Source organism: Enterococcus sp. AAFC-DPL-6103 (assembly GCF_058216595.1).
The window spans coordinates 2,213,944-2,444,629 of record NZ_CM177102.1; the positions used below are offsets into that span (position 1 = coordinate 2,213,944).

The window sequence follows — 230,686 nt, forward strand, 5'->3', positions numbered from 1 at the left end:
GCTTTGGCAGCAATCGGATTACGTTTGGATTTTGCAAAATTCATGAAAGAAGGAACAAGATTTCTTTCTTACGGATTAGCTGTTGGTATCCTTCAAACCATCATGGCCTTGTTCTTTATCTGGCTGATCCAACTTTAAGATAAACAACACAGTAAACAGCATAAAAAACTTGAGATCATCCAATCATTTGTCAGTGGATGATCTCAAGCTTTTCTTTGCTTATAGGTTATTTCTAATGATTTTTGTGGTTTAATTTGACGCCTTCAAGTTCCAGTAAAATTTTTTTGATCTGCAATGCTTCCTCTTTTTTCCCCATGTATCCCGTTAGCTGACCATTTTGTCCAATCACTCGGTGACAAGGGACAATAATTGGTAGAGGGTTTACCCGATTCGCTTGTCCAATTGCTCGAACAGATTTAGGGTTCCCAATTGCTTGAGCGATTTCTTTGTAACTGCGGCTTTCCCCATAAGGAATAGCAATCAATGCTTGCCAAACATCTTGCTGGAAGGCTGTACCTGTTTGAATCGATAATGGAACTGTAAACGCTTCTCGCTTTTCAGCAAAATACTCTGAGAATTGTTCTTTTGCTAAATGTAAGATTTCCTGATTCGCATTTTCACTCTCTTCAATCGGAGTAAAACTAACTTTTGTTACTCCTTTTTCATCCGCGTCAAACCAAAGATTTCCAACAATGGTGTTCATCTTCATTATTTTCTTTGTGCCTACTCAACTGATTGATGGTAGGCTTTCCTCCTTAGAATTCTATGTAAAATGCATGCTTTAAACTATTTCAAAAGTTTGTTTCATCATCTACTATCTCAAGAAAAATTGCAACTCGTAATAGCTTTCTTCTTAACTTTTAGCAATTTCTTTAAATAAAAAATTTTTTTAATTTTGAATGAAATGCTACACTAGACATATCAATAATAAAAAGCTCTACTATCCAAACTATCAACTAACCTATTATTAGTTGTTGAGCAACAGAAAGGAACAAACAATGAAAGTCTCTATCGTCGTCCCCTGCTTTAACGAAGAAGCCGCAATTCCACTATTTTTCCAAGAGGTTGAAAAATATCGTGGCACTTATACTTTTGAATACTTATTTATTGATGATGGCTCCAAAGATCAGACCTTACCTGTCATCAAAGATTTAGCCGCTGCACATGATTCCGTGCGCTTCGTCTCATTTTCCAGAAATTTTGGAAAAGAAGCCGCACTATATGCCGGATTGCAAGCTGCAACAGGTGATTTAGTCACCGTCATGGATGTTGACTTGCAAGATCCCCCTGAATTATTGCCAGAAATGATTGAACGAATCTTGACCTCTGATGTTGACTGCATCGGAACAAGACGTTCTACTCGAGAAGGCGAACCCGTGATCCGGAGCTTTTTTGCCAAAAAATTCTATCAATTGATCAACCGAATCAGCGATACTGAAATGGTGGATGGTGCACGGGATTTTCGTTTGATGACGCGTCAAATGGTCAATGCTGTTTTAGAATTAACGGAATACAACCGTTTTTCTAAGGGGCTATTTAGCTGGGTTGGTTTTAAAACAGAATATATTTCTTATGAAAATCGTGAACGTGTAGCTGGAGAAACTTCGTGGTCCTTTTGGAAATTGTTAAGTTATTCGATTGATGGTATTATCAATTTTTCTGACGCTCCTTTAACCTTAGCTGCATTAATTGGTGCACTTTCTTGTATTGGTTCTGGGATTGCAATTTTGTTCATCATTGTTCGTGCTCTTTTGTTCAGTGATCCCACATCTGGCTGGCCTTCGATGGTTTCTATCACCTTATTTATTGGTGGAGTCCAGTTGTTGTGTCTTGGTATTATTGGCAAATATATTGGAAAAATTTTCCATGAAACCAAACGTCGACCTATTTATATCGTTCGAGAAACAGAAAAGATGAAACCTCATCAAATTGATTCTCACTAAAAGATACGTCAATCAAGGTAAATTTTTTTTAAGAGACTAAGGCTAAAATAACCCTTAGTCTCTTTTGTGTTTTACAAAAAGACATAAAAAAACCATCTCACTGATACGAGATGGTTCAGAACTAAATTTTTTGTAATTGTTTATAGTTAATGATAACTACACCTTTGCTTTGGGTCATCAGGTTGGCATTTTCAGCAGTTTCATCAATCTCAACCACTGCAGAATTCTTAAGCTGCTTTGAAATCGTGCCAGTTTGTGGCTTTCCATGTACTGTAAAAGTGACGTGAGTGTCAATTGTAAATTTTTCACCCAATTCTGACGGGACGACATGTGTATCAAATTTTCCAAAAGTTGCCATTTCATAAAACCTGCCTTTCATTACAATTATAGCACATTTTATGAAAAAAATCATGAAATTGAGAAAATCTATGAATATCACTTTACATTAATTAAATTTGGGTTTATAATTTCTTTGGCTTTTGCCAGCTTAGCTCAGTAGGTAGAGCAACGCACTCGTAACGCGTAGGTCACAGGTTCGATCCCTGCAGCTGGCATAAAAAGGTTGTGGCACCAAGCGGTCAGCTCCGAAAAAATAATGAGCAATTGACAAAAATTGCTTTTCATATTTTTGGATAGTTGTAAATTATTTTGAGGAGTTGCTTGGGGAACACCATGAATAGGGTTGTGACACCAAGCGTTCAGCTTCAAGTAATAAAAAATTTTTTCTAGAAATAAAAAGCAGTTGACATAAAGAACTCAGTCCCTAACCAAACAATGTATGAGTCTTGGACATTCTCTTGTCCTAGGCTCCTTTTTATAGCAAAAATCATTTATTTATTTCATATTCAAAAACCCTTTACAGTAAAAGGAAGTTTATCCATGATGAAAAATTATCAGTTTGAATCAAAAATTTATTGTTCTGAAGTTGGTAAAGGTGGTGCCTATGTCATTTTCCCCTACGATGTCCGTAAAGAATTTAATCAAGGACGTGTAAAAGTTCATGCTACTTTTGACGGTGAAGATTATCAAGGAAGTATTGTGAACATGGGCGTGAAAAATGAAGACGGTAGCATTTGCTATATCCTTGGCATCAAAAAAGAAATTCGAAAGAAAATCAAAAAAGAGATTGGCGATACTGTACATGTTTTCGTTCGCCCTCGTTAACTCTCTCGATCTCAAATAAAAAATGGACTCTCTTGGCAGCGAGAGTCCATTTTTTATTTGTAATGATTACCAAACGATTTGTGATTCGCCTGCTTTTATTCCATATGAACAGTTATACTTAGGCTGACCTTACCTTTGTATTCTTGATGAACTTCAATAATTGTACCGCTTGACTGCGCAGGAATGTCCATGGTCCATTGTTCCTTTTCGTCGACAGTTGTTCTTCCAATTTCAACATTGTCTACTTTCGCAATAACAGTCGCTCCTTTGAAGCCTGTTCCTTGTAAATTGGTAGCCGTTTTGTTTTGAACAGTAGGTGGCCACAAAAACCAAGGTGTATCGTCATTAACGAATGAACCGCCAATAATTTTCCCTACTTGGTTCGCCATAAAATTCGCTGAAAAGTCTTCATTTGAAGAAGAAATAAGTTCTTGTACTGCATTACTTCCAGTTCCAGTAAGTGAAAATTCGGCTTCCACTGGTTCAGCATAAATGTTATCCGGTGTTTGAAGAAGCGCTCGACCACGTGCCCAAGTTTTCAGTCCTTCCTTAGAACTAAGTTGGATAGTTGCTTTCCCACCATCACTGCCAAACACTGTTCCTAAACTTTGAAGATTATTATTTGCAATTTTAAAGTTAGCTCCTTCTTCAAAAACGATTTTACCATTACTCATAATTGTTCCTTGTGCTTTTGAACCAGTTGCTTCAAAGGTAGCCCCCTCTTTTACTGTAATATCAGTGTTACTTCCAACAATCCCTGTACTACCGCTTATTTTTGAGGTACTTCCTTGTGCGAAATAAGCAGAACTATCACTGCCAAAGCTAATCGCAGGACCGCCAAATCCATCAACTTCTAATGCTCCTTCATTGACCAATGCCAAATTTGAACTATTGTGTATTCCATGATGTGTACCTTGAACACTTAACGAAGCATTTTTCCCAATTGTAACAGTTGGATTTGTACCAACCATATCAACCCCATTTGTGACGGGATTCGGATAACCAACTCTTGAACTCATATTTGCCGTTGCATTCGGTAAAATAGTTAGTTTATTTCCTTGAAATGCCTCTTCTAAATTGGAAACACAATTAAATTTACCTGCAACTTGTAATTCACCGTAAGGCAAATAAGTAAATTGATGCCCATTTTCAAAATCAATATTCTCCACGCTCAATACGACATTCGGTTGATCGCTCCAAAAGACCCCATAGTTATCCGTATTTTCAATTTTTAAATCTTTTAACGCTATCTGGGAATCTTCAGTAGTAACTTTTATTTGAAATAGATTCGCATTGATTTTATGATTATTGCCATAAATTGTTTTATTTTTAGCATTTGCTAAAATCGTTGCTTTTAGGTCCAAATCATTTTGTAAACTAATTTCTGTAATTGAACTATCAATCAAAGCAGCCTTTAATTGTTCAGGAGTAGAAACTTCGGCTAATCCCTTGTATACTTCGATATTATTTTGTGTGTCTGCATTCGAAATCGTTTGTGCTAGACCAATACTTCCGTTTAGCATCATTGAACAAGCAAATACTGTCCCGGAAAAATAAATTGCTTTTTTTATCATTATTCTTTCCTCCAAAATTTTTTTATTAACGAAATATTTCGTTAATTTTGTAAGTCGTTATTTGCTCTTATTTCACCACTAAATAACCAATACCCTCTTTTTCTAATGGTGCAATCGTATGGCTACCAACGGTTGTTTCTGGAATTTCAGTAAAAATATGGGCATAGTTATCACGGACAGCACTTGCGACATTTAAGTCTTGTGTTTCGCTAAAGTCGCCTACTTCAAGTGTGATACTTAATTTATATTCTCCTGGTTCTAGCCCAGCTAGCACGGTATCTTCAACAATTGCTTGGTACCCATTAAAGACGCCGTTATTGTACCAATCATGGTTTGCACAGGCAAATGTTCCTACCTCTGTCCCATCGGCCGCTGTTAGATGAAGTGTCTTCTTCACAGCATCTTTATTCGTTAAGTCCAAACTACCATTATCGATTGATCCTTCTAAAATCAATCCATAATTTTGCCAGTAGCCTAGTTTGAAGAAATTGATTGTTTGATCTAAATGACTAACGATTTGCGAAACATACTCACTTTCCTTGCCATTAATTACTTGGTTCACGTCGATCTTAGTGCCTTCTGCTTGTGGTTCAATCGTGATTGTCCAACGACCGTCATCTCCAACAGTGCCTGTTCCAAGTAACACGCCATCTACATAGGCATTAATTGTTGCTCCTGGTGTCCCAATTCCGGTTAACTGTTTATCCTTGTCATTCACAACATTGAAAACAGGTGCGTCTACTTTTTCTTCATGCGTAACTACTTGTGAGACTTTGTCACTTTCTTTCCCATCGATTACTTGGTTCACATCAATTTTTGTACCTTCATTTTGTGGTTTCACTGTGATTGTCCAGTTTCCTGTTGAATCTACTGTCCCCGTACCAATCAGCGTACCGTCTACATAGGCATTCACTGTTGCTCCAGGTGTTCCTGTTCCCGTTAATTCTTTGTCTTGGTCAGTCACCGCATTGAAAACAGGAGCATCCACTTTCTCACCGACATAACTTCCACCTTGGATTTTGCTTGTTTTACCTGTGACATATGTAGCCGCAAAATCTGCATTACTTGATTGCATTTTCGTTTGTATCACACTTGATAAATAACCAGACAACGTAAAACTAGCCGTCGTTTTCTGATACTTTTTATCTGGTTGACTAGCTTCACTATTTCCCAAATTCCAAGTGTTGATCCCTGTGGACGAAGCAATAGTAACAGCTGCTGGAGTTGGGTAAGAACCCATAACCACTCCATTTTTATGATGATTTGTAATTGAGAAATTTGCGCCGTCTTCAAATACAATCTCCTCACCTGCAATCAACGTCCCTTGTGTCCCTTTACTTTCTGCGACAAAATCAGCACCTGTTCGTACAAAGATACTTCCTGCAGTAGCTTCAACTGCTTCTTCAATCGCGTCTCCACCCTTTGCCTTCGTGCTACTTCCTGTTTCAAAATTCATTTTGCTCTTTGAAGCTAAGTGAATTGCTTGATGTGAATCCGAAGTAACTTCTAAATTCCCTTGATTTGTCAATGTAAAATTGGTGCCACCATAAATACCAATTGAGCTAGAATGTGTCGTAAAGCTTGCACCTGTTCCAATTGTTAGTTTTGCTTGGTCATAACTCATTGATACTGGTGCCAAAAGAGTAGAATCATTTTCAAATGAAACTTCCGCATCCTTCGCTAGTTCTAGTTCTTTTCCTTGAAAAACTTCCTCTGTCTCCGAATGACTGCTAACTTTTCCGGCCATAATCAGTTTTCCATTTGGTAAGTAAATCATTTGCTTTCCGCTATGGACAATATTTTCATATGTAATTTGTACGTCTTGATCGTCACTCCACATCAAGCCATAGATATCTGTGTTGACGATCTTCGCATTGTCAATCGATCCGATTGAAGAATCTTTATCGAAGTATATTTGATGAGAGTTTGCATCAATCGTATGACCGTTTCCATGAATATGTTTTTCTATTCCCTGAATCGCTACAGTTGACTCTAATGTCAAATCAGTCGATAAGGTGATATCTGAAACGTACTCGTCACTTAACGCATCTTTTAGCTCCTGCCAGTTGGCGACTTCGACTTTCCAACCTCTTTCTTCCAATAGTGCACCGTCTGAGAATTCTTTTTCATTCCCTTGTATTACCTGCGCATTTACCGTACTAGATAACAGTAATGTCGATACCAATACACCTACTAACAAACCACTACGAATCTTCGTGTTTTTCAAAATAATACCTCCTGTTATTTTTATGTATAAAATAATTACAATAATATTATAACAACAGAAAAGTATTAGCGTCAACTTAGTTAAAAATAAAAATACAAGTTTTTTTATTTTTAATATAAGTTATTTTAAGTTTCCTTCATTCATTAGATATAATAAAAGATACCCTTTTCTCCATACGAGGAAGAAAAGGGTATCTTTTATTTGTTCACGAATTCGAACGTATCATTTTTCATTATTTTGTTCCGAATAAACGGTCACCAGCATCTCCTAAACCAGGAACGATGTAGCCTTGTTCATTTAGTTTTTCATCAAGAGCTGCTGTGTAGATGTCAATATCCGGGTGTGCTTCTTGTAAAGCTTTCACGCCTTCTGGTGCAGCAACAAGACAAACAAATTTAATGTTTGATGCGCCACGTGCTTTCAAAGCGTCAATAGCCATGATTGCTGAGCCACCAGTTGCTAACATTGGATCAACTACAAATAATTGACGTACGTCGATATCTTCAGGTAGTTTAACGAAATATTCGTGTGGTTCTAATGTTTCTTCATCACGATATAAACCAATATGGCCAACTTTAGCAGCAGGAATCAATTCTAAGATTCCATCAACCATTCCAATTCCTGCACGCAAGATTGGTACAATTGCTACTTTTTTACCTGACAATGTTTTTTGTGTTGATTCTGTAATTGGTGTTTCAATGACGATATCTTCTAGCGGCATATCACGTGATACTTCATACGCCATTAACATAGCGATTTCATCGACAACTTCACGGAAAACCTTTGTTCCGCAGTTTTTGTCTCGAATAATAGTCAGTTTGTGTTGAATTAATGGATGGTCGATCACTTGAAATTTGCCCATTTTTAGCTCTCCTTTGTTCTGTCGTTTCTTTTTTATTTTAAAACAAAATTCTCAGTTTAGCTAGTCCGAGTTGTCTTTTTCCTGAAGAAAATCATGGTGTAGTGCCATTTGTTTCAAACGAATCAGTTACATTTTCGAAGAAATCACTCCAATTTTATCAAAATCTTCATTCTTCTATTAGTTACTTGTTTTGCTCTACGCTAATCCATTGCTCAACTTTCACTTGGTCAAGAAACACTTAAAAAAAATTTCCTACAAAAAAAAGTAGGACAAAATTTTGTCCTACCTTTTTGTTTCGAATGAACAGTATTCCAAGACAACTTCTCGCTATAATTCACAACGACCTAATCATATAAAAAACTATTTATTTAGAATACAGCGGATATTTTTGCGTTAACTCACGAACACCTTGTTTCACTTCGTCTAACTGTGCATCGTCACCTTTTGATTGCAAGGCTTTCACAACAAGTTCAGCTACTTGAGCTGCATCTTCTTCTTTGAACCCACGTGTAGTGATTGCAGGTGTCCCAATTCGGATACCACTCGTTTTGAATGGACTCAATGTTTCAAATGGAATGGCGTTTTTATTTACTGTGATATTCACACTATCTAAAATCGCCTCTGCTTCTTTCCCATTAAGATCCATCTCACGAACATCAATCAGCAGTAAATGATTGTCAGTGGCACCAGAAATAACACGCGTACCTGTTGCTTGGTTGAACACTTTAACCATCGCTTTAGCATTCGCAACAACTTGTTCGCTATATTCTTTGAACTCTGGTGTCAGGGCTTCTTTAAAGGCAGCCGCTTTTCCGGCAATCACATGCTCCAATGGTCCACCTTGGATCCCTGGGAAGACAGCACTATTGATTTTTTTCGCTAGTTCTTCACTGTTTGTTAAAATCATTCCACCACGTGGACCGCGAAGTGTTTTATGTGTCGTTGTTGTTGTAATGTCTGCATACGGTACTGGACTCGGATGAATACCAGCAGCCACTAAACCAGCAATATGCGCCATATCAACCATTAATTTTGCACCGACTTCATCAGCAATTTCTCTAAATTTCGCAAAATCAATTTCTCTTCCATAAGCACTAGCACCTGCAACAATTAATTTTGGATGGTGTTTTCGTGCTAAAATTCGTACAACATTGTAGTCAATGACTTCTGTTGTTGGATCAACGCCGTAAGCCACAAAATGATACGTTTTCCCACTGAAATTCACTGGTGATCCATGTGTTAGATGTCCACCTGCAGAAAGATCCATGCCTAAAATCGTATCACCAGGTTCTACCAAGGCAAGGTATGCCGCAGTATTTGCTTGTGAACCAGAATGTGGTTGAACATTTGCAAATTTGGCACCAAATAATTCTTTGGCACGGTCAATTGCTAAATTTTCCACGATATCAACAAATTCACAGCCGCCATAGTAACGATGTCCAGGATATCCTTCAGCGTATTTGTTGGTTAAAATACTTCCTTGGGCTGCCATCACCGCTTCAGAAACAACATTCTCAGAAGCAATCAGTTCCAAATTATTTTCTTGTCGCTCTTTTTCACGTGCAATCGCATTCCATAGATCAGGGTCAAACGTTTTGTAGTCTACCACAAACAACAGCTCCTTTTAACTAGTATACTGCATTGTATCATACTAAAAATTCATCGTAAAAAGTATTAAACTAATTTTCAAAATAATTTTGAGCCGCTGCTTTTTTCAAACGATTCATGTAAGCGACACCTAGCCCTTCGTTAGGGAAAACTTGAACAAAAATCAAGTCCAATCCAAGCATTGGTTCATCTAAACCACGTAGACCCGCAAACAAACCTTTTGCCGCAGCCTCAACAGAATCATCATGAAACATGTACACAGCTGCCGTATCAAATCGTGTCTCTTCTGCAACTTTGGGACCAGCAATCACACCCACTCTGAGCCCTTTAGTTTTTGCCCAATTGATAGCATCTGCCCAATCTTGCGTATGAACCATCAAAACTTTTGTGTCAGGTGAATAATGTTTGTATTTCATTCCTGGTGATTTTGGTGTCTCAGATTCTTTCACCAGATGTTGATCCACAGAAACTTCTCCTACAACTTCTTCCAACTGTTCTTTTGTCACCGCGCCTGGTCGTAAAATCATTGGTGCTGCATCCGGGTTACTTAAATCGATCACGGTTGATTCTACGCCAATTCGAGTTGCTCCGTCTTCAATGATCCCAGTGATTTTTCCATGTAGATCGTGGTACACATGATCTGCTGTCGTCGGACTTGGCTTACCTGACGTGTTTGCACTAGGACCAACTAGAGGGACACCTGCTTGGCGAATAACCTCAAGTGTTTTTTTGTTATCTGGCATCCGAAAAGCAGCTGTGGATAAGCCACCAGTTACGACACTTGGTAACTTGTCCTTTTTGATTTCAAAAATCAGCGTCAAGGGTCCGGGCCAGAAATTTTCAACAATTTTAGCCGTTGCTGGATGAAAGTTATCCACATATTCTTTTACTTGGTCAAACGAAGCAACATGGATGATCAACGGATTATCTTGCGGTCGTCCTTTGACCGCAAATACCTTCGCAACCGAATCGGCTAAAAGTGCATTAGCACCTAATCCGTAGACCGTTTCTGTTGGAAAAGCTACCAGTGATCCGTCACGTAATGCTTGGGCCGCTTCTTTCAGTTCTGATTCATTATATCGTTTTGTTTCCACAGTCTATCCACATCCCTTTTTTTGAAAATCCTTGATTTTTTACGATTTATCCTCAGGTTATCCCCATGTTGTTGGTAAGTTATTTGTCAATAGTGGATAAGTATGTTGATAAGTGTTAAAATCGCTTTTTTAACTGTTATATCAGTGTTCTTTTATCATAAAAAAACATTAAAAAATTTTTTCATCCACAGACCTGTTAATAAACTTGGATCATTCGTTCGTTTCCCGACAGATCTTTTTTTACTATAACTGTTTTATATGGAAATGCCTCTTGAAAGATTTTTTGAACCGCCTTTCCTTGACGAAAACCGATTTCAAGAAAAATCTTTCCTTCTTTAGTCAAAACAGCGGGTGCTTCTTTTGCGATTTTTCGATAAATTGCTAAACCATCATCCTCTGCAAACAACGCCATTTTCGGTTCAAACGTCCGAACGCTCTCGTCCATCAAATGCCATTCTGTGTGACTGATATACGGTGGGTTAGAAACAATCACATCGAAACGTTGGCCTAGAACTGGTTCCAATGTATCCCCTAGAAAAAAGTCGATTTCTGTTTGTTCTTTTTTAGCATTTTCTTTCGCGACAGCAAGAGCAGACGCAGATAAATCTACTGCCGAAACTTGCCATTCGGGTCTTTCAGCTTTTAAACTAATGGCAATTGCACCTGTTCCCGTTCCAATATCAATAACCGCTGGTTCAGAATTCGCTACTTCTGACAAGCACCAGTCCACCAGTTCTTCTGTTTCTGGACGTGGAATAAGTGTTGCCTCCGTTACTTTTAGTCGATGTCCATAAAAATCTGCATAGCCCAATAAGTATTGAGGAGGATGATTTTCCATTAGTAATTTCAGATCTGCTTGAATCAAGCATTGGTCGGCTGCTGAAATCTCCTCATTCATGTGCAATAGCCAATCTAATTTTTTCCATTTTTTTCTTTCTAGAAACAAGAATTGGATACTGTAGCCTTCTTTCCCTTGTGCCTCTAAAAAAGAAGAAGCCCCTAACAAGGCTTCTCGATATGTCTTCTTATCCATTTTGCATAGCTTCCAGTTTAGAAGTTTGATCATACATAATCAAGGCGTCTACGATTTCATCTAATTTTCCAGCTAAAATTTGATCTAATTTTTGAATCGTTAATCCGATTCGGTGATCGGTTACTCGGTTTTGTGGGAAGTTATACGTACGGATACGCTCTGAACGATCACCTGTACCAACCGCTGATTTTCTGGTTGCATCATATTCGCTTTGTGCTTCTTGTTGGATTTTATCATACACACGTGCACGTAAAATCTTCATTGCTTTCTCGCGGTTCTTCAATTGTGACCGCTCATCTTGCATAGCTACCACGATTCCTGTTGGTAAGTGAGTCAAGCGAACAGCAGATGCCGTTTTATTGACGTGCTGTCCACCAGCACCAGATGCATGATAAATATCTGTACGAATATCTTTGTCTTCAATATCGATTTCAACTTCTTCTGCTTCTGGCATAACAACAACTGTAGCAGTTGATGTATGGATACGCCCTTGTGATTCAGTTGATGGTACACGTTGTACACGATGTGCGCCACTTTCATATTTTAATTTTGAATACACATTTTCACCAGTAATCATCATAATCACTTCTTTATATCCGCCAATACCAGTGATATTTGCTTCCATCACTTCAGTTTTCCAACCCTGTGCTTCTGCATATTTTTGATACATATTGAATAAATCCCCTGCGAACAAGGCTGCTTCGTCTCCGCCAGCAGCGCCACGAATTTCCATAATAATATTCTTATCATCATTGGGATCTTTCGGTAAAAGTAAGATTTTGATGCGATCTTCCAAAACCTCTTTTTCTTTTTTTAGATCCGCTAACTCTTCTTTTGCCATTTCGGCCATTTCATCATCGAGCTTTTCACCTAAAAGTTCTTCCGTATCAGAAATTCCTTGGACAACTTCTTTATAACGACGATAAACTTCAACTGTTTCACGCGTATTTGCTTCTTCTTTTGATAATTCCATAAAGCGTTTTGTATCCGTAATGACTTCTGGATCACTCAGTAACTCACCCAGTTCTTCATAACGGTCTTCAATTGATTGTAATTGATCGTACATGCTTATTCTCCTTCTTTGATAACTGGTGGATGAAAATAATGATGTCTACATACTGGATAGTATGCTTCATTTCCACCAATTTGGACTTGATCTCCTTCATAGACAGGCTGATCGTCGATATAATGTAAATTCATGATTGCTTTTTTGTGACAGAACCAACAGATTGTTTTCATTTCTTCAATCTTGTCAGCATAAAGCAATAAGTATTTTGATCCTTCAAATAACTCATTTCGAAAATCATTTTTCAAACCAAATGCCATAACTGGAATATTTAGTTCGTCAACAATTCTTGTGAACGCAATGACATCCTTTTTCTTCAAAAATTGCGCTTCATCAATCAAGACACAATAAGGTCTTTTTTCATCAATCATTTGGCTGATCAATTCAAATACATCTGTTTCTTCAAAAACTGGTGTTGCTTCTCGCTTCAAACCAATTCGGCTTGAAACAACGCCAATCCCATCACGTGTATCAACACCGCTGGTCATTAATACAACATTTTTTCCTTGTTCTTCGTAGTTATGCGCTACTTTTAGAATCTCAATTGTTTTACCGCTATTCATTGCGCCATATTTAAAAAAAAGTTGTGCCATTTATTCGTTCACCTTCCAGTTTGTTCCTAAGGTATTATACTTGATTTTCATCATTTTTTACAGTGACAATTTTTAACCAGACTGAAATAAGTTTGAAAAGCCATTTTTAGTTGGCTCAAATTCACCTAAGCAAAGAGGAGACTCGTCTTGTTTTTTCTTTGGATCAATCTAATAAATTTTTTTCAGTTGACCTGAAAATTTATGTTACAATCAGTTTCTCATCAATGAGAACAAAGGAGATGTTTTATGTCTGAAAATGTTTTTAACCAGATGGCGAATCATTACGATACACCTGACAGATTGGCGCTCGCGGAAATTATTCGTGCAGAAATCCGTCAAAATTTTCCCAAAGAAACAAGTCAAAAAGTTTTTATTGACTACGGTGGTGGCACCGGACTTGTTAGTTTACCCTTGGCAAACTTATTCAAGGAGACTTGGATCATGGACGCTTCTGAAGCAATGTTAACTGTTACTAATCAAAAAATAAATCATAGTCACTTACGCGATGTGCATACTCAGTTAGCCGACTTAACAAATGATCTCCCTAACCAAAAAGCAGATCTTCTATTGGTATCTTTAGTACTTTTACATATTCCTGATACTAAATTGATTCTTAAAAAGCTAGCAGATTTATTAAATCCTGGTGGTCAGTTATTCATTGTCGACTTCAATAAAAATGAAGCAGTCAATCATCCAAAAGTCCATAATGGATTTAAGCATGAAGAGTTGAAACAATCATTGGCAGAAGCTGGACTAACACCAATAAAATTAGAAACTTTCCATGAAGGAAAAAATCTTTTCATGAAGCAATCAGCTTCTTTATTCTTAGCCATTAGTCAGAAATAAAAAACCAAGAAACAATCTTCAAAGATTGTTTCTTGGTTTTTGTTTTTTCGTTAGTTGCTCTTTACTTTTTCTAAGCTGCTCGCTCGAAGCCATAATCTTCTCCTCGGTGTTTCCAAAACAACTCCTCCATAAAACTTGCATCCACTTCAAAATATGGAAAGCTATTTTGAGTGTCTGCTCTCTATCTTTTCGTAGCTAGACACTTCTTTCACAACCTTAACTAATCAGCGAGATTTCCGTCAATGGCCAATAACGGAAAACTACTTTTCCTTGAACCAATTTCTCATCAACCAAACCAAAAATTCGGCTATCTTTTGAAATCAAGCGATTATCGCCTAGAACCAAATAATTTCCTTTTGGCACTGTGTATTCAAAATTACTAGTAAAATTTGTTGAATTTTCCGCTTGGATTTGGAATGATTCGTTATAGGAATACTCGTTTTGCAATTTGTCATTCGCAAACTTTTCTTTGTACTCATCCAAATAAGATTCATCATATTCTTTCCCATTGATTGTCAGCTGATCGTTGACCATTTTCACCGTGTCACCAGGCATCCCAATGATTCGTTTCACGATCATTCGCTCTTCATCTTCTGGTTCTTTCGTGGTAATAATATCAAAACGCTCATATTTTGAAATTTTAGATGAAATCAGTCGCTGTCCATCACTTAATGTTGGATCCATCGAATGTCCATTGACAGTGACTGGTGTAAAGACAAAGATTCTGGCTAGCAAAATAGCTGCTAAAACGAGAATCAATACGCCCCAGTTTTTCAAAAAATTTTTCACACTATCCCTCCTTTTGTCTTCTGCATTCGTTTTTTATTCTCTTTATTCGTTTAAAAACAAAACTTGATAACATAAGATTATGCTTACCTTTTATTCTACATTTTTTACAGAATAAAGAAAAGAAAAAGTGTCATTTTTAGTAACCTCTGTCTTTCAATTTTTGGCATAAAAAAGAAGAACTTGCCTCTTTTCCCAAAAGAAACGATCTGTTTTCTTTTAGAAATGTTTACTAGCAAGTTTCACTTTTTTATGAATGTTTTCGACGCTGACTTCGACTGTAAACGACTGGTTCGTCTGTAGCTGTTTGAGGCTGCTCTTTTTTCGCTATCAATTTTAGACGATACGGCTCATGATAGCGCAGACCATCTTTCACGAAATCACCACCAACAATAAAAAGTCCTACTGGATTGATTGTTTCTTGGCCAGCTTTTGTATGGATTTTACCCACTTCAACTAATTCCGAATAGTTTTTCCCAATCTTCAACACATATTCATGCTCACTTACTTTTTTGACATAATAATATGGATATAACGTATTGCGATCAACTAAAAAACCATCCATTCGACCAAGGTCATTGACTTTGATTTGTCCCTTTTCAATCAAGTAAGTCATATTTTCAGCCAATTGCAACTGATAATCCTCATTGTAGTCAACAGGCACTTCTTCTGTGTCAACTGATTGAAGTGTATTTCCTGTTTGAATGCCACTTTCCGTTTGGATATTGAAGGCTTCATCTGGCAAATACTTAACAAACACTTGCGTGACATCTGCTTTTGAGTTTTTATCAAAGAAGTAATAAAAGACGTTTAAAACGATAAAATAAACTAAAACTAAAAAAACAATCCCATAAAGGAAAAATTGTAAATAATTTTGATTTTGCCATAAACCAAAAATGATTCGCAATAAATACATCGTTGGAATGACACTTAAAATCGTGTATCCACGATTCAAATATTTTGGACTAATATCCAGATAACCTAAAAATTTATGCACACCATTGATCAAATCTAATAGAAATGTCATTGATTATCACCTACTTGCTGATTGCTCATTTGTGTTCCTGCTTTTTGTGTTGTAGCAGCATCTTGCGAGTTTACTGTCTCTGCTTCTGATGTTGCATCCTTTCCAGTCACATCACTAGTCATAGTGGAATCATCTTCAGTCTCAGATGAACTCGTGGTTGGTGTTTGATTGTTCGTATCGTTGTTCACCGATCCAGAATCCACTACACCAAAATTATTTTTTGAACTACTTGTAGGTGTTTCATAAGTTGTTGAATCTGTTGTTTCAACTCCTGTTTCTGTTGATTGAGTGTTTGGCAAAGAAGAACTGGTTGGTGTCGTTTCTTCTGTAGTTGGCGGCGTGGAGTTTGAGCTAGGAGCCCGATAACTTGAGCTGTTGACTACGCCGGTTGCAGTTGCCACGATTGTTGAGATGGTCAACACTGCGATTGGTTTTAAAATCGGTGCTACTTTTCGCATCATATCTCTTCCTTTTCTACTATCATCTGATCTTTCTATGATACTTGATATTTATCATGATTCTTTTATTTTTTTCTTACGTTTTTATGAAGTTTTTATTGATTTGCTAAATATTCCTTTGCTTCGCGATTCACTTTTTTCAAATCAATCCCTTGCTGTTTAGCAGAAAATACACAGCCACAATAACATTGGCGATAGATATCGTATTCCTTACACATCTGAATCGAACGTTCATAGCCCTTATTCTTCTTAAAGTCACTTGGTAAATAATGAGTGCCATATATTTTTTGGACATCCATTCCAATTTGATTGATTAATGCCGCATTTTTTTTTGGTGAGATCGTTAGGGCACTACCAAAATAATCATAACCTAATTCTTGTGCTTTTTGTGCCACTAGATCCAAACGCATGTTGAAGCAAGCTGTACAACGTTCGCCACCTTCTTTTTCATTTTCTAACTGATTTTCCAAAACCATTTTGTTAAAGACACTAGGGCGATACTCATCGACAATTAACTTTACTTGATGGTTGGTTTTTTGATTGAACTCATCAACAAACCGTTGTTGTTCTGCTAGTCGACGTAAGTATTCACTTTTAGGATGAATATTCGAGTTTGAAAAGAATAAAGTGACTTCCGCATGCTCTGACATAAATTCCAAGGTATGGGTGCTACAAGGCGCACAACAAGTATGGATTAGAATGGTTGGCTTTTTTTGTGCCAACTCCCATTGTTTAATCATTTTTTTTAGAACAGAATCATAATTTATTTTTTGATTCTTCATTTTTTCAATTATTCCTGTGGCATCAACTACTTCCGTCACGCCAGTTCACCTCTTTTTAAAATGTTGCTTCATTATATGCTATTTTTTCATAAACAAAAAGACGAATCTCACACTTATTTTAGCGATTTTTTTGAGCTTTTGCATTTGCACCTGTTATACTGTTAGCAACAACTCAAAGAAGGAGGCTTGCTTTTTTTGAAAATTGAGCTTTTTTTGCGTAAAACGCAACGGCACACCCAACGATTTATTACGAATCACTTTACTTCGATTCAAATTATTGTGTCTTATTATATTTTGATGACTATCCTTTCATTAGGGTTGTTTTACTTACCTGTTTTTCGAGAAAAAGGTAGCCACGTGCCCTTTGTCGATATGCTGTTTATGGCAATCAGCACGGTTAGCGTGACTGGTCTTTCTACTTTTGATATCAATTCGGTATTCAATGATTCTGGCATTATTTTATTGGAAGTTCTGTTTCAAATCGGTGGGTTAGGTATCATGATGATCTCAACTGCTTTCATTATTTTATCCAAAAAGCGCATTACGTTACGTCAACGACAACTGATTATGACCGATATGAACCAGCCACGACTTTCGGGAATCGTGCGCTTGATTCGGACAACCTTTTCTATTCTGATTTGGTTTCAAGTGATTTTTGGTACATTATTTTCAATTTATTTCTACTATCAAGGGTACTTTGAACGCTGGCGCGATGCTATCTTCTATGGTTTTTATCAAGCGATATCAGCCGTGACCAATTCTGGCTTTGACGTGACTGGTGATTCCATTAAACCTTTTGCTCATGACTATCCGTTTTTGATTGCTATCATGTTTTTGATTTTCATTGGTGGGATTGGTTTTCCAGTTTTAATGGAAGTTCGTGAATGGTTTTTGTATCGAAAACGAAAAGAACGTTTGCCTTTTCGTTTCTCTTTATTTACTAAATTAGCCGTTTTGGCTTTTATCATTTTATTTGTCAGTGGGACATTGTTGATTTATTTATTGGAAAAAGATCACCTCTTCCATTCTTCCAGTCAAGGTGTCCAATGGATTAATTCCATGTTCTATTCAATGACTACACGGAATGCTGGACTTCAAATCCATGATTTAGGTAATTTTCAAATCACCACATTAATTGTTTTTTCGTTACTGATGTTTATCGGATGTAGTCCAAGCTCTGTCGGTGGCGGTATTCGAACAACAACCGTTGCAATCATTGGTCTTTATCTTTACTCTTTCTTGAAAAGTGAAGATAACATCAATATTTTTGGGCGAAGAATCGATGATGATGATGTTCGTAAATCCGTTGTGGTATTTATGCTATCCCTTGGCATGTGTTTCTTCTGTATCTTGTTTTTATCGGCAACAGAAGAGCAATCTCTAATTGCAATTATCGTAGAGGTCACCTCTGCTTTTGGGACAACTGGTCTTTCATTAGGTATCACCCCTGATCTTTCTGTCATTGGGAAAATCACAATTGCCGGGCTGATGTTTATCGGACGAATTGGTATGCTTTACACATTGATGTTGTTCGTACCAAAAGAAACACGAGATTTAGGTTATGAATATCCATCAGAAAAAATTATTATTGGATAATATATATAAAAACCTAACTACGTAATCAAATCGATTAGATAGTTAGGTTTTTTATTAATGCTTTTATTCTGTAAGCTGTTTCTTTTCTATGAGTAACCCTATCATCAAAATGGCTGGAACAAAAATGCCCATTGCATATCTTGGACTTGCCTCCCAGATTAGCAAGAATGCAAAGTAACCTGAGATATAAATTGTACATAATAATATAAAATTGTTTTCTTTTTTATAAAATTTGATTCCAGTCAAGATAATTCCTAGATAAACAATGTATTGGATCGTCATCATTACAGAATACAAAGCTAGTCCTGTGGATTTGCTTTTGAACAGACGCATCTTTGACTCATCTCTACCCGTTCCTAAAAAAACTTCAAAGGAGGACTTTAAATCTCCAGAGCTCCAACTAACAGACACTTTATTATTTAACACTTGTAAAATCTGGACCATAGATAAATTACTTAGACGTTCCTTGACCACTTGAAGATTCTTTTCTTCTACTTCTTTCTTAGGAAGTTTTTCTTTTAGAAACATTGACCAAGTAAATTCCTGATCAGATGAAGAATATGCACCTACCATCCAACGATAACGTTGATCTTCAGGCAAATTATCTGGGATTGGTGTATTATTCAATCCCATCATTAAATAGTGTGTATTTGGCTGACCATAATTAGTGTCAGGAAACAACTCTTGGCTGTTGATTACTTGTTTCCAACCAAGATTCCCCAAAAATAGGAAAATGAATGGGAGTAAGCACAATAATTTCCATTGTTTTTGGTTCACGATTCCTAAAAACAGAGCAATAGCAATGACCAAAATCAAAACAGTTCCTTTACTGATAAAACCAATTGTACAGGCTATCAAAGCCAGTGATAGAAATAGAAATTTTATTCCCGTCTTTTCATGTGACACAGCTAAATAGTTTGTCATGAAATAAAAAGTAAGTGCAGTAAAAAATAATGAAAGAATATCTGTATAAGCAACAGGTACATGAAAGGCAATTTGAATAGCAAAAATCATTACCTGTACAGCAATCAGCGATGAGAGATTACTTATTTTTAAATTCTTCAGCGATAAAAACAAGAAAAAAATAGTCAATAAATGCATGATCGTGAATACTACTATAATAGCCTGATAACTTGTTCCAAATAATTGCTGTATTCCCCAGAATAGATACATTAATAGTAAGTTCTGTGGGTTTGAATACATATAATTGTATCCCCATTCTTTTCCTGCTTGAAGATCCTGTAAGTTTCTTAGAGTGATCGCCGTGTCGTCTACAGGATTAGAAAAACCAATATACTTAACAAATAATAAAACTGCTATAAAATAAATTAGTAGTTCAAAAAGTAAAACGACATACGTGATTTTATTATTCAAATCCTTACCTTTTAACTTTTTCAGCAAGAAAAAAACACCTAAATAAAGGGCAAAAGAAAAAAACAGACAGATAATATTTACGACAATAGTTATTTTATAGGAATACGTATCACGGAATAAAGAAAAAATTGCTCCGATTCGTGGAGAAATAATACTCGTAGTAATTGCCCAAATCATTGATAAACTAGCAAGTAAAATAAAAAATTGCTGAATATATCGCTTGCTTCTCTCCATTTATTCATCCCTTTCTTCGTGTTCTTGTTTCAAATTGGTTTCTTTGCAAATATAAATCGGACGTTTTTTCGTTTCCAAAAATATCCGACCAATGTATTTGCCAATAATACCAAGACACAACAACTGGACTCCACCAATAAATAAGGTAATAGATACAATGGAAGGCCAGCCAGATGTGGGGTCACCGAACAAAAGAGCACGTAAAACGATAAAAACAAGAGCAAGAATCGATCCCACACAAGACAGCGCACCTATAACAGAAGCGATTGTAAGTGGTGTATCAGAAAAATTGATGATGCCATCAATCGAATAATTAAATAAGTTCCAAAAGGACCACGAAGTTTCTCCAGCTACACGTTCACGATTTTCATAAGAAATATATTCTGTTTTAAAACCAACCCAGCTAAATAGCCCCTTAGAAAAACGGTTGTATTCCGTTAATTCTAAAACAGCATTGACCATTTGACGCGTCATCAAACGAAAATCCCGTGCACCATCCACCATTTCAGTATCGCTGATTCGGTTGATCAATTGATAGAATTTTTTGGCAAAAAAGCTCCGGATCACGGGTTCACCTTCTCGAGTAGAACGTCTTGTTCCGATGCAGTCAACATCAGAGGTCAAGATTCGTTCAATCATTTCTGGCAATAATTCAGGGGGATCTTGCAAGTCAACATCCATGACGGTGACTAAATCACCTGTTGCAGCTTGCAATCCGGCATATAATGCGGCTTCTTTTCCAAAATTTCTGGAAAATGAGACGAAGCGCACGGAATCATGTGCAGCGGCTAAATCTTTGATGACGGGTAAGGTCTGATCTTTGGAGCCATCATCAATAAATAAGTATTCAAAAGTATAAGTGCCACGATATTTTTCAACTTCTTGGAAAAATAGTGGAATTGCGGCTTCTTCGTTAAAGCAGGGGACGACGATACTAATCTTCATTTTTACCAACCTTTCTTCAATTTATCTTCCATGTTATTTTACCATAATAAAATTTCTAGCGAACATCCTCAGAAACTTTCTTTATTTTTCTACTCAAAAATTATGAAATGCTCTGTAAGATTTCACATTTCTTAAGAAAAAGAAAAGCAATTTAACCTTTTTTTCAACATGTGGTATGATAAGTTGAATTTACTCGTCAACACGACGTTTTTTGGAGGTTACATAATGGGAATACGCAGTCAATTTGCGATTGCAGTTGGGAAATCATCACAATGGGCATTGAAAACATTTTTTAAAGGTGGTTCAAGCTTACCTGGTAAACTTGCTCTTAAAATAGATCCACATATTTTAGATAGTTTAGCCAAAGACTATGAAGTAGTTGTCGTAACTGGAACGAATGGCAAAACATTGACTACTGCTTTAACTGTTAATATTTTACGTCAACAATTTGATGAAGTTTTGACAAATCCAACTGGTGCAAACATGGTTCAAGGAATCGTTTCAACATTTTTACAAGCCAAACCAAAAAAAGGACAGAAAAAATTTGCTGTTCTCGAAATTGACGAAGCCAGTTTGAGTAAAGTTACTGAATACATGAAACCTGAATTATTTCTATTCACAAATATTTTCCGAGATCAAATGGATCGATACGGAGAAATTTATACAACATACAAAATGATTGTTGACGGTGCTGCAAAAGCGCCAAATGCAACGATTATTTCAAATGGTGACTCACCAATTTTCAATTCGGTACAAACAGTCAATCCAAACAAATATTATGGCTTTGATCACGAAGAAGATCATGAGCAAATGGCCCACTACAACACAGACGGGGTCTTATGTCCAAAATGTCATCATATCTTGCATTATAAAATGATCACTTATGCTAATTTAGGGAAATATTATTGTCCAAATTGCGATTTTAAACGTCCTGAGCTTGATTATCGTTTAACTGAAATGATTCGTATGGACAATGTTTCTGCTGATTTTGTCATTGATGAACATGAGTATGGTATCGAAGTTGGCGGAATGTATAACGTGTATAACGCCTTAGCTGCTACAGCTGTGGCTGAATATTATGGCGTAGCACCAGAAAAAATCAAACAAGGTCTAGGCTATGATGAAAAAGTCTTTGGACGTCAAGAAACGATAACAATCAATGACAAGAAATGTACATTGATCCTTGTTAAAAACCCAGTTGGAATCAATCAAGTAATTGATATGATTGGTCTTGCACCTTATCCATTTTCATTAGTTTCATTGTTAAATGCGAATTATGCTGATGGAATTGATGTCAGTTGGATTTGGGATGGCAACTATGAAAACTTCGCAGCAATGGCTATTCCAGCAGTTATCTCTGGAGGAGATCGTCACACAGATATGACTTTACGTTTAAAAGTTGCAGGAATACCAGAAGAAAAATTAACGGAAACAAAAGAAATTCCAGAAGTAATCGAAAAAATCAAAACACTTCCAACCGAACATGTTTATATTCTAGCTACTTATACCGCTGTTTTGCAGTTGCGTAAAGAATTAGCGAGTCAAGGATATATTAAAGGAGGCATGAATAATGGCTAATTATGAATTAACTATTGCGCACCTGTATGGTAACTTAATGAATACTTACGGGGATAACGGAAATTTATTGATGCTCAAATATGTTGCAGAGAAAATGGGTGTGACTTTTCATTCTGAAATCGTCAGCATCCATGAACCTTTTGATGAAAAAAAATATGATTTAGTCTTTTTCGGTGGTGGGCAAGACTTTGAACAACTGATCATTTCAGAAGATATCCAAGACAAAAAGGAATCTTTGACAAACTATATTGAAAATGATGGCGTCATGCTTGCGATTTGTGGTGGCTACCAATTACTTGGTCATTATTACATGGGTGCTAATGGTGAAAAAATCCAAGGAATCAGTGCTTTAGACCACTATACGCTTAGTCAAGACAACAATCGTTTTATTGGAGATATTGTTATTCATAATGAAGAATTCAACGAAACTTATTATGGATTTGAAAATCACAACGGGCGAACTTTCTTAGGCGAAGGCGAGCGTCCTCTCGGAAAAGTGATTCAAGGGGAAGGAAACAATGGCGAAGATCAGTCTGAAGGAGTTATTTACCGTAATGTTTATGGTTCTTACTTCCATGGTCCTATCTTAGCACGTAATGAACACTTGGCAGAACGTTTGATTCGTTTAGCTTTAGAAAAGCGTTATGGCAAAGAGTTGGATTTACCAACTGTAACAGCACAAAATATCGTACCTAGCATTTAATATAAGAAACACAAACAAAAAGAATGAACCAAAACGAAATTCGCTTTGGCTCATTCTTTTTTATATTTTTTCAATCAATTATTTCTTTTCACCTGGAACAGAAGCAATGATTGCTAGCTCGCCTTGAATCGTCCATTCTTTGACGCCGTCAGGAATAATGCAGCTAGTTCCTTTTTCCAATGAATAATTTTTGCCGTCAACTACCAACTCGCCAGCACCATCAATTACTGTCATCAACGTATAAGGTGCATGTTTTTTGAATGACATGATTCCTTTAACATCCCATTCATAAACATTAAAGAACTCTGTTTCTAGATACGTAACCACAGAAGAATTTCCTTCGCGAATTTCTTTTACGTGTAATTCTGGGGTTTTTGCTGGAACAGTTGTTACATCAATTGATTGTTGAATGTGTAATTCACGGGTATTCCCTTGATCGTCTTTGCGATCGTAATCATACACACGGTAAGTCGTATCTGAACTTTGTTGTGTTTCTAAAATCATGATTCCTTTACCAATTGCGTGGATCGTTCCACTTGGTACATAGAAGAAATCACCTTTTTTCACAGGAACACGTTTCAATAAATCATCCCAACGGCCTTCTTCAATCATTTTTGCAAGTTCTTCACGTGTTTTTGCGTGATGACCATAAATGATTTCTGCACCTGGCTCTGCATCAATGATATACCAACATTCTGTTTTACCTAGTTCACCTTCATGTTCCATTCCATATGTATCATCTGGATGGACTTGAACAGATAATTCATCTTCTGCATCTAAAATTTTAATCAGCAATGGGAAAACTGGCTCTGAGGGATGTCCAAACAACTCTTTATGGTTTGCCCAAAGATCATCTAATTTTTGACCTTTAAATTCACCGTTCTCAACAATACTTACACCATGAGGATGCGCACTGATTGCCCAATCCTCTCCAATTTTGTCACTAGGAATGTCAAATCCGAATACAGAACGTAGGCGACTTCCTCCCCAAATTTTTTCTTGGAAAACTGGTTTTAAAAACATAGGTTCTTGCATAATTCAAACTCCTCTCAACTTTCATAGCTATTATAGCACTATTTCTGTAAGAACGCTTTCTCTTTCAGATAAGTTTCAACAATTTCATCACGGCATTCAAGATATGTTTCACGCGCATCAATTGGATGAATACGATTTGATAAAAAGATAAAACCTTCTTGACTAATAATATCAATTAATAGGAATGTTCCTGTATACCCTGTATGGAAAAGTATTGGATGTTGATCCTTTCGATCTAATTTTAAATCCCAACCTAGTGATCGTTGCCCATTTTTTTCAGGCGTATGATCTTGAAGTAAGGACTCAATCGTTTGTGTGGTCAAAAATTGTCCCCCATTGACTTTTCCCTTAGCTAAGTACATTTGAACAAAAGAAATACTATCTTCTAAATCCAAAAATAAGCCTGCATTTCCCGCATGCTCAGCTAAAACTCTTGCTTTTGGATCATGAGTGATCCCTCTTAAGACTTCTCCAGATGGTAATTGTTCAGTAGGAACAATTTTTTTAGATGGAAAAGGTAAAAATAAACTATTCCTCATTCCTAAAGGTTCAAGAACTTGTTCTTGAAATAGTTCAACCGCTGACTCTTGATAGATTTCTTCCAACATCAAACCAAGTAAAATCGTCCCTGCATCCGTATATTTGACCGTTTTACCTAGCTCCGCTCCGGGCTGCAATGTTAAATAAGCAGCAATCAATGCTTCTTGCGTCAATGAATCTCGGTTGGGAATCCAAGTTTGAATATCTGAAGTGTGTGTTAATAAATGACGAATAGTGATCGTCTGGTTTTCAAATGCTGGTAAATAATGGTGTAATGGTTGATCTAGTTCAATTTTTCCGTCTTCCCACAATCGTAAAACAAGTGTTGTAGTAGCAATGACTTTTGTTAACGATGCTACATCGAAAAGTAAGTCTTCTGACATCGGTTGTGACTCAGGGACAACTTGAGCTTGCCCTGCTACAAATGATTCGACTTCACCTTGCTTGATAAAAGCAGCTACCACGCCGGGATAAAAACCTTCCTCTAGTTTCGTCAAAACCATTTGTTTGGTTTCTGGGTACATATTTTTTCCTCATTTCTACTTAAAAACTTAAAAGCTCTCTTAAACGATTTGCTTATGCGTACAGCACAAGCATATATTTTTCTGAATAGTGAAGCAAGTTGTTTCAGCTAATTTTTTTGATTAATTTATTTGACAAAAAAAGAGTAGCTGAACAGCTACTCTTTTTTTTATCAAAATGTTTGAAGTCAACACTATCGTTAAGAAATTATATTTTTGGCTAACTCCAATCAATTTAGCTATTTTTTAGGATTGCTAACGAACCACCATTCGATACCAATCGCATCATACACAGTGATAACTGATTTTTTCTTATCTAAGAAGAAATCAAGCTTTTCAGCTTGTAAATGTTCAATCAGTGTTTCCATATTTTCTGGTGTCACAACAAATTTCAAGAAGTCTAGTCCTAACACTTCATCTGTTGGTAAGTCGATTGTTCCACCAGTCGCTTGGTTCAAGCCAACATGAAAATCACCTTCGTTCAATACATGTAGACCATTTTTTTCGTTATGTACTTTTAGTCCGAGTACATGACTCAAAAATTGACGTTCTTTTGCTAGGTCGCTAACATTCAAATGAATTTTTTCAAAATAGGCGCCTGGTGTTAACTTTGTGAATTTTTCTTCAGATTTTCGCAGTAAAGCTTCTTGATCCATTTCGTCAGGTTCTGTTTTTTTAGCATCTTTTTCTTCGTAATAAATTTCAAGTTCATTACCTTCTGGATCAACTAGTAAAATCCCCATACGTGCTTGATCTTCCAGTGCATCTTTAATTGGATAATTTGTTTTACGAATACGGCATAAAATATCTGCCATTTCTTCTACACTTGGAATGATCAAAGAAAAGCGACTCAACTTTTTGATTTCACCCATATGATCATTGGCACGTGGACTTTCTTCTAGCAAAAGCATTTCGCTATCATTTTCCTGTGTACCAAAAATAGCCAACTCATTTTCTTCACGTTTCAAATCAAAACCAACCGTATCTTTATAAAAAGCAATCATTTTATCACGATCTTTGACTCGGATAGCCACACTTTTTAAATAGGTAGTAGCCCCCAATTTAAAATCCTTCATTTATTCTACTCCCCTTCTGCGTCAAATTATATTTTAACGATGGATGCCACTTCTTTCAAGCAATAACTAAGAATTTGTGAAATTTATTTAGTTAAGGAGTAATACCAGTCTTCTTTTTCTTAAAGAAAACCAAAAAATTGATGAAATTTACTAAATAGTATTCCATCAATACAGTTTTTTTAATTGTTTTTCGTTACCAATCAGCCAATTATTTCAAATATGAAAAGGGGATGTGACAATAACTCTGTCACATCCCCTTTTTTAAAGAAATGGTGTTCCCAAAGCAACTCCTCAAAATAATTCGTAACTGATCAAAAATATATGAAGCTATTTTGTCAGTTGCTCATTATCTAGTCGGAGCTAAACGCTTTGCGCCATAACCTCTTATTAAGCAACTTCTTCAGAAAATTGGCTATTATAAAGATCTGCATAGAAACCATCTTTAGCCATTAATTCTTCATGATTACCTGTTTCTACAATTGATCCATGATTCATCACAATAATATTATCCGCATCACGAATCGTTGACAAGCGATGTGCAACCACAAAACTTGTCCGATTTTCTAACAGACGATTCATTGCTCGTTGAATCAAAATTTCTGTTCGAGTATCGACACTTGAAGTTGCTTCATCCAGAATCAAAACATCGGGATTAGCTAGGAATGCACGAGCAATCGTGATCAATTGACGTTGTCCTTGGGAGATGTTACTTGCATCTTCATTTAAAATCGTGTCATATCCTTCTGGCAATTTGCGAACAAAATCATCGACGTGCGCAGCTTTTGCAGCGGCAATCACTTGTTCTTTTGTCGCTTGTTCATTTCCATAATGGATGTTGTCATAAATTGTTCCTGTAAATAACCAAGTATCTTGTAAGACCATCGAGAATTTAGCGCGTAATTCATCACGTGACAAGTCTCTAGTATCGACACCTTCATAGCGAATGCTTCCGCCAGATACATCGTAAAAACGTTCCAATAGATTGATTAGTGTCGTTTTTCCGGCACCCGTTGGCCCAACGATTGCGACCATTTCTCCCGGTTTGACGTCCAAATTAAAATCAGTCATCAATAAATTATCATCAGTATAACCAAACTGCACATTTTCAAAACGAACTTTGTATGGAGAATCTTCTTCTACAGGAAGCCCTGAAGATTCGTCTGTCATCTCGGCTTCGTCTAGGACTTCAAATACACGTTCTGCAGAAGCCACGGTTGATTGGATCGTATTCATTAAGCTAGCGATTTGGGTAATTGGTTGTGAGAATTGACTCGTATATTGCAAGAATGCTTGCACATCCCCTAAAGAAATATTCCCATTCGCTACTTTGATCCCACCAAGGACAGCGACAAACACATAGCCTAAATTCTTAACGAAGTTCATTAATGGCATGATGATTGCCGAAATAAATTGTGCTTTCCAACCAGACGCATAAAGTTTTTCATTTTCAACTTCAAAAACTTCTTGATCTTTACCAGTATGATTAAAAGTTTTCACAATCGTGTGCCCAGCATAAGTTTCTTCTACTTGGTTATTCAATAAACCTAGGCTCTTTTGTTGATCTGAAAAGTATACTTGTGACTTAGGTGCGACGATCATCACAACGATTAAGCTTAGCGGAATCATAAGTAAAGCAACTAAAGTCAATTGCCAACTAATCGATAGCATCATCACGATAACACCAACTAGTGTAACTATACTTGTTACAAATTGTGTTAGATTTTGTTGAAGAGTACTTGCGATGTTGTCCATGTCATTGATTGCTCGAGACATAATATCACCATTCGTATGTGTATCATAATAAGAAATGGGTACTCGGTTCATTTTACCTTCTAAATCCTTACGCAAATCATAAACTGTTCGTTGTGAGACACGTGTCATAATAAACTGTTGTAAGAAACTAAACACAGCAGCAATAACATACATAATAATAACGGTCGCAATAATTTGACCGATTTTGTCAAAATCAATTGGAAACTCAGACACTTTTTGACCTTGCTGCATTTGTTTTGCGCCGATCATCACGCCTTTAAAAATTTCAGTTGTTGCACGACCTAAAACTTTCGGTGTTTGAATTTGGAAAATTACCGCTGCGATAGCCAACACAAATACTAAAACAATCGCCACTAGTCGTTTTGACATATAACTGAAGAGCCGACGAACTGTCCCCCAGAAATTTTTTGCTTTTTCTCCTTTTGCACCAATGTTGCGTCCAGGTCCATGACCGCCTCCGCCACGCATTGATCCATGAGAGGATTGTGTATTTTCTTTACTCATGCTAAGTCCTCCTCTCTTAATTGGGAACGAACGATTTCTGCATACGTTTCATTTGTTTCTAACAGTTCCTTGTGTGTTCCCTTGCCAACTAACTTACCTTCATCTAAAACTAAAATCGTATCTGCATCCATGACCGTACTTACGCGTTGTGCTACTAAAACAGTGATACTGTCCGTCATGTCCTGTTTCAATGCTTGACGAAGTTTCGCATCTGTTTTGAAATCGAGCGCAGAAAATGAATCATCAAAAACGTAAACATCCGCTGGCTTGACTAATGCACGAGCAATCGCCAATCGCTGTCTTTGCCCACCAGAAAAATTCCCTCCGCCTTGTTCAACATGACTATCAAGTCCATCTTCCAACTCAGAAACAAAGTCTTTTGCTTGAGCAATCTCTAATGCTTTCCAGATCATCTCATCTGTTGCACCAGGTGATCCGTATTGCATGTTTTCCCGAATCGTGCCAGAAAATAAAATCGCCTTTTGGGGAACGAAACCAATCAACTCGCGTAAACTTTCTTGAGTCATTTCACGAATATCCGTTTGATTCAAACGAATCTCACCGGATTCAATTTCATATAGTCGAGGAATCAAATTCACTAACGTTGTTTTACCAGATCCTGTTCCACCAATAATTGCAACGATTTCTCCCGATTTCGCATGAAAATCGATATCTTCCAACGCTAATTTTTCCGCACCACGATAACGATAATCCACATGATTGAAATCCAGTGTTGCAGACTTTCCAGCAAGGGTTACTTCTTTTGGATTTTTTGGATCCGTGATATCGATATCTTCATCTAATACTTCGTTGATCCGATCAGCAGAAGCTTGTGCACGAGGAACCATGATAAAGATCATTGATAGCATCATGAAACTAATTAGGATTTGCATCGCGTAAGTCATAAAAGCAATTAAATTCCCAACTTCTAAACTCATTTCAGCTATGTAGTGTCCACCAAACCAAGTAATTGCTACGTTTGTTCCACTCATGATCAATGTCATCAATGGCATCATCAATGCGACAATCGAATTCACTCGAATCGCTGTATTTGTGTAATCTTTATTCGCTAAATCAAAACGATTTTCTTCAAACTTTGTTTTGTCAAACGCACGAATCACGCGGACACCAGTTAGCCCTTCACGGAAAACTAAGTTCAAACGGTCTGTTTTCTTTTGCATGCTCTTGAACAATGGCACTGCAAAATACATAATACCGCCAACTAAAACTAGCATGATCGGGATAACTACCAAGAAGATTTTTGTTAACTCTTGATCCTTTTGATAAGCAAGAAAACTTGCACCAATCAATGTAATAGGTGCATTGATCATCATTCGTAAAAACATCTGAACAACCATTTGGATTTGAGTCACATCATTCGTTGTTCTTGTAATCAATGAGGCTGTTCCAAATTTATCAAAGCCATCGTTTGTTAAGCTTTCTGTTTTTTGATAAACATCCGAGCGTAACTTTTTACCTAATTTTTGTGACTCACGTGTCGCAAAAAAAGTATTCCCAATAGCAGCTAAAATACTAATCAATGAAAATCCGATCATGACTATTCCGGTTTGCCAAATATAATCAATATCTCCTTTGGCTACCCCTTTATCAATAATATTGGATGTCAATGTTGGTAAGTACAAGTCTGCTAAAACTTGAACAACCATAAAACCAACTGCAGCAATTGCAGAAGTAATGGAAATTCGTTTAATAATTTTCAGCATCTATTCCCCTTCTTTCTACTTATATGCTCCCTCTTTCAACCAAGAAAGCTTTAACTTAAATTCTTCAATTGCTTGTTCAACTGAGTAATCCTGAATCACTGAAAGTGACTTATATGAATGTGCAATCGTTGAAAACACAATATTCATCAATAGTGAAATCAATAATTCTAATTCATGTGAATCTTTTACTTTTAACTTCGTTTGATCAATTACCTCAATCAATGCCTGTGTATCCTGCTTATGCCTTTTATGTGGCATTTTCTTTGCTTTTTCTTCTTCAGAAAGATGAGGAGTCACTTTACGTGAAGCACGATAATCCATGTGCATGAATAAGTGTCGGTAAAATGCAGAATTTTCCCCCGATAAAATTTCTCGGATCATCTTTTCAAAATAAAGCTCAAATCCTTCAAAAAGATCTCCGTGAACTTCTTTCATCAAGTTCCTCATGTCTCGCGAACTATCACGTCGCAGTGTCTCAAAATAATAGAAGTAAAGATCCTCTTTATTTTCAAAGTATTGGTAAAAACTACCTCGTGGTATCTCAGCTAACTTCACAATATTAGCAATGGACGCATCCTTCAACGGTACTCGTGAAAATTCAGCACTCGCAGCAGCAAGTAAACGTTGTTGCTTTTCTTTTGGTAAATGAAAAAATGTTTGTGTTGGCATAGTCCTCCTCCTTTCGTTTTTCTCTCTAATGACACGTTGTCATATGACGCTATGTCATTATAACACCAATAGACTGTTTTGCAAGTTTTTTACATTATTTTTTTCATTTATTTCATCTTAAAAAAAGAAACAGTACATCCATTAAACGAATGCACTGTTTCTTTTAAAAATAAGTGAGTAAGGGTTTCCCACCTTTTATGTCTTAGTTCATTGTTCTTATGGAAAAAGAAAACCCGTTTGCCAGCCAGACGAACTTAGAATATGAGAAGTCACTTCGGCCATCTTTCTTGTAAAAACAATGAACTAACAACAACTCTGATGAAAGAGTGATGATTTGTTACAAGTATGTAAGAAAAAATCAACTCTCCCACTTGTGGGGTTATTTGAGATATGAATCCCAAATCAACATGGTGGAATAACTAAATTATAGCCAAGCAAATCAGGTATTTCCAATATACTTTTACCGATGTCGAGGTAAAATAATGTAAAAAAGCTATTCTTCACCCTAGATTCAAGTATGATCTAATTTTAAAGAAAAACACTAAAATAACTATTCTTTGTTTTTAAACCTTGATAGCCTTTTCTTTTTCGAGTAAACTAGCTTTGTTAGTCTTAAACATAACAAGTATGTTTACAAAAAAGGAGATTGAATCATTATGTCATCAGTATTAATTGTCAAAGGCCATCCTTTAACTGCTGAAGAATCACGCTCAGTTAAAGCTCTTTCTACATTTTTAACTAGCTATAAAGAAAATCATCCAGAAGATGAAATCACTATTCTTGATCTTTATCGTGATGATATTCCTGAAATTGATGAAGAATTGTTATCAGGTTGGGAAGTTCTTCGTACGGGAGCAGACTTCTCAGAATTAACTGAGCATCAACAACATAAAATTGCGCGCTTTAATGAGTTAACTGAACAATTTTTAGCTGCTGATAAAATCGTTATTGCTAATGCACTTTGGAACCTAAATATCCCAACACGTTTAAAAGCTTGGTTTGACACAGTCAATGTAGCTGGTAAAACATTCAAATACACAGAAAATGGTCCTCAAGGATTGGTTCAAGGAAAGAAAGCTTTACACATCCAATCAAATGGCGGTATTTATCAAGGGCAAGATTTTGCTTCACAATATGTTAAAGGAATCTTGAACTTTATCGGAATCGACGAAATCGATCAATTATTTATTGAAGGAATCGACTACACACCTGATCGTGCAGAAGAATTAATGCAAGAAGCATTAGACAAAGCTGCTCAATTAGGTAAAGAATTTTAAACTAAGCATTTCCCTTTTTATCAGAAGAAAAAACAGCGGACAGTGATCTAGCCTTAGATCCTTGTCCGCTGTTTTTAGTTGTCTGTCTTTTTGATTTTTTAGATGACTATCTACTCTTTTTTCGGGGCTTCAATTGGCTCATCTTCATACAATGAAGAAATCGTTGTGTACCACTCAAAAATATGTGTAATGATTACTTTGGCCGCCGCATACACGGGTATTCCAAGGATTACTCCTACGATTCCAAACAGTTTTCCAGAAGTTAGCAAAACTAATAAAATCGTTACAGGATGAATTGCTAATTGATTACCTAAAACTAATGGTGAAATCAATCGTCCTTCGATCGTTTGCTCAACAATAAAAACGATAATTACTTTCACCAACATCAGAGGTCCTGCTACGATCCCAAGAAAGATTGCAGGAATCATAGCTAAAAATGAGCCAAGGTATGGAATTAGATTTAAAAATCCCGCCACAATACCTAATGTCACTGAATACTCCAACCCAATAATCGAAAAACCAATAATAAACATGATTGCAACAGCAAAAGCTACTGTCAATTGACCTCTAATATAAGAAGATACTTGATCATTCATTTCACCTAAGACCTTCAAAGTTGGCTTTCTCATACGTGTTGGTAAAAATTTAACAAAATAAGGTGCTAATTGACGTCCATCTTTTAATAAATAAAATAAGATAAATGGCATCGTCATAATTGCAACAATAACTGTTGCTACCGCGCCTACGATACTTCCAACACTCTGAACAGTCGTTTTTGAAAGGTTCTTAATCAAATCGCCGGCGGAATTGATAATTTTGTCTCCCGCAGTCTCAAGTTGTTCACGAAATTGATTGAACAAAGGATCGCGTAAGATTTCTGTTAATTTATCATCAATTGTGTCGACATATTGTGGAAAATTACTAGCAAAACTAACAGATTGCTCTTGAATTTTTGGTACAATCACTACGATTCCCCAAACAATCAATGCCACTACAACGACAAACAAACCAATAATACTGTAAATTCTAGGAATTTTTTTCTTTTCCAAATAGTCTACTACAGGATTCATCAAATAATATAAAATGCCTGCTAAAATAATTGGTAACCCAACGATGGCTAAAAATTGCCACACAGGTTCAAATAAGTAAGACACTTTCGTAAAAAGAAAAACGATTACTAATAAAAGTAGAACAACCAATAATGCTGTTACTACTTGGTTATTTAAAAACCATTTCCAAAACCAGGAAATCGGTTTTCCTTTTTTATTTTTTTCCTCCATATGCCCCTCCTACTGATAATAAATTTGTGTTCCCAAATGAATTTCTGGAAGTTGATAGGGATTCAAATACACACCATTAACAATCGTATTATCCGATTGATGCTCATCAAACACTAGCGTTACGTGACCAACTGTTTCTAAATTTTGATTAGCGGTCGTTCCGACATGTTCGATCGTGTATTCTTGTTCATCAAATCGAATTTTTTTTCCAGATTCTAGCTTAAAGGGTTCTTTATTTAAAAATTCTTGGATAATCGAGTAGTTTCGTAAAGTAGTTGTTGCTGTGTTGTTAAATAAAATCAGCATTGGTTCTTTTTCATTAATTGCTTCTGGTCCAATTTCTACTACATTGGCTTGAATCATCTTGATCTCTCCTTTGATTACTATCACAATGAACAGTGTTTTTCTTCCTATAGCGTATTTCTACGCTCAAAAATATTATAGCATATTCTCTTTCATTATCCGCCAAGAACAGTTGTATGCTAAAATAAAAAAGAAAACAATTTCATTTTTTAGGAGGGAATCAAATGATTGAAAAAATCATTTTGGGTACTTATACACGTAGAGTAAGTGAAGGAATTTATACAATCGATCTTGATACTGAAAAAAAAGAATTATCTGGACTATCTTTAGTAGCTAAAGAAGTAAGTCCCACCTATTTAGCAAAGAGTGATGCAAAAAATCTATATACTGTCACAACAGTTGATGGATTGGGTGGCGCAGGCGCATACGATTCAAATTATCATTTTTTGAATGCGGTAACAGAAGAAGGAGCCCCTCTTTGTTATGTAGCTGTAGATGAAACACGTCAACTAGTTTACGGCGCAAATTATCATAAAGGTGAAGTGAATGTTTATCGTATTTTAGATAATGGTGGTATTGAAGCTGTCGAATCTCTTTATCATCTAGAAGAAACTGGACCACACAAAAATCAAGACCACGCACATGTCCATTACACTGATCTAGCACCCGATCAACGCCTAGTTGTTTGTGACCTTGGAACTGACCGAGTGTACACTTATGACGTTGCAGAAAGTGGAAAGTTAACCTTAGTTGCCACTTTCGTTGCTGAGCCTGGAACAGGTCCTCGTCATTTGGTGTTCCACCCGATTCAACCAATTGCTTATTTATTTGGTGAATTAGACAGCACCGTAAGCGTCCTTGCTTATCAAGAAGATTGTTCTTTTACAGAACTACAAAAGATTTCAACTTTGCCAGAAGATTTCAAAGGTGAAAATGGTGGGGCTGCTATCCGAATTTCAGCTGATGGTCATTTCTTATATGCTTCTAACCGTGGGCATAACTCGATCACAGTCTATGAGATTTCTGATAATGGTAAACAGCTTTCAACTGTTCAAAATATTTCAACAGAAGGAGATTTCCCACGTGACTTCGCCTTGGATCCAACAAATAAGTTTTTAGTTTGTGCCAATCAAAATAGTGACAACTTAACTTTATTTACACGTGATGATCAAACTGGTCAGTTGACATTACTACAAAAGGATATTTATGCACCTGAATGTGTGTGCGTTTATTTCGACCAAAACTAACCTATTCTTCAAAGGAGGAAATTTTTATGATTCAAAAATCAGCCGAAGAGTATCTATTAGACAATCTTTCTGAACTTTATAACAAGTGTCTTCCCTTATATGAATTAATTACTAGCCCACGTTATGAAAAAAATCGTGTAATTGTTGTTACCAACGAGCTGTACAGTCTTGCTCAAACAGCAGGATTATATACTCAGATACATCCAGAATTACAAATCAAAGAAGTTAGCAAATTCTTTGATGCTTTTCATCAGTTTTATGCTGAGCTCAAGCAAGTCTTCTTCAATGAAGATTCTAATACTGCTTTACTTTATAGCAAATTGACTATTATGAAACAAAACTTTGAACATTTAACTGCTATTTTTCACAGCTTATAGATGGATTCAAAGAGAATTATAAATGAAGAAAGAAGCGAAGAACATGAACCAACAGGATGTGTTAGATCGTTTGCGTGAAGACTTAAATATTCCTTTTTTTCAGGGGAAAATCGAAGATAAAGAATACACAGAGGCAGACTATCAACAAATAAAAAAAGATTTAGAAGCTTATTTTGATAACTATGTCAGAAATGTTGAAAACTGAAGAAGGTTGTGGCGCAATGCGTTTAACTCCGAACAGATAACAAGCAAGCACTCAAAATAGCTTTCCATATTTTGAAGTGAATGCAAGTTATCTGGAGGAGTTGCTTTGGGAACACCGTAAAGAAGGTTGTGGCGCAATGCGTTTAACTCCGAACAGATAACGAGTGAGTAACAAATAATCTTCCCTACCCTAATATTACTCCCTTAAGAAGGTGTGACAAAAGTCTTGTCACACCTTCTTTTTTCGACTAATTGGCATTTTAGCATGACTTCTTCGGAATTGAAGCAAATCTTTGAGCATAAAAAACCACCGAGTTGGTTAGGCTCGGTGGAAAAGGCTACTTACTCAATGAGAGTAAATAAAGGTTGTTGTTGGTTGTGCTTTTATCATATAGCAGTAAGTAACGCTTATCATAAAAAAAACGTTATATTTAGATTAAATAACTCTAGTTTTAAATTTATCTTATTTTTTCATCAAAAGATTAGTCATTTTTTGGATTGCTAGTGAAATATCATCTGTTGCTTGGTCTTGTTTTTTTTCTGAAGCTTCAAATAAATCCGTGTCAATTCCTTTTTCGATATCAATACTTTGAATCATTTCTTCACAACCAGCTACATAAGAAAGATAGGCACGTTCAAATTTTTTGTGGATTCCCATAACTTTTGCTGGAGGACGTAAAGCACTAACTTTTTTCAACATTGCTCGGTATTGCTTTGTTCCAGCTTCAAACAATTGAACAACTTCTGTTAATTGTTCTGAATTTAATTCAGCAACTTTCTTTTCATCAATTGCTTGACGAACCATTTCGTATTTGGGATGCATCTGCTCACCAATTTCTTCTGTTTGTTTCACAATGTTGTCAACTGATTGAACATAATAACCAATATTTGGTAACATGTAATTCCCTACTTTCTCCGTTTATCTACCATTTATTGTACCTGTTTTTACTATTTTCTGACAAGTTTATTTCTCGACTTGTTCCCTTTCACTTCAACTACTATTTTTCAAAAAAACCATCCTGTAAGCTATATTGTTTACCAGAAACGATATCATACTGAATCATTTGATAGTCCTCATATAATTTTTGTTGTTGCTCATTTAATTCCGCTTCTTTACGCCATTGTCCATTCTGATAATACAAGCCACGTTCGAAAGCAGGTAAAACTTTCTCCACATTTAATAATAATTGATAAAAACCAGTCGTTGCTTGATTCGTTTGTTCCAATAAGTTAGCGGCAAAATAAAATGGACTACTGATTGCATCATGAGTACCTTGCTTCGTTAATTTTCCTGCACTATCGAACATTAAAAATTGTGTTTCATGTAGAGTTTGTTCATCGTTTGCTCCCCGAATTGCTTCTGAGTAAATACCAGGAAGATGATCTCCCCAAAAAACAACTAGAGTTCTCCGCGAAACATCTTGTAAATTATCGACAAATTCTTGCAGTGCCTCACTACTATAAGCAACATCTTGCAAATAATTAGTTAAATTATTCGTATCACTCCCATCACTCACCTGGACATCGTAAGTTGTATCTGGATACTTTCCAGCATAAGGCATATGTGTTTGCATTGTCACTAAATGAACGAATTGTGGTGAATCTTGCTGTTTTAAAATAGACAAGACTTCTTGATATGCTGCTTTATCTGAAATGTAAGGATTGTTTTGGAGCTTTTCTGTGTAATTCATCTCTTTTTCACTAATGAACGAATCAAATCCCAAAATATTATACACATCTTCACGCTTGTACATTGATGTGTTATAAGGATGAATTGCTGTCGTTTGATAATTTTGTGCTGCTAAATTGGACACCAATGATGGAAATTTTGTCATTTTAGGAACTAACATCGTGTATGGAGTTGTTAATTGTGCATTAAACAGTTCCATTGAAAAACCAGTTAACGCTTCAAATTCAATATTTGCAGTCCCACCCCCATAATTTTGGGATAACATTTTTCCACTATAGGTTTGATTCGCAATGTCATAATAATCTTGCAGTGGATTTCCAGAAACTTCAATTCCGTTTAAGTGACTAGGATCAGAAAAGCTTTCACTCATTACATAAACGATGTTCGGTTGTTCTTCATCAACTGTTTGATTTTTTTTATCAGCTATTTTCTGATAATTTTTAGTTATTTCTGCTACTTTTTCTTTGGAATAGCCTTTTGGTTCATCCATTGCTTCAACTTGTAGATTGTAAAGAAACCCGCCAATAAAACCTGTATTATAGTAATTCATTTTTTGACTATAAGGAATCCACAAGGCTGTTTTGTTATACGCTTTTCGTAAAAGATTATTCGGGTTATTAAAACTACCGATGTACATCAACAAAATAACAGATAGAACGAAGACAGTTCCTCGTACAAGCTGAAAACGACGCCCTTTTTTAAAACTGCGATATAACCCCCAAGCAAATAAGATGATTACTAAGCCAGCAACCCCCATTAAGACAAAAAATGTCGTTGAGCCTGCCATTTCTCTCAACAAACCAAGTTCAGTAATCATTTTGATATCATCGGGATAAATGGGCTCTTGTCGATAACTCATCTTTAAATAGTCAGCTATCCCTAAAATCCCGATAATTGTTGTATACAAAATAGAACCAATCAAAACCGAACCGGCAACGCTACTTAGAAAGGCTAGAAAAACGAGTAAAACCAAACAAGCTAAAATAAACTTTTCTGTATGCCAAGAAAACGCAAATTTCAATGCTAAGTCATAAGACAAATCATTTTGGCACCATTGTAAAAACAAATTACTCAAGACAACTAAAATAATCACACCAATCGTAGTCAAACTAATTCGAATGATACTTTTTTGTTTGAGTGAAAGATCACTTATTCTTTTCTTCAATTAATTGCTCCTTCATCGTCTACTTTACAAGCTTAAACGACTAATTTAAATTTGACTCACTCTCTTATTTTAGTAGCATCAAATTTGAATGTAAAGCAGTCACTGGCTAATTAAGAAAATAAAAATAACTCGATTACACTTGTGGGTGAGCTAATAAACGCACGCGTTTGACATCTGCAATTGTTTCCAACTGACGTTTAGCTTCTAATAAATTTTGGACATCTGTACTCTCAATGTCTATAAGTGTATAGACGTACTCCTCTTTTTGATTACGCGTCATATTACCAATTGGCAAGACATTCTCCTCTAAGATCTTAAAAACTTCAGATAAGATACCTTGTCTTTTTTGATAGAAAATTGTAAAACGATAGGGCGCACGAAAAATCATTCGCACAGTTGGAAAATTAACGGATGAACGAACTGTTCCAAATAGCAAATAGTTTCGTAGTGCCCGAATAGCTTCGCGACTGCTATCCGCTAAAGCTTCTTGTGTGGACCCACCCATATGCGGAAGCATCATGATTTTTTCATTTCCTAAAAATTCTTGTGCTGGAAAATCTGTTATGTATTTTGCCAGTTTTCCATTCTCAATAACTTGTAAAAGTGCTGTGTTATCCACAATTTCACTTCGTCCAACATTAATCAGAACAGCTTCTTCTTTCATTAAAGATAACTGTTCTTCCCCCAACAAACCGTTTGTGTCCGGTGTTGAAGGCAACATAATCACGACGAAATCAGATAGGCGTAAAATATCAGGCAAGGGTAATTGTTCTACATAGTCTAACTCATGGTCTCTTCTAGCATAGCCCAAAACTTCCATGCCTAATTCATAACAGACTCGAGCAACTTCTCTTCCGATTGAACCCAATCCCAGTAAACCAATCACCTTGCCTTGCAATTCTTGACCAACAAACGGTTTTCGATTTGCTTCTGCTTGTTCTAATAAATTTTCTCCCTCTAATTTTTGAACCATCTCGCTTGCTTTGGTAACCGGGCGAACAGACAGAAACAAACAGCTTAGGACTAATTCTTTAACTGCATTTGCATTCACACCAGGAGTATTCATCACGATCGTGCCATTTTCAGTAGCTTTTTGTACCTGAATCGTGTTGACACCCACACCAGCTCTTGAAATTGCTAGCAATTCTGGACTTATCCAGTCTTCTTCAACGACAGAGCTTCTTACGAGCAAGCCATGCGCGTTTTGTTTCTTCGTACGTTCAAAAAATGGTCCTTCTAATTGTTTCAACTGTTCCTCTGCAATCTCATCAACGAACGAAATTCGGTACATAAAAACGCCTCCTTTTTATCAGTATCTCTGATTACCGAAATTTAGACAAGAATTAACTTCTACTAACCATCCGTCGTTATTCCATTCGTTTTCTAAGTAGAACAGTTTGTCTCCTTCATAAAGAAATACAATCAACTTTCTTTCAAAAGAATCTGATTCAACAATGCTTTTGACACACCATTTTCATCATTGGTCAAAGTTTGGAGATTTGCTTCTTTAATCACTTCTTCTGGTGCATTGCCCATTGCCACACCCAGTCCAGATAATTTGATCATAGGCAAATCGTTAAAATTATCCCCAATTGCCATCGTACTTTCCAAAGGAATTTGATAGTAATCTGCCACAGTCGTTAACGCTTTTTCTTTCGATACCTCATAGTGGGTAACTTCAAGATAATTTTTCTTTGATAAATAAAACGAACTAGTTTCCAGATTTAATGTTTCACAAACTTTTTTTAATTTCTTAATTTCTGGCGTTGCCCCTATCAATAATAGTTTATGCACAGGTAGCTTTTGTTCTAAAAGTAGTTGGGTAAGACTGGCTACAATTGGTTCCAGTTTCGTGATGGCAGCTTCTTGTGCTACCCATTCATCCACTGCCTCTACATACCAGTCACTTCCTGAATATAAACTAATTGAGATGTCTTTGAATTGTTTTGTTAATAGTCCAATGAGCTGAAGCGTTTCTTCTATATTCAATTCTTGACTAAAAATTTGTTGAAATTGATCATTTTCTACCTCTCGAACAATCAAGGCACCATTGTAACAAGCCATTGGGTATTCAGTGATTTCCAATTTCTTAGCAATGGCCTGCATTCCCTTAGGTGATCTGGCAGATGCCAAGACAAAAGGAATCTTTTTAGTTTTGAGCTGTTTCAAACGAACAGCTAATTCGTCATCAATTTTGTGTTGGCTAGTTAAAATCGTTCCGTCAATATCACTCATTACTAGTTTGATTTTTTGTGTCATTTTTCTTCACCTACTAAATGATTATTTTTTCAATTTTATAATTGGCATTCCTTGCTAATAATTGAAAACTTCTTCGAAACATATTTCTCATTTTTTTTGATTTCTCCTTTTATTATAACGTTTTCCGCTATTCTTTGTATTTCTTTATCGGGACTTGCAAAATATGACTTGCTCGAAACAAAAAAGAAGTCTGAGAATTTTTAAATTCTCAGACTTCTTCAAAGCCTTTACTTCCAAAAGTCATCGAAAACTGTGATTGGTAGATGACGTTTATGTTTGGTTTTGTTCCACCAAGCTTCAAGGGTTTCTTGCGCATGTTCAGGAATTTCTTTTCCTTCTAAATAATCATCAATTTGATCATAAGTGATACCTAAAGCAACTTCATCCGCAATCAATGGTTTACCATCTTCCAAGTCAGCTGTTGGGATTTTAGTGTACAATTCGGTTGGGGCGCCCAATTCTTTTAAGAGGGTTTTTCCTTGTCGTTTATTCAAACGAAAAAGTGGCAAGATGTCCGCCCCACCATCACCAAATTTTGTAAAGAATCCTGTAATATTTTCTGCTGCATGGTCTGTCCCTAAGACGGCACCAAATTTTGCACCAGCAATGCCATATTGGGTAATCATTCGTTGACGTGCTTTGATATTGCCTTTGTTAAAATCACTGATTTCGATACCTGCTTCAACTAATGAAGAAACTTGTGCATCCACGGCTGGTTTGATATCAACACGTAAACTCACATCAGGCTGAATAAAATCCAATGCAGCTTTTGCATCTTCTTCATCCGCTTGTTCGCCATAAGGTAAGCGAACAGCAACAAATTGATAACTGTCATCCTGTGTTTCTTCACGCATTTCAGACATTGCTAATTGTGCCAGACGGCCAGCTAAAGTTGAATCTTGTCCGCCACTGATCCCTAAAACAAATGTTTTGATAAATGGATATTTTTTCAAGTAGTCTTTCAAGAAATCCACACTTCGACGAATTTCTACTTGCGCATCAATGACAGGTTTCACGCCTAATTCTTTGATGATTTCTTGTTGTAAACTCATGTTTTTTCCCCCTCAGCGATTTTACTCATGCTTCATTGTGTAGCTCAGCAACGCTTTTTTTCATTCGTTCCATAATAGACATCTTATGATTCCAGCATTCTGTTGATAGATCGACTGGATATTTTTGTGGGTTCAAATCACGTTTATACTCTTCCCATAGAGAATCCAGATTTTCACGTGCATACTCTTTGATTTCATTTAAACTTGGCAATGAATAGACTAACTTACCTTCAACGAAAATATCTTGTAACATCGGACGCGCAGAAAAATCGCGTACCGTTTTATTGATAAACGTGTGAACAGGATGGAACATGAAGATTTCTTCTTCCTTACGAGGATCTTCATTCCACAATGTGACATAGTCACCTTCAGATTTCCCATCAAAGTTCCGTGTGATACGCCAAACTTGCTTTTTCCCTGGCGTTGTTACTTTTTCTGCGTTGCTAGATAATTTGATGGTATCGATCATTTTTCCCTCTTCGTTTTCAATCGATACTAATTTGAACACCGCTCCTAATGCCGGTTGATCATAAGCTGTAATCAACTTAGTGCCAACACCCCAAACATCAATTTTAGCCTTTTGCATTTTTAAATTTAGAATTGTTGCTTCATCTAAATCGTTAGAAGCATAGATTTTTGCATCTGTAAATCCTGCCGCATCTAACTGTTCACGTACACGTTTTGAAATATATGCCATATCACCACTATCGATTCGAACACCTTGAAAATTGATTTTATCGCCCATTTCTTTTGCTACTCGAATCGCACTTGGCACACCTGACTTCAATGTATTATACGTATCAACTAAAAAGACACAGTCTTTATGTGTTTTTGCGTAAGCCATGAAGGCATCATAATCGTTTCCATAGGATTGAACCAATGAATGAGCATGCGTTCCACTCGCAGGAATACCAAAAATTTTCCCAGCACGCACATTACTTGTCGCATCGGCACCACCAATGAAGGCCGCACGTGTTCCCCAAACTGCTGCATCCAGTTCTTGCGCACGCCTTGTCCCAAACTCCAATAGTGGATCATCACCAATAACGGATTTGATTCGGGCTGCTTTCGTAGCAATCAATGTTTGAAAATTGACCATATTCAGTAGCGCTGTTTCAACCAATTGACAATGTGCTAGTGGTCCTTCTACTTGAATAAGTGGTTCATTGTTAAAGACGATTTCGCCTTCAAGCATTGAACGAACAGTTGCTTTAAATTCAAATTCTTTTAAATAAATAAGGAAGTCTTCTGGGTAGTTACCCTCTTCTCGTAAATAATCAATATCTGATTCGCTGAAAGTTAAGTTTTCTAAATACTGAACCAAACGTTCCAGACCAGCAAAGACAGCATAACCATGGTTAAAAGGCATTTCTCGAAAGTAACATTCAAAAACGGCATGTAAATCTGCGCGACCTAATTCCCAGTATGTCTGCATCATATTGATTTGGTACAAATCAGTGTGTAGCGTCAAACTGTCATCTGGGTAAATTTTATTCATCTGTTTAATACTCCTCTTGGCGATTTTTCATTTCCTAACCATTATATCAAAAAAACGAAATAGGAAAAGCAAACTTGATTTTTTTCCGAAAATATCAATTTTATATTCTTCAATCATTTTCATTTTTTCTTCTATGAATGGATTGACAGAGATACGAACGTATGTTCTAATTGATTTGTAAAAGATTTCAATTCATTTTGTTATTAATTCATTTATTCGTGCACTCTATTTAGACAGTATCGATTAAGGAGGCCGGTATGCGTACAATCACACAACACTTTGAAACAGTTATTATCACTGCTTATATCGCAAAGCAAAAGATTATCGTTGAGCGCTTGGATCATAGTTATGCAGAAGGATTTGTTCAACCAACCATCACACCTGATGGCTTCTATATTGATGAGCATTTTATCCAATGGGAACAGATTTCAACGATTTGCTTAGCTGAACAATATTTTCATTTTTGGAAAGAAATTATTCAAAAATAAAAAAACTTCTCAGTTTTTTACTGAGAAGTTTTTTTATTATATATTGGCTACGTTTTGTTCGATGATCACAATATCTTTATTTGGACGTTTGAATTGGAGGCCGGCCCTTTCCAATTCTTGTTTGACTCCGACATGAACAGATACCTCTTCCCGTGCTACTTTCAAAATTCGGCGAATAGCATAGTCGATTTCTTGTTTTGTGATCTTCTTTTTCGTATTAATCATCACCAACTGAATCTTATCGTATGTATCTACATATAAAATTTGTGTACGATCTAGTGCGTAGAATTTGTAATAGTTGATTGTTTGATCTCCAAAAAAGAAATTCACTATTTTTGGGTAAAATGTCTTGATATTTAGATTACTATTGATTGGTGTTTCAACTAATTTCATCTCATCCCTCTTTTTCTTTTTACTTATAGAACATGTTCAAAAATAAACTGACCGACGCCACCTTCACTACAACTTGGTGCAATCATATGACTATTTTCTTTTACATTCCTTGCAGCGTTTTCCACAGCAACAGGCACATCAACAACAGCTAACATAGCTAAGTCATTTTCTCCGTCCCCAATACCATAGCTGGTCGCTAATGGATAGTCTGATAAATAATTGGTGATAGCACTTCCTTTTGTACTATTAGGATGCACAATTTCTAAGGTCTTTATAAATGAATGGAATACAAGTAACTCTGTTTCTTGTAAAGAAGATCGAATCACTTCGTGACGCTCGTCATCTGCTTCCATCAATTCGATTTTGACCACGACTGTTTCAGGTCTTTCGGAAAGATATTTTGCAATATCTTCCGTATGTACGCAATCGTTTTCAAAATATTGTTCTTTATAATCCATGATTCGTTTACCTTGTTCTCCAAGTTTTTCTAATGATTCTCGCAGCGCACTTAGCTGTTTCGTGTATTCTTTTGTTGGGCGTATCACCACACCACGATCTGTATGAACAAAGTATAAAATTTCTTGCTTTTCTAAAATTTGAATCACTTCTTTTGTTTCTTGGTGCGTTAGGGTGCTAGTGTAACGCTCAGGCTCACCTACTTTTTTAATGCCTGCACCATTTCCAAAAATAACATCACAATCAATTAACAACTCATCATTCATTTGCTTGACTAAGTCATATCCTCGTCCTGTGACAAAAACGAAATGATCTCCCTTTGCTTGCAATGCTTGAATGGCTTCGCGATTAATCGATGGGATTTCTTTTCCTAGCTCTTGAAACGTACCATCAATATCTGAAAAAACAATGTTCATTGATTTCTCCTTTTCCTTTTCTTATAAAATAGTATAACATAATTTTTAATAGGATTTTGAAATTTTTCCTTGACCTTCTCGTTACGTGAGGGAGTATTCTAGCAATTGTCAGGAGGAAAAAATGGAATATACAATTAAAAAAATAGCAGAGTTATCCGGTGTCAGTCCCCGAACATTACGTTTCTATGATGAAATTGGATTGCTTAAACCAGCTAAGATCAACTCTTCTGGTTATCGCATCTATGGTGCAAAAGAGATTGATCGGCTCCAACAGATTTTATTTTATCGCTCACTTGAGTTCAAACTTGAACAAATTCAGGAATTACTAAACCAACCAGACTTTGATCAACAGCAAGCATTACGTAACCATCAGCAACTGCTATTAAAGAAACGTGCACAAATCGACGCCCTTTTGACAACTGTTCAAAAAACACTTACTAGTTACGAAGGAGGAATAACCATGTCAGACCAAGAAAAATTCGAAGGATTTAAACAACAAAAAATCAGCGAAAATGAAGAACAATTTGGACAAGAGATCCGAGAAAAATATGGCGAAAAAACAGTTGAGGAAGCCAATCAAAAATGGGCAAATATGACTGAGCAACAATTTCAAGAAATGCAGGTAATTGAAGAACAGCTTTTAACAGATTTAGCAACTTATCTTACACAGCCGGAACTAGATCAACCACTAGCGAAGGCCATTTTTGACGCGCACAAAGAATGGTTAGCATTTAGTTGGTCTACTTATACACCACAAGCTCACCAGGGCTTGGGACAAATGTATCTAGCAGATGAGCGCTTTACCGCTTATTATGATGATCGCAGTGGGAATGGTGCAACCAAAGCATTGAATGAAATCATTCAATATTATACGAATAAATAATGATTACTTTTTGATCCTTTATCCGTTCTAGGAAAAAATGAATGGATTATTTCATTCCATTCTGTTTTGATTTATCCGAAGAAAAAAACTGGGATAGCCTACTCAAGTGTCCATCAAAAGTTCCATTTGAAAATCGAACTTTTTGTGGCATCACATAAAGCTATTCCAGTCTTTTTTATTATTTTATAACCAGATCTCTTAAAATCACTAATCATTTTTTCTATTAGTTCGTTCCAATTATCTTTATCTTTGAATAAATTCATATGGAATCTTGATTTGTTCAGGTTTCTTTTTCAAGAATAAGTAAAATGCCATTTCCCCACACTTTTTCAAGTGATGGTCAATGGTGGAAAAGTTCAATAGCTCACTCACATACAGATTATCTCTGCCAACTAATTTAGGTGCTCTTCCTTTAGGAAATGCTTTGAGGATACCAGCTGCAACCATATCTGCATTTGTAAAAATACCGTCTACTGGATGCTCATTAAAAAAGGTCCCCGCCTTGATTCCATCTTCCAACCCAATACAGTCCCAGATAACCATTTCTTCTTCAAAATTTGGATAGAGTTTCCGACATAATTGTAAGGTGATTTTAGAATTGAAACTGATTCGGCTACTCCTTCCTAAAGTAACACCCAATTTTTTGACACCAACTTTTTGTAAATAATCCAATGCTTCTGTAATCGACTGCTCCCGATCGATAAATACGCAACTTGACTTTTCATCTTTGATTTCTTCACAAAAAATAATAGGACCATATTTTTGATATGCCTTCAGTGTTTCTAATGAATTAGCACGTGATGTTACAACTAGGCCATCAAATCTTTTTGCTGCAAATTCTTCGAGATACGCTTTCTCACGATTTATTTGATAATTTGTTGGTAATAAAGTGACTTTATAATTGGAATCAAAGGCTGCCTCAGTGATTCCGCTAATCAGCTGATCAAAGTAGGGGTGATTAGTATAGGGCAAAATGACGCCCAAATTTTTCGTTTCCCCATAACTTAATGTTCGTGCATTTGCATTAGGAATATAATCTAGTTCCTTCATAACCGCTAAAATTTCTGCACGTTTCTTTTCATCCACATAAGGGTGTTCATTAATAACTCGAGAAATAGTCGAAACGGAATAGCCTGTCAAACGTGCAATATCTCGAATAGTTGCCACGATGTCAATCCACCTACCTTAAACGAAAAGTTTTTCTTGTAGATAGTCTATCACAGCTGGCCCACATTCATAAAATTGATACAACTTTTCTTGATAATAAAAACTAATTCGTTGTCCGCCCCAAAAGGTATCTTTGGTTAAATTGGTTAACTCGCTGATATCAATTTTTTCTATCACTGGTTTATTCAGGCCTTGAAAACTTTTTAAAACTAATTTATTTTCACGACAATCTACCAACGCGTAAAAACAAGTGCTTGATGTTCCCAAAATTTTCACATAAGTATGCATAGGTAAGCCCTCCTTCTTGATAGTTCGAGTATAATTTATGAAACGCGTCCCAGAGCAAGCAAAACGTTTTGATAACAAAAAAGAAGACAGTTGACGGATGAATTCGTCAACTGTCTTCTTTTTTATTTAGATGATTGTTCTTTATCTGTAGATACCTCATTCAATAAAAGAGAGCTGTAACCATACAGCTCTCTTTTATATATGTTAGATTACTACATCATACCGCCCATCATTGATGGATCCATCGCTGGAGCAGCAGGAGCAGCTGGTTCTGGTTTATCCGCAACAACTGCTTCAGTTGTTAATAACAACGCTGAAACGGAAGCAGCATTTTGCAATGCAGAACGTGTTACTTTCGTTGGGTCAACGATACCGGCTTCCACCATGTTTACCCATTCGCCTGTTGCTGCATTGAATCCAGTACCAAGTTCAACATTTTTCAATTTGTCAACGATTACTGAGCCTTCATATCCAGCATTTTCAGCGATTTGACGAATTGGTTCTTCTAATGCACGAACAACGATTTTAATCCCTGTTGCTACGTCACCTTGAGCTTCTACTTCAGAAACTTTACCAATGACATTCACTAATGCAGTACCACCACCAGATACCATGCCTTCTTCTACGGCAGCACGAGTAGCATTTAGCGCATCCTCAATACGTAATTTCAATTCTTTTAGCTCAGTTTCAGTCGCCGCACCAACTTTGACAACTGCAACACCACCAGCTAATTTAGCTAAACGTTCTTGTAATTTTTCACGATCGAAATCAGAAGTTGTTTCAGCAATTTGGTTTTTGATCAATTGAACACGTGCATCAATTGCTGTTTTATCGCCAGAACCTTCAACGATTGTTGTATTATCTTTATCAACAACGACTTTTGAAGCATTTCCTAAGTTATCAACCGTTGCATCTTTCAATTCTAGACCTAAGTCATCAGTGATCACTGTACCACCTGTCAAAATAGCGATATCTTCAAGCATTGCTTTACGACGGTCGCCAAATCCTGGTGCTTTGACAGCAACTACATTAAATGTTCCACGAATTTTGTTCAAGACTAATGTTGGTAATGCTTCGCCATCTACGTCATCTGCAATGATCAATAATGGACGAGATTGTTGTAAAATTTGTTCTAATAAAGGTAAGATATCTTGAATATTTGAGATTTTTTTATCTGTGATCAAGATATAAGGATTATCTAAAACAGCTTCCATTTTGTCATTATCAGTGACCATGTATTGTGATAAATACCCACGGTCAAATTGCATTCCTTCAACAACATCTAATTCTGTTTCGATTCCTTTTGATTCTTCAATTGTGATTACCCCGTCGTTACCGACTTTTTCCATTGCATCTGCAATCAAATGACCCACTTGTTCTGAACCAGAAGAAACAGCAGCAACTTGTGCGATTGCTTCTTTTGAATCAACAACTGTAGAAATATTGTGTAATTCTTCTACTGCTGCTTTTGTAGCTAATTCAATTCCTCGGCGAATACCTAAAGGATTAGCACCAGCAGTTACGTTTTTCAAACCTTCTCTAACGATTGCTTGTGTTAAAACAGTAGCAGTAGTTGTACCGTCACCTGCAATATCATTCGTTTTTGAAGCAACTTCAGAAACTAATTTTGCACCCATGTTTTCAAAATGATCTTCTAATTCAATTTCTTTTGCAATTGTTACCCCATCATTAGTAATCAATGGAGAACCATAAGATTTTTCTAAAACAACATTACGACCTTTTGGCCCTAAAGTAACTTTTACTGTATCAGCTAATTTATCTACGCCACGAAGCATTGCTGCGCGTGCGTCTTCTGCGAATTTCAATTCTTTTGCCATGATTGGTTTCACCTCAATAATAAATTTTATTTATCTAACTTTACTCAACGATCGCCATAATATCTTTGCCAGAAACGATCAAATATTCTTTGCCTTCAAATTTCACTTCTGTTCCGGCATACTTTTCAAACATTACTTGATCGCCTTCTTTAACAGCGGCAGGAACTTTTTCACCGTTTTCTAATAAACGGCCTTCACCAACCGCAACGATTCTACCAGTTTGTGGTTTTTCTTTTGCAGAGGAAGCTAAGACGATTCCTCCCACAGTTTTTTCTTCTTCTTTTGCGACTTCGATGATGACACGGTCACCTAATGGTTTTAACACGATAAATCCCTCCGATAACACGATTTTTAGTTCTGTTAGCACTCTTACTCATCGAGTGCTAACCTACATTTTTAATAATACTCATTCTGCTCCTTTTTTGCAAGCTTTTTAAATCAAAGAAATCTGATTTTTTATTTTCATCGGCGAACAACTTTCGTATGGTATAATTACCAATAAATCTTGACTACTAACACAGGTAAGCCATCTTTTATAAGAGCCTGCAAGGAGGAATTTTATGTCATTAAAAAAATATAGTCTACTAAGCATTTTTTGCTACGGTTTAGTTTTTGTTTCCCCTGTACTTTTGAGCATTACTGGTATTGTTACTACTTCGACTGGTTTGATTTCAGCGACAACGATCACGTATTTACTAGGAGCTTTGATTCTACTATTTCTGTATTTTAAGCAAAAAGAACCTTTAACGATAGAAGCAGATGTACCCAAAGCAAGTGTTCCTGAAATCATTTTGCTTGGATTAGGTGGTATTTTGATAGCGATCCTTTTACAAGGTGTAGCTGTCAGAATAGAAACTTTTTTATTTGGTCAAAGCGCTCCATCTGAAAATACGCAAAATATCATCCAGATGATTTTAAAAGCACCTGCCTTTATTTTAGCAACGACTATTGGTGGCCCAATTATGGAAGAACTTGTTTTTCGTCGTAGCATTCTAGGTCTTATTAGTCACTACTCTAATTTTTGGGTAGGCGCTGTAATCAGTTCTCTACTTTTTGCCGTTGCACATGCAGATGGACATCTATTAGTTTACTTTTTTTTGGGTTTCTTCTTTAGTTTATTGTATAAATCAACTGGTCGAATTTGGACTTCGATGATCACACACGTTGGTATGAATACATTAGTTATCGTTGTACAGTTGTTGATCCAAAAATAATTTTCACCTTCAATTAAAAACTGCGACAAAATCATTTGAGATTTTGTCGCAGTTTTTTTTAGCTTAATGTTTCACCGTTCGTAGCAATAACTTCCTTATACCAATCAAACGATTTTTTCTTGCTTCTTGCCAATGTCCCATTTCCTTCGTTGTCCTTATCAACATAGATAAAGCCATAACGTTTTTTCATTTCTCCTGTTCCAGCCGAAACCAAGTCAATGAATCCCCATGGCGTATAGCCCATTAAATCAATACCGTCATATTCAACAGCGTCTTTCATTGAAGCAATATGTTCTTGTAAATACTCAATACGATAATCATCTTCAACTTGTCCGCTTTCCCCAATCTCATCGATCGCGCCAAATCCATTTTCCACAATAAATAATGGTTTTTCGTAACGTTCATTGAACCAGTTCATTGCGTAGCGTAAGCCCATAGGATCAATTTGCCAACCCCAATCAGATGCTTTCACGTAAGGATTTTCTACTAAATCTGCTGCTTCATCATAATCAAAAGTTGGTGCTTTTCCATGATCTTTGATTGCAAACGACATGTAGTAACTAAAGCCAATATAGTCGACACATCCTGCCTTTAAAATATGGGCATCTTCTGCTGTTCGATCTAAGTCAAATCCTTTTCGTTTGAAGTATGCATCCATATAACTTGGGTAATGACCTTTGCAATGCACATCAGTAAACCAATAGCGTCTTTGCATTGCAACTGTTGCTGCCATCATATCATTGGGACTACATGAGTAACTATAGATTGGAACCATGGCAATCATACACCCAATTTCAAAGTTTGGATTGATTCGATGACCAATCTCCACTGCCTGCGCACTTGCTACTAATTCATAATGTGCAGCCTGATACATGATTGCTTCGCGATCTTCGCCTTCTTCATAACGAATACCAGAATTAGTAAATGGTGCGAAATCTTCATGGAAATTTGCTTGATTGTTGATTTCATTAAAGGTCATCCAGTATTTCACTTTCTCTTGATAACGGGTGAAACAAGTTTCCGCAAATCGAGTAAAAAACTCAATCATTTTTCGATTTCGCCAGCCCCCATATTTTTTCACCAAATGATACGGCATTTCAAAATGAGAAAGTGTGATAACTGGTTCAATTCCATACTTTAAACATTCATCGAATAGGTCATCATAAAATTGTAATCCTGTTTCATTTGGTTCTAATTCGTCACCTTTTGGAAAAATTCTGCTCCAAGCAATGGATGTTCGAAAACAATTCAATCCTAATTCCGCAAACAAACGCACATCTTCCTTATAGTGGTGATAAAAATCAATTGCCTCATGATTAGGATAATATTTGCCTTCAATCACACCATCTGTAATTTCTCTTGCTACACCATTTTTTCCAGCAGTCATGACATCAGCAACACTAACACCTTTGCCTCCTTCTTGCCAACCACCTTCTAATTGATGGGCTGCTACTGCACCGCCCCATAAAAAATCTTTTCTCAATACGCTCATACGATCGACTCATTTCTTGTTAATTTGTAAAATCGTTTATAAAACTTGTGACTCTTCTAATTGATCTGCTTCCTCAAAAGAAAGATCATTTTCTTGTGCATAATTCATTGCATCGATTTTCTTCACAAATGGTAGATAGATAAAGAAACCAACTGCTAAAACAAATGTTTGTAACAATGCTGCTTGCCAGCCACCTACTAAAAAGCCTGAGATAATTGGTGGTGTTGTCCATGGTACTTGTACAGCTGTGAATAACGGAACTAGTCCTGTATACAAAGCAAAGTAAGTGATCACGCCAGAAACAACTGGCGTTGCAATAAATGGAATGGCCATAATCGGGTTCATTACAATCGGTGTTGCAAAAATAATTGGTTCGTTAATGTTAAAGATAGCTGGTGCTAAAGATAAACGACCAAGTTGTTTGAACTGCGCTGATTTTGCAAAGAAAACCATGAACATCACGACACCAATTGTCATTCCAGCACCTGTGACTGTCATAAATTGATCTAAAAATTGTTGTGTAACGATATGTCCACCATTCGCAACAGTCAATGCTTTACCAGACTCAAGAATCTCTGTGTTTGCTAATGAATTTGCTTGTAAGATTGGTCCCATGATCCCGCCGACAATCGTTGAACCATGTACCCCAAAGAACCATAAGAATGGAACTAAGAAACCAAGCATCAATGCACCACCAAGTGAATCAGTTACACCTTGCATTGGGCTTTGGATTACTTCGTAAATCCATTGAATCATTGTTGTGCTGAAGACTGCATCAAAGAAAATATATACAAGCATTGCAAAAGTGATCAACACAGCTGCTGGAATCAATGCAGTAAATGAGTTAGCCACATTATCGGGCACTTGCTCAGGCAATTTGATTCGAATATCTCTTTTTAGGAACCAAGTGTAGCCCCATCCAACAAATAATCCCACCAAGATTGCACTGATCATTCCTTGACCACCAGTCCAAGCTTTATCAATTACGTTCCCAATTACAACACCAGATTCTGCATCCGTCACATCTGAACGCATTGTTAATAAAAAGATAACTAATGCAATCATTCCTGCTGGCAATCCTTCAAATCCTTCGTCTTTAACGTAAGAATAAGCAATCCCAACTACTGCAAAAATTGCCATGATCGCAAATGAAGCACCATACGCTTGATTAAAGTAAACAGCAAGACCAGAATTATTGACCCATTCTGAAACGGCTGTAACTGGGAAGTTCGCTAGTAATAGAAAAACCGAACCAACAATGGTGAAAGGCATTGTATATAACATCCCATTACGCAAAGCAGTAATAGGCTTTGTATTAACAAATTTTAAAACCGGAGGTAAAACTTTCTCATTAATCCATTCGTTCATAATACATCTCTCCTTATCCAAGTAAATTAAAAAAATCATCCAATAAAAAATAAGTGCACTTCATCCAATAAATCCTTTTCTATACTCCTTTCTTTCGCTTTGTATCCGTTTACATATATAACTATAACTAACCTTGCCAAAGAAAAAAAGAGCTCAGCCGTATGCAGGAACATGTTCCAACAAAAAAAACAGGCTAATGTGCTCTTTCCATTTCTTGACTCGCTTTTTGCGCTAACATTTCTAATAAGGTCACCACTGGGACTTGTGTCGTAAGATTCAGTGACTCCTCTTTTCCTCTTGTTTCTGGCATATAATAAGACAAATTGTAGTCTGCCAAACGAGCAATCGTTGACGTTTCGTCATTGGTAATACTCAAGACTTTCGCACCATAACGCTTAAAAGCTTCTGTTTTTTCGATCATTTCAGACGTCTCACCTGATACGGACAAAATAATCGCTAATGTACTTTCTAAACCACGAGAAGGAACTGGGGCGAATGGATCAGTGATACTATATGCATTCAATCCTAAATTGATAAAGTAGCGGCTGCCATATAATCCCAGGACACCACTTGTACCAATTCCAGAAAAAGCAACATGACGAGCTTCTACAATCATTTGTACTGCTTGTTCCAAAACGATTCGATAGCTTTCATTGTTGACTTTTTTCAAAAAAGAATCCACTTGAACAGTTGCATCATAAAATTGTTCAAACATTTGCTGCTTCGCTTGTGTCTGATAATTTTTGATTGCAAATTTCAACTCGGAAAAACCTTGTAAACCTAATTTGTTACAACAACGTAAAATCGTCGTGGTCGACACATGACACGCATCTGATAATTGACGAATCGTCATTCTTGAAACTTCCTCTAAATTGGCAATCAAATAATTATAAACAATCATTTCTAGTTCATTTAACTGCTTTATTTTTTCTGATTCAAACACTGTTTTCCCTCCCCTCATTATCTTTTAATTATAACAGAGCAATAAATATAAAAGAAAGTCTGGCACTGAATTCTTCCAGAAAAAACCAATTCTTTGACCCTACTCACATAACTTCATACAATAAAGGAAATGATAGGAGGTTTTTTGATGAAAATAGCAATTATTGGTGCAACTGGTCACGCAGGTTCATTGATTTTAAAGGAGGCCCTTGCTCGTCAGCTCGATGTTACAGCCGTTGTCAGAAATGCCAAAAAACTAACAGTAGCTGTTCCATTTATTGAAAAAGATTTATACGATTTGGCGACTGAAGACCTTGCTTCTTTTGACATTGTTATTGATGCATTCAACGCACCCGCAGGCAAGGAAGAAATGCATCAAACGTCGCTTGCTCATTTAACAAAAATTTTAACGAATACTTCGACTCGGTTACTTGTCGTTGGCGGTGCGTCTTCTCTATTTACTGACCCAGAAAAAACAACTCGGATGATTGACCAAGTACCAAAAGACGCGCCTTTTTATCCAACAGCTTTCCATATGTCACAAGCGCTTACTCATTTAAAAAACACAAAGGGACTTCGTTGGACCTATATCAGTCCGGCTGCGTTCTTCAATCCAACTGGCGAACGAACTGGAAAATATCAATTAAATGACGACTTTCTTCACAACAATGCACATGGAGAAAGTGTTATCAGTATGGCGGACTATGCCATTGCTTTAATTGATGAGGTCTTAGCAGATAAGCATGAAAACGAGCATATTAGTGTTGTAAGTCAATAAAGTAAATAAAAAATCCCAATAGTTTAATCAAACTGTTGGGATTTTTTATGATATTTTTGGAACAATTTGTTAGATTGAAAACAATTCCGTTGCTTGATCTGGATCCGTATCGTACACATCAAAATCAGACCCCACACCGAAATCTTTTTCTTTTAATATGTTTTCCATCGTCAAATGAGCTAGCTCTTTCAAGTTATTTTCCTTACTCAAGTGACCTAAATAAATACGTTTCGTTCGATTACCAATCACATCAGTCATCACTAATGCACCATCTTCATTTGATAAATGACCACGATCTCCTAAAATTCGTTGTTTTAAATTCCACGGATACGAACCCATCCGCAACATTTCCAAGTCATGATTACTTTCCATCAGATAACCATCTGCGTTTTCAATAACCCCACGCATATAATCACTACAGTAACCAGTATCCGTTAACATCACGAAAGAACGATTTTCTTTGTAGATACGATAAAACTGTGGCGCAGCCGCATCATGCGAAACACCAAAACTTTCAATATCGACATCTCCAAAAGTTTGGACTTTTCCCATTTCAAATAAATGTTTTTGCTCGACGGGTACATTACCGATCAACGGCGACATTGCTTCCCACGTTTTTTCATTGGCATACACGTCTAAATGGTATTTCCGTGCCAGTACACCTACACCATGAATGTGATCTCGATGTTCATGCGTCACAAGAATACCATCTAAGTCTTCAGGTTTACGATCAATTTGAGCCATCAAGGAAGTAATTTTTTTCCCGCTAAGACCTGCATCCACCAATAGTCGTTTCTTCTCACTTTCCAAATAAAGTGAGTTTCCTGAACTCCCACTCGCAAGGATACTGATTTTAAAAGCTGGTTTTTCTTGGACCATTTATTTATTACTTCCCTTCTTCACACTGTAAACTTTTTTCATTATACCTACTTTTTTAATTATCTTCCACTTTTGGAACCACATTATTTGTCACAATGGTGTTACTGAATGCATTAACGGATTCAATTTGAACACTTTTATCACTTGTTTCAATAGCCACATACCAAATTGGAACGTACACATTTTTTTCTCGAACCTTTACGATACAAGAATAAGCAAGTTGACGCCATAAAATTTTTGAAGAACTAGGAATCTTATTATTCACATAAAGCGTTTGGATTGCTTCTTCTTCTGAATATAGATCCATTTTTTCACGTAGCTGTTCAATATTCGTCAAATGTGTTTGCGTATATTTCGTCAGTTGGTAGACACCATCATCCTTTTCCACCATAAAATTGATTTCAGCTGTATCATCATGAAATGGAATTCCTTCATACGACTGACTCGCCTGAATCTCTAGTGAATCTCCGTCTAATGTCGAGAAATTCGTCATAAATTCATATTCATCGCCATAAAGCACATTATTTTGGCTATTCAAAAATTCCGTAATCGAATGTTTAGTTTGTTTATTGTCGATCTTGTACTTTTCGGATTCTTCAGTGGCAAACGTCTTCGTTAAAGTAGACAGCCCGTCAAAAGTGATGCCGCTACGAAGCAACCCCGTAGGATTCTTTTTTCGATGTTGTGTTAAGACCGTGCCTAAATCACTTTGTTCAGCACTTAAATAATATCCTTGCTTGCTCTCAGAAGAAATATTCCCTGAATAAGAAATATCATCACTAGCTAGACGATTTTGTATTGACTCCGTTTGATCTGATCGTATCACATTGTTTTCTTGGTTCATTGCCTCGTGATAACTGCTGAATAAAAAAATATTGAGACCTAAGAAAGCTAGGAAAAAAATCCATTCAATTTTTTTAAAGTCCACTTAGTTCGCCTCCATTTCAGCTAGTTTGTTAGACAATTCACTGGCAGAGTACCAATTCCCTTGATATTTCACATACCATTCTGGTAGCAAATCTACGACTCGGTTTGTTTCTTTGATATTTTGCCACGTATAACCAATGATGACCGATTCAAGTTCTTCTTTTTCCACACCATGGGTAACCAATTGTTGAATCACTTCAGCTGTGCTAGCCAATTCTACTGATTCATCTGAAGGGATAGGTACTTGAATCGCATTTAAACTAGTCTGAATGTTCACTTGCGCTTTTTCACTGGCTTCATCATTAATCGTTATCCCAACTTTTCCTTTACTATCCGTACCAAATACTGGGAAGCCTTCAACAAAAATCCGATAATCGATTTGGTTATCTGTGCGATCAAAATAATGAAGATTTCCTAAGCTACTACCAATTTTACTGATGTATGGAAAACTTTTTGAATAAATATTTCCATTAGCATTTGTATCAGACAATTCTCCTCGAAAATCGACAACTTGACTAGCAGAATGAATTGTCATTGTTTCATTCCCACCATAAAAAATCAATTCGCTACTTTCATCATTGTTTTTTACTTCATCAGGTGATTGGAAGAAAGCATTTCGAAAAAGTGTATAAGGTTGTTGCGATAGAATGTAACTGTATTTTTTTAACTTGATTGGTGATTCTGTATCATATTGTTGAGCAATCACAGATGCTTTTTTAGACATTTTAGTCCATTTATTTTCATCGAAAGATAACTCTTTTTCAATATCCTCCCAATTTAGAGAGATATTGGCTTCATAGATTGTTTGATGAACAAAGTCCAAGAAACGGATTTTTTTATTTTTTTCATCAAACTGGATACAAGTAAATGAAATCATCTCCGCATCATTGGATAGACTACTTATGTCTAAGTTCAATCCAAATGCTTGGATGTATTCTTGTAACAAAAAAGGAGCAAGATAAGTTAACTCAAAACCTTCCGAAAGTTCCTTTTTCTGATCGAATTCAGTTTTATTTCCTGTAACCACTGCTGCAAGTTTGCCAAAACGAGCTTTACCGATGACTGTTTGTAAACGCGAAACTAAGTTCTCACTATTGGTTTCTCGAATATTCTCTCCTTGGACCCACGTCACATGGAGTGGCAAAAAAATTTCTGAAGATTTTCGATTAGCCTGTGATTCAGTCATCACTTGCGTACTTGTTTCATCCACATTCACTGTTTCTTTTCCAGCAGGACTTAGCCAGATAACATAGGAGAAATATAAACTCAGTGCAACCATCAAAACTAGTCCAATCCGGATGATTTTTCCTGAAATTTTCATTCCCACCAGTCCTCCTCGTATGGTTCATAGGGTAGCGAAATATAGAAAGTCGAACCTTGTCCTTCTTTACTTTCTGCCCAAATGGCTCCTCGATGTGCTTTAACTACTTCACGTGAAATTGCTAAACCAAGACCTGTGCCACCTTGCGCACGTGCTCGAGCTTTGTCTACACGATAAAAGCGTTCAAATACTCGATTCAAATCTTTTTTAGGGATGCCTAGTCCTTGGTCAGTTACACTTAAAATGACATTGTTATGTGTTTCTAATAAGCGACAAGTGATTGTTCCTCCATCAGGAGAATATTTAATGGCATTATTCATAATATTATCGATTACTTGGATAATTTTATCGGTATCCACTTCGACCCAGAGATCTCGTTGAGTAAATTCACGGCGAATCGCATATTTCTTTTCTTGATTGCCAACCATCATGTCGAAACGATCGAGGACGAAATTGATTAGCTCATTAAAATTGACATATTCTAATTGTAGTTGTGTATTCCCCGTATCCATTCGAGAAAGATTCAATAAGTCATTGATCATCCGAATCATACGGTCTGTTTCATCTAAAGTTACCTTCAAGAAATTCGGAGCAATCTCTTCATCTTGCCATGCACCTTCGCTCAACGCTTCAATATAGCTACGCATACTTGTTAATGGTGTGCGCAGTTCATGTGATACGTTGGAAACAAATTCGCGACGTTCACGTTCTGTTTTTTCTTGCTCTGTTACATCATGCAATACAGCAACCAAGCCACTAATAAAGCCTGATTCACGACGAATCATCGAAAAGTCAACGCGTAAAATCATCTGGTCGCTTTCGGTAGAACCTGTTGAGCGGTCAAGAACCATCTCATCTGGGTTTTCTAACAATTTACGTAATGTATACTCTTCTTCGATATCAAGTAATGTCAAAATAGACTGACCAATCGCCTCTTCATTTTTAATATCTAACAATGATAAAGCCATATCGTTAATCGTGATAACTTTTCCTCGACGATCGGTGGCAATAACCCCATCCGTCATATGGGAAAGGACACTGTCCAATCTATTTCGTTCAGCTTCCATCGTGTCTTGCGCTTCTTCGATTCGTTCAGCTAACTGGTTAAATGTGTCTGCCAATTGTCCCAACTCATCTTGTCCGTGAACTTTGACTTTTCGACTATAGTCACCTCGCGCAATCCGGATAGCTTGTTCACGCATTTCGCCAATTGGTTGTGTAATTGAACGAGCAACCAAAACCGACACAATCATCGAGATGAATGCCGCAATCAGCGAAGCCGTGAAAAAGATAATCGCTGTGTTGCTAATTTCTGAATACTTTTGCTCAATATCACTTTTGACGTAAAGAGCCCCGATGACGGCATCGCCGGTCGGGGACAGAATAGGCTGAACATTAATATTTACCCGTTTGTCATCTGAATCAAGTGCGACATAACGTTTAGTAGTAAAATCATCAACGGCTACATAATCATTTTTTTTACCGATAGAACTTTGTTCACTTACATCTGTTGTCCCCCGAATAATCCCTTTTTCATCAACCACACGAATTTCGATAATATCGCTTGAAGCACTATTTTCGATAAAACGCTTGATATTCGCATTGACCTCATCTGGATCTGCCGTATCTTTTCGACTAAGTTCAGGACTAATCGTTGAAGCTAATGAGACAACTGTCTGATTCATATCTTTGATAAACGTGTTGATCGTGGAGCGCTCCAAACCACGTATAAAATACGCACCAATAATTTCAATCGAAATCAATAAAATCAAAATGAATGTAATCGCGATTTTAAAATTGACTGATCGAAAAAAGCGGACCTTTTTCTTCATTGATTACTCCTGTTCTGGGTTACGCAAGTAGTAACCAACACCACGACGTGTAACTAGATAGTTCGGGTGACTTGGATTGTCTTCGATTTTTTCACGTAAGCGACGCACCGTAACATCAACTGTTCGTACATCACCGAAATAATCATAACCCCAAACAGTCTGTAATAAGTGTTCACGTGTCATTACTTGTCCAATATGTTTTGCCAAATAGAAAAGCAATTCAAACTCGCGATGTGTTAGTTCAATTGTTTCCCCACGTTTTGTTACCATATAAGCATCTGGGTGAATAGTTAAATCACCGATGGTCAATTCAGATGGTGTCACCTCTTCGACTTCTTTTGCAGCTGCTGCACCACGACGTAAATTTGCTTTGACACGAGCAACCAACTCTCGATTCGAAAACGGTTTCGTCACATAGTCATCTGCGCCAAGCTCTAATCCTAAAACTTTATCAATTTCAGAATCTTTTGCAGTTACCATGATGATTGGCATGTCATAAGTTTTACGAACTTCTCGCGCTACTTCTAGTCCGTCCATTTTGGGTAACATCAAATCTAATAAAATCAAATCAGGAACTACCTCTTCGACTTTTTCTAAGGCTTCTTCGCCATCGTACGCAGTATAAACATCGTAACCTTCTTTTGTTAAATTAAACTTAACGATATCCGAAATCGGCTTTTCGTCATCGACAACTAAAATTTTCTTCATAAAGAGCCACCTCTTTTTTATTATTGTCATACCTTTTCATTATACCGTATTTCGAGATTTGTTTCATCCTTGCATTTTGAAATGAAAAGGAAACTTAAAAAGGTTGTGAGGCAAAGCGGTCAGCTCCGAAAAAATAAGGAGCAACTGAAAAAAATAGCCTCATATATTTTTGATCCGTTACGAATTATTTCGAGGAGTTGCTTTGTGAACACCGTGTAAAAGGTTGTGAAAGAATTATCTAGTCCGTAAATATAAGGAACACTCACACAGAATAGTTTTTACTTTTGCAATGACTATTCATTCATCTAAATTCTTTTTTACTACTAGCGAAAAAGAATGGCACACGATTTATTACAAACAAAAAAGCCAGAACATTTCTGTCCTGACTTCTCTCTTTTTAGAAAGCTTAAGCTTCTACGCGATCGTTTTCAGTATTTAATAAATATTTTGCAACAAGTGCTGCAAGGATTCCACCTACGATTGGTGCTACGATAAATACCCAAACTTGTTCTAACGCTTGGCCGCCAACTAACACAGCTGGTGCTAAACTACGTGCTGGATTAGCTGACATTCCTGTTAATGGAATACCAACGAAATGAATCAATGTTAATGACAACCCAATCACTAAACCAGCTAAGCTACTGTTTCCTTTTGTTTGGCTTGTAACAGTCATGATAACTAATACAAAGATAAAAGTTAAAATAATTTCAACTGATAATGCACCTACTGTACCCATTTCAAAAACATTTTGTCCCAAGTTTTCAACACTTTTACCTGCTGAATCAAGCAAGCCAGATAATGTTAATGAAGCTGCAAATGCCCCAACAACTTGACCAACGATATAGTAAACTAATTCAGTAGCTGAAATTCTTTTATTCATCCACATTGCAATCGAAACGGCTGGATTTAAATGAGCGCCAGAAACAGTACCAATACTGTAAGCTGCTGCAACGATTGTTAAACCAAATGCTAACGCGATACCGGCAATCCCAACAATCCCTTCTGCACCTCCACCTAGTACGGCTGCGCCAGTCCCAACAAAGACTAAAATATAAGTGCCAATAAATTCTGCAATACCTTTTTTCATAAAAAAATACATCTCCTTTCTTTGCAATTATATCATTTTCTTGAAAATTTCCAAGAAATTGCATTCTTGAGATATATTCTTTTCGATCAAGCTTCCAAAATTTGAACACCTACACCTAACAAACCTGGTCCAGTATGCACCACTAAAGCAGGCGAGATTTGACCAAAGTACATTTGTTGTACTTGTGGAAACTCTTGTCGTAGTCTTGCTTCCATGGCATGTGCTTCCTCTTCTGCAGCTCCATGTGCCACAGCTAAATTGAAAACTTTTGCGTTTCCTACTCGTTCTTTAATTAAAGCTACGGTTTTATCCAAACTTTTTTTTCGACCTCTGGCTTTAGCAACAGTGTAATAAATTCCCTCTTCATTACAAGAAATAATGGGATTTAATTTCAAAGCTGTTCCTAAAATGGACGCAACTAAACCAATACGACCACCTTTTTGTAAATATTCTAGCGTCGCCACGTTGAAGAAAACCTTTGTTTGTTTCACTAAAATTTCCAATTGTTTAATGACTGTTTGCCAGTCCATTCCATCTTCAAGCCATTGTGCTGCCTGAATAGCTGAGAAACCTGCACCAATACCAATATTTTTCGTATCAAGAATATATGTTTCTAACGCTGTCTGTTGTTCAGCAATCAGTCGCACAACATTATAGGTTCCAGATAAACCGCTAGAGATTGTAATCGCTAGCACTTTTTCGTATCCATCTGCTTTAATTTGATCAAAAATAGCAGTAATCGTTTCACCATCAGGCAATGAAGTTCCCGGAATTTCTGTTGGTAATTTTTCATAAATTTCTTCTGGGGTAATGTCTACCTTATCAATATATTCACGATCTGAATAAATAATTTTCAAAGGAATCATATACATATGGTATTGTTCCATCAGTTCTGCCGGAACATCTGTACCTGAATCAACTAAAATCGCAATTTTTTCTTTATTCATTTGATTTCTCCCCTTTTAGATAATCTGTTTCTAACATAATTGTTTTTTCTGCAAGTAATTTTAAGGCAAAAGATAAAGTCGCCGTTTTAACAGCAATCCTTTCGATCGGCATTGTTTGATTTAAAATGAGTGGTGCTTGCTCTTTTCCTTGTGACTGTTGACTGATTAAATGAATAGCGGCTTCCTGTTCTTCGCAAAATAAATTATAAGCTTCCCGAATGCCGATCACTTTTCCTTGAAACAGGATTCCGTTTTTGATTTCTGGAATCGTCAAGACTTGTTTTAAAGTTGTAATTGCGATTAAAAAAGCAACATGTTGCTTATTGTAACGTTTTTTGACAGGTGCTGGGATCAATTCTTGTTTAACATAATTATTGACCATCGAAGACGTCAATAATGGATGCTTTTCTCCTTGGATAATCGGTGATAGATAACGATCAATCAGAGTGATCACCTGATCCATGTATAACTCTAAATCGGGTAATTCTTCCCATCGTGGTAAGCAAAATGTTTCGATATCCGTTCCCCACGCAACTAATTGTTCACGCATTTTTTCCATTAGTTCGTCTCCTTTTCTGATTTCACCAACATCATATCAAAGTTATCAAAAACATTCAATCTGGTTTTAAAAACTAGATAATTTTCTTAATTTTCATTATATAAAAAAGTTGGAACAAAAAGAAAGACTCAAACAGCAAAAAATGATTGGCCTAGAATCCTTTTCAGAATTTTAAGTCAATCATTTTTTGTTCATATAGAAAAATTCTATCCATAACTCTTTGAGCACTTCAACAAAACTTACGAAGAAAAAGATTCTTTGACAAAAGATCTTTTTGGCAGCTGTGCAATAAATGTTCCCCATTTGCATTTGTATTAAGCAAATCGTTTTTTATATTCTATACTTCCTAAACACGTTTATAAATTAAAAAACATGTTCACACCTTAGGGAAACCCCTTACAATTTCATATCCAATATTTATACTAATAAGTGAAGAAACAGTGGCCACCTCGTTCTTCTAATCAAAGATAGACTTTAACGCTTCACTCAGTAATTGTTCAAATTGATTCAATGCTGTCCCAAAGAAAAGATTCGGTTGGTATTCTGATAAAACTTGTGGTATATACGTCTCTGTGCTAATTGTTAAGGTTGATAATTGTCCGATTCGAGAATTTTTTTCTCCGACAAAGGAAATTAAATCGATCCGATGTTTTTTGGCCATTTCGGCAAGTTCTGTTAAACGAAAAGTATCCCCAGAATTTGAAATAATAATAATCAGAACGTCTTTTTCAACATTTTCGCGAAGAAATTCCAAATGACTATTAGCAGTCGCACGAAATCCATACAGATTAAACATTTCAGAAAAGTGATTAGCGATATTTTGAGAAAACCCTGATCCTAGGATCATAATTCTTTTTTCGCGATAAATGGTCAGCAAGTTGACGAACATATCTCTATCGGTACTTGAGTAAGTACGAGAGAAATTGTTGAGAGACTGCTTGTTTCCATAAGCAAAAACTAGTTCACTATAACCAGAATAGCCAATCTTTTTTGCCATATTGACAATCGTTGCAGTTGAGACATAGGACTCTTTTGCTACGTCACGAATCCCTAATTTTTTTAGTATTTCACGATTGTTATCCATAAATCGTAAAACAGCAGCTTCTGAATCATTCAACTGATATTTTTCAATAAGCGTTTCCGTATCCATCAGATCACCTCAAATTCAATTCTTTCGTTAGGAGTATTATATTATGACAGAAAAACAGTTTATTCAAGACCCTTGGGCAAAAATGACCACTAGAAATGGTTTAGCAGGAGATGAAGTTATTTCAGCGTTACAAAAATCTATTCGTAGAGGAAAAGAAAAAGAAGCCTGCGAATTTGCCTATGAAATGTACATCACTTCACCTCAATTTGAAGAGAAACTATGGCGTCGATTACTAGCTATCAGTGTAGAGGATATTGGAATGGGAAATCCAATGGCTGCAATGATGATCAATCATTTAAACATCATGCGTAAAGAATTCCAATATAACGAATCAGACCGTGCAATGTTTTTCTTCCATGCCATTCGTTACTTGTGTGAATCAGAAAAAGATCGTTCATCTGATTTACTTAAAAATATTGTGATAAAAAGTTTTGCTATGGGCTATGTACCTGAGATTCCAGACATTGCCCTCGACAAGCATACAACTCGTGGTCAAGAAATGGGACGTGGTTCAGAACATTTTTTACACGAAGCTAGTAAAGTGGTTCCCCAAGCAAAAGTAACGAATGATTACAAAGAACAATATGAAAAAATCATAGAAAAATATGATCCAACTCACGTGGTTCCAAGTACCTTTGTTTTTAATCCTTGGCAAGTATAAGGGGGAAATTTCATGGAAAATTCGACAATCATTACGAAACTCAACGAGATGCTTAGCCCTATCGCTGCAAAAATTGGAAATCAGCGTCACCTTAAAGCAATTTCTAGTGGTATGATGTTTGGTTTGCCTTTTATTGTTATTGGTTCTTTTTTTCTGATTTTTGCTAACCCACCTATCAATTTAGATCAATACAATCCTGAAACAGCTAATTTTCTCCTGAAATTTATGGCAAGCTGGAAAGATTTTGCAGTTGCAAATTACGATCTGATTACTGCACCATATAATTTGACTATGGGACTTATTGGACTCATTAGTGTTTTTGGGATCGCTTTTTCTCTTGCTAGTGAATACAAAATCAATCCATCTATGAATGGCATGGTTGCATCAGTTATTTTTCTAATGGTATGTACACCTGTAACAGAAGGCATGATCAATTTAAATTATTTAGGGACAAATGGTTTGTTCGTAGCTATTATAATTGGTCTTCTGGTGGTTGAAATCAATCGTTTATTTGAAGTAAAAGATATTAAATTAAAACTGCCAGATACCGTACCACCTATGGTAGCAACCTTCATCAACACTTTGGTTCCACTACTGACGAATATCATTCTTTTTTATGGAATGAACTTACTCTTTTTAAGTACAACTAAAAAGATTTTTCCAGAAACAATCATGAGCATACTAACACCAGCCACTGATATTGCAGGAAGCCTTGGCGGGTTCCTGTTGATCGTTACTCTAGGAAATATCTTATGGTTATTTGGCATTAATGGCTCATCCATTATTTTCCCAATCGTATTTACCTTAGGGATGGCGCAAACTGGACTGAACGCTGAACAAATGTCTAATGGAGAAGCGATGACCCATCTAATGAATTTACAAATGTTTCGTATTTCTGTTTTAGGTGGTGCTGGTGGAACCCTTGGCTTAGTCATTTTAATGATGCGTAGCAAAGTGTCAGAATATCGTACGATTGGAAAGCTATCACTTATCCCGGGTATTTGTTCAATCAATGAACCAATCATTTTCGGTCTGCCAATCGTTTTTAATCCAATTCTGGCAATTCCGTTTTTAGTTACACCAATCGTTTCGTTATTACTAACCTATTTTGCTCAAAAAATTGGTTTGATTGGCCTAGGATTTATCGTAGATCCTTCCTTTACACCATTTTTTGCACAGGCATATCTTTCAAGTATGGATTGGCGAAATATTGTCTTTTGTTTACTACTAATCCTTATCAGTGCTGTCATCTATTACCCATTTTTCAAAGTGATGGAAAATAATAAAACAAAACTAGTGAATGAAGAACAATAATCAGCTTTGCTTAGCAACAAAAAATTCCTTTATAACTGTTGAAATAAGAAATCCATTATGAGTTTTACGAGCTATCCTTTCATCCATTTACCTATAAGAGGATAGTTCGTATCATAAGTTAAACATAACTTATAAAACAAATATCCACCTTCTATGAGATTGCTGATGTTGCAGACAAAACGACTTAAGTTATTGTCTTTTAACATTAGCATATATCAAGTTGTAAACAACATGGTTCTCAAACAAAAAAACAATCACGCCAGCCAAAGCATGCTTGTTTTTATTTTTATTATCGTTAAGAATCAAGAGGCCCGCCGAAAAATCGGCGGGAAAGGAGTAAAAATGAAAAAGTGTTAGGGCTCGTTCTTTTATTAAGAACTTTGTTTTGTTGGTATGCTTATATAATAGCCAGAATTTATGAACAAACTATGAAAAAAATTCTCTAACCTTGTAAATTTTTCTTTGATTTTTTTCTACGTCTTCTTGCATTTTAAAACTCTTAGTGCTAATATTATTAAGTACTTTTGGTACGGGCCGTTAGCTCAGTTGGTAGAGCAGCTGACTCTTAATCAGCGGGTCGCGGGTTCGAGCCCCTCACGGCCCATTGGGTGCCAAACCCACGAGAATGGTAGTTTGTCGGCGTCTTCGGACGTTTGGAAGACAGACTACGCATTCTCTTTTTTTATTTTCGGACATAAAATTCGGATACACTACTCATTTTTTTGACTTTAATAATATGAATACACAAAAACGAGTTCATTAAAGCTTCTATTTTTATTTCTCTGTTTCCCCCTCCTCTTTTTTACTGCTATTCTTCCCAAATAAATATATATTATATCGTAGAAAGACCTCTCTCAGCGAGCTGTTCCAGTGAATGAAATTAGTGTAAATCTTCTAATCCAATAAGATTTACCATTTGAATCGCTACTTTTTTAAGCTTTCTTTGTTCCCTTTTCCAGCAAACAGCGTAACGTTTGCTTTCCATTAATAACTCATTTAAGCTTTGAGGTATGAAATACAGTCTGTCACTTGGTCAGTTGTCCGTTGTGTCATTTGAGCATTAAAAACAAAGTAAGCTTAGTAAACCAACTAACTTCTACGCTGGAAAAAACTTTAGGAGGAACAACCATGGACATCTATTTGACATTTACCAATCAAGCAAAAGAAGTCATCTGTTTTTACGAAAAAATCTTCTCCGTCACTTGTACCGATCTAACAACTTTTGGAGATATGCCTAGTTCACCTGATTTTTCTATCCCGGAAGAACAAAAAGAGCTTGTTTTAAATGCTAGTCTGATGATTTATGGCACACGCGTCATGTTTTCCGACACGCCAGAAAGTATGTCTGTTCCGGTTGTGATGGGCAATAATGTTTCTTTAGTCATTCAGACGACTACTCCAACAGAAACCAAGCAACTTTTCCAACAATTAAGTGAAGGCGGAGAAGTTACTATACCTTTAGAACCCACCTTTTGGGCAAAACTTTACGGGACTTTTACTGACCGCTACGGAATCAATTGGATGGTCAATCTTCCCTTAGAGGAAGACTAGCTATCAGCCTTGCGCTAGGTAACTTTCTTTTTGGTTTTTTCTGACTTACTCATACAAAATAAAAGGAGTACAGCCATTCTGGCTGCACTCCTTTTTTGTCAACTTCTGTTAAGCTTTCCAGCTAGCTACTTTATCTTGGTTATTTTCAATCCAAGTTTTTGCAGCTTCTTGCGGATCTTTTCCATTGTTGATTTCTAGCATAACTTCTTCCATGTCTTCTTTCGTCCAATTGAATTGGTCCAATACTTTATATGCTTCAGCTTGATCTTCTTTCAATCCTTTACGAACCATTGTATGGATCTGTTCTTCACTACCCATACCATTTTTAGGATCTTCTAAATATTTCAACTCATATTTTGCGAACATCCAATGAGGTGACCAACCAGTAATCACAATTGGTTCTTTCTTCTTAATAGCTTGTCCTAAAGCAACTGTCATTGCACCGGATGAAGAGGTTTCTACCGTCCAGTCTGCTAAATTATCATATGTGTTGATTGTATTTTCTGCGGCGTTGACTACACCAGCGCCAGGCTCGATCCCAATGATTTTTTTATTTGCTTGATTTGTTAAATCAGCAATTGAGTCCACATCCATATAGTCTGGAACAACTAACCCAACTTTTGCACCTTTTAAATTTGCTCCTAAATCAACAATTTGATCTTTGTATTGAGCATATTGTGAGCCATGTGTTTTTGGTAACCACGCAGAAACCATGCCATCTGATTCGCCCTTAGCTATTGATTCCCACATGATTGAATTATCGAGTGGTGTCATCGTTACATCATACCCCATTTGGCGTAAGACTTCGCCTACCACATTCGTTGAAGCCACTTCTGTATCCCATTCAACATAAGATAAGTTGATTTTCTTCGTTTCTTTACTTGAAAAGACGCTACCAACACCTAGTGCACCTAGTAAGATAACTGCTGTTGCAAGGATGATTGCTCCACGACGTTTTTTACTTTTAACACCTGCAGGATCACTTGCTTTTTTGGTACGTGGTTGATTCAAATGTTGTGTGAAACGGTCAATGATAATCGCTAAAATAACTAAAGCAACACCATTAACGAACCCGTTCCCAACTTGTGCACGTTGTAATGCGGACAACACTCCACGTCCTAATCCAGGCGCACCAATCATTGAAGCAATCACAACCATGGATAATGAAAGCATCGTCGTTTGGTTGATACCAGCCATAATAGTATTTTTGGCTAAAGGTAATTCTAATTTAAATAATTTTTGCCAGCCTGTACTCCCAAATGAATCAGAGGCTTCCACTAACTCTTTCGGTACTTGACGAATACCTAAATTCGTAAAACGAACAGTTGGCGGTAAAGCAAAAATGACAGAAGCGAAAACACCGGGTACCATTCCAATTCCGAAAAAGGCAACTGCTGGAATTAAATAAACAAAACCAGGCATTGTTTGCATAAAATCAAGAATCGGTTTGATTATGCTCTGAGCTTTATCACTTTTTGCCATTAAGATCCCTAAAGGTACACCAATGATAATCGAAATCACACTTGATAATAAAACAAGGGTCACCGTATTCATCAAATCAGTCCATAAACCTTGATTATAGATAAACCATAAACCCACCAGTGTAAATAAAGTTAATCCTAGACGTTTTTTAGAAATAAAGAAAGCTACTATTGTTAATAGTAAAATGAAAATTGGTGCTGGAATAATCAATAAAAGATTTGTTATCCCAGTCATGATTGCTTGTCCTATTGTTTGTAGGAAAGAAAATAAGCTCGAAAATGTTGTTGTGAACCATTCCGTAATCGTTTCTACCCAATCAGCAACAGGAATTTGATAGTTTAATAAATTATTCATGTTCACTCACCTCACTTGTTTCTGCCAACGCTTCAATCACACTTCCACGAATGACAACTCCTCGTAACTTGCCATTATCAACAACTGCTAGTGGCGTTGGTGAATCATAAATAATATTAAAGATGTCATTAACTAACATATCCTTATCAATGGTCGTTACATTCTCATCCAAGAAATCAGTCAATGGCCGTTTTTGACGACGCGCTTCCAAAGCATTTTCAGCTGTAATAATTCCTTTTAAGTGACGTTTTTTATCAACAGCCATCAGCATACTTACTTCTTCACTGCGCATTCGTGTCAATGCAACGTTTGGTCCATCAACTTCAATATTTGTTGTTAAAGCTGGTACCATGATATTTTGTGCAGTCAAGACTTTTGAACGATCGACTTCTTCCACAAATTCACGGACATATTCGTTGGCAGGGTTTGTTAAAATTTCTTCCCCTGTTCCAATCTGCATAATCTCTCCATCTTTCATTAGAGCAATTCGATCCCCAATACGTAAAGCTTCGTTTAGATCATGCGTGATAAAAATAATTGTTTTTTGAACAGAAGCTTGTAATTCAAGTAGCTCATCTTGCATCTCACGACGAATCAATGGATCCAATGCAGAGAAAGCTTCGTCCATCAGCAAAATTTCTGGATCATTTGCTAGCGCACGTGCTAGACCAACACGTTGTTGCATCCCACCAGATAATTGATTAGGATATTGATCTTTAAATGAAAACAAACCGGAATTTTCTAACGCTTGTTCTGCTTTTTTTTGGCGTTCTTCTTTGGGTACGCCACGAACTTCTAATCCATACTCCGTATTTTCCAAAATCGTTCGTTGTGGAAACAACCCAAAGTTTTGAAAAACCATGTTGATTTTATGACGACGAACTTCGCGTAGTTCTTCTTTATTTAATTGGGATACATCTTCCCCATCAATATAAATATTCCCAGAAGTTGGCTCAATCAGACGATTCAATAATCGAATCAATGTAGACTTTCCACTTCCTGAAAGTCCCATGATGACGAAAATTTCGCCTTCTTTCACATCAAAATTCACATCGTATACGCCAACTGTTGCACCAGTTTTCTTTAAAATTTCTGTTTTTGGTTGATGCTGTTGCATCATTTCTAATGCGGTTTGTGTCTTTTTACCAAAAATTTTTGTTAATTTTTTTACTTCAACTTTTGCCAAACCAATTCTCCTTTTTTTCGCAAGTTTCAATTTTTTTTCATGAAAAAAGTGACCACACAATATTAACATCATGTAGTCACTTTGTCAAAAAAAGAAAAAAGAGCGTACAATCGCTTGTCCGCTCTGCATTTTGCTCATTTTTATTCTTCTGGATAGAAAAAATTCATCATTCGTTGTAACGTATATTCATTTCCAATAAAGTGAACTGTATCGCCTTCACTAAATTTTGCGTATGGGCCTGGAGAAACGAGTAGTTCTTCTTCGTGCGAGATCGCAATGACTGTCGCACCAGTGACTTGCCAAATGTTTAATTCACTGATTGATTGATCCAAATGTTCCGCATTTTTACTTAATTGCAATTCAAATGGTAACAATGGATTCATTTTGTGGATACGTTTTGTTTGGTTAACTAATTGATCCAGAAGTTGCGAAAAGTGATCTAACTCTTCTTTTTGTTTTTCGACACTAGCCATAATATCTGCTTTGGTCTCCTGAATGGATTGTACATCTTGATATTGTAATAAAAATTCTTTTGCTTTTTCTTTGGAAGCAACAAATGCACCACTACCATGACGAACTTCCATGATTCCCAAATCAACTAAAACATTGATGGCTTTACGTGCCGTTTCTGGTGAGGCATTATAAGTGCTTGCTAAGGTTGAGCGGGCATGGATTTTTTCGCCAACTTTGTAACGATTTTCCACAATTCGTTCCGCTAAGTCCACCGCAATTTGTTGATAACGTGGACGAACAACTTTTTTCTTTTCCGCCATGGCTTCTTTCCTCTTCCCTTTCGAATCTTGTCAAACTCATCTTACTATGCTCGGTTAAAATAAGCAAAAGAAGCTGAAGTAAAACGAATGTCTTCCCTCAGCTTTTTATCAGTTCTTACTCAATTTTTTTATTTTTCAGCGCTGGATGCTTTTTTCACTGGACAAGTAGTATGACAATCGTCACAATTTTTACCTTTTTTCACACGAGAATAAACAATATAGCCTGCACTACCAAAAATCAATACACTTAATAAAAATGTTGCCATCTTATCTTTCTCCTTTCAATGAAAGTGACACAACAGATTCTTTCTGTGCCATCGGTTTTTTTATGATGCCATACACGAGAGCAATCCATACGAAGCCAGCTAAATAAGTCATGATTGACAAAGATCCACCTTCAAATACCGCATGCCCAATTTGATAGATGATAAAACTTACTAAGTAAGCTAAGCCACACTGATAACCAATCGCAATCCATGTCCACTTTTTCGAACCCATTTCACGATGAATTGCGCCAATTGCAGCAAAACATGGCGCACACAGCAAATTAAATGCAAGGAACGAATAAGCTGCGACTGGCGTATACGTTCCACGAAGAACTTGCCAGATTTCTTGTCCGTTTTCGGAAACTTCTGTATTTCCGAAAAGAATACCAAATGTTCCAATCACATTTTCTTTTGCTACTAACCCAGTAATCGTTGCAACGGCCCCTTGCCAATTTCCCCAGCCAAGTGGGTGGAAAATAGGTGCAATGATTCTTCCCAGTCCAGCTAAAATACTGTGGGTTTCCGCTACTGACTGACCACGGAAATTATAAGAAGATAAAAACCAAACAGCAATACTTGAAACAAAAATAATCGTTCCTGCTTTTTTCACAAATGATTTACAGCGATCATACGTTTGTCGCAAAATCGTTTGAAGCTGCGGAAAATGGTACATAGGTAATTCCATAATAAATGGGGCTGTTTCGCCAGCAAATAAGCGTGTCTTTTTCAACGCAATCCCAGATAAAATAATGGCACTCATTCCCAAAAAGTAAGCAGACGGTGCTACCCAAGAAGAATGTGGGAAAAAAGCGCCTGCAATCAATGCAATGATTGGTAGTTTTGCGGAACAAGGCATGAAAGTCGTAACCATAATCGTTAAACGACGATCTTGTTCATTCTCAATCGTCCGACTCGCCATCACGCCCGGTACACCACACCCCGTCGCAATCAACATCGGGATGAACGACTTACCTGACAAGCCAAACTTGCGGAACAAACGATCCATCACAAAAGCAATGCGTGCCATATACCCGCAGTCCTCAAGAAAACTTAAACAGAGAAACAGAACCATCAGTTGTGGTAAAAAGCCTAACACTGCACCAACACCAGCAATGATTCCATTCAAAATGAGTTGTTGCATCCAGTCTGCGACTTGAGCAGCCTGTAACCAGCTTCCAACTGTTTCCGGTACCCATGAGCCAAAGAATGTATCATTGATCCAGTCCGTGCCCATCGTTCCAATTGTTTGAATGGCTAAATAATAGATAAACCACATCACTAGCGCAAAGATTGGTAACGCCAACCAACGATTCGTTACGATTCGATCAATTTTGTCGCTTAACGAATATTGGAAGGAGTCAACCGTTACCATACTCAAAGCTGTTAGCTGTGTGATAAATTCATATCTTTCATTGACGAGAATCGTTTCGCTTTCTTCTGCAAAAATTTTTTCTGTTAACTGGATCAGCTCTTCAATTTCTTTTGTTTGTTGCGTTGTTAACACTAATTCAGAACTAGCTAATGTTTCTCGTTCAAAGTACTTCAAGGCATACCAACGTTGGTTTTTCATTGTGAAATCAAAATGCAAGACATCTTCAATTTCATTTAATGCTGCTTCCAATCGCGGATCGTACTCGCACGGTTCTGGTATGGTAAAAGTTTCTCGAGTAGTTAACAACTTTGAAACACGCTCAAGTCCTTGGTTTTTGACAACACTCATCGGAATAACTGGCACACCTAAACCATAAGACAATTTTTCCAGATTAATTGTTTTTCCTTCTTTTTTGACCACATCCATCATGTTTAAACAGACAACCACTGGAATTTCTAAATCAAGTAACTGCGTAGTTAGATAGAGGTTTCTTTCCAGATTCGTCGCATCTACGATATTCAACACAACATCTGGACGTTCATGAATCAAATACTCTCTGGCAACCATTTCTTCAGGTGTGTACGGTGAGAGAGAATAAATACCGGGTAAATCTTGAATATGAATGGCTGGATGTTTTTTCAGGCTACCTGATTTTTTTTCGACTGTCACTCCTGGCCAATTTCCAACATATTGATTGGCTCCCGTCAGCGCATTGAATAGACTTGTCTTCCCACTGTTAGGATTACCAACTAACGCAACTTCAATACTCATTCACTTTGCTCCTTTTGAACAAGAATCAATTCAGCTTCTTTTTTTCGCAATGTTAATTCATATCCGCGTAAAGTAATCTCGAGTGGATCGCCCAATGGTGCTAACTTCCGAATCACAACTCGAACATTTTTAGTCACACCCATATCCATTAAACGTCGTTTCACTGCACCTTGCCCATGAATAGCAACCACTGTCGCACTTTCACCAACAGTTAGTTGATCAAGGGATGTCCAAGCTTCAGCTAATGATTCTGGCTTCTTCACAATGATTTGCGCTAATAATTCTCGATTGACTGCAATTCGATTGTTCTTTAATAGTAGAATTGCATTTTCCCCTGAAAAATTCACAACAACAATTTTGGTTCCTGGAATGATTCCTAAATTTTGTAAATGATTTTTGACAGACTCTTTTGTCTGGATTTTGACAATTTGGTAAACTAAATTCTGTTTTGCTTGTGCTAAAGTTTCCATCCGAAATCCTTTCTTGTGAAAAAAATCATGTAGGGAAATGATTTCATTCTTTTTGTTTCTATTTATTTTTATTGAACATATTAACGATTGATAATCATTCTCAACAAGAATAACTCCATCAATTGAGAAAGTCAATTATCATTGTGAAAGATTACACTTTCGTTATAAATTATTTTAATTTGATGGAAAAAAATTCTTTTTAAGCGGTTATCCACAGCTTTTTTTTACTTGATTATGGTTTTTTCCTTACTGATGCTTGCTTTCAATTGTTTTTCAAAAAACACAAAACTTAGTATTCCACAGTTTCCACAACACAATATATAGTGTTTCTTAATTGACTTTTTTACTAAGAGTTTTATACTATTGATTATAGATAACGACGGAATATGTTATGAGGAGGCAGAAAGAATGAACGTAAAAATTTTTTCTAAAAACAACTGTATGCAATGTAAAATGGTCAAACGCTTTTTAGCTGATAATAAAATTGATTTTGAAGAAGTAAATATCGATGAAAAACCAGAAGCAATCAATTGGTTGAAAGAACAAGGATTCCAAAGCGTCCCTGTGACAACTTCTGAAATTGAAACAGTTATTGGCTTTCGTCCAGATCAATTACGCAAATTAGCTAGCTAATTTGTCTATCAACTAAAAATAGGTAGCACACTTGGATTTGACGGCTCGACCAAAAGCCCCAAATCCTTTTTTAAAGCACGATTCTCCAAAACTAAACAAAAAGAAAAGAAGGTTGGGCGTACTTATGAGTCTTAAAAATTTAAAAGATGTCAGTTACTTTAAGTTAAACAACGAGATTAACCGACCAGTTAACGGTCAAATTCCTTTGAACAAGGATAAAGAAGCTCTTGCAGCTTTTTTTGAGGAAAATGTGCAACCAAATACAATGACATTTCCAACAATCAAAGAAAAAATCGATTATCTGATTGAAAATCAATATATCGAAGCAGAATTTATCCAATTATATTCTGATAAATTTATTGAAAAGTTGTACCAATTTTTGGCAGACCAACACTTTACCTTTAAGTCATTTATGGCAGCTTATAAATTTTATTCTCAATATGCGTTAAAAACAAATGATGGCTCTGCTTATCTTGAATCTTATGAAGATCGTGTAGCTTTCAATGCTTTATACTTTGCAAATGGTGATGAAGCACTTGCATTAGCTTTAGCAGATGAAATGATCCATCAACGTTACCAACCCGCAACTCCTTCATTCTTAAATGCTGGGCGTAAACGTCGTGGCGAGTTAGTTTCTTGTTTCTTAACACAAGTGACTGATGATATGAATTCAATTGGGCGATCAATCAACTCCGCTCTACAATTATCTCGTATTGGTGGCGGTGTAGGGATTACTCTTTCCAACTTACGTGAAGCAGGTGCCCCTATCAAAGGATATGAAGGAGCAGCTAGTGGTGTCGTTCCTGTCATGAAATTATTCGAAGATAGCTTTAGTTATTCAAATCAATTAGGTCAACGTCAAGGTGCTGGTGTGGTTTATTTGAACGTTTTCCACCCAGATATCGTTGCCTTTTTATCTGCCAAAAAAGAAAATGCTGATGAAAAAATCCGTGTCAAAACACTTTCTCTTGGTGTTGTTGTTCCAGATAAGTTCTATGAATTGACTCGTAAAAACGAAGAAATGTATTTATTTAGTCCTTATAGTGTAGAAAAAGAATACGGCGTTCCATTTTCTTATGTAGATATCACGGAAGAATATGATAACTTAGTAGCAAATCCTAATATTCGTAAACAAAAAATCAAAGCACGTGATTTAGAAAATGAAATTTCAAAATTACAACAAGAATCTGGTTATCCTTATATCATCAATATTGATACAGCGAACCGTGAAAACCCAATCGACGGCAAAATCATCATGAGTAATCTATGTTCTGAAATCTTACAAGTCCAAACACCTTCTGTTATCAATGGCAAGCAAGAGTACGAAGTGTTAGGAACAGATATTTCATGTAATCTAGGTTCAACGAATATTGTTAACTTGATGGATAGTCCCGACTTTGGAAAATCGATTCGAACAATGACTCGTGCCCTAACATACATTACAGATGCTTCTGATATTGATGTTGTGCCACCAATCCAAAATGGAAACAAACTAAATCATACCATTGGACTAGGCGCAATGGGCTTACACACTTACTTTGCAAAAGAACAAATGGAATATGGTTCTGAAGATTCGTTAGACTTTACCAATATCTATTTCATGTTGTTGAATTACTGGACATTAGTTGAAAGTAATCAAATTGCTCGTGAACGTAAGGAAGTTTTCCACAACTTTGAAAAATCAGACTATGCGAATGGTACTTACTTTGACAAATATATCACTGGCGAGTTCCAACCAAAATCGGAAAAAGTAAAAGCATTATTTGAAGGTATCTTCGTCCCAACTGCACAAGATTGGGAAGAGTTAAAACAAGCGATTATGAAAGATGGCCTATACCATCAAAATCGTCTGGCGGTAGCGCCAAACGGTTCAATTTCTTACATTAATGATACAAGTGCAAGTATCCATCCGATTACGCGGATGATTGAAGAACGCCAAGAAAAGAAAATCGGAAAAATTTACTATCCTGCACCTTATCTTTCAAATGAAACGATTCCTTACTATACTTCTGCTTACGATATGGATATGCGTAAAGTCATCGACATTTATGCGACTGCGCAAAAGCACGTTGATCAAGGAATGAGCTTAACTTTATTTATGCGTTCAGAAATTCCAGAAGGCTTATATGAATGGAAAACAAGTAGCAAGCAATCCACACGTGATTTAAATATTTTACGTCACTATGCCTTTCATAAAGGTGTGAAATCAATTTACTATGTACGTACCTTTACCGATGATGCAGAAGAAATTGGCAGCAATCAATGTGAAAGTTGTGTCATTTAACAAGCCAAGAATTTAGAAACGACAATCAATAAAGGAGTAAACTCATGTCAGAAACTTATTATGAAGCAATTAACTGGAATGAAATCGAAGATATTATTGACAAGTCTACCTGGGAAAAACTAACGGAACAGTTTTGGTTAGATACTCGTATCCCACTTTCAAACGATCTAGACGACTGGCGGACACTTTCTGAACTAGAAAAAGAAACCGTTGGGCATGTATTCGGTGGTTTGACGTTGCTTGATACCGTCCAATCAGAAAGCGGGATGGATCAGCTACGAAATGACGTCCGTACACCACATGAAGAAGCTGTTTTAAACAATATTCAGTTTATGGAGTCGGTTCACGCAAAAAGTTATTCTTCTATTTTCAGTACATTAAATACAAAAAAAGAAATTGAAGAAATTTTTGAGTGGACTAATACAAACGTCTATTTACAACGCAAAGCAGAACGTATCAATGAGATCTATAAAAACGGTACACCTTTAGAGAAAAAAGTAGCGAGTGTTTTCTTAGAAACATTCCTCTTTTACTCTGGTTTTTATACACCTCTTTATTATTTAGGAAATAACAAATTAGCAAACGTTGCTGAAATCATCAAATTGATTATCCGCGATGAATCTGTTCATGGAACGTACATTGGTTATAAATTCCAACTTGGCTACAACGAGTTACCTGAAGCAGAACAAGAACAATTAAAAGACTGGATGTACGATTTGCTTTACGAATTGTATGAAAATGAAGAACGTTATACAGAAGAATTGTATGATGAAATGGGTTGGACAGAGGAAGTAAAAACCTTCTTACGCTACAATGCAAATAAAGCATTGATGAATCTCGGGATGGATCCACTTTTCCCAGATACTGCAAATGATGTCAATCCAATCGTCATGAATGGGATCTCAACTGGTACAAGTAACCATGATTTCTTCTCTCAAGTCGGAAATGGTTATTTACTAGGTCATGTGGAAGCAATGAAAGATGACGATTATTTAATTGGATTAGAATAAACATTCGACATTCTTTAATCGAATCTTTTGGTCATTTTCTTTCGCTAAAAAGAAAGGAACACATCAACTATTCGCTCTAGAAAACCAAAAATCATTTGACTTATTTTCTGGGAAATTTTCCTTTGAGCTGCTGTTGATTCATAAAAAAATGTCTAAGACATAATCAAAATGATTACGTCTTAGACATTTTTTACGTTCCTAGTTGTCAAGAAAGACTAACTAAGCGTAACTTAGTAATATTTTTATATGTGGAAAGTTCCTCGATCACATCCGTGTAAGTCATTCCCTTGGGTAAATCAATCGTGTAAATATTCGTGTAAATGCGATAATCTTCAACAAATTTAACATCAAAATTCACATCTTCAATTTTAATTTTTCTCGCTTCAAAATAATCAGACAAAAAATCTTTGGTTTCCTGTCGATGAATAAATTGGATCTCTAATTTTTTTGTTGTCGGAACGTGAATAATCCGCTTAACCATTGTCAAAGCAATCATCACTCCAATGAAACTGATGATTGCAATTGAATAAAAGCCCATCCCGATTGCAATTCCTAGGCCAGCTCCTGCCCAAAGAGAAGCCGCTGTCGTCAAACCAGTCACCGAGCGCTTTGTTACAATGATCGTTCCAGCACCTAAAAAACCGATTCCACTAACAACTTGAGCAATCAATCTTGCTTCATCTGAACGAATCACGCCTGAAAGATCTGGATGTTGCATTGCATCCTGCACTGCTCCTCCAGCAATTTCGACTTGTATCAAAGCAATGATACATGCGCCCATACAAACTAAAATATGCGTGCGCATTCCTGCTGGACGATTTTTATATTGTCTTTCAAAACCAATTGCACCCCCAAATAACATCGCCAATCCTAGACGCAGAGTGATTTCTGGAATCGTTAATACCATATCTGCCATCTCACCATCTCCTCTCATTCAATATAGCACATTTTTTATGGGTAAGAAAAAAGAAGACGACCAAATACTCATTGATTTGGTCGTCTTCTTTTCAATCATGTCTTTTTTATGATTAGCCCAAAATTCCGAGTGCACTTAACGCAATCGATAAAATCAAAATAATCCAGATGACACGTGTGGAATTTAATTTCTTGTGGCCTAGCATCCAGTAAGTCAACAAGACTAATAAAACTGGTACTAATGAAGGTAAAATAGCATCCAATGTATCTTGGATCACTAGTTCTACGCCATCTTTTTTATAAACAAACGGTACAGTTGCTTTCACAACGGAAGGAATCAATGCCCCAATAACCGTAACTCCTAAGACAGTTGCCGCATTCGTAAAAGCAGATAACTTATCTTTTAAGGTCGTAACTAATTTTACCCCTTGTTTATAGCCCAATGGTAATAAAGCAGCTCGACCAAATAGCAAAGCAATATTGGCGATGACCCAGATAACACATCCAACAATTGAACCACTTTGGGCTAAGGTACCTGCAATTGATCCAAAAATTGTTCCCCAAATTACATGGAATAGTGAATCCCCTACACCTGCAAGTGAACCCATCAATGCTGTCTTTAACGCAACGATCGTATCTTTTGCTTGATAGCCATCTTCTTCTTCGATTGCAACATCGATCCCCATAATCAAATTCCCAAAAATCGCATTTGTATTAAAAAATTGGTTATGTGTTCGTAACATATCTTGTAGTTCCAATGGATCTTCTCCATAAAACTTTTTCAAAACAGGCAACATCCCATATAAATAACCTGAACTCATCATTCGTTCATAGTTCCAGTTCAATTGACTTCCTAAAATATAACGCCAACTAATTGCGTTCAATTCTTTTTTTGTTAGTTTTTGATTATTCATCACCATCAAATCCTCCCTCGAAAGTTCCAGTGTTTGCTACTGTTTGAACACGTGCTGCTTTTTCGCTATCACGTTTAAAGACAATCATTGCTGCAATGACACCCACAATTGAAATACCTAACATTGGTACTTGCAAATATGCAGCTAAAAAGAAACCTAAAAGCAAATAAGGAATATATTGTTTTGTAGGAAGGTAATGTAGCAAGATTCCGATACCAACTACTGGTAACACACCGCCAGCTGTTTTTAGACCATCCATCAACCAAGCTGGTGTATTTTCAGTAATTGTTGAGACTGCAGCGTCACCTACAAGTAACATCAACAGGATTGGAATCGCACGTGATAATCCCCATAAGAAAGAACCAGACAATACAAGTCGAGGAATTCGGCCAATTTTCATCTCATCAATTGCACGATCAATACGGTGTAACAAGAAAACATTACAGAAACGAGCTACTACATCAAGTTGCAACATCAATAAAGAAACTGGAACAGCTAATCCAATTCCATACTCTGCTCCTTTTCCTGAAATCACCGCAAAGGCAGTTCCTAGCACGGCTCCTGTAAAGTAATCAGGAACTGAAGCGCCACCGAATGCTGCGATACCTAAACGCATCAATTGAAGCGTCCCGCCAACCATTAACCCCGTTTTTAAATCCCCCATGATCATTCCTGAAATCATTCCGGCGATTGCTGGCTGCGTTAGTGTATTTGAAATAAGTGAATCATTAATGGCAATAAAAGCATAAACAGTAATAAGAATAATTTGATATATTTCTAAATGCATGGCTGTCTTCCTCCTAATATTAGCTTCTTAATTTTTCCATAAAGTCGATAATTGGATCATTTGGCACCAATTGCGCAGTTACTTTCACTTTTTTTGCGGCAATCGCTTCGAAAATTGTTTCTTCTTCTTTCAATACTTTGATGCTCTTCGTTACATCTCTTGCGCCTTCTTTATAACTCATGTTTCCGACATTGACCGTTTCCAGTCGGCCACCAGCTTCTAAATATCGCAATACGTCCGTTGGATTTTTAAAGACCAAGAAAATTCTTTGTTTTCCGTACTTACCTGATTGAATATTTTTAGCTGCAGTAGCGACGTCTAAAACAGAGAGACGCATCGATGTAGGCGCTGCCATTCTTAACGAAGATTTTTGTAAAGAATCTTTAGCTGCTTCATCATTGATCACAATAATTCGTTGCGTATTCAAGCTGGGTGACCAGATACCCGCCACTTGTCCATGAATCAAACGTTCATCGATGCGGACGTTAACAATATTTGCTTTACCTTCATATTCTTTGTATTTTTCTAAATCTGCATTAGAAACAATCGGATCTTTTTCGACTTCGGCTTCCATCATTTTCTTTTTAACGTTTGCAATTCCGCTTAACGATAGTTGAATCAACTCACTGACACTTGCTTGGCTGTTCAACGTAGCTTCAATGACTAATGGTAAAGACATTCCAGCAATAATTTCTACGTCGTCATTGTCAAGATAGTTAGCCAATGCAACATTACACGGTGTTCCACCTAATAAATCGGCAATAATCAAAGTCTCTCCATTAAGGGCTTTCATTTTTTCTTTTAATTCATTTTCAAATTGTAGATTGTCCCCATCTGGTTTCAAAGAAGCTGTATGAACATGTGTCTGTTTGCCAACAATCATCTCCAAACTTGCTTTGACCCCTTCTGCCATATTTCCATGGCTAATCAATAGGATATTTCTCATCTGTTTTCATCCCCCAAATTGAATATTAAACTTAACATATTATGTTTTGCATACTCATACTATATCACACCACTTTCTTCACGTAAACCTAACATCTTAACATATTATATTTTTTCGATAAAAATCACATTTCGTGAATTAACCCAAGGATAATCAATTGCTAAACTAAAGTTAACATGTTATGCTACTAGTTAGTATTTACCGCAGAGAATGGAGGGTATAATCGAATGATTCCCAAATATGAACAAATTAAGCAAGATTTATTAACAGAAATAAAAAAACATAAATTTATTCCTGGAGATAAATTTTATTCCGAAGCTGACATCAAACAAAAATATTCTGTCAGCTCAATTACAGCTGTCAAAGCATTGAACGAGTTGACAAACGCAGGCTATCTGTACCGTATTCAAGGAAAAGGAACGTTTGTTTCCAAATCAAAAGTCTCCCAAAGTGTGAAATTTTCTGATATTGAACTTCATTCTTTAGACAAAGAAAAAGTCAAAGTTTTAGCTATTGAAGAAGAGAATCACCCTACTATTTTAAAGGAACTTGGCTTACCTGCCAATGCTTCCTACTATAAAATCAAGCGTGTTCGTTTTTTTGAAGACGTGCCTTTTCTTTTACATATCACTCATTTACCTAAAAAGTTGGTAAAAGAACCACTGGCAAAAGATCTCTCGGCCTACGCAAGTGTTTATGAGCGGGTACGCAAAGACTTTGACATTGATTTATTTTCCCTAGCTTCTGTTGAAACAGACGAAATTATTTTTTCTGATGACTCAGAACTATTGAATTTACTACAGTTAAGTTTTAGAGAACCTGTCGTCAAGCAAGTCAAACATTCTTACTTAGCTGATCAAAGTGTCGCAGAGTACATCGTCAGCTACAAACATTGGAAATATTTCAAAACAAAAATCGAAGTGGAAGCTGAGTAAGCTACCACTTTTTTTGTGCTTCAGTCCTTTTTTAAATGGATAAGAAGAAATGGAACATTCGCTTTTTATAGTTAAGTACGGTATACTAATCTAAGTTAATATGTTAACAAGTTAAAAGGAGGCTCTCATGAAACTTCAAGATAAGCAAAAGGAATTGATTCAACTCAGTAGTAACGTACAAGAAGACTGGTTAGCACAACAATTAGATTGGTGCTGCCAACAAATCGAAACAAATATGCAACGTTATGGGTTAGATTTCCCTTCCGCCTGTGCAACAGACGGAAACTATCGAATCAAACCAAATGATGATTGGACAAATGGTTTTTGGACTGGGATGCTTTGGCTCGCTTACGAATGGACGGGAAAAGAACTATTTTTAGTGCGTGCGATGGAAAATATCCATAGCTTTCAAGAGCGATTAGACAAGCATTTTGTGTTAGATCATCATGATATTGGCTTTTTATATAGTTTATCTGCTGGAGCGGGTTATACTGTTACCGACAGTTTGTTGTGTCAGCAGCAAATTTTACAAGCTGCAGATGTTTTAATGGCTCGGTTTCAGCAAAAAGGACAATTTATTCAAGCTTGGGGAAAATTTGGGGAACCCAAAGAGTATCGGCTAATCATTGACTCACTAATCAATTTGCCGTTACTCTTTCGTGCAACAGAAATTTCTGGTGACACACGCTATCAAGAAATTGCCCAAAAGCACTATCATACTTTACTGAAAACGGTCATTCGAGAAAATGCGACCACTTTCCATACTTATTATTTTGATCCACTAACCGGCGAACCCAGCCATGGTGCAACTCATCAAGGAAACAGTGATGAGTCGATTTGGGCACGCGGACAAAGCTGGGCAATTTTAGGTATCCCATTAAATGAAAGTTATTTACAAAATAAGCAACTAAATGGGACAAAGGAAGTTACACCTCTAACAAATGCTGGCTTCCCGTCAAACTATAAGGAAATCGTCGATGTCTTTTTAACGAACCTACCTCAAGATCTCGTTCCTTACTGGGACTTTGATTTTAATGACCAAGTTCCTTCAGATAAAGACAGTTCTGCTCTAGCAATCACTGCATGTGGTCTACTGGAAGCTGATAAAAGTAGTGCCTATCCATCTGCAAAGGAATTAGCACAAGGAATGATTTATCAATTAGGTGAAAAATATTCAGCCAAATCCGAAACGCAAAACGAAGGTCTTCTATTACACGGTGTCTATGCGCATGCAGAAGGAAAAGGCATCGATGAACCAAACCTTTGGGGCGATTATTTTTATTTTGAAGCACTGATGCGTTTAGCAAGACCTGAGTGGAAAAAATATTGGTGAGGAGAAAAAACGATGCAGACATTTGAAATCAAAGAAGATTTTTTACTTGATGGAGAACCCATCAAATTAATCAGCGGAGCGATTCACTACTTTCGACTAGCACCTGCTCAATGGGAAGACAGCCTATATAATTTAAAAGCTTTAGGCGCCAACACGGTTGAAACCTATATTCCTTGGAACATCCATGAACCTCAAGAAGGAACTTTTGAGTTTGAAGGAATAAAAGATGTTGTAGCTTTTGTTAAGTTAGCACAAGAATTAGGTTTGATGGTTATTTTGCGTCCTTCTGTTTACATTTGTGCTGAGTGGGAATTCGGTGGTTTACCAGCTTGGCTTCTGAAAGAACCTGGTATACGATTACGCTCAACTGATCCTCGATTTATGGAAAAAGTCAAAAATTATTATACTGTTTTGCTACCAAAACTAGCACCGCTTCAAGTCTCTCAAGGTGGCCCTGTTATCATGATGCAAATCGAAAATGAGTATGGTTCATATGGCATGGAAAAAGAATATCTTCGCCAAACAAAACAACTGATTGAATCTTTTGCTATTACGGTTCCTTTATTTACCTCTGATGGTTCTTGGCCTGAAGTTTTAGATGCGGGAACATTGATTGAAGACGATGTATTTGTGACTGGAAATTTTGGCAGTCGTTCAAAAGAAAATGCAAACGTTTTAAAAAAATTCATGGAACAACATGGAAAAAATTGGCCCATCATGTGTATGGAATACTGGGATGGTTGGTTTAATCGCTGGAACGAACCCATTATCAAACGTGATCCACAAGATTTAGCAAATGAAGTCAAAGAAATGCTGAAAATTGGCTCTCTTAATCTGTACATGTTCCATGGTGGTACAAATTTTGGCTTCTACAATGGCTGTTCAGCTCGAGGAATGACCGACTTACCACAAGTTACCAGCTATGATTATGATGCATTGTTAACTGAATCTGGTGAACCAACTGAAAAATACTATCTCGTGCAACAAGCAATCAAAGAAGTCTGTCCTGATGTTTGGCAAGCAGAACCAAGAACGAAAAAATTGAGTGCCCTTGGAAATTATCCAGTAACAGAAAGTGTTTCCTTTTTCAAAACAAAAGATCAAATGATGACGGGGATTGCTTCTCCTTACCCATTAACCATGGAAAATATCAGTACAGGTTATGGCTATATCCTCTATTCTGCTCAGTGGAAAAATTATCAGCACGAAAATAAATTACGACTTGTTGAAGCAAGTGATCGTGCGCATATCTATAGTGATGGCAAGCATCAGGCTACACAATATCAAGAAACACTCGGTGAAGAAATCATGATTACTGGTCAAAAAGAAAACGAGGTAATCCAAATCGATGTATTAGTAGAAAATTTAGGTCGAGTGAATTACGGAGCTAAATTAAATGGTCCTACACAGTCAAAAGGCATTCGTGGGGGCATCATGCAAGATATCCATTTTCATCAAGGATATGTTCACTATCCATTGACGTTGGAAAAAGAACAACTCGAAAAAATTGATTACCAAGCTGGAAAAGTACCAGAGCAACCTTCTTTTTATCAATTCAAGTTTGATTTAGCAGACACTGCAGATACGTTTATTGATTGCTCCCGTTATGGTAAGGGCGTTGTAGTTGTCAACGGAATCAATCTGGGGCGTTATTGGAATCAAGGGCCACTTCTAACTCTATATTGTCCAAAAAGTTTCTTGAAACAAGGAGAAAATGAAGTTATGATTTTTGAGACGGAAGGAGTGAAAATCGAAGAACTTTGTTTGGTTGATGCACCGAAGGAAAAAGTTATTGATCGACCAAACCTGTAAAGGTTGTGGCTCCAAGCGCTCAGCTCCAAAAAAATATTGAGCAACTGACTAAAATAGCTTTTCATATTTTGGGACAGTTGAGAGTTATTTCGAGGAGTTGCTTGGGGAACACCGTGAATGAGGTTGTGGCTCCAAGCGCTCAGCTTCAAGCAATAAGGATACTTTTCTAACAATGGCTTCCCTTTTTTCTATGAAAAAGAGGTATTGCCAAAGTGAGGATACTTTGGCAATACCTCAATTGAAGTTATGAATCAAAGTATCCACTTCAACGACTAATTACAACTCGTACATAGCAAAAACAGCTGGAGCGTTTACTTCAGCCGTTTTTGCTATGTTCTTTTAATTATTCATCGCGAATATTTCGTCCAAAGACTTCGATTTGTGTTAATGCTGGAAATGGTGAATCATCATTTGCTTTTTTCAAGTTTTTTAGTGTTAGTTTGCTTGTTTTTTTCAGTGGAAAAGTAATTTCTTGGAATGACAAGGCATCTGTCGTAGGTACAACTAGCGTTTCACCATCTGAAAAAAGTAACGTGATTTCTGTCCAAAAACTATCATGTGGAAAATCTCCGCGAAAGAGCACTTGTACCCGATCTGTCTCAATCATTCGTCCAAAATCGATAACTAACTCTGCATCTGCTTGTTGATTGATTCCCCAAGAAGCAAATGGATAGGAACCATGAGAAAGGTTGCCATATTTACCATCAATCGCATTTTTAGCAAAAAAGACAGCATCATTTCGTGTTTCTACATTTGCAAACGCATGCGGATAAACACCTGTATCATTTTTTTGGTCATGTGTATTGATGGACAAGTTTTGATAGTTAGTGATTTCAAATTCATAAGCTTTACGAATCATCAACTGATGTCGAGTTGATTGAAATCCAGTTTCTACACTTGATTTCATCAAGGATTCCTCCAAAGGAAAATGATATTCCCATTTTTCTTCGGGCAAATAAATCAAATTTGGTGCTAATGTCTCATCTAACTGAACGACAAAATAACTTTCATTTGCCTCTGTAGTCACTACGACTTTATCGCCCAACTGATAACGGTAATCTTTAATTGCCAAAACAGCCATATCTTCTCCCATTGCTTCAAATGGTCCTACTTCTTTGTTATGATCGATTTTTCCAATAATTGGTTGATTGTATTGATTTTTCAAACTAATTTTCAGCATGTTTTTCTCCCTTTTCTGTTATGCCACCAACTAAACAAATCAAGCGATGTGTTCCGGGTTGCAAATGATTTTTCAAATACGGTAAGCTAGTCCGCGGGAAAAACAAAGAAGTATTTGCTTCCAATTGCGTGACCTTTGCTTCTTCATATCCTTCAACAGCTATGATTTGCGAGCATAACTCTTCTGAATTGATTTTCGCGGATAATGGCTCAATTATGCCTCCAATGTTTTTCCCTTTTAACGGTAAACTAAAACCCCCTTCTCTGATTTCAATTGGGATCATCGTTTTGATTTCATGGAATCGTACGTGCCATTCACCAAAAGGATAAATCGCTGTCTGAATTTCTACTTCTTCAAAGGGTTGCCAGAGATAGCTTACACAATTGTTATCCGCGTGATAAGAAATGACTTCTCCTTTCACTCGGTAAGATTGACCGTCTCTGGAAACTGCCAGAACATTATCAAACGCACCCGCTTCATACTCGACGCCAGCTTTTGGGACACTAAACCCAAACTTGGTTGAATAGACAAATTTACTGTATTTCGCTTCTGCATGCGCTTGGTGATACACTAGATTTCCAAATGGATACCCCAATACATGCTGTCCATTTTTTGCCTGAACGATGAACATATTTCCTGTAGTTATAAACTGGTTTTCTTTTTTTTCGATTGGTTCTGGCTCTGCTTGCCAAAATGGATGTGTTCGTTCCGTAGCTAATAATAAGAAAATCTTCAATGCCCAATAGGGTGATCCTGGAGCATTATATCCTTCTGCCATGACAAGATTCTCGTAGTGGTACCCAATTGACAATCGTCCATCAAAAGTAAAGATATCGTGTGTCAGCCACGTCTGTAGATGATTGGATAAAAGTGTTTTCATTTGTCCCCAAGGAATTGCTTCAACCTCTGCAAAAATCAGTGCTGAAAAAAATGCACCTTGAGCAAACCGATAAGTCAGACTTCGTCCGTACGGTAGTGCCTCGCCATCTGAGTCAAAGAAATAAATAAATTCTTGCGCAAATCTTTTAGCACGAGCAACAAATTTATCTGCCCATTCTGGTAGTTCTTCTTTCATGAATTTCGCAAAAATCAACCCGTAATAATGAAAAGCAAAAGGCACATAATAATCTTTTTGTGTGAGTTTTCCATCCACATACCAACCATTTTCAATCGCCATTGTATCAATCAAAGTCAATTCTTCAATCAATTTTTTCTGATTCAACTTTTCTCCGCAATGAGCTAGTGCCAAACGAATCAGTACTTTGAAAAAAGTCCAATTATTTTTCGGAATTTTTTTATCCAATGCTTGAGTCAACCAAGCAACAAGATTTCGTTGATCCTTGGTTGACATTTCCAGCCAAAAATAATCTTTATCTAATAATAAAGTTAGTGAAAGTGCAGCCATTTCAACGATATATTGATCATAGTCTTCGACTGCTCCCCAGTAGAATGGGCTGTCTGGGTTGGTCCCATTTGAAATCTTTTGGATATAAGCATCTCTTAATTCATCCTCTTGCTTCGTTGTCCAATACGGGCCTAAGCCCCAAAGCACACGGATAAGCGCTTCCATATCTGCGCGTTTTTGATCGTATACTGCGCCACTACTCCCCAAGTGTAATCCGGATAATTCCGAATGAATCATCTCATCTCGTAAAGGTTGAATCATGTCTTCCAATGCGTACTGAAAATCTTCGCGCGTAAAAAAATGACTTTTTTCTTCCTGATACACTCAATCTCCCCCTTGCCTCTTTCAATCAAGGATAACAAGGTACTATTGCTTTTTCAACTTAACATTTTTTTCAAAATGAATGTTAGATGAGAAAAAAATTTTTTAGCCACTAACTTAACCTATTAACTTTGTACGAGGCATTTTTAATTCCAAGGATTCAGCCGGCTTTTCGTTTTTACTTAACCTAAAACAAATGAAAAATTTTTTATCAAATAATTTTCCCTTTTTTAAAATAAAAATGGCTATCACGAATGCCTCATTGAAATATACACAAGAAAATAGGAGATAAGACAAAAGTTTTGCCCTATCTCCTATTTCTGAATATCTCAAGCAACTCTATCAAAATAGCTTACATTCATTGCAAAATATGAAAAGTTATTTTGAATGTTTGCTCGCTATCTTGTCGGAGCTGATTGCTTGGAACCTCTTCTTATAGCTTGCTTGCAGCTTCTTCGTCGATGATTACAACAACATTATCATGGTTTTGCAATGCACTTGCTGGCATTTCTGTTGTCACAGGTCCATCAACCATTCCTTTGATGGCGTCTGCTTTGTTTTCGCCATAAGCCATCAAGACGATTTTCTTTCCTTTAAGAATTGAACCAATTCCCATTGAAACAGCTTTAGTTGGTACATCTTCCACTTTGTCAAAGAAGCGTTTATTCGCATTGATTGTTGATTCAGTTAAGTCAACGACAGAAGTTGTTCCGTCAAATGGCGCACCGGGTTCGTTGAAACCAATGTGTCCATTTTGACCAATTCCTAAGATTTGGATATCAATTGGATTTTCGTCAATTGTTTTGTCATATTCTTTACATGCAGTAGCTAAATCTTCTGCTTTACCATTTGGTACATAAGTTGCTTTGAATGGTTTTTTATCAAATAATTGAACGTTCATAAAATGACGGTAGCTTTGTTCATCTGATCCGCCTAGTCCAACATACTCATCTAAGTTAACAGAAGTCATGTCACTAAAATCAATGTCGCTTGAAGTCATTTCTTTATATAAAGTAATTGGCGTACTACCTGTTGCCAAACCTAAAACCTTTGCCCCATTTGCCATGCCATCTTTGATTATTTCAAAAGCTTTTTTGCCGCCTTCTTCAGCGTTTTTCACACGAATGATTTCCATAGTGATTACTCCTTTGTGTTTTGGTATAGCCCAATTATAGCACCCTTTTTTTCAGATTACAATAATTAGTATAGACCAAATTTGAATTTTTTTCATTTTCTTGACATTTTTCATTCATTTGTGTTAGTTTGCATAAGACGAGGTAATTAAATTGATTTTTGCTGCATTTTAACCAGGATACTTGACGACTGCGGACAGAACTGTCTGCAGTTTTTTTACTATTAAGAAGGAGAAATTATGAGTATATTAACACTAACAAATATCACCCAACAATTCGGTGATAAAATTCTTTATGAAGACATTCAACTACAATTAAACGCTGGCGAGCATTTAGGACTGATTGGTCAAAATGGTGCGGGAAAAAGTACCTTGATCAAAATTATCACAGGGGAAATTCTTCCAGATAACGGTCATATCCAATGGCAAAAGAATATTCATCGTGGCTATTTAGATCAGTACGTCGAAGTCGATGAACAATTGACAATCCAAGAATTTCTGAAAACTGCTTATGCTGATGAATTTGAAAAAGAACAAAAAATCGGCGAACTTTATACCCAATATGGTGAGACGTTTGATGACTCCCTACTTGAAAAAGCAGGAAAATTACAAACCGAACTCGATCAAGGTATCTTTTATCAAATTGATACGCTTGTAGCTGAAATGAGTAGCGGGCTTGGCTTAGACGTGTTAGGCACCAATACATTATTAAAAGAACTGAGCGGTGGACAACGTTCAAAAGTGATCTTAGCCAAATTACTTTTAGAAAATCCAGATGTTTTAATCTTAGATGAACCTACAAACCATTTAGATGATCAACACATCCAATGGCTGACACAGTTTCTGCAAAGTTTTCAAGGTGCATATATCGTGATTTCCCATGATCAAGAATTTTTAGATCAAATCACTACACACATTGCAGATATCGAATTCGGTCAATTAACAAAATACACAGGTCATCTAAAACAAGCTTTGAAACAAAAAGAACAAAATCGAGAAAGTTATTTACGACAATATCATGCGCAGCAAAAACAAATCGAGAAAACTGAAGCTTATATTCGTAAATACAAAGCTGGCTCTCGCTCAACCATGGCAAAGAGTCGTCAAAAACAATTAGACAAAGTCGATCGATTGAAACCGCCAACCAATACAGCAACTGCTGTATTTGATTTCCCTTTCACACCAATTGTCACAACATTAGCACTAGAGACAACCGATTTAGTCATTGGGTACGAACGACCTCTGCTATCACCTATCAACTTGACGATTCGTTTTGGTGAAACCGTTGCGATTCGTGGCTTTAATGGGATTGGAAAATCGACATTGCTTAAAACCTTAATTGGTGAAATCAAACAATTAGATGGTCAGTTTCATTTTCCAGAAAACACCAAAATCAATTATTTTTCACAAGATTTAACTTGGGAAAATCCATTGGAAACACCGTTACAATATTTAAGTGGGCACTTTCCTAAAGCAACAATCAAAGAATTACGTCGTCAATTAGCCAAAGCTGGCTTAGTCAACCAGCTGGCAAGCGAACCTCTAGCTACACTAAGTGGTGGTGAGCAAACAAAAGTAAAACTTGCACAGATGACTATGAACAGTGGGAATCTACTGATTTTAGATGAACCTACAAACCATATTGATCACGAAACGAAAGCAAGTTTACAAAAAGGGATTCAACAATTTACAGGAACTGTCTTAGTTGTTTCCCATGAACAAGAATTTTATCAAGAACTGGTTGATCGAGTGATTGAAATCGAAACGACTTAGACAACGTACAGCAACAATCACTTAGCAAATAAAACGTGCCAAATCAAAAGGTGAAGCAAAACGAAATGAGGTTTTGCTTCACCTTTTTTTAGTGCTAACTTTTTTATTTTTTACGGAATAAAATCAATTGACAGAAATAAGCACATGCTTGAAAAGCTAAGCCTGCAAGAGTGACACCCATCCAGCCGAAATGTTCCCACATCGTTGTACCTACTAACGATCCTGTTGCTCCACCAATAAAATACATGAACATAAAAATCGTATTATTGCGGTTACTTGCTTCTTCACCCAGACCTTGGACACGTGCTTGATTAGACACTTGACCAAACTGATTCCCAACATCTAATAAAATAATTGCAGATAACAAAAGTGCTAAATGGTCGCCACCAATGAGAAGTAAAACGAAACTCAGTGTTTGCATCCACAACCCCATCGAAATAATCTTTCTTTCCGAATAAGAATCTGCTAAACGTCCCACAATTGGTGCCGCAACAGCTCCCGACAAACCAAAAATTGCTAAGATCCCTGCTTCAAATGTCCCCCAATGATACGCAGGGCTGCTAATATAAAAAATCAACGTTGACCAAAAAATCGAAAACGTTCCAAACATAAAAAAGCCATTGAATGCCGATTCACGTAATAAACGTTGTGATACAAATAAATGCGGTAAGCTCTCCAAGGAATCAACATAAGAAACGGATGCTTTTCGATTTTCTTGTGTTCTTGGTAATTTTTCATAAAGCAATACTGTTAATAATCCCACAGCGACCAGTGCAAATAAATAGACCATCCGCCAAGAAAATACACTGGCAATAATACCTGATATCGTTCGCGATAATAAGATCCCAATCAATAAGCCACTTAATAATTGACCCATTACTTTTCCGCGTGCTGCTGAACCTGCTAAAACAGCCCCATATGGAATAATGATTTGTGGCACGATAGACAATAATCCAATTAAGAAAGATGCACATGCAAATAACGTAAACGATGGCGCAAAAAAAGCAGCCAATAATGAAATAGCCGATAATGCAGCCATCCGAATAATCAATTTAGGCCGATTGACAACATCTCCCAATGGTACTAAGAACAACAAGCCCAAAGCATAGCCGAGTTGCGTCAACATGGTTAAAATACCAATTGCACTTGTACTAACTGAAAAACTTGTTGCTACTTTTGTTCCAATCGGTTGGATATAATACATATTGGCAACCACGACACCACAAGTAGTTGCTAGTAAAGTCGTCAATGCTCCTGTTAATTGAATTTGTTTTTTTTGTTCCATTCTTTCCCCTCACTTCCAACTAATAGTGTAGCTCTTTCATCAAAGAAATGAAATCATCTATGAATATTTTATTCACTTTTCTTTTCCATACCTAACCGATGTTTTTCACGATCTTTATAAATAATCACAACTAACCCAATCAGTAAAAGTACACTTGCAACAATTCCTACTGCTGTTTTGCTATAGCCATGAAACAATGCTTCACCCCCGCAAGCATATAAGATTGATGAAGGTAATACGCCTAAAATCACTGACATCGTCACTTGTTTTAAAGATAAATTTAGTGTATATGCTGTAAAACTGACAATGGAGGAAGGAATTACTGGTACCATGTAGCCAATCATCACACCTATTTTAGGGTGTCTCATTCGAGTAATCGCTTTTACCCAACGGTTTTCTTTGGTTGATAGATCCAAAAAAGATATATGATGCAATAAAAAAATAGCAAATAAGTTCCCTATGGCATTCCCACTAATATTGATGAAACTTCCAACAACTGGACCATAACTAACCCCCACTAAGATACCGACAATCGATGTTGGAATCCCCGGCACCACACACATTACTGTTGTTAATAAAATCAGTAATATTGCAGTGAGTACCCCATGAGAACGTACTGTTTTTTGTAATAACGCCTGACTTGCCTTAGGATTTAGCAAGATAGCAAGATCCTTTGCATACTGCAAATAGACATGATAGCCAATCAATAAAATCAATCCGATACCACATAGAATCAAAATGAGTTGAATCCTTCGCTTTTTCATTGATACTCCTTTTCTCAACTATTTCTTTTATTTCTTATTTTAGCATAGGTTTCACTTTCTTTGCTTCCTCCTTCATTCAGCCTATCTCAGCTCCAATCTTTTTATTTTCTTTATGTATTCGCTTTTTAACCAAAGTAAAGTCTATTTATTCCTTCTCTATTCAAAGCTCAATCCCTAATCTTCAATAGATTATCAAAAATATTGATTAGAATACTGCTCACTTCCAAAAAGTAGGATTAACTAGTTTACCCCAAAAAATATTTTTCAATGCTGACATTTGGAATAGCCATAATACTTATCCTATACTTTCATTATAATCACGTATTGATTCTTAATAGCATTTGTTGAAAAAAAACAGACAATTAGTAAACATAGATAATTCAAACTATCCCTAGCGTTCAACTTTATCTAGATATTTTTCGCCTATTTCAACGTCCAAATTCTTTTTCTTCTCGTGAAAAATGTAATTGGTGATACTGTTCAAATTACACTTGATGTTTTTGTAGAACAGATACAACAAACACATAAAATATCAAAAAAGTAAAAAAGCCAATTTATAACTCTCTAGCTCTTACTGGAACATTATTCCGTGAGAGTTTTTTTGTCTCGCGTTAGACTCATGTTTTGACATCATCAAGTAGCAAGTATAACAAGTATAATAAAAAAGCATCGAAATCCTTGATGGGATTTCGATGCTCTATAATCAGCAAAAATTATTTAACTGTTACTGATGCGCCAACTTCTTCAAGTTTAGCTTTTAATTCTTCAGCTTCGTCTTTAGACACGCCTTCTTTAACTGGTGCAGGAGCGCCATCAACTACTGCTTTAGCTTCTTTCAAGCCTAAGCCAGTTGCTTCACGAACTGCTTTGATAACTTTAACTTTTTGGTCTCCAGCTGCAGTTAATTCTACAGTGAATTCAGTTTGTTCTTCAGCTGCAGCACCTGCTACAGCACCAGCTGCAGCTACAGGAGCAGCAGCAGATACGCCAAATTCTTCTTCAATAGCTTTAACTAGGTCGTTAAGTTCTAGGATAGTTGCTTCTTTTAACTCAGCAACGATGTTTTCAATGTTCAATGCCATGATAATTTCCTCCATTAAATGTTGTTTGTTTTATTTATGCTATGCGGCTATTAAGCTGCATCTCCATCTTCTTTGTCTGCGACTGCTTTGACAGCGTAAGCCACGTTGCGGACTGGCGCTTGTAGTACAGATAGCAACATAGAAAGAAGTCCTTCGCGGTTTGGCAATTTTGCCAAGGCTGTAATTTCTTCCAATGAAGATACTTTACCTTCGATGATACCGCCTTTGATTTCTAATGCTTTTGCGTCTTTAGCAAATTCATCCATGATTTTTGCTGGTGCAACTACATCTTCGTTACTAAATGCAACGGCTGTAGGGCCAGTAAATACTTCGTCCAAGCCTTCTAATCCAGCTTGTTTTGCAGCACGTGAAAGGATAGAGTTTTTGATAACTTTCATTTCTACGTTTGCATCACGAAGTTGTTTACGCAAGCGAGTTACTTCATCAACAGTTAGTCCACGGTAGTCAACGACTACTACAGATGCTGCTGCTGTAAATTTTTCACTTACTTTATCAACGATCTCTGCTTTTTTTGCGATTGCTGCTTCACTCATTTTGAGTTTCACCTCCTGAATTTTGATGGAAGAGTCTTTAGTTACCTCATTACGCTGTTCAAAAGGAATCCTTTTTACTTTGCTTAATCAGTATTGTTTATCCTCTAATCACTTTGCTCTTAGTGATTCAATCTCGCATTGCTCGAAAGGAAACTCCTTTCACTTTGCTCAACGAGTAATGTTCATCAGCTAACCTCTCCGCTCTTAGTGATTCACAATAAAAAAACCCTATGCCACCGTAGACATAGAGGGACTATTGAAATTATTCAATAAACGTCCTCGGTAGGAAATTAAGGCAAAGCCACCTACTGTCTTCGGTACAAGTTAATTATTAACCTCAACTAGCTTAGCACGCTAAACTAGTTGAGTCAAGAATTATTTTTCAGTTGGATCAATCAACTTTCTAATTTAATTCAAATTAGAAAGAAGCTTGGTCAACGTGGATACCAGGTCCGAATGTTGTTGTTACAGTAACATTCTTCATGTATTGACCTTTAGCTGCTGATGGTTTAGCTTTCACTAATACATCATGGATTGTTTGGAAGTTTTCGATAAGTTTTGCGTCATCGAATGAAACTTTACCGATTGGAACATGTACGTTACCAGCTTTGTCAACGCGGTAAGTTACTTTACCAGCTTTTACTTCGTTAACAGCTTTTGTTACGTCCATTGTAACTGTTCCAGTTTTAGGGTTAGGCATTAAGCCTTTAGGTCCTAATACACGACCTAATTTACCAACAGTTGCCATCATGTCAGGTGTTGCAACAACTACGTCAAAGTCAAACCATCCACCTTGGATTTTTTGAACCATGTCGTCGTCACCAACGAAATCTGCACCAGCTGCTTCAGCTTCTTTTGCTTTTTCGCCTTTAGCAAATACTAAAACAGATTGTGTTTTACCAGTTCCGTTTGGTAATACAACAGCACCACGAATTTGTTGGTCTGCTTTTTTAGGGTCAACATTCAAACGGTAAGCAACTTCAACAGTTGCGTCGAATTTTGCAATGTTAGTTTCTTTTGCCAAAGCTACTGCTTCTGCAACAGGATAAACTTTACTTGAATCAACTTTTTTTAATGCATCTTGCATTTTTTTGCTCTTTTTAGCCATTTTGTTTCCTCCTTGATTGTGGTTATAACGGTTGTACCTCCCACGTGTTCTATATCTTTCAATACAGAGCCAACTGAGAAGCTACTTTCTTGGGGTCGTTAGAATAAATTATTCTACAACGATACCCATGCTTCGTGCAGTTCCTTCAACCATGCGCATTGCTGATTCAACGTTAGCAGCGTTTAGGTCTTCCATTTTCAACTCAGCGATTTCTCTTACTTGATCGCTAGAAATTGTAGCAACTTTATTTTTGTTTGGTTCGCCTGAACCTTTTTCGATTTTAGCTGTTTTTTTCAATAAAACTGCAGCTGGTGGTGTTTTTGTAACAAAAGTAAATGAACGGTCTTCATATACTGAAATTACAACTGGGATAATCAAGCCTGCTTGATCAGCTGTACGAGCGTTGAATTCTTTAGTGAATCCCATAATGTTGATACCCGCTTGACCTAGTGCAGGACCTACTGGTGGTGCTGGAGTTGCTTTACCTGCAGGAATTTGCAATTTAACGATTTTTTCTACTTTCTTTGCCACGAGACATACCTCCTTAAGTCCGTGATGTGGTTAATTGGAGATACATATTTCTCCTCCCACGTTTTCATCTATCAATTTTTTAAAAAGTTAGATAAAAATGCGCATTTCAATGCACACTGATACATTATAGCAAATTCAATCATATTTTCAAGAATTTTTTCGATTATTTTTAGAGTTATGAGAAAAAAGTGCTAAAAATTTTCTTATAAAAGGAAAGATTTTTCTCTTTCTCTCACCCTTTTGTGCTAAACTTACGCCAGAATAAATAAATGTACGAAAAATGAAGTTTTTTATAGAAACTTTTTTCCTTAAGAATTTGACGAGGTGAAAAAATGAAAGAGTTAAAGTATAGAAGTGTTTTTGATATTATCGGACCAGTGATGATTGGTCCAAGCAGTTCTCATACTGCAGGTGCAGCTAGAATTGGAAAAGTGATTCGCAGTATTTTTGGCGAACAACCAGATTCTGTTGAGATTTACCTTTATGAGTCCTTTGCAAAAACGTATCGTGGTCACGGTACCGATATTGCTTTAGTTGGTGGTTTGTTGGGAATGGAGCCTGATGATGAGCGTTTAGCTGATTCACTAAAATTAGCGTATGAAGCTGGGATGGAAGTTTTGTTCGTACCTAAAAGTGAAAAAGCAGAGCATCCGAACTCAGTTAAAATGCTTTTAACAAAAGGAAAACGCAAATTGTCAGTGACAGGCATCTCGATTGGGGGCGGAAATATCCAGATTTCCGAACTTAATGGTTTCAAAATTTCTTTAAGCATGGGAACACCAACACTGATCGTTGTCCATCAAGATGTTCCTGGGATGATCGCTAAAGTGACCAATATTCTTTCCGAAACAAACACAAATATCGGAACGATGACCGTGACAAGAGAATCAAAAGGTGAAAATGCCATTATGATTATCGAAGTGGATGATCCACAAGTCGAAGAAACTGTCCGAAAACTACAACAGCTACCACATATTGATAGCGTGAATTACTTTGATTAAAGGAGTCTGCAAAGCCTATGTTTTTATCAATTGAAGAATTAGTCGAACAAGCAAAAGACTACTCATCTGTCGCAGAGCTAATGATTGCAACTGAGATGGAAATGAGTGGCCGTTCGCGCGAACAAATCATTCAAATCATGGAAAAAAATCTAACAGTCATGGAGCAATCGATCACTGAAGGAAAAGCTGGAGTCACTTCTGTTACAGGAATTACTGGCGGAGATGCGAAACGTTTAGATGCTTACTTGGAACAAGGTGATTTTTTAAGTGGTGACACGATTTTAACAGCTGTAAGAAATGCTATTGCAGTGAATGAAGTTAACGCCAAAATGGGGCTTATCTGTGCGACGCCTACTGCTGGAAGTGCGGGTGTTGTCCCGGGTGTGCTAATGGCCGTTCGTGAACGTCTTTCTTTAACACACGAGCAGCAACTAGATTTTTTATTCACAGCAGGAGCTTTTGGATTAGTCATTGCAAACAATGCTTCAATCAGCGGTGCCGAAGGTGGTTGTCAAGCAGAGGTTGGTTCTGCTAGTGCGATGGCAGCTGCAGCTTTAGTTTGTGCAAAAAATGGCACACCGCATCAAGCTGCTCAAGCAATTGCCATCACATTAAAAAATATGATGGGGCTAATCTGTGATCCTGTCGCTGGACTAGTAGAAGTTCCCTGTGTGAAACGAAATGCTTTAGGTTCCTCACAAGCTTTTATTTCCGCAGACATGGCACTTGCAGGAATCGAAAGTGTCATTCCACCAGACGAAGTAGTTGCGGCTATGTATCAAGTTGGACGCCAAATGCCATCGATTTTCAAGGAAACGGCTGAAGGCGGTTTGGCTACGACACCTACTGCACAACGATTAACCAATGAACTGTTAACTAAACAAACTTAAAAAGGTCGGGGCAGATAATTCTGCCTCAGCCAAACTGAAGACAACAACCATGAAAGGATGGTTGTTGTCTTCAGTTTTTTTCTTTGTTTATATGTGAGAATCGAAAACTTCATGCATTCCAATTTCATACCTCAACGGGCTACTACGTTGAAATACGTTGTTACACAACGATTTTTAGTTCAATAATGATTACTTCTATGGATTATCTGCTCTATTTATTTATAACCCACAAAATAAAGAAACACTATAAGCATCGTTAAAATATCAAGCACAACGATCACAATCATCAGTGCAATCGCTCGTTTAAATTGTTTTGGAATAATTTTATTCTTCCACGTAAAAATCATGGAAAGGGCGATGGGTGCGGAGTAAGGAATAAACACCGCAATTACTAAAAGAATAATCAAAGCAAAATTCCATAATTTCAAATCTTGTATCTCAAATAGCCTATTTTTTCTAACTCGTTTGTTCATCCTTTCTGAATCCACCACTTCATTTTCAGAATAAAAATAATCAATTGGCAAATTAAACAATTGAGCTAATAAAATAATATTATCCGTAGTAGGAATCGCTCGTTGGTTTTCCCAATTAGAAATTGTTTGTCTAGAAACTAAGATTTTTTCTGCTAATTCTTCTTGTGTTAGTTTTTTTCAATCTTTCTGCTTTTGTTTTTTGGTGCATACGATCAAACAACCCCCTTTCTTATCAAATTTTACGAATGTAAAGTCTTATGTAAAACACCTTTGCTAGTTAGTTACATCATTGCGTAGTAAGTTATTTTTGTAAAAAAAAAATTTTAGAAAGAAGTGTTGAGAAGGTTAGCAAAAAATTTAAAAGTTGTTACAGGTTTATTATCAGTTATTACAATTTCCGGAGCTCTTGTCCCAACAGCTACTGTCTTAGCTGAAGAAAATAATCAGATTAGCCTGACTAATGAACAAACAAGCACACAAGAAATATATGTCCTCAATGAAAATAATCAAAACTATAACCAAGCTGTGAAGTATTTAAAAGAACATGCTACTAGTTTATCCGTTACATACTTTAAAGAATATTTTTACGGAAAAACTGTCACTTCTGAAAATCACGATGCATTGTTGGATGGTTATCTTGAGTTTTTAAGTACCAAACCTCATTCTAGAGTTGGTATTGAAGTCATTTTAGGAATTATCGCCTCTTCTATTGCAATTATTCAAGGAATGTATAATCGTTAATTTATTTTATGAAAGGACTAAAAATGAACATCTTCAGGGATATTTTCAAATTTTTTATTGATCACTATGATTTTATCGCAATCTTATTACTCTCAGGAGCTGTAATATCTTTATCTGTCAAATTAGCTAGACAGCAAGATGAAATTGACCAAATTAAGCAGCAACTTCACACTTACGAAGTACAAGATCTTTTATCAAGAAAAAAGAAGTAGCCGAGCTTACTAGGTTGATAGTTCTTACAAAATATTTGATGATAAAGTGGCTGTGACAAAGGTGTTTCGCTTCAAGCAATAAGTACACTTTATAAAAAAGAGCAGTGACAATATGTTTGTCACTGCTCTTTTTTTATTGATAGATTTAAATATAGCTAGAAAGTTTTTGGTTACACTTTCTCACCTAATCCAACAATGTCGTATTTTTTACTTCTTCAATTGTTTTTGTACCAGCTAATTGCATAGTAATGGATAGTTCTTTATTGAAATGTTCAAAGACGGAAGTTACACCTTCTGCTCCACCTAAGTTCAATCCGTAAATCACTGGACGACCAATTGCTACTAGATCCGCACCACTTGCCAATGCTTTGAAAACATGTTCACCACGACGTACACCTGAATCAAAAACAATTGGTACGCGTTTATTAACTGTTGCAGCAATCATTGGTAATACTTCAAATGAGGCAGGACCACCGTCTAATTGGCGTCCACCATGGTTTGAGACCCAAATGCCATCTGCTCCAGCAGCAATTGCAACTTCAGCGTCTTCTGGTGATTGAATGCCTTTTACAAAAACAGGAAGATGTGTAAATTCTTTGATTTTTTTGATGTCCTCTGGAACTAACCCTTGTTTAGCCGCTGCATAAATTTCAGCGATTCCTTTTCCTTCACCATTTCCGCTAGCACTTTGTTCACTATAAGCAGCTAAGTTAGGCATTGGTAAAGGGAATTGGAATTGATTGATGACATCTTCTTCACGATAGCCACCTAATGTCGAATCCGCTGTAAGAATAATTGCTTTTGCTCCGGCTTCCATCGCTTGTGTCAAAATAAATTCATTGAAGCCATCATCTTTACTCATATATAGTTGGAAAAATTGTGGTGCATCTGGTGCTGCTGCAGCGGCATCTTTAATTGTTGTATTCGCATACGTGCTGATTGAGAAAATTGAACCAGCAGCTGCGACACCTTTTGCAGTATCTGCCTCCCCTTTTTCATGAGCTAATCCTTGTGCAGCTGATGGTGCTTGAATAATTGGTGTATCTAGATCAATGCCGAAAATAGATGTGTGTAAATCAGCATGATCAATCCCGCGTAAGACGCGTGGCATAATTTTTTTAGTATTGAATGCAGAAGTATTTTCTTTCATTGTCCATTCATCTTCAGAGCCGCCACGAATATACCCGAAAGCACCTGCTTCCATGCGTTCTCTCACGCGACCTTCTAGTGATGCAATATTCACGATTTCGATTGGATGTTCTTCATTACTTGTATGATAAGTCATTTTGACTCCTTCTTTCTTTTCAACTTTACAAAAGTAAGTATATTACTCTTACAAAAAGTAAGCAAATATTTATACTCGAAAAAAAGAGCACTAGCTTAAAATAGCTACCGCTCAATTTATTTCAACTAAAAATTTTTATTTTACTGCACTTTCCTAAATTCTATTCTTTCGCTTCCCACAGAAATTTCTGGACAAGTTTATCTACTTCTTGATTTTCATGCAGCATACTATGAGAAGCATTATCTCCTTCAACGACATGTTCCTCCACTTGATTACCATGCTGGGTTAGCAACGCAAATACAGCTAACGCACTATTGAGCGGTACCGTTCCATCACTTAAATCCGTTTGGCTCAATTGCCCCGCAATCAATAATATCTTGGTCTGCGTAGGAACATTGTCGATCATTCGCTGATAGTCTTGGTAACGACTAGAAGTTACCGCTGGTCCATTGGCTAATTCATCTGATAATGTTTGTGTGCTATCATCAACAAAATCATTAAATGGCGCACCAATTGCTACAAATTTTTTGACTTGAGGTAATGAATTCTCTTGACCATAAGTTGCTAAGTAGCGCAACGCACTCACGCCTCCCATCGAATGACCAACAACATTCACTTTTTCCACGCCATATGTTGTTTGTAAATAGGCTAAACAGTTTTTGATCCATTCCGTCTGATTCCATTCATTGTTGACATTATCAGTAAACAAAACTTGAACCATTGGATTTTCTGCCTGTTGGTTTAACTCTCCCGTTGCTTGAACCGTTCCATCTGGGCGCACAGTCAACTGAAGGGATTGTTTTGCTACTTGATTTTCTTCTAGCCGTTGCAACATGCCCTTAAAAGAATTGACTGTTCCACTGTAGCCATGAAAAAAAAGTGTTGGGGTCGTTGACTTCTTTGGAGCCTCGCTTGTTTGTGTCGTTTTTTCAATTTGCGTAGATGCGCTGGAACTAGCTTTGCTCGTTGTTCTTTGACAACCAGCCATGATGACCAGCCCTAATAAAAGAAAGCTAGTGAACAAAGCAAAATTGATTTTCTTTGAACGAATTTTTTTCAATGACTTTTTCCTCCTTTAATAAGTGATCGTCTTGTTTACTAAAAAAACCTGAAGCGCTAATCACTGGGATCAACAATTCAGGTTTTTTGTTTAATTAGTCAATTTTATCTACTTGATCGAAGTCAAGCTCAGTGCTTGTTTCGCGACCAAACATATCGATATTTACTTTTAGTTTTTCTTTTTCTTCATCGACTTCAGTCACGTGTCCTTCAAGTCCAGCAAATGCACCTTCAATGATTTTCACTGTTTCACCAACGCCAACTTCTAAATCATTTTGACGCACACTCATACCGATTGAACGTAAAATGTGATTTGCTTCTTCAGGTAACAAAGGAGCGGGCTTACTGCCGGCGCCGTGAGATCCTACAAAACCAGTTACTCCTGGCGTATTACGAACAACATACCAAGAACCGTCGGACATAATCATTTCAACTAGGACATACCCAGGGAATGTTTTATGAACCGTTTCTTTTTCTTTGCCATTTTTTATTTCAGTCTCTGTTTCTTCTGGGACAACGACACGAAAAATATAATCAGCCATTTTCATGCTTTGCGCACGAGATTCAATGTTTGCCTTTACCTTATTTTCATAACCAGAATACGTGTGCAGCACGTACCAATTTTTTTCAAAAGATTCCATTTACGGCTCCTCATTTCGTTGTAAAATAAAAAAACCTCAGTCACCCGAAGTTTTTCTTCCACCCAATTGTAGCACAAATCAAGCTCATTTACTAGCGTCTTATTTAAGAACTAGTGCAAATAAGCTTTGGATCGCCGTGTCCATAATGAAAAACATCAAAGCAAAAATAATTGATGTTTCAATGACAACTAAAGTGTCACGACGCAATTGTCTTTTTGTTGGCCAAGTCACTTGTTTCATTTCAGCCAGTACACTTTTAATAAATTTCACCGCTGTGTCCTCGTTTCCTTCTTATTTTGTTTCTTTATGTAATGTGTATTGATTACAATATTTACAAAATTTATTGATTTCCAAACGCGCGCCACTTTTTCCTTCACTAACCGATTTGGTGTAGTTTCGAGAGCCACAAACGGAACAAGCTAATGCAGCTTTTTTCTTTGCCATCCGTGTCTACCTCCTAACTGAAAATCAAATTTATACCTATTAACATTAGCATGAAAATAAGTTCTTGTCAATTTGTGGTAAGTACGAGCTATTGTTTTATAAATACTTATGATATGATTAGTAAGAAATGAAGTAAAAATGAGATATGGAGGTATTATTATGCTACTTAAAACACTTGTATATAAGAAAAAAGATCTAACAACTGTAACCGAAACAAACACATTAGAAGAAGCACTTGAAATCTTAGAAACATCTGGTTATCGTTGTGTACCAATTTTAGACGAATCTGGGAAAATCTTCCGCGGAAACATCTACAAAATGCACATCTATCGTCATAAAGCAAATGGCGGAGATATGACTTTACCAGTCACTCACTTGTTAAAAAATGCGACAAAATTTATTTACGTGAACACTTCATTCTTTAAAGTGTTCTTCACGATTAAAGAGTTACCTTATATTGCTGTTCTCGATGATGAAAATCATTTCTATGGCATCTTGACTCACAGTACATTGCTAAACATGTTGTCACAATCTTGGAGCGTTGAGCAAGGAAGCTACGTTCTAACTATTGCTTCTACGGGTAAGCAAGGTGATTTAGCAGCTATTTCTAAAATCATTTCTAAATACAGCAGCATTGCCAGCTGTATCACACTGGATATCGGCAAAGACGAATTTATTCGTCGCACATTGATTACTTTGCCAGCTGATACTGATCAAAAACTTTGCGATACGATTGTTGAGCATTTGGAACGTAAAAACTATAAAGTTGTTGAAATCGAAAACTTAAGAGATATGTAAATAACAAAAAGTTACGCTAACTTGGCGTAACTTTTTTTCGTATGAGATTTTATTTCTATCTTTTTTAGACAGACTCTAAAAAATACAAAAAGAACTAACCTTCACTCTACAAGAAAATTGGCTAGTTCTTTCTAAATTTATTGATTCACTTGTCACTGTTTTTAGGATGTTGTCTACTGCTCTGATTAGAAAATCTATACTCTTTTATCAAATCCAATTGCTCGATTCAAGTAATACATAATTGGTGCAGAGATTGCCATTGTCACGAATTCACTCAATGCCAATGTTCCATAAGTGATCCAAAAAGGTTTGCCACCTGTTGGCACTAGCATGTACGCAATCAAAATCATACTCACTGTGAAAAATAAAGTATTCAATGCCAAACGAACTTTGACGTTTTTTACTTTATTATGCAATAAAGCTGTAATACCTAGTGCAAGTAATGTTTGTCCTCCACCGAACAAGACATCTAAAATACCAAAACCAAAAAAAGCATTATACACAACTACACCGCCTAAGACGCCCCATAATAGTTTTCGATTAAAGACGACTAAGTGATTCAAGCTTTCTGAAATTCGGATTTGAACTGGTCCTGATGAAAGTGGTGTAACAAAAGTCAACGCTAAATATAAGGCCATTACAATTCCATTAATCATTACTACTCTTAAACGCTGATTACTTTTTGTTTTCATTTCCTTTTCCTCTTTTCTCCTAGTTTTGTTAACGCGGGATGGTCGACGAACCGCAAAAGGTATTATAGCAGATGTCTTTTACTTTTCAACCATGCTTTTATTTTTTAAGCAACAGTCAAGATTGTAAACGATCGCAAAAACGGTGTGTTTTATGGTATAAAATAAGTGTAAGAGGACATAGGAATTCCCCGTCACGCAAACGAAGTAGGTTTTGCACGCAGAGAATTGTTATGAACTTAAATAAACAACAGAAAGGTGTGGGAATTTGAGCTACCTCTTACTATTACCAAGGTCTAGCAAGCAGCGGAAGAACTAAGTGGACATTTCGAACCTTAGAATTCTTCTCCTTACACAGTTAAGGATTGAGCACTTGCTAGACTTTTTTTATTTTTTTTCGGATAAGTTCTTTTTTATTTCGGATTTCCTCTGCTATAATAACTAGGAATCTGCAAAAAAAGATCTTTTTTTGCGTTAGCCACAGGAGGCACACATGAATTTTCATTATCATCTTTTAATCAATCGAGCTGCTGGAAGTGGCAATGGTCAAAAAGTCGCCGATAAAATGTTTCCCATTTTCGATCAGCATCAAGCCAACTATTCTGTCTATTATTCAGAATACCCTGGACATGATGCAGAGCTAGCAGAGCAACTTGCTAAAGACACACTATTACCATGGACTACTGAGAATCAAGAAACAGTGACTACTTTCCCGCTCCTAGTCATCGTTGGTGGTGACGGAACGCTACACCAAGTGTTAAACACGTTTTACCAATTAGATTTGGAGTTACCCGTCGCTTATGTTCCAGCTGGTTCTGGAAATGATTTTGCCCGCGGAATTGGCTTATCTCGTAATACAGAACAAGCGGTCACTCATTTATTGAACACAGATGAGCCACAAGAAATCAATCTATTGACTTATCAAGAACAGGTAACTGACACCAAAGGAGTTTTAGTCAACAATCTTGGCATTGGTCTTGATGCGGCAATCGTTCATACAACAAACCATTCCGCTACCAAAGAGCGCTTAAATAAGTATAATTTAGGCTCACTTTCTTATATTTTATCCATTTTACATGTCTTTTTTACACAAAAAGGATTTCCAATTTTGGTAGATGTTGGCGGAAAAACAATAAATTTTGAAAAAGCTTTTCTTTGTACAACGACCAACCACCCTTATTTTGGGGGTGGCGTTGCTATTGCACCAACTGCTGAGGTATTTAAACCAACAATTGATTTTGTTGTGGTTGAGAGAATTAATTTATTCAAAATTATTTGGATCGTGATTTTATTAATACAAAAGAAACAATTAAAATCAAAGAATTTCCACCATTTTACTACAAGCAAACTACGTATCGTCTCCACGACTCCACAGTTTGGCCAAGCAGACGGCGAAGACATTGCACCCCAATCATTTGATTTACAGTTTGGAACGAAGACCCAGTCATTTTGGTGCCAAACAAAAAAATAAGGAGATTGTTTCCAGAACAACTCCTCAATATATGGTAAAAAGAATTAGCGGGTAAAATCAACGATGGTTGATTTTACCCGCTAATTTTAGTGTTTTGTCATTTCAAACGAATCTTTTCCATCCCAATCATTGGATCGATTAATTGATTTTCAATTGCTTCACTTGTTAAGATGTAATTTTTAGGTTCTTCGTTTGCTCCCACTTCTTTTTCTGTTTCCATCGTTTGTGTTTCAAATAAAGGAACTTCTTGAACAACAAATTCATTTTTGACTTCTTTTTTATTGGAAACAACTGCCTCTTCTTTTTTGGCTGTCTTCACTACTTTTTCTGATCCTTCACTTGTATAGGAACCATCTTCAAAAGGATCATTTCCCACTAATGAATCTTCATATGCAGTCAACTTCGTCCGCGTAACAAGCGTCATACTATCGTTTTCTTCAATCCTTCGTTTCAGGGTCGTCATACGACTAGCCGTTTCATTTTTGACGCAAGTCAAATAAGCTTGCTCTTCTCCCAACAAAATCAACAGATCTTTACTTCGGGTAACTGCTGTATACAATAAATTACGTTGTAACATCCGTTGATACTGATGCACCATCGGCAAGATAACCATCTTAAATTCGCTACCTTGCGATTTATGGATCGAACAACAATATGACAAGGTAATTTTATTCCACTCGTTTCGCTTATACGTTACCTCGTTTGCATCGAATTGAATAACTAATTCATCCACTTTATCGTCAGAATCTTTCGCTAAAATGATTCCTGTGATGACACCCATATCTCCATTAAAAACATTCAGTTCTGGTGTGTTGACTAGCTGTAATACTTTGTCCCCAATTCGATAAACTGTTTCATTCCAGCGAACTTCTTTTTTATTAGGTCCACCCGGATTAAAGATTTCTTGCATCATCTTATTCAACGCATCAATTCCAGCTGCACCTCGATACATTGGCGCTAATAACTGAATATCTTGCGCAGTAAATCCTTTATTTTTAGCCTTTTCTACGATTTGCGAAATCAAAGGTTCGATTTGGTACGCATCACTTCTAAAAAAAGAGCGATCTTTTTGATTCTGAGTAAAATCACTTGGCAAGCGACCTTCCTTGATTTCATGTGCTAATGGAATAATACTGGATCCGTCCCCTTGTCGATAAATCTCATTGAGTTCCATTTTTGGAATCTGTTCGATGTCTAGTAGGTCATGTAATACTTGACCAGGACCAACGGATGGTAGCTGATCTTTGTCCCCAACTAAAATAACCTGCATATTTGTTGGAATTGCTTTAAATAAAGTATTCGCTAACCACGTATCCACCATCGACATTTCATCGACAATCAATAAACCACCTTCTAGCTCTTTCGTGCTGACAGAAGGTGTTTTTTCACGGCCATTCAATCCAAGTAAGCGATGAATCGTGCTAGCTGGCAAGCCTGTTGTCTCATTCATTCGCTTAGCTGCTCGTCCCGTTGGCGCTGCTAGTAAAACCGGAAAGAGTTCTTGCGTATATTTATTGGGATCTAGTTCAATTCCATTTAATTCAGCGAATAAATGAACGATCCCGTTGATGACCGTTGTTTTTCCTGTCCCTGGTCCCCCTGTCAAAATAAATAAAGGCGAACGTATCGCTTCAGCAATCGCTTTTTCTTGTGAATCGCCATATTGGATTCCAAAGATTTTTTCGATACGTCGAATGTTTTTAGCGATCTCTTTTTCTGGATAATGAATTTCCTTTTTACGACTTAACAATCGTTGAATCGAGTTGCCAATCCCCCACTCTGAAAAATACAAGCTATTTTCATATAAGTTTGTTTCTTCCTGTTGGATTTTTCCCTCTTCGACCAATTGAATAATAACTGTGGCAACTTGATCCGGCTCAATCTCAACCGGACGACTGGTTTCTAAAATCCGGATTGTTTGCGCCAAAAGAGTGTCAGCAGGAACATATGTATCACCTGTTTGGACACTGTGCTGGAAAATTTGATGCAAGATAGCCGCACGAATTCTCCTTGGCGAATCCGAAGCAATCCCAATTTGTTCCGCCAGATTGTCTGCTCGTTTAAATCCAATTCCTTCAATATCTTCGACTAACTGATACGGGTTTTCTTGAATAATATCTAACGCTTCATTTTTGTACGCTTGATAGATACTGAAAGCCAATTGACTACCGAAACCATATCGATTTAACCCCATGATGACTTGATCCATTCCATGATTCAAGCGAATCGTTTCAGCAATCATGTCACGCTTTGGTTTCGTTAAACCAGAGATTTGTCGTAAAAGCGAAGGATCTTCGATGATTTTTTCAATCGCATCTTCTCCCAGCGTCTCAACGATTTTTTCAGCTGTTTTTTTACCAATCCCCGGAAATTTTTCGCTTGAAAGATACGAAACGATTCCATTAGCTGTTGTTGGTTTTTCTTGCTCATAACGTTCAACCTTCAACTGGCGGCCATATTTAGGATGATCCACTAGTTCGCCGTAGAAACGATACGTTTCATTTTCTTGGATTTCACCGAAACTCCCCGTAACAACGATTTCTTTTTCTCGATAGTCTGCACTCGTTTCATTCACATGGACTAAGAGAACTTTATAAAAATTACTTGGGTTTTGAAAAAAAATCGCGGCAACTGTCCCAACGAAATATGGCATTTCTTCTGGCTGCATCGAAGCCGCCTCCTTCTTCTATAGTAACGGTTCTGGTTTATTATCCAATCCTAAAAAATCTACTTCATTCCAAACTTTTAGTCGATAAGGTAATAAGTTATTTGGCTCTTCGGTTTCTAGTATAGTCAAACTACTATTAAATAAGCCACCCATTTCACGTAATTGGCTCAACTCTTTTCCCGTCATCCACTGAATTGCGGCCGTCAACGACGCTCCGTGTCCCACGAATAAAATGGGGCCATCATGTTGTGCCACTGCATCTGCTACAATAGTTTCGATTCGCGTAATCGCGGCTGCAATCGATTCACCATGAAACGGTGTTGGATCATATTTATCTAAATGATTACGTAAATTAGGTAGATTTTTGGGGAATTTTTCATACATCTCTTCGATTTTTTGACCTTCCAGCAGGCCTAGCCCCAACTCGCGAAGCTTATCCGTAAAAATAATTTCAACTGGGTGTGTCAACATGCGGTTGATTCCTTCAGCTGTATCACGTGCTCTCTTCGCCGTACTTGCATAGATAACTTCAAAAGGAACGTTCTTCACTTTTTCCCCTAGTGCTTTGATTTCTTCATAACTTTGTGGGAGTAAAGGTGAATCTCCATTACTTCCTTGGAAGCGACGTTCTTGATTCCATTCTGTTTTGCCATGTCGGGTAAAATATAAATCCATTCTTCCTCACACCTCACTCATTTGTCTAGCATTCTTTTTACACTTCTTTATCAAAGATTAATCAAGTTTATCATGTTCATAGTGGTGTGTTAACTCTAACGCAGGAAACCCCTGTTGGCGCAACGCTTCATAAACGATCATAGCTGCCGTGTTTGACAAATTCAGTGAACGCACATGTTCATCGTTCATTGGAATACGTAAGCATTTCTCTTCATTACTACGCATGAATTCTTCAGGTAATCCGGTAGTTTCTTTACCAAATAAAAAGAAATGATCTTCGCCATCTGCAAAATTTTCATCACTATAGATTTTATTGGCAAATTTTGAAATCAAATGTAGTTTTCGATTTCCCAAAAAGTCTAAAAAGGCTTCGAGATTTGGATAATACTTGATATTTACATCGTTCCAGTAGTCCAACCCAGCACGTTTTAAGTGTTTATCATCGGTGGAAAAGCCTAAAGGTTCGATCAAATGTAAGGGTGTATTCGTTGCGGCACATGTTCGTGCAATATTTCCAGTATTTGCTGGAATCAAAGGTTCAAATAAAACGATATGATTCATCTGTTGCTCATCCTCTCATGGTAATGTTTCATTTTTATTAATAAATACAATTGAATTTTGGCATAAAAAAAAACGTATCAACTCGGTGTTAGTCACTGCGAGTCGTTACGTTAGTGAAGCTCTTCTCACTATCTTTTATCAGAACAGGAACCTGATAAAAACCAATGAAAAAACAACTTGTTGCTACTATATCACCATTAAATTATTTTTGCAACCACTTGTTAATAAAAACTCAATGTAAACGGTTTTTCTTAGTTCCTTTTAATAATTCAACATCGATTGTAATTTTTTCTAGCGGATGCTTATACAAATTCTCTTTTATTTCAGACGCAACTTGCCATTCCAAAGGTGACATCGCCAAGAGATCTCGTTGATTTTTTTCTGGGATTTCAAATTCATATGTGACACGCTGACGTTCAATCAAGTCTAGTGATTCAGCAAACTTTGTGACAACTCGCTCATTTGAATAATTTTGTTTTTCTGGTTGATCTGGATAAAAAGCTTGTCGTAATTCTTTCAAATAGTTTTCTTGAGGTACAATTTTTAAAACCTCGCCATCGTCTGTTAACACCCGTTGAAATTCTTGATAGTGTGAAGGTGAAAAAATATTTAAAATCGATGAAAACTGTTGTGATGCAAAGGGTAAGTTTGTTAAATCTGCTACACACCAAAAGGCTTGAACTTCTTGTTCCGTTGCAGCATATACACCTTCTTTAGAAATATCAAAACCAACTGCTGTTTTTATTTTTTGCAACTCATTGATTTCATTTAAGAAGCTACCTTCCCCACAACCAACATCTAAAACAGTCGCCTCTGTTGGTAGATGTTTGGCAATCAATTCGATTACCGGTTGGTACATTCCTGAACGTATCATTCGTCGCCTAGGCGCAAACATTTCTTGATCATAGTCCGTTTTGACTGCATGCGATAAAAAATAAAGTGTTCCCTTTTTAGATAAATCAAAACGATGACTGTTTTCACAAACTAAACCTTGTTCTGTTGCAACAATCGCTCCATGGCAAACTGGACAACAAAACAACTGCTGATGTTTCAATAAAAACTGGCGTCCACGGTCAATTTTTTTTAGCATATACTTCCCTCATTTCATTTTTATCTTACCTGTTGCCGAAAACTTTAGCAACCGGAAAAAATGTGTTACAATGCCCAAGAAGAAACGCAAAGGAGTGCAGTTTATGATTAGAGAATTTTGTGCCGAAAATTACACCTCGATCCCTTTAGCGATTTCCCGCGGCGCGAACCGGATCGAGTTATGCGACAACCTTGCTGTGGGGGGAACCACACCAAGCACTGGCGTAATTGAAGAAGCTTTAAGCTACGCTGGCGAAAAAGAAATCCCCGTGATGACGATCATTCGTCCACGTGGAGGCGACTTTGTTTACAACGATATTGAATTAAAAATCATGCATACTGATTTGATTGAAGCAAAAAAACTAGGAACAGATGGTGTTGTTATTGGCTGTCTCACTCCTTCTGGTTGGTTAGATGAAGAAGCCTTAGAGTTGTTGATTGAAACAGCAGAAGGATTACAGATCACTTTCCATATGGCATTTGATAGCATCCCTAAAGAACGTCAATTTGAAGCAATCGATTGGCTAGTTGAACATGGCGTTGAACGAATTTTAACCCATGGCGGTATAGCCGGTACACCAATTGAGAATAACTTTACGCATTTGAAAGAATTAATAGCGTATGCAGATAATCGTTTGATTATTTTACCCGGCGGTGGTGTATCTGATAAAAACGCAGAACAAGTTGCAAAAGAATTGGGTGTTGCTGAGGTACATGGGACAAAAATTGTTTCACTGGATTAATCCCAAAAAAAGAGTGTGGCCTGATGAGGTCACACTCTTTTTTATAGTATAAATGATTGCTCGCTAATTTATTGGAGCTGAACGCTTTGAGCCACAACCTTACATAAAATACCCCATAAATAAAGAAGCAATATTAAAATAAATCAATACACTTGTCAGATCACTTAAAGTGGTAATAAATGGCCCACTCGCAACTGCCGGATCAAACCCCAAACGATCCATCAACATTGGAATCAAACTTCCTGCTAGATTAGCAACTGTAATTGCAAACAACATTGCCATTCCAATAACAAATCCTAGAATAAAATTATTCTTCCAAAAACCAACGATCAAGAAAATAGTCAGACCTGTCACTGCTCCAGTAACTAAACCTGTGAAAACTTCTGCTAGAATCAATCGTGTAAAACTATTTTCCTTTTCATCGGAGATGGCTAGTCGTCGCACAGCAACCGCCAATGACTGCGTCCCCGCATTCCCAGCTGTCCCTGTAATTAGTGAAATAAACACCGCCAAAATACTTGCTTCACTCACGAGGTCTTCATAATGACTAATCAATGACGCTGTTGACATACCTAAAAATAATAGCGTAATCAACCACGGTAGTCGCCTGGATGCAGCCTTGATCGGATTTTCATTGACTTCTTCTACATTGACCCCGGCCAAACCAGAGTAATCACTTGCTGCTTCATCATCAATAACATCAATAATGTCATCAACCGTTACGATCCCTAACAAGTGATCATCGTAATCAGTAACTGGCAATGCTAGAAAGTCATAGTCTCGGAATGTTTGCGCCACATCTTCTTGGTCATCACCCACATGCACTGAGATGATTCGCTCACTCATCAAGTCAGCGATCATCGTATCGTCATCATTGACAATCAAATCACGCAAAGAAATAACACCAACTAGTTTTCCTTCTTGATTGACCACATAAATGTAATAAATCGTTTCAGCTACATCCGCCTCATTTTTCAACACATACATCGCTGAACGAACAGTTTGATTGGCAACGATCGAAACAAACTCCGTTGTCATGATGGCACCGGCTGTCTCATCTTCATAGTGTAACAATTCTTTGATTTCACTAGCATCTTCAGTGGACATCAAGCTTAAATATTTAGCTGTTTGTCTTTTATCTAATGTGTTTAACAAATCGACTGCGTTATCGGTATACATTTCTGCTAACATATCCGCAGCATAGCTTGGTCGCATTTCCGCCAAATATTCCTTCATATGTTCATTATCTTCTTCAATCACATCGAACATATCAGCTAATTCTTTCGGCGAAAGATACGTATAGATCAATTGACGATCATCTTCAGGGAGTGACTGGTAGAACTGCCCCTGCTCATAAATGTGCATCTCCAAGAAATCATTTCTAAATTCTTGAATATTATTTTTCTTCAAATCCTGAGCCAACTGGGCAAATCTTTCCTCTAATTCTTGATTTTCGTCCAAACCAATCTCACCTCACCTTAATCTTTAAAACATTTGATCACTGCAGCCATATCTTCTGCTAATGGCTGCTTAAATTCCAATAATTCTTGAGTAAACGGATGATAAAATCGTAAATCATAACAATGGAGCGCCTGCCTTTGGATGCCCAAATCCATACGTCCTTCATACATATCATCACCTAACAAAGGACAACCTATTGCAGCAAAATGGACTCTAATTTGATGCGTACGTCCTGTATGAAGCTGGATATCAACCAATGCTGCATCTAAAAAAGCTTGGTCCAGCCAATACTCTGTTTCCGCTGCTCGACCTTCTGGAGAAATCGTTCGTTTCAGTAACGAAGTATAATCCCTCGCAATCGGCAATTCAATACTTCCATGTTTTTGCAGTTCATCGATTTTCCCGCTAACTAACGCTTGATATTTTTTCGTAAATTTCTTTTCTCGAAGTTGTGTATCCAACTTTGCGTGAGCAAAACCGTGTTTGGCAAATAGCATCAGTCCAGATGTATCTCGATCCAATCTGGTTACTACATGTATCACTTGATTTTCATACCCTTGTTTTTTGTAATACGCTTTGACTCGATTCGCCATCGTACCATTGGGATGGTATTGTGCCGGAATCGAAGAAACACCTGCTGGTTTATTGACGACTAAAACATGTTCATCTTCAAAAACAATATCGATTGGCGTCTCATCTAAAAGAACTGTTTCATGCTCTCCCTCAGCAGGAATCACAATGGTTACCTTATCATTGTCCGTCAGAGAAAACAAGACATTTTCGACTTGGTCGTTGACTTTGATCTCGCCACCTTGAAATTTTATTTTTGCTAATAAACCTTTAGAAATTCCCTGTTCTTTCAAGAAATATTTTACTTGTTGCGGATGTTCCTTTTGGTATATCCATGTAAACTGCATACTATCCCTCACCAATAAAGGCATCCTTCACACGATGCCAAAAATGCATATGTCGATAAGAAGCAAAATGGATGCGTTCTTTCGCAATTCGGTAATAAATTGAATGAATGTGTCCTTTTGCCACGTCTAATTGATCGACTGTCACCAAATAATCTTCTGTATTTTCTAATTTGATTTCAACCCACTCATCTTGCCCAATAACGATGGGCGAACCTAACGTCCGAAAGACACGATTATTTAAAGAGGCTATTTCTGCTAATTGAAAAGCATTGATACTTGGATGAATCACTGCCCCTCCAATACTTTTATTGTACGCAGTGGAACCGGTCGGCGTTGAAATAGCCAAGCCATCACCTCGAAAACTTTCAAACAATTCATCTTTGATATACACGTCCGCAACCATTGTCCGGTTCGCTCGTTTGATTGTCGATTCATTCAATGCAAAAAAATGTTTGTCCGGTTGATTATTGGTGTAACTGATCCGCACATCTAGTAAAGGGTAACTAACACTTTGTTCACGCGTTGTCAGCAAGCTATCCACTAACTCTTCTAGTTCGTAATCGCGCCAGTCTGTATAAAAACCAAGATGTCCAGTATGCACACCTAAAAAGCGAACTTCATTTAACCGATGATTAAACCGATGAAAAGCCGAAAGTAACGTTCCGTCCCCTCCAACTGAAATTACCAGTTCCGGATTTTTTTCATTGATTTTGATACCAGCTTTCGTTAAAAGAGCAACCAACCGTTCGGTAACTTCTAATGTTTTTGCTTCATTATTATGAACAATGGCTACTTTCATTCGTTGCCTCCTTGCTTCTCATCTTCTTTATCTAGCAACGTTCGATAATAAACATCATCTGATTTTCCTCGACCATGAGAAAATAGGCGCTGTGCTTCTTGGATTTCTTCACGAATATTAGACATTTCTTCATCTAATTGATACGCGGCTTCTGCGGCGCGTTGTAATCGCTCGCTCATTTCTTCTGGAAAAACACCTTGATATTTATAATTTAGCGAATGTTCGATTGTCGCCCAAAAATTCATCGCTAATGTTCGAATTTGGATTTCAGCCAAGATTTTTTTTTCACCGTTAATCAGTTGAACAGGATACTCGATTACTAAATGATAGGAACGATACCCGCTCGCTTTTTTGTTCGTAATGTAGTCTCTTTCTTGAATTACCTTCATGTCTTTACGGTTACGAATCACCTCTACAACTTGGTGAATATCTTCGACAAACTGGCACATAATACGTAATCCCGCAATATCAGACATTTCTTCTTCTAGCCGTCCCATTGGAATATGTCGTAACTGAGATTTTGTTACAATGCTATCGACTGGTTTCACACGACCAGTTACAAATTCAATCGGCACATGTTGATTTTGTTCACGAAATTGTTTACGAATCCCGCGTAACTTAACTTTCAATTCTGATACAGTTTGTTCATATGGTGCTAAAAATGTTTCCCAATCTCGTTCCATAACTCATACCTCTACTTTGCACTGACATTCATTGCCTATTTTACCATATAACCAATAGTTTCCGTAATCGTTCACCCTTTCATTGACCAGAAAAGAAAATTTAGGCAAAATAAAGAAAAAAGGAGCGAATAACATGGCAGAAAATTTAGAAATCGAATTTAAAACAATGCTTTCTCAAACAGAATATCAACAATTGATTGCTCATTATCAATTGACAGCGAACGATTTTAAAACTCAAATAAATAGCTATTTTGATACACCTGATTTTCAATTAAAAGCAAAAAATTGTGGACTACGCATTAGAAGATATGAAGAACTGGCAGAATACACACTAAAAACTCCGGTTGCATCGGGTCTATTAGAAACAACTGATACACTAACTCGAGCGTGTGCTGATGACATTCTCCAATCAAATGTGCTACCAGTCACAGGTCACGTCTTTGAAAAATTAATTGAGCTTGGAATTCACTCCTCTCAACTAATCAAAACTGGAGAGCTAACGACTGAACGTGCAGAATTTCACATAAAGGAAGGTCTCTTAGCCATTGACCAAAGTTGGGCAGAGAATTTACATGACTATGAATTAGAGCTCGAAGTGCAAGATACAAACACAACCAGTGCTGATTTTTTGCAGTTTCTAGATTCGTTCCATCTTCCTTATCGTCCAGCAAAAAATAAAATCTATCGAATGATCGAAGCAAAAAATTAGATTTCTTTCATTTTCACAAGGCGCATGAGTTCATTTTTTGTGCTTTTTCTGTTAAGTTATAGTCTGTGGATGAAAGAATTCACTAATTATATAGAATCTATTTTTGGGGGAGATTCGTATGATCGAAATTTATCTTTTCGTGAACCCTTTGGGGAAATACTGTTTTAATATGGAACGGCAGCTGTTACAGTTCATCGAAGAAGAATATGGGACGACAAATCTAAAAAACAAAAAAGTTCAATTTCGTTTTTTACCTTTAGTTAACTTGCAGACAATTGGGGATGTCATGCAAATACGAGGTATTGATCGTCAAAATTTAGAAGAACGTAACAATTTATTTTCAACAATCTACTCTGCATCACTTGATTGTAAAGCTGCACAGTTTCAAGGAAAGAAAAAAGGACGTCAGTTTTTGATTAAATTGCAAGAAGCTGTAGGCTGTAATGATATTCCTTATTCACAAGCTTTATCTGAGGAACTTTTTGCGTCTATTGGTGGAGATCTAGCAATGTTCAAAGAAGACCGTCAATCTGAATTTGTAAAGGAAGCTTTTTTCTCTGACCAGAAAATCGCTCGAGAGATGGGAATTACTAAGCATCCTTCCGCTGTTGTTTATAATTACGCATATGATTGTGATTTCGGCGTTTTAGTCGAAGGCACAAATACTGTTCACCGTATTCAAGAACTTTGTAAAGTAACTGATGAATCCTACCAAATTTTTACTGGTCAGCAATTACATACAACTGGTTCAAAGTTTACAACTGGCGCAAGCCACTTATCCTTACTTTCAAATTAATTTTATTCAAAATAAATATGATCTATTTGACCTCCAAGACTGCTTGAATACTCTGTCTTGGAGGCTTTTCTTTCATTAAAAAAAGAGCCTCGACAAAAGTCGAGACTCTTTTTTTTAGGTGGACAACAAGAAGACAACTCGTCTCCTGTATCCCCACATGAAAGATTCGTTTTCTCAGCAGAAACCTTCTTTTCTTTCTTGCTTTTTATAACTCACCGATCAACGCTTCTAATTCGTCCAAACGTTTTTCAAACATGGCCATTGCATCTTCAATATAAGCTGCTTGCGTCATATCAACACCCGCTTTTTTCATTACTTCCACTGGATAATCACTGTTACCTGCTTTTAAATAAGCTAGGTAATTATCCAATGCATTTGGTTCTTTCGTCCAAATCTTCTTCGCTAATGCAGAGGCTGCAGAAAATCCTGTTGCATATTGGAAAACATAATAATTGTAGTAGAAATGCGGAATACGTGACCATTCATATTTGATTTCTGGATCTTCTTCCACTGCTGGTCCGTAATATTTTGTATTTAATTTGCCATAGCTTTCACTTAAATATTCACTCGTTAACGGCACACCTTTTGCATCTTCAACATACATAAAATGTTCAAATTCAGCAAATTGTGTTTGACGGAAAATTGTTCCCTTAAAACCGTCTAAATAATGATTTAATACGTATGCACGCACACGAGGATCTGTTTCTGTTTCCAATAAATACTCAGTCAAAATATTCTCATTCGTCGTCGAAGCAATCTCCGCCAAGAAAATTGAATAATCCCCATAAACATACGGTTGGTTTGAACGAGTAAAGAAACTATGCACGCTATGACCCATTTCGTGAACTAAGGTAAATAATTGATCTAATGTATCATGCCAATTCAACAAAATATATGGCTTTGTATCATAGCTTCCTGAAGAATACGCCCCACTACGTTTCCCTTTGTTTTCAACAACATCGATCCAACGATCAGCAAATGCTTCTTCAACAACTGCCATGTACTCTTCACCCATTGGCTGTAAAGCTTCCAAGGCTTTTGCTCTTGCATCTTCATAAGAGAACTTGATTGGCGCTTCACCCAATACCGGCGTATACAAATCATACATGTGTAGTTCTTCCACATTTAATAAACGTTTACGTAACTCCATATAACGATGTAACAATGGCAAGTGCTTATTCACTACTTCAACCAATGTATCATACACACTTTCGGGAACGTGATTATTGCTTAAAGAAGCTTCACGAGCAGAACCATAATGACGTGCTTTCGCTTTAAAATTGTATCCCTTGATATGCGCACTTAAAGTCGAAGCAAAAGTATTTTTAAATTGTTCATACACTTCATATAATCCCTTAAATGCCGCTTCGCGTACAGAACGGTCTGTACTTTCTAACAATTGACCATAGACCCCATGAGAAAGTTGGATTTTTTCACCATTTTCCCCTGTGATTGTTGGAAAAACTAAATCAGCATTGTTCAACACTGAAAACGTACTACTTGATGCGCCAAAAATCTCGCCAGCCCCAGCTAAAAGTGCTTCCTGATCAGCGGATAAGACATGTGCGCGATTATCAACCATTTGTTGAACGAAATGGCGATAAATTTCTAATTTTGGTTCTTCTTCAAAGTAACTCCAAATCGTTTCATCGGACAATTGTAGAACTTCTGGTTCTAACCATGAAACAGATTCCCCTACTTTTGCCATTAAGCTGCCAGCACGAGAATGCAAAGCTTGATATGTCGTATTTGCAGTGTCTTGGTCATTCTTCAAATGAGCGTAAACATACAATACTTCAATTTTACGATAAACATCTAAAACAAACTCAAGCGCATTCAAAAATGCGGTGGCGCCGTTAGCCAATGTTCCTTTATATGTTTCTGCTTGCGTCAGTTCTTCAGATAGTTCTTGATATTTTTCGTCAAATTCTTGATCATTTGCAAAAATTTTCGTCAAATCCCAAGTTAATTTTTCGGATAATTCTTCACGATTCGGTAATTGGGTTGTTTCACTCATGAAATCGACTCCTTTTTCTTAATCTTTCTTCATCTTATCACAAATTTTCTCAGACAAAAGCTTCTTGCTTAAATTAGTCTAAATATTCTAACAAAAGTTTTTCAACTTTTTAGTTATCTTCTTCCTTTTTCCATAAATCACAACACTCTTTAAAAAATCGCCAATACGTTTGTTCTTTCGATATCAGTGGAAATAACCACTCTGACACAATTTTTTCAAGTTTTTCCCGCCAGAAAAGATAATGAAGCAATCGATTTTCTTGCACTGTTTCCTCAAAAAGTACTCGATACACAACTACACTTGTACTAAAGAAAAAGAAAAATTCACTTTGCTGGTAAATCCATGATGAAAGATAAAGAAGATGCTTTCCTCTCATATAACAAAACTCTTGCACTTTTAACAGAGAACCTTGTTTCCGACGTAATTCCCGATCGAGTTCCTGATAAATACCTTTTTTAGCTCGATTAGCAATCATTTGTGTCCTGCTACACCACTTCTTTGTCAAAATCTCAGTTAAAGAGCAAGTATAAAACGGCCATTCCATCACTTGATAACTGATTTTCCGAGTAATCGACAGCGTTAATCGATAATAGAGATACAACTTTCCTACTTGTCTGTCCACTGCCCAAAAATGAACATTTTGTTGTTCATCATAGCGGCAACTTCCTTTCACCAATTGAGATAATTTTTGTTCCGACAATAGCTTCTTGTTAATCAAACCACTACCAAGAATCCACCAAACGGTGAACTGTTTACGCTTATAATTCATTGTCCGTTCAATAAATCGTGAATATATTAATGGCGAGCATTGGATCTCAAACGCAAGATTCTCACTAAGCAAATCGGGTCTTTGAGCTAATTCGGGTAAATAAGGTTCTATTTCTACCTCTTCATTGAATTTTTTTAACCATTGATAAAAGACTTCTTTCAGGAATATATGCTCCTCTGATTCTGCTTCACTAAACATTTGACATAAATTACTTTTTTTATGCGCAAAATGCGGCCGAACTTGCTTCCCTTGTTTTAAAATCACCGGTAAACGACAACCTGGACAAAAATAATTTTCTTGTTTTTCAGCATCATCCGCGCGATATCTTTCTCCCCATCGATTGATTGCATACAACATCGTATTCACCCTTTTTCATTTGTCAAAAGAAGTTACGCGATTTCTAATGAATTTTTTGCAAAAAAAAGTCATTGTTGATAAACAATCAACAATGACTTTTTCGATATCGCTATTTAGTTGAAATAAAATCTAGTACGTTCAATCGCATTTCGCTCCATTAAACATGTTCCATGTTCGCTTAATGCATCTGCAGTGCGGTCACTTTTCTTAGAAAATTCAAGAATTCTCGCAACTTGATTTTCTACATCCACTTGGTTAAGATTTTCAAGCCAAAAATGTACTGATAAATAGTATTTTCCTTCAAACAAATATAAATCCGTCCAAGCAGACTCCAACTGTACATCTTGAGCTAACTGAATCATTTGTTCAAAGTCATCAAATACAAAAATTGCACGACTCTCATCCATTTTTACAGAGTCATCTTCCCCATCTTTGGTCTCATCGTAATCATCAATGACTTGTTGACGCAAAAACTCACTAACATCATTTGAATCAATCGGACCATCGTGCGCTTGGATCATTTCTTCATCAGGCAAATTCTTACTAATAAATAATTCTAGTCCATCACCTTTTGGCAAAACTTGGAAAGTCACAGCTTCGCTTCCACGAAATTCTTCTTCGATGTCGACTTCTTCTAAAATACTATAAAAGAAATTCTCAATCTCTTTATGATTGCCCAATAAATCTAAAAAAGAGACACCTCGTTCTTCTAAATCTTCATGACCAATCAACACGCGGATGGTATTTTCATTTATATGTTCCATTTCCATTTCGCAACACCTCACTTTGCCACAACGGTTAATATAGCTTCATTGTAGCGAAAACCAATTAAATGTAAAGGAAAACCTTACTTTACCAATAGAAAGTTAAAAAATCTTTCTTTATTGAAGCAGCTACTGAAACAATCAACTGATGCTCTTTTTTATAATTGTGTAATGATTTTTTATCTAACCAAAAATAAATAATCATGATCCTTGAACTAAAAATAGCATCCAAGTTTTTTATTATAACAAAAAACTTGGAAGACTATCTACAGACAGTCTTCCAAGTTCGATACTCTTTTATAAACCAGCCATCAACTGGGCTTGACGTAACTCTAATTGACGAACATCACGCGGTAAGAAACGGCGAATTTCATCTTCATTAAAACCAACTTGCAAACGTTTATCGTCAATCATGATCGGACGACGAAGCAATCCAGGATTTTTTTGAACTAAGTCTAGTAACTCTGGCAATGGTAGCTCATCTAAATCCATATTCAACTTTTGAAATACCTTTGATCGTGTTGAAATAATTTCTTCTGTACCATCTTCTGTCATTTGTAAAATAGCTTTTAATTCTGCACTATTCAACGGTTCAGAGAAAATATTACGCTCAACAAAGGGGATTTGATGCTCTTGCAGCCACGCGCGAGCCTTTCTACAGGATGTACAACTTGGGGAAGTATATAGTGTTAACAACGTGCACCACTCCTTTTCGTGAAAATCATCACATTTTTGTAACAGAAGACTCATTTCATCTTCCATCTGTTTCTATTATACCTAATCGCAAATTAAATAGCTACCTTTTTTTTTATATTTTTTTTTAAAAATGAATGTTATCTAAGGTTTATTTACAGTAAAAGCAAGGTTTTTCATTTTAATACACATTTTAAAATGAGAAAATTCCAATCGTTTTCCAATTTTTCTGCAAAATTAAACAGCTAAAAAAACTGTACCACTTTAAAATCGTCAAAGCCAAAAGAAACCGGATACATTATCGTAGATATGTTTTTTATTCCCACAAGATCAATTATACCTTCTTACTGTTCTCTAAAAATGTTTAACATAACGCCTATTTCATCTGTACTAAATAACAGCCACTATTAACATAAAAAACAATCAATTAAAATAATTCTAAATTAAAAAGAAAAATAATGTTATTTAAAGTTTTCTACGAAATTTTGATGCTGTATCAAAATTCGATTTCTAAAACTTTTCTTTAGATTTAAAAGCAAAAGCACACAACAATATAATCTCAAAAAAGCCTAATTAAGTGTTTTGATTGTTCTTTTCTTTTTTGTCTCATTTTTGGTGAAAAAAACTGAAATTTAAAAACGTTGTTACAACAACGACTAGAAAATACAGTAATAAAAACCTTTATTATCAACGTTTATCGAGATTTTTTTCTGATACAATGATGAAGGATTTGTGAAAAAACAAATGAAAATCGAAAGGCGTGTAAGATTTGATTAAAGCTGTTGTATTTGATGTTGACGATACAATGTATGACCAACAACAACCATTTAAAAATGCGGTGAATAAAGTGGTTCCGCTGGTTTCAGATGAAGATATGCATCCATTATATATTCGTTTCCGTCATCATAGTGATGAAAACTTCCCAAAAGTGATGGCTGGGGAATGGACATTAGAATATATGCGGGCACATCGGATTAGCCAGTCGCTAAAAGATTTAGATTATCCACATATTACTGAAGAAGATGGTTTGTTTTTCCAACAAGTATACGAAGATGAATTAAACAATATTTGTCTACATGATGAGGTTCGCAAAACACTCGACTTTCTAAAAGAAAAAAACGTACCTATGGGCATTATTACGAATGGCCCAACAGATCACCAATCAAAAAAATTAAACCAGCTCCAATTAGCTAAATGGATTCCAACTAAAAATATGATTGTTTCTCAAGCAACTGGGTTTCAAAAACCTGAAAAAGAAATTTTCCAATTAGCAGCCGAAACCTTTTCAATGAACCCAGCAGAAACACTGTATGTTGGTGACAACTATGACAATGATGTTCTGGGCGCACATCGTGCAGAATGGCATTCACTTTGGTTTAATCATCGTGGAAGAACGATTGATACAACTCCTGTTTCAGATATCGAAATTAGTTCGTTTGATCAATTACTTGAAACAATGGAGTCTGTATTTGCCTAACAAAAATCAAAAAAGCTTCTGGACAATTATTTGGTCCGGAAGCTTTTTCCTATTTAGCGATAATATTAGGTAACCTTTTTCAAAAACATTCCTTTTTTTCAAGCTATTCTTCCAATTCACCCACACTTAAGATCATGCGAATATCGTCTTCTGTCAGCTTCGTTAATTGTTCTTCGTTTCCTTGAATTACTTTTTGGAACAACTCTCGTTTTTCTTTTTGTAAAGAGTTCATTCGTTCTTCAATCGTTCCTTCGGCAATCATTCGCCAAACTTCTACCACATTTTTTTGGCCAATTCGGTGCGCACGTCCGGCAGCTTGTTCTTCAATTGCGGGATTCCACCACAAATCATACAAGATAACCGTGTCTGCTCCCGTTAGATTTAATCCCGTTCCACCAGCTTTCAATGAGATCAAAAAGACATCTCGTTCTCCTTCATTAAAAGCATCTACCATTGTCAAACGATCTTGTGGTTTTGTACTTCCGCGTAAGTAGAAGGTTGTCATCCCTAGTTCTGCCAGCTCTTCTTCCAGAATACTTAGCATTCCAGTAAATTGCGAGAAGAGTAACACACGTCGGTTGTTTTCTTTTGCAGCAACTAACAGATCCTTCACTTGTTCTAGTTTTCCTGAGCCCCCTTGATAATCCTCAATAAATAAGCGCGGGTCACAACAAATTTGACGTAAGCGTGTCAAACCAGCTAAAATTCCGATTCGATTTTTCTTAAATGCTTCTGCATCCATTGAGGCTACTTCCTCCCGCATTTGCCGCAAATAAGCAAGATAAACTGTTTTCTGTTCTTCCGTCAAAGCAGAATATAAATTCATTTCTGTTTTTTCTGGCAAATCTTGAAGAACCGTTTGCTTGTCTCTTCTCAGAACAAACGGGCGAATCATCTGTGCAATCTCTTCTGTCGAAAGTTCCCTGAACTTTGTTCGATTCGGAAAGAAACCAGGCATGATTGTCGCAAACAATGACCAGAGTTCTTCTAAATTATTTTCAATTGGTGTTCCACTCAGCGCAAATCGTTGTGGAACTTGTAGTTCTCTTAAGGCTTGCGCCGTTTTCGTACTACTATTTTTTACCATTTGTGCCTCATCTAAAACCAAATATTGAATTGGCATCTCTTGATAATCAATAACGTCTTGTCGCAAACTAGCATAAGAGGTTACACGAATATCAACATCATTTTTAAGAAGTGTTTCCCGTTCTTTTTTATTTCCATTTACCACTTGGACACTTAACGAAGGTGCAAATTTTTTGATTTCTGCTTGCCAGTTATAAATCAGACTTGCAGGCGCAACAATCAGTGCAGATAGCTCATTTTTTTCTTCTTTTTCTGAAAGTAAAAAAGCAATTGTTTGCAGGGTCTTCCCTAATCCCATCTCATCCGCCAAAATTCCACCAAATTGATAATGACCAAGCATCTTCAGCCACTGAAATCCTTGCTTTTGATAATCACGTAGTTCGGCATGCAATCCTTCAGGTAACGTTACTTCATAGTTTTCTGGTTGGATCAGATCCTGCACCATTTTTTTGAAAGAGTCACTAAAGGTTGCTCGACTTCCTGATAATTGGCTTTGAACAATCAAACCTTGGTTTTTGGGCACATGGATCGTTCCTGACTCCGAGCGAATCGATTCTCTCAATTGACGCAAAACTTCACTTGTTTGTTGAAATTCTTCTGAGTCAAAGGATAATACTTGACCATTTTCCAGTGTATAGAACGCATCATTGCGCAACAAGCTTTGTAATACATGATCGATTTCTTTTTCTTGGATGCCTGTCACATCAAACCGTATATCTAACCATGAACCTGTTTCAGTCACTTCAATTTGTGGTTGATGCTTTTGTGCATCCAAATACAGCTCGCGTAATTTTTTACCAATGCGAACTTCGCCAAATTGACGAAAAACAGCTAATTCTGTTCTAAAAAAAGCGTATAATTCTTCTCCTGTAGGCAACACACGCTCATAGCCAGTTTCGTTTTCTTGATAGTGATACATCTTGAATAAGTCAATCACTCGTTGTTCTTGTGCTTGATCTCGTAAAATTTCACGAGAAGAGTCTGATTGTACTTCATGCTTCTTATCAGTTGAATAAATGACATCTTCATAAATGAAATCAATTCGTGCTTGAATTTTTCCTTTAGACTTTCTGAAGAAAAACACAAATTCAACAGGGATGTCTACAACTTCTGACTCTACATCCTCCGTTACTTCAACCTCTGCAATCTGAGACAACAAAGGTAGCAACTCTTTAAAAAGTGAAGAAAGCTGTTTCTTTTCAAATTTGACTTGCGGCGTTTCAAAACGCTTCATTAGTTGTTCCCAAGTAAGATAGATCGTTTGCTGTTGTTTCGTCAAAGAATAGAAAGTTCCTTGTATCATTCCCCATTGATAGTGGGTAAAAAATAAATCAAATGTCTTTTCAGCACGTAATAGATACGCATCATCTTCTTTAACTACTTTAAAATGCAGTGGCTTTTCTTGTTCTGAAAATTCAATTCCTTGATAGGTTTGTTGATCCACCATCACTTGCAAACGAGCGGTTTGGTTCATCTGCTCCAATAAATATTTTGCTTGCTCTACTGGTAACATCAAATATCGTTTGTCTAATTTTCCTTTGACTTGTAGCCCACTGACACCGAGTAGTTGTTGTGTTTGTGCCGTTCCAGCGAATAAGCTCAAAATCGTTTGATCTTCTCCTTGAAACGCGCGTCTATCCAATTCAAATTGATATTGTTTATTTACAGTGTACGATTCATTTTCTGTATAAGCTTGCAAAAAGTCATAGATATTTTTGACAATATAGGTTTTCTTAGGTGCTTTTAAATAGCCGATTCTCAAAGAAACTGCTAGTAACGCTAATTCTGGATGGTATTGATTGGTTTCAATTGCTTCGACTTGGTACTCAACAATTAGCGGCTGGATGGCACGCGTTGTTTGTTTCGTCTGTAAACGTGCAAACCCTTTGCTTAAAATATCACCTTCACTAACTGTTCGAACTGGTTCAAGCATCTGCTGATCTTTACTCATTACTCGAGAAACATTTTTGGAACGAAGATATAATTCAACAGCCACCGTATGTTTACAATAATGATGCTCTTCCCAATAAGGACACTGGCAATAATCAACTTCCTTTGCTGTACCATCTAAATCAATCATGTATAATTCGCTACCTAATACTTCAGCATGCCATACGTTATTTTCTTGATCAGGAACAACCGATAACACTCGACCTTCTTGCAAGTATTTGCGTCCGCGTTCAATCACTTTTTCCGGAATACTCCATTTCATCGTTATCAATCTCCTTTTATCCAAGATGATAGCGAACGGTACTTTGTCCACTACCTTTTGCATCGATTCTTATTTGTTGTAACACTCGTTCTTTTAACTCTCTTACGTGACTGATGATTCCTATCATCCTTCCTTCACTTTCAATTGTTTCTAAAGCTTCCATTGCCATCTCTAGAGCTTCTTCATCTAGAGAACCAAACCCTTCATCAATAAATAGTGCTTCAACAGTAATTCCGCCTGACTGTGCCTGAATAACTTCTGCCAATGCTAACGCTAACGAGAGGGCAGCAATGAAACTTTCTCCCCCAGACAAGGTATGTGCACTTCGTGTCATACCTGCTTCGTCATCATACACATTGATTTCCAATCCAGTTTTTCCACGATAGCTCCCAACTGAATCTGCTAACTCAAACTGATACCGATTTTTCGTTAGACGTTGTAAATGGTTGTTAGCTACTTGGAGCACTTCTTGTAAATACACTTGAAGGACATATCTTTCTAAACTGATTTTTTTCACATTTTCACCGTTAATTGTTTGTGAAAGTTGTTGTAACTGTGCCAACTCATCCAATTGCTCTTGACTTGTTTGATAAAGTGCTAAAAATTCTGTCACAATGGCTTGATTGTTTTCTTGTTGTTCTTGAATTTTATAGAGTGCTGTTTGTTGTTCTTCAATCAATTGTTTCCCTTGTGCAATCTGTTCAGCTAAATGTGCATCCTCTGGCATTTCAGCTGACAAATCCACAGATTCTAGTTGAGCCAGTTTCGCCTTAGTAATCAATTGTTCTTCTTGATATGTCGTAACAATTGTTTTGTACTCCTCATATTCAACTTGTTGCTGGGCAAAAGCTACTCCTGCATCTGCTGAGTCAAAATACTCTTGTTCAGCTAACAAACCTTGAATTTTTGTTTGTGTTTTCATTTGTTTGGCAACTAATTTTTCTAATTGTTCCATTAGTTGGCTGAGTTGTGCTTGCGTTAGCGCAATGGATTGATCGATTTTTTCTCCAGCTACTTTTTCTTGAGCTAATTGTTCACTTTGCTCTTCTATTTGTTGAGCCAGCTGTTGTACGGTTTCTTCCAGTGTATCGATGTCAACTGTCGCTAATTGCTGCTTTAATGTTTCCAATTGTCCGCTGCTATGCTGATGTTTCGCCAATAATTCCGTCTGAATCTCTTGTTGTTCTTCGACCGCTTGGCGATTTTTTTCAAGTTTTGCTTGCAAGGCTCCTTGCTCCGTCTTTGCTTCTCCTAATAATTGCTCTTCTTGAATTATTTTTTGCTCAATCTCACTAAACAAACCTGAAACTTTTTCATTGGTAACTGTTATTTTTGATGAATCCTCAATCAAAGGAAAGTCTTGTAATGATTCATTCAATGTTTGTTTGCAGTTTGCTTCTTTTATCAGTGAGTTAGCTAATTCTTTTTCTTCTTTTACTAATTGTTGTTCAAGCTTAGCTAAGTATGCTTCTTTTTGACCAAGAAGTAGGTTTAACGATTCTGCATGTGCTTCCGCATCTGCTAATTCTTTTTCCAGTTGCTTCACAGTTTGTTTCTCAGGTGCTTCATGACTGATATTTTCTAGTGGATGCTCGACAGAACCACAGACTGGACAAGGTTCCCCTGGCAAAAGCAATAATTGTAGTCGAGCAATTTGTTGTTTTGCCCACTGACTTTTAAGCCGAGCAATCTTTTCTTGATGTCTTGTTCGTTCTTCTTGAATTTCTTCGACTTCACTAGTTAACTGAACTAATTGCTGCTGACTCTGCATTTTTTGTTGGTCAAGTTTTTGTGTTTCTTGTTGTGCACTTTCCCACTCTCTTTTTTGTTGCTGTAAGTTTGCAAATGTCAGTTGTTCTTTTGCTAATTCTTCTTGTGTTGTTAGGAGGTGTGTTATTTCTTGTTGACGTTTATTTAATACGCTTTGTTGCTCTTGCAAGTCTGCCAACTTTTGCGTACCGTCAGTTAATTCCGCAGTGATCACTTGAAGTGACTCGTCTTGCTCCTTGTATTCTTTGACACGAGGAAGCAGTGTTTTCTTTTCTTGATAGTCATCATTTAACCGATCAACTGCTTCTTGCAAGTTTTGTCGTTCTTTTTCTTTTTCTTTCCACTGCGTAAATTTTTCTTGCAGCTCGTTCAACAAAAGGCGCTGCTTTGCCTCCTCTTCAAGAAGTGATTGTCGTTCATTTTCATACTCTTTGTTATGTGATACTGGGTCAATCAAACGTTGCCCAAACTCATAATAACAAATCCATTGTTGCTTTTCTGTTATTTCATCTTGCATTTCAAGCAAGTTTTCTAGTTTTTCAAGTAACGTTTGCTTCTCTGCTCTTTGTCTTTGTACAGATTGAATTTGATAATACTCTTTTTCTAGCTTTTCTTGAGCATCTTGTTCTTTTTTCAATTGTTGTTGAACGAGTTGGATTTTCTCTGCTAACACTTGTTGTTCTTTTGTCCAACACTGCATCACTTCTTCAAAGCTCAGTTCAGAAAAGTCTCGTGCTTCTAAAGAAACAAAGCGTTTTTGCAAAAGCAACAATTCCTGTTCTAAGTAATCAAGTTTTTTTTGTTGCTTTTTAGCTTTTTCTTTTAAAATTTCATTGAACTGTTGGAAAATCTGCGTACCAAATAAATTACGGAGCACCACTTCCTTTTCACTACTAGATGAAATCAAGAAATTACGGAATTCCCCTTGCGGCAGTAATACGATTTGTGAAAATTGCTTAGCATCTAAGTGTAAGAGTTCTTTAATCAGTTCATCGACTTCCCCGCGTTTCGTTAATTGACGTGCTTCTTTTCCTGATTCATCGAAAATCGTCAAGGAAACTTTCGCTGCTTGCTTACGATTCCCGTCACCTTTTAGCTTAGCCAATATCTGCTCAGGTTTACGCGTGACTTCATAAGTAAGTTTTTGATGTTCAAACGAAAAAGTGACACTGGTTTCTTCCGCCGGTGTCGCAAATAACGAACGCATCTCTTTTCCCGAGCGTAGTCTCCCTGAGGTTTCTCCAAACAAAGCATAAGTCATCCCATCAAAGATTGTCGTCTTGCCTGCACCTGTTTTCCCGCTAATCAAAAATAGAGGTGCTTCAGTCAAAAGTGAAAAATCAATGATTTCATCAATAAAGGGACCAAAGTTTTTTAATCGTAATTTTTGTGGTTTCATCACTGATCATTCCATTTCCATGAGTTCTTGTAGAGTTTCTGTGAGCCACTTTTCTTGATCATTGGTCAGTGGTTCATTTGTTATTTCTTTAAAGAAATGCATCGCCATTGATTTTGGATCCTTCATTTCTACTGTTTGTTTTTTTGTTATTGTTTCTAAACGACCATTTACTCGCTCCACACCTAAGATTCTTGGATAGATTTTCCGCAACTGATTCATCATATTAGGAATGATCGTTCGATCCATCAAGTAGATTTGTGTGTAATTTTCTCGATTAACAGTTTGATAAAATGTTGGACTCAAGAGTTCTTTAAAATTGGCTTGTAATTCTTGGATATCATGTAGGGGTGTCAGCTCATGAAACGTCAATTGTAGCTTATCATTTAAATCAACAATCCAAACACCCTTTTTTTGATTGATTTCTGATAAAGAAAACTTCAATGGCGAGCCGCTATAGCGTGCATTTGCTTGGTGCAAAGCCGCTTGGTTATGCAAATGGCCCAATGCCACATAGTCAAAATCACTCAATAAGTCGCCAGATACTGCATCTAACCCGCCAACTTCAATTTTTGTTTCTGAGTCAGACTTTGAGCTTCCCGTTACAAAAAAGTGACTTACTAATACGTGTTTTTTATTTGGTTCAAATAGCGTCTGCATTTTTTCGACGACTAAAGCCATCGCTTGTTGAATTGTACGAATTTCATCGTCTTCAAAATATAAACGAGCGGCAATTGGTTCAAAGTAAGGTAACAAAAAGAATTGTGTATCACCAAATGTAATTGGTTGAAACGCTTCAGCAAACTGAGTGCGTAAGAAAAAATTAGATTGGCTAAACCAAGGTGTCCCTGTCGACAATCGAATACTACTATCGTGATTGCCAGAAATTGCGAAAATTGGAAATTTTTCTTCTAAATTCCAATCAATCATCAATTGATTAAACAATTGCACTGCTTCCGTCGATGGCACGCTTCGATCATATAAATCGCCTGCAATAATGATTGCATCCACTTGTTCTTCTTTTGCTACCTTCAAAATATCTGAAATAACTTGCTTTTGTTCCTCAAGTAAATCATAGCCTTGTAATTTTTTACCAATATGCCAATCGGCCGTGTGCAAGAAACGCATATACTCACCTCAAAAAAATGTCCTTCTAATGATTATAACACTTCCCAGAAGGTCATAACAGAAATGTTTCACATCTCCTATATCTATAAAAAAACAGAGAACAAACAAAAAGCTACGAAAAAATCAAAATTGATTTTCTCGCAGCTCCCTACTTATTTTATTTCATATTTAAAATCAGGATTTACTTCTTTGTCTAATTGATCAAACGCACCTTGTGTTCGCCGCTCAACTTCTTCCAAACCTTCCTTATCCATCTTTTTAATGTCAGATAAGTCGATGGGTTCTCCGAAGCGAACCGTTACACGTTTTCGCTTGAACAAATCGCCAAGTGTTAATGGTCCTTGATATACAGCTGGAACGATTTTCACTTTTGCCATTTTAGCAATCAGTGCCATTCCACCTTTTAACTCTGTCGCATGGCGCGTGCCACTTGGAAACATGATTAGTCCTAAGTCTGTTGATTTCAAGATTTTTACAGGCGTTTTGATTGCACTTGGCCCTGGCTTATCACGTTTGACAGGAAAAGCATTCGCATGTGTCAAAATAAATCGTAAAATTGAATTTTTGAACAACTCTTCTTTTGCCATAAAGCTAAATTTCTTTGGTGCTGCTCCAACTGCTAGATACAATGGGTCCCACCAAGTACGATGGGGCGCAACTAATATGTAATTCTCATCTTTAGGCAATAATTCTTTATTTTCATAGTGGGCATTGCCGTTGACTATTGCTAAGACAACTCGAACAACCCCGCGCATAAAACGATAAAACATAGACTCTTCCTTTCTCTTTGCTGAACATAGATAGTATGCCTAAAAAAATCTTCCTTGGCAAGCAAACTTGGTTCTTTTTGACAAACATAGTATAATACAAACGATTATTTTATTCACTTTGGAGGGAAACCCATGCTTCACGAAGACGAACGAATTGACCAATTATACGCAGAAGATATTAAAATTATCCAAAGTGCGCAAGTTTTTTCTTTTTCACTTGATGCTGTTTTACTCGCAAATTTTGCGCGTGTGCCAAAAAGAGGACAAATCGTTGACCTATGCGCTGGAAACGGTGCGGTCGGCTTATTTTTAAGTAAAAAAACCAATGCACAAATTGATTCGATCGAACTACAGCCTCGTTTAGCCGATATGGCGAAACGAAGCGTTGTGCTTAACCATTTAGAAGACCAAATCACTGTTCACACGACTGATTTAAAAAATAGTTTAGCAGTTGTTCGTCATAATTCTTGTGATCTCGTTGTCTGTAACCCACCTTATTTCAAAGGGCTACCTACGAACAAAAAAAATCCCAATGAACACTTAGCCATTGCTAGGCATGAGATTTATACAACACTCAACGATGTTATTCAAATCTCCAGCAAACTCTTAAAAACAAATGGCCGTTTTGCAATGGTACATCGTCCTGAACGTTTTTTAGAAATTTTGGATGTCATGCGTGAACATCAGATCATTCCAAAACGGATCCGTTTTGTCTATCCAAAAGTTGGAAAAGATGCGAATATTTTATTAGTCGAAGGCATAAAAGAAGGAAAATTAGATGGTTTCAAGGTTTCTTCACCACTTATCACTTATGATGAAGAAGGCCAATATACTCCAGAATTACGTGGTATGCTTTATGGAGACTAAGCATTACTTTTACGTACTCGCTTGTAAAGACAATACTTTTTATGGCGGATATACAACCAATCTTGAAAGGAGACTTGCCGAACACAATAACGGCACAGGAGCTAAGTACACTCGCTTACGTAAACGTCGGCCGCTACAAATGATTCACGCAGAATGTTTTGAAACTAGAAGCGAAGCAACCAAAGCAGAAGCAGCCTTTAAAAAATTAACTCGAAAGCAAAAAGAACTTTATTTAACTACGCATCTTTCGGTTATTCTTCCCAAAGATCTAACACACAAAACTTAACCTTGTTCCTTTTAGGACAAAAAAAGAATTGAGATGAATCTTCATCTCAATTCTTTTTTTATTGTTCTGTATCTAGCTCTTCTGATGTGCTTGAGGTTGAGGAAGAAGCTGCACCGTTACTTAAGGTTTCACTGCCTTGACTCGTTGCCTCATCAGTTACTTCTGAATCTTTTGTTGACTCACTATCTGTACTTTTGCCACCTAATAATGCTTGGCTAACAAAGTGTGCATAATGGATCATTCCTTCAGGGTTTGGATGAACTTGATCATCGTAGAACCATTCGTTATGGTCTTTGCTATAGTCGTACCAATCAATTAGAGTCATGTTATCATATTTTTTCGCCATTTGAGCTAGCATATCATTTACATCATTTTGCCAGCGTTTAGTTGGTACTCGAACATTCACCCAGTAAACTTTGCGATCGCCTATCGCATCCATTACACTATCAAATTGCGTTTCTGAAAATGCACCGTTAGTTCCCAGTCCAACCAACACAGTATCTTTCAAGAGTTTTTGTTTTTTCAGTTCTTCAAGATAAGGTTCACTCGTATAAAGTTGACGCCCGACATCGCCATCCACAACTACTTTAGGATAAATTTCTTTTAAGTCCGTAGCTGCATCAAGCATGACTGAATCCCCAAAAGCTGTAAGTTCTAGTTTTTGTGCTTTCTTCCCTTGTGCTTTGGTCAAATCGTATTTATCCAAAATACTCTGATCCAATGCTCCAGAAGCTTTGCCATCTTCTTCTTTACTTTTTTCTGCTAATTTTTTGTTTGCTGCAATTTTTTCTTGTAATTGTTTTTGATCCGCTGTCACAGCATTCTTTGGTGCAATCGCAAAACCAACTAATGCGATCATGAAAACTAATAATCCGGGAATCAGCCATGGCTTTTCAAGACTGAGAATGGGTTTTTGGAACCACCCCTTAACAACTGAAAATGTTTTTCCATAATCAAAACGTGCCAACGGTCGTTCGATATAGCGGTAAGATAATTCACTAATCAGCAGGATCAAAGTTACTTCAATTATGGTGTGCATGAAAACGTGATCCCCAATATTAGAAACCTTCGCCTCATAAAAAATCATTACAGGAAATTGATAGAGATAAATGCCGTAACTTCTTTTCCCAATCCAAGTAAAGACCGGATTAGTTAGCCATTTATTCCAACTTGCACCAGGATGAGCTGTCACAGCAACTAATACAACACACAACAAGCTAACTAACAACATCCCACCGTAGTAAACAAAATCCATATGGTCATTAAAGAAAAAGAAAGCCGCAACCAATGAGACAAACGAAATCAACCCTGCAATATTCAATGTCTTCTTCGCTTGTTTAGGAATCTCTTTTTTCAAACGTGTACTTGGCCAAACAAAAGCCAACGCACAACCAAGCCAAATTGAAAATAGTCGTGTATCTGTCCCATAATAAACACGAGTTGGATCTGCGCCAGGCGAATACAAAATCATCATCAAAATAGCTGAAATTCCTGACATTCCCAGCACAGTGTAAAAAATCCATTTTTTCTTTCGGACTAAAGTCATCAGTAAAACAAATATAATTGGCCAAAATAGATAATTTTGTCCTTCAACTGCCAAAGACCAGATGTGTGTGAATGGTGACTCATTGGCAAACCGATCAAAATAAGATAATCCATTATTGATCTGCCACCAATTGTTCACATAGAGTAAACTGCTGATAACAGTCCCTCGCAAGTTATTTAACAAACCTCGCTGAAACAAAGTAATATACGCTGAAGCAGTAACTAATAAAAAGACTAAGCCCGGGTAAAGCCGCTTCATCCTTCGAACATAAAACTGCCAAATATTTATTTTTCCATTTTGTTCCCATTCTTGTCGCAATAAATCGGTAATCAAATAACCAGATACCACAAAAAATATCGGTACGCCCAAATAACCACCTGTCATTGTTCTTGGTAACAAATGATAGAGAATAACACCCATTACGGCTAAAGAACGAATACCATCAAAGCCTGTGATATAGCGACTCTTTTTCAATCTTTTTTGTTTTTCCATTCAATCTTCCAACTTTTCATAAACTTTTTTCATTTGTAATATACGTGCATTATAAGAAAATAGCAAGACTTATTTAAACTTCTTACTATCTTTTCTATCATCCCACAAAATTTGGCAAAAGAACAATGATTTCATCGACTTTAAGAAATTTTCAAAAGAAATAGCGCATTACCTCCTTTTTGCTTCAAACTAAGATTTGATGAAACAATTTATTTTTTGTGGTCACGAATAAACGGGTAAAAAAAACAGGATAAAACGAACAATCGTTTTATCCTATCCGATTCTTTTTTATTTTCTCTTTAAACGCCATCTTCATAGAAACGGCCTAAAATTTGAACATTTTCTGCAATACTTACGAAAGCGTCCGGATCAGAGGCTTTCATTGCCTCTCTTAATAGCGGGAGTTCATAACGAGTCACAATCGTCATCAAAACTGTTTGCTTATCATGTTTGTATGCACCTTCTGCTTCATTGATGATCGTGATCCCTCGACGCATACATTTTTGAATTTCATTCACGACTTTTTCAGGGTGTTTTGTGACAATCATAACCTGCATTTTCTTCTGTTTCGTGTAAAAAACATCTGTCACTTTTCCGCTAACAAAAATCGACAACGTGCTATAAAACATGTATTGCCAACCAAACAAGATTCCTGCAACAAAAACAATCAACGCATTGAAATAAATCGAAATAGATCCAATTGATTTCCCTGTTTTCTTTCGTATCGTAATACTGACGATATCTAGTCCGCCCGAAGATAAACCATTTCTAAGTACTAAACCTATCCCCGCCCCCATCACTGCTCCACCAAATAATGCACAGATGATTGGATCAGTTGATAACACTGTTTCGGGAACGATGTGGATGAATAGCGAGGTCAACGTGACCGTAATAAACGTGAAAATTGTAAATTTCTTACCGATTTTAAACCAAGCTAAGAAAAACAACGGAACATTCAATAGGTAAAGAGTTGTTGATACAGGTACTTCAAAACCAATCAGTGATTTGGATAAGGTGGTTAAAATTTGTGCCAGACCAGTAATACCACTTGAATAAATATGACCTGGTTGATAAAAAAGATTTAACGCAATTGACGCAATTAACGCATAAACAATAGATACCGAAAGCTTGGTCGTATAATCGTGATAGGCCCAATTTTCGAACGTTTTTTTCATGAAAAAGCCTCGCTTTACATAATTATGGCTCTATTATAAGGTTTTTTCGTATAAAAAAAAAGAGGAGATGGCAAAAGCTTAAGACTTTTACCATCCTCTCAGAAACATTTCTTTTTTAACTCATTTTATTCTTCAATCTCTGTAACATCAATACTCAATTCTGCTAACTGGAATGGCGAAACTAAACTTGGTGCTTCACTCATGACATCAGCAGCTTTTCCGTTTTTAGGGAAAGCAATCACTTCGCGGATATTTTCTTCACCTGCAAGTAGCATAGCAAAACGATCTAAGCCTAAAGCAATTCCGCCATGTGGAGGGAAACCATAGTCCAATGCAGTTAATAAGAAGCCAAATTGTTCTTCCATTTGTTCTTTCGTGAAGCCAAGTGTTTCAAGAACTTTTTCTTGTAACTCACGCGTATGGATACGAATTGAACCCCCACCAAGTTCATAACCGTTTAAAACGATATCGTAAGCTTCCGCATAGACTTTCGCTGGATCTGTACCCAACAACTCAACATCTTTGGCTTTTGGCATCGTAAATGGATGATGTGCAGAAACATAGCGACCTTCTTCTTCTGAATATTCAAATTGTGGCCAATCAGTTACCCATAAGAAATTGAATTTTTCTTCATCAATCAATCCTAGCTCTTTTGCCAAACGCGTACGAAGAGCACCTAATGATGCTGCGACAACTTCTGCTTTGTCTGCACAGAATAACAATAAATCACCAACTTGGGCATCTGTTGCTTGAATGATTTCTTCGCCAGCTTCACTCATGAATTTTGCGATTGGTCCTTTCAAACCTTCTTCTTCCACTTTCAGCCATGCAAGTCCTTTTGCTCCAAATTGACCAACATATTGACCTAAATGATCTAAATCTTTTCGAGAATAATTGCCAGCAGCACCTTTTACATTCAAAGCTTTAACTACTCCACCATTTTCTAAAGCCATTTGGAATACTTTAAACTCGATGGATTTCACCGTTTCACTTAAATCGATCAGTTCCATTTCAAAACGTGTATCAGGTTTGTCACTGCCGTAGCGACTCATTGCATCATCATAAGTCATTCTTGGGAATGGCAATGTTACATCTAATCCACGAACATCTTTCATGACTTTCGCAATTAAACCTTCTGTATAGGTTTGAATTTCTTCAGAAGTTAAAAAAGTTGTTTCAATATCAACTTGGGTAAATTCCGGTTGACGATCGCCACGTAGGTCTTCATCTCTGAAACAACGTACGATCTGATAATAACGATCAAATCCTGCATTCATCAATAATTGTTTAAATAATTGTGGTGACTGAGGCAACGCGTAGAAATGACCTGCATGGACACGAGAAGGAACTAAATAATCACGTGCGCCTTCGGGTGTTGATTTACCTAAGTAAGGTGTTTCAATGTCTAGGAAATCATTATCATCCAAATAGTGACGAATGGCTTTAGTTGTTTCGTGACGCATTTTAATATTTTTTGTCATTTTCGGACGGCGCAAATCTAAATAGCGATATTTCAAACGAACTTCATCACTGATTGTTTGATCATCTTCAATCGAGAAAGGGGGTGTTTTTGCTTGGTTTAAAATTGTCATTTCATTGGCAATCATTTCGACTTCACCCGTTGCCATTTTCGTATTGATTGCATTCTCAGCACGACGTTTGATCACACCAGTTACTTCAATTACATATTCACTTCGGCATTTATCTGCTACTTCCCAAGCTTCTTTCGAAATTTCTGGGTTGAAGACTACTTGCACAATTCCTTCACGGTCACGTAAGTCAATGAAAATCAATCCACCTAAATCACGACGTTTTTGTACCCAACCCTTAAGTGTAATTGTTTGATCTAATTGTTCCTGGGAAACAAACCCACAATAAATTGTCCTTTTTGCCATCTTTCTCTCTCCTTCTTACTCAAATAATGTCGTTGTCATTTCATCGTACACTTCATCAAAGCGTTGATAGATTTCTTGTAATGAAAAGCTTTTTTCTTTACGATCTGCCATTGACTTCACATTAATTGTCTGGTTCTTTAGTTCATCTTCTCCAAGTACTAGCACTAATTTGGCATTTGCTTTGTCAGCTGTTTTGAACTGGGCTTTTGCTTTACGATTCATGACATCACGATCCGCAGAAAAGCCAAAGTTACGAATCGCTTGGACTACTTTTAATGCTTCAAGATTTGTGACTTCACCAATTCCAACCACGTAAGCATCTAATTCATTTAAGGCTGGAATAACTACTTCTTCTGCTTCCATGGTTAACAAGATACGTTCGATGCCCATTGCGAAACCGAATGCTGGTGTTTCTGGTCCACCAAGCTCTTCTACTAATCGATCATAGCGACCACCAGCACAAATTGTTGCTTGAGCACCCATTTTTGGAGCATCACTCATAATTTCAAAGATAGTATGTGTATAGTAATCCAGACCACGAACCATATTGCTATCAATTTCATAAGGGATTTCTAATGCATCTAACATAGCTGTCACAGTTTCAAAATGGTTCTTAGCTGATTCACTTAAGTAATCCAAAATCGAAGGTGCATCTGCAACAAATTTTTGGTCTCGTTTATCTTTACTGTCAAGGACACGCAAAGGATTTTGATGTAACCGTCGTTTTGAGTCTTCACTTAATTCATTTTCAACTGGTTCTAAATAGTCAATCAATGCTTGACGATAAGCCTGTCGTGTTTCTTGATCACCTAGAGAATTGATGACCAAACGAATTTGTGTGATGCCTAACTGTTTGAAAAAGTCTAACGCCATTGCCATACTTTCAACGTCTGTTGCTGGGTTATCAGAACCAAATGCCTCAACACCAATTTGATGGAATTGACGCAAACGACCTTTTTGCGGACGTTCATAACGGAACATTGGCCCCATGTAAAAAGTTTTATAAGGTTTAGCAAACTCTGGTCCGAATAATTTGTGTTCTACAAATGAGCGAACAATTGGAGCCGTTCCTTCTGGACGTAAAGTTACGTGACGGTCACCTTTGTCATAAAAATCATACATTTCTTTTGAAACGATATCAGTCGTGTCTCCTACACTGCGTGAGATAACTTCATAATGTTCAAAAATCGGCGTGCGAATTTCATTGTATTGATAGTCTCTAAATAATAAACGTGCTGTTTCTTCAATAAATTGCCATTTTTCTGATTCACCTGGCAAAATATCATTCGTTCCTTTTGGTCGTTGAAAGTTCATACATCTCTCTCCTTTTTATGTAACTAAGTGAAAAAAAAATTCACCCCTGTTCACAATGAACAAGGGCGAATGAAAGTCATACACGGTACCACCTAATTTTGAAAGATTGCTCTTTCCTCTCACGAATAACGCTCGTACACGGGACGGCTTTGCACGCGTCCATCTCCAGAGTGTCTTTTCGGTAACCAACTCTTGAATCATTTTCAGCCTCGATGATTCTCTCTATCTAAAAAGTATAGGTTACTTACTCGCTCTTTCAGTGATTTTTTATATTATCTACAACTTACTAAAAACACTTCACAAAGTCAAGAATATTTGCCCTAAAAGTTAAACAAGCCTCTTTCATTTTTCAAAAGACAATTTATTTTTGCATTTCTTCAGTTTGTTTTAAACTGAAACAAAGGAGGAATTCAACATGGCAGAAGTAAGAATCGGACATTCTCAAGTATATGCAGAACAACTTGGCTTAGGAACAAATGCTGTTGGTGGACACAATTTATTCCCTCATTTAGAGGACGAAGTGGGGAAACAAATCATTCGAACAGCACTTGATAATGGCATCAATCTTCTTGATACGGCTTACGCCTATGGTTTTGGTCGCTCAGAAGAATTGATTGGTGAAGTCTTGAAAGAAAAAGAATATGACCGTTCACGTATCGTCATTGCAACTAAAGCAGCTCATGACCCAAACAATTCTGGAAAATTTAATAATACACCTGAATTTTTGACTCAAGCTGTTGAAGATGCTCTAAAAAGACTACAAACAGATTATATTGATATTTTTTATATTCATTTTCCAGACGAAAAAACGCCAAAAAACGAAGCAATAGCTACTTTGCATCAATTAAAAGAAGCTGGAAAAATACGAGCAATCGGTGTTTCAAATTTTTCTTTAGCCCAATTAAAAGAAGCTAACCAAGAAGGATACGTAGATATCGTTGAAGACCATTACAGCTTGATCCAACGAAAGGCGGAGACAGAACTTTTTCCTTACATCAAACAACATAAGATTAGTTTTGTCCCTTATTTTCCACTAGCTTCAGGTCTTTTGACTGGGAAATATCAGCTTGGACAACCACTTTCATTTTCTAAAGGTGATCTTCGATTAAAGCAGCCAAATTTTCAAGGTGAACGTTTTGAAAAAATTATTCATACTGTTGAGCAACTTCGTCCACTCGCAGCGAACTATCAAACAAACATTGCTCAATTAGTATTAGCATGGTATATGAAAAATCCAGCTGTCTCTGTCGTAATTCCTGGTGCAAAAAAACCTGAACAAGTCTCAAGTAATGCTCAGGCTTTAGATATCCATTTAACAAATGCCGATTACCAACTAATCGATCAGCTATTTGCAGAATTTTAATCAAAAATAGAAGTTCTTGTTCGACTAAGCCGTAGATTTTATATACTAAAATCTACGGCTTTCTACGTCATCTTTAAGCTAAAAAAAGATTTGTTATAGGAAAATGCAACCAATGGCTAGGCGATTGATGGTAGTTATTGCATTTTTCTATCGTCAATTCAATACTAGAAAAAGATACTACTTATTTTCCGTCATACTTTCCATCTTTGCTAAATAAAAAATAAACTAATATCCCAAAACCTACTAATGCAACAATACTTCCGACAATGGGAACCCAGTTAGCATACTCACTTGCTAACATAAGTATCGCTCCTCCAACAAATAGAAAACCACCTGCTAATAAATTTTCCATCAAACCCCTCCTTTTTGTATATTTATACACCAGTATAACATAGAAATATAAAAAGCTTTATCATACTGCATCATAAAGCTTGGGACAAAAATACCATACAAGTAAATTAATCATAGGATACATAAATTGACATAGAATTGATTTCTATGACGAAGAACTGTGTTAATTTAATGTCCCTAGATCGATTGCAAAACCTGACAAATCTCTCCTATTTTTTAGTCGATATTCCAATAAATGACAGAAAAGCACATTCATCAATAATTTTATCAATGTATTGTACAAACTTATTTTCGAATTTAAAGTACAAATAAAAAATAAAAGCCAACATTAGCATGTACCTGCCATGTCGACTTTTATCTTAACTATTTTAGTAATTAAGAGAGCTCTTACTTCTGTTTTTATTTATTTTGTGAGTCGATTACAATGGTTACGGGACCGTCATTTACTAAAGAAACATCCATATCTTCGCCAAATTTACCAGTTGAAACTGGAATACCACGTTGTTTCAAACCAGTATTAAAAGCTTCGTATAATGGAATAGCCGTTTCTGGACGTGCAGCGGCAATAAAACTTGGTCGATTGCCTTTTTTAGTATCCGCAAACAGCGTAAATTGTGAAATACTTAAAATTTGACCACCAATGTCTTCAATACTTGTATTCATCTTGCCTTGTTCATCTTCAAAAATACGCATTTGCGCGATTTTTTTAACCAAATAGTCTACATCATTTTGAGTATCTGCTTCATGAATACCTAATAAAATTAATAACCCCTGATTGATCTTACCGATTTCTTGACCATTGATCGTAACTGCCGCTCGGCTCACTCGTTGAATGACTGCTCGCATCAAATTTTCCCTCTCTTCACATTTATCCGTTCATCCGCCGTACACTATAGACATCTGGAACAGACTTGATTTTATCTACAATACTTTTTAGGTGTGTTAAGTTCTGGATCCCTACCGTTAAATGGATTGTTGCCATCTTATCTTTATTCGTACGTGCTTCCACACTATTAAGATTTTTTGTCATAGAATTAACAGTTTGCAAAACATCATTTAATAGACCTGAACGATTATAGCCATAAATTTCTAGGTCAGCATCATATTCTTTTTTAGAATTTGAAGTATCTTCCCATTCTACTTCAATTAATCGTTCTGCAACATTCGGTTTATCCGGCTGAACATTTGGACAATCACGACGATGAATGGAAATTCCTCGTCCTTTGGTAATATAACCAACAATATCGTCTCCCGGAACCGGATTACAACAACGACTAATACGAATAAGCAAGTTTTCAACACCTTGAATCACCACGCCACCTTCATGACGAACCTTCATTTTTTCTGGTTCTTTTTTCGGTTGGTTCATCAATTCGTCGGCTTCTTGTTTTTGTTGCTCGATTTTTTGTTCACGACGTTCTTTTTCAGTCAATCGATTTGCCATTGTTAACGGGCTGATTTCACCATACCCCACGGCCGCATAAATATCATCTTCATTATTGTAATTAAATCGATCCAAGACTTCTTGCAGTTTTTCTTTGGTCAAAATATCTTTTGGCAAGAAACCAAGATCAGAAATACACTTGGTAACTGATTCATGACCTTTGGTAATATTTTCTTCACGATCTTGTGCCTTGAAGAAACGTTTAATTTTATTTTTTGCTTTGCTCGTTGCAACAATTTTTAACCAATCACGGCTCGGACCAAACGAATTAGGTGAAGTTAAGATTTCAATGATATCACCATTTTTCAATTTATAATCCAATTGAACCATTTTACCATTCACTTTTGCGCCAGTTGTCTTGTTCCCAATATCAGTATGGATGCTATAAGCAAAATCCAATGGTCCCGATCCTTTAGGAAGCTCGGTTACATCTCCCTTTGGTGTAAAGACATAGACTTTATCACTGAAGATATCACCCTTAACGCCTTCCATAAAGTCAGATGCATCATAACTTTCGTCTTGTAATTCAATAATTTCATGGAACCAACTTAACTGCTTCGTCATTCCGTCAGGTTCTACTTTATCATTTTTTCCTTCTTTGTAAGCCCAGTGTGCTGCAACCCCAAATTCTGCGATTTCATGCATTTCTTGCGTACGAATTTGAATTTCAACAGGATTTCCCGCTGGACCAATCACTGTCGTATGCAAAGATTGATACATGTTCGCCTTTGGCATAGCAATATAATCTTTGAATCTTCCTGGCATTGGTTTCCACTTCGTATGGATCGCACCTAAGACTGCATAACAATCTTTGATAGACTCGACAATTACTCGGATAGCCAGTAAATCATAGATTTCACTAAATTGTTTCTTCTGATCTTTCATTTTTCGATAAATCGAATAAATATGCTTTGGGCGACCATAGATTTCTGCATAGATGTCTAGTTCTTCTGTCGCTACTCGAATATCTTCTACAGTTGCATTCACATACTGCTCGCGTTCTTCACGTTTTGTTCGCATCAAATGAACGATTCGATAATATTGTTTTGGATTAAGATAGCGTAAAGCAGTATCTTCTAATTCCCATTTGATTCGACTAATCCCTAAACGATGTGCTAACGGTGCATAGATTTCTAATGTTTCTTGTGCAATTCGACGTTGCTTATCTTCCCGTAAATGTTTTAGTGTACGCATGTTATGAAGACGATCGGCCAATTTCACCATGATTACGCGTAAATCTTGTGCCATTGCTAGCAACATTTTACGATGGTTTTCTGCTAATTGTTCTTCATGAGATTTATATTTTATTTTTCCCAATTTAGTAACGCCGTCAACCAGCATGGCTACATCGTCACCAAATTCTTCTCGTAAATCATCCAAAGTTACTTCTGTATCTTCAACTACATCATGTAAAAATCCTGTTGCTACAGTGTGCGGATCCATTTTCAACTCAGCTAAGATCCCAGCAACTTGGATCGGATGAATAATATAAGGCTCTCCAGATTTTCTAAATTGTCCATCATGCGCTGCTGTTGCATAATCACATGCTTTTTGTACAAATGCAACATGATCCGGTCCCATATATTTACTAACAAGCGCAATAACGCCAGGACCTGTTAAAATTTCTTCTTTTGACATACAAACCGATCCCCCTTTCGTTTCGATAGCAAAACAGGAGAGGCATCTGAAATCACAATTTCTAAATTTCAGCTAACTGGTATAAAGAATTCGTTTTTCCACGAATGGTATTAAAAATAACTCCGAAAAAACAACGCATCATCACACAAAAACCTAAAAATGATTTCTGGTGCCTTTTGTCAATTTCATCGGAGCTAGTTAATTTGACCCAACCTCTTTTTATTTTTTATCGGACTCTTGAACGGTTATTGTTACCATTATACAAATTGTCGTTTCTTTTTTCAATTCTATCATGTTCAAATTTATTAAGAAAAGTTCCGATGACTTATGGCGATTCTTGTAAGCCCATTTGCAACTAAATGGTACACCGTCTCTTTTAGTAAGTCATCACTTATTTGATGATCCAATAATCGTACACGAATGGACTCCCTATTCCTGTTCACCTAGTAATTCCCATTGATAGCTCGCGGCACTCAATAGATATAATGGTGCTGTTTCTGTTCGCAAAATTCTTGGACCTAAGCCACAAAGGATTGCGCCTTCTGCAGATAGTTTTGCTACTTCATCTGGCGTCAACCCACCTTCTGGTCCAAAAATTGCCAAAATACGTTGTCCTGAACCCGATTTTTGTAAGGCTTGTGCTAAGTTTGCTAATTCGCCTTGCTTAGCTGACTCTTCGTAGGCAACTAGCACATGATCATAAGTAGAAATTTTTTGATAGAACTCATTGACTGTACTTAACAATTCTACTTGTGGCACTACTTGACGATGTGATTGCTCTGCAGCTTCTTGAGCAATTTTTGTTAAACGTTGTTGCCGTTTATTCCGTTTTTTTTCATCCCATTTAACAACCGACGTCTTTGCCGGAAACCCAAGAAATGCGTGTGCTCCAAGTTCCGTTCCTTTTTGCACAATCCAGTCTAATTTTTCACCTTTTGGATACCCACTTGCAATGGTAATCATACTTGGCAACTCTTTTTGCCCTTGTTCTTTCATTACCTCTTTTAATTCAACCTCATTTTCTGTAATAGCAATAATTTCAGCAATGATAGCCACTTGGTCACTAAAAGCTAAGTAAACGCGGTCTTCTAGCGTCATACGCATAACTCGAGTTATATGATGATACGGCTCTCCGGTTAATACAAAACGATCTTTTTGCTGATATGGTTCCTCCAAAAAATAACGTTGCATTTAGTCCACCTCAGGTTTTTTCAAAATAATTGCATACCAATCTTTTTGTTGGAAAATTTGATCAACTACAAATCCTTGTGCCTCCATGGCATCAATAACCATTTGCTTTTTATCTTCAATAATTCCAGAGACAACCAACGTTCCTGTTTGCTTTAATAAACGCCATGCATCAGGAATCATCAATAAAATAATATCAGCTAAAATGTTGGCAACAATTACATCACTTTCGATCTCTATCCCATTCAATAGATCATTTGCAGAAACATGGACATCTTTAGCAATTTCATTCATATCCATATTTTCTTTTGCTGAACGGACAGCTACTTCATCAAGATCGTATGCATAAACATCTTTTGCACCTAAATATTTGGCAGCAATACTTAACACGCCTGAACCTGTACCAACATCTAGTACCGTCTCACCACCACGCAGAACAGATTCTAATGCTTCCAAAGTCAGTAATGTTGTTGGATGTGTTCCTGTTCCAAAAGCCATACCTGGATCTAAGGTAATAATTTTTTCCATTGGATCTTGTGTCGTATAATTTTCCCAGCTTGGAGCAACCGTCAACATTCTCGTAATGCGAACAGGATGATAGTATTTTTTCCAAGCCGTTGCCCAGTTACTCTCCTCTACTTCACTAGCCGTTACAATATTTTTCCCAATGGCCAAGCCAAACTCAGGTAATTGTGTCACACGGTCTTTGATAAAAGGTAAGATTTCTGGTAAGAAAATTGTTTCTGGAAAATATGCCATAACCAATGCGCCTTCAGTTAATGAAGTAAAATCAGCCTTATCTAAGATTTCACCATATTGGTCTGATTTAAAATTCTCAACGTCAAGCGCATCTTCGATAGCCACGCCGCTGGCTCCTGCTTCCATTAAAATATTGGCAACAGCTTCAACTGCTTCACTTGCTGTCTCTACTTTTACTTCGTTCCATTTCATCGCTATCGACTCCTTAATAACTTGGATATGGTAAATAAGTTGTTGTATTTTGTTCTTGCTGTTTCTTTTCAACGAACTGTGCGAACTGTTGATTGTCCCAATGTAATTCAAAAATCGTATCTTCATCGTCTGCATCTAAAAAATCCAACAAATCGCTTTGTCCTTGATCCAATACATCCTTCAAATAATCAATCATTGCATCTACAACTGCTTTTTCCAACCCTTTTTTACCTTCATAAGGAATAACTGCTAAATAGTCCTCTTCATCAAATGAAGATTTTTGTGGATTAAATAGTAAAATGCCGTCCTCAAATTCAATGATTTCTTCTTCAGAAACAACACCTTTTGCATCATCGATTTCTAAATGTGCTTTGTTTTCCGCAAACAAGCGCACAACTATTTCAATCGTATGGTTCTTTGTATCCCAATCTAATGCGACGTCATAAGTAGCAATGTTTTTTTCAATGGACTCATCCAAATAACTTAATAAATTATTTTTTTTCATCTTCGTTCCTCCATCCCCAATCTTCTTGATCGATCAGGCGCTTTTTTTGTAAAGAAATATATGGATTGCCTGAAACAATGTAGCGCAACGGCATATCCGTCCACTCTCCCTTATTTGGAATACCAATTCGTGGCAGAGCAATAATTTTTTTTGGTTCCTTACGTTTTTCAAAGTCTAGCCGTAGTGTACTTTCGCTATCCATAATTGATTGACCATAAAGTTCTGGACCAATTGCTAATGCTTTTACTAACTTACCTGGGCCGTTACTGATTTCTGGCCCCACTTTTCCTCCACGATTCTGACTCATTTGTTCAATACCAGCAGCTGGTTGAACAGCTCGAATCATCACACCTTGAGGGACGCCTTCTGGTTGAGTAATAATGTTTAATATCCGATGTGTATGCATCGTATAGAGATAGATTGTTCCAGCCTTTTGATACATCGCACGCACCCTTGGCGTATCTCGCATTCCATAACTGTGGGCAGCTTGGTCATCTGGTCCAAGATAAGCTTCAGCGTCAACAATATAACCAGCTAATTTCCCTAGCGGCGTTACATGTTCTAAATACATTCCTAATAAATTTTTCGCAATTTCTGGCGTTGTTTTATTTTCAAAAAAATTTTCGATTTTCTTTTTCTCTGTCATTTTTTCCACCTACTTTATCATACACAATATTTCCGTTACATGCCATGAAAACAAAACGTTTCTTCTATGTTCTTTCCGCCAGTTTTTTACAAACTATGCTATAATAAACGAACGAAAAATTGAAAGGGAGGTCACTTCATGCAACAACCTTTAGCTTATCGAATGCGTCCTCGCACAATCGATGAAGTCGTTGGACAACAGCAACTAGTCGGTGAAGGAAAAATCATTCGCCGAATGGTTGACGCGCGAATGTTGTCATCAATGATTCTATATGGACCACCTGGCACCGGAAAAACCAGTATTGCTAGTGCCATTGCTGGTTCTACAAACTATGCCTTTCGTACGTTGAACGCCGCAACTGATTCAAAAAAAGATTTACAAGTTGTAGCTGAAGAAGCCAAAATGAGCGGGACAGTCATTTTGTTACTTGATGAAGTTCATCGACTAGATAAAACAAAACAAGATTTTCTTTTGCCTCATCTTGAAAGTGGACGTATCATTTTAATTGGCGCAACGACTGAAAATCCTTATATCACCATTAATCCTGCGATTCGTAGTCGAACACAAATTTTTGAAGTCAAACCCTTAAATGAGACAGATATACAATCAGCAATTCAAACAGCTTTACTTGATAAAGAACGTGGACTTGGAGAATTACCGATTCAACTTGATGGAGACGCCTTGCTTCATTTATCACGAGCAACAAATGGAGACTTGCGAAGTGCGTTAAACGGCCTTGAACTAGCAGCACGATCAACTAAACCGATAGAAGATGGGCTTATCCACCTCACCTTAGCAATCATTGAAGAATGTGTACAAAGAAAAGCATTAACTCATGATAAAAATGGAGACGCTCATTACGACGTCATCTCTGCTTTCCAAAAATCGATTCGCGGCAGCGATGTGGACGCAGCCCTGCACTATCTAGCACGTTTAGTGGAAGCTGGTGATCTTGCAAGTATTTGTCGACGTCTAATGGTCATTGGCTACGAGGACATCGGTCTAGGAAATCCCGCAGCAGCAGCCCGCACTGTTAACGCTGTTCTTGCAGCAGAACGTCTAGGATTACCCGAAGCACGAATTCCTTTAGCAGATGTTGTGGTTGATCTTTGTTTGTCCCCTAAATCTAATTCTGCTTATACTGCACTAGATGCTGCCATTGCAGATATCCGAGCAGGCAAAGCCGGTGAGGTCCCAGATCATTTGCGTGACAGCCATTACCAAGGTGCGAAAAAATTAAAACGCGGACTTGATTATCAGTATCCCCACAACTTTGAACACGCTTGGGTCAATCAACAATATTTACCAGACAAATTAAAAAATGAAACCTATTATCAACCAAAAGAAACTGGAAAATATGAACAAGCCTTAAAGCAACAATATGAACGAATTCAAAATTGGAAAAAGCATTCCCCTCAAAAATAAAACGGTTACTTTCCAAGGAGCACTCCCGTTGCTCTTTTTAAATTCCTATGCTACTATAGAGATGGGAAATCTGTGATGTTCGAATTGTCCTCTTTGTGTGTTGACCGAACATTTTTATTGATATCTTGGGACCTGTCTTGTGTCACTGCTGGTAACATGCCTTATCATTTGGTAGTTCAAAGCTTCGACCGTGGGACCCACCTGCTAGAATTTGCGGGATCAATACTACAGGACAAACAACGGCATTAACGGAGATTACCTTTTGTTTAAGAATGAAGCAATTTGCTTTTAGCAAATTGCTTTTTCTATTTTTATTCTGATTTTTTTGGGGGAACGCTTCATGATTCGTGTGTTGATATCTATTGCAACCATACTACTGGTCTTTGTTAGCTATTATTTATTCAAGAAACAATCTATTTTCTTCGTTTTAATTGAACCATCTGAAAAGAACCAAGCCTTTTTGCAGTTTTCAGGTGTTGTCTATGCCTTTCTTGCTGCATTAGGTTTACTCGTCATCTTTTTTAATCAAAGAATGCTTGCCTTTTTATTCTTAATAGTTGTTATTCTAGCTTCAACTATTTTCAGTATTTCATTTGCTAAAAAAATATCGTCCACTAAGCAGTAAAATAATTTTCTTTTTTTGCAAAGTGCTTTACAATAAGGATAGGAAAAGAACTGATCTTTGAAGGGAGCGAACACTTATGTTACAACAATATAAAAAAATCATGGTTGCCGTCGACGGCTCTGCCGAAGCGGAATTAGCTTTTAAAAAAGCGGTTAACGTTGCAAAACGTAATAACGGAGAACTTTTACTAGCACATGTTATTGATACTCGTGCATTTCAAACTGTTTCTTCATTTGATGGAATGCTAGCTGAACAAGCAACAGAGATGGCTAAACAAACACTAGCTGACTACGAAAAGAGTGCAAAAGAAGCTGGGCTAGAAAAAGTTTCGACTATTGTGGAATATGGTTCACCAAAACCAATCATTGCCAAAGAAATTCCTGATGACAATGATATTGATTTGATTTTATTAGGTGCAACTGGGCTAAACGCTGTAGAACGTTTATTCATTGGTTCAGTTTCTGAGTATGTGATTCGTAATGCAAATTGCGACGTCCTTGTCGTACGTACAGATTTAGAAAACCAACTACCAACAGGTGACGACGAAGAGTAATTTAATTAAAAATCCCCGCCAATCATCATGTATGATTGGCGGGGATTTTTTTTAAGTTTTAAAATACCTATTACAAGATGCATTGGACAAAACAAGCTTATTTTTCATTATAAGAACCCTTATAATAAGTAAACTACTTTATACTAGGATGATTATAATCGTTATTATCGATAATCAAATCAGCGGTTTCTTTTACATGATTTTGTTCAAGGTGTCGTTGGTAAACTGGAATATAACGTGTACGATATTTGTCCATAATCCATTCGCCGACTTTCGGTACATCCCTTTCTCTTCCCCTTCGCATAACTTCTTCCAGTGACACCTCTAAAAAGATTTTGTAGTCAATAAATGGAAGTAACTTCTCTCTAAATAAAAGCGATCCTTCTAAAAGCACAATTGTATGCTCATCAATATTAATCGGCAAATCATCAACATAGGTAGCTAATACCCAATCAAGACCTTTGATTGTCTTGTTAAATACACCTTCTTGCTTCAAAGGAATCAAAAGTTCATTCAAAAGTTTTTGACTATTGAAAGCATGATAAAAGGCATCCACTTCACTACTTTTTTCTTCAGACCATTTGATCAAGGGAAGCGGTTTATGAAAGCTATCATAATGAATGACTTGTACATCATAACCATTATTTTTAAGATAAGTGGCTAATTGTGTTGTAAAGTTCGTTTTTCCTGAAGCATAACTGCCATCGATTCCTATGACACTTGGTTTCTTTAACTTTTGGATTTCTTCTTCAATCACATCATAAATCGGATACAATCGGTTCGCTCCCTCCCTGCTTTATTCGTTTTAACTATATTGAATGACGGACAACAATTGACTTGTAGATAGTTGCTTCCATGCCTATTAGCTTCCATCTTTGGGATAAACATTTTGTATTTCAGAATTATGTAAAAAGAATGCCAAACTTAAGTTTGGCATTCTTTTAAAATTTTATTATCCGCGTAAACGTTCCACATCGCGAGCAATCATTAATTCTTCATCCGTTGGAATAACCAGTAGTTTTACTTTAGATTCTGGTGTTGAAATTTCCACTTCTTCACCACGAATGCTATTCAATTCGGGATCTACTTCACACCCAAACCAAGTCATTCCTTTAATAATCTCACTGCGTACGTGCGCATCATTTTCACCAATTCCAGCGGTAAACACAATTGCATCGACGCCATTCATAGTAGTTACATAACCACCAATGTATTTACGAATACGATCAACAAAAATATCATAAGCTAAACGGATATGCTCTTTTTCATAATTTTTCTCAAGATCACGCATATCGCTTGATAAGCCTGTTAAGCCTAATAAACCAGATTCTTTGTTTAAAACTGTAATCATTTCATCAATTGTCAGATCCAATTTATCCATTAAGTATGGTAAAACAGCTGGATCTAAATCACCTGAACGAGTCCCCATCGTTACTCCTGCTAACGGTGTGAATCCCATTGACGTATCTACTGATTTTCCACCATCAACAGCGGTGATTGAAACACCATTACCCAAATGACAAGTAATGATCTTTAAGTCTTCAATTGGTTTGTTTAATAAACTAGCTGCACGTTCTGAAACATATCGATGACTTGTACCATGAAAACCATATTTTCTTACTTTAAAGTCCTCATAGTAAGAAGTTGGTAGACTATACAAGTAGTTATGTTTTGGCATAGTTGCATGGAAAGATGTGTCAAATACTGCAACACTGATGATATCAGGCAAGATTTTTTTGAATGCCTTGATTCCCATCAAGTTTGCTGGGTTGTGTAATGGGGCAAATTCTGCCAATTCTGCAATTCGTTCCATTACCTCGTCCGTCACGACAACAGAGTCACTATACGTTTCTCCACCATGAACAACACGATGTCCAACACCTGTGATTTCGTCATAAGAACTCAAGATTGTTAATTCAATCAATTGGTCTAATAACATTCTAACAGCTATGTCGTGGTCAGCGATATCCAAAATTTGTTCGAACTTTTGATTGTCACCGTATTTAATTGTAAAAATAGAGTCGCTTAAGCCGATACGCTCAACGATTCCCTTGGCGATAACTGTTTCTTCAGGCATTTGATATAATTGCCATTTTAAACTTGAACTTCCAGCATTGATTGCAATTGTTTTAGACATAGTACTCTCCTTCTATTTTGAATGATTACAGAGCAGATGATTTCCAATCTTCAAATTCTTTAAAGAATTCTGTCACCTTCTCTGGTTCTTTAAGTGAAGCAAGTTTAACAAGTAATACTTCTTTGACTTGTTTTGCTTGCGGACCTTTTTTCTGTAAAATTAAAATACTTTTTTGTGATTCTTTTTTGCGGAATAATTCATCTGGCAACTGAACCATTCCTTGAAGATAGCCTTCTTCTTTAAACCATTTTTTGATCATTTCACTTTGATCAGTTTCTAGGAAATTACTTGGAATCAAGAACAATCCGAAGCCATCTGGTTTTACATACTTCATTGATTGTTCTAACAATAAATGATGTGCATAACTATGACCTTCATCTGCACTTGTCAAAAATTCGCTGGCTTTCTGATCATTCGGATAGTAACCAATGGGTAAATCACTGATAGCAAAATCTACAGGATCAACCAGTAAATCTTGTAACCCATCTTGATGAAAGTACTGAACGTTTGCTTGTGTCAATTCACTTGTCGATGCAGCCACAGACAACAATGTATCATCAATATCGACACCAAATCCTTCAACTTGATAGTTAGCAATTTTCAAATTTAAAAGAACTGTTAGTAGTAGATTACCCATTCCAGCCGAAATATCTAAAATTTTAACCGGTTCTTTTTTATTTGTGAACAACTGTTCAATCAAGAAAACAAATAAATATCCAATGCTATCTGGCGTAAGCTGATGATTAGCTTGCAACCGTTCTGTTTGACTACCTTTTAATAAAAGTAGTTGTGATAGACGACGCCATTCCTCTGGTTCAAAAGACAACTTTTTCAACTCTTTATAAATCGTCTCAATTTGTTGGACAACTTCTGGCGTTGGCACGCCATCGACTACCCGAACTTGATAATCGTCATTTAAATTTTCAGCATTCTCGACATAAGCCTCTAAAAAGGAAGTTCCCAATGCATTTTGAAGCAATTGAATTGCTTCAAGGTTTTGATTAAACCCTTGCTCCATTTTTTCTGGTAACATGGTGCACCTCATTTCTAGATATATTATAACAATTTTTTCACCTGTTTAATTCTATCGGACAATCACAAAAATTTCAATCGTTTTCACTGTTTTTTTGTTTGTGAAACGACAAACATTCTTCTGCTAAAACAGTGATATAACAGAAAAGAGGACGTTTTCATGATTATACCTTTATTCTGTACTACTAACTGTATCATTCTGTATCGTTTCTGTAAAATAAAAGTCAAATACATCAACCGAAATTTCAAATTTCATCTTCTGATTTTCAATCGCATATTTAACTACTCCCGTATTATAGATACATTTTCCGTTCTGTGCTATGTTTTCCTCTTGCACAAATTCCGATAGGCAAAGTTCCTTCATAGTTTGTGCTATGTAAAAGAACTTTGTCCGCTGATTAAAGTCAACTGTTAATCGATAGGTATCAACCACTGTTGCTAATAAAAAGCTACACAACAAGAATAATAATAAAGTAGAAAATAAAATATTTCCCTTAAAGCCTGTTTTCATTTGTTGGTCACGGCTTTGCCCATTTACCATACCCACGTTCTCCATTTTCAAATTTAACTTCAAGTATGACTTCATTGTCCCTCTCCTCAAAACTAAACTCGTCAACATTCATTAGCATTGGTTGATGTCCACCAGCAGTTTGTCTTTTTCGAACAATTGATTGATACTGCTCAATAATATACGTTTTATTTTCTATAACATAGCGAAATTGTTTTCTTTGTATATCCGACAATGTGCTACCTGCAACTTCATTTTCAAATTGTGTCAAAAAAATCAACCATTCTTTCTGATCCTTCCTTTGTAAATACTGATCTAACTGATCTGCACGTCGAATAATCAAAGTAACTGTTAGTATCACCCCACTAAAAACAAGAAAGGATATCAAGCACTCAATCAGAGTAAAGCTTGGATACTTCTGGTTTTTTTTCAATTTCCAATACGCCCTTTCGCTTAACTTCTATTCGAATTTTTTGAATGGCACGCTGATTTGTTTGAAGAACAACTTTACTTTTTATTGGTTGGTCCCGAGCAACTTGTTTCAATCCTTCATGTAGTCGGTATTTTCGTGCTTCTTCATAAATGATACGTGCCAGCTGGACTTCTTGATTGCTCTTTTTTTCTTGCTCTAATAAAAATGTCTGATGTGCACTGACACCATAGACGATTATTAAGACCAACCCCAGTGCTGTCATTGTTTCTAATAATATGTAACCAGACTTATTCGATTTTTTTAGTATAATGACCACTTCCCAACTGGAATTGATATGTAATTTTTTGTTTTTTCTTTGGCCAGTAAAACTGATAAGTTTTTAGTGAACTGTCATTTCCCGTTCGACCAGCAAAAATCACTGTTCCATAACGTTGTATTTTTAAATTTTCTGGAATTTTTAGATACGTCCAATCAAATTTAGTGTATTTAGGTACACCAAAGTAAACTTTTTGCTGATCATCAGTTAAATGTATTCGAGTCGCTTTCTGACTGACAATTGCAATCTTCTGCGCTGCATAAATTCGTTTTTCAAATTGACTGAAAAATTGATGTATTGCTATATCTTTTTGTAAATGTTCAAACGAAAAAATAGGAACTGTCACGAAGAACAACGTAATTAAAAAAACGAATAAGGTTTCCACTAAAGCAAACCCTGCATATTTATTTTTTATTATAGACATCTGCGTGTTCTTGTTTGATATAGCCTTCTGCAAGCAGCTCATCAATAGTCGGGACTTTCCCATTATTTTGTAAACCGTACAATTCTTTTTGCGTATCAACTAACTGAATCACCGCTGCTTGACTTTCTTCATCTACATGATTTTTATATTTTGAAAGATTTGGTACAAATAATAAAATTAACACACTGATAATCAATAAAACAATCAACATTTCAATCAAAGTAAAAGCTTGTACTTTTCTCAAGGGTTTTCCCTTAATTTGTTCATTCTTACTAATATTTTCTATCATCATGAAATAACCTCCTCAAGATTTCCATAAATGGGTAACAAAACCGCTGCATAAATCATAAGTATCAAGCAAGCAATCACTAAAAAAAGCACCGGCTGAATCCAATTTAACCATCGATTTAACCGTTCAAAAAAAAGTTGGCGTGTGTAATTACTATAAAATAATAATTCTTTCCCTAAATTTCCCTTTAACTCTCCTTGCTGAATGATTGTGCTAAACTCTTCCGTTAAAAAAGAGTATTTTTCAAATTGGCTTGCTAATGCACTTCCTTTTTCTAATTCATCTGCCATTTGTAAAGCTAATTGTTGCATCAAACTACCTGTTTTTGTTTCTTTCAGACACAAAACTACTTGTTTCAGCTCAAGTCCTTCGCTAAAAAGTTTCCCTAATTCCAACGAAAAATAAGCAGACTGATACAACGCATAAACTGGTCCTAAAATTTTCAATTGACTAATCCACTGACTTCGCCGTAATGAATTTCCCTTCCGATCAAAAAAACGAATAGCTCCATATAAGACGCTTAGCAACAATAAGATGCCTAACACATACCAGTGAAATGTTTGAATTAACTGAATTCCCCAATGATTTTGTGGAACCATTTCTGAGATTAACAATTGTGGCAAAACAATTTGGCGCATACTAAACAAAATACCAATCAAAAATAGCGAAAGTAACAAGGGATAGCTTAGCAATTTTTGCAACTCTTTTTGAAATGCACCCATTCGTTGAAACTGACCGGCTATGTTTTCCAATGTAGCTATTAAGTTCCCATGTGTTTCAGCCAATTCAATCTGTACAAGATAAGTTTTGTTAAACCCACAGTAAGCTAGTATCTTTGTAAATGAGCCACCAGCACTCACTATTTTTTGGACTTCTTCTAGTAGTTCAATTGGAAATAACTTCAACTTAATTACTAACTGCAATGCTTCTTGTAAACTGAAACCATTGCTCAGTAAATCAGCAATAATTTGAATAAACTGTTGTTGTTGTTTTTTATTCAATTTCTTCAAATGGATAAGACCTCCAATCGTTTCTTTCGGCTTGAAGATAACTCGTTTGCCAGCACTTTTCTCGGACTACTTTAAGTTTAGCTTCTTTATCGCTCCATTTAGCTGATTCTTCCCGTATTTTTTCAAAAAACTGATAACTCCATAACACAGCAGAAGATTGTTCTTTATCTGGTAATATTTCTTGATAAACAATCCCTTTTAAACAGTCTGACAATGCTTGGTGGTGACCAATCAATTCTTCTATTCTTGGCAAAATACCTGCTAACTCTCTGGCATGAATAGTGGCAAATACTCGATGCCCAGTCAATGCCGCACGTAAAGTCATTTGAGCAGTTAGCGCATCTCTTATCTCTCCAACAATCAATAAGTCTGGCCGATGACGTAAAGAGAGCTTTAATAGTTCTTCATAATTTTGGTGGATTTTCTCGTTGACTTGTAGCTGTAAAAACGTTGATTCTTCCAATTCCACAGGATCTTCCACAGTAATGATTTGTTCTGAGTTTTTCTGAGCCAAACGATACATCAAAGAGGTTTTTCCTGATCCAACTGGTCCACTAAATAGATATAAGCCACGTGTCCCAGTATGCCGATGTAATTCTCCTAGATCGTCTAAAGAAAAACAGCGGAAATGCTGATCACCAAGCGGATAAAGCAACCGTATCACCAAAGTTTCTCGCTGCTGATAGTCCCCTACAGATGAAAGTCTTAGACGAATCTCTTCTTCGACACTTGAATTTCCGCACCTATAAGTCAATGCGCCAGATTGTACTTTTCTTTTTTCCCCAATATCCATTTGCCCTAAGTATTTGAATCTGGAAATCAATTGTTGACCTATCTCTTTTGAAAAATTCCGTCTTAATGTTCGGTTTTTACCTTTACGCTCAAGAAGCTGATAACCTTCTTTTTTTGGTAAAATATAAACATCTTCTATTCTTCTTTTGTAGGCTTCTGTAATGATTTCATCTGAAATTTTCTTAATATCCATTATCCTCCCCTCCAACAAAAACATACGCGTTTATCAATTTTTTATCGTGGATTTTGATAATTTCATAAAAAATGTTGGCTAAATCCGAATTTGTGTTATACTATTAAAAATTTATCTTAGGAGGCGCCACTTTGGAATCATTGCTAAAAAAACATCTTTTAGTTGCGAGCAAACAACAACCAGCAGATTTAGTTATCAAGAATGCTAAAATCGTCAATGTCTTCACCAGAAAAATCATGTCAAATACTCTTGCTATCTGTGATGGAAAAGTCGTCGGGATCGGCGAATATGAAGGAAAACAAACGTACGATGCAAATAATCAGTACTTAGTGCCAGGGTTTATTGATGGACATGTTCATATCGAAAGCTCTCTGCTTTGTCCACAAGAATTTGCTAAAATTTCTGTATTACATGGTGTAACAACAGTTGTAACAGATCCTCATGAGATTGGAAATGTTGCTGGTAGTACGGGTTTAAAGTTTATGCTGGAAGATGCTCAAAATGCACCTATGAATATTTTTTTCATGCTTCCTTCATGTGTACCCGTTACACCTTTTGAAACAAATGGCGCTATCCTAGATGCCAAAACACTAGCTCCTTTTTTAGAAATGCCCGAAGTTCTTGGTCTTGCTGAAGTAATGAACTACCAAGCAGTCGCAAATGCTGAAACAGAAATTTTAGATAAACTTCAATTAATGATTGATCATCACAAAAAAATTGATGGACACGCAGCTGGAATTACTGGTGAGGGGTTAAATGTCTATCCTGTTGCTGGAATTCGTACCGATCACGAAGCCACAACTGCAAAAGAAGCGAGAGAAAGACTTGATTTGGGTATGTATTTGATGATTCGTGAAGGAACTGTTGCAAAAGATTTAGCCGCTCTCTTTCCAGCTATTACTCCAGAAAATTCTCGGCGTTGCTTCTTTGTCACAGATGATAAATTAATTGACGACTTAGTGAGTGAGGGTTCGATTGATTATATCGTCCGTAAGGTGATTGAATTAGGTATGGATCCATTACAAGCAATCCAAATGGCATCTCTAAATGCAGCGGAATGTTTCGGTCTATCCACGCTTGGAGCAATTGCGCCAGGTTATCAAGCTGACTTTTTCTTAACAGATGATCTTGAAACCTTACCAATTCGAGAAGTGTTTCATAATGGTGAACAACTCGTAACGAACGGAAAACTCATCGATACAACCAGTGAACTACCAAAAAATTCTCTGATGGAAGACTTACCGGACATGACAGTGGCATCTTTGACAAATGATTCTTTAAAGCTGTCTTTAAGTTCAAATAAAGCGCATATCATCGAGATTATCCCTAACAGCTTAATTACTAATGACTTATTCTCAGAAGTCACCGTTCAATCCGGGTTCTTTGTTCCTTCTATTGAAAAAGATTATTTGAAAATTGCTGTTATTGAACGACATAAAGGAACTGGAAATATTGGTCTTGGCATCGTCAAAGGGTTCAAACTAAAAGAAGGAGCCTTAGCAACTACGATTTCGCATGATTCTCATAATATTGTTGTCGTCGGAACAAACGATAAAGATATGCTTTTTGCTATAGAACAGTTAATCAAAAAAGGGGGTGGCATGATTGCTGTCAATCGTCAACAGGAACTGGCTAGTCTTCCCCTTAAAATTGGTGGATTGATGTCTCAAAAACCTTTTCTAGAGGTAAATCAAGAATTAACTAGCTTAACAACTGCCGCTCGTCAAATTGGTGCTAGTCAGCTATTTGATCCCTTTCTGACCTTGTCATTTTTGACTTTATCTGTTATTCCTGAACTAAAAATCACGGATATGGGACTCTTTTCATTTTCAAAATTCCAACTTATTCCACCATGCTAAGTAAAAGGAAGCTATGATAGAATTGTCCATCTTTAAATAATAAGATTATGAAAGAAGTACTACTTGGAAAATGTTTATTCAGAAAAAGGAGGTGTGACAAAATATTTGTCACACCTCCTTTTGATTATTGTGTTTTATCTTTAAATTGTGCTTCTACTCGATAGATACGTTGACCACGAGAAGAAAACTTTTCTTCATACTCAGTCATGATATTTCCTTCGAATGTACTCTCATGCAAATCAAGCCAGACTTGTTTGATTATCATGCCATATTGAGAAAAACTTGCCAAAGAATACTCAAATAATCCTTGATTATCTGTTTTAAAATGAATCTCACCCTCTGGTCGCAAGATCTGTTCATCCACCGCTAAAAAAGTTTTAAACGTCAAACGACGTTTCTCATGACGCTTTTTTGGCCATGGATCAGAAAAGTTCAAATAAATCTGATCGACTTCACTATCCGCAAAATACTCTGTCAGCGCTGAACCATCAACATGAAGTAATTTCAAATTAGGTAGCGGTTCTTCAATTAACTTATCTAGCGCCAGAGAAATAACACTGACTTGCATCTCCACACCAATGTAATTGATTTCTGGATGTGCCTTTGCCATTCCATTGATGAATTGACCTTTTCCCATTCCAATCTCTATATGGATTGGATGATCGTTACCAAAGAGCTCAGTCCATTGTCCTTTCCATTCAGTTGGATTACTAATAACAAACTCTGGATGCGCAGCTAACAATTCTGTTGCACCAGGACGATTTCTAACACGCATAATTCATAATTCCTTTCTCAAATAAAAAAGGTTGGCCAAATCTCTAAAGAGTTTGGGCTCAACCTCAGCCACTAAAAATTCGTTTTAATTGTAAAATTTCCTCATTCATTCGTCGGTCATCCCCTCGAAGGCAATAACGAGTGATTTCTTGCAATAAATTCATCACTGCATACCAGTGAAGCTTCTCAAGAACTTCATCAGTTGGGCGAATACCATAAATAATCAACCATTGATTCCAGTTTGAAAGCGGAACATAATTACCTAAAATCGTTCCAATATCAACTGCTGGATCAGCAAACATGATTGAGTCCCAATCAACTAAATATAAATAATTTTTACAAACTAACCAATTACGATGATTCACGTCTCCATGAACAACAGCAAACTCTTTTTTATCTGTATAAGGTACTTGCTGACTCAAAAATTGATGGACAAGTTGGATAAACTGATTTTTTTTTAATATTTCTGGGAGTTCTTGGTTGTATTTTTTCAACATCGTCTCAGGCGTAACGACACGACCACCTATTCGATTCAACATTGTTTTTAATGAGTCAGAATGATGCAAATGATATAGGACATCAATAACATCATTTCTTTGCCCAATTTCTGTAGTAGTCAATAAGCGACCATCCAGCCATTCTTGAGCTGTTAACGTATCTCCATTACCTGTTCTTTTTGTCCAAACAAGTTTAGGAGTAATTCCTTCTCGAGATAACGCAGCAAGCATGGGGGTTGTATTACGTTTGATGAAGACTTTATCTTCGTCACGCATGCCTATGTATGTTTTTCCTGTATCCCCTTTGATGGGCCGTAACCGCCACTCTTGGTCTAACTGAAACTCCATCATGCTTTCTCCCATCCTCTTAAACTCTTTCATTTGCAGTAATTATTATTCTAGTCGCCCCGACACATAACGTCAAGCACATATACGTTCTTTTTCAGCATTTTTTCATTCAAAAAACCAACTTTTCTAAAAAAGAAAAAAGAGAAAGATCAACGATATGACCTTTCTCACTTTAACTTGGACAATTATTAGTCTGACAGCTTCTTCAGACGTGTGGGAACGTACATTTTTACAAAAAGAAAAACAAAAACCAAATAAACCAGAATAGGAATCCAGCGCTCTACCCCAGACAAAACAAAAGCTGCAATCACTCCAAAAATAAGAGCTGCTAAACCTAATATGCCCAACAACAATTGCTGAATAGCTGTTTTTTTCTGTGTTTCTTTTATGGGATACAGTTGCACTAATACCATATAGCGAAACTGGCTATATAGCGGCAACAACTGGAAACCAATCAAATATAAAAACAATGAGCCAATAATCAAACTAAATGTTAAATCTGTTACACCTATAATCAGCAAACAACCAATCAACAGTAGTCTCAGATACAGACCACTAAAATCAGACCCACGAACAAATCGTCTAGTATATAAATAAAGATATGTTTGACTTTGGTTCCTTTTGATTTTATTCAATAGCGGGTCTAAGTAACGTCGGCGTTTTACCTTTGCTGAAATTTCTGGTACATCAGTAAACAAATTGATAAACTGATAAATTTGATGAAGACGATTTTCTTCCACTTGGATCATTTTTTCCCAGTCAATCTGTACCTCATTTTTTCGCCATAAATACCAATAATAAATACCAGCTTGTACTAATGCGACCACTAAACCTAACCAAATGGACACATAGAACGTAAGTAGTAAAATGACAAAAGCTGAGACATACCATCCACTTTTAAACCAACGTAAAGCTTGATTAGAAAATCGAAAAAGTTCCGCTCGCTTTACTTGTAGATGACCCATTTTTAGGCAGACAAGCAAGATCAAATAGATCAAATACATTGAAAATGGCTGTCCGGTACTCACTACCACTAACGGCATTGCAAATCCACTAGCCAAAAATAAAACAAGGAATGGAAATAAACAAGAATAGCGGAAAGCTTTACTTAGATATACTCGCATTTCCTTTTCTTGTGGCAATAAAAAAACAATATCTGCTGCCTCGGCAAAAGTTGCAATTTTTCCTACTGCCAAGCTAAGTAACCAAAAAACTGAAACAATCAGTCCACCAAACTCAAAAGAAGGAGCTAAGCTTTTCAGCCAACTAGAATAATAAAAACCAATTCCTCCCACCAAAAAAAGACAAACTAACACAAAATGATCATTGAAAACATAGCGCATATACTTTAGCATTTTTTTTTGGTGTCTAGCTAAACGTTTTCGAAAAAAATCATTCATGTCCCTGCTCCTTCGTTAATGCGACATAAATCTCATCCAAGGATGAATCTGGAAGGTTAAATGATTCTCTTAACTCTTCCAGCGTGCCTTGTGCTCGAACCTTACCATTATGTAAAACCACAAAGCGATCACAGTATTTTTCAGCAGTCGCCAAAATATGAGTTGACATCAAAATCGCAGAACCACTTTTCTTCATTTCAACCATCAATTCTAACAACGCATTGATTGCTAAAGGATCAAGACCCAAAAAAGGTTCATCAATGATATATAGCGAGGGTTCAATTAAAAAAGCACATAAAATCATGACTTTTTGTTTCATTCCTTTTGAAAAGTTAGCAGGAAACCAGTCTAAACGTTTTTCTAATCGAAACGTCTCCAACAATTTTTCTGCTCGCTTCATCGCTACTTCTAGGGGGATACCGTAAGCCATAGCTGTCACTTCAATATGTTCTCGTAAAGTCAGCTCTTCATATAATGAAGGTGTTTCTGGAATGTATCCAATTTGTTTTCGATACTTTTCAATATCACTTTTCAATGTTAAACCATCGATTTCGATTTTCCCTTTAGTTGCTTCTAGCAACCCAATGATGTGTTTAATCGTTGTACTTTTACCTGCACCATTTAATCCAATCAAGCCCACCATTTCGCCTGAATGTACTTCAAAACTTATATCTTTTAACACAGGAAGATGTCCATATCCTCCCGTCACGTGTTCAATCGTTAAACTCATTTCTTTTCCTCCATTGATCTTGTTTACTCGCTTCTTTATTATACCATGAAGAAAATGTTGACAATTTGTTTTTTTCCTTACAACAATCAGAACTTATGGTAAAGTTAACTTAGCCAAAATATTCTTAGCAGAAAGGATGTCTCGTATGGAAAACTGTATTTTTTGCAAAATTATCAACCAAGAAATTCCTAGCTATAAAATTTATGAGGATGACAAAGTGTATGCGTTTTTGGATTTGTCACAAGCAACTAAAGGTCATACCTTAGTTGTACCAAAACGGCACGTTTCTGATATATTTGATTATGACCAAGAATTAGCTGGTGCCGTCTTTTCGCGCGTGCCAAAAATTGCTCGTGGTCTAGAAAAAGCATTTCCTGATATGAAAGGTTTAAATATTTTGAATAACAATCGTGAGTTAGCATACCAATCTGTCTTTCACTCACATATTCATCTGGTACCACGTTACGCAACAACAGATGATTTTTCAATCCACTTTGGTAATCATCAAGCAGATTACTCAGCAAGTGAACTGGCAACCATCCAAGAAACCATTGAAACGCAGGTGAATGACATTGATTAAACAATTTCTGAAAGGTCTCGTATTTGGTTCAGCTGTAGGCGCTGTAGGTGGACTTCTTTTTGCTCCAAGAAGTGGTAATGATACTCGAAAAAAATTGATTGACGAATTAGAAGAAGCTGCTGATTTAACGCTAGATCTAAATAATAGTCTCAACCACTTTAAAGAGGCCTTAGCCGAAACAAAAGAAACTGCAGCTACACTCATTCCGGAGTTCCAAGACTCTATTCAAAAAGATGTACAGGAGTTTAAATTTCAAGCAGAACCAAGAATTACTCAGATTCAAGAACAAGTAGAAAAAATTTCTACTAACTTACCTGAACTTCCTGAAGAAAATCTTCACTAATTGAGTTAAAACACGACGATTATGCATTTTAACCCGTTTTTTTGTCATACTCTCGTAATGAATGTGATTAAAACATGAATTTTCTTTGAAACTATTCATTAGAAGCTTTTTTTTAGGAATTAGAATATGGTATAGTTGTAGATGTGAACAACTAAATATAAAAAAACAGGAGTGCAAAACTAAAATGAAAAGAAAAAAAATAATTTTAGCAGCGACTAGTGCTTTAGCTGTCTTAACACTAGCTGCTTGTTCTAATGGTACAAACAAAGATATCGCTACAATGAAGGGTGGAACTATCACTGTTTCTGACTTCTATGATGAAGCAAAATTAGAATCATCTAACCAAACTTTGGTTCAAAGAATGATTATTTACAAAGTATTTAATAACAAATATGGCGATAAAGTAACAGATAAAAAAGTTGACGCTGAATACAAAAAACAAGCAGAATCATTAGGTGACGGGTTTGAATCTCAATTGAAAGCTGCCGGTTATACAGAAGATTCTTACAAAGACTATATCCGCAATAACCTAGCACTTGAAGCTGGTTTAAAAGCACATGTTGATATTACAAATGATGACTTAAAAACTGCTTGGGCTTCTTTCCATCCAGAAGTAGAAGCACAAATCATCAAACTTTCAAGTGAAGACGATGCGAAAAGCGTGAAAGAAAAAGCTGATAAAGGTGATGACTTCACTAAATTAGCAAAAGATAACTCAACTGATACAACAACTAAAGATGACGGTGGAAAAATCAAATTTGATTCTGAAACAACAACTGTCCCTAACGAAGTAAAAGAAGCCGCTTTTAAATTGAAAAATGGCGAAATTTCTGACGTGATTTCCGCTACTAATGCTTCAACTTATGCAACTGATTATTACGTTGTGAAAATGGTTAAGACTTCTTCTAAAGGCGATGACATGGATAAATACAAAGATGAATTAAAAGAAATCGCTACTCAAACAAAATTGAACGATAGTGCATTTACAACAAAAGTTATCGGTGAAGTCTTAAAAGATGCTAATGTGAAAATCAAAGATGATGCTTTTGAAAGTGTCTTGAGTGCATTCACTACATCTTCTTCAGGTTCAGAAGCAACATCTGATTCTGAAAAATCAACTAACTCTTCAGCTACAGAAAAATCAACTGAAGCAACTGATAGTTCAGAAACAGCGACTACAGACTCTTCAAAATAAATTTTATGACTAAAAAGAAGTAAAGCAGACTCCTCTTCATGAGTCGCTTTACTTCTTTTTTAGTTTATTTAAACACACTAGTCAGATATCTTTTGGTACATAAAAACTGCGATTATCCATACCAAAAATTCGATCTGTATATTTTCCAGGTTCTGTTTGACGAATAGAAGTCAACATCATTTGCATTGACGCATCGATGTTATCGATTTGATGTAAAACCTCAGCTTCCATAATTCTTGGTCGCACTGGTGATCCGTATTCCAAAAGACCATGATGTGCTAGAACCATATGTCTTAACACTAAAACATCTTCATCTTCTTCACTGATTTTCAACGCAATACAAGCTTTAGTAATTTCTTCATCTACGAGAACCAAATGTCCCACTAAATTGCCAGCTAGAGTGTACTCAGTTGACATTGGACCAGATAATTCAATAACTTTACCCAAATCATGTAAAATAATTCCAGCATACAATAATGCGCGATTGATCTCTGGGTATTCATTTGCAATTGCTTTTCCTAAGTGAAGCATCGTCAACGTATGATAAGCTAGTCCACTAGCAAATGCATGATGATTTCTTTTTGCCGCTGGATACTCGAAAAATTGTTTTTGATATTTATTTAATAAATAACGTACAATACGATTCCAATGTGCATTCGTAATCTCAAACAATAATTGATTGATTTCCTCTTCCATTTCTTCTTTTTTTATTGGTGCTCGTTCCATATAAAGACTTGGTTCACTAGGTTCATCAATTTTTGTCAAACGCATGTGGATAATTTTTACTTGAGGATTTCCTTGATATACTTCTCTTTTACCGCTCAAAAAAACAACAGTTCCTGCAGTAAATTTGCTAATTTCCTCCTCGGAAGCGTCCCAATATTTCCCATCAATTGTTCCCGAAGTATCTTGAAAAGTAAATGCAATAAATTTTTTACCATTTTTTGCCATTCTTACGTCAGCATTTTTTATCAAGACAAATAATTCAAACTGTTCATCAATGATTAATTCACGAATTTTTTTCATTCTATGCTCCTTCTAGCCATTTCACAGATTGTTGTAACTCTTGATAATAGCTTAACATTTCTTTGTCAGAAGAAAAACAAATTATCTGATACTTTTTACCAAACTCTGCTAAAAGTTTTGCTAAGTAATACTTTCTGTGCGAATCATAGTGTAACCAACCATCGTCAATAATTACTGGACAAAGCGCTCGATTTGCTTCCAAAGAAAGATAAGCAAATCGCATTGCCATGATTAATTGATCTTTGGTTCCTGTAGATAGCTCATAAATAGGAAATTCTGTCTTTCCATCTGTGAGAGTCAATAAATCTTCTTTTAATAAAATTCTTTGATACTTGTGGTCGGTTAGTAATCCCAAATAATAAGTAGCCTCTTTTAACAACTGCGGTAATTGCCGCTCACTCATTTCAGTCGATAAATCACCTAAAAAAGTACCAGCAATTTCATATGCTCCCCACTCCACCATCAAATGTTCTAATTCTGCCTTCTGGCGGCTTTCTTCTTGGTATAGTTCATCAAGTGTACCATCTTTTTGTAATTCTTCAACTTGAATATTTAAACGTTGTTGTTGTTCACTTGCAGCTTTTTCTTCCAACTGTAGTTGTCGTTGTAATTGATCTAAACGAAGGCTTTCTTGTTCTAAAAATGAGCGTGTCATTTTTTCAGGAAATAATGGTGTGAGTATTTTACTTAATTCAGCAAGTCTTTCTTGTTTTTGGATTGTCTCATGTGCTTTTTGCAAAAAGAATGGTACTTCAGATGGATACGTAAGTTGTGCCTCGTTAAGTTGTTGTGCATACTCTTGGAGCCATGCTTTTTGCTTCTTCTTCAATTGATTAATTTCTTGCGTGAGTAATGTATTTTGCTGGTAGCTACGAGCAAATTTCATTTGTTCCATTTCTTGAACAAATTGTGCCAGTAATGCCATTTTTTCAGAAATATGCTTGTCTTGAACAGGTAGCCATTCTTGAACAATATCAAATTTTCGTTCTAAGAATAGCAACTTCTCTTGAATTTCTCTTTCTCTTTTTTGCTTTCGCTCATAAATAGCACAAAGTCGTTGATAGTCCATAACTTCTTGGCCGTATTCTTTCATTAACTCAACTGTATTTAGTTGGTTTAGACACCATTGATCAACAAAATACTGTACTTGTTGATTAAACTGTTGTTTCATTTGTTGATTTTGTTTCCTATTTTCTTCTACTTCTGCGATTTGTGCAGATGCAACATCTAATTGTCCTAGTTTTTCTTGCCACATTCCTTTGACTTCTAAAGAATTATTTTTGCTATTATTTTCTTGATGCAAGAAATAACTTCCTATAATCCCAGCTCCACTGAGCAAGAAAATAATTTTCCAAGGAAGAGGGAAAAATAATCCTAAGGCTATAACTATCCCACCTACAATTATATAAGGAATACTATTTCGTTTTTCCTCCTTCTCCTGCTGATTCTGTAAAAGAAAGGGATAGCGTGCTTCCAACTGACTGATTTCTGCATCAATCAATTCCTGCTGTTCTTTTGCAACTTGTAATCGAATTGTCAATTGTCGGTCTTCTTCTAAAAATTGTTGATTTTGTGAAAATAACGTTTTCCATTCGGAACTTTGTTGAAATTCTACTGGTTGATTTTGTCTTTGCCAACCCCAACGCTGTTCTAAAATCTTTAACTCTGCTTCTGTTTCGCGTGTTTCTACCTGAAGTCTTTGCCATTCATTAACTAACTGCTCAACTTGAGCCTGTTCTTTTAAAAGATTTTTTAATTCCGTTTCTTGTTCTAAGAAAAAATAGTATTGCGCTGATTGCAGATCCATCCCGCTATGTTTTTCTAAAGTTGCTTCTAGTTCTTCCAAACGTTCACTCATTTGTTGATATCTGTTAGAAAACTCTTGTAGATCTGTCATTAGTTGCTCATTTGGTAATTCATTAAGTGTCTTTTCTTGTAATTCTTGCCATTCCTCGTAAAGTGAGAAATTGATTTTTTGCTGGTTTAAATGCAATAATTTTTCATTATTCTTTGATATTTCTTGTCTTAATTTATCTTGCTCTTTTTTTGCGGCTTGCTCTTGCATCACAAGCTGACTAAAAAAATCTTCTTGTGCTTGTTTTTGATGAATTTTTTCTTGTAAACTTTTCCAATTATTTAACTTTTGGTTGATAAGTAATTTTTGTCCTTTTTTCTTATATAAATTTTGAGCCTGATTATAATACTCTTGTCTTTTTTTAAAAACTTGTGAACTTCCAGTAATTCCTAATGATATCAACATATCATGTAATTCTTTTTCTCTAAGATGATCTAATTCTGATAACTGCTCTTGCTGAAAAGTAAACACCTGTTGAAATAATTCTCTAGTTAATGGTGAAATCAACTGAGCTAATAATGTTTCACTTCCTATTTGTTCGCCAAAAACAACTTTTGCCTTTCCACGATTCTGCTGCTTATAACGTTCAACCATGAATTCACCATGGATTGGATGTTCTAACCAGATACGACCACCATAAGCCGCTCCATCTTTTGGTGTATAATCTTTCTTTTTTCTTCCTTTTGATGGAAAACCAAAGAGAATTGCCTGTATAAACTGATAAACAGTTGATTTACCTGCTTCATTCTCGCCATAAATCAATTGATTACCTGAAGAAAAATCAAAATTCTTTTGGCGCCATTTTCCAAAAGCATTAATTTCAATCCGTAAAATTTTCATTCATTATCCTCCTCGAATTGAAAATCCTGATTGATTAATTCTTGTGCAGCTATTAATGTTTCACTCTGATAATCAGGTAACTCATTCAATAATTTTATTGCTCCTGGATGGCTATACAATTCACTTAAAATTTGTTTGAAATCTTGAGACGTTTGATAGCTTTCAAATAATTGATGTTTCAAATTTTTTGAGACAGTTAGAATTGTCTGTTTCTGAGCAGTATTCTTCATAAGAGAGATACGCCATATAAAAAAATTTGATGTATATTTGCTTAATTCTCCAATCAAATATTCTAATACCTCACCAGAATTAATTCGCTCTACAAAATCTATTCCTAAATGTTCATAATTAGTAATCTCTAGCTCAACTAGATGAAATTTATTATTAGGGACTTCCAGTTGTCGTTGAACCATTGAGAAAATCTCATTAGTTGTACGAATATGTTCAAAAGAAATTTTTTGACGATACCAATATACCTCTGCTACCTCTATAGGAATAGTTTGATACGCACTTTTTTTCAACTCTACTAATGAAACAGAAATTGAGGTCTGTTCCTTTCTCGTGTGTCCTTGAGGTGCGCCAGGATACACTATTCTCCCGTTAGTACTAAGGACAGTTGGAACATGGATATGACCTAACGCCCAATAATCATAATTTTTTTCTTGCATTTGATTAGAACTAAATGGCGCATAATTACCATGATCTCTTGTGCCCAATTCCCCGTGATACATTCCAATGTGATAATCTACATTTGCTCGAGAGGGAAACTCTAATACTTTTTCTTGTTGTATCCATGGATGACAATAGCTAAAAGCACTGATAGCAACTTTTTCTCCAGAATTCAGTTTAAATTCATTTGTTTTTACTTCTTCGTTCACAAACAAATGAACATTTTCAGGAAAATCAAACCAATATCTTTCTTTCTGGTAATAGTCATGGTTTCCAAAAATCATGTACACAGAAATGTTTAGTTTATTTAAACGTTCCATTTGTTCAAAAAAGTACTTTTGTGTTTTAAGCGAAGGTTTATTTTGATGAAAAGTATCTCCAGCAAATAAAACAAAGTCAACTTCATGGAACACCGCTTGATCTACAATATTTTTTAGAACCATTTGATTTGCCTGTAATAATTTTTTTTGCACACGTTTGTCAAATGGAATTGAGCCTTCAAAAGACCTATCTACATGTAAATCAGCTGCATGGATAAATTTCACTATCAAATTCCCTCCTTTTTTTCTTTTATCATAACATTTTTACGTGTTTTTTTCATCAAAATACGAAAGTTTGTTCGTATTACAGTGTGATATTTCGTGAGAATACAAAAAAACAGATGAGCTTGATTGCTCATCTGTTTTTTACCGTTGCGTGGCGACGTCCTACTCTCACAAGGGGCAACCCCTCACTACAATCGGCGCTAAGAAGCTTAACTTCTGTGTTCGGCATGGTTACAGGTGTATCCTTCTCGCTATCGCCACCACACTGTGGTGTTATCTTATTGAGTTTGCTTTTGCTCACTCAAAACTGGATTCGAAGTAATCTCAAACTCTTCCGAGTTTTTTCTTTTACCATTCTTGGTTAAGTCCTCGATCGATTAGTATCAGTCCGCTCCATACATCACTGTACTTCCACTTCTGACCTATCTACCTGATCATCTCTCAGGGATCTTACTTTCTTAAAGAAATGGGAAATCTCATCTTGAGGTGGGCTTCACACTTAGATGCTTTCAGCGTTTATCCCTTCCCTACATAGCTACCCAGCAATGCCCTTGGCAGAACAACTGGTACACCAGCGGTAAGTCCATCCCGGTCCTCTCGTACTAAGGACAGCTCCTCTCAAATTTCCAACGCCCGCGACGGATAGGGACCGAACTGTCTCACGACGTTCTGAACCCAGCTCGCGTGCCGCTTTAATGGGCGAACAGCCCAACCCTTGGGACCGACTACAGCCCCAGGATGCGACGAGCCGACATCGAGGTGCCAAACCTCCCCGTCGATGTGGACTCTTGGGGGAGATAAGCCTGTTATCCCCAGGGTAGCTTTTATCCGTTGAGCGATGGCCCTTCCATGCGGAACCACCGGATCACTAAGCCCGACTTTCGTCCCTGCTCGACTTGTTGGTCTCGCAGTCAAGCTCCCTTCTGCCTTTACACTCTTCGAATGATTTCCAACCATTCTGAGGGAACCTTTGGGCGCCTCCGTTACCTTTTAGGAGGCGACCGCCCCAGTCAAACTGCCCATCTGACACTGTCTCCCACCACGATTAGTGGTGCGGGTTAGAGTGGCCATAACGCAGGGGTAGTATCCCACCAGCGCCTCCATCGAAACTAGCGTTCCGATTTCTACGGCTCCTACCTATCCTGTACATGCGGTACAGACACTCAATATCAAACTACAGTAAAGCTCCATGGGGTCTTTCCGTCCTGTCGCGGGTAACCTGCATCTTCACAGGTACTAAAATTTCACCGAGTCTCTCGTTGAGACAGTGCCCAAATCGTTACGCCTTTCGTGCGGGTCGGAACTTACCCGACAAGGAATTTCGCTACCTTAGGACCGTTATAGTTACGGCCGCCGTTTACTGGGGCTTCAATTCGTACCTTCGCTTACGCTAAGCACTCCTCTTAACCTTCCAGCACCGGGCAGGCGTCAGCCCCTATACTTCATCTTACGATTTTGCAGAGACCTGTGTTTTTGATAAACAGTCGCTTGGGCCTATTCACTGCGGCTGATCTGACGATCAGCACCCCTTCTCCCGAAGTTACGGGGTCATTTTGCCGAGTTCCTTAACGAGAGTTCTCTCGCTCACCTTAGGATTCTCTCCTCGACTACCTGTGTCGGTTTGCGGTACGGGCCATTGTTTTCTCACTAGAAGCTTTTCTTGGCAGTGTGACATCAGGAACTTCGGTACTATTATTTCCCTCCCCATCACAGCTTGTCCTTAAAAGATTAAGCATTTGACTCAACCTAAGACTTACTGCTTGGACAGACATTTCCAATCGTCTGCTTTCCTTAGCCTCCTGCGTCCCTCCATTGCTCAAACAAAAACAACGGGTACAGGAATATCAACCTGTTATCCATCGCCTACGCCTTTCGGCCTCGGCTTAGGTCCCGACTAACCCTGGGCGGACGAGCCTTCCCCAGGAAACCTTAGTCATTCGGTGGACAGGATTCTCACCTGTCTTTCGCTACTCATACCGGCATTCTCACTTCTAAGCGCTCCAGTAGTCCTCACGATCTACCTTCAACGCCCTTAGAACGCTCTCCTACCATAACACCATAGGTGTTATCCACAGCTTCGGTAATATGTTTAGCCCCGGTACATTTTCGGCGCAGGGTCACTCGACTAGTGAGCTATTACGCACTCTTTAAATGGTGGCTGCTTCTGAGCCAACATCCTAGTTGTCTGTGCAACCCCACATCCTTTTCCACTTAACATATATTTTGGGACCTTAGCTGGTGGTCTGGGCTGTTTCCCTTTCGACTATGGATCTTATCACTCACAGTCTGACTCCCGGATATGAATGAATGGCATTCGGAGTTTATCTGAATTCGGTAACCCGAGATGGGCCCCTAGTCCAAACAGTGCTCTACCTCCATCATTCTCAATTCCGAGGCTAGCCCTAAAGCTATTTCGGAGAGAACCAGCTATCTCCAAGTTCGTTTGGAATTTCTCCGCTACCCACACCTCATCCCCGCACTTTTCAACGTACGTGGGTTCGGTCCTCCAGTGCGTTTTACCGCACCTTCAACCTGGACATGGGTAGATCACATGGTTTCGGGTCTACGACTACATACTCAAACGCCCTATTCAGACTCGCTTTCGCTACGGCTCCGTCTCTTCGACTTAACCTCGCATGCAATCGTAACTCGCCGGTTCATTCTACAAAAGGCACGCCATCACCCATTAACGGGCTTTGACTTGTTGTAGGCACACGGTTTCAGGTTCTATTTCACTCCCCTTCCGGGGTGCTTTTCACCTTTCCCTCACGGTACTGGTTCACTATCGGTCACTAGGGAGTATTTAGCCTTGGGAGATGGTCCTCCCGGATTCCGACGGAATTCCTCGTGTTCCGCCGTACTCAGGATCCTCCTAGGTGCTTTCCAAATTTCATCTACGGGGTTTTTACCCTCTTTGACTGACTTTTCCAAGTCATTCGATTATCTGAAAAAACTACCATATCGGAGTCCTACAACCCCAACAAGCAAGCTTGTTGGTTTGGGCTTTTCCCGTTTCGCTCGCCGCTACTCAGGGAATCGAATTTTCTTTCTCTTCCTGCAGGTACTTAGATGTTTCAGTTCTCTGCGTCTACCTCAAATATGCTATGTATTCACATATTTGTAACATCCTATAAAAGATGCTGGGTTCCCCCATTCGGAAATCTCTGGATCATAGCTTACGTACAGCTCCCCAAAGCATATCGGTGTTAGTCCCGTCCTTCATCGGCTCCTAGTGCCAAGGCATCCACCGTGCGCCCTTATTCACTTAACCTTATCAACCTTACGGTTGGGTTTTGACTTCATTTCTAGCGATAGAAACGTGTCAAGAAAAATAAGCAATTGAACTTATTAAAAAACTCATTCAACGCGGTGTTCTCGGTTTGTTTTGATCTTACTTCAAATATCCAGTTTTCAATGAACAAAATGTTTTGAGAGTAAACCTCTCAAAACTGAACAAAGTAATAATGACAAACCTGTGTAGTCTCCGTAATATTCCTTAGAAAGGAGGTGATCCAGCCGCACCTTCCGATACGGCTACCTTGTTACGACTTCACCCCAATCATCTATCCCACCTTAGGCGGCTGGCTCCAAAAGGTTACCTCACCGACTTCGGGTGTTACAAACTTTCGTGGTGTGACGGGCGGTGTGTACAAGGCCCGGGAACGTATTCACCGCGGCGTGCTGATCCGCGATTACTAGCGATTCCGGCTTCATGTAGGCGAGTTGCAGCCTACAATCCGAACTGAGAGAAGCTTTAAGAGATTAGCTTAGCCTCGCGACTTCGCGACTCGTTGTACTTCCCATTGTAGCACGTGTGTAGCCCAGGTCATAAGGGGCATGATGATTTGACGTCATCCCCACCTTCCTCCGGTTTGTCACCGGCAGTCTTGCTAGAGTGCCCAACTTAATGATGGCAACTAACAATAAGGGTTGCGCTCGTTGCGGGACTTAACCCAACATCTCACGACACGAGCTGACGACAACCATGCACCACCTGTCACTTTGCCCCCGAAGGGGAAGCTCTATCTCTAGAGTGGTCAAAGGATGTCAAGACCTGGTAAGGTTCTTCGCGTTGCTTCGAATTAAACCACATGCTCCACCGCTTGTGCGGGCCCCCGTCAATTCCTTTGAGTTTCAACCTTGCGGTCGTACTCCCCAGGCGGAGTGCTTAATGCGTTAGCTGCAGCACTGAAGGGCGGAAACCCTCCAACACTTAGCACTCATCGTTTACGGCGTGGACTACCAGGGTATCTAATCCTGTTTGCTCCCCACGCTTTCGAGCCTCAGCGTCAGTTACAGACCAGAGAGTCGCCTTCGCCACTGGTGTTCCTCCATATATCTACGCATTTCACCGCTACACATGGAATTCCACTCTCCTCTTCTGCACTCAAGTCTCCCAGTTTCCAATGACCCTCCCCGGTTGAGCCGGGGGCTTTCACATCAGACTTAAGAAACCGCCTGCGCTCGCTTTACGCCCAATAAATCCGGACAACGCTTGCCACCTACGTATTACCGCGGCTGCTGGCACGTAGTTAGCCGTGGCTTTCTGGTTAGATACCGTCAAGGGATGAACAGTTACTCTCATCCTTGTTCTTCTCTAACAACAGAGTTTTACGATCCGAAAACCTTCTTCACTCACGCGGCGTTGCTCGGTCAGACTTTCGTCCATTGCCGAAGATTCCCTACTGCTGCCTCCCGTAGGAGTTTGGGCCGTGTCTCAGTCCCAATGTGGCCGATCACCCTCTCAGGTCGGCTATGCATCGTGGCCTTGGTGAGCCGTTACCTCACCAACTAGCTAATGCACCGCGGGTCCATCCATCAGCGACACCCGAAAGCGCCTTTCAAATCAAAACCATGCGGTTTCGATTGTTATACGGTATTAGCACCTGTTTCCAAGTGTTATCCCCTTCTGATGGGCAGGTTACCCACGTGTTACTCACCCGTTCGCCACTCCTTTTCTTTCGGTGGAGCAAGCTCCGGTGAAAGAAAAAGCGTACGACTTGCATGTATTAGGCACGCCGCCAGCGTTCGTCCTGAGCCAGGATCAAACTCTCATAATAAAAGTTAGAACAATCTTTCGATTGTTAAGCTCAATTTGTTTGCTAGCATATTGCTTGCTGTTTAAAAATGTTTGTTGTCTTGAATTGAATCAAGACGCCCTACACATTTGGTTTGTCTTACTTTGTTCAGTTTTCAAAGGTCTACTTGAATTGCCGTAGCAACTTTTATATCATATCAGAGCGACGTTTAAATGTCAACTCTTTTTTGAAAAAGTTTTTCCGATTTCGTTTAAGAAATCTTTCGGCAACTCATTTATCATATCGCATCATTTGTTATTTGTCAAGAACTTTTTTGAAGTTTTTCTTGATGAAATCAAGCTTCTTAAGAGGTTCTTTTCAAACGACTTAGTTATCTTATCATGTGATAACTCACACGTCAATAACTTTTTGAAATTATTTTTTTAACTTTCAGTTGCTTTTTAACAACTCATTTACATTATCATTAAAAAAAAGAATGGTCAAGCAAAATTTTACATTTTGCTTGACCTAATTTTAATTTCTATCTCTTCATAACTTAACGATTGATTTGTTTTAATTCTTCACCCATTTTAATCGTTTCTTTCTTATTAAGTGGATAACCAAAGAATAAAATCACCGCAGATACTAACAAACAAACTGCTGGCAATAAATTAGCAACCGTATAAATACGCTCTTGCACTAAAGCTGATTGAATTGTCCCACCTACTGAAGATGACTGATAACCAATCATTGTTAACATAAACCCACCAATCGCTCCTGCACATGCTTGTCCCAGTTTTCTAGCAAAAGAATTAACACCGTAAACTGTTCCGTCTTCTCGTAATCCTGTTGTATATTGATGATAATCAATTACATCTGTAATAAAGGCCCAAACCATCAAATTGAATAAGCCCGATCCCAATGTCGCAATAAATAGAAGGAACAAATAAACCCATGCATTAGTAATATGTAGAAAATACATTAATAAATACATGACAGAGGAGAATATCAGAGCGACGACACTCGCCTCTTTCTTACCAAACCACCTTGTCAACGCTGTTGCAAAAGGAGCCAACACAATAACTGTTCCATACGTAAATAACAAGGCAATCGACATTGCTTCTTTATTATGGAAGTAATCATTAAAGAGATAGGTCATATTTGTCCCTGCTAAAATCTGGTTGATCACAATAAAAATGTCCACGATAACTAGCACTACTAGCGCACGATTTGAAACTAATCCTTTGACCAATTTAGTTGCTTGAATCTCTTCTTTTTTTTCTACTCTTACTCGTTCTGTAGATAGTTTACACGTTAATGTATACGCTATGAACGCTATCGATGCACAACCAATAGCAATCCAGAAAAATCGCTCTCTTGAGACAACTTGTTGACCACTTTTATTTTGCGTATACATTAATATTGGAATAAAGAAACCTGTCGTTGATCCTCCGATCGCTGATCCAATACTTCTGAAAGTCGACAATGAGGACCGATCATCTGGATTCGAGCTGATTGCTGCCGCCATTGCTCCGTAAGGGATATTAATTGTTGAAAGAAAAATACCATAGACAATGTATGAAACAAAAATATAAATCATTCTGGCGGTCATTGGTAAATGCTGAATAATAGGCAAAAACATTAGAATCGTTATGGTACAAAATGGATATTTCATTCGGCGAATCCATGGGATGAATCGCCCAACCTTTGTTAGCTTTGAAACATCACACAGACGTCCAACAAAAACATCCGCAAATGCATCTAAAATTCTCGAAACTAGAAAAAGCGTACCTACTATTGCTCCAGAAACTCCAAGGACATTTGTGTAATAAATCATCAAAAAGCTATTAACCAATCCCAAAATAAAACAATTTCCTAAATCACCAAACATGTAGCCCATTTTGTCCTTTAAGCCAAATACGTTTGTTGTCTTACTGATTTTCTCCTCTGAAACTGCTTGTTGAAAAAGCATTTTGATCACTCCTTTTCCCTTTTGGTAAACGTTTTCAAAATTATAACCCCCATTTTTTTATTTTTATATTCACAATGTTGTTATTTTCTTGCATTATCTTGGTTGATAAAAACTAAGAGAAAGAATCATTTGATTACAAAAAAAAGAGCAAGGCTGCAATTAGCCCTGCTCTTTTTTATTTACTGTGTTTATTCGCTATATAAGTCACGTACTGGCGTCATAATGATTCGATTCAAATCATTGATGATTGTACTAAAACCTTGTTCTTTTTCCATTAAATCATTGATAACTGACTCGGATTGAATTTTCATAGCCATTTCTTGTGCTTTCATTGCATCCTCATCAGAGAATTCTTCACCACGCATTTGTTTTTCTTGTAATTCAATTTGCATTGCTTGGAAGTTTTTGAATAGTTCATGTGCCTCTTTATTCTCTTTTACTTTACCGTATGCTTCTTGTAAAGCTTTAAATTCAGGAAGTTCACGAATTTCGCGTTCGATTTGATTCGCACTATCATAGATATTTGACATAATATTGCCTCTTTTCTTTCAGTAGTTGAGTTTATTGTAACATGCAGCTATCCGTTTTCAAAGAACTACTCACTTTGATATTTCCGCCACAAATCTTTGGCTGCATCACCAATTCCTTGTACACCATCTTTCACAAAGTCGCCAAAGTTCTTCAATCCTTCTTTTGCTTTCTCACCATATTGATCTAAGCTTTCTTTCCATTTTGCAGAATCATCCTCTGTTCCTGATGGATTATTCACTTGATCTGCTGGAACGACCTCTCCACCTGTTGCATACGCATCTGCAACACTAAAACTTGTATTTGAAGTATATGGAAGAATTCCCTCTGCAGCAGACTTGAAGACTCGTCCCACAACATTCCCACTCGTTCCTTCTAAATAATGCAGTTCGCTAGACTCTTCGTAACCCATCCAAGTTGAAATAACTACGTCTGGCGTATAACCAACAATCCACTGATCATTTGCTTTCGTGGCATCAAAATTCGTTTCTGTAGTACCAGTTTTACCAGCAACCGTATAACCGGCTGGATTGGCAGCAACTGCAGTTCCATTAGAAAATGTGCCAAGTAGCATACTTGTCATTTGTTCTGCTGTTTCTTTTGAAATCACTTGTTTAGGTTTTTTGTCCGTATTATCTACAATAACTGCACCTGTAGAATCAACGATTTTTGTAATCAAGTGTGGCGAATACATCTGACCATCATTTGCAAAAGCACTATAAGCTCCAGCCATCGTCAACGGTGATACGCCTTTTTCCAATCCTCCTAATGCTAAACCATAATATTTATCAGATTTCGATAAACTCAAACCGAATTCTTCTGCTTTATCATAACCTTTTTGAAGACCAATCTCATGAAGTAACCAGACAGCAGGTAAGTTCAAACTTTGAGCTACTGCTTGATACATTGGCACTTCTCCTTGGTACGTACCATCATAATTTTGAGCATCATAATAACTTTGTGGCGTATCTTGTAAGGTGCTAGAGGGTAAGTAGCCAGACTCTAACGCAGCAGAGTACACACTTAACGGCTTGATTGTTGAACCTGGTGACCGCTTCATTTGTGTTGCAAAATTAAATCCTCGGAAGACGTGTTCCCCACGTCGGCCTACCAAGGCTTGCACGCCCCCATTTTTCGGATTTAATGCAACAGAAGCAGACTGGACCATTGCGCCGTCGGAAGCATCTGCCGGAAATAGTTGTCCATTTTGATAAGTTGCCTCTAGCTGTTTTTGATAATTTTGATCTAAAGCAGTGTAAATCTTATACCCCTTGTTCATTACATCTGACTCGTCCAATCCATATGCTTCCACTGCCTCATCAATTACCGCATCAAAATAATAAGGATAGCGATAACCTGATTCCGAATCCGTATATGTGTCATTTAAATAATCCGCAATATTCGTTTGACTCTCTGCATTAGCTTGATCAGCTGTGATTTTTTCGTTTTCTTTCATCACACTCAACACAGTATTTTTTCGGTTATTAGCATTTTCTGGATTATCAATTGGATTATAAATCCCTGGTCCTTTCAGCATACCTGCAATCGTTGCCGCCTCTGACAATGTTACATCACTTGCGTTAACACCAAAATATCTTCTTGCAGCATCTTGAACGCCCCAAACGCCATTACCAAAATAAGCGTTATTCAAATACATAGTTAAAATTTCTTCTTTACTGTATTTCTTTTCTATTTCTATCGCCAGAAATAACTCTTTTGCTTTTCTATCAAAGGTTTGATCTAGTGTTAAATACGCATTTTTCGCCAATTGTTGCGTAATCGTACTACCTCCGCCACCAGCCGTACTCCCTGAAGTTAGCATACGCACCGCTGCTCGAGCAATTCCCTTCACATCGAATCCGTGATGGTTATAAAAATTTCGATCTTCTGTAGAAATAACTGCATCCTGAATATATGGAGAGATTGCATCTAATTCTACGTAGGTTCCTTTTTGAGCATAAAGCGTGCCTGCTTCTTCATTGTCTTTATCGTAAATAACAGTTGATTGACTTAATCCAGATTTTAAAGTCTCCACATTTGCTTGTTTTGCCAAGATAAATAAATAAACACTCGTTATCAAAATAAAAATCAGTCCCAATAAAAGAATAACTTTATTGATATGATATTTTTTCCAAATTCGCCTTCGCCATTTATGAAATCGGCTTAAATATGGCTTGATCCAGCGCCAAAAGCTAATCAAAGAAGCTTTTATTTTTTCCCAAACGCGTTGAAAATCCATTTGCATGTTCTCCTATCTTTTTATTCACACGGTCAGTTTACCACAACTAACTGCGCCTTTCTTCCTGCTTAAGATGTAAGTTTTGCAGTTAATGACGGTAGTTTAGCATAATAAATAGCAGATTGACTTAATCTTTTTCTTAAATATATTTTAAAAATGGTAAAATAAAGCTGACTTCGACGAAAGGAGCTTCTTTATGGAAATCACAATTACCTTACCTGCTGACCACTCAGTAATCACTATTCAAGAATTATTAGAAAGAGAATGGCTAGTGCCAAGAAAAGTTCGTCATTTTTTGCGTACCCGAAAAAACGTTTGGGTGAATGCTCAACTTGCTCCTTTTCATTCAGAAATTCGCGGAGGCGACACAATTACTTTGCATTTTGAAAAAGACGACTACAGTCATCAAGAAATCATCTTAGGAAACGCCAAAAAAATCCAAGTTCTCTATGAAGATGAACAGCTAGTGATTGTAAATAAGCCAGCTGGTTTGAAAACTCATCCCAATGACGTCAAAGAAACCGGCACTTTGTTAAATGATTTAGCTGCTTATTTAGCCCCCAAAAAACAAAAACCGTATGTCGTGCATCGCTTAGATCAAGAAACAAGTGGCGCTATTTTGTTTGCTAAGAATCCTTTTATTCTGCCTATTTTGAGCCAATTAGTGGAACAAAAGAAAATTTATCGTCGCTATCAAGCTGTCGTCTGGGGCAAGTTAACTAAAGACCTCACTATTACTAAAAAAATGGGACGCGACCGACACAACCGCCGAAAACAAGTCATAGATGAGCGTAATGGAAAAACAGCTGTCACCCACGTAACCATTGCGAAGAATCTACCGACACAAACACAAATCTATTGTGTTTTATCAACTGGAAGGACACATCAAATTCGGGTCCATCTCGAAAGTTTAGGTCATCCAATTGTAGGTGATCCACTTTATCAATCACGACCAGCGAAACGAATGATGCTTCATGCAATTGAACTACATTTGACACATCCATTCACACAAGAAAGAATCCTTGTCAGAGCAGCCCCAGGATTATGGTAGTTCTGGTGCAAATAAAAAAGGATTTCACGAAACATTTCTTATGAATGTTCATGAAATCCTTTTTTAGTTTTTTTGAGGATGTTTTTGTATCATTCTCTTTTTTTTAATTTATTTTTGTCGATACTCTTTTTCTGCTAATAACAAACTACCAATAATTCCACTTTCATTCGGTAACCCCCAACGAACAATATATTCGCTAGCTTCCGGAACTTCCATGTATCCTGCCATTAGTTCGACAAATTGTTGACGAATTTTTTGTAGTAAATGATCTTGATTCATTACACCGCCACCAAGGATAATTTTTTCTGGTGCTAAAGTTAATGTATAGTTGATTAAAGCTTGTGCAATATAAAACGCTTGGATATCCCATACAGGATGGTCTACTGGTAAATCTTGACCTTTGATTCCTGTTCTTGCTTCTAATGAAGGTCCTGCCGCCAACCCTTCCAAACAATCCCCATGGTAAGGACAAGTACCAGCATATGTGTCATCTGGATGACGTTTCACCCAAATATGTCCCATTTCCGGATGAGCAATTCCTGAAAAAATGTCTTGATTCAAGACGACACCTGCACCAATTCCAGTACCAACAGTTAGATAGATACAGCTATCCTTTCCCTGTGCTGCACCTTTCTTTAATTCGCCATAGGCTGCAGCATTAACATCTGTTGTCCACGCAATTGGAATTTGATAACGTGCTTTAACACTCCCTAAAAAGTCAAAATCAGCCCAACCTTTTTTAGGTGTCGCTAAAACGTATCCATAATTATCTTTTGTTTGGTCAATGCCAATCGGGCCAAATGAGCCGATCCCCATAGCAGATAAGTCAAACTTATCAAAAAAAGCAAACACTTGTTGCAACGTTTCTATTGGAGTCGTTGTAGGAATACTTACTTTCTCCATAATTTTATGTTGATCATTGGCCACCGCACAAACAAACTTTGTGCCACCCGCTTCTATTCCGCCGTACATTTACTTTTCCTCCTCGAATCCGATTGTCCGAATTTCATAAGGCATCAATGTCGGCTCAATCGTTTGCTTACTGTCTTTTTCTAAAAGATTCAACAATCTGCTAGTTGTTCCTGTTTTTTGAACAACGATTTCTTCTTCTTTTTCTGACAGATTGAATCCTCTCAGTACTACTTTATCATTAAACTTGCTTCGCTTCAAAGCAGTAATTGCAAACGTTTTAGCTTTTACTTCCAAATAACTATTTTTATTGCTTAATTCACCTTGTTGATTCGTTAACTGTTGCGTCGTAAATGGAACTTGCGCAGCATACGCATGTTGATAAGATTCAAACTTTTCATTTGGTTCATGAATTTCCATACTATATTGGAAGTGTTGTTGTCCTAAACACTGTGCTTCAGGAGTTGGAAAGTATCCCCAGTCCCCTAACTCACCAACACAACGCAATAACGTCAATGCAATTTGTCCTTCATCTAAAATTTCGTATTCATTCAAACCATAGTTTCCAATTGTGACACCATAATTTTTATCATGAAGATTCACAAAAGCGTGTTGATGTTGCGGATTCGTTGGATTCTCCCAGCTTGCAGAAACTTTATTTGGTCGTGTAACGACTTCAAATATACTATCTGCTTCATGGTGTTCCACATGTAACTTCGTTGGAAATAGTGCACGTAATCGATGATCTTTCATTTGATTATCAATTGTTGTTTCAAAGTCGATTTTTCGACTATTTTTTCTTAAAGTAATTTTTGTTTCTATTAATAATGGTTTTAATTCGTTCGCTCGTTTTGCTTTACGGTAACGAAATTCAACTACCATTTGTTGTTCTTTTTCCAAAAGCTCATCGGCAGAAACGGGAATCATCATCGTCTGATTGAGTTGGATTTGAGCAATCTCCGGTGTATCAATCAAGATTTCTACTTGAGAATCCTCTTGTTGGTTCGAAAGAATCGGTACTGTATCAATTGGCTGTTTATAGATATACTCATTTCCGACATCACCCGTGTCTTCAAAAACAAGAATATCTTCAAATTGACGAGCCATTTTTTTGTCCATTACTGTTAACGAACCATTCTCTTCAATTTTGATTTTGAGAAATTCATTTTCGATTACTCGTCCTTGGTCGTTGACCATTGAACCAGTAATAGTTGATGATTCTCCTTCAGCTAACGTAAATGTCTCCCATGAAAAAGCAGCCATTTCTTCAAGTGGAATAGTTACAGTCACTACTTTTTCCATATAAGGTATCCGGAATCGATCTTTTGGTAAGTCATAATCAAAACGAACAGTTGCTTCAGAAACAGTTGCAGGAATGACTTCTCCTTGTGCGTTTTCAACATGATAACTCTTAGCAGGAGCATCTTCCAACTCTTTAAACAACGTTTCTGGTAATCCTTCAGCAAACTTTTTACGTTCCAGTTCGATTTCAATAACCGCTTCACCCGTTTTTGCTGTTCCAGCTGTATTGACTACAACAAAAGGATACGTATCTTCTGGGAATTCACTTGTATCGATAACTTGCGCCAATTGTCTCATTGCTTCTTCTGCCACAAATTTCCCAACTTCATCTGCTTTTTCAAATCGTGTAATCATTTCTCGATGAACAGAGTCCACTGAACAACCACAAATACTATCATGTGGATGATTCTGCATTAATGTTTTCCAAGCATAATCTAATTGATCATGAGGATAACTTCCCGAAAATTCATATGCCATCGTTGCTAATGGCTCAGCAATATTTTCTAATTGTCTTTGAACTTTTGTATTCCATTGTTTTAAATATACGCGTGCAGATGCAGTATTTGCCAAAGTATACCAGCCGTCTGTTTCTTGACTCGTTAATTCGCCTTCCACTGTTCCCAAATCTTCAGGCAAATCATTTGTTACCGCTGCTAAGTAGTCTGTAAAATTAGAATGAATGAATTCATAATCTGGATACAAACGATTGGCTAACGCAATTGCCTTTGATATATCTTTTTGAACAGGCTGATGATCAACACCATTCATCATCAATAAATGTTCGGTTGAAGCATATTGTTCTGCATCAGCCAATTTTTGGTCCCAAAATATTTTAGCTTCTTGTTCTTCAACTGGTATTTCATTTCCATTGCTATACCAATTTGCGAATAATAAGCCGAAAATTTCAGAGCTATCAGGACCTTTCCATTTCATTTCAGAATATTGGGAAGAATAATTTTCTGCCTCAAGCACTTGATTATCAAAGCCAATCGGTTTTACCCCTCGACCGAATGCTGCTGCTTCAATTCCAACTTGTTTCATCATTTGAGGCGTTTGACCCATATTTCCAAATGTGTCTGGGAAGTAGCCAAGCATTACTGGTACACCCCATTTTTGTGTTTCTTCCATCCCAATCAACATATTACGCACGTTGGATTCTGAGCTAATCAAAAAGTCATCTTGCAAAATATAAAATGGTCCAATACGTAGCTTGCCCACATCAATTGCTTGTTGAACTAATGCTCTTTTCTCCGGTCTTACTTGTAAGTAGTCATCTAAAATAATTGTCTGTCCATCTAAGTGAAAGCTATCGAATGCAGGGTCATTCTCAAAAAGTTCTAACAAATCATCCATCAATTCAACTAAACGCATGTGGTGTTGTTCATAGGCCATGTACCATTCTCGATCCCAGTGACTGTGGGAAATAATATATACTTTCTTTTTCATTTAATCACTCCTATTTTTCTACTCGAATATCAAAATAATCCATTACTAATTCACAAAACATCATATTTGCCCAAGAAAACCATTCTCTTGTGTAATTGTTCGGATTATCCACATCAAAACCTTCGTGCATCAAGTTTGTTCCAGCATCTGTTGCTACTAATAAATCTAAAATTCGTTCTTTTTCTTTTCGATCGTTAGTAGTCATGCCTTCCATTGCTAAAGCAATTGGCCAAACATAATTTTCAGGTGTATGAGAAGAGCCAATTCCTTTCGCGTACTTTCCTTCATAAAAGTAAGGATTTTCTGAGCTCAGCAAGGTTTTTCTTGTTTGTAAATACGTTTCATCTTCAGAAGAACAGTAGCCTAGATAAGGTGCAGACATTAGGTTTGGCACATTGCTGTCATCCATTAATGAGGAGTTTCCTTGACCATCTACTTCGTATGCGAAAATAGTTTCTTGTGCTTGATTTTTAGTTTTACCGTATGCTTCAATCCCTTGTTGGATCTCTTCTCGTAACGCAGTAGCTTTTGCTACGATTTGATTATTTGATAACACTGTTTGAAAAATTTCTTCAATATATCCTAAAACAACTACTGCAAACATGTTCGATGGGACTAGATACCCATATCGGCAAGCGTCATCACTTGGGCGAAAACCTGACCAAGTCATTCCTGTAGGGACTACTTTTGCACCTTTCCCATCATTTACAAGCGTGTCTTCCAGACGAGTAGTATCACGTTCAAATTGGTAAGGTGATTTAGTATGATCTTGTTCTGTTTGAAAAACACCTAGAATTTTTTGGATTCCTGAAACAAATGAGTCGTCAAATTGATCTGTTTGTCCCGTATTTTTATATAAAAGATAAGCAAGTTGAACAGGGTAACATAATGAGTCAATTTCATATTTCCTTTCCCAGATCCAATTATTCATTTCGGTATGGTCACTTTGATGTCCTGCCCCGTTTGCTTCTTCATTGAACGCATTTGCATACGGATCAATATTGATATAAAAGAATTGTTTTTTTACCAATCCACTAATCATTGCTGCTAAGTCTTTGTCTTCTTTAGCAATCACTAAGTAAGGACGTACTTGTGCAGTGGAGTCTCTTAACCACATAGCTGGTATATCACCGGTTAACAAGAAAGTTGTTCCATCAGAATGCCGTTTTACTGTGGTTAGCAATGTATTAGCAAAGGCAGTAGAAAAATTTTTTGCCCAATCTTCATGCTCACTTCCACATTTTTGTTCAATTTTCCCCATGAATTTTCCAACTGATTTTGGTATATCTTTATATGGCATGTCTCAATATCCTCTTTTCTATTTGATATATCTTAGTAGATTATACTTCTTGAAATAATTTTTGTCTACGCTTTCATGGTATTTTTTATTGTTTACTTTTATATTATTTATGCTATCATTTATACATGATATATCATTAAGAGGTGTTATTATGGAGCAACCATTATATAAGAAAATATTTATTGATCTACACAATGCAATCCTTGATGGAACATTAGCTATTGATAGTCAAGTCCCTACTGAAAAAGAACTTTCTCAAAAATATCAAGTAAGTCGAATCACTTCCAAACGAGCATTAACAGAATTGGAACAACTTGGTTTGATTTATCGAATTCGTGGAAAAGGTAGCTTTGTCAAAGCAGACAAGCCAGAGGCATCGATTGTCTCTATCCAAAAAACAAAGCGAATTCTATTTTTATTTCCGTTCTTAACTGATTTGTCTGTTGGTGATTTCACTGAAGGATTGAACCCAATCATGCAAGAAAATCAATTTGAAGTATTAATGACTTCCCTTGATTTTCTCCAAACAAAGACGGCGCAAGAAGTGATGGATGAATTCGATGGATTGATTTACTACGCTATTGATACTGAGCAGCACTTGGATTTATTATTTGAACTTTCGCTGAAAGAATTTCCTGTCGTTATCTTGGATAAGAAAATTTATGAACTGCCATTTCCAACCGTTCTTTCTGACAACTTTGCAGGTGGCGCGCTAGCCACAAATCAATTGATTGCTGATGGACATCAGAAAATTGGTTTCCTATTTGGTGAGCCAACTCATCCACAATCTGTGCGTCAACGCTACTTAGGCTATCTTGAAGCTCTTGATAAAGCTAATTTAGCTTTCCATACTGCACTTGATGACCAAAAAGCCACGAATAAAGAGTTATTAAACTATATCCAAGAACACCAGCTTACGGCGTTTGTCTGCGAAAATGATCTTGTTGCCATTCAAACAATGAACCAACTGAAACAAGCTGGATTTTCAGTGCCTGCCGACTTTTCGATTATTGGTTTCGATGATATTCAAGCTGCCTCTTTAGTTGATCCACCTTTGACAACTATCGCCCAAAATTTTAAAGAACTTGGAAAATCAGCTGGAGAAAAGTTGATTCACTGGCTTGAAACCAAAGAAACACCAATCGATACCAAATACCCAGTTACATTAATAACAAGACACTCAACAAAGGAGCTTAACAATGAACATTCAACAAATTGATACTCGTCACGGGACTGCTAACCAGTCCAACTATTCAAACGGGAATTGCCTGCCTTACACAGGCGTTCCGTTTGGAATGAATTATTTTGCCCCACAGACAACCGATCAAAAGGGAAGTTGGTGGTTCCACCCAGAAGACCGTGTCTTTCAAGGTTATCGTTTAACTCATCAACCAAGTCCTTGGATGGGTGATTTCAGTCATTTCCTAATGACACCTGTTAGTGGTACTCTCCCTGAAAACAGTCTTTTTCACGCACAGAGTTCTTATCGACCAGAAGAAAGTACATTTTGCCCTACACATTTATCTATCAATCAACTACGATATGCTATTTCATCCACGTTGATTCCTAGTATGTATGGCGGGATACTTACAATTGACTACCAGAAAAATGATAGCGGTTTACTTTTAACTTTCCCTGAACGATATCAGATAAACATTGTAGATTCGCATACTATTACGGGTTCTTTTATCAACTTTTCTGGGTGTGAAGATCCTGATTTTCGCTTTTATTTTATCCTTTCCTTTGAAAAACCATTAGCTGACACTGAGTTAATGGTTTCAGAAAGTGATTCTTCTATTTTGCTACCGTTTGGTTCAATCAAACAGCAAACGATTCGCTTTGGTACTTCTTTTATTAGTGAAGAACAAGCACAAGTAAATTTATCGAGAGAGTCTGCGCAGTCACCTGATGCATATCTAGAAAAAAATCGTCAAATTTGGCAAGAATATTTTGATAAAATCAAAATCAATCATCATGATAAACAACAAGTAAGTACTTTTTATCACAACTTGTATCGCATATTTCTCTTTCCTCAAACATTCTATGAAGTAACTGATGATGGTGAAAAAATCCACTATGATACATTTAGCAAAACTGTTCGCCCTGGTGTTCTCTATACAAATAATGGATTTTGGGATACGTATAAAACAGTTTATCCACTTTATTCGTTGATAGCCACTGAAAAATATGAGGAAATGCTTGAGGGATTTCTTACAAGTTATCGAGAAACTGGCTTTTTGCCAAAATGGCTATCACCTGATGAACGTGGCCTAATGCCCGGAACACTGATTGATGCAGTAATTGCTGATGCTGCAGTCAAAGGAATTCGTACTGACTTGATGCCTGAATTTTTAACGGCAATGAAAAAAAGTGCTACTGTTCAAAGCAAACTGCCTAATTACGGACGTCAAGGAACACTTGATTATTTAACATACGGCTATGTTCCTAGTACCTACCATGAATCAGTCAATCATACGTTAGATTATGCTTATAGTGACTTTTGTATCAGTCAAGTAGCCGCTATACTAGGTGATGAAGAAACTAGTACTTTTTATCAAAGACAGTCCTTAAACTATCGCAATATTTTTGATCCTGCTGTCGGATTCATGCGTGCAAAAGATACTAATCAAGAATTCAGAGAAAACTTCCTAGCGACTCGCTGGGGCCAAGATTATGCAGAAGGTAGTGCATGGCAAAGCAGCTTTGCCGTCTACCAAGATTTTAATGGATTGATTCGCGAACATGGCGGAGAAGCCGTTTTTCAAGAAAAATTAATCGAGCTTTGTAACCAATCCCCCTCCTTTGAAGTTGGTGGATACGGTTTTGAAATCCATGAAATGAGTGAAATGGCTGCTATTGAATTTGGACAACTAGCTATCTCAAATCAGCCTAGCTTCCATTATCCTTATTTATTCAGTTATCTTGGTAAACCAGAGATGGCACAGCCATTAATTAAACAATTACTTACGCAAACATTTAATGACTCATCAACAGGGTATCCTGGCGATGAAGACAATGGTAGCATGTCGGGTTGGTATATCTTTAGTAGCTTAGGCTTTTATCCAGTCACACCTGGTTCAGGAGAATATGTTATCGGTCTGCCATTATTCGATCAAGTTCAACTAAAACTCTCAAACGGTCAGACACTTACGATTGAAAGTTCGCCAAATCGGCCACAACAACAGTTTGTTCATCAAGTTGATCGTAATGAACAAAACTATTCTAAGTTATTCTTTACACACGAAGACTTACTCACAGGAGGAACGATCCGTTATCATTTAGGTACTGTTCCTCACCCAAAAAAATACACGGCAGACGCTTTACCATTTTCTTTAACCTAGTGACCCTTCGCAATTAACTACGTGCAAAAATAAAATTTGATTTTTTTCATAAAAAAGACTGAACCCAAGCGTAAACACGTTGTGGTTCAGTCTTTTTGATTTTTTTCTTGGTCACTAACATTCCACAATCAGAAATTCCAATCTATGCAAAAAAGCATCTGCATCTAACCGCCGTTCCCGCTACCTTTTCCTTGAAACTAGTTTAAGTAAGAGGTTTTTCTCGATACTCCTTTGGTGATTGTCCCACGATTTTCTTAAATAACTTAGAGAAGTAAGTGGTGTTATTGTAACCAATCTCGTTTGAAATTTCATTGATATTTTGTTCACTATGCAAAAGCAACCATTTTGCTTGCTCCATTCGCAAATGATTTAAATAAGTAGAAAAGCTTTTTTTCGTTTCTTTTTTAAACAGTTGTCCAAGATACATCACGTTTAGGTGTAAACTTTCAGACACTTCTTTTAACGTTAATGGTTCTCGGTAATTTTCGTGCAGTATTTGTAGCACTTGTTTGATATTTTCACTGTAGTTTTTTTGCTTTTGTTGCTTACGAATTAAAGAGAGCAATAATTCTTGAAGATCATTTACATTTTTTGCCTGATTAATTTGTTGAATGCCTTTTAAGTATTCATCATCTTCTAGTGTAATCAGCTCTCGTTGAATATCCATAAATAATAAAAAAGTAAAATGTCGAATGTCCTCAGGAGTCATGACTGCTGACTGGAATTGTTCAAAAAACTCACGAATCATTTGTTGAACTAAATCCAGCTGATTACTTTGAAGTGCACGACTAAACGTTGAAAAATCAATTAACTGATCTTGATTCTCTGCAGGAATCGACCGAATGATTTCATGTCTAGTTTCACCGTAAAATTGTTGAAGCTGTAACTGGTCTTTTGCTCGACGAAAGCTTTCAGGAATATCATCCACTTCTTTTATTTCATCCCCCACGCTAATCAACCAATCTTGCTTTGGATACTTCATTTGAAAATAGTGACAAAAATCGCTGCCTTTTTGAGGACTAAGCAAGATGGTAAAGCAAGTCATATCCCCAAAACTTCGCTGATAATAAGTAGTTACTTGATGCTCCTTTAACCATGGAATAATAGCAGATTCATAGATTCTTTCTAGCTGAATCAATAAAATTTGTTGTGTCCCTTGAGGTAATCCGCTCAAAAATTCTTCTTCGCTGGTTTCATCTAGTTCTTCATTCAGCCATTGACTAAATAAAAGTTCTTGATAAATTTCTTGCTGATTTTTTTGTTCATTTTGCTGATCCAAACGTTCCTTGACCTTTTTTAAGCTTTCAATCAACTCTATTTTATTTACAGGCTTCATCAAATAATTAACTGCCCCAAGTTGCATACCACCTTTGAGGTATTCAAATTCTTGATAGCCAGAAAGAATCATGAATTCAAAAGCGTATTGTTCCTTTTGAGCTGCTTCAATAAACTCTAAACCATTCATTTCTGGCATGGTTACATCTGTAATAACTAAATCAATACCTGTTTTTTCTAAAACTAATAACCCTTCCATCGCGTTTTCTGCTGTTGCTACGATTTCAAAGCCAAAACTGGACCAATCAACAATTTTTTTCAATCCATTCAAAATCATGTATTCATCATCAACCAGCAACACTTTATACATTTTCAGACTCCTTCTTCTTAAATGTAATTTTGATCGTCAAGCCACCTTCTTCATTTGCAAATAACCTCATCCGGTAAGTACTCCCGAAATTAGCACGTAAACGTTCATTTACATTTTGCAAACCAATTGACTCGTGCAACTCAACCCTTGGGTGTACCAATCGATTTTCAATTGCTACTAATTGCTCTGGAGTAACTCCTTTACCGTTATCTTTCACTTGAATTTGTACCAATGATCCTTGTTGAAAAACTTTTACACTCAACGCATTGTCATAACGAGTAAAATCAATACCATGTTTAAAATAGTTTTCAACTAATGGTTGGATCACAAATTTTGGTACTTCAATTTGTTCTAGAGATTCCTCAATCGTAAAATGATAGGCTACACGATTAGGATAACGCATTTGGTAGAGAAATACATACTTTTCACAAAAATTCAGCTCTTCTTTAAGACTGATTTTTGTTTCTTGATTCGTGTTATTTCTTAATAATGCAGAAAAAGCATAGACCACTTCCGCAAGTTCTTCACTTCCCTCGCTCAACGCATACATTCGAATATATTCCAAGGTGTTATAAAGAAAATGAGGGTTGATTTGTGCTTGTAGTGCGCGCATATGTGCATCTTTTTGTTTGATTTCTAATTTATAGATATCTTCAACATATTGGTTGATACTATCCAACATTGTATTGATACCTTGTGCTAAATCTTTCAACTCGTACTCTGTTTGTTCTTGGGCGATTCGTGTGTCTAGATTACCATTTGCCGCTTCGTTCATCGCACGCATTACTACGTCGACTTGCTGAGAATAACGCTTAAATGTTTTGTATAAGAAGACTAATAAAATACTAACTAAAAGAATCACACCAATAATTAATGGCGCCAGACTTCTTGCCGTCTCTCGATACACATTTTGTTGGTCTAACGTTGCTAGTATACGATACTCACCGGATAATTCCTGATAGGAAACAAAATTATGTTCTTCCAATTTCGACAAAGGTAATCCAGAATTCTTATCCAATTCTTGTGTGATCAGCGCTTCTTGTTTTTTTCGACTTTCTGGCGTAAGCCCTGCGCTATGAAAAGTGTACAGGCGATTAGCAGAGCCAGAAATCATATATAAAGACAAGCCATTAAAAGCATTCAGACTTTCCAAACTAGACTCTAGTTCTTTCTTTTGAAACCCAACAAAGATACTTCCCAATTCCGTGCCACCTTGGGTAATCGGCATTTTGATATAAAAAGCATTTTTTAGTGTTGGTGTTCCTGTTTTGACAATACCAGCCTTATGATCTCTGGTAGATTCAAAATACTCTGGCAATTGACTAAAAACAATGTAAAGAGAACTTATCTCTTCATAGTTGACGTAAAGATCCAACATCTCATTGGGAAAAGATAAAAGTTCATTCGTTTTGCTTTGTTGCGTGTATGCATACATTAAATACTGATCAATTGGTTGAGTCAGATAAGTTGTCGCATTTTCAATTTTTTCTGGACTTCCAAGAAGTTGATCTTTGATAATTTTGCTTAATGTTGTTTTGTCAATTAACATTCGATTTGTCGTTTGCAGTGCTTCATTGGTAACATTTTCTGCTTGATTTTTATTTTGACTCCAAGTATGGATACTAAAAATAATTGTTGCACCAATTGTGAGTACAGTCATTACTACTGCGTACTTACGTAACAAACGGTTGAGCAACGTTCCTTTTGAAAATAAAACTTTGAATGGATTATTCATAGTTTTCCATTCGGATCGCTAATTCTTCGCGCCATTTTTTCGTTGCCAACACATTCCACACGGTCAATAAACCCAGTAACCCAAATAACAATAAGCCTTTGAAATGCCATGTCAACATAAGAATAACACCACTACCAATAATCATCTTCAACAATGTAGAGAAACTCGATAAACTTGAAATAAAACTTAACTTGATCACATTGCCGAATGTCATTTCATATTCACTATCTAAAATCAAACTCCATTGATACGTTGCAAACAAATAAAGTAACCCAAATAACAAAATAAAGTCAATTCCCAAAAATAAGAGTCCCTGTATTTGAACAGAAAGGTAAAGATTATAACTTAGAATAGCTAGTGCTGAGAAAAAGAAGAAAAACAAATAATTTCCTCGCTTAAAATATTTCTTGAAACAGTACCAGCCTTGCTTGATTGTGATGTCTTTGTACGCAAACTCATAATGATAAAATAATTCATTGATTGTTTTCAACGCTGGTCCAATCCCTAAAATAATTCCTCCGGCTAAACTAAACAACCAGAAAAAAAGTGTTAGTTTAACTACTACCCACACGCGAATGAACAATGTCTCCAAAGCTTTTCCTAACATAATATCTCCTTTTCAAAACATAATCTTTTCTCTCTTATTATATAAAGAACAGCGAGCAGATGGAACCGCTCGCTGTCAGACTTATTTATTTTCGAAATTCATCGTATTGTTTTTGCATCTCAGTTAACACTTTTTCGTAACCAGCTTTATCTAATGCCTCGAGCAATTTAGGCAATGTTTCATCTGGATCAACCGTTCCGGTGTTTAATCCATCCATATACTGATTCATAACGTTTGAGATATTACTGATTTCTGTTTTAACACTATCTGTATTAAAGCTGAAGCCTAAGATTGGTGAAGTTTCAGCTTCTTCAATTGATTTGTCGCGTTTAGCGATCATTTCATCAGTAATCGATTCTTGTGTATATAAGATTGCATTATTCCCTGTGTTCCAAGCAGACATGTGAGTTTTTGGTTGATAGCCATCTAACAATTTGATCTTGTCGTTGGTTCCATCTACTTTTTCCCAAGCCTCGCCTTCAATCCCCCAAACTAATCCGTTCAATAATTCAGCATCGCTGTTAAGCAAGCCTAAAAATTCAACAGCTTTTTCTTTGTTTTTTGAAGTATTTGAAACAACGAAGTTTGCCATTTGTGCTTGTCCTGTTGATTTTAAAGGAACAGTGATTGATTTAGAAACTAATTCTTGGTTGGCTGCATTACTTAAAATTGTGTCGCCATAATCGAAAGGTCCTTGTGTTTCGCCACGTAGTAACCAAGTATTTCCTTCTAAAGGATAATCTTTGCTACTTGTTGCCGCATCACTTGGAATCAATCCTTGTTGGTACCAACTATGCATCGTACGAAGTAAATCAACATAAGTTTTGTTGTCATATTGATTGATGATCTTTGCTTTGTCTCCATTTAAGTCAATCGCAAACGGTAAGGTATTTCCTAAAGGATAATCAAAGTCGCCTTGAACTTTGAAACCTTGACCAATGGCAAAAGCAGCCGTATTTGGTTCTTTTTTGTGGAATTCTTGTAACACTTTTTCGGCATCTGCATAAGATTCGATACCATCGATTGAAAGGTTGTATTTATCTAACAGTGGTTTATTAAAAGTTAACACTTGTTGAGCAAAAACATTTCCATTTACTGGAAAGGCATATAATTTATCATTGACTAAGTTTCCCTTGATATAAGCTTCATCTAACGCATCATAAGCATCTTTAGCATATTTAGGCGCTAACTCCGTTAGGTCGGCAAAAGCACCTTTTTGAGCGTTAGAAACATAGTTGTTTGCATAAGCGATATCATAATTTTCACCAGAAGAAATGATTACGTTCATTTTTTTCTCGTAATCCCCAAAGCCAATATAGTTGATATTGACTTTCACACCAATTTTGTCTTCGATTCGTTTATTCGCAACTTCCATCAAGGCATCATAATTGTCTGGTTTATCACCAATTTGATACATTTGCAACGTTTTGCTGTCAGATCCTTCTGAATTACTACTTGCACTTGATCCTCCCCCACAAGCAGCTAATGTACCAACCATCAACGCTGAAACTCCTGTAAAGGCTAGTTTCTTCCATAACTTCATTTTACTTCCTCCTAAATAAAATAATTTATTATTTATTCCTTGACTCCACCAATCGTTAATCCTTTGACAAAATGCTTTTGGAAAAATGGGTAGCTAATCGCAATTGGCAATGTTGAGATAACAACAATCGCCATTCGTGCTGATTCTCCTGGTACAGCTGCTAAACCTCCGGCAAGCTGGCTTCCAGCACCCGCATTTTGTGTTAGATATTGAATATTACTTTGAATCTTCATCAACAAGTATTGTAATGGGACTAAGTTATCGTTTTGAATGTAAAGTAATGCGTTAAACCAATCATTCCAGTAACCTAAAGCAGCAAATAAACTAATTGTCGCAATTCCAGGAACTGCTAAGGGTAACACGATTTGAATAAAAATCCGCAACTCACTTGCTCCATCGATTCGAGCAGATTCAATAATCGAATCTGAAACTGAACGTTTAAAGAAAGTTCGCATCACGATAATATTAAATGGGCTAACTGCCATTGGCAAAATCAGTGCCCAAATCGTATCTTTTAATTGAAGTAAATTGGTCATCACCAAATAGTTTGCCACCATCCCTGGTGAAAACAACATCGTGATTAAACAAAAAACGGTAAAGAAACGACGGAATGGGAAATTAGAGCGGGATATTGCATAGGCATACAGCGAAGTGGCTGTGCTATTGATCAAGGTTCCTAAAACCGTCACTAAAACTGTTACAAATAATGCTTGGAAAATTTTCTCTTGCATTTGCCCAAATAGATACGTATAACCAAATGTACTGAATTTTTCTGGCCAGAAACTATAACCATTAGTTGCTAACGCTGTTTCATCTGTCAAAGAAATCGCGATAACAAATAGAAACGGCAAGATACAGGAGAAGGCAAAAATCGCGATCAATAAGTTAGAAAAGAGATTCATTGGTTTGCTGAAAGCTCGCACTTGAACCTGCTCTACTTTTTTCTTTTTCATCGAATCCTCCTCCTAAAACAATGCTGATTCGCTGTCGAAACGACGTGCGATCGCATTCGTAGTCATTAACAAAACAAATCCTACAACTGACTGATACAATCCAGCTGCTGCAGTCATTCCAAAGTCACCTGTAGAAGTCAATCCATTAAAGATATACGTATCTAAAACTTGAGTCACATCATACAGTGCGCCTGAATTTCGTGGAATATTATAGAATAATCCAAAATCAGCTCGGAATATATTTCCGACAGCTAAAATCGTTAAAATCGACATCAAGGGTACTAATTGAGGAATCGTCACATGTTTGATTTGTTGCCATTTGCTTGCGCCATCAACCATAGCTGCTTCATAGTAAGTTGGGTCGATTCCCATGACTGAAGCAAAGTAAATGATACTATTATAGCCGATTCCTTTCCACGTCCCAATGAACAATAGAATAAATGGCCAATATTTCGGTTCATTGTACCAATTGATTGCTTCTCTTCCATGACCTAAAAGCCATTGGTTGAAAATCCCTTTGTCTGGGCTCAAAAAGGCATAAACGAAGTAACTAATGATAACCCAAGATAAGAAATAAGGTAGTAATGACATTGTTTGATACACTTTTACTAACTTTTTATTCCTTAATTCACTCATGATAATGGCAAAAACAACCGAAATCAGTAAGTTTAGTGTAATGAAGCCTACATTGTACAAAATCGTATTCTTAGTAATTAAAAATGCCTGATCTGAAGAAAATAAAAATTTGAAGTTCTCCCAACCAACCCACGGGCTCTCTCTCAAACTTGCCAAAAATCCATCTGCAGAGATATGGAAATTTTTAAAGGCAACCACGTTTGCTAACACTGGAATATAGAAGAAGAAGATCATCCACAACATCCCAGGAACAGCCATTAAAATCAAGGCTTTAAAACGCCAAGCCATTGAAAAAAAATGTTTTAACCCCTTTCTTTTTTTCATCAAAAAACTCCTTTCAACTTGTTCGCACCGTTATTATAGCGCTTTCAAAAACAAGATTGAATAAACAAATTATAGGTATAATGAAACAAACTATAGCTGACATTGAACTATTTTTAATTGGTTGTTGGCTAATTCTGAATTTGTCCAATAAAAAAAGGAGAAATACAGTAAATTCCACCTTTCTTTGTTTGTGCTAAAAAATAGTTGATTTGACTACGTAACTACGCAGTTAAATCAACTATTTTTTTAAGTATTCACTTTTCTTGGATTTTTGCTAATTCTTCTACCGTCAATTCTCGATATTCACCTAGTGCTAAGTCTGCAGGCAACACAACATTTCCCATTCGGATTCTTTTGAGATAGGTGACATCTTTTCCAACTGCTTTCACCATTCGTTTTACCTGATGAAATTTTCCCTCATGAAGAATCAAACGAATTTCTGATGTCTCTTCTACTTCATTCACTGCATCGATCATTAAAACAGCAGGTAATGTTTCTTCTCCTTGGCTGATGACTAATCCTTTTGAAAAAGCTTGAACGTCTTCTGCTGTCATCACCCCAGTTACTTTTGCAAAATATTCTTTTTCAACATGTTTCTTTGGTGACAATAATCGATGTGCTAAAGCACCATCATTGGTTATGAGCAGTAAGCCTTCTGTGTCCTTATCCAACCTGCCTACTGGAAACAGATCTTCACGATAATCAAAATCATTCAACAAATCCAAAACAGTTTCATCATAGTTATCTTGTGTTGCAGAAACTACACCTGCAGGTTTATTTAAAAGATAATAAAAATTTTTTTGATAAGTAAGTTTTTCATCTAAATAAGCAATTTCATCCGTGAGTTCTTTTACCTGAAACTTATCACTTTTGATTACTTTTCCATTAACGGTCACTTGGCCTTTTTTGATTAGCCCTTTGACTTCCTTTCGGCTACCTAGCCCTACATCTGCTAAAAATTTATCTAACCGCACGCGTTTCCCTACTTTCTATAAAGAAAGGAACTTGCAACAACAGTCTATTGACGTTTGTCGCAACTTCCTCTTCTTTCTTTTTATTTGATTCGTAAGCGATAACGTAATCGGACCATACTACTGCCCAATAATTTCTCCGCTAAGCGAATTTTTAATGCTAAATAGCCATAAACTGCTGCACCAACACCAGCCACACAGACGACTAAAATCAATGATTCAAATTTACTATCTTGGCTTAAAAATAAACTTAAAAACTGCTTTGCTAATCCTGCTACTAACAACATCAATAACGTCATGATAAAAATCAGCAATGTTCTTCGCCAAACAAAACCAACTCGAAAACGTACAACTTGGTGCATTTTTCGGAGAATCAAAATACAAGAAACAGCAAACCCAATCATTGTTGCAAGTAATGGTCCGTAAACTTGAAATATTCTAATTGCGGGATACTGTAAAATTACTTTCACGATAAAGCCGATCAGCAAATACCGAATAGCTGCGCGATTTTCAAACATTCCTTGTAACATATTAGAGATCAACATATACAAACCTAAAAATAATCCTACAAAACTTGCTTGAACCAATACTTTACTACCTAATACATCTGGTGTGTAAAATAGTGTGTTCAAAGGATACGCTAACAACATCACACCCGCTGTAGCAGGAAACATGACAAAAGAAAAAAGCTGTAGATTCCCACTAGTTAACTTAGCCAATCCAGGACGGTCTTTCAATGTGACTGCTTCTGTAATCAATGGTAAACCTGTTGCCGCAATCGATGTCGCTAGAGCAATGACTACCATCGTTAATTTATCTGGATTTGCACTGAAAATAGAAAATAGATCAAGTAACTGAGCCTTTGAATATTCTGTCGTTGCAGACATGATTCGAATAAACGTAAACTGGTCAACCAATTTGAAAATCGTTACTCCAGATCCAACAATGATAAATGGAATAGCTTCTTTCATAGTATCCAATAATAGTTTTCTAGTTGCTACATTCACTTGGTTATTGCTGTGTTCAACCTGCTGAGTCATCAGAGGTTGTTGTTTGCGTAAATAATAAAGTAGAACGACAATACTAACTAACATTCCGACAAATGCCGCAAACGTTGACTGAGTGACTGCAGCTACGTAATCGCCTGTAGTCATCTTCATGATGATAAATGTCATCAATAACATGTAAAAAATTCGTGCAACTTGTTCAACAATTTGTGAAAGCGCATAAGGCATCATGTCTTGATTTCCTTGGAAATACCCACGAATCACACTCATACATGGAAATACTAATACAGCAATACTTAATGAACGCATCGTTGGAATCAATTCATCTCCGCCGCCAGAAGCATGGGCAAGCCACGGTGAAGCAAGATACATGAATGCTGCAAAAATAATACCTAAAATCCCCATCATTTGTAACGCACGGAAGAAAAGTCGGCGAGAAGTACCATATTCATTCAATGAATTATAACGAGCTGTTTGTTTGGCAATCGCTGCTGGAATCCCAGCTGTTGAAATCAATAAAAACAATGCATAAATATTATAGCCCATGTTAAACAAACCATTTGCTGCTTTGGCGTTTTCACCCATCCAGGCATACCATGGAATAATATAAATTGCCCCCAATAAACGCGAAAGGATATTACTTGTTGTCATCCAAGCAGAGCCTCGAGCCATTTTTTCTTGGGCTGTTAAAACTTTTTCTGTCGGTCCTCTTTGATTATTCATCTCAATTTTTCCAACTTTCTTCAAAACATTACTATTATTTTAATTGTTAAACAAGAAACTGGCAATCTCTTTTCTATGGTTTTTCTGTGAAGATGTACTTTTTTTGGATTCGGTTTCTTTTTAAAGCAGATTTTCGAGTCCTTTCTGTTTCACCCACCAAACCATGGCTAATTTTCTTAGGTAGTTTGATCCTAAACGTTTTTCCTAAAAAGAACCCTGCATTAAAGAAAAACATTTCATGCTATGCTATAATTAGTTAGAAATTTCAACGAAGCGAGGGATCAATCAATGAGCTTCTCCTTAGAAGATATCCGTGAATTATTACTAAAAGAAAATTTATTAAAAGAATTTGTTTCCGATCAAGGCTGGCATTTAACTGCGCCAACTAATTTTTCATTTGAAAATATTAGTTATGATTCTCGCCAAGTAGATGAATCAACTTTGTTTTTTTGTAAAGGTCTGAACTTTAAAGAAGCGTATTTACAATCTGCTGTTTCGCAAGGACTCGCTTATTATGTCGCTGAACAACCTTACGAAGTATCTGCTGTGGGCATTATCGTTACGGACATTCGTAAAGCGATGGCAATCTTAGCGATGGCCTTCTATGATTACCCACAACAAAAGCTACAAGTTATTGGTTATACTGGGACTAAAGGAAAAACAACAGCAGCTTATTTCACCAAGGCAATTTTAGACCATACGACAAATAATAAAACTGCCTTACTTTCGACAATGAATACAACGTTAGATGGACAAACTTATTTCAAATCTCATTTAACTACACCAGAATCTTTGGATTTATATCGTATGATGGCTGAAGCAGTCGCGAATGGGATGACTCATTTAGTGATGGAAGTTTCTTCTCAGGCTTATAAAACACAGCGTGTCTATGGACTAATATTAGATGTCGGCATTTTCTTAAACATTTCACCCGACCACATTAGTCCAATCGAACATCCAACATTTGATGATTACTTTTACTGTAAACGCCAATTGATTTTAAACTCTAAAACAGTTGTCTTGAATCATGAAAGTGATTATTTCGAGCTACTGAAAGAAACTGCTGACCTTTACCACATACCTGCAATCGTATATGGGCGTTCGCCTGAAACAACTTATCAAGTCACAAGCCTAGCTGGCTCTGGTCATCCATTTACTTTGACAAGTAATCAAGGTCAATTACCAATTGAAGCAGATTATAATATTTTACTTGCTGGCGGTTTCAATCAAGAAAATGCGGCTAGTGCAATCATTGCAGCTGCTTTGACTGGTGCTTCAATCGAAGATGCACAAACTGGCTTAAAAACAGCCCGTGTTCCTGGACGAATGGATCAGCTGATTCAGCACAACGGCGCGCATGTCTATGTCGACTATGCACATAATTATTTAAGTTTAAAAACCTTATTGAAATTTGCTAAAAGTGAACATCCTAAAGGACGTGTTATTGTTGTCTTGGGCAGTCCTGGAAACAAAGCTATTTCTCGACGCCATGATTTTGGAAATGTCTTATCAGAAACAGCAGATGTTGTTTTCTTAACTGCCGACGATCCAGCTTTTGAAGATCCTCAAAAGATTGCCGATGAAATTGCTGAGGCAATCACGAACGAAGAGTTACTTATTCATTATGAAATGGATCGGCCAACTGCGATTGAACAGGCTTTGGCTGCAAGTACAGCCGAAGATTCCGTAGTCATTGCCGGAAAAGGCGTTGATCCTTATCAAAAAATCAATGGTGAAGATGTCCCTTATGAAGGCGATTATGCTATCGTGAAGCGACTCATCGAGGATAAACACCTTTAATTTTTTGCTTATGCCTGTACACATTAATTTGTTAATCCCAAATAATGCAAATGGACTGCGAAGAAAATCGCAGTCTATTTTTATGTAAGGCGATTTATTTTTAGGTTGTTTTGTTTCGTTCTTCGACATTTCGTTGTTCAGCGGCTAAAAAATCTTTTAAATCGATTTTATTTGCTTTATTCAGCCCACCCTATCCGGAAGTCAGCTATTTTTCTCATCCTGTTTGCTTCTTTCTTCTATTTGGTTCTTGATTCCTGTTGCGAATTTTTCACTTTTTCCCACTCATTTCTTTTGTAAATAAGCTTCAACATTCTCTGTGAATTTCATACCATCTACTCCTTTTTTTCTCCATTGAAAGAGCATGTAGTTATCCTATAAATGCTCACTATTTATTTGCTTGACTACATGAAAAACCACCTTTCGATCTAAAACATGGGAACTAACCACTTTTAGTCTATGAAAGGAGGTTTTATTATTGAAACTATTTTGCGCACTTGTAAAACGGACAAGCCTTATCTCAATCCGTTTGTACAATGATGCACCAGATTAACGAATACGGAGATTATACCTGCGTCTCTTGACTCATTATGATTTGAGCAATCAACGAGCTTAAGAAATGATAACCTAATTTAGAAGGATGCAGACCATCTTCTTGTATAAATAAATTTGGTTCCTCAAAAGAAGTTTCTTGATGGTAACAATCGATAAATTCGACCGACAGTCTTTCAGCTATTTCTTTTGATAGTTGAACATACTCACCTAATATCTTAGGATCCGTTTGTTGTTTGATTGCTTCATCTACATAGCTAGGTCCTACTAAGATAACCTTACTGTCAGAAAAATAGTTGATGATTTTTTCAAGATTTCTTTGATACTCCAATTGATTGGTTCGAATGTTAATTGCATCATTAATGCCAAGAATTATCACTGTATAGTCAGATTGCAATGTTTGAGTATCCATCGTTACTAGACGTTTTAATCCACTTTCTGTCGAATCGCCTCTTTGACCTAAATTACTGATTACAAAATCTGAATGTCCTGAAAGTTCCAGTGTCCGTAAAAGATAGCGGTCTAGGATTTGTGCAACCTCTCCTTGAAAAAGTCCTGCAGCAATACTATCACCAAAGATGATGATTTTTTTCATATCTTTCATCCCTTTATATTTTATTCTTCTTAAATCTTAACACTGCTTGAAAGAAAGAAACAATTTTTTCATGCGTTATAAAAAATAACTATAACACCTATTTTAGATAATTATTCTTCTTAGCATCAGTGATGTATCTTTTCGAATACGCAATTTAAATATAGCGATTAAACAATCAAACAGGGGATTGATCGTTTTTTGTCTTTACCAACTTGAGCGGATGAATCCACGCTGATTTTTTTAGTCAATCTATTAGTTTCGTTCATAAACAAAAATGAAGTTAACAAAAAAAAATATAAAAAAACCGTCTAAAATTCGTTTTTGAAACGTTCATTTTAGACGGTTTTTAAATTTAAATTATGTTTGGAATAACTAGATTTTAACTGTTGTCCCAGACTTTATTCTTAGTACTTTTGATAATACACTTAGTTTGCAACAATATTAACTAATTTATTTGGGACAGCGATTACTTTACGAACTGTTTTCCCAGCGATTTGTTCTTGGATTACTTCATCTGCTAAAGCTACTTTTTCAAGTTCATCTTTCCCTAAGTCACGCGCAACATTTGCTTTAGAACGAACCTTTCCATTGACTTGGAAAACAACTTCGATTTCATCTTCAACTAACGCAGCTTCATCATACGTTGGCCAAGGAACATAAGAAATGCCATCTTCGTTTCCTAAAATTGACCAAAGTTCCTCGCCCAAGTGTGGTGCAACAGGAGCTAACAATTGAACAAATCCTTCAACATATTCATAAGGCAATGCATCAGCTTTATAAGCTTCGTTAACAAAGACCATTAGTTGGGAAATAGCTGTGTTGAAGTGCATACTTGCATAATCTTCTGTTACTTTTTTTACTGTCTGGTTGTAAACTTTTGCAAGCTTGCCGTCATTGATGGTTGTAATGCGATCACGCATTTTATTATTATCGTCTACGATCAAACGCCATACACGATCCAAGAATTTACGGCTACCTTCTAAGCCATTTTCACTCCATGCAATGGAAGCATCTAAAGGACCCATGAACATTTCGTACATACGTAATGTGTCCGCACCATAAGTTTCGACTACGTCATCTGGATTCACAACATTTCCACGTGATTTTGACATTTTCTCATTGTTTTCGCCTAAAATCATTCCTTGGTTATATAATTTTTGGAATGGTTCTTTTGTTGGAACAACGCCAATATCATACAAGAATTTATGCCAGAAACGAACATATAATAGATGTAGCACTGCATGTTCAGCACCACCCACATAGATATCCACTGGCATCCAACGTTCCAGTTTTTCATAGTTTGCTAATTCTTTTTTATTATGTGGATCAATGTAACGTAGGTAATACCAAGAGCTACCGGCCCATTGTGGCATCGTATTTGTTTCACGACGACCTTTTTTGCCTGTTTCTGGGTCAACAACATTGACCCAATCCGTGATATTTGCCAATGGCGATTCCCCAGTACCACTTGGTTTAATGTTATCTGTGATTGGCAAACGTAATGGTAATTCTTCTTCTGGTAAGGCAGTTACCGTGCCGTCTTCCCAATGAATGATTGGAATTGGTTCTCCCCAATAGCGTTGACGTGAGAACAACCAGTCACGTAAACGGTAGCTAACTTCTTTTTTACCAAATCCATTTTCTTCAAGCCAGCTATTCATTTTAGCAATGGCTTCTTCTGTATTCAAACCATCTAGAAACTCAGAATTGATATGTGATCCATCTTCCGTATGTGCTGCTTTTGAAAGATCGCCACCCTCAATAACTGGCTGGATTGGTAAATCGAACGTTTTGGCAAATTCATAGTCACGTTCATCATGCGCAGGAACAGCCATAATCGCACCTGTCCCATAAGAAGCAAGTACATAGTCGGCAATCCAAATTGGAATTTCTTTGCCGTTCACTGGATTGATTGCATACGCGCCGGTAAATACTCCTGTTTTTTCTTTGGCAAGATCTGTTCTCTTCAAATCAGATTTTTTCGCCGTTTCTTCAATATACGCTTCAACTGCTGCTTTTTGTTCTGGCGTCGTGATTTCACGAACCAAATCTAATTCTGGCGCTAGAACAGAATAAGTTGTTCCAAATAATGTATCCGGACGAGTAGTGAAAACTGTATAAGATTTATCTGTTCCAGCTACTTTGAACTCTACATTCGCCCCAACTGAACGACCAATCCAGTTTCTTTGCATTTCTTTAATACTTTCTGGCCAATCAACTGTTTCCAAATCGTCTAGTAAACGATCGGCATATGCCGTGATCTTCAACATCCATTGACGCATCGGTTTACGTACGACATCAAAGCCACCACGTTCGCTCTTTCCATCAATAACTTCTTCGTTTGAAATCACTGTTCCTAGTTCTGGAACCCAGTTCACAGCAACTTCTGCTTCGTAAGCTAAACCTTTTTCATATAATTTCGTAAAGATCCATTGTGTCCATTTGTAATACTCTGGATCTGTGGTGTTCACTTCTCGATTCCAGTCATAACTAAAGCCTAAAGAATTGATTTGACGACGAAATGTTTCAATATTTTTCTTCGTGAACTCTGCAGGATCATTCCCAGTATCTAACGCATATTGCTCTGCTGGAAGTCCAAATGCATCCCACCCCATTGGATGTAACACATTAAAACCTTGACTACGTTTTACACGTGAAAGAATATCTGTTGCTGTGTATCCTTCTGGATGGCCCACATGTAATCCTTGACCAGATGGATATGGAAACATATCTAGTGCGTAAAATTTTGGTTTTTGTGGATCATCTTGGGTATTAAAAGTGTGATTTTCCGCCCAATATTTTTGCCATTTTTTTTCTATCTCTTTATGGTTATAACTCATTTTTTGTCCCCCTGCATTTTTTTGTTGAAAGCAAGTTACTTTCGTCATTTTTTTCGTTCTACCGATAAAAAAACAAAAAAATCCTATAAAAAGATTGCTCTTTTTATAGGACGTAATCTACGTGGTACCACCTAATATTTACCTTTTCCATTGGAAATAGGCCTCAAACGTTGTAACGGTCGTCACCGCCACTGCTTACTTTTATGTTCAGCAAAGGCAACTCAAAGGCGAGTTCAAAAGCGTCCGTACACATTCTCACCAACCATGTGCTCTCTAAAACTTCCAACTTTTTACTAATTCCTTTTCAAGTGTTGTTTATTTAAGTAGATTCATAGTAACAAATATCTCCAGCAAGTTCAAATAGTATTTGACAAAATGTTCAGATTTATTTTGCAACTACCACACTTTGACCTGGATAAATGAAATTGTCTTTAATATTATTCCACTCAATAAATTGCGCCATTGAAAGATTGTGATCATTGGCAACGCTCCAAACAGATTCACCAGCTTTTACTGTATACTTTTTAGCCGCAGAGTTAGTAGCAGGTGCTGTTGTTTGTGCTGACCCTTTTTTCACAATGACTTTCTGACCTGGATAAATGAAATTGTTTTTTATATTATTCCACTCAATGAATTGTTCCATCGTGATATTATTTTTATTTGCTACACCCCAAACGGATTCGCCTGCCTTCACCGTGTAAAGTGTATCTCCACTGGTACTTGTGCTTGTCGTTGGCTTTGTATTATTTGAAGGCGTTGCATTATTCGCTGTATTATTTCCAGTCGTAGCTGCTGCCGAATTAGTTGATGCAGTAGAGCCACCCTTAATAATCAATTTTTGGCCCGGGTAGATGAAGTTATTTTGGATATTATTCCATTCAATCAATTGAGCCATTGTAATATTATTTTTATTTGCCACACCCCAAACAGATTCGCCTGCTTTCACCGTGTAGGTAGAAGAAGTAGTTGCTCCTGCTGAAGAGTTAGCTGAATTACTGTTGTTCGCAGTAGTATTATTATTGTTATTGGTTGTAGCACTACTTGATGTCCCGTTCTTCACGATTAGTTTTTGACCTGGATAAATGAAGTTATTCGAGATTTTATTCCATTGAACAAGTTGTGCCATCGTGATTCCATGGGCATTTGCCACGCCCCAAACAGAATCACCAGCTTTGACCGTATAAGAACCAGTTGTCGCTGCACCTGCATTCCCTGTATTAGTTGACTGATTTGTATTTGAGTTTGATGAACCTGTTGTCGTTGCGCCATTGGAAACAACTAATTGTTGACCTGGATAGACAAAATTATTTTTGATATTGTTCCATTGGATCAATTGATTCATTGTAATTCCATGGGCATTTGCGATGCCCCAAACAGAATCACCCGATTTAACGGTATATTTTGAACCATTGCTTGGTTGTGTATTTGTTGGATTACTATTACCCGAAGAATTTGTATTGCTTCCAGAATTATTGGTTGATGAGCCAGTTGATTGTTCCCCTTTGATCGTCAAACGTTGACCTGGGTAGACAAAATTATTTTTGATGTTGTTCCAATCAATCAATTGGGCCATCGTAATTCCATGGGCATTCGCAATACCCCAGACAGAATCCCCTGATTTAACAGTATATGTTGATGTTACAGTCGTAGAACCATTATCAGTTGGGTTCGTCACAGAACTATTCGAGCCTGCTCCTGTATTCACGCTACCGCCTGAACCAGTTGTAGCTCCCCCACCAGCGTTACCAGTTGCAGGCGTATCGTATCTAGTTAAGCCATAAGTTACAATAATATTGTTTAATTTTGTTGAATAAGTTGGATCTGTCGCGTAACGACCAGTTAATGCTGAAGTTGCTTCCGTATAGGACTTAGTATTACTTTTCCAAGTACCAGCATAATAATAGCCATTGCCAAAAGAAGTATTGCGCAACACATATGCATTATCACTAAATGATTCTGCAAAAGATGGGTAATGACGGAAAGGTTCTTTTTTTGTCACCCATTTGTTGTTTAAATATTCTAATGTATTCATATAAACAGTTTGACCTTGGTAACTGCCTTTGATTCCAAATAAATTGTGATAAGGTGCCTGTGACAACGCACTACTTCCCCAGCCACTCTCAACAACTGCTTGTGCGATCATAACCGAAGCATATAAGTCATTTGCTTGAGCAATGGGTTGCGCATAAGTCGATATTTCTGCGATAAATGCTGAAGTATTGATTCTCGCACCAACCTGAGCAGGTAGCTCATTTGCTGCTACAGGAACTGGTTGGATCAACGGTGCCGCAACAGAACAACCAACCATTGCAGTACCAACTGCTGCTACTCCACGTTTTGCATTTCGAAAACGTTTCTTTTCTTCTTGGCGTCTCCGCTCTTTTCTTCCAATCGTTGCCTTCTCCATTTTCTATCCTCCGCATCCATTTTCAGTTACTATAAGTATAACTTTTCTTAAACTACATTAAAAGTTCTTTAAACCCTTTGTTATCCTTTGTAATCTATATGTAATTTTACGTAACACCCAATCAACTAGTTTTGCAAAACCCTTGATAGCTATACCTTGCGAGAAATCAATATTTTTTAGGAACATCCATTTTTATTTCAGAAATATTACCAAACTTTTTCGTCAACATTACGTCGGATGTTATCATCGAAAATTCATCGTTTTTTCATTTGATTTTTTTGAGTAAAAAATCTAGCAATTAAAAAAATGCTATAATGATTTCATTATACGGAGGAGGAACTTTATGAACCAAAACAAATCATTTCGAGTTACAGGGAGTATTTTTCTTGTACTTTTCTTAACTCTTAGTTATTTTGTAAAATTTCATTTATCGCAGCTTCATAGCTTCGATCAATTTTTTACTTCAATTATTCGAGCACCTTTACCACATTGGAACGCTTACCAAATGATGGTGACAAAATTAGGAAATCCATTAACCGTCATTTCTATTTTTGTTTGCTTGATATGTTTCTTATGGATCAAAAAGAAACATATCGAACTAATTTGGTTAGCAACTAATTTCATTTTGATTGCCGGAGTCACCAATCCATTGATCAAATTATTTTTTATGCGTGATCGCCCTACATTACCCCACTTAGTTAGTGAGTCAAGTTACAGCTTTCCTAGTGGACATTCGACAGGAAGCATGATTTTATATGGTACATTGATTTTTTTGTTACCTTATTTGATAAACAATAAAACGGTACGAATTTTGTTGCAATTTATCTTAGGATTGATTATTTTAAGTGTTGGTATTAGTCGAATTTATTTGGGGGTACACTTCCCAAGTGATGTTTTAGGTGGTTACTTATTAGGATTAACTTGGTTATGTTACACTTATCCGATTTATTTAAAAAATAAGGAATCGATTACCTAACGAAGAAAAAGAAAGAAGGAATTTAAATGGAATTTCCTTATGCAGAAGGAAATAAACGTTACCATTCATGGAATTATGCTTTGCGTAATGAATTTGGTGGGAAAATTTTCAAAGTGCCTATCGATGGCGGTTTTGATTGTCCTAACCGTGACGGTACAGTAGCTCATGGTGGTTGTAGTTTTTGTAGTGTTTCTGGGTCGGGAGACATGATTGTCGCACCTGAAGATCCACTACCTATCCAATTTCATAAAGAGATTGACATGATGCACCAAAAATGGCCACATGTACAGCAATATATTGTTTATTTTCAAAATTTCACTAATACACATGCTCCTGTTGAAGTGATTCGAGAACGCTTTGAACAAGTCATCAATCTTCCTGGCGTTGTTGGACTTTCAATTGGTACACGTCCAGATTGTTTGTCAGATGAAGTGGTAGACTATCTAGCTGAATTAAATACCCGTCTCTATCTTTGGGTTGAGCTCGGTCTACAAACAACTTTTGAAGAAACTTCGATTTCAATCAATCGCGCACACGACTATCAAACTTATTTAGATGGCGTAAGTAAACTACGTAAACACGACATTCGCGTATGTACACACCTAATCAATGGCTTACCTGGAGAGTCTTTAGAAATGATGCGAGAAAATGTTCGCCGAACAATCCTAGATTCCGATATTCAAGGAATCAAACTGCATCTCATGCACTTGATGCGCAAAACACGTATGCTTCGTGATTATCACGAGGGTCGCCTTCAACTAATGAGTCAGCAAGACTATGTTCATGTGATCTGTGATCAATTGGAAATGATTCCTCAAGAAATCATTATTCATCGTTTAACTGGTGATGCACCTTGGGATTCTCTAATTGGACCAATGTGGAGCTTGAAAAAATGGGAAGTTTTGAATGCAATTGATGAAGAATTAATTCGTCGTGATAGCTACCAAGGAAAGTTCAACGTTCGAACAAAGGAGCTCGTATAGATGCTACAAACAGCACTTCATTTTAGCCACACTTTATTAAAAGAAGTCTTACAACCCGGCGATCAAGTAGTTGACGCCACAATGGGAAATGGTTACGATACTATTTTCATGGCTGAGCTGATTGGTAAAACAGGGCATGTCTATAGCTTCGATATCCAACAAAAAGCAATGGATTCCACCCAAGAAAAATTAAAAGCCGCGAACCTGGTAAAACGTACTACTTTATTTTTACAAGGACATGAAACGCTTGGTGAAGTCATTCCAATTAGTCAACCAATCAAAGCAGGAATTTTCAATTTGGGTTATCTTCCACAAAGTGACAAAAAAATTATTACTTTGCCACAAACAACCAAGAAAGCAATGGAAGAAATTTTAGCGCGGCTAGTTCCGAAAGGTCGATTGATTTTAGTTGTTTACTACGGACATGCGGGTGGAGAACACGAACTTGATATGGTTCAAGAATTTTGCCAACAATTGCCACAGGAACAATACAATGTTTTAACTTATCAATTCATCAATCAAAAAAATCAGCCACCAATCCTTTATTGTATTGAGAAAAAGAAGAAAAAAAGAGAGTTCAGCTAAAAATAGCTGGACTCTCTTTTTGCAGAAACTCTCGTTGACGAAATTAATCGGTCTTTCACCAACTTTTATTCAAATACAAATTGAAATTGAATATCTTTTTTTGACACATAACAGATATACAAAAGAACTACAAAAGCATTGATATATAGGCGTTTTTAATAATTTTTATGTTTTTATATGTCATTCATATATCGTTAATATTTTTATTATCAGTCTATTTCTGCCCCTTTTTTGCCCCTTCAACTAAAAAAGTCTTAATGTACCCTGTAGGACTCGAACCTACGACCGGACGGTTATGAGCCGTCTGCTCTGACCAACTGAGCTAAGGGTACGTACTACTGCAAATCTAAAAAAATGGACATAGACGGATAATGATGGTATTTCATTCTTCATGTTGTAATGACCAATTTATTATTGCGGAATTAATAGTAAAATTTTAAAAAAACTTTACGTGAATTGCACTGAATGATAATATTTTAGTTGATTAGGATACTTTGTAATAATGACATGAAACCTAAGCTTATAAAAATCAAAACATCAACGAACGAAAGTTCCCTATTGATTAATTTTTAAAGCGATGAAATAATAAAATTAACAACAAGGAGAATAAATCTTGTTAAGTTACAATGAATGTTATCATGGAACTACGGTAGACAACTATAATCTTATACAAACACAAAAAAAATTCACTTATAACAAACGAAAAAATCATTGGCTTGGACAGGGTGTATATTTTTTTATTGAAGATAAAGAAAAAGCTAGATGGTTTACATTAGCGGATAGAAGAAATAAAGACAAAGATAAATGTATCATACAGATTAGTGTTAATATTGAAACTGATAAACTTTTAAACTTGGACAAAGAAAAAGATAGAAAGCTTCTAAATGATTTTGCTAGAGATCTAAAAAAAGAAGGTATTCAAGTAAAAAAAATTAACGGAGCTTCTGATAGTAGAGAATTAAGATGTGTATTAATAGATGTGTATGTAAAATATTTCAGTAAACAAGCAGTCAAATATACATTTAAAGACGATAAAATACAGTATAAGAATTTAAACAAAGATGATGCTTATCCCGATAAAATCCAAAATAATGGAATACAATTAAACATTATAGATCAATCTATTATTAATTTTGATAATTTAAGTGTAGAATATATTTAGAAAGGGCGTGATATGTATGTCATTAAATAGAGAATTACTAAAAAATATTTTCGATGATATGGGATACGAAGTTGAATTTGATTCAACCACTCCGGGCTTATGTGTAGAAGAATTAGTAGTAGAATGGACATCCGATTTATGTTTAAATGATATTGAAGAACCAAAAATTAAAACTTCATCTATAAAAAAATTGCCGATCACAGAAAGTTTATCAGCCAGAAGTTATACTTCTAATTACAACTCAAAATCAAGTCAAAGTATTCTTTATTCTGATTCTTGGGGGTTAGTTGCTTAATGACTAGTATCAGATTTGAAGATTATTCTATCAATAAATTAAAGTATGAACTAAATCCACATTTCAATCCAGAAACAACTAAAATTGATATTACACCTACCTTAGATTTTGGAATTAAAATTTCTAAAATTTCATCTGAGATTTATACTAAGTTAGGAATTACATTAGGAAATTTAGAATCTGAAGATGCTGGTTTTATACTTTCTATTGAAATAGTAGGCACGTTTATGTACGATGAAGATGAAATCAATAGCTATGGAATCGAATTTGAAACTTTTATAAAAGAGAGTACTATATCTATTTTGTGGTCATTTATACGGCCTACGGTATCTGATATAATTTCGCGCGGAAATAAGTTTCCTAACTATATCCTTCCTGTAGTAAATGTTGCGAAATTAGTTAAAGAAAATAATATTCAAATTGAATATGAAAATGAAGAATAAGATCATTTTTAGTGAATGATCTTATTTTTTTATTCTGCATTATATTATATGTACTGCCCCTCAACGAGGGGATATTTATGTTTATAAGGTCAAATAGATATCCTTAATTCGCACATCATTGACTGTACCTTCACCGTTTGCTTGATTACAGCGACGGAAAATGACATCGATTTTCGTGCCTTTTTTCACCCAGCTTAAATCCAAAGTGACGTCCATTCCTAGAGCATCGCCACCTTTGTAACCATAGTTTTTCTTCACATCAGGACGTTTGATACCTTGCGAAGCCACACGAGTGATTTCTTCATTTGTGCCGTGCTTCATGATCAATATATAAGCAAATTTACCAATTGCTCCTTCTGGTTTGTCTGGCACTAACCACCCAGCAATTCGGACTTTTCCTTTGCTTACTTCATTGAACTTATCTAATTTCGCCCATGCGTTCCCTTGATGAACAGCTTTACTTGCTGCTACTGCTTTGTCATGGTCGGATGGTGTTTGTGGTTTTGGTTGCTGTACTTGTACAGACTCTACTTTCACTTGATTACTTGAAGTTTGACACTTGCCAGATGTGGCATAGGCTTCCCAAGTATTTTGATCCCCATAAAAAATATTTTGGTCATATGGTGTCGAAGTATATTGCCACATAGCTGCATTGGACCAGTGTTTAATTTTAGGGAATTTTGATTGATACGCTGCAACCCATAGCCCATAGTCGGCTTTTACAATTTCGGAAAAGTCTTCTTCAAATAAAACCGAAGCTGAGGTGTAAACTAAAGCTTTAATCCCAGTTTTTTGTTGGATACGATCCAGCATTTGTTTTAAAACACACGTTCCTTGTCGTCCATACATTTCATAGTCTAAAACTAGAATGCCTTTACCAATGTAACCTTGAACATTTTGAATAAAGAAATCTGTTTGTGTTTGCCAGTTTGAACCATCAATAAAATGATACACGCCAAAAGGTTTGCCAGCTTTGATAGCTTGTTGAACAAACGGATCACAATAACGATCCACAAAGTTACAACCTTCCGTTGCTTTAAACATATAAGCATCTGCTGGATAGTCCTTGATTTTTTTTGAACCATTGTTATTGGATAAATCTACTACCTTTAATTTCATTTTTCATCGTCTCCTTTATCTAATTCTTTGATTCCATAAGTCGTTTGTTTCCATAATTGATCGCCATACACTGTAATTCCTACTGCCACAATTGCGACAAAAAAATTAAATACGTTATATCCACCAAGTAATAGTGGTGTACAAATACAACTAATGACCGTGAGTACCAAAGGAATTCCCCAGTTGGGGAACTTAGGAATTTCCTTTAACACTTTTCCTGCTACATATAACCCACACATAGCGAGGATCATTTCAGTTGAGAGTGATTCCATCAGAATCCACCTCCTTTCAGGGCATAAAAAAGAAGCACAGAATTATTTCCGTACTTCTTTTTCGATCTCATTGACTTTGTCATCAATCCGTTTAACATCTGATCGTGTATTGATCAATTCATTTTTAATTTCACTCAACGTAGCTAAAAAGTCTCGTCGATCTTGTTTTGAGTTTTCTCTTTCATCGTGTAGTTCTTTTCGATAGTAAATATTGATTCGCCAAGAAGCGAAAATAATAAACCCGATCAATACAACTGTTAAGGGTAAAAAAATAAGCCCGTCGATTGCGACTAGCTTGTTAAAAATCTGATCAATTCCTTTCACACTTTCTCACCTTCTTCATCAAATTTTAGGAGAGAAATGATAGAATCCTCTTGCAAACAACTTTTCGCCCTCTTCTAAGGTAATTGTTGCAGAAGAATCTGAAGCTATAGGATTGAAATAAACTTTACCGTAATTTCGGTAAAACCATACGCTTTTTCCTTGATTGTATTGATAGCGACCTAAACCAAAATTTCGATCAATCCCTATAGTTAATTGATTCATATTATCCGTAAGAATCATTTGCGAACAATAAGATTCTCCTTTCCCTCCTCCATAAATATTTTCAGTAAATTCTGTAATAGTTTTTAAGTACAGGTTATCGTCAACTGGTAATAATGCTTTTGAATAGCTACTACTATTTGAAGCTTGCAAGAAGTAATAATCTTTCATTGTCAAAGGTTCTAAAGCTGTCAATTCTACCTCAACCTGAATTTTTCCACCGATAACTAGATAAGTCACTTTTTCACGTAAAATAGCTCGACCAGATCCGTCTGCTTTCTTAGTATTTGTTCCTTGAACCAGATTCACGACCACAATTTTGATTTCATCTCCACCGATTATTTGATCTAATAAGTCTATTTCTACATTATCCACAAATATTTTTAAACTCTCGATAGTAGAAGTAGGAGTGTTTTCATCTCCACCCGCACTATCATTATTATAAGCATGCCAGCCACCTGTATAATCTGCTGATTTTGGCTTATCTCCATCAATATTCTGTAAAGCCCTTAATTGATGATACGGAGAAACATAATCGGTAAATACTTTATTCAACAAGATTCTATTTCTCGAAAAATCACTTGATGGATATATTTCGTCATTTGGCAATAAGTATGAGTTAGAAATTTGCCATGTCTTATTTTTCGAGATAATTCCAAACGTAAGTAGCAAATCCTGTCTTTGGTTATATTTACTAATAATTTCAATTGTATCTGGTAATCGACGAACATACATTTTTTTATTAGATTTTATAGTTTCTAATTCAGAAATATCTTTTGAAACAATTTCTTTCCAAGCTCTTTCGCTGGGATTCCAAAATTGACGATCTAATGGAACATTTGGCAATGGTGGTATGGACGTATAAGGCACCCCTTCTGGGAAATCATCTGGCATATTTTCCCAGACCTTACAACCTACTGGATAAAAATATTCATACATTGTTTTCATGATTTGTTCCTCCTAAGCTTTGATTACTTCTTGGATGTGGAGTTGGTCGACTCCCCAAGCATTTACTGAGCTAGTCTTGTAATTGGTTCCTGTTATTAGTGTCACTTTGTCTCCAGTATAAAATTTTCGTACCTTGAACCATCCAACATCATTTCGCCAATTCAATGAACCCGCAACGCCTGCCACTCTCTGTTTATTACCACCATTGGTTGCTATTTCGAGATAAGCGTAGTACTTAGAGTCTTCAGTTTGGCAAGTAAAATTTCCGTTAAATTGTAAGGTACACTCTTTTAAAATTGTTAATGTCTTTAAATCAGATGAAATGGTAAACAGATCATTATTTTTTGACCGTTCATTATCATATGAGTAGGGTGTTCCCCATTTTAGTATCGTTCCGTCTTTTACTTCTACTCCACCCAATTGTCCGCCAGTAAGTGTGATCCCAAACGTTTCTTTCGCAAGATTAACTCCTTTAACCATCGGTGTTTGCAAAAAATTCTTAAACCCGTCAATGGACTGATTACTTGAAGTATCCACAGCTTCTTTGAAGTTTTGATTAATAACTTCTGCGCCATTTTCCATACCTCGATAAATTTCTTGAAATGACATTAAAAATCCCTCCTATATCGATAAATCAAAAACGATCGATCGATTATTCTCTTCATCAATAATAAGATATTTATTATCGTTAATTTTATTCGGTAAATATGTTGTTTTATAGTCATTTGGTATTGTGACTACACATTTGTTAGAGCTAATCTGTTTGACACTACACGGCACAGAATTTGGAGCGCTTCCTCCAAAAAAACCTTCGGGTTCCGTCCCTAAGGGAACTACACCAATCCCATATGTCCAAGTTCTAACCACAATTAATGGATTTACTCCTAAATTATGCTCAATTGTTACGTCAAATCCTTCTGGAATAGAAGACGACAAAATCTTTTCAATATATTCTAATCTTTCGTCTAGAGTTTCAAATTCTCCGTATTTCTCACTGCTTCTAGCATTAATTACCTCGCTATCTACAGTAGCATTAGCAATCACATTCTTGAAATTTTCTTCAATAATGGTTTGTCGCTTTTCAATCTCTGACTGACGTTTCTCGGTATTTTCTGTTAAAAGCTTAATTTTATTGAACAACACACTGGTATATTCCATCATTCTTGCTAATGATTCTCTCACATGACGACGATACATCTTAGTTCTTATCCATGTAGCAAATGTCCTTGAAATAGGATCAATAATCCCGTACTTAATTTCATCTTGAACCTCATCAACATCTGTTGGATCTCGGTAGTCTACAGATGTGTTAGGTTCATTAGTTGGTTGTGTATCTTTAAATTCTTGTGTCAACAAAATTCACCTCACTTATTTTCTAAAACCTCAACCCGTTTGATCAAGCTAGAAATGGTGACCTCAGAATCTTCTCGATATTTTTTTAAATCTGTTATTTCAGAACTTAAATTATTATCAACTTGAGCTATACCCTCTTTTATAGAATTAATAGATTCTGATAGCTCTTTAGTTCCTTCACTTAAATTTGTTATTTCGTTGCTTTGCTGAGATAGTTCATTTTTTAATAATTCCTGTTTTTTTATTAAATCCGAAATCGACTGTGTTCCAGCCGAAGCATTTGCTTTGATATTAACTAAATTAGATTGAATTGTTTTTATTTCATTCTGATAATCTGTTAATTTTTTCTTTTTTGAACCTATTGTGAGGGTTACTTTTTGAGGTGCTAAAATACTAAACTTCTTTTCAATTACTTGTAGCCTTTCTACCGCATATAGAAATTGATTATCTACTTTGTAGCTATTTCCCAACGTGATTAATTCATATCTCTTATCAAGTAAGCCTAATTCAATTGCTTCAACATCCCATGTAACTAACATAAGGCTCTGATCTTTTAACCACTGCTGACCTCTTCCTTTTAAAATTGATGGTTCTTTTACATTTGGAAATTCGACAATTCCTGTGTTTAAACCAAATTTTTCAATTAAAGAAGGATCATCAAGATAATTCTTGCCATTATTTACTGATTCAATTGTGTATTTGGGTCTTGAATAATCTGTGCCAACCTCAATATCTGTTTCAGAGTTGTCTTCGATATCCTGCCCAACAGGAACAATTCGTGTGAAAAGTTCTGAAATATCAATATCTCGAGTAGCGCTTTTTAGGTTTTTTGTCAGCTGTAATGGGGTATCACTATCATTCCCATAATTCGATACATAATCTAAGTAATTTGTGTTGCCTACATGTCGAAGAATTAAGTTTCCGTTTAGTCTATCTAACAGCTTTTCTTTGATTGTTTCTGCTGTACTTTGATAGCCTAGCCCCCTTAATAGATCACCATTATCTATTATGTCAACATTACCTAACTTAAACCTTTTATAAGCTTCCACTTGTTTATTATGAGTATCAATTATTTTTTGTAAATAATCTCTGACAGTCATTCGAGTCGGCTTCATATATGTTTGCACAGAATCATATAAAAAAGCTTTCTCATCTTCCACAAGGAAAGACTGAGAAAAGCTCCCTGATGCATCCATTTTATTTGTTATTTTAGCTACTCGACCATAAAAAATTTCTTGTTCTCGTACAACATCTATAATTTGAATAAAATTAACAATAGGCTCTATCTTTTGATAGTATTTGTTGTTAATGTTGAATGTAAATTCAAACGTAGAAATTCCTAATCCGTTTAAAGATAGATAAACTTCATTCTCCTTAATTTTTTCACCGTAGCTATAAGGCTCGTGAACAATTTTTGGATTTAGACGGTTAGGATTGTCGTATAGTAATACACGATACATTAAACCATCACCTCACTAGACATAAAGAACGAGATATGACCTTCGCCAAAAATGGTTAAATGATTGATTCCCTTTTTCAATTTAAAGAAGTAATCTTGAGACTCTCCTTTTGGAACATTAATCATAGTTTGATCATCAGTTATAATTTTCATCATCGAGGTTGCTTTTATTGTAGGACTTGAAGCATTAGCCCCGATATTTATAAGCAGAATGTTTCTTTTTCCGTGAATATAGTAACCTGTCCAGTTATCTACACTATCATCAGTGAAAAAATCCTCATCAAATACATCTGAATGAGAGATATTATCTCTTAAAGCAAAAGGATAAACATCAAATTCAACAGTCAAAGTTAAAGAATTAGTTGAAGCATCATCTTCTGGTTTTATACTTTTACACTTACCGTACCACCTGAGACCTGAACGCAACCAAGAATCTTCAATGTAATCAATTCCTTGTAGCATAAGTTCTTCTTTAACTTGGGATTCTAACGCCTTACGTTCTTCGTAAGGCGTATTTGGTCGCCAAAAAGTAACTGTAACAATGCGATTATTGAAAATTCGCTCACCAGTTAACATTGAAAAATCATATTGCCCTTGCATAAAAGGAATTTGCTCAATGATCTCTACTTCTTCCGCAGAAGGAGCATCGTGTTCAATAATGTAGAAACCATGTTCTTTACTATTAAAACGACCTTTAGCCATATATTCTACAATTTCAATCAACTACGATACCTCCCATCTTGCTTTTGTTGTTCTGCTAAATTAAGATTCATCGGGCTACCCAGTGCTCCCACTACTTGTCCAGTATCCATAACAACGGTTAAATGACGTATCTCTTCTAAGATTTCTACCATTTTATTCATTGGCGTATTATCTATAGAATGTTTTATCTCAATTGCATTTGATCGTTTCATCAAGCGACTCCCCGTGATAGAATGATGAATTCTTGAAATCATATCTCTTGCACTTTGAACAGCAACTGACGTGTCCTCCTTAATACCTTCTGCAACACCCCGTGCAAGGAAAACACCAACGTCATATTTCAATAGACGTGATGGCGATTTAATCTTTGCTTTTTTCTGTGCTTCTGCATTAACTGCGGCTACTAAATTTTGCATAGCAGACACAGCTTCACCTTGGCTTGACCGAATACCAGAAGCCACACCTTTTGCCATGTTAGAACCGACAGATGTCATGTTGACTGAACCAGCACCACTTTTTATCGCATTACCTAATTCTCTACCAGCGTTATTAGCTGATGAAACTTTTGATAATATTCCTTGTACAAAATTATCACCTAAAGTTTTACCTGCATTTCTAGCCTCAGGAGCTTTTTTACGTATACCTGTTACGGTACTTGATCCTAGTTCAGCTCCTGCACGTTCTGAGTCAGATTTTTTAGATCTTACACCTTTATTTTTACTGTCAGCGTTCCCTTTACCAGCTTGTTCATGTTCTCTGTCTTTTTTTCTAGTTCCTTTTGCACCCGCACTACTATTTTCAGCAGCAGTTCTTTCAGAATTAGACTTTTGAGAAGATACACCCGTATTCATTGAATTCATTAATTCTTTACCGACATTATTGATTTCAATACGTCCTGAATTTAATCCTTCAACTAATTTGTTTTTTCCATCCTGACCATTTTTAAACAAAGCTGGTGGCAATGCTTGCAAAGTGTTAACAATGTCATTCTTCGACATATTTGCCCATAATTTAGGATCATTACTTTGCAACCCTTGAACTAGTCCGTTAGAACCATCAATTCCTCGTTGACGTAACATTCCAGCTATTAAAGCCATTTGTTGGTCAATGCTAGCACCGTTGTTTACATACGATTGATAAATACCTAAAAGCTGCTGGTCTGTCACTCCTTTTAATTGAGCTAGATTGTCGGCAGTTACAGATATTTTATTCGCGCCATTTTGTGAAATAATCGCTAGAAGCTGCGCTCCTTGTTCTAATTCACTTTGACGTATCTGATCGTTCTGTGTTTGTAATTGCGTAATTTGGTTTTGGAAAGCTGCTTTTTCAGATTCAGTTTTTGCTTGGTTCTTTTGTGTCTCCAGTTGCTGAATTTGTGCATTATTCTCCTGCACTTGCTGTGCTTGAATTTCTCCAAGAGTTTTTAGACTCGATAAAGTTTGTTCTTTTTCTTGTTCACTTAACGCTTGGTTGTTATTCAGCTTATTTACACCAGCTTCGACAAACTGTTTCTGTTGCTCTACTAATTGATCACGAATGATATTTGTTTGATTTTGCAAAGTTGCTCGTTGCTGATCTGTTAACTCTTGACCTTCTATCGTTTTACTATTCTTCAACTGATTGGAGTAATCAGTATATACTTTTAACAGATCGCTATTGTTTGATTGAACAGCCTTCATATACTCAGTTGAAGCATTGGCAAAAATCTTTTGTTTTTCAGCTTCCGATTTACCTTCTGCCGCTTCAATCTGCTTATTATAGGTTTCAACAGCCTTTTTTTGTTGCTCTTTTATATTTGTCACTAAATCAAGCGTATGATTGAAATAAGCTTCTACTCCTGCCGTACTACCATTTTGCTGTGAGAAAAGTTCAGTCATTGCCTGTTTAGCTTCATCAAGTTTTGAGGAATAATTTTCAACACTATTTGATACCTCTTCCATATTCATGGACATGGCTTTCGTAGTGTCTTTCGATTTCTTCCCTAATTCTTCTGTGCTTTTAGCTGCTTTTTTTAGAGCAGAATCGGAGAACATTGTATCCCAGTCTTTTCCGATATCAGATAAACTTTTCTTCACATCTTTAAATGATTTATCGGCTCCTTTTGAATCGCCTTTTAATCTTTGCCAAAGTCCTTTTACACCGTTTGCAATTGCCATTATTGCATTTACTACCGTTTTTCCTACAGTAACAATAGCACGTAATCCATCTACAAAACCTGAAATAGCAAAAGTAACTCCAACGATAGTTCCTGTTCCCAACCACTTAAATATATTTCCTAATCCTTTTATTGTCTTAGTAACACTCGCAGAACTAGGAAGTACACTTTTAAATGATTTTACTATTCCACCAAATGCAGTTTTTAAATAGCCTTGAATGTTCATAAAATTGGACTTCCAAGCTTGCACTACACCGACTATTGTTGTGGTTATCGCTAATAGGATAGCTGTTATAGGATTACTTAACATAGCCATTGTTAATCTTCCCATGGATTTAATAGCTGTAAGAGACATTGTTTTAAAACCATTACCAATTTTTTTCGTTCCCATCGAAACAGATACACCTAATCCCGATAAAATAGTACCTGATTTTCCAGCAGAAGTTGATAAATTTGTTAGCGAAACTATAGGGTGTCTCACGCTTGAAGCAAACTTAGAAAACGTAGGAAAAGTTTCAGATAAAGCGCTTTTTATAGACATAAATCCTCTACGAACAGCGTTAAATTCTGTCTGGCTTTTTAAAGAAGCCAGACTCCCCTTAAACGAATCAGAAAATACAAGCATTTGAGCTTTAATTGTATTGCTTCCTGATGATATTGCTCGTAATAGAGGATTTAACACAAAGTTTCTCCATTGACTATCAAGTTTAGTCGATGCGCTAAATACCTTGGCTAAGGCTCCTGAAACATTTCTAGAGAAATTAACAATTTCTCCTGTTACATTTTTTAGAATTGTATAACCTTTAAAAGCACTCCATAATTTTATTGCTTTTTTGGCATAATCTGCTATTTTATCAGCGTTTTCTTGAACATAAGTTGAGAATTGAACAATTGTATTTGAACCCTGATCTACGATAGATTTGAATTTATCAACCGTACTAGAAGACTCTAAAAAATTTCTGCTAGAATTAGTAAGTTCGCCTACTACACTAGATAATGCACTTTTTACAACAGGAGCAACTTCTGTAAAAGAATTTTTAACTACATCAATATAAGGTTTAGCAATAGAAGCAAAATTTTCAAAACTGGTTGCCGCTTTCTTCAATACACTTTCTATAGTAGCACCTGCTGTCGTAATCAATTCTGCTGCAGTCATTCCGCCCACAGCTTTATTGAACTTATCAAAAGCTTCAATTGAGCGTGTTACTCCACGTACTACTGCTGTCTTAGCATTAGACATTGCCATCGCCATACCATCTGTAGCAGAACGTGCCATTGCCGCAAAACCATTTGCTCCTCCATCAAGTTCAATTAATTTATCAGCAAATTGGTCAAATGTAATCGTTCCTTCTTTCAAAGCATCATAAAAATCTGTTTGAGCAGATTGTCCTGCGAATCCAAAAGCGTTAGCGGTCTTTGTTAATGCGATAGGCATTGTTTCTTGAAGCGTGCGCCAAGCCATCATATCTACTTTTCCTACTGCTAACATTTGAGTAAATTGTTGTAATCCTCGAGAAGCATCCGCACTACTTGAGCCAGAAGCTAGGAAAGCATCATTTAATGCAATGGTTAACTTCGTAGATTTACCTAAGTTTCCTGTTAACACAGTCAACCGTTGCGCAGTAGATACGACCTCATTCAACGGAGTAGGTAATCCTTGAACACCTTTTGATAAATCATTTACAGCCTTTGTAGATTCTTCTGCACTAAATCCTAACTGTTTCATAACTTTAGGAAAGTTATTCATAGTATCATATCGGCTAATGGCTCCTGTAAAACTATTAGTTACAGTAGTTGCTGCTAAGCTAGCAGCTTTGTAAATACCTATTGCACTAACTATTGAGCCAAAACTGCTTCTTACTTTAGATACTTGACCTGACAATCCTGAAGTTCCAGCAGAAAATCTTTTCAATGAACCTACAGCGCTGTTCATCGTTCTCGTAAAACCTTTGTCACGAGCTGTAAGTATTGCTGCTACTGATTTACTTTGTGCCACGTTGTCTCCTCCTTTCCCCAACAATTTTTCTTGCTAGCTCTAGTCGGCGAGCGTTTTCTTCTAATTCATTTAGCTTTTCCGTTTCTCGTTGCAAAATTTCTCCTCGCACATCACGTTCAAGCTTTTCAAAATCATAGACATCTTTCACTTCGTTAAAAATGTAGCGTTGACCTTTTTCATCTGGTGTTGTAAAGAGACGGGTAGCTAACGCATTAACGTATAGCTTCCTTTCTTCGTTAATTGCACGTAAATTTACAGCTTTTATCCGTAAATTAAATTCATAAGGAGTCATACGCTCAATTTCTTTTAAGGTGATATTGGGAAAATGTTGAAAACAAGTGACAACTATTTCGTCATAATCTAAGCTGTCGTTTCTTGTTGATTGGCTTCCATTTGCTCCATCTGTTCCATGTAATCCATGATTTTTTCGATTGCTTCTAGTGCTTTTTTCGTCCGAAGAGCTGTTAACGGTGCTTGCTTCAAGAAAGAGATAAAATTTTCAAACAACGTTAAGACCTCGTCTGATGTTTCTAAATAATCGTCAATTTCTTTCGTTGTTAAGTCATCGTAAGTAATTAAAGCTGCGTGCATTAATTTTTGAAAAGCGAAAGCATCGCCATCTTGTAACCCTCCGATCAGTTGAACAAAGCCATCAACTTCTTCAACATCTGGTTTTAAAGCGTTAAGTTCATTTAAAAATTTAAAGCCAAAAATCAAAGGATATTTTTTTCCGTTAATTGTCGCGACTGGTTTTACGTTTGTTGACATGCAAAATTCCTCCTAAAAAAGGAAGACCTATACTAGATCTTCCTAATTATTTATTCATTTTTCTGTAGTAATGATAAAAGTGTTTCTTTTGTATCAGATGTTTTATATTCTATGTTTTTTTCATCTAATTTAGCTTTCATTTCATTAGCAGTCATATTCATAGAGTAAGCAGATTGTAATACAACATCAGAAGTACCTAATTCTAAATGTTCATAATATAAAGTAACTTTTACTCGATCAGAAGTCTTAATCCCCTGTTTATAATACCTAAACTGTTTTTTAGAAGTTAATTCTTCTGATAGTTTTACTATTTGTTGCCTTTCATCATTTACAATTAAACTGATTTTGTTTGGCGTTATCCCTTCATATTTTCCTGTAACGTAATTACTACCTATAGAGTAAACATCTGGAGTAATCAGACCTGTTTTAAATGATGGAATCTCTATTTCTACAGTTTCTTTTTCTTTACCGTTTATAGTATAAACGCCAACTAAAATGTACTCACCAGTTGCTATCGACGTATTTGATAATATTTTAGAAATTCGTAGTGGTGAGCCTCCTTCACTTACCAAAACTCTTCCCGCTTTTTTATAGATTCGAAACTTTTCAAAAAATCCGCTCATTTTAATCACCTCACTTCCGCTCTATCTATCATATTCATAAAAGAATGTCATGATTGTACAGTAAAAGCAGGAATAGCTACTTTTTCAGATTCTTTATCATCTTGCACACGTACAATATGATACGTTCCTGCTGTTACTTTTGCTCCCGCACTAAGTCCAGTAATTGTTAATGGACTTGCTCCTTCGACCACTTTTTCACTACCTTTATAAATACGATAATTATTTGCCATGATTATTCTTCCTCCTTCACTTTTACAACAGCACCATCTGATGTCGGCGTTACACTTTCAACTTTAGGCACTTCAATTGTTTGTGGGGTGTATTTTTCTACTGGTTCTTCTGGTTCTGCTCCAGCCACTGTGTCATAGAAGAAAGCACGTGCAAGTTCTTCGTTTTCAGTATCAACCGTTGCCCATCCATCTACTAAATCACCATTTAAAACTAATGTAGGTTTGATACTTGAATTCGAATCAGATTCTGCAGAATCTCCAAATGAGTCCAACAAACCTGTGCCGAATTCTGCTTCATATTTTCCTGTTTTTGGATCTTTTTTATCAAAATTAATGCGCCATACATCAATTTCTAAACCGTTACGATAAGCGTATTTCAACATGTTATAGGTTTCTGTACCTGTTCGTAAAAATTCCATTTCAATAGAAGCTGACGGCATTCCCGATGTAGGAACATTTCCGTCTTTCGTTGATTGCGTGTCTGTTTTTGTTTCTGACTTATATTCGTGTGAAATTTCTAAAGCTAGCAACTTTGCTGCTGTTGTTGCACGTTCACGGGTTAGCCGAAACATCAATTTGATTTTTTTACCTTGAGTTGCTTTTTCCATCGCGTTTTTCCTTCTTTCTTATTCAAATTCTAATGTTATATCAAGTACGCCATGTGCAAGATTCGTCCCAAAATTTGTTGTATTTTCATAAATGATCTCTGTACTACTTTCTGTTACTAACCAAGTAAAATTCTTAGTCTGACGTAATTCATAAACGATTTTTCGCACATTTGATAATAATTGATTTAATTCTCGTCGTTTATCGTCATGATCATAAACATGAATTATAATATTTGTTGAACCTAACGTTCTTGTTTTTGTTTGTCTATCCTTAGACCATTGTTCACCTAAGAAAACAAACGGATAAGAAGCTTCATCATCTGGTAAATGTGCATAGGTTTCATAGCCTGCTTGCTCCAAAATGACAAATAGTGCTTCGTAAAATTCAGAATACGGGTCTTTAAAGGTCATTTTACTAACGCCTCCATATCGTTGATGAATCTCTTAGCAGCTGCCGCATGCCCTTTTTTCATATAGAAACGTCCGTACATATAACGCGTTCCATACTCTACATAGGGTGAATAATCAGCCATTGCTTCGACTTCGCCAGTCATTCCGTCATCTTTAATAGAAGGTGTCTCACTTCGTTTTAAGTATCCACTTTTGACTGGTGTTTCTTTTGCAATTTGATTTGCCATATAGGCAGTATCATTTTTTACAATTGCTTTTACATCGTCCATCTTTTTTGCTTCTTCAATTGTTTCGATTAAATCGTCAATTCCTGAAATATCTACTCGGTAAGTCATCGATACTCACTTCCGTACACTGTTGTTCCTTTACTGACTTTTAGGTTTTTGACAATCGTAAATTTTTTTAATTTATTTTCTTCATCGTCATAATATTCAAGAAAACCAGATCGCATCGTAATCCGATCTCTAAAACGAAAAATGACCATTTGCTCCTTTACAGTAGGAAAAATGGTCATTTGTTTTTCTGTTCCAACTTCGGTTACACTACCTATCAAGTTTTCCGAAATCAATTCATGTTTTTTGTTGTAATAATTAATACAGGTTCTCATAAAAATGATACCTTTCTTTTTCTAGTTAGTCCTTTTTCTTCAAGATAATCATTGATTTCACTTTGAAATTCTCCAAAATCATCTAAATTATAGGAAATGGTTTCTTCTGACTGGGAATGTTGTTCCATTCCTTCATACCCCAACCGATTATATCGTTTAACCACTACAGCAGACACGATGTAATCTAGTTTATCGGGAATCTCATTAGCTTTAAGCTTTATAAGCAACTGTTTTTCAGTCATTTCTATAATTTTTCTGATTTTTTCTTTATCTTTATTAAATGTTTCTTCTGAAATATCTAATAAAAGGCGGAAATCATTAAGGTTCATTTTTTCACCTACTATTCTACTTCAATAACTGCCCCATCTACCGTTGTTGTTACCTTTTTAACGGTCGGGGCGCTTACTTTGAATCGTAAGAGACGTAAATGGCAGGGCGAGCTTTTTCAGTTACGATAGCATCGTAATAGTTTAATCCTTTGATGGTATCTCTGTAGCCGTCACGGTCTTGTGAAGCTGGAATTAGATCAATAGAGTTGTATTTTTCAACTGGCGAACAAACCTCCAAAGGAACAAGAATATAATTAATTTTCTTTGTAGAATCTACCTGCAAACGAGATTTTGCAACTTTTTGAATAATAGTATCTGAACCGTCTAACTGCGCAACTTTACGGTTAATACCTGAAATTTGTTGCTCATTCGTAGTAAATGTTTTTGAAACACCTTTTGCGTTTTTTAATGCTGAATAGTAGTCAGTAGATGCAAACATAATAAACGGACCAACAATTTCTGCATCTGTCATGTAGGCTTCTGCCGTATCATAAGAAACCAAAGAGTTTTCCGTAGTAATGGTTTCTTTTACCGTTTTTCCAACGTATTTCCCTTCGCTATCATCATCCGCAGCATCAGCAAATGCCGCTTCTAATAAGCGTTGTACAGCAGTTCGATCTTTTTCAGGAATCGCAATTAAACGAGTATGCTCTTCCACAAGCGCTTGAACTTCGTAGGAAGCATTTTCTGATTGATCTAAGGTGTCTAAATCATAACCAAACCAACGTTCTTTCTCTAATTTGAACGTTTCTTTTGCTACGTCAATTTTTGAACGTTTATTGTCTTCATTACGTTTATAATCACTAGCAGTAAAACCTTTCATTTTGTTGATACGGACTTCTTTTGCACCTACAAAATCCGCTTCAGTTACTGCAGAAGCTCCACCTTTTAATAAATCCCAGACTTGCGAACCTGAAGCAAATTCTTTATCAATTTCTTTTAAGTCTTTGCTATCTAAAATAACTGGCATAATTTTTCATCTCCTATTTCTTTTCTAAATTTTTAGCTAAATTACTGCGCCAATCAGTTTCTTTCGTTACTGTAGCAACATTTACTGCTTGACCTTTTAATAATTCTTTTTGGATACCGTCTCTTGCTTTTGAAATAATTTGTTTTAATTCATCTACTGCTTTCTTTGTATCCTCATCTGTATCTTTCACAAGCAACAAATCGGCTTGTGAAGCACTTACGTAGTCGGAAAGTCCGTTTTCGGATAAATCATTGCGGACAGACTCAGCACGCGTTAAACGGTCAATACGAGCTTGTGCTTCCTTTTCTCGTTTTTCCGCTAGCGCTTCTTTTTCTGTAGCTTCTTGTTCTTTTGCCTTAATACGTTCTTCCGCAGTCATTTGCTCGTAAGATTTTTGCTTTTCCCAGTCAGATTTTGCTTGCTCCACCGCTTTTTTAGTTTCTGCTGCAACCATCTTGGCAACATCATCACGAGTAAAGGTTTTTCCTGTTTCTTTTCCGTCTGGATTTTCATCTTCTTGATTCTGAGAACCTCTATTTTGATCATCATGATTTTGACCATTAGGATTTGAATCATCCGCGAAAAATTGTAGTTTCATCGGTAATAATAAACGTTTATTGGCTTTCATTTTGTTTCCTCCAGTCATTACGTGACCAATCGAAATTTAATAAGTTACGCCTATCAATCGAAACAGCTTCCTCTTTAACGCCTGTAAGCAGTAAGAAGGCAATAAAAAAAGACTAACGTTTGTTAGACTTTTCATCTTTATATGCTGGCGCAGTGCTACACCGACACCAGTTATGAATAGGACTTGCATTGCTTCCTGCGATCATTTCTGAAACTTTATGTGGGTTGGCACTTGCTATTCCTACACAAATTGGACAAGCGCTTGGCTCTACGATTAGATTATATTCATCATACCCGTACTTTTCGTAACTTTGCTTTTGTATCTCGCTTTGAATTCTAGAAGACTCACTAATCATTAATCTTCTAGCCACATAATCTGCAGTCTCTTTTCCTCTCAAACTATCAATTACTACTAATTTACGTAATTCTCTAGCTAAAATATCAGGATGTTTGCCTGCAATTAAACCAACTGTAAGCAATCGATCAATATTTGCTTTTAAAATATCTTGATTCAACCACAAACGCTGTGAAAATGTCGCATTATGAAATGAACCATCAATAATTGCTTTCGCAAATTTTCGATAAGTTTCTTCAGAAAGAATTGACTCACCCAAAATTCCTGCTTGTCGTTTGAATTCTGCAACTGCTTCACTCATCAACTGATTATTAAAATAAGTCTGTAGTTGATTTGTATTATCGGTTAAATAGATGCCAATACTTGATTTCAACAATTCTAAGCGATTTACCTTCATTGTTAAGTTATATAACCGGAGCTGATCATTTGCTTCTTTTGAAAAATCTCTAGTTTGTACATAGAATTTTGCTTTATTAGCAAAAGCCTGAACTTCATGTTTACTTACACGTCGTTTTGCTTCTTCAATAGAAATTTTTTCCCTTCCAGCATAATTTGAATAGAATTGTTCTATTTCTGATTCTATCTTTACCCACAATTGTTTATAACGTCTGTGAATTTCCTGTTCATAACTTATGTGCCGTCTTAACATTTCTTCAATATGTTTCGCTTCACGATCAGCCCAATAATTACTCATGTTCTTCGGTCACTTCCTCCGTAGTTTGAGTAAATTTTGCAAAATCAATTTGAGGATTTAAACGTTCTTTCGTCTCTTCATCTTTTATACGCTCCATTTCTTGAGTCACGTCAGGGACAATCGATAATACGCCTAATTGCGTTTCTCTTGAAACGATACCTTCAAGTTTTTGTGCGGTTTCTGCCTCATCTCTAATATTTCTAGGAATATTGAATTCAAAATTATATTCTAAATTAAACCATTCCTTTGTTTTGGCTGCAGACACATTCGTAGGTAATGAAAAAATCATTTTATACATTTGTGCATATCCTTTTTTGAATTTTCTAGCTTTCGCTTGTGCTAGATTTCTAGGATTTTGCATTTTAAATTCTAACGAGATACCTGAAGCATTATTGCTGAAACTTTCATCATTTGCGTTGTAAGTCATCGACATTTGATAAATCAGACGTTCTAGTCGATCTAATAAATTTTCTTGTGTCGTATCAGAACTAGGTTTATCCAAAAAATTAATGTCTACGGTTTCTCCTTCAGATAAAGGTGTAGCGCTGTTAATCACTCTGTTGTCACGCAAATAAGCAGAAACATCTTCGTTCGATAAATCTACACCTATCATTTTTAAGTAGGCATCTGCAAAATAACTCACGTCATTTGCTTTTTCTGATAAGGCTTCATTGTAATTGTTAATCAGAGACCACACCGATTCAATACGTCCTTGTCGTTCATCATTTTCCATAAACTCAATCATAGGAACTTCACCGTATGGATTAGTGATTGCCTCTTTTCCACCTAGTAAATATGACAAAGCTTTCTGAAAAACAGTTAGTCCTTGTTTAGGCTCCAATCGTTTGGAAGTCTTGTCCTTCGTAAAAATAAACGTCTCTGTGCTATTTTGTGGGTAAACAGTCGCTGTTAGTTCATCTCTTGTCATTTTGTTATATAGAACTGCAAACATAGGTGCTTTTAATAAATCATCTGCATAAACGATAAACCCTTGTGTAGGTTTTA

The 230,686-nt window shown here is 36.7% G+C and carries 211 protein-coding genes, 3 tRNA genes, 3 rRNA genes, 1 other RNA gene, 1 pseudogene and 3 other annotated features (2 of these 222 running past the window's edge); of the genes and pseudogenes, 57 read left to right on the plus strand and 162 right to left on the minus strand.

Features of this window, described 5'->3' with window-relative positions; genetic code table 11:
- Positions 1–138, plus strand: partial view of a YeiH family protein gene (locus AC4BC3_RS10505; protein WP_490466468.1) — the end only. It extends 906 nt beyond the left edge of the window; 138 of the gene's 1,044 nt are visible here — the last part of the coding sequence; its start codon lies off the left edge, out of view; the stop codon is at positions 136–138.
- A 94-nt stretch (positions 139–232) separates the two neighbouring features.
- Here AC4BC3_RS10505 and AC4BC3_RS10510 read toward each other — a convergent pair whose 3' ends face one another.
- Positions 233–709, minus strand: a complete 477-nt coding sequence (locus AC4BC3_RS10510; protein WP_490466469.1) for a methylated-DNA--[protein]-cysteine S-methyltransferase — start codon at positions 707–709, stop codon at positions 233–235.
- A gap of 289 nt (positions 710–998) precedes the next feature.
- On the opposite strand from AC4BC3_RS10510, the gene AC4BC3_RS10515 reads away from it, so the two are divergent.
- Positions 999–1,943, plus strand: a complete 945-nt coding sequence (locus AC4BC3_RS10515) for a glycosyltransferase family 2 protein (RefSeq protein WP_490466470.1) — start codon at positions 999–1,001, stop codon at positions 1,941–1,943.
- 121 nt (positions 1,944–2,064) lie between these two features.
- Here the strand turns inward: AC4BC3_RS10515 and AC4BC3_RS10520 are convergent, their stop codons facing one another.
- The gene (locus AC4BC3_RS10520) at positions 2,065–2,301 is read right to left on the minus strand and encodes a hypothetical protein (RefSeq protein ID WP_067482796.1); all 237 of its coding nucleotides are present in this window, start codon (positions 2,299–2,301) and stop codon (positions 2,065–2,067) included.
- 123 nt (positions 2,302–2,424) lie between these two features.
- Here AC4BC3_RS10520 and AC4BC3_RS10525 point away from each other — a divergent pair.
- Positions 2,425–2,497, plus strand: a tRNA-Thr gene (locus tag AC4BC3_RS10525).
- 328 nt (positions 2,498–2,825) lie between these two features.
- Positions 2,826–3,107: a DUF1905 domain-containing protein gene (locus AC4BC3_RS10530; protein ID WP_206911147.1), complete on the plus strand. Its 282-nt coding sequence runs from the start codon at positions 2,826–2,828 to the stop codon at positions 3,105–3,107.
- 95 nt (positions 3,108–3,202) lie between these two features.
- Here the strand turns inward: AC4BC3_RS10530 and AC4BC3_RS10535 are convergent, their stop codons facing one another.
- The 8 genes from AC4BC3_RS10535 to AC4BC3_RS10570 all read right to left on the minus strand — a co-directional run bounded on the left by AC4BC3_RS10535 (position 3,203) and on the right by AC4BC3_RS10570 (position 13,164).
- Positions 3,203–4,681, minus strand: a complete 1,479-nt coding sequence (locus AC4BC3_RS10535) for a pectate lyase-like adhesive domain-containing protein (RefSeq protein ID WP_490466471.1) — start codon at positions 4,679–4,681, stop codon at positions 3,203–3,205.
- A gap of 67 nt (positions 4,682–4,748) precedes the next feature.
- Positions 4,749–6,908 carry an Ig-like domain-containing protein gene (locus AC4BC3_RS10540; RefSeq protein ID WP_490466472.1) on the minus strand — a complete coding sequence of 720 codons (2,160 nt, stop codon included), beginning with the start codon at positions 6,906–6,908 and terminating at the stop codon, positions 4,749–4,751.
- A gap of 232 nt (positions 6,909–7,140) precedes the next feature.
- Positions 7,141–7,770, minus strand: coding sequence for a uracil phosphoribosyltransferase (upp, locus tag AC4BC3_RS10545; RefSeq protein ID WP_067482804.1), 630 nt, complete (start codon positions 7,768–7,770; stop codon positions 7,141–7,143).
- Between the two features lie 364 nt (positions 7,771–8,134).
- Positions 8,135–9,379, minus strand: coding sequence for a serine hydroxymethyltransferase (gene glyA / locus AC4BC3_RS10550; RefSeq protein WP_206911143.1), 1,245 nt, complete (start codon positions 9,377–9,379; stop codon positions 8,135–8,137).
- A gap of 70 nt (positions 9,380–9,449) precedes the next feature.
- Positions 9,450–10,472 (minus strand): L-threonylcarbamoyladenylate synthase, encoded by a 1,023-nt coding sequence (locus tag AC4BC3_RS10555; protein WP_206911142.1) that lies wholly within the window; start codon positions 10,470–10,472, stop codon positions 9,450–9,452.
- Positions 10,473–10,668: 196 nt separating this feature from the next.
- Positions 10,669–11,505, minus strand: a complete 837-nt coding sequence (gene prmC, locus AC4BC3_RS10560) for a peptide chain release factor N(5)-glutamine methyltransferase (RefSeq protein WP_490466473.1) — start codon at positions 11,503–11,505, stop codon at positions 10,669–10,671.
- Positions 11,498–12,571: a peptide chain release factor 1 gene (gene prfA / locus AC4BC3_RS10565; protein ID WP_206897569.1), complete on the minus strand. Its 1,074-nt coding sequence runs from the start codon at positions 12,569–12,571 to the stop codon at positions 11,498–11,500. The genes prmC and prfA overlap by 8 nt, the downstream gene beginning before the upstream one ends.
- A 2-nt stretch (positions 12,572–12,573) precedes the next feature.
- Positions 12,574–13,164, minus strand: coding sequence for a thymidine kinase (locus tag AC4BC3_RS10570; RefSeq protein ID WP_490466474.1), 591 nt, complete (start codon positions 13,162–13,164; stop codon positions 12,574–12,576).
- 246 nt (positions 13,165–13,410) lie between these two features.
- Between AC4BC3_RS10570 and AC4BC3_RS10575 the strand changes: the two genes are divergently transcribed.
- Positions 13,411–14,010: a class I SAM-dependent methyltransferase gene (locus AC4BC3_RS10575; protein WP_206911136.1), complete on the plus strand. Its 600-nt coding sequence runs from the start codon at positions 13,411–13,413 to the stop codon at positions 14,008–14,010.
- 216 nt (positions 14,011–14,226) lie between these two features.
- Here the strand turns inward: AC4BC3_RS10575 and lepB are convergent, their stop codons facing one another.
- The 4 genes from lepB to AC4BC3_RS10595 all read right to left on the minus strand — a co-directional run bounded on the left by lepB (position 14,227) and on the right by AC4BC3_RS10595 (position 17,063).
- Positions 14,227–14,799, minus strand: a complete 573-nt coding sequence (gene lepB, locus AC4BC3_RS10580; RefSeq protein ID WP_206911133.1) for a signal peptidase I — start codon at positions 14,797–14,799, stop codon at positions 14,227–14,229.
- Positions 14,800–15,046: 247 nt separating this feature from the next.
- The gene (locus AC4BC3_RS10585) at positions 15,047–15,823 is read right to left on the minus strand and encodes a DUF6681 family protein (protein ID WP_206911130.1); all 777 of its coding nucleotides are present in this window, start codon (positions 15,821–15,823) and stop codon (positions 15,047–15,049) included.
- The gene (locus AC4BC3_RS10590; RefSeq protein ID WP_490466475.1) at positions 15,820–16,281 is read right to left on the minus strand and encodes a hypothetical protein; all 462 of its coding nucleotides are present in this window, start codon (positions 16,279–16,281) and stop codon (positions 15,820–15,822) included. Before AC4BC3_RS10590 ends, AC4BC3_RS10585 begins: the two co-directional genes overlap by 4 nt.
- 95 nt (positions 16,282–16,376) lie before the next feature.
- Complete coding sequence (locus AC4BC3_RS10595) at positions 16,377–17,063, minus strand: epoxyqueuosine reductase QueH (RefSeq protein WP_490467314.1); 687 nt, start codon at positions 17,061–17,063, stop codon at positions 16,377–16,379.
- 195 nt (positions 17,064–17,258) lie between these two features.
- Between AC4BC3_RS10595 and AC4BC3_RS10600 the strand changes: the two genes are divergently transcribed.
- Positions 17,259–18,659 (plus strand): TrkH family potassium uptake protein, encoded by a 1,401-nt coding sequence (locus AC4BC3_RS10600; RefSeq protein WP_490466476.1) that lies wholly within the window; start codon positions 17,259–17,261, stop codon positions 18,657–18,659.
- A gap of 63 nt (positions 18,660–18,722) precedes the next feature.
- Here the strand turns inward: AC4BC3_RS10600 and AC4BC3_RS10605 are convergent, their stop codons facing one another.
- Positions 18,723–20,267 carry a glycosyltransferase family 39 protein gene (locus tag AC4BC3_RS10605; protein WP_206911124.1) on the minus strand — a complete coding sequence of 515 codons (1,545 nt, stop codon included), beginning with the start codon at positions 20,265–20,267 and terminating at the stop codon, positions 18,723–18,725.
- Complete coding sequence (locus tag AC4BC3_RS10610) at positions 20,268–21,212, minus strand: glycosyltransferase family 2 protein (protein ID WP_490466477.1); 945 nt, start codon at positions 21,210–21,212, stop codon at positions 20,268–20,270. It abuts the gene before it with no gap.
- Positions 21,213–21,437: 225 nt separating this feature from the next.
- On the opposite strand from AC4BC3_RS10610, the gene AC4BC3_RS10615 reads away from it, so the two are divergent.
- Positions 21,438–22,790: a MurT ligase domain-containing protein gene (locus tag AC4BC3_RS10615; protein ID WP_490466478.1), complete on the plus strand. Its 1,353-nt coding sequence runs from the start codon at positions 21,438–21,440 to the stop codon at positions 22,788–22,790.
- The gene (locus AC4BC3_RS10620; protein ID WP_206909928.1) at positions 22,783–23,493 is read left to right on the plus strand and encodes a type 1 glutamine amidotransferase; all 711 of its coding nucleotides are present in this window, start codon (positions 22,783–22,785) and stop codon (positions 23,491–23,493) included. Before AC4BC3_RS10615 ends, AC4BC3_RS10620 begins: the two co-directional genes overlap by 8 nt.
- A gap of 78 nt (positions 23,494–23,571) precedes the next feature.
- Here AC4BC3_RS10620 and manA read toward each other — a convergent pair whose 3' ends face one another.
- The 6 genes from manA to AC4BC3_RS10650 form a co-directional block, all read right to left on the minus strand.
- A complete protein-coding gene (gene manA, locus AC4BC3_RS10625) occupies positions 23,572–24,528 on the minus strand; it encodes a mannose-6-phosphate isomerase, class I (protein ID WP_206909930.1) in 957 nt (318 codons plus the stop codon).
- Positions 24,529–24,566: 38 nt separating this feature from the next.
- Complete coding sequence (locus AC4BC3_RS10630) at positions 24,567–25,592, minus strand: serine hydrolase domain-containing protein (RefSeq protein WP_490466479.1); 1,026 nt, start codon at positions 25,590–25,592, stop codon at positions 24,567–24,569.
- Positions 25,593–25,828: 236 nt separating this feature from the next.
- Positions 25,829–26,665 (minus strand): VOC family protein, encoded by an 837-nt coding sequence (locus AC4BC3_RS10635; RefSeq protein WP_490466480.1) that lies wholly within the window; start codon positions 26,663–26,665, stop codon positions 25,829–25,831.
- A 387-nt stretch (positions 26,666–27,052) separates the two neighbouring features.
- Positions 27,053–28,942 carry an ABC transporter ATP-binding protein gene (locus AC4BC3_RS10640; protein WP_206909936.1) on the minus strand — a complete coding sequence of 630 codons (1,890 nt, stop codon included), beginning with the start codon at positions 28,940–28,942 and terminating at the stop codon, positions 27,053–27,055.
- Complete coding sequence (locus AC4BC3_RS10645; RefSeq protein WP_490466481.1) at positions 28,939–30,666, minus strand: ABC transporter ATP-binding protein; 1,728 nt, start codon at positions 30,664–30,666, stop codon at positions 28,939–28,941. The genes AC4BC3_RS10640 and AC4BC3_RS10645 overlap by 4 nt, the downstream gene beginning before the upstream one ends.
- A 15-nt stretch (positions 30,667–30,681) precedes the next feature.
- Complete coding sequence (locus tag AC4BC3_RS10650; RefSeq protein WP_206909939.1) at positions 30,682–31,335, minus strand: TetR/AcrR family transcriptional regulator; 654 nt, start codon at positions 31,333–31,335, stop codon at positions 30,682–30,684.
- 656 nt (positions 31,336–31,991) lie between these two features.
- Between AC4BC3_RS10650 and AC4BC3_RS10655 the strand changes: the two genes are divergently transcribed.
- A complete protein-coding gene (locus AC4BC3_RS10655; protein ID WP_206909941.1) occupies positions 31,992–32,612 on the plus strand; it encodes an FMN-dependent NADH-azoreductase in 621 nt (206 codons plus the stop codon).
- A gap of 110 nt (positions 32,613–32,722) precedes the next feature.
- Here AC4BC3_RS10655 and AC4BC3_RS10660 read toward each other — a convergent pair whose 3' ends face one another.
- Both AC4BC3_RS10660 and AC4BC3_RS10665 read right to left on the minus strand, forming a co-directional pair.
- Complete coding sequence (locus tag AC4BC3_RS10660; protein ID WP_206909943.1) at positions 32,723–33,892, minus strand: AI-2E family transporter; 1,170 nt, start codon at positions 33,890–33,892, stop codon at positions 32,723–32,725.
- A gap of 9 nt (positions 33,893–33,901) precedes the next feature.
- Positions 33,902–34,255, minus strand: a complete 354-nt coding sequence (locus AC4BC3_RS10665; RefSeq protein ID WP_206909944.1) for a PTS glucitol/sorbitol transporter subunit IIA — start codon at positions 34,253–34,255, stop codon at positions 33,902–33,904.
- A 164-nt stretch (positions 34,256–34,419) separates the two neighbouring features.
- Here AC4BC3_RS10665 and AC4BC3_RS10670 point away from each other — a divergent pair, with 164 nt between their 5' ends.
- The 3 genes from AC4BC3_RS10670 to AC4BC3_RS10680 are packed head-to-tail and all read left to right on the plus strand — an operon-like array spanning position 34,420 to position 36,024.
- The gene (locus tag AC4BC3_RS10670; protein WP_490466482.1) at positions 34,420–35,442 is read left to right on the plus strand and encodes a lactonase family protein; all 1,023 of its coding nucleotides are present in this window, start codon (positions 34,420–34,422) and stop codon (positions 35,440–35,442) included.
- A 26-nt stretch (positions 35,443–35,468) separates the two neighbouring features.
- The gene (locus tag AC4BC3_RS10675; RefSeq protein WP_206909946.1) at positions 35,469–35,819 is read left to right on the plus strand and encodes a hypothetical protein; all 351 of its coding nucleotides are present in this window, start codon (positions 35,469–35,471) and stop codon (positions 35,817–35,819) included.
- A gap of 22 nt (positions 35,820–35,841) precedes the next feature.
- The gene (locus AC4BC3_RS10680; RefSeq protein ID WP_206909949.1) at positions 35,842–36,024 is read left to right on the plus strand and encodes a hypothetical protein; all 183 of its coding nucleotides are present in this window, start codon (positions 35,842–35,844) and stop codon (positions 36,022–36,024) included.
- A gap of 462 nt (positions 36,025–36,486) precedes the next feature.
- Here the strand turns inward: AC4BC3_RS10680 and AC4BC3_RS10685 are convergent, their stop codons facing one another.
- From AC4BC3_RS10685 to AC4BC3_RS10710, 6 genes are all read right to left on the minus strand, one after another.
- Entirely contained in the window at positions 36,487–36,921 is a 435-nt protein-coding gene (locus AC4BC3_RS10685) for a hypothetical protein (RefSeq protein ID WP_206909947.1), read from the minus strand.
- A gap of 100 nt (positions 36,922–37,021) precedes the next feature.
- Positions 37,022–38,878, minus strand: a complete 1,857-nt coding sequence (locus tag AC4BC3_RS10690) for an LTA synthase family protein (protein ID WP_490466483.1) — start codon at positions 38,876–38,878, stop codon at positions 37,022–37,024.
- A 133-nt stretch (positions 38,879–39,011) separates the two neighbouring features.
- The gene (locus AC4BC3_RS10695; RefSeq protein ID WP_206910183.1) at positions 39,012–40,169 is read right to left on the minus strand and encodes an NAD(P)-dependent oxidoreductase; all 1,158 of its coding nucleotides are present in this window, start codon (positions 40,167–40,169) and stop codon (positions 39,012–39,014) included.
- A 131-nt stretch (positions 40,170–40,300) separates the two neighbouring features.
- Positions 40,301–41,137 (minus strand): Cof-type HAD-IIB family hydrolase, encoded by an 837-nt coding sequence (locus AC4BC3_RS10700; RefSeq protein WP_490466484.1) that lies wholly within the window; start codon positions 41,135–41,137, stop codon positions 40,301–40,303.
- A gap of 227 nt (positions 41,138–41,364) precedes the next feature.
- Positions 41,365–42,189, minus strand: a complete 825-nt coding sequence (gene nadE / locus AC4BC3_RS10705) for an NAD(+) synthase (RefSeq protein ID WP_206910186.1) — start codon at positions 42,187–42,189, stop codon at positions 41,365–41,367.
- 25 nt (positions 42,190–42,214) lie between these two features.
- Positions 42,215–43,687 (minus strand): nicotinate phosphoribosyltransferase, encoded by a 1,473-nt coding sequence (locus tag AC4BC3_RS10710; protein ID WP_206910187.1) that lies wholly within the window; start codon positions 43,685–43,687, stop codon positions 42,215–42,217.
- Between the two features lie 257 nt (positions 43,688–43,944).
- On the opposite strand from AC4BC3_RS10710, the gene AC4BC3_RS10715 reads away from it, so the two are divergent.
- Positions 43,945–44,175 carry a hypothetical protein gene (locus AC4BC3_RS10715; RefSeq protein ID WP_206910188.1) on the plus strand — a complete coding sequence of 77 codons (231 nt, stop codon included), beginning with the start codon at positions 43,945–43,947 and terminating at the stop codon, positions 44,173–44,175.
- Between the two features lie 36 nt (positions 44,176–44,211).
- Here AC4BC3_RS10715 and AC4BC3_RS10720 read toward each other — a convergent pair whose 3' ends face one another.
- On the minus strand, positions 44,212–44,568 hold the full coding sequence (locus AC4BC3_RS10720; RefSeq protein ID WP_206910189.1) for a DUF1827 family protein: 357 nt from the start codon (positions 44,566–44,568) through the stop codon (positions 44,212–44,214).
- Between the two features lie 23 nt (positions 44,569–44,591).
- Positions 44,592–45,440 carry an HAD-IIB family hydrolase gene (locus tag AC4BC3_RS10725; RefSeq protein ID WP_206910190.1) on the minus strand — a complete coding sequence of 283 codons (849 nt, stop codon included), beginning with the start codon at positions 45,438–45,440 and terminating at the stop codon, positions 44,592–44,594.
- Positions 45,441–45,561: 121 nt separating this feature from the next.
- Between AC4BC3_RS10725 and AC4BC3_RS10730 the strand changes: the two genes are divergently transcribed.
- Complete coding sequence (locus AC4BC3_RS10730; protein WP_206910191.1) at positions 45,562–46,323, plus strand: MerR family transcriptional regulator; 762 nt, start codon at positions 45,562–45,564, stop codon at positions 46,321–46,323.
- Positions 46,324–46,566: 243 nt separating this feature from the next.
- On the opposite strand, the gene AC4BC3_RS10735 is transcribed toward AC4BC3_RS10730, so the two are convergent.
- The 4 genes from AC4BC3_RS10735 to groES form a co-directional block, all read right to left on the minus strand.
- Positions 46,567–47,490: a LacI family DNA-binding transcriptional regulator gene (locus tag AC4BC3_RS10735; RefSeq protein ID WP_490466485.1), complete on the minus strand. Its 924-nt coding sequence runs from the start codon at positions 47,488–47,490 to the stop codon at positions 46,567–46,569.
- A gap of 18 nt (positions 47,491–47,508) precedes the next feature.
- On the minus strand, positions 47,509–47,778 hold the full coding sequence (locus tag AC4BC3_RS10740; protein WP_206910195.1) for a hypothetical protein: 270 nt from the start codon (positions 47,776–47,778) through the stop codon (positions 47,509–47,511).
- Between the two features lie 212 nt (positions 47,779–47,990).
- Entirely contained in the window at positions 47,991–49,616 is a 1,626-nt protein-coding gene (groL, locus tag AC4BC3_RS10745; RefSeq protein ID WP_206910197.1) for a chaperonin GroEL, read from the minus strand.
- Positions 49,617–49,656: 40 nt separating this feature from the next.
- Positions 49,657–49,941 (minus strand): co-chaperone GroES, encoded by a 285-nt coding sequence (gene groES, locus AC4BC3_RS10750; RefSeq protein ID WP_071869115.1) that lies wholly within the window; start codon positions 49,939–49,941, stop codon positions 49,657–49,659.
- A gap of 235 nt (positions 49,942–50,176) precedes the next feature.
- Between groES and AC4BC3_RS10755 the strand changes: the two genes are divergently transcribed.
- Entirely contained in the window at positions 50,177–50,830 is a 654-nt protein-coding gene (locus AC4BC3_RS10755; RefSeq protein ID WP_206910198.1) for a CPBP family intramembrane glutamic endopeptidase, read from the plus strand.
- Between the two features lie 58 nt (positions 50,831–50,888).
- On the opposite strand, the gene AC4BC3_RS10760 is transcribed toward AC4BC3_RS10755, so the two are convergent.
- The 3 genes from AC4BC3_RS10760 to AC4BC3_RS10770 form a co-directional block, all read right to left on the minus strand.
- Positions 50,889–52,322, minus strand: coding sequence for a 6-phospho-beta-glucosidase (locus AC4BC3_RS10760; RefSeq protein WP_490466486.1), 1,434 nt, complete (start codon positions 52,320–52,322; stop codon positions 50,889–50,891).
- 36 nt (positions 52,323–52,358) lie between these two features.
- Positions 52,359–53,690 carry a PTS sugar transporter subunit IIC gene (locus AC4BC3_RS10765; RefSeq protein WP_206897606.1) on the minus strand — a complete coding sequence of 444 codons (1,332 nt, stop codon included), beginning with the start codon at positions 53,688–53,690 and terminating at the stop codon, positions 52,359–52,361.
- 193 nt (positions 53,691–53,883) lie between these two features.
- A complete protein-coding gene (locus tag AC4BC3_RS10770) occupies positions 53,884–54,633 on the minus strand; it encodes an SIS domain-containing protein (protein ID WP_206910201.1) in 750 nt (249 codons plus the stop codon).
- A 147-nt stretch (positions 54,634–54,780) separates the two neighbouring features.
- Here AC4BC3_RS10770 and AC4BC3_RS10775 point away from each other — a divergent pair, with 147 nt between their 5' ends.
- Entirely contained in the window at positions 54,781–55,410 is a 630-nt protein-coding gene (locus AC4BC3_RS10775) for an NAD(P)-dependent oxidoreductase (RefSeq protein WP_490466487.1), read from the plus strand.
- Positions 55,411–55,479: 69 nt separating this feature from the next.
- Here AC4BC3_RS10775 and AC4BC3_RS10780 read toward each other — a convergent pair whose 3' ends face one another.
- The 9 genes from AC4BC3_RS10780 to AC4BC3_RS10820 all read right to left on the minus strand — a co-directional run bounded on the left by AC4BC3_RS10780 (position 55,480) and on the right by AC4BC3_RS10820 (position 64,820).
- Positions 55,480–56,289: an MBL fold metallo-hydrolase gene (locus tag AC4BC3_RS10780; protein ID WP_206910203.1), complete on the minus strand. Its 810-nt coding sequence runs from the start codon at positions 56,287–56,289 to the stop codon at positions 55,480–55,482.
- A gap of 55 nt (positions 56,290–56,344) precedes the next feature.
- Positions 56,345–57,217, minus strand: a complete 873-nt coding sequence (locus AC4BC3_RS10785) for a two-component system regulatory protein YycI (protein ID WP_490466488.1) — start codon at positions 57,215–57,217, stop codon at positions 56,345–56,347.
- On the minus strand, positions 57,218–58,537 hold the full coding sequence (locus AC4BC3_RS10790; RefSeq protein WP_206910206.1) for a YycH family regulatory protein: 1,320 nt from the start codon (positions 58,535–58,537) through the stop codon (positions 57,218–57,220).
- Positions 58,534–60,369, minus strand: a complete 1,836-nt coding sequence (walK, locus tag AC4BC3_RS10795; protein WP_206897612.1) for a cell wall metabolism sensor histidine kinase WalK — start codon at positions 60,367–60,369, stop codon at positions 58,534–58,536. The genes AC4BC3_RS10790 and walK overlap by 4 nt, the downstream gene beginning before the upstream one ends.
- Before the next feature lie 3 nt (positions 60,370–60,372).
- Complete coding sequence (gene yycF / locus AC4BC3_RS10800) at positions 60,373–61,077, minus strand: response regulator YycF (protein WP_067482900.1); 705 nt, start codon at positions 61,075–61,077, stop codon at positions 60,373–60,375.
- Positions 61,078–61,483: 406 nt separating this feature from the next.
- Positions 61,484–62,164, minus strand: coding sequence for an MIP/aquaporin family protein (locus tag AC4BC3_RS10805; RefSeq protein WP_206910207.1), 681 nt, complete (start codon positions 62,162–62,164; stop codon positions 61,484–61,486).
- An 86-nt stretch (positions 62,165–62,250) separates the two neighbouring features.
- Complete coding sequence (locus tag AC4BC3_RS10810; protein WP_490466489.1) at positions 62,251–63,111, minus strand: DegV family protein; 861 nt, start codon at positions 63,109–63,111, stop codon at positions 62,251–62,253.
- A complete protein-coding gene (locus AC4BC3_RS10815) occupies positions 63,104–63,670 on the minus strand; it encodes a DUF1836 domain-containing protein (protein WP_490466490.1) in 567 nt (188 codons plus the stop codon). Before AC4BC3_RS10815 ends, AC4BC3_RS10810 begins: the two co-directional genes overlap by 8 nt.
- Before the next feature lie 457 nt (positions 63,671–64,127).
- Positions 64,128–64,820: a MurR/RpiR family transcriptional regulator gene (locus tag AC4BC3_RS10820; RefSeq protein WP_490466491.1), complete on the minus strand. Its 693-nt coding sequence runs from the start codon at positions 64,818–64,820 to the stop codon at positions 64,128–64,130.
- Between the two features lie 43 nt (positions 64,821–64,863).
- Here AC4BC3_RS10820 and AC4BC3_RS10825 point away from each other — a divergent pair, with 43 nt between their 5' ends.
- The 4 genes from AC4BC3_RS10825 (at position 64,864) to AC4BC3_RS10840 (ending at position 68,346) form a co-directional block, all read left to right on the plus strand.
- A complete protein-coding gene (locus AC4BC3_RS10825; RefSeq protein WP_206910211.1) occupies positions 64,864–65,481 on the plus strand; it encodes an AAA family ATPase in 618 nt (205 codons plus the stop codon).
- 12 nt (positions 65,482–65,493) lie between these two features.
- The gene (locus AC4BC3_RS10830) at positions 65,494–66,795 is read left to right on the plus strand and encodes a PTS sugar transporter subunit IIC (protein WP_490466492.1); all 1,302 of its coding nucleotides are present in this window, start codon (positions 65,494–65,496) and stop codon (positions 66,793–66,795) included.
- A 531-nt stretch (positions 66,796–67,326) separates the two neighbouring features.
- Positions 67,327–67,399: transfer RNA gene (locus AC4BC3_RS10835), tRNA-Lys, on the plus strand.
- A gap of 524 nt (positions 67,400–67,923) precedes the next feature.
- Positions 67,924–68,346: a VOC family protein gene (locus AC4BC3_RS10840; RefSeq protein ID WP_490466493.1), complete on the plus strand. Its 423-nt coding sequence runs from the start codon at positions 67,924–67,926 to the stop codon at positions 68,344–68,346.
- Positions 68,347–68,454: 108 nt separating this feature from the next.
- Here AC4BC3_RS10840 and AC4BC3_RS10845 read toward each other — a convergent pair whose 3' ends face one another.
- The 6 genes from AC4BC3_RS10845 to AC4BC3_RS10870 form a co-directional block, all read right to left on the minus strand.
- Complete coding sequence (locus AC4BC3_RS10845; protein WP_490466494.1) at positions 68,455–70,182, minus strand: ABC transporter permease/substrate binding protein; 1,728 nt, start codon at positions 70,180–70,182, stop codon at positions 68,455–68,457.
- The gene (locus AC4BC3_RS10850) at positions 70,175–71,368 is read right to left on the minus strand and encodes a quaternary amine ABC transporter ATP-binding protein (RefSeq protein ID WP_490466495.1); all 1,194 of its coding nucleotides are present in this window, start codon (positions 71,366–71,368) and stop codon (positions 70,175–70,177) included. Before AC4BC3_RS10850 ends, AC4BC3_RS10845 begins: the two co-directional genes overlap by 8 nt.
- Positions 71,369–71,508: 140 nt before the next feature.
- On the minus strand, positions 71,509–72,141 hold the full coding sequence (locus AC4BC3_RS10855; RefSeq protein WP_206897622.1) for a GntR family transcriptional regulator: 633 nt from the start codon (positions 72,139–72,141) through the stop codon (positions 71,509–71,511).
- Positions 72,142–72,269: 128 nt separating this feature from the next.
- The gene (locus AC4BC3_RS10860) at positions 72,270–72,407 is read right to left on the minus strand and encodes a FeoB-associated Cys-rich membrane protein (RefSeq protein ID WP_490466496.1); all 138 of its coding nucleotides are present in this window, start codon (positions 72,405–72,407) and stop codon (positions 72,270–72,272) included.
- A gap of 1 nt (position 72,408) precedes the next feature.
- Positions 72,409–74,550 (minus strand): ferrous iron transport protein B, encoded by a 2,142-nt coding sequence (feoB, locus tag AC4BC3_RS10865; protein WP_490466497.1) that lies wholly within the window; start codon positions 74,548–74,550, stop codon positions 72,409–72,411.
- Complete coding sequence (locus AC4BC3_RS10870) at positions 74,547–75,020, minus strand: FeoA family protein (RefSeq protein WP_206910223.1); 474 nt, start codon at positions 75,018–75,020, stop codon at positions 74,547–74,549. Before AC4BC3_RS10870 ends, feoB begins: the two co-directional genes overlap by 4 nt.
- Positions 75,021–75,428: 408 nt before the next feature.
- On the opposite strand from AC4BC3_RS10870, the gene nrdH reads away from it, so the two are divergent.
- The 3 genes from nrdH to nrdF all read left to right on the plus strand — a co-directional run bounded on the left by nrdH (position 75,429) and on the right by nrdF (position 78,947).
- On the plus strand, positions 75,429–75,653 hold the full coding sequence (gene nrdH / locus AC4BC3_RS10875) for a glutaredoxin-like protein NrdH (RefSeq protein ID WP_206910225.1): 225 nt from the start codon (positions 75,429–75,431) through the stop codon (positions 75,651–75,653).
- Positions 75,654–75,777: 124 nt separating this feature from the next.
- Positions 75,778–77,937, plus strand: a complete 2,160-nt coding sequence (gene nrdE, locus AC4BC3_RS10880) for a class 1b ribonucleoside-diphosphate reductase subunit alpha (RefSeq protein WP_490466498.1) — start codon at positions 75,778–75,780, stop codon at positions 77,935–77,937.
- A 44-nt stretch (positions 77,938–77,981) separates the two neighbouring features.
- Positions 77,982–78,947 carry a class 1b ribonucleoside-diphosphate reductase subunit beta gene (gene nrdF / locus AC4BC3_RS10885; protein WP_206910230.1) on the plus strand — a complete coding sequence of 322 codons (966 nt, stop codon included), beginning with the start codon at positions 77,982–77,984 and terminating at the stop codon, positions 78,945–78,947.
- Positions 78,948–79,152: 205 nt separating this feature from the next.
- Here nrdF and AC4BC3_RS10890 read toward each other — a convergent pair whose 3' ends face one another.
- The 4 genes from AC4BC3_RS10890 to AC4BC3_RS10905 form a co-directional block, all read right to left on the minus strand.
- Positions 79,153–79,863 (minus strand): MgtC/SapB family protein, encoded by a 711-nt coding sequence (locus AC4BC3_RS10890; protein ID WP_067482927.1) that lies wholly within the window; start codon positions 79,861–79,863, stop codon positions 79,153–79,155.
- Positions 79,864–79,975: 112 nt separating this feature from the next.
- Positions 79,976–80,782, minus strand: a complete 807-nt coding sequence (locus tag AC4BC3_RS10895; RefSeq protein ID WP_206910232.1) for a PTS system mannose/fructose/sorbose family transporter subunit IID — start codon at positions 80,780–80,782, stop codon at positions 79,976–79,978.
- Positions 80,769–81,563, minus strand: a complete 795-nt coding sequence (locus tag AC4BC3_RS10900; RefSeq protein WP_206910234.1) for a PTS mannose/fructose/sorbose/N-acetylgalactosamine transporter subunit IIC — start codon at positions 81,561–81,563, stop codon at positions 80,769–80,771. Before AC4BC3_RS10900 ends, AC4BC3_RS10895 begins: the two co-directional genes overlap by 14 nt.
- Before the next feature lie 19 nt (positions 81,564–81,582).
- Positions 81,583–82,509 carry a PTS sugar transporter subunit IIAB gene (locus AC4BC3_RS10905; protein WP_490466499.1) on the minus strand — a complete coding sequence of 309 codons (927 nt, stop codon included), beginning with the start codon at positions 82,507–82,509 and terminating at the stop codon, positions 81,583–81,585.
- 227 nt (positions 82,510–82,736) lie between these two features.
- On the opposite strand from AC4BC3_RS10905, the gene AC4BC3_RS10910 reads away from it, so the two are divergent.
- From AC4BC3_RS10910 to AC4BC3_RS10920, 3 genes are all read left to right on the plus strand, one after another.
- On the plus strand, positions 82,737–83,444 hold the full coding sequence (locus AC4BC3_RS10910) for a GntR family transcriptional regulator (protein ID WP_206910236.1): 708 nt from the start codon (positions 82,737–82,739) through the stop codon (positions 83,442–83,444).
- A 127-nt stretch (positions 83,445–83,571) separates the two neighbouring features.
- Positions 83,572–84,777: a glycoside hydrolase family 88 protein gene (locus AC4BC3_RS10915; RefSeq protein WP_206910237.1), complete on the plus strand. Its 1,206-nt coding sequence runs from the start codon at positions 83,572–83,574 to the stop codon at positions 84,775–84,777.
- A gap of 12 nt (positions 84,778–84,789) precedes the next feature.
- On the plus strand, positions 84,790–86,589 hold the full coding sequence (locus tag AC4BC3_RS10920) for a glycoside hydrolase family 35 protein (protein WP_490466500.1): 1,800 nt from the start codon (positions 84,790–84,792) through the stop codon (positions 86,587–86,589).
- Between the two features lie 343 nt (positions 86,590–86,932).
- Here the strand turns inward: AC4BC3_RS10920 and AC4BC3_RS10925 are convergent, their stop codons facing one another.
- From AC4BC3_RS10925 to nagB, 3 genes are all read right to left on the minus strand, one after another.
- A complete protein-coding gene (locus AC4BC3_RS10925) occupies positions 86,933–87,769 on the minus strand; it encodes a hypothetical protein (protein WP_490466501.1) in 837 nt (278 codons plus the stop codon).
- Positions 87,756–89,498 carry a DUF2264 domain-containing protein gene (locus AC4BC3_RS10930; protein ID WP_206910240.1) on the minus strand — a complete coding sequence of 581 codons (1,743 nt, stop codon included), beginning with the start codon at positions 89,496–89,498 and terminating at the stop codon, positions 87,756–87,758. Before AC4BC3_RS10930 ends, AC4BC3_RS10925 begins: the two co-directional genes overlap by 14 nt.
- A 430-nt stretch (positions 89,499–89,928) precedes the next feature.
- Positions 89,929–90,630: a glucosamine-6-phosphate deaminase gene (gene nagB / locus AC4BC3_RS10935; protein ID WP_490466502.1), complete on the minus strand. Its 702-nt coding sequence runs from the start codon at positions 90,628–90,630 to the stop codon at positions 89,929–89,931.
- 237 nt (positions 90,631–90,867) lie between these two features.
- Between nagB and AC4BC3_RS10940 the strand changes: the two genes are divergently transcribed.
- The gene (locus AC4BC3_RS10940; RefSeq protein ID WP_206910242.1) at positions 90,868–92,400 is read left to right on the plus strand and encodes an ABC-F family ATP-binding cassette domain-containing protein; all 1,533 of its coding nucleotides are present in this window, start codon (positions 90,868–90,870) and stop codon (positions 92,398–92,400) included.
- Positions 92,401–92,503: 103 nt separating this feature from the next.
- Here AC4BC3_RS10940 and AC4BC3_RS10945 read toward each other — a convergent pair whose 3' ends face one another.
- The 6 genes from AC4BC3_RS10945 to rplK form a co-directional block, all read right to left on the minus strand.
- A complete protein-coding gene (locus tag AC4BC3_RS10945) occupies positions 92,504–93,685 on the minus strand; it encodes an MFS transporter (protein WP_490466503.1) in 1,182 nt (393 codons plus the stop codon).
- A 68-nt stretch (positions 93,686–93,753) separates the two neighbouring features.
- Positions 93,754–94,449 carry a TVP38/TMEM64 family protein gene (locus tag AC4BC3_RS10950; RefSeq protein ID WP_490466504.1) on the minus strand — a complete coding sequence of 232 codons (696 nt, stop codon included), beginning with the start codon at positions 94,447–94,449 and terminating at the stop codon, positions 93,754–93,756.
- A 713-nt stretch (positions 94,450–95,162) separates the two neighbouring features.
- Positions 95,163–95,531 (minus strand): 50S ribosomal protein L7/L12, encoded by a 369-nt coding sequence (rplL, locus tag AC4BC3_RS10955; RefSeq protein WP_067482950.1) that lies wholly within the window; start codon positions 95,529–95,531, stop codon positions 95,163–95,165.
- 50 nt (positions 95,532–95,581) lie between these two features.
- Complete coding sequence (gene rplJ, locus AC4BC3_RS10960; protein ID WP_206897643.1) at positions 95,582–96,085, minus strand: 50S ribosomal protein L10; 504 nt, start codon at positions 96,083–96,085, stop codon at positions 95,582–95,584.
- A gap of 210 nt (positions 96,086–96,295) precedes the next feature.
- Positions 96,296–96,421 (minus strand) — a sequence feature (ribosomal protein L10 leader region).
- A gap of 82 nt (positions 96,422–96,503) precedes the next feature.
- Positions 96,504–97,193 (minus strand): 50S ribosomal protein L1, encoded by a 690-nt coding sequence (rplA, locus tag AC4BC3_RS10965; protein WP_067482954.1) that lies wholly within the window; start codon positions 97,191–97,193, stop codon positions 96,504–96,506.
- Between the two features lie 108 nt (positions 97,194–97,301).
- Positions 97,302–97,724, minus strand: a complete 423-nt coding sequence (gene rplK, locus AC4BC3_RS10970; RefSeq protein ID WP_206897644.1) for a 50S ribosomal protein L11 — start codon at positions 97,722–97,724, stop codon at positions 97,302–97,304.
- Between the two features lie 332 nt (positions 97,725–98,056).
- Here rplK and sdaAB point away from each other — a divergent pair, with 332 nt between their 5' ends.
- Positions 98,057–98,725 carry an L-serine ammonia-lyase, iron-sulfur-dependent subunit beta gene (sdaAB, locus tag AC4BC3_RS10975; RefSeq protein WP_206910246.1) on the plus strand — a complete coding sequence of 223 codons (669 nt, stop codon included), beginning with the start codon at positions 98,057–98,059 and terminating at the stop codon, positions 98,723–98,725.
- Positions 98,726–98,742: 17 nt separating this feature from the next.
- Entirely contained in the window at positions 98,743–99,615 is an 873-nt protein-coding gene (gene sdaAA, locus AC4BC3_RS10980; RefSeq protein ID WP_206910247.1) for an L-serine ammonia-lyase, iron-sulfur-dependent, subunit alpha, read from the plus strand.
- 215 nt (positions 99,616–99,830) lie between these two features.
- Here the strand turns inward: sdaAA and AC4BC3_RS10985 are convergent, their stop codons facing one another.
- Both AC4BC3_RS10985 and AC4BC3_RS10990 read right to left on the minus strand, forming a co-directional pair.
- Positions 99,831–100,088, minus strand: a complete 258-nt coding sequence (locus AC4BC3_RS10985; RefSeq protein WP_490466505.1) for a hypothetical protein — start codon at positions 100,086–100,088, stop codon at positions 99,831–99,833.
- Positions 100,089–100,124: 36 nt separating this feature from the next.
- Positions 100,125–100,253, minus strand: a pseudogene (locus tag AC4BC3_RS10990) (helix-turn-helix transcriptional regulator); the annotation flags it as partial.
- Between the two features lie 171 nt (positions 100,254–100,424).
- Between AC4BC3_RS10990 and AC4BC3_RS10995 the strand changes: the two are divergent.
- Positions 100,425–100,829, plus strand: coding sequence for a hypothetical protein (locus tag AC4BC3_RS10995; RefSeq protein WP_490466506.1), 405 nt, complete (start codon positions 100,425–100,427; stop codon positions 100,827–100,829).
- A gap of 396 nt (positions 100,830–101,225) precedes the next feature.
- Here AC4BC3_RS10995 and AC4BC3_RS11000 read toward each other — a convergent pair whose 3' ends face one another.
- The 5 genes from AC4BC3_RS11000 to rpmG form a co-directional block, all read right to left on the minus strand.
- Complete coding sequence (locus AC4BC3_RS11000) at positions 101,226–102,326, minus strand: lactate oxidase (protein ID WP_206910249.1); 1,101 nt, start codon at positions 102,324–102,326, stop codon at positions 101,226–101,228.
- 160 nt (positions 102,327–102,486) lie between these two features.
- A complete protein-coding gene (locus tag AC4BC3_RS11005; RefSeq protein ID WP_206910341.1) occupies positions 102,487–103,314 on the minus strand; it encodes an alpha/beta fold hydrolase in 828 nt (275 codons plus the stop codon).
- A 166-nt stretch (positions 103,315–103,480) separates the two neighbouring features.
- The gene (nusG, locus tag AC4BC3_RS11010) at positions 103,481–104,026 is read right to left on the minus strand and encodes a transcription termination/antitermination protein NusG (RefSeq protein ID WP_206910250.1); all 546 of its coding nucleotides are present in this window, start codon (positions 104,024–104,026) and stop codon (positions 103,481–103,483) included.
- Between the two features lie 99 nt (positions 104,027–104,125).
- Positions 104,126–104,296, minus strand: coding sequence for a preprotein translocase subunit SecE (gene secE / locus AC4BC3_RS11015; RefSeq protein WP_067482982.1), 171 nt, complete (start codon positions 104,294–104,296; stop codon positions 104,126–104,128).
- Positions 104,297–104,317: 21 nt separating this feature from the next.
- On the minus strand, positions 104,318–104,470 hold the full coding sequence (rpmG, locus tag AC4BC3_RS11020) for a 50S ribosomal protein L33 (protein WP_067482984.1): 153 nt from the start codon (positions 104,468–104,470) through the stop codon (positions 104,318–104,320).
- Between the two features lie 159 nt (positions 104,471–104,629).
- Between rpmG and cbpA the strand changes: the two genes are divergently transcribed.
- On the plus strand, positions 104,630–105,268 hold the full coding sequence (gene cbpA / locus AC4BC3_RS11025) for a cyclic di-AMP binding protein CbpA (protein ID WP_067482986.1): 639 nt from the start codon (positions 104,630–104,632) through the stop codon (positions 105,266–105,268).
- Between the two features lie 194 nt (positions 105,269–105,462).
- On the opposite strand, the gene AC4BC3_RS11030 is transcribed toward cbpA, so the two are convergent.
- On the minus strand, positions 105,463–105,960 hold the full coding sequence (locus AC4BC3_RS11030) for a QueT transporter family protein (RefSeq protein WP_490466507.1): 498 nt from the start codon (positions 105,958–105,960) through the stop codon (positions 105,463–105,465).
- A 490-nt stretch (positions 105,961–106,450) separates the two neighbouring features.
- Between AC4BC3_RS11030 and AC4BC3_RS11035 the strand changes: the two genes are divergently transcribed.
- Complete coding sequence (locus AC4BC3_RS11035) at positions 106,451–107,428, plus strand: diacylglycerol/lipid kinase family protein (RefSeq protein WP_490466508.1); 978 nt, start codon at positions 106,451–106,453, stop codon at positions 107,426–107,428.
- A 97-nt stretch (positions 107,429–107,525) separates the two neighbouring features.
- Here the strand turns inward: AC4BC3_RS11035 and recD2 are convergent, their stop codons facing one another.
- From recD2 to AC4BC3_RS11055, 4 genes are all read right to left on the minus strand, one after another.
- A complete protein-coding gene (gene recD2, locus AC4BC3_RS11040; protein WP_490466509.1) occupies positions 107,526–110,096 on the minus strand; it encodes an SF1B family DNA helicase RecD2 in 2,571 nt (856 codons plus the stop codon).
- An 18-nt stretch (positions 110,097–110,114) separates the two neighbouring features.
- On the minus strand, positions 110,115–110,771 hold the full coding sequence (locus AC4BC3_RS11045) for a histidine phosphatase family protein (protein ID WP_490466510.1): 657 nt from the start codon (positions 110,769–110,771) through the stop codon (positions 110,115–110,117).
- Between the two features lie 57 nt (positions 110,772–110,828).
- On the minus strand, positions 110,829–111,332 hold the full coding sequence (locus tag AC4BC3_RS11050; RefSeq protein ID WP_206910259.1) for a tRNA (cytidine(34)-2'-O)-methyltransferase: 504 nt from the start codon (positions 111,330–111,332) through the stop codon (positions 110,829–110,831).
- 232 nt (positions 111,333–111,564) lie between these two features.
- Positions 111,565–112,422 carry a methyltransferase domain-containing protein gene (locus tag AC4BC3_RS11055; protein WP_490466511.1) on the minus strand — a complete coding sequence of 286 codons (858 nt, stop codon included), beginning with the start codon at positions 112,420–112,422 and terminating at the stop codon, positions 111,565–111,567.
- 103 nt (positions 112,423–112,525) lie between these two features.
- Between AC4BC3_RS11055 and AC4BC3_RS11060 the strand changes: the two genes are divergently transcribed.
- On the plus strand, positions 112,526–113,164 hold the full coding sequence (locus AC4BC3_RS11060) for a copper homeostasis protein CutC (protein WP_490466512.1): 639 nt from the start codon (positions 112,526–112,528) through the stop codon (positions 113,162–113,164).
- A gap of 99 nt (positions 113,165–113,263) precedes the next feature.
- Here AC4BC3_RS11060 and mgtE read toward each other — a convergent pair whose 3' ends face one another.
- From mgtE to yjbM, 4 genes are read right to left on the minus strand one after another with little or no spacing between them, the layout of a single operon-like run.
- Positions 113,264–114,625: a magnesium transporter gene (gene mgtE, locus AC4BC3_RS11065; protein WP_206910266.1), complete on the minus strand. Its 1,362-nt coding sequence runs from the start codon at positions 114,623–114,625 to the stop codon at positions 113,264–113,266.
- A gap of 17 nt (positions 114,626–114,642) precedes the next feature.
- Positions 114,643–115,542 carry an RluA family pseudouridine synthase gene (locus AC4BC3_RS11070; RefSeq protein WP_206910268.1) on the minus strand — a complete coding sequence of 300 codons (900 nt, stop codon included), beginning with the start codon at positions 115,540–115,542 and terminating at the stop codon, positions 114,643–114,645.
- 1 nt (position 115,543) lies between these two features.
- Positions 115,544–116,341: an NAD kinase gene (locus AC4BC3_RS11075; protein ID WP_206910270.1), complete on the minus strand. Its 798-nt coding sequence runs from the start codon at positions 116,339–116,341 to the stop codon at positions 115,544–115,546.
- Complete coding sequence (gene yjbM, locus AC4BC3_RS11080; protein ID WP_206897666.1) at positions 116,338–117,024, minus strand: GTP diphosphokinase; 687 nt, start codon at positions 117,022–117,024, stop codon at positions 116,338–116,340. Before yjbM ends, AC4BC3_RS11075 begins: the two co-directional genes overlap by 4 nt.
- A 133-nt stretch (positions 117,025–117,157) precedes the next feature.
- On the opposite strand from yjbM, the gene AC4BC3_RS11085 reads away from it, so the two are divergent.
- The gene (locus tag AC4BC3_RS11085) at positions 117,158–117,733 is read left to right on the plus strand and encodes a CYTH domain-containing protein (protein ID WP_206910272.1); all 576 of its coding nucleotides are present in this window, start codon (positions 117,158–117,160) and stop codon (positions 117,731–117,733) included.
- A 118-nt stretch (positions 117,734–117,851) separates the two neighbouring features.
- Positions 117,852–118,529, plus strand: a complete 678-nt coding sequence (locus tag AC4BC3_RS11090) for a ClpXP adapter SpxH family protein (protein WP_490466513.1) — start codon at positions 117,852–117,854, stop codon at positions 118,527–118,529.
- Between the two features lie 205 nt (positions 118,530–118,734).
- Here AC4BC3_RS11090 and pepF read toward each other — a convergent pair whose 3' ends face one another.
- The 4 genes from pepF to spxA all read right to left on the minus strand — a co-directional run bounded on the left by pepF (position 118,735) and on the right by spxA (position 123,132).
- On the minus strand, positions 118,735–120,546 hold the full coding sequence (gene pepF, locus AC4BC3_RS11095) for an oligoendopeptidase F (RefSeq protein ID WP_206910276.1): 1,812 nt from the start codon (positions 120,544–120,546) through the stop codon (positions 118,735–118,737).
- Between the two features lie 109 nt (positions 120,547–120,655).
- On the minus strand, positions 120,656–121,672 hold the full coding sequence (locus tag AC4BC3_RS11100) for a competence protein CoiA (RefSeq protein WP_490466514.1): 1,017 nt from the start codon (positions 121,670–121,672) through the stop codon (positions 120,656–120,658).
- Positions 121,673–121,785: 113 nt separating this feature from the next.
- Positions 121,786–122,442 carry an adaptor protein MecA gene (locus AC4BC3_RS11105; protein WP_490466515.1) on the minus strand — a complete coding sequence of 219 codons (657 nt, stop codon included), beginning with the start codon at positions 122,440–122,442 and terminating at the stop codon, positions 121,786–121,788.
- A 291-nt stretch (positions 122,443–122,733) separates the two neighbouring features.
- On the minus strand, positions 122,734–123,132 hold the full coding sequence (gene spxA, locus AC4BC3_RS11110) for a transcriptional regulator SpxA (protein WP_067483021.1): 399 nt from the start codon (positions 123,130–123,132) through the stop codon (positions 122,734–122,736).
- Positions 123,133–123,898: 766 nt separating this feature from the next.
- Here spxA and AC4BC3_RS11115 point away from each other — a divergent pair.
- The gene (locus AC4BC3_RS11115; RefSeq protein WP_206910281.1) at positions 123,899–124,606 is read left to right on the plus strand and encodes an HAD family hydrolase; all 708 of its coding nucleotides are present in this window, start codon (positions 123,899–123,901) and stop codon (positions 124,604–124,606) included.
- A gap of 103 nt (positions 124,607–124,709) precedes the next feature.
- Here AC4BC3_RS11115 and AC4BC3_RS11120 read toward each other — a convergent pair whose 3' ends face one another.
- From AC4BC3_RS11120 to AC4BC3_RS11135, 4 genes are all read right to left on the minus strand, one after another.
- Complete coding sequence (locus AC4BC3_RS11120) at positions 124,710–127,904, minus strand: DEAD/DEAH box helicase (RefSeq protein WP_490466516.1); 3,195 nt, start codon at positions 127,902–127,904, stop codon at positions 124,710–124,712.
- Positions 127,905–127,920: 16 nt separating this feature from the next.
- Positions 127,921–131,073, minus strand: coding sequence for an AAA family ATPase (locus tag AC4BC3_RS11125; RefSeq protein ID WP_490466517.1), 3,153 nt, complete (start codon positions 131,071–131,073; stop codon positions 127,921–127,923).
- Between the two features lie 6 nt (positions 131,074–131,079).
- Positions 131,080–132,198, minus strand: coding sequence for an exonuclease SbcCD subunit D (locus AC4BC3_RS11130; protein WP_490466518.1), 1,119 nt, complete (start codon positions 132,196–132,198; stop codon positions 131,080–131,082).
- 152 nt (positions 132,199–132,350) lie between these two features.
- The gene (locus AC4BC3_RS11135; protein ID WP_067483031.1) at positions 132,351–132,968 is read right to left on the minus strand and encodes a lysophospholipid acyltransferase family protein; all 618 of its coding nucleotides are present in this window, start codon (positions 132,966–132,968) and stop codon (positions 132,351–132,353) included.
- A gap of 132 nt (positions 132,969–133,100) precedes the next feature.
- Between AC4BC3_RS11135 and AC4BC3_RS11140 the strand changes: the two genes are divergently transcribed.
- Together AC4BC3_RS11140 and AC4BC3_RS11145 are read left to right on the plus strand one after the other, a co-directional pair.
- Complete coding sequence (locus AC4BC3_RS11140; protein ID WP_206910285.1) at positions 133,101–133,835, plus strand: tRNA1(Val) (adenine(37)-N6)-methyltransferase; 735 nt, start codon at positions 133,101–133,103, stop codon at positions 133,833–133,835.
- Positions 133,825–134,121 (plus strand): GIY-YIG nuclease family protein, encoded by a 297-nt coding sequence (locus AC4BC3_RS11145; RefSeq protein WP_206910286.1) that lies wholly within the window; start codon positions 133,825–133,827, stop codon positions 134,119–134,121. The genes AC4BC3_RS11140 and AC4BC3_RS11145 overlap by 11 nt, the downstream gene beginning before the upstream one ends.
- A 58-nt stretch (positions 134,122–134,179) precedes the next feature.
- On the opposite strand, the gene AC4BC3_RS11150 is transcribed toward AC4BC3_RS11145, so the two are convergent.
- The 4 genes from AC4BC3_RS11150 to hisS all read right to left on the minus strand — a co-directional run bounded on the left by AC4BC3_RS11150 (position 134,180) and on the right by hisS (position 140,543).
- Complete coding sequence (locus AC4BC3_RS11150; protein WP_490466519.1) at positions 134,180–136,159, minus strand: acyltransferase family protein; 1,980 nt, start codon at positions 136,157–136,159, stop codon at positions 134,180–134,182.
- Positions 136,160–136,458: 299 nt separating this feature from the next.
- Positions 136,459–137,334 (minus strand): YitT family protein, encoded by an 876-nt coding sequence (locus tag AC4BC3_RS11155; protein ID WP_206897679.1) that lies wholly within the window; start codon positions 137,332–137,334, stop codon positions 136,459–136,461.
- A gap of 125 nt (positions 137,335–137,459) precedes the next feature.
- Entirely contained in the window at positions 137,460–139,229 is a 1,770-nt protein-coding gene (gene aspS / locus AC4BC3_RS11160) for an aspartate--tRNA ligase (protein WP_490466520.1), read from the minus strand.
- Positions 139,230–139,244: 15 nt separating this feature from the next.
- Positions 139,245–140,543: a histidine--tRNA ligase gene (gene hisS / locus AC4BC3_RS11165; RefSeq protein ID WP_206910291.1), complete on the minus strand. Its 1,299-nt coding sequence runs from the start codon at positions 140,541–140,543 to the stop codon at positions 139,245–139,247.
- Between the two features lie 58 nt (positions 140,544–140,601).
- Positions 140,602–140,812 (minus strand) — a binding site (T-box leader).
- Positions 140,813–140,958: 146 nt separating this feature from the next.
- Here hisS and AC4BC3_RS11170 point away from each other — a divergent pair.
- The gene (locus AC4BC3_RS11170) at positions 140,959–141,906 is read left to right on the plus strand and encodes an aldo/keto reductase (protein ID WP_490466521.1); all 948 of its coding nucleotides are present in this window, start codon (positions 140,959–140,961) and stop codon (positions 141,904–141,906) included.
- Between the two features lie 181 nt (positions 141,907–142,087).
- On the opposite strand, the gene AC4BC3_RS11175 is transcribed toward AC4BC3_RS11170, so the two are convergent.
- From AC4BC3_RS11175 to AC4BC3_RS11205, 7 genes are all read right to left on the minus strand, one after another.
- Positions 142,088–142,258, minus strand: coding sequence for a hypothetical protein (locus AC4BC3_RS11175; RefSeq protein ID WP_206910295.1), 171 nt, complete (start codon positions 142,256–142,258; stop codon positions 142,088–142,090).
- Positions 142,259–142,656: 398 nt separating this feature from the next.
- The gene (dtd, locus tag AC4BC3_RS11180) at positions 142,657–143,103 is read right to left on the minus strand and encodes a D-aminoacyl-tRNA deacylase (protein ID WP_490466522.1); all 447 of its coding nucleotides are present in this window, start codon (positions 143,101–143,103) and stop codon (positions 142,657–142,659) included.
- 22 nt (positions 143,104–143,125) lie between these two features.
- Positions 143,126–145,339 carry a RelA/SpoT family protein gene (locus AC4BC3_RS11185; protein WP_206910299.1) on the minus strand — a complete coding sequence of 738 codons (2,214 nt, stop codon included), beginning with the start codon at positions 145,337–145,339 and terminating at the stop codon, positions 143,126–143,128.
- A 429-nt stretch (positions 145,340–145,768) separates the two neighbouring features.
- Complete coding sequence (locus AC4BC3_RS11190; protein WP_490466523.1) at positions 145,769–146,530, minus strand: 16S rRNA (uracil(1498)-N(3))-methyltransferase; 762 nt, start codon at positions 146,528–146,530, stop codon at positions 145,769–145,771.
- Positions 146,531–147,478: a 50S ribosomal protein L11 methyltransferase gene (gene prmA, locus AC4BC3_RS11195; RefSeq protein ID WP_490466524.1), complete on the minus strand. Its 948-nt coding sequence runs from the start codon at positions 147,476–147,478 to the stop codon at positions 146,531–146,533. It abuts the gene before it with no gap.
- Positions 147,479–147,491: 13 nt separating this feature from the next.
- The gene (locus AC4BC3_RS11200) at positions 147,492–147,983 is read right to left on the minus strand and encodes a DUF3013 family protein (protein WP_206910305.1); all 492 of its coding nucleotides are present in this window, start codon (positions 147,981–147,983) and stop codon (positions 147,492–147,494) included.
- Positions 147,970–148,629, minus strand: a complete 660-nt coding sequence (locus AC4BC3_RS11205; protein WP_490466525.1) for a DNA-3-methyladenine glycosylase — start codon at positions 148,627–148,629, stop codon at positions 147,970–147,972. Before AC4BC3_RS11205 ends, AC4BC3_RS11200 begins: the two co-directional genes overlap by 14 nt.
- 138 nt (positions 148,630–148,767) lie before the next feature.
- Between AC4BC3_RS11205 and AC4BC3_RS11210 the strand changes: the two genes are divergently transcribed.
- From AC4BC3_RS11210 to AC4BC3_RS11225, 4 genes are all read left to right on the plus strand, one after another.
- Positions 148,768–150,054 carry a replication-associated recombination protein A gene (locus tag AC4BC3_RS11210; RefSeq protein ID WP_490466526.1) on the plus strand — a complete coding sequence of 429 codons (1,287 nt, stop codon included), beginning with the start codon at positions 148,768–148,770 and terminating at the stop codon, positions 150,052–150,054.
- A gap of 64 nt (positions 150,055–150,118) precedes the next feature.
- Positions 150,119–150,313, plus strand: a non-coding RNA gene (gene ssrS / locus AC4BC3_RS11215) — 6S RNA.
- Between the two features lie 81 nt (positions 150,314–150,394).
- Positions 150,395–150,679 (plus strand): hypothetical protein, encoded by a 285-nt coding sequence (locus tag AC4BC3_RS11220; protein ID WP_206910309.1) that lies wholly within the window; start codon positions 150,395–150,397, stop codon positions 150,677–150,679.
- Positions 150,680–150,755: 76 nt separating this feature from the next.
- Complete coding sequence (locus AC4BC3_RS11225) at positions 150,756–151,232, plus strand: universal stress protein (protein WP_206910310.1); 477 nt, start codon at positions 150,756–150,758, stop codon at positions 151,230–151,232.
- A 133-nt stretch (positions 151,233–151,365) separates the two neighbouring features.
- Here the strand turns inward: AC4BC3_RS11225 and AC4BC3_RS11230 are convergent, their stop codons facing one another.
- The 10 genes from AC4BC3_RS11230 to comGA form a co-directional block, all read right to left on the minus strand.
- Positions 151,366–152,007, minus strand: a complete 642-nt coding sequence (locus tag AC4BC3_RS11230; protein ID WP_206910311.1) for a uridine kinase family protein — start codon at positions 152,005–152,007, stop codon at positions 151,366–151,368.
- A 177-nt stretch (positions 152,008–152,184) separates the two neighbouring features.
- Positions 152,185–153,369 (minus strand): acetate/propionate family kinase, encoded by a 1,185-nt coding sequence (locus AC4BC3_RS11235; RefSeq protein WP_206910312.1) that lies wholly within the window; start codon positions 153,367–153,369, stop codon positions 152,185–152,187.
- 25 nt (positions 153,370–153,394) lie between these two features.
- Complete coding sequence (locus AC4BC3_RS11240; protein ID WP_206910313.1) at positions 153,395–154,402, minus strand: class I SAM-dependent methyltransferase; 1,008 nt, start codon at positions 154,400–154,402, stop codon at positions 153,395–153,397.
- 171 nt (positions 154,403–154,573) lie between these two features.
- Positions 154,574–154,942, minus strand: a complete 369-nt coding sequence (gene comGG, locus AC4BC3_RS11245; protein ID WP_206910314.1) for a competence type IV pilus minor pilin ComGG — start codon at positions 154,940–154,942, stop codon at positions 154,574–154,576.
- On the minus strand, positions 154,920–155,270 hold the full coding sequence (gene comGF, locus AC4BC3_RS11250) for a competence type IV pilus minor pilin ComGF (protein WP_490466527.1): 351 nt from the start codon (positions 155,268–155,270) through the stop codon (positions 154,920–154,922). The genes comGG and comGF overlap by 23 nt, the downstream gene beginning before the upstream one ends.
- A gap of 31 nt (positions 155,271–155,301) precedes the next feature.
- Positions 155,302–155,604, minus strand: a complete 303-nt coding sequence (locus AC4BC3_RS11255; RefSeq protein ID WP_490466528.1) for a hypothetical protein — start codon at positions 155,602–155,604, stop codon at positions 155,302–155,304.
- 25 nt (positions 155,605–155,629) lie between these two features.
- On the minus strand, positions 155,630–156,082 hold the full coding sequence (gene comGD / locus AC4BC3_RS11260) for a competence type IV pilus minor pilin ComGD (protein WP_490466529.1): 453 nt from the start codon (positions 156,080–156,082) through the stop codon (positions 155,630–155,632).
- On the minus strand, positions 156,063–156,371 hold the full coding sequence (gene comGC / locus AC4BC3_RS11265; protein WP_490467315.1) for a competence type IV pilus major pilin ComGC: 309 nt from the start codon (positions 156,369–156,371) through the stop codon (positions 156,063–156,065). Before comGC ends, comGD begins: the two co-directional genes overlap by 20 nt.
- Positions 156,371–157,420, minus strand: coding sequence for a competence type IV pilus assembly protein ComGB (comGB, locus tag AC4BC3_RS11270; RefSeq protein ID WP_490467316.1), 1,050 nt, complete (start codon positions 157,418–157,420; stop codon positions 156,371–156,373). Before comGB ends, comGC begins: the two co-directional genes overlap by 1 nt.
- The gene (comGA, locus tag AC4BC3_RS11275) at positions 157,365–158,366 is read right to left on the minus strand and encodes a competence type IV pilus ATPase ComGA (RefSeq protein WP_490466530.1); all 1,002 of its coding nucleotides are present in this window, start codon (positions 158,364–158,366) and stop codon (positions 157,365–157,367) included. The genes comGB and comGA overlap by 56 nt, the downstream gene beginning before the upstream one ends.
- A gap of 131 nt (positions 158,367–158,497) precedes the next feature.
- On the opposite strand from comGA, the gene ade reads away from it, so the two are divergent.
- A complete protein-coding gene (gene ade, locus AC4BC3_RS11280) occupies positions 158,498–160,225 on the plus strand; it encodes an adenine deaminase (RefSeq protein WP_206910322.1) in 1,728 nt (575 codons plus the stop codon).
- Between the two features lie 124 nt (positions 160,226–160,349).
- Here the strand turns inward: ade and trmB are convergent, their stop codons facing one another.
- The 4 genes from trmB to AC4BC3_RS11300 form a co-directional block, all read right to left on the minus strand.
- A complete protein-coding gene (gene trmB / locus AC4BC3_RS11285) occupies positions 160,350–161,000 on the minus strand; it encodes a tRNA (guanosine(46)-N7)-methyltransferase TrmB (protein WP_490466531.1) in 651 nt (216 codons plus the stop codon).
- Between the two features lie 64 nt (positions 161,001–161,064).
- Positions 161,065–161,847 (minus strand): phosphotransferase family protein, encoded by a 783-nt coding sequence (locus AC4BC3_RS11290; RefSeq protein WP_490466532.1) that lies wholly within the window; start codon positions 161,845–161,847, stop codon positions 161,065–161,067.
- A 185-nt stretch (positions 161,848–162,032) separates the two neighbouring features.
- Positions 162,033–163,244, minus strand: a complete 1,212-nt coding sequence (locus AC4BC3_RS11295; RefSeq protein WP_490466533.1) for an ABC transporter permease — start codon at positions 163,242–163,244, stop codon at positions 162,033–162,035.
- Positions 163,237–163,974, minus strand: a complete 738-nt coding sequence (locus AC4BC3_RS11300; protein ID WP_490466534.1) for an ABC transporter ATP-binding protein — start codon at positions 163,972–163,974, stop codon at positions 163,237–163,239. Before AC4BC3_RS11300 ends, AC4BC3_RS11295 begins: the two co-directional genes overlap by 8 nt.
- A 145-nt stretch (positions 163,975–164,119) precedes the next feature.
- Between AC4BC3_RS11300 and AC4BC3_RS11305 the strand changes: the two genes are divergently transcribed.
- From AC4BC3_RS11305 to AC4BC3_RS11315, 3 genes are all read left to right on the plus strand, one after another.
- Positions 164,120–164,554 carry an HIT family protein gene (locus AC4BC3_RS11305; RefSeq protein ID WP_206910329.1) on the plus strand — a complete coding sequence of 145 codons (435 nt, stop codon included), beginning with the start codon at positions 164,120–164,122 and terminating at the stop codon, positions 164,552–164,554.
- A complete protein-coding gene (locus AC4BC3_RS11310; RefSeq protein WP_490466535.1) occupies positions 164,547–164,897 on the plus strand; it encodes a YtxH domain-containing protein in 351 nt (116 codons plus the stop codon). Before AC4BC3_RS11305 ends, AC4BC3_RS11310 begins: the two co-directional genes overlap by 8 nt.
- A 184-nt stretch (positions 164,898–165,081) precedes the next feature.
- Positions 165,082–166,092 carry a peptidylprolyl isomerase gene (locus tag AC4BC3_RS11315; protein ID WP_206910333.1) on the plus strand — a complete coding sequence of 337 codons (1,011 nt, stop codon included), beginning with the start codon at positions 165,082–165,084 and terminating at the stop codon, positions 166,090–166,092.
- Positions 166,093–166,173: 81 nt separating this feature from the next.
- Here the strand turns inward: AC4BC3_RS11315 and AC4BC3_RS11320 are convergent, their stop codons facing one another.
- The 9 genes from AC4BC3_RS11320 to AC4BC3_RS11360 form a co-directional block, all read right to left on the minus strand.
- Positions 166,174–167,118: a 3'-5' exoribonuclease YhaM family protein gene (locus AC4BC3_RS11320; protein WP_206910336.1), complete on the minus strand. Its 945-nt coding sequence runs from the start codon at positions 167,116–167,118 to the stop codon at positions 166,174–166,176.
- A gap of 1 nt (position 167,119) precedes the next feature.
- A complete protein-coding gene (locus AC4BC3_RS11325; RefSeq protein WP_490466536.1) occupies positions 167,120–169,813 on the minus strand; it encodes an ATP-binding protein in 2,694 nt (897 codons plus the stop codon).
- On the minus strand, positions 169,810–171,030 hold the full coding sequence (locus AC4BC3_RS11330; protein WP_206910347.1) for a metallophosphoesterase: 1,221 nt from the start codon (positions 171,028–171,030) through the stop codon (positions 169,810–169,812). The genes AC4BC3_RS11325 and AC4BC3_RS11330 overlap by 4 nt, the downstream gene beginning before the upstream one ends.
- A 146-nt stretch (positions 171,031–171,176) precedes the next feature.
- A 5S ribosomal RNA gene (gene rrf / locus AC4BC3_RS11335) occupies positions 171,177–171,292 on the minus strand.
- Between the two features lie 92 nt (positions 171,293–171,384).
- Positions 171,385–174,298 (minus strand): 23S ribosomal RNA (locus tag AC4BC3_RS11340).
- Between the two features lie 229 nt (positions 174,299–174,527).
- Positions 174,528–176,087, minus strand: a 16S ribosomal RNA gene (locus AC4BC3_RS11345).
- Together the 16S, 23S and 5S rRNA genes form the textbook arrangement of a ribosomal RNA operon.
- Positions 176,088–176,601: 514 nt before the next feature.
- Positions 176,602–178,017: an MFS transporter gene (locus AC4BC3_RS11350; protein WP_490466537.1), complete on the minus strand. Its 1,416-nt coding sequence runs from the start codon at positions 178,015–178,017 to the stop codon at positions 176,602–176,604.
- 188 nt (positions 178,018–178,205) lie between these two features.
- Positions 178,206–178,547 (minus strand): YlbF/YmcA family competence regulator, encoded by a 342-nt coding sequence (locus AC4BC3_RS11355; RefSeq protein ID WP_067481657.1) that lies wholly within the window; start codon positions 178,545–178,547, stop codon positions 178,206–178,208.
- Positions 178,548–178,612: 65 nt separating this feature from the next.
- Positions 178,613–180,784, minus strand: a complete 2,172-nt coding sequence (locus AC4BC3_RS11360; protein ID WP_490466538.1) for a PBP1A family penicillin-binding protein — start codon at positions 180,782–180,784, stop codon at positions 178,613–178,615.
- Between the two features lie 196 nt (positions 180,785–180,980).
- On the opposite strand from AC4BC3_RS11360, the gene AC4BC3_RS11365 reads away from it, so the two are divergent.
- Positions 180,981–181,835, plus strand: a complete 855-nt coding sequence (locus AC4BC3_RS11365; RefSeq protein WP_206910383.1) for an RluA family pseudouridine synthase — start codon at positions 180,981–180,983, stop codon at positions 181,833–181,835.
- 108 nt (positions 181,836–181,943) lie between these two features.
- On the opposite strand, the gene AC4BC3_RS11370 is transcribed toward AC4BC3_RS11365, so the two are convergent.
- From AC4BC3_RS11370 to AC4BC3_RS11380, 3 genes are read right to left on the minus strand one after another with little or no spacing between them, the layout of a single operon-like run.
- Positions 181,944–182,807 (minus strand): ROK family protein, encoded by an 864-nt coding sequence (locus tag AC4BC3_RS11370; protein ID WP_206910381.1) that lies wholly within the window; start codon positions 182,805–182,807, stop codon positions 181,944–181,946.
- Positions 182,808–185,492 carry an alpha-mannosidase gene (locus tag AC4BC3_RS11375; RefSeq protein WP_490466539.1) on the minus strand — a complete coding sequence of 895 codons (2,685 nt, stop codon included), beginning with the start codon at positions 185,490–185,492 and terminating at the stop codon, positions 182,808–182,810.
- A 10-nt stretch (positions 185,493–185,502) separates the two neighbouring features.
- Positions 185,503–186,792: a glycoside hydrolase family 125 protein gene (locus AC4BC3_RS11380; protein ID WP_490466540.1), complete on the minus strand. Its 1,290-nt coding sequence runs from the start codon at positions 186,790–186,792 to the stop codon at positions 185,503–185,505.
- Between the two features lie 151 nt (positions 186,793–186,943).
- Between AC4BC3_RS11380 and AC4BC3_RS11385 the strand changes: the two genes are divergently transcribed.
- Both AC4BC3_RS11385 and AC4BC3_RS11390 read left to right on the plus strand, forming a co-directional pair.
- On the plus strand, positions 186,944–188,011 hold the full coding sequence (locus AC4BC3_RS11385) for a GntR family transcriptional regulator (protein WP_206910375.1): 1,068 nt from the start codon (positions 186,944–186,946) through the stop codon (positions 188,009–188,011).
- On the plus strand, positions 187,992–190,133 hold the full coding sequence (locus tag AC4BC3_RS11390) for a GH92 family glycosyl hydrolase (RefSeq protein ID WP_490466541.1): 2,142 nt from the start codon (positions 187,992–187,994) through the stop codon (positions 190,131–190,133). The genes AC4BC3_RS11385 and AC4BC3_RS11390 overlap by 20 nt, the downstream gene beginning before the upstream one ends.
- A 202-nt stretch (positions 190,134–190,335) precedes the next feature.
- On the opposite strand, the gene AC4BC3_RS11395 is transcribed toward AC4BC3_RS11390, so the two are convergent.
- From AC4BC3_RS11395 to AC4BC3_RS11430, 8 genes are all read right to left on the minus strand, one after another.
- Positions 190,336–191,778 (minus strand): response regulator transcription factor, encoded by a 1,443-nt coding sequence (locus AC4BC3_RS11395; protein ID WP_206910371.1) that lies wholly within the window; start codon positions 191,776–191,778, stop codon positions 190,336–190,338.
- On the minus strand, positions 191,771–193,513 hold the full coding sequence (locus tag AC4BC3_RS11400) for a sensor histidine kinase (RefSeq protein WP_490466542.1): 1,743 nt from the start codon (positions 193,511–193,513) through the stop codon (positions 191,771–191,773). The genes AC4BC3_RS11395 and AC4BC3_RS11400 overlap by 8 nt, the downstream gene beginning before the upstream one ends.
- On the minus strand, positions 193,506–194,120 hold the full coding sequence (locus tag AC4BC3_RS11405) for a DUF624 domain-containing protein (RefSeq protein WP_490466543.1): 615 nt from the start codon (positions 194,118–194,120) through the stop codon (positions 193,506–193,508). Before AC4BC3_RS11405 ends, AC4BC3_RS11400 begins: the two co-directional genes overlap by 8 nt.
- Before the next feature lie 85 nt (positions 194,121–194,205).
- On the minus strand, positions 194,206–195,663 hold the full coding sequence (locus tag AC4BC3_RS11410) for an ABC transporter substrate-binding protein (RefSeq protein ID WP_206910367.1): 1,458 nt from the start codon (positions 195,661–195,663) through the stop codon (positions 194,206–194,208).
- 32 nt (positions 195,664–195,695) lie between these two features.
- Positions 195,696–196,616 (minus strand): carbohydrate ABC transporter permease, encoded by a 921-nt coding sequence (locus AC4BC3_RS11415; RefSeq protein WP_067481675.1) that lies wholly within the window; start codon positions 196,614–196,616, stop codon positions 195,696–195,698.
- A 12-nt stretch (positions 196,617–196,628) separates the two neighbouring features.
- Positions 196,629–197,576, minus strand: a complete 948-nt coding sequence (locus tag AC4BC3_RS11420) for an ABC transporter permease (protein WP_206899753.1) — start codon at positions 197,574–197,576, stop codon at positions 196,629–196,631.
- Between the two features lie 254 nt (positions 197,577–197,830).
- Positions 197,831–198,550, minus strand: a complete 720-nt coding sequence (locus AC4BC3_RS11425; RefSeq protein WP_490466544.1) for a pseudouridine synthase — start codon at positions 198,548–198,550, stop codon at positions 197,831–197,833.
- 80 nt (positions 198,551–198,630) lie between these two features.
- The gene (locus AC4BC3_RS11430; protein ID WP_490466545.1) at positions 198,631–200,277 is read right to left on the minus strand and encodes a putative polysaccharide biosynthesis protein; all 1,647 of its coding nucleotides are present in this window, start codon (positions 200,275–200,277) and stop codon (positions 198,631–198,633) included.
- A 288-nt stretch (positions 200,278–200,565) separates the two neighbouring features.
- Here AC4BC3_RS11430 and AC4BC3_RS11435 point away from each other — a divergent pair, with 288 nt between their 5' ends.
- Positions 200,566–202,077 carry a UDP-N-acetylmuramoyl-L-alanyl-D-glutamate--L-lysine ligase gene (locus AC4BC3_RS11435; protein ID WP_490466546.1) on the plus strand — a complete coding sequence of 504 codons (1,512 nt, stop codon included), beginning with the start codon at positions 200,566–200,568 and terminating at the stop codon, positions 202,075–202,077.
- Positions 202,078–202,639: 562 nt separating this feature from the next.
- On the opposite strand, the gene AC4BC3_RS11440 is transcribed toward AC4BC3_RS11435, so the two are convergent.
- From AC4BC3_RS11440 to AC4BC3_RS11450, 3 genes are all read right to left on the minus strand, one after another.
- Entirely contained in the window at positions 202,640–203,221 is a 582-nt protein-coding gene (locus AC4BC3_RS11440; RefSeq protein WP_490466547.1) for an SGNH/GDSL hydrolase family protein, read from the minus strand.
- A gap of 425 nt (positions 203,222–203,646) precedes the next feature.
- The gene (gene leuS, locus AC4BC3_RS11445) at positions 203,647–206,061 is read right to left on the minus strand and encodes a leucine--tRNA ligase (RefSeq protein ID WP_206910357.1); all 2,415 of its coding nucleotides are present in this window, start codon (positions 206,059–206,061) and stop codon (positions 203,647–203,649) included.
- A 103-nt stretch (positions 206,062–206,164) separates the two neighbouring features.
- Positions 206,165–206,377 (minus strand) — a binding site (T-box leader).
- 69 nt (positions 206,378–206,446) lie between these two features.
- Positions 206,447–208,468, minus strand: a complete 2,022-nt coding sequence (locus tag AC4BC3_RS11450; protein ID WP_490466548.1) for a LysM peptidoglycan-binding domain-containing protein — start codon at positions 208,466–208,468, stop codon at positions 206,447–206,449.
- Between the two features lie 343 nt (positions 208,469–208,811).
- On the opposite strand from AC4BC3_RS11450, the gene AC4BC3_RS11455 reads away from it, so the two are divergent.
- From AC4BC3_RS11455 to mnmM, 3 genes are read left to right on the plus strand one after another with little or no spacing between them, the layout of a single operon-like run.
- Positions 208,812–209,444, plus strand: coding sequence for a phosphatase PAP2 family protein (locus AC4BC3_RS11455; RefSeq protein WP_490466549.1), 633 nt, complete (start codon positions 208,812–208,814; stop codon positions 209,442–209,444).
- A gap of 26 nt (positions 209,445–209,470) precedes the next feature.
- A complete protein-coding gene (mnmL, locus tag AC4BC3_RS11460; RefSeq protein WP_490466550.1) occupies positions 209,471–210,427 on the plus strand; it encodes a tRNA modification radical SAM protein MnmL/YtqA in 957 nt (318 codons plus the stop codon).
- Positions 210,428–211,012, plus strand: coding sequence for a tRNA 5-(aminomethyl)-2-thiouridylate-methyltransferase MnmM (gene mnmM, locus AC4BC3_RS11465; RefSeq protein WP_490466551.1), 585 nt, complete (start codon positions 210,428–210,430; stop codon positions 211,010–211,012). It abuts the gene before it with no gap.
- 258 nt (positions 211,013–211,270) lie between these two features.
- Here mnmM and AC4BC3_RS11470 read toward each other — a convergent pair.
- Positions 211,271–211,344 (minus strand) — tRNA-Ile (locus tag AC4BC3_RS11470).
- Between the two features lie 281 nt (positions 211,345–211,625).
- On the opposite strand from AC4BC3_RS11470, the gene AC4BC3_RS11475 reads away from it, so the two are divergent.
- From AC4BC3_RS11475 to AC4BC3_RS11485, 3 genes are read left to right on the plus strand one after another with little or no spacing between them, the layout of a single operon-like run.
- Positions 211,626–212,174 carry a hypothetical protein gene (locus tag AC4BC3_RS11475; RefSeq protein ID WP_490466552.1) on the plus strand — a complete coding sequence of 183 codons (549 nt, stop codon included), beginning with the start codon at positions 211,626–211,628 and terminating at the stop codon, positions 212,172–212,174.
- A 16-nt stretch (positions 212,175–212,190) separates the two neighbouring features.
- Complete coding sequence (locus AC4BC3_RS11480) at positions 212,191–212,469, plus strand: hypothetical protein (RefSeq protein ID WP_490466553.1); 279 nt, start codon at positions 212,191–212,193, stop codon at positions 212,467–212,469.
- Positions 212,469–212,912, plus strand: coding sequence for a preprotein translocase subunit SecB (locus tag AC4BC3_RS11485; protein WP_490466554.1), 444 nt, complete (start codon positions 212,469–212,471; stop codon positions 212,910–212,912). Before AC4BC3_RS11480 ends, AC4BC3_RS11485 begins: the two co-directional genes overlap by 1 nt.
- Positions 212,913–212,993: 81 nt before the next feature.
- On the opposite strand, the gene AC4BC3_RS11490 is transcribed toward AC4BC3_RS11485, so the two are convergent.
- The 22 genes from AC4BC3_RS11490 to AC4BC3_RS11595 form a co-directional block, all read right to left on the minus strand.
- Positions 212,994–214,031, minus strand: coding sequence for a GH25 family lysozyme (locus AC4BC3_RS11490; protein ID WP_490466555.1), 1,038 nt, complete (start codon positions 214,029–214,031; stop codon positions 212,994–212,996).
- Complete coding sequence (locus tag AC4BC3_RS11495; RefSeq protein WP_490466556.1) at positions 214,028–214,303, minus strand: phage holin family protein; 276 nt, start codon at positions 214,301–214,303, stop codon at positions 214,028–214,030. The genes AC4BC3_RS11490 and AC4BC3_RS11495 overlap by 4 nt, the downstream gene beginning before the upstream one ends.
- Positions 214,304–214,345: 42 nt before the next feature.
- Entirely contained in the window at positions 214,346–214,627 is a 282-nt protein-coding gene (locus AC4BC3_RS11500; protein ID WP_490466557.1) for a hypothetical protein, read from the minus strand.
- Between the two features lie 18 nt (positions 214,628–214,645).
- Entirely contained in the window at positions 214,646–215,794 is a 1,149-nt protein-coding gene (locus AC4BC3_RS11505; protein ID WP_490466558.1) for a hypothetical protein, read from the minus strand.
- 12 nt (positions 215,795–215,806) lie between these two features.
- Positions 215,807–216,403, minus strand: a complete 597-nt coding sequence (locus AC4BC3_RS11510) for a hypothetical protein (RefSeq protein WP_490466559.1) — start codon at positions 216,401–216,403, stop codon at positions 215,807–215,809.
- Between the two features lie 12 nt (positions 216,404–216,415).
- Complete coding sequence (locus AC4BC3_RS11515; protein ID WP_490466560.1) at positions 216,416–217,147, minus strand: hypothetical protein; 732 nt, start codon at positions 217,145–217,147, stop codon at positions 216,416–216,418.
- Between the two features lie 11 nt (positions 217,148–217,158).
- On the minus strand, positions 217,159–218,607 hold the full coding sequence (locus AC4BC3_RS11520) for a phage tail spike protein (protein ID WP_490466561.1): 1,449 nt from the start codon (positions 218,605–218,607) through the stop codon (positions 217,159–217,161).
- Positions 218,607–219,329, minus strand: coding sequence for a phage tail family protein (locus tag AC4BC3_RS11525; protein WP_490466562.1), 723 nt, complete (start codon positions 219,327–219,329; stop codon positions 218,607–218,609). The genes AC4BC3_RS11520 and AC4BC3_RS11525 overlap by 1 nt, the downstream gene beginning before the upstream one ends.
- The gene (locus tag AC4BC3_RS11530; RefSeq protein ID WP_490466563.1) at positions 219,326–223,459 is read right to left on the minus strand and encodes a tape measure protein; all 4,134 of its coding nucleotides are present in this window, start codon (positions 223,457–223,459) and stop codon (positions 219,326–219,328) included. The genes AC4BC3_RS11525 and AC4BC3_RS11530 overlap by 4 nt, the downstream gene beginning before the upstream one ends.
- On the minus strand, positions 223,446–223,751 hold the full coding sequence (locus AC4BC3_RS11535; RefSeq protein ID WP_490466564.1) for a hypothetical protein: 306 nt from the start codon (positions 223,749–223,751) through the stop codon (positions 223,446–223,448). Before AC4BC3_RS11535 ends, AC4BC3_RS11530 begins: the two co-directional genes overlap by 14 nt.
- A 68-nt stretch (positions 223,752–223,819) precedes the next feature.
- Positions 223,820–224,227: a tail assembly chaperone gene (locus AC4BC3_RS11540; protein WP_490466565.1), complete on the minus strand. Its 408-nt coding sequence runs from the start codon at positions 224,225–224,227 to the stop codon at positions 223,820–223,822.
- Positions 224,228–224,277: 50 nt separating this feature from the next.
- Positions 224,278–224,850 (minus strand): immunoglobulin-like domain-containing protein, encoded by a 573-nt coding sequence (locus AC4BC3_RS11545; RefSeq protein WP_490466566.1) that lies wholly within the window; start codon positions 224,848–224,850, stop codon positions 224,278–224,280.
- A gap of 47 nt (positions 224,851–224,897) precedes the next feature.
- The gene (locus AC4BC3_RS11550; protein ID WP_490466567.1) at positions 224,898–225,080 is read right to left on the minus strand and encodes a hypothetical protein; all 183 of its coding nucleotides are present in this window, start codon (positions 225,078–225,080) and stop codon (positions 224,898–224,900) included.
- 2 nt (positions 225,081–225,082) lie between these two features.
- Entirely contained in the window at positions 225,083–225,688 is a 606-nt protein-coding gene (locus tag AC4BC3_RS11555) for a phage major tail protein, TP901-1 family (protein ID WP_490466568.1), read from the minus strand.
- A gap of 18 nt (positions 225,689–225,706) precedes the next feature.
- On the minus strand, positions 225,707–226,099 hold the full coding sequence (locus tag AC4BC3_RS11560; RefSeq protein ID WP_490466569.1) for a tail completion protein gp17: 393 nt from the start codon (positions 226,097–226,099) through the stop codon (positions 225,707–225,709).
- Positions 226,096–226,434: an HK97-gp10 family putative phage morphogenesis protein gene (locus tag AC4BC3_RS11565; protein ID WP_490466570.1), complete on the minus strand. Its 339-nt coding sequence runs from the start codon at positions 226,432–226,434 to the stop codon at positions 226,096–226,098. The genes AC4BC3_RS11560 and AC4BC3_RS11565 overlap by 4 nt, the downstream gene beginning before the upstream one ends.
- Positions 226,431–226,706, minus strand: coding sequence for a hypothetical protein (locus tag AC4BC3_RS11570; protein WP_490466571.1), 276 nt, complete (start codon positions 226,704–226,706; stop codon positions 226,431–226,433). Before AC4BC3_RS11570 ends, AC4BC3_RS11565 begins: the two co-directional genes overlap by 4 nt.
- Positions 226,703–227,035, minus strand: coding sequence for a phage head-tail connector protein (locus tag AC4BC3_RS11575; protein ID WP_490466572.1), 333 nt, complete (start codon positions 227,033–227,035; stop codon positions 226,703–226,705). Before AC4BC3_RS11575 ends, AC4BC3_RS11570 begins: the two co-directional genes overlap by 4 nt.
- 73 nt (positions 227,036–227,108) lie before the next feature.
- On the minus strand, positions 227,109–228,005 hold the full coding sequence (locus AC4BC3_RS11580) for a capsid protein (RefSeq protein WP_490466573.1): 897 nt from the start codon (positions 228,003–228,005) through the stop codon (positions 227,109–227,111).
- A 13-nt stretch (positions 228,006–228,018) separates the two neighbouring features.
- A complete protein-coding gene (locus AC4BC3_RS11585) occupies positions 228,019–228,633 on the minus strand; it encodes a hypothetical protein (protein ID WP_490466574.1) in 615 nt (204 codons plus the stop codon).
- A gap of 112 nt (positions 228,634–228,745) precedes the next feature.
- Positions 228,746–229,681 carry a minor capsid protein gene (locus AC4BC3_RS11590; protein ID WP_490466575.1) on the minus strand — a complete coding sequence of 312 codons (936 nt, stop codon included), beginning with the start codon at positions 229,679–229,681 and terminating at the stop codon, positions 228,746–228,748.
- Positions 229,674–230,686, minus strand: partial view of a phage portal protein gene (locus AC4BC3_RS11595; protein ID WP_490466576.1) — the 3' portion only. Its footprint extends 472 nt past the window's final position; 1,013 of the gene's 1,485 nt are visible here — the last part of the coding sequence; its start codon lies off the right edge, out of view — the gene reads right to left on this strand; it ends in the stop codon at positions 229,674–229,676. The genes AC4BC3_RS11590 and AC4BC3_RS11595 overlap by 8 nt, the downstream gene beginning before the upstream one ends.

Bases quoted from the DNA above. Each gene is read 5' to 3' on its own strand.
- nrdE (WP_490466498.1), top strand. From the start codon at position 75,778: ATGAGTCTTAAAAATTTAAAAGATGTCAGTTACTTTAAGTTAAACAAC.
- AC4BC3_RS10890 (WP_067482927.1), bottom strand. From the start codon at position 79,863: ATGGCAGATATGGTATTAACGATTCCAGAAATCACTCTGCGTCTAGGA.
- AC4BC3_RS11045 (WP_490466510.1), bottom strand. From the start codon at position 110,771: ATGGATTTATATTTTACCCGACATGGCAAAACAGAATGGAATCAAGAA.
- AC4BC3_RS11360 (WP_490466538.1), bottom strand. From the start codon at position 180,784: ATGGATTTTCAACGCGTTTGGGAAAAAATAAAAGCTTCTTTGATTAGC.
- AC4BC3_RS10860 (WP_490466496.1), bottom strand. From the start codon at position 72,407: ATGGCAACATTTTTATTAAGTGTATTGATTTTTGGTAGTGCAGGCTAT.
- AC4BC3_RS10575 (WP_206911136.1), top strand. From the start codon at position 13,411: ATGTCTGAAAATGTTTTTAACCAGATGGCGAATCATTACGATACACCT.
- AC4BC3_RS11105 (WP_490466515.1), bottom strand. From the start codon at position 122,442: ATGGAAATGGAACATATAAATGAAAATACCATCCGCGTGTTGATTGGT.
- AC4BC3_RS10645 (WP_490466481.1), bottom strand. From the start codon at position 30,666: ATGCTGAAAATTATTAAACGAATTTCCATTACTTCTGCAATTGCTGCA.
- AC4BC3_RS11220 (WP_206910309.1), top strand. From the start codon at position 150,395: ATGATTCGTGTGTTGATATCTATTGCAACCATACTACTGGTCTTTGTT.
- AC4BC3_RS11520 (WP_490466561.1), bottom strand. From the start codon at position 218,607: ATGTATCGTGTATTACTATACGACAATCCTAACCGTCTAAATCCAAAA.
- AC4BC3_RS10940 (WP_206910242.1), top strand. From the start codon at position 90,868: ATGAGTATATTAACACTAACAAATATCACCCAACAATTCGGTGATAAA.
- AC4BC3_RS10740 (WP_206910195.1), bottom strand. From the start codon at position 47,778: ATGCATACTTATGTGAAAATTTTGGGAACATCAAGCACTTGTTTTTAC.
- AC4BC3_RS10845 (WP_490466494.1), bottom strand. From the start codon at position 70,182: ATGAATAATTTATTAAACTATCAAATTCCTGTTGCTGATTGGGTAGAA.
- AC4BC3_RS11150 (WP_490466519.1), bottom strand. From the start codon at position 136,159: ATGGAAAAACAAAAAAGATTGAAAAAGAGTCGCTATATCACAGGCTTT.
- AC4BC3_RS10765 (WP_206897606.1), bottom strand. From the start codon at position 53,690: ATGAACGAATGGATTAATGAGAAAGTTTTACCTCCGGTTTTAAAATTT.
- AC4BC3_RS10720 (WP_206910189.1), bottom strand. From the start codon at position 44,568: ATGAAATTAGTTGAAACACCAATCAATAGTAATCTAAATATCAAGACA.
- AC4BC3_RS11485 (WP_490466554.1), top strand. From the start codon at position 212,469: ATGACTAGTATCAGATTTGAAGATTATTCTATCAATAAATTAAAGTAT.
- AC4BC3_RS10915 (WP_206910237.1), top strand. From the start codon at position 83,572: ATGAAACTTCAAGATAAGCAAAAGGAATTGATTCAACTCAGTAGTAAC.
- AC4BC3_RS10520 (WP_067482796.1), bottom strand. From the start codon at position 2,301: ATGGCAACTTTTGGAAAATTTGATACACATGTCGTCCCGTCAGAATTG.
- dtd (WP_490466522.1), bottom strand. From the start codon at position 143,103: ATGCGAGCAGTCATTCAACGAGTGAGCCGAGCGGCAGTTACGATCAAT.
- AC4BC3_RS11120 (WP_490466516.1), bottom strand. From the start codon at position 127,904: ATGAAATGGAGTATTCCGGAAAAAGTGATTGAACGCGGACGCAAATAC.
- manA (WP_206909930.1), bottom strand. From the start codon at position 24,528: ATGCAAGAACCTATGTTTTTAAAACCAGTTTTCCAAGAAAAAATTTGG.
- AC4BC3_RS10820 (WP_490466491.1), bottom strand. From the start codon at position 64,820: ATGGATACGGAAACGCTTATTGAAAAATATCAGTTGAATGATTCAGAA.
- AC4BC3_RS10895 (WP_206910232.1), bottom strand. From the start codon at position 80,782: ATGGTGATGAATAATCAAAAACTAACAAAAAAAGAATTGAACGCAATT.
- AC4BC3_RS10900 (WP_206910234.1), bottom strand. From the start codon at position 81,563: ATGCATTTAGAAATATATCAAATTATTCTTATTACTGTTTATGCTTTT.
- AC4BC3_RS11055 (WP_490466511.1), bottom strand. From the start codon at position 112,422: ATGCTAAAAAAAATTGACCGTGGACGCCAGTTTTTATTGAAACATCAG.
- AC4BC3_RS10595 (WP_490467314.1), bottom strand. From the start codon at position 17,063: ATGAAGAATCAAAAAATAAATTATGATTCTGTTCTAAAAAAAATGATT.
- AC4BC3_RS11240 (WP_206910313.1), bottom strand. From the start codon at position 154,402: ATGTTACCAGAAAAAATGGAGCAAGGGTTTAATCAAAACCTTGAAGCA.
- AC4BC3_RS11255 (WP_490466528.1), bottom strand. From the start codon at position 155,604: ATGACAGCACTGGGGTTGGTCTTAATAATCGTCTATGGTGTCAGTGCA.
- AC4BC3_RS11350 (WP_490466537.1), bottom strand. From the start codon at position 178,017: ATGCTTTTTCAACAAGCAGTTTCAGAGGAGAAAATCAGTAAGACAACA.
- AC4BC3_RS10640 (WP_206909936.1), bottom strand. From the start codon at position 28,942: ATGAGTAAAGAAAATACACAATCCTCTCATGGATCAATGCGTGGCGGA.
- AC4BC3_RS11405 (WP_490466543.1), bottom strand. From the start codon at position 194,120: ATGTTAGGAAAAGCTTTGGAGACATTGTTCATTCGCGTGTGGGTAGTA.
- AC4BC3_RS10680 (WP_206909949.1), top strand. From the start codon at position 35,842: ATGAAGAAAGAAGCGAAGAACATGAACCAACAGGATGTGTTAGATCGT.
- AC4BC3_RS11130 (WP_490466518.1), bottom strand. From the start codon at position 132,198: ATGCGTTTCTTGCACACGGCCGATTGGCATATTGGTAAAAAATTACAA.
- AC4BC3_RS11480 (WP_490466553.1), top strand. From the start codon at position 212,191: ATGTCATTAAATAGAGAATTACTAAAAAATATTTTCGATGATATGGGA.
- AC4BC3_RS11235 (WP_206910312.1), bottom strand. From the start codon at position 153,369: ATGTCTAAAACAATTGCAATCAATGCTGGAAGTTCAAGTTTAAAATGG.
- AC4BC3_RS10985 (WP_490466505.1), bottom strand. From the start codon at position 100,088: ATGAACAAACGAGTTAGAAAAAATAGGCTATTTGAGATACAAGATTTG.
- AC4BC3_RS11455 (WP_490466549.1), top strand. From the start codon at position 208,812: ATGAACCAAAACAAATCATTTCGAGTTACAGGGAGTATTTTTCTTGTA.
- AC4BC3_RS11190 (WP_490466523.1), bottom strand. From the start codon at position 146,530: ATGCAACGTTATTTTTTGGAGGAACCATATCAGCAAAAAGATCGTTTT.
- AC4BC3_RS10815 (WP_490466490.1), bottom strand. From the start codon at position 63,670: ATGGAAAAAATGCGTGAACAATTAGTTGCGTGGGGAACGGATATCGAA.
- AC4BC3_RS10650 (WP_206909939.1), bottom strand. From the start codon at position 31,335: ATGCCAACACAAACATTTTTTCATTTACCAAAAGAAAAGCAACAACGT.
- AC4BC3_RS10630 (WP_490466479.1), bottom strand. From the start codon at position 25,592: ATGTACCCAGAAACCAAACAAATGGTTTTGACGAAACTAGAGGAAGGT.
- rplJ (WP_206897643.1), bottom strand. From the start codon at position 96,085: ATGAGTGAAGCAGCAATCGCAAAAAAAGCAGAGATCGTTGATAAAGTA.
- AC4BC3_RS11375 (WP_490466539.1), bottom strand. From the start codon at position 185,492: ATGAAAAAGAAAGTATATATTATTTCCCACAGTCACTGGGATCGAGAA.
- AC4BC3_RS11540 (WP_490466565.1), bottom strand. From the start codon at position 224,227: ATGTCAACAAACGTAAAACCAGTCGCGACAATTAACGGAAAAAAATAT.
- AC4BC3_RS11430 (WP_490466545.1), bottom strand. From the start codon at position 200,277: ATGAATAATCAAAGAGGACCGACAGAAAAAGTTTTAACAGCCCAAGAA.
- AC4BC3_RS11585 (WP_490466574.1), bottom strand. From the start codon at position 228,633: ATGAAAGCCAATAAACGTTTATTATTACCGATGAAACTACAATTTTTC.
- prfA (WP_206897569.1), bottom strand. From the start codon at position 12,571: ATGTACGATCAATTACAATCAATTGAAGACCGTTATGAAGAACTGGGT.
- AC4BC3_RS10570 (WP_490466474.1), bottom strand. From the start codon at position 13,164: ATGGCACAACTTTTTTTTAAATATGGCGCAATGAATAGCGGTAAAACA.
- AC4BC3_RS11395 (WP_206910371.1), bottom strand. From the start codon at position 191,778: ATGTATAAAGTGTTGCTGGTTGATGATGAATACATGATTTTGAATGGA.
- AC4BC3_RS10790 (WP_206910206.1), bottom strand. From the start codon at position 58,537: ATGAAAATTTCAGGAAAAATCATCCGGATTGGACTAGTTTTGATGGTT.
- AC4BC3_RS11535 (WP_490466564.1), bottom strand. From the start codon at position 223,751: ATGACTCCTTATGAATTTAATTTACGGATAAAAGCTGTAAATTTACGT.
- AC4BC3_RS10840 (WP_490466493.1), top strand. From the start codon at position 67,924: ATGGACATCTATTTGACATTTACCAATCAAGCAAAAGAAGTCATCTGT.
- AC4BC3_RS10760 (WP_490466486.1), bottom strand. From the start codon at position 52,322: ATGAGCGTATTGAGAAAAGATTTTTTATGGGGCGGTGCAGTAGCAGCC.
- AC4BC3_RS11580 (WP_490466573.1), bottom strand. From the start codon at position 228,005: ATGCCAGTTATTTTAGATAGCAAAGACTTAAAAGAAATTGATAAAGAA.
- AC4BC3_RS11385 (WP_206910375.1), top strand. From the start codon at position 186,944: ATGGAGCAACCATTATATAAGAAAATATTTATTGATCTACACAATGCA.
- AC4BC3_RS10925 (WP_490466501.1), bottom strand. From the start codon at position 87,769: ATGCTGAAAATTAGTTTGAAAAATCAATACAATCAACCAATTATTGGA.
- AC4BC3_RS11510 (WP_490466559.1), bottom strand. From the start codon at position 216,403: ATGTCATTTCAAGAAATTTATCGAGGTATGGAAAATGGCGCAGAAGTT.
- AC4BC3_RS11185 (WP_206910299.1), bottom strand. From the start codon at position 145,339: ATGTCAAAAGAAGAAATTTTAACAGGTCCTGGCGTTATTGCGCTTGTT.
- AC4BC3_RS10530 (WP_206911147.1), top strand. From the start codon at position 2,826: ATGAAAAATTATCAGTTTGAATCAAAAATTTATTGTTCTGAAGTTGGT.
- prmA (WP_490466524.1), bottom strand. From the start codon at position 147,478: ATGAAATGGAACGAAGTAAAAGTAGAGACAGCAAGTGAAGCAGTTGAA.
- AC4BC3_RS11050 (WP_206910259.1), bottom strand. From the start codon at position 111,332: ATGAATCATATCGTTTTATTTGAACCTTTGATTCCAGCAAATACTGGA.
- AC4BC3_RS10920 (WP_490466500.1), top strand. From the start codon at position 84,790: ATGCAGACATTTGAAATCAAAGAAGATTTTTTACTTGATGGAGAACCC.
- AC4BC3_RS10945 (WP_490466503.1), bottom strand. From the start codon at position 93,685: ATGGAACAAAAAAAACAAATTCAATTAACAGGAGCATTGACGACTTTA.
- groL (WP_206910197.1), bottom strand. From the start codon at position 49,616: ATGGCAAAAGAATTGAAATTCGCAGAAGACGCACGCGCAGCAATGCTT.
- AC4BC3_RS11090 (WP_490466513.1), top strand. From the start codon at position 117,852: ATGATCGAAATTTATCTTTTCGTGAACCCTTTGGGGAAATACTGTTTT.
- AC4BC3_RS11210 (WP_490466526.1), top strand. From the start codon at position 148,768: ATGCAACAACCTTTAGCTTATCGAATGCGTCCTCGCACAATCGATGAA.
- AC4BC3_RS10675 (WP_206909946.1), top strand. From the start codon at position 35,469: ATGATTCAAAAATCAGCCGAAGAGTATCTATTAGACAATCTTTCTGAA.
- AC4BC3_RS11570 (WP_490466571.1), bottom strand. From the start codon at position 226,706: ATGAGAACCTGTATTAATTATTACAACAAAAAACATGAATTGATTTCG.
- comGG (WP_206910314.1), bottom strand. From the start codon at position 154,942: ATGGTAAATGGGCAAAGCCGTGACCAACAAATGAAAACAGGCTTTAAG.
- prmC (WP_490466473.1), bottom strand. From the start codon at position 11,505: ATGGATAAGAAGACATATCGAGAAGCCTTGTTAGGGGCTTCTTCTTTT.
- AC4BC3_RS10535 (WP_490466471.1), bottom strand. From the start codon at position 4,681: ATGATAAAAAAAGCAATTTATTTTTCCGGGACAGTATTTGCTTGTTCA.
- comGD (WP_490466529.1), bottom strand. From the start codon at position 156,082: ATGTCTATAATAAAAAATAAATATGCAGGGTTTGCTTTAGTGGAAACC.
- AC4BC3_RS10685 (WP_206909947.1), bottom strand. From the start codon at position 36,921: ATGTTACCAAATATTGGTTATTATGTTCAATCAGTTGACAACATTGTG.
- AC4BC3_RS11590 (WP_490466575.1), bottom strand. From the start codon at position 229,681: ATGAGTAATTATTGGGCTGATCGTGAAGCGAAACATATTGAAGAAATG.
- AC4BC3_RS10810 (WP_490466489.1), bottom strand. From the start codon at position 63,111: ATGAATAAAGAAAAAATTGCGATTTTAGTTGATTCAGGTACAGATGTT.
- AC4BC3_RS10870 (WP_206910223.1), bottom strand. From the start codon at position 75,020: ATGGAAACTTTAGCACAAGCAAAACAGAATTTAGTTTACCAAATTGTC.
- AC4BC3_RS11450 (WP_490466548.1), bottom strand. From the start codon at position 208,468: ATGGAGAAGGCAACGATTGGAAGAAAAGAGCGGAGACGCCAAGAAGAA.
- AC4BC3_RS10710 (WP_206910187.1), bottom strand. From the start codon at position 43,687: ATGAATAAAATTTACCCAGATGACAGTTTGACGCTACACACTGATTTG.
- AC4BC3_RS10610 (WP_490466477.1), bottom strand. From the start codon at position 21,212: ATGAAGATTAGTATCGTCGTCCCCTGCTTTAACGAAGAAGCCGCAATT.
- trmB (WP_490466531.1), bottom strand. From the start codon at position 161,000: ATGCGTGTTAGAAATCGTCCTGGTGCAACAGAATTGTTAGCTGCGCAT.
- AC4BC3_RS10665 (WP_206909944.1), bottom strand. From the start codon at position 34,255: ATGATTCAAGCCAATGTAGTAGAAATTGGACCAGAAGCAATTAATGAA.
- AC4BC3_RS11365 (WP_206910383.1), top strand. From the start codon at position 180,981: ATGGAAATCACAATTACCTTACCTGCTGACCACTCAGTAATCACTATT.
- AC4BC3_RS11490 (WP_490466555.1), bottom strand. From the start codon at position 214,031: ATGAAATTAAAGGTAGTAGATTTATCCAATAACAATGGTTCAAAAAAA.
- AC4BC3_RS10830 (WP_490466492.1), top strand. From the start codon at position 65,494: ATGGAAAATTCGACAATCATTACGAAACTCAACGAGATGCTTAGCCCT.
- yycF (WP_067482900.1), bottom strand. From the start codon at position 61,077: ATGAAGAAAATTTTAGTTGTCGATGACGAAAAGCCGATTTCGGATATC.
- AC4BC3_RS11565 (WP_490466570.1), bottom strand. From the start codon at position 226,434: ATGACTTACCGAGTAGATATTTCAGGAATTGACGATTTAATCGAAACA.
- AC4BC3_RS11085 (WP_206910272.1), top strand. From the start codon at position 117,158: ATGGCAGAAAATTTAGAAATCGAATTTAAAACAATGCTTTCTCAAACA.
- AC4BC3_RS11320 (WP_206910336.1), bottom strand. From the start codon at position 167,118: ATGAAAAAAATTCGTGAATTAATCATTGATGAACAGTTTGAATTATTT.
- AC4BC3_RS10590 (WP_490466475.1), bottom strand. From the start codon at position 16,281: ATGCGAAAAGTAGCACCGATTTTAAAACCAATCGCAGTGTTGACCATC.
- AC4BC3_RS10700 (WP_490466484.1), bottom strand. From the start codon at position 41,137: ATGACACAAAAAATCAAACTAGTAATGAGTGATATTGACGGAACGATT.
- AC4BC3_RS11140 (WP_206910285.1), top strand. From the start codon at position 133,101: ATGCTTCACGAAGACGAACGAATTGACCAATTATACGCAGAAGATATT.
- recD2 (WP_490466509.1), bottom strand. From the start codon at position 110,096: ATGCAGCCAGAAGAAATGCCATATTTCGTTGGGACAGTTGCCGCGATT.
- AC4BC3_RS10905 (WP_490466499.1), bottom strand. From the start codon at position 82,509: ATGAGAAATATCCTATTGATTAGCCATGGAAATATGGCAGAAGGGGTC.
- AC4BC3_RS11005 (WP_206910341.1), bottom strand. From the start codon at position 103,314: ATGGCTGGTTGTCAAAGAACAACGAGCAAAGCTAGTTCCAGCGCATCT.
- hisS (WP_206910291.1), bottom strand. From the start codon at position 140,543: ATGAACTTTCAACGACCAAAAGGAACGAATGATATTTTGCCAGGTGAA.
- AC4BC3_RS10775 (WP_490466487.1), top strand. From the start codon at position 54,781: ATGAAAATAGCAATTATTGGTGCAACTGGTCACGCAGGTTCATTGATT.
- AC4BC3_RS10660 (WP_206909943.1), bottom strand. From the start codon at position 33,892: ATGGAGGAAAAAAATAAAAAAGGAAAACCGATTTCCTGGTTTTGGAAA.
- AC4BC3_RS11205 (WP_490466525.1), bottom strand. From the start codon at position 148,629: ATGACAGAGAAAAAGAAAATCGAAAATTTTTTTGAAAATAAAACAACG.
- AC4BC3_RS11030 (WP_490466507.1), bottom strand. From the start codon at position 105,960: ATGAAAACAAAAAGTAATCAGCGTTTAAGAGTAGTAATGATTAATGGA.
- AC4BC3_RS10515 (WP_490466470.1), top strand. From the start codon at position 999: ATGAAAGTCTCTATCGTCGTCCCCTGCTTTAACGAAGAAGCCGCAATT.
- AC4BC3_RS10670 (WP_490466482.1), top strand. From the start codon at position 34,420: ATGATTGAAAAAATCATTTTGGGTACTTATACACGTAGAGTAAGTGAA.
- pepF (WP_206910276.1), bottom strand. From the start codon at position 120,546: ATGAGTGAAACAACCCAATTACCGAATCGTGAAGAATTATCCGAAAAA.
- AC4BC3_RS10855 (WP_206897622.1), bottom strand. From the start codon at position 72,141: ATGGCGGAAAAGAAAAAAGTTGTTCGTCCACGTTATCAACAAATTGCG.
- walK (WP_206897612.1), bottom strand. From the start codon at position 60,369: ATGAAGAAAAAGGTCCGCTTTTTTCGATCAGTCAATTTTAAAATCGCG.
- comGC (WP_490467315.1), bottom strand. From the start codon at position 156,371: ATGATAGAAAATATTAGTAAGAATGAACAAATTAAGGGAAAACCCTTG.
- AC4BC3_RS11125 (WP_490466517.1), bottom strand. From the start codon at position 131,073: ATGAAACCACAAAAATTACGATTAAAAAACTTTGGTCCCTTTATTGAT.
- AC4BC3_RS11415 (WP_067481675.1), bottom strand. From the start codon at position 196,616: ATGAAAAAGAAAAAAGTAGAGCAGGTTCAAGTGCGAGCTTTCAGCAAA.
- comGA (WP_490466530.1), bottom strand. From the start codon at position 158,366: ATGGATATTAAGAAAATTTCAGATGAAATCATTACAGAAGCCTACAAA.
- AC4BC3_RS10715 (WP_206910188.1), top strand. From the start codon at position 43,945: ATGCGTACAATCACACAACACTTTGAAACAGTTATTATCACTGCTTAT.
- AC4BC3_RS10780 (WP_206910203.1), bottom strand. From the start codon at position 56,289: ATGGTCCAAGAAAAACCAGCTTTTAAAATCAGTATCCTTGCGAGTGGG.
- nrdH (WP_206910225.1), top strand. From the start codon at position 75,429: ATGAACGTAAAAATTTTTTCTAAAAACAACTGTATGCAATGTAAAATG.
- AC4BC3_RS11145 (WP_206910286.1), top strand. From the start codon at position 133,825: ATGGAGACTAAGCATTACTTTTACGTACTCGCTTGTAAAGACAATACT.
- AC4BC3_RS11290 (WP_490466532.1), bottom strand. From the start codon at position 161,847: ATGATGGAGTTTCAGTTAGACCAAGAGTGGCGGTTACGGCCCATCAAA.
- AC4BC3_RS11495 (WP_490466556.1), bottom strand. From the start codon at position 214,303: ATGGAATCACTCTCAACTGAAATGATCCTCGCTATGTGTGGGTTATAT.
- AC4BC3_RS11170 (WP_490466521.1), top strand. From the start codon at position 140,959: ATGGCAGAAGTAAGAATCGGACATTCTCAAGTATATGCAGAACAACTT.
- AC4BC3_RS11225 (WP_206910310.1), top strand. From the start codon at position 150,756: ATGTTACAACAATATAAAAAAATCATGGTTGCCGTCGACGGCTCTGCC.
- aspS (WP_490466520.1), bottom strand. From the start codon at position 139,229: ATGGCAAAAAGGACAATTTATTGTGGGTTTGTTTCCCAGGAACAATTA.
- nrdF (WP_206910230.1), top strand. From the start codon at position 77,982: ATGTCAGAAACTTATTATGAAGCAATTAACTGGAATGAAATCGAAGAT.
- AC4BC3_RS11135 (WP_067483031.1), bottom strand. From the start codon at position 132,968: ATGTTTTATCGTTTTATGCGCGGGGTTGTTCGAGTTGTCTTAGCAATA.
- AC4BC3_RS11440 (WP_490466547.1), bottom strand. From the start codon at position 203,221: ATGAAAAAAATCATCATCTTTGGTGATAGTATTGCTGCAGGACTTTTT.
- leuS (WP_206910357.1), bottom strand. From the start codon at position 206,061: ATGAGTTATAACCATAAAGAGATAGAAAAAAAATGGCAAAAATATTGG.
- AC4BC3_RS11555 (WP_490466568.1), bottom strand. From the start codon at position 225,688: ATGGAAAAAGCAACTCAAGGTAAAAAAATCAAATTGATGTTTCGGCTA.
- feoB (WP_490466497.1), bottom strand. From the start codon at position 74,550: ATGAGTATTGAAGTTGCGTTAGTTGGTAATCCTAACAGTGGGAAGACA.
- AC4BC3_RS11295 (WP_490466533.1), bottom strand. From the start codon at position 163,244: ATGAATGATTTTTTTCGAAAACGTTTAGCTAGACACCAAAAAAAAATG.
- rplA (WP_067482954.1), bottom strand. From the start codon at position 97,193: ATGGCTAAAAAGAGCAAAAAAATGCAAGATGCATTAAAAAAAGTTGAT.
- AC4BC3_RS10585 (WP_206911130.1), bottom strand. From the start codon at position 15,823: ATGACATTTCTATTAGATTTGATCAATGGTGTGCATAAATTTTTAGGT.
- AC4BC3_RS11410 (WP_206910367.1), bottom strand. From the start codon at position 195,663: ATGAAGTTATGGAAGAAACTAGCCTTTACAGGAGTTTCAGCGTTGATG.
- AC4BC3_RS11300 (WP_490466534.1), bottom strand. From the start codon at position 163,974: ATGAGTTTAACGATTGAACACGTGACGGGAGGATATGGACATCTTCCT.
- AC4BC3_RS10755 (WP_206910198.1), top strand. From the start codon at position 50,177: ATGTCATTAAAAAAATATAGTCTACTAAGCATTTTTTGCTACGGTTTA.
- AC4BC3_RS10695 (WP_206910183.1), bottom strand. From the start codon at position 40,169: ATGTACCGAATTTCGTTCGTTGATGAGATTGCAGAGGAACAGTTGAAA.
- AC4BC3_RS11400 (WP_490466542.1), bottom strand. From the start codon at position 193,513: ATGAATAATCCATTCAAAGTTTTATTTTCAAAAGGAACGTTGCTCAAC.
- AC4BC3_RS10805 (WP_206910207.1), bottom strand. From the start codon at position 62,164: ATGAAAAAAGGTATTGCAGAATTTATTGGCACTTATATTTTAGTCTTT.
- sdaAA (WP_206910247.1), top strand. From the start codon at position 98,743: ATGTTTTTATCAATTGAAGAATTAGTCGAACAAGCAAAAGACTACTCA.
- AC4BC3_RS10615 (WP_490466478.1), top strand. From the start codon at position 21,438: ATGGGAATACGCAGTCAATTTGCGATTGCAGTTGGGAAATCATCACAA.
- AC4BC3_RS10730 (WP_206910191.1), top strand. From the start codon at position 45,562: ATGGAATATACAATTAAAAAAATAGCAGAGTTATCCGGTGTCAGTCCC.
- AC4BC3_RS10825 (WP_206910211.1), top strand. From the start codon at position 64,864: ATGACAGAAAAACAGTTTATTCAAGACCCTTGGGCAAAAATGACCACT.
- AC4BC3_RS11380 (WP_490466540.1), bottom strand. From the start codon at position 186,792: ATGCCATATAAAGATATACCAAAATCAGTTGGAAAATTCATGGGGAAA.
- AC4BC3_RS10510 (WP_490466469.1), bottom strand. From the start codon at position 709: ATGAAGATGAACACCATTGTTGGAAATCTTTGGTTTGACGCGGATGAA.
- AC4BC3_RS11370 (WP_206910381.1), bottom strand. From the start codon at position 182,807: ATGTACGGCGGAATAGAAGCGGGTGGCACAAAGTTTGTTTGTGCGGTG.
- AC4BC3_RS11390 (WP_490466541.1), top strand. From the start codon at position 187,992: ATGAACATTCAACAAATTGATACTCGTCACGGGACTGCTAACCAGTCC.
- rplL (WP_067482950.1), bottom strand. From the start codon at position 95,531: ATGGCATTGAACATTGAAAACATCGTTGCTGAGTTAAAAGAAGCAACT.
- yjbM (WP_206897666.1), bottom strand. From the start codon at position 117,024: ATGGAACGAGATTGGGAAACATTTTTAGCACCATATGAACAAACTGTA.
- AC4BC3_RS11000 (WP_206910249.1), bottom strand. From the start codon at position 102,326: ATGACTTATCATACAAGTAATGAAGAACATCCAATCGAAATCGTGAAT.
- AC4BC3_RS10635 (WP_490466480.1), bottom strand. From the start codon at position 26,665: ATGAAGGATTTTAAATTGGGGGCTACTACCTATTTAAAAAGTGTGGCT.
- mnmM (WP_490466551.1), top strand. From the start codon at position 210,428: ATGCTACAAACAGCACTTCATTTTAGCCACACTTTATTAAAAGAAGTC.
- AC4BC3_RS11550 (WP_490466567.1), bottom strand. From the start codon at position 225,080: ATGGCAAATAATTATCGTATTTATAAAGGTAGTGAAAAAGTGGTCGAA.
- AC4BC3_RS11035 (WP_490466508.1), top strand. From the start codon at position 106,451: ATGAATTTTCATTATCATCTTTTAATCAATCGAGCTGCTGGAAGTGGC.
- AC4BC3_RS11420 (WP_206899753.1), bottom strand. From the start codon at position 197,576: ATGAAAAAAAGAAAGGGGTTAAAACATTTTTTTTCAATGGCTTGGCGT.
- AC4BC3_RS10725 (WP_206910190.1), bottom strand. From the start codon at position 45,440: ATGAACATTGTTTTTTCAGATATTGATGGTACGTTTCAAGAGCTAGGA.
- AC4BC3_RS11575 (WP_490466572.1), bottom strand. From the start codon at position 227,035: ATGAACCTTAATGATTTCCGCCTTTTATTAGATATTTCAGAAGAAACA.
- AC4BC3_RS10910 (WP_206910236.1), top strand. From the start codon at position 82,737: ATGATTCCCAAATATGAACAAATTAAGCAAGATTTATTAACAGAAATA.
- AC4BC3_RS11155 (WP_206897679.1), bottom strand. From the start codon at position 137,334: ATGAAAAAAACGTTCGAAAATTGGGCCTATCACGATTATACGACCAAG.
- AC4BC3_RS11070 (WP_206910268.1), bottom strand. From the start codon at position 115,542: ATGCAGTTTACATGGATATACCAAAAGGAACATCCGCAACAAGTAAAA.
- sdaAB (WP_206910246.1), top strand. From the start codon at position 98,057: ATGAAAGAGTTAAAGTATAGAAGTGTTTTTGATATTATCGGACCAGTG.
- rpmG (WP_067482984.1), bottom strand. From the start codon at position 104,470: ATGGCAAAGAAAAAAGCTGCATTAGCTTGTTCCGTTTGTGGCTCTCGA.
- AC4BC3_RS11355 (WP_067481657.1), bottom strand. From the start codon at position 178,547: ATGTCAAATATCTATGATAGTGCGAATCAAATCGAACGCGAAATTCGT.
- AC4BC3_RS11175 (WP_206910295.1), bottom strand. From the start codon at position 142,258: ATGGAAAATTTATTAGCAGGTGGTTTTCTATTTGTTGGAGGAGCGATA.
- AC4BC3_RS10620 (WP_206909928.1), top strand. From the start codon at position 22,783: ATGGCTAATTATGAATTAACTATTGCGCACCTGTATGGTAACTTAATG.
- AC4BC3_RS11060 (WP_490466512.1), top strand. From the start codon at position 112,526: ATGATTAGAGAATTTTGTGCCGAAAATTACACCTCGATCCCTTTAGCG.
- AC4BC3_RS11075 (WP_206910270.1), bottom strand. From the start codon at position 116,341: ATGAAAGTAGCCATTGTTCATAATAATGAAGCAAAAACATTAGAAGTT.
- AC4BC3_RS10655 (WP_206909941.1), top strand. From the start codon at position 31,992: ATGTCATCAGTATTAATTGTCAAAGGCCATCCTTTAACTGCTGAAGAA.
- AC4BC3_RS11505 (WP_490466558.1), bottom strand. From the start codon at position 215,794: ATGAAAACAATGTATGAATATTTTTATCCAGTAGGTTGTAAGGTCTGG.
- mnmL (WP_490466550.1), top strand. From the start codon at position 209,471: ATGGAATTTCCTTATGCAGAAGGAAATAAACGTTACCATTCATGGAAT.
- cbpA (WP_067482986.1), top strand. From the start codon at position 104,630: ATGCTACTTAAAACACTTGTATATAAGAAAAAAGATCTAACAACTGTA.
- upp (WP_067482804.1), bottom strand. From the start codon at position 7,770: ATGGGCAAATTTCAAGTGATCGACCATCCATTAATTCAACACAAACTG.
- AC4BC3_RS11305 (WP_206910329.1), top strand. From the start codon at position 164,120: ATGGAAAACTGTATTTTTTGCAAAATTATCAACCAAGAAATTCCTAGC.
- AC4BC3_RS11315 (WP_206910333.1), top strand. From the start codon at position 165,082: ATGAAAAGAAAAAAAATAATTTTAGCAGCGACTAGTGCTTTAGCTGTC.
- nagB (WP_490466502.1), bottom strand. From the start codon at position 90,630: ATGGAAATCATTCGTGTGAAAAACGCTGAAGAAGGCGGCAAAAAAGCT.
- AC4BC3_RS11545 (WP_490466566.1), bottom strand. From the start codon at position 224,850: ATGAGCGGATTTTTTGAAAAGTTTCGAATCTATAAAAAAGCGGGAAGA.
- AC4BC3_RS11560 (WP_490466569.1), bottom strand. From the start codon at position 226,099: ATGACCTTTAAAGACCCGTATTCTGAATTTTACGAAGCACTATTTGTC.
- AC4BC3_RS11435 (WP_490466546.1), top strand. From the start codon at position 200,566: ATGAGCTTCTCCTTAGAAGATATCCGTGAATTATTACTAAAAGAAAAT.
- AC4BC3_RS11200 (WP_206910305.1), bottom strand. From the start codon at position 147,983: ATGAAAAAAAATAATTTATTAAGTTATTTGGATGAGTCCATTGAAAAA.
- AC4BC3_RS10605 (WP_206911124.1), bottom strand. From the start codon at position 20,267: ATGGAGAGAAGCAAGCGATATATTCAGCAATTTTTTATTTTACTTGCT.
- AC4BC3_RS11100 (WP_490466514.1), bottom strand. From the start codon at position 121,672: ATGTTGTATGCAATCAATCGATGGGGAGAAAGATATCGCGCGGATGAT.
- nusG (WP_206910250.1), bottom strand. From the start codon at position 104,026: ATGGAATCTTTTGAAAAAAATTGGTACGTGCTGCACACGTATTCTGGT.
- AC4BC3_RS11325 (WP_490466536.1), bottom strand. From the start codon at position 169,813: ATGAAAATTTTACGGATTGAAATTAATGCTTTTGGAAAATGGCGCCAA.
- nadE (WP_206910186.1), bottom strand. From the start codon at position 42,189: ATGAGTTTACAACAAGAAATCATCAAAGAATTAGGCGTGAAACCTGTC.
- AC4BC3_RS10950 (WP_490466504.1), bottom strand. From the start codon at position 94,449: ATGAAAAAGCGAAGGATTCAACTCATTTTGATTCTATGTGGTATCGGA.